Source organism: Streptomyces sp. NPDC026538, from assembly GCF_055567535.1.
Genome location: NZ_JBVHQG010000002.1, coordinates 1 through 230,686, shown reverse-complemented (window position 1 = coordinate 230,686; position 230,686 = coordinate 1). Strand labels below are relative to the sequence as shown.

Annotated in this window: 187 protein-coding genes, 1 tRNA gene and 9 pseudogenes (1 of these 197 cut by a window edge); 81 read left to right on the top strand and 116 right to left on the bottom strand. The window is 70.2% G+C overall.

Going from position 1 to position 230,686, the window contains the following annotated elements; all coding sequences use genetic code 11:
* Positions 1-221, bottom strand: the beginning of a protein-coding gene (locus ACZ4N4_RS07940; protein ID WP_467585746.1) for a 2-dehydropantoate 2-reductase. Its footprint begins 751 nt before the window's first position; the window shows 221 of its 972 coding nt (coding positions 1-221); it begins with the start codon at positions 219-221; its stop codon lies off the left edge, out of view.
* A gap of 273 nt (positions 222-494) precedes the next feature.
* On the opposite strand from ACZ4N4_RS07940, the gene ACZ4N4_RS07935 reads away from it, so the two are divergent.
* The 4 genes from ACZ4N4_RS07935 (at position 495) to ACZ4N4_RS07920 (ending at position 3,834) form a co-directional block, all read left to right on the top strand.
* A complete protein-coding gene (locus tag ACZ4N4_RS07935; protein WP_467585743.1) occupies positions 495-1,823 on the top strand; it encodes an OFA family MFS transporter in 1,329 nt (442 codons plus the stop codon).
* Entirely contained in the window at positions 1,798-1,932 is a 135-nt protein-coding gene (locus tag ACZ4N4_RS07930) for an MFS transporter small subunit (protein ID WP_351315073.1), read from the top strand. The genes ACZ4N4_RS07935 and ACZ4N4_RS07930 overlap by 26 nt, the downstream gene beginning before the upstream one ends.
* Positions 1,933-2,079: 147 nt before the next feature.
* Positions 2,080-3,027, top strand: a complete 948-nt coding sequence (locus ACZ4N4_RS07925; RefSeq protein ID WP_467585740.1) for a beta-ketoacyl-ACP synthase III — start codon at positions 2,080-2,082, stop codon at positions 3,025-3,027.
* A 129-nt stretch (positions 3,028-3,156) separates the two neighbouring features.
* The gene (locus tag ACZ4N4_RS07920; RefSeq protein WP_450764421.1) at positions 3,157-3,834 is read left to right on the top strand and encodes a GntR family transcriptional regulator; all 678 of its coding nucleotides are present in this window, start codon (positions 3,157-3,159) and stop codon (positions 3,832-3,834) included.
* Between the two features lie 32 nt (positions 3,835-3,866).
* On the opposite strand, the gene ACZ4N4_RS07915 is transcribed toward ACZ4N4_RS07920, so the two are convergent.
* From ACZ4N4_RS07915 to ACZ4N4_RS07885, 7 genes are all read right to left on the bottom strand, one after another.
* Positions 3,867-4,070: a hypothetical protein gene (locus ACZ4N4_RS07915; RefSeq protein ID WP_467585738.1), complete on the bottom strand. Its 204-nt coding sequence runs from the start codon at positions 4,068-4,070 to the stop codon at positions 3,867-3,869.
* 393 nt (positions 4,071-4,463) lie between these two features.
* The gene (locus ACZ4N4_RS07910; RefSeq protein ID WP_467585735.1) at positions 4,464-4,823 is read right to left on the bottom strand and encodes a VOC family protein; all 360 of its coding nucleotides are present in this window, start codon (positions 4,821-4,823) and stop codon (positions 4,464-4,466) included.
* A 53-nt stretch (positions 4,824-4,876) separates the two neighbouring features.
* On the bottom strand, positions 4,877-6,280 hold the full coding sequence (locus ACZ4N4_RS07905; protein WP_467585732.1) for an OFA family MFS transporter: 1,404 nt from the start codon (positions 6,278-6,280) through the stop codon (positions 4,877-4,879).
* A 1-nt stretch (position 6,281) separates the two neighbouring features.
* Positions 6,282-7,670, bottom strand: a complete 1,389-nt coding sequence (locus tag ACZ4N4_RS07900; RefSeq protein WP_467585729.1) for an OFA family MFS transporter — start codon at positions 7,668-7,670, stop codon at positions 6,282-6,284.
* A gap of 123 nt (positions 7,671-7,793) precedes the next feature.
* The gene (locus tag ACZ4N4_RS07895; RefSeq protein WP_467585726.1) at positions 7,794-9,938 is read right to left on the bottom strand and encodes an acetate--CoA ligase family protein; all 2,145 of its coding nucleotides are present in this window, start codon (positions 9,936-9,938) and stop codon (positions 7,794-7,796) included.
* A gap of 4 nt (positions 9,939-9,942) precedes the next feature.
* Complete coding sequence (frc, locus tag ACZ4N4_RS07890; protein ID WP_467585723.1) at positions 9,943-11,175, bottom strand: formyl-CoA transferase; 1,233 nt, start codon at positions 11,173-11,175, stop codon at positions 9,943-9,945.
* Positions 11,176-11,186: 11 nt separating this feature from the next.
* Complete coding sequence (locus ACZ4N4_RS07885) at positions 11,187-12,869, bottom strand: thiamine pyrophosphate-binding protein (protein ID WP_467585719.1); 1,683 nt, start codon at positions 12,867-12,869, stop codon at positions 11,187-11,189.
* Positions 12,870-13,056: 187 nt separating this feature from the next.
* On the opposite strand from ACZ4N4_RS07885, the gene sucC reads away from it, so the two are divergent.
* The 4 genes from sucC (at position 13,057) to ACZ4N4_RS07865 (ending at position 17,116) form a co-directional block, all read left to right on the top strand.
* Entirely contained in the window at positions 13,057-14,187 is a 1,131-nt protein-coding gene (gene sucC, locus ACZ4N4_RS07880) for an ADP-forming succinate--CoA ligase subunit beta (protein ID WP_467585716.1), read from the top strand.
* Positions 14,188-14,201: 14 nt separating this feature from the next.
* Entirely contained in the window at positions 14,202-15,098 is an 897-nt protein-coding gene (sucD, locus tag ACZ4N4_RS07875; protein ID WP_467585713.1) for a succinate--CoA ligase subunit alpha, read from the top strand.
* Positions 15,099-15,101: 3 nt separating this feature from the next.
* Entirely contained in the window at positions 15,102-16,646 is a 1,545-nt protein-coding gene (locus ACZ4N4_RS07870) for an aldehyde dehydrogenase family protein (RefSeq protein WP_467585710.1), read from the top strand.
* A gap of 385 nt (positions 16,647-17,031) precedes the next feature.
* Positions 17,032-17,116: transfer RNA gene (locus tag ACZ4N4_RS07865), tRNA-Leu, on the top strand.
* Positions 17,117-17,169: 53 nt separating this feature from the next.
* On the opposite strand, the gene ACZ4N4_RS07860 is transcribed toward ACZ4N4_RS07865, so the two are convergent.
* From ACZ4N4_RS07860 to ACZ4N4_RS07840, 5 genes and pseudogenes are all read right to left on the bottom strand, one after another.
* A complete protein-coding gene (locus ACZ4N4_RS07860; protein ID WP_467585707.1) occupies positions 17,170-17,658 on the bottom strand; it encodes a hypothetical protein in 489 nt (162 codons plus the stop codon).
* A 134-nt stretch (positions 17,659-17,792) separates the two neighbouring features.
* Positions 17,793-18,101: a hypothetical protein gene (locus ACZ4N4_RS07855; protein ID WP_467585704.1), complete on the bottom strand. Its 309-nt coding sequence runs from the start codon at positions 18,099-18,101 to the stop codon at positions 17,793-17,795.
* Positions 18,102-18,123: 22 nt separating this feature from the next.
* Positions 18,124-18,285 (bottom strand): annotated as a pseudogene (locus ACZ4N4_RS07850) (hypothetical protein); the annotation flags it as partial.
* A gap of 146 nt (positions 18,286-18,431) precedes the next feature.
* The gene (locus ACZ4N4_RS07845; RefSeq protein WP_467585701.1) at positions 18,432-18,908 is read right to left on the bottom strand and encodes a DUF3293 domain-containing protein; all 477 of its coding nucleotides are present in this window, start codon (positions 18,906-18,908) and stop codon (positions 18,432-18,434) included.
* A 151-nt stretch (positions 18,909-19,059) separates the two neighbouring features.
* Positions 19,060-19,338: a hypothetical protein gene (locus ACZ4N4_RS07840; RefSeq protein ID WP_467585698.1), complete on the bottom strand. Its 279-nt coding sequence runs from the start codon at positions 19,336-19,338 to the stop codon at positions 19,060-19,062.
* An 856-nt stretch (positions 19,339-20,194) separates the two neighbouring features.
* Here ACZ4N4_RS07840 and ACZ4N4_RS07835 point away from each other — a divergent pair.
* The gene (locus tag ACZ4N4_RS07835; RefSeq protein ID WP_453569820.1) at positions 20,195-20,359 is read left to right on the top strand and encodes a hypothetical protein; all 165 of its coding nucleotides are present in this window, start codon (positions 20,195-20,197) and stop codon (positions 20,357-20,359) included.
* A 57-nt stretch (positions 20,360-20,416) separates the two neighbouring features.
* On the opposite strand, the gene ACZ4N4_RS07830 is transcribed toward ACZ4N4_RS07835, so the two are convergent.
* Positions 20,417-20,542 carry a hypothetical protein gene (locus ACZ4N4_RS07830; RefSeq protein WP_467585696.1) on the bottom strand — a complete coding sequence of 42 codons (126 nt, stop codon included), beginning with the start codon at positions 20,540-20,542 and terminating at the stop codon, positions 20,417-20,419.
* Here ACZ4N4_RS07830 and ACZ4N4_RS07825 point away from each other — a divergent pair, their 5' ends adjacent.
* Positions 20,543-20,755, top strand: a complete 213-nt coding sequence (locus tag ACZ4N4_RS07825) for a hypothetical protein (RefSeq protein WP_467585693.1) — start codon at positions 20,543-20,545, stop codon at positions 20,753-20,755.
* Between the two features lie 165 nt (positions 20,756-20,920).
* Here the strand turns inward: ACZ4N4_RS07825 and ACZ4N4_RS07820 are convergent, their stop codons facing one another.
* The 17 genes from ACZ4N4_RS07820 to ACZ4N4_RS07740 all read right to left on the bottom strand — a co-directional run bounded on the left by ACZ4N4_RS07820 (position 20,921) and on the right by ACZ4N4_RS07740 (position 36,187).
* Positions 20,921-21,352, bottom strand: a complete 432-nt coding sequence (locus tag ACZ4N4_RS07820) for an integrase core domain-containing protein (protein WP_467585690.1) — start codon at positions 21,350-21,352, stop codon at positions 20,921-20,923.
* Positions 21,353-21,420: 68 nt separating this feature from the next.
* Positions 21,421-22,242, bottom strand: a complete 822-nt coding sequence (locus ACZ4N4_RS07815) for a hypothetical protein (protein ID WP_467585688.1) — start codon at positions 22,240-22,242, stop codon at positions 21,421-21,423.
* Positions 22,243-22,291: 49 nt separating this feature from the next.
* Entirely contained in the window at positions 22,292-22,813 is a 522-nt protein-coding gene (locus ACZ4N4_RS07810; protein ID WP_467587637.1) for a hypothetical protein, read from the bottom strand.
* Positions 22,814-22,833: 20 nt separating this feature from the next.
* Positions 22,834-24,123: an MCE family protein gene (locus ACZ4N4_RS07805; protein ID WP_467585686.1), complete on the bottom strand. Its 1,290-nt coding sequence runs from the start codon at positions 24,121-24,123 to the stop codon at positions 22,834-22,836.
* Positions 24,120-25,409, bottom strand: coding sequence for an MCE family protein (locus ACZ4N4_RS07800; protein ID WP_467585684.1), 1,290 nt, complete (start codon positions 25,407-25,409; stop codon positions 24,120-24,122). The genes ACZ4N4_RS07805 and ACZ4N4_RS07800 overlap by 4 nt, the downstream gene beginning before the upstream one ends.
* A complete protein-coding gene (locus tag ACZ4N4_RS07795) occupies positions 25,406-26,530 on the bottom strand; it encodes an MCE family protein (RefSeq protein ID WP_467585681.1) in 1,125 nt (374 codons plus the stop codon). The genes ACZ4N4_RS07800 and ACZ4N4_RS07795 overlap by 4 nt, the downstream gene beginning before the upstream one ends.
* Positions 26,527-27,507 (bottom strand): MCE family protein, encoded by a 981-nt coding sequence (locus tag ACZ4N4_RS07790; protein WP_467587634.1) that lies wholly within the window; start codon positions 27,505-27,507, stop codon positions 26,527-26,529. The genes ACZ4N4_RS07795 and ACZ4N4_RS07790 overlap by 4 nt, the downstream gene beginning before the upstream one ends.
* Positions 27,508-27,701: 194 nt before the next feature.
* Complete coding sequence (locus ACZ4N4_RS07785) at positions 27,702-28,784, bottom strand: MCE family protein (RefSeq protein WP_467585679.1); 1,083 nt, start codon at positions 28,782-28,784, stop codon at positions 27,702-27,704.
* Between the two features lie 14 nt (positions 28,785-28,798).
* Complete coding sequence (locus ACZ4N4_RS07780; RefSeq protein WP_467587632.1) at positions 28,799-30,034, bottom strand: MCE family protein; 1,236 nt, start codon at positions 30,032-30,034, stop codon at positions 28,799-28,801.
* 5 nt (positions 30,035-30,039) lie between these two features.
* A complete protein-coding gene (locus ACZ4N4_RS07775; RefSeq protein WP_467585677.1) occupies positions 30,040-30,843 on the bottom strand; it encodes an MlaE family ABC transporter permease in 804 nt (267 codons plus the stop codon).
* A 3-nt stretch (positions 30,844-30,846) separates the two neighbouring features.
* Positions 30,847-31,617 carry an MlaE family ABC transporter permease gene (locus ACZ4N4_RS07770; protein WP_453569848.1) on the bottom strand — a complete coding sequence of 257 codons (771 nt, stop codon included), beginning with the start codon at positions 31,615-31,617 and terminating at the stop codon, positions 30,847-30,849.
* The gene (locus ACZ4N4_RS07765) at positions 31,614-32,558 is read right to left on the bottom strand and encodes an ABC transporter ATP-binding protein (RefSeq protein WP_467587629.1); all 945 of its coding nucleotides are present in this window, start codon (positions 32,556-32,558) and stop codon (positions 31,614-31,616) included. Before ACZ4N4_RS07765 ends, ACZ4N4_RS07770 begins: the two co-directional genes overlap by 4 nt.
* Positions 32,559-32,726: 168 nt before the next feature.
* The gene (locus ACZ4N4_RS07760; protein ID WP_467585674.1) at positions 32,727-33,761 is read right to left on the bottom strand and encodes an RNA polymerase sigma factor; all 1,035 of its coding nucleotides are present in this window, start codon (positions 33,759-33,761) and stop codon (positions 32,727-32,729) included.
* A 54-nt stretch (positions 33,762-33,815) separates the two neighbouring features.
* Positions 33,816-34,874: a lytic transglycosylase domain-containing protein gene (locus ACZ4N4_RS07755; RefSeq protein ID WP_467585671.1), complete on the bottom strand. Its 1,059-nt coding sequence runs from the start codon at positions 34,872-34,874 to the stop codon at positions 33,816-33,818.
* A 177-nt stretch (positions 34,875-35,051) separates the two neighbouring features.
* Positions 35,052-35,195, bottom strand: a complete 144-nt coding sequence (locus tag ACZ4N4_RS07750) for a hypothetical protein (protein WP_467585669.1) — start codon at positions 35,193-35,195, stop codon at positions 35,052-35,054.
* A 247-nt stretch (positions 35,196-35,442) separates the two neighbouring features.
* Positions 35,443-35,823, bottom strand: coding sequence for a hypothetical protein (locus ACZ4N4_RS07745; RefSeq protein WP_467585666.1), 381 nt, complete (start codon positions 35,821-35,823; stop codon positions 35,443-35,445).
* Positions 35,824-36,028: 205 nt separating this feature from the next.
* The gene (locus ACZ4N4_RS07740) at positions 36,029-36,187 is read right to left on the bottom strand and encodes a hypothetical protein (RefSeq protein ID WP_467585663.1); all 159 of its coding nucleotides are present in this window, start codon (positions 36,185-36,187) and stop codon (positions 36,029-36,031) included.
* A gap of 357 nt (positions 36,188-36,544) precedes the next feature.
* Between ACZ4N4_RS07740 and ACZ4N4_RS07735 the strand changes: the two are divergent.
* From ACZ4N4_RS07735 to ACZ4N4_RS07725, 3 genes and pseudogenes are all read left to right on the top strand, one after another.
* Positions 36,545-36,749: pseudogene (locus tag ACZ4N4_RS07735) on the top strand (transcriptional regulator); the annotation flags it as partial.
* 67 nt (positions 36,750-36,816) lie between these two features.
* Positions 36,817-37,068, top strand: a complete 252-nt coding sequence (locus tag ACZ4N4_RS07730; RefSeq protein ID WP_467585660.1) for a DUF397 domain-containing protein — start codon at positions 36,817-36,819, stop codon at positions 37,066-37,068.
* Between the two features lie 82 nt (positions 37,069-37,150).
* Complete coding sequence (locus ACZ4N4_RS07725) at positions 37,151-37,966, top strand: SAM-dependent methyltransferase (RefSeq protein ID WP_453569887.1); 816 nt, start codon at positions 37,151-37,153, stop codon at positions 37,964-37,966.
* Positions 37,967-38,510: 544 nt separating this feature from the next.
* Here the strand turns inward: ACZ4N4_RS07725 and ACZ4N4_RS07720 are convergent.
* Positions 38,511-38,642 carry a hypothetical protein gene (locus ACZ4N4_RS07720; protein ID WP_467585657.1) on the bottom strand — a complete coding sequence of 44 codons (132 nt, stop codon included), beginning with the start codon at positions 38,640-38,642 and terminating at the stop codon, positions 38,511-38,513.
* A gap of 159 nt (positions 38,643-38,801) precedes the next feature.
* Here ACZ4N4_RS07720 and ACZ4N4_RS07715 point away from each other — a divergent pair, with 159 nt between their 5' ends.
* Positions 38,802-39,437, top strand: coding sequence for a nucleotide-binding protein (locus ACZ4N4_RS07715; protein ID WP_453569893.1), 636 nt, complete (start codon positions 38,802-38,804; stop codon positions 39,435-39,437).
* Positions 39,434-39,658: a hypothetical protein gene (locus ACZ4N4_RS07710; RefSeq protein ID WP_467585654.1), complete on the top strand. Its 225-nt coding sequence runs from the start codon at positions 39,434-39,436 to the stop codon at positions 39,656-39,658. Before ACZ4N4_RS07715 ends, ACZ4N4_RS07710 begins: the two co-directional genes overlap by 4 nt.
* A 261-nt stretch (positions 39,659-39,919) precedes the next feature.
* Here the strand turns inward: ACZ4N4_RS07710 and ACZ4N4_RS07705 are convergent, their stop codons facing one another.
* Positions 39,920-40,909, bottom strand: coding sequence for a helix-turn-helix transcriptional regulator (locus tag ACZ4N4_RS07705; RefSeq protein ID WP_467585651.1), 990 nt, complete (start codon positions 40,907-40,909; stop codon positions 39,920-39,922).
* A 95-nt stretch (positions 40,910-41,004) separates the two neighbouring features.
* On the opposite strand from ACZ4N4_RS07705, the gene ACZ4N4_RS07700 reads away from it, so the two are divergent.
* The 10 genes from ACZ4N4_RS07700 (at position 41,005) to ACZ4N4_RS07655 (ending at position 62,732) form a co-directional block, all read left to right on the top strand.
* A complete protein-coding gene (locus ACZ4N4_RS07700) occupies positions 41,005-41,403 on the top strand; it encodes a VOC family protein (protein WP_453569902.1) in 399 nt (132 codons plus the stop codon).
* 219 nt (positions 41,404-41,622) lie between these two features.
* Positions 41,623-43,041, top strand: a complete 1,419-nt coding sequence (locus ACZ4N4_RS07695) for an MFS transporter (RefSeq protein ID WP_453569904.1) — start codon at positions 41,623-41,625, stop codon at positions 43,039-43,041.
* A gap of 241 nt (positions 43,042-43,282) precedes the next feature.
* The gene (locus ACZ4N4_RS07690; RefSeq protein ID WP_467585648.1) at positions 43,283-46,087 is read left to right on the top strand and encodes a discoidin domain-containing protein; all 2,805 of its coding nucleotides are present in this window, start codon (positions 43,283-43,285) and stop codon (positions 46,085-46,087) included.
* Between the two features lie 285 nt (positions 46,088-46,372).
* On the top strand, positions 46,373-49,933 hold the full coding sequence (locus ACZ4N4_RS07685; RefSeq protein ID WP_467585645.1) for a choice-of-anchor D domain-containing protein: 3,561 nt from the start codon (positions 46,373-46,375) through the stop codon (positions 49,931-49,933).
* Between the two features lie 78 nt (positions 49,934-50,011).
* Positions 50,012-51,985 (top strand): glycoside hydrolase family 99 protein, encoded by a 1,974-nt coding sequence (locus ACZ4N4_RS07680; RefSeq protein ID WP_467585642.1) that lies wholly within the window; start codon positions 50,012-50,014, stop codon positions 51,983-51,985.
* Between the two features lie 32 nt (positions 51,986-52,017).
* Positions 52,018-52,632 (top strand): class I SAM-dependent methyltransferase, encoded by a 615-nt coding sequence (locus tag ACZ4N4_RS07675; protein ID WP_453569912.1) that lies wholly within the window; start codon positions 52,018-52,020, stop codon positions 52,630-52,632.
* A 137-nt stretch (positions 52,633-52,769) separates the two neighbouring features.
* The gene (locus tag ACZ4N4_RS07670; protein ID WP_467585639.1) at positions 52,770-53,753 is read left to right on the top strand and encodes a hypothetical protein; all 984 of its coding nucleotides are present in this window, start codon (positions 52,770-52,772) and stop codon (positions 53,751-53,753) included.
* A gap of 85 nt (positions 53,754-53,838) precedes the next feature.
* A complete protein-coding gene (locus tag ACZ4N4_RS07665; RefSeq protein ID WP_467585636.1) occupies positions 53,839-55,683 on the top strand; it encodes an HSP90 family protein in 1,845 nt (614 codons plus the stop codon).
* Positions 55,684-55,685: 2 nt separating this feature from the next.
* A complete protein-coding gene (locus ACZ4N4_RS07660) occupies positions 55,686-58,619 on the top strand; it encodes a hypothetical protein (protein WP_467585633.1) in 2,934 nt (977 codons plus the stop codon).
* A 789-nt stretch (positions 58,620-59,408) separates the two neighbouring features.
* Positions 59,409-62,732, top strand: a complete 3,324-nt coding sequence (locus ACZ4N4_RS07655; RefSeq protein WP_467585631.1) for a GH92 family glycosyl hydrolase — start codon at positions 59,409-59,411, stop codon at positions 62,730-62,732.
* 78 nt (positions 62,733-62,810) lie between these two features.
* Here the strand turns inward: ACZ4N4_RS07655 and ACZ4N4_RS07650 are convergent, their stop codons facing one another.
* The 3 genes from ACZ4N4_RS07650 to ACZ4N4_RS07640 all read right to left on the bottom strand — a co-directional run bounded on the left by ACZ4N4_RS07650 (position 62,811) and on the right by ACZ4N4_RS07640 (position 67,995).
* Entirely contained in the window at positions 62,811-64,517 is a 1,707-nt protein-coding gene (locus ACZ4N4_RS07650; protein ID WP_467585628.1) for a carbohydrate binding domain-containing protein, read from the bottom strand.
* Positions 64,518-64,701: 184 nt separating this feature from the next.
* The gene (locus ACZ4N4_RS07645; protein ID WP_467585626.1) at positions 64,702-66,648 is read right to left on the bottom strand and encodes a LamG-like jellyroll fold domain-containing protein; all 1,947 of its coding nucleotides are present in this window, start codon (positions 66,646-66,648) and stop codon (positions 64,702-64,704) included.
* 168 nt (positions 66,649-66,816) lie between these two features.
* Positions 66,817-67,995, bottom strand: coding sequence for an MFS transporter (locus ACZ4N4_RS07640; protein WP_467585623.1), 1,179 nt, complete (start codon positions 67,993-67,995; stop codon positions 66,817-66,819).
* Between the two features lie 990 nt (positions 67,996-68,985).
* Here ACZ4N4_RS07640 and fusA point away from each other — a divergent pair.
* The 8 genes from fusA (at position 68,986) to ACZ4N4_RS07600 (ending at position 79,615) form a co-directional block, all read left to right on the top strand.
* Complete coding sequence (gene fusA, locus ACZ4N4_RS07635) at positions 68,986-71,052, top strand: elongation factor G (protein ID WP_467585620.1); 2,067 nt, start codon at positions 68,986-68,988, stop codon at positions 71,050-71,052.
* Positions 71,053-71,442: 390 nt separating this feature from the next.
* The gene (locus ACZ4N4_RS07630) at positions 71,443-72,759 is read left to right on the top strand and encodes an ABC transporter substrate-binding protein (RefSeq protein ID WP_467585617.1); all 1,317 of its coding nucleotides are present in this window, start codon (positions 71,443-71,445) and stop codon (positions 72,757-72,759) included.
* A gap of 5 nt (positions 72,760-72,764) precedes the next feature.
* A complete protein-coding gene (locus ACZ4N4_RS07625; RefSeq protein ID WP_467585614.1) occupies positions 72,765-73,757 on the top strand; it encodes a carbohydrate ABC transporter permease in 993 nt (330 codons plus the stop codon).
* Entirely contained in the window at positions 73,750-74,610 is an 861-nt protein-coding gene (locus ACZ4N4_RS07620; RefSeq protein WP_365798356.1) for a carbohydrate ABC transporter permease, read from the top strand. The genes ACZ4N4_RS07625 and ACZ4N4_RS07620 overlap by 8 nt, the downstream gene beginning before the upstream one ends.
* A gap of 38 nt (positions 74,611-74,648) precedes the next feature.
* Positions 74,649-76,007, top strand: a complete 1,359-nt coding sequence (locus tag ACZ4N4_RS07615) for a GH1 family beta-glucosidase (protein WP_467585611.1) — start codon at positions 74,649-74,651, stop codon at positions 76,005-76,007.
* Positions 76,008-76,148: 141 nt separating this feature from the next.
* Positions 76,149-78,023 carry a discoidin domain-containing protein gene (locus tag ACZ4N4_RS07610; RefSeq protein ID WP_467585609.1) on the top strand — a complete coding sequence of 625 codons (1,875 nt, stop codon included), beginning with the start codon at positions 76,149-76,151 and terminating at the stop codon, positions 78,021-78,023.
* Positions 78,024-78,164: 141 nt separating this feature from the next.
* Positions 78,165-78,851, top strand: a complete 687-nt coding sequence (locus tag ACZ4N4_RS07605) for a hypothetical protein (RefSeq protein ID WP_467585606.1) — start codon at positions 78,165-78,167, stop codon at positions 78,849-78,851.
* A 41-nt stretch (positions 78,852-78,892) separates the two neighbouring features.
* Positions 78,893-79,615, top strand: coding sequence for a YcnI family copper-binding membrane protein (locus ACZ4N4_RS07600; RefSeq protein WP_467585603.1), 723 nt, complete (start codon positions 78,893-78,895; stop codon positions 79,613-79,615).
* Positions 79,616-79,820: 205 nt separating this feature from the next.
* On the opposite strand, the gene ACZ4N4_RS07595 is transcribed toward ACZ4N4_RS07600, so the two are convergent.
* Positions 79,821-80,702, bottom strand: a complete 882-nt coding sequence (locus tag ACZ4N4_RS07595; RefSeq protein ID WP_467585600.1) for a CDP-alcohol phosphatidyltransferase family protein — start codon at positions 80,700-80,702, stop codon at positions 79,821-79,823.
* Positions 80,703-80,823: 121 nt separating this feature from the next.
* Here ACZ4N4_RS07595 and ACZ4N4_RS07590 point away from each other — a divergent pair, with 121 nt between their 5' ends.
* From ACZ4N4_RS07590 to ACZ4N4_RS07570, 5 genes and pseudogenes are all read left to right on the top strand, one after another.
* The gene (locus ACZ4N4_RS07590) at positions 80,824-81,804 is read left to right on the top strand and encodes a zinc-dependent alcohol dehydrogenase (RefSeq protein WP_467585597.1); all 981 of its coding nucleotides are present in this window, start codon (positions 80,824-80,826) and stop codon (positions 81,802-81,804) included.
* A 150-nt stretch (positions 81,805-81,954) separates the two neighbouring features.
* Positions 81,955-82,353 carry a 6-pyruvoyl trahydropterin synthase family protein gene (locus tag ACZ4N4_RS07585; protein ID WP_351699293.1) on the top strand — a complete coding sequence of 133 codons (399 nt, stop codon included), beginning with the start codon at positions 81,955-81,957 and terminating at the stop codon, positions 82,351-82,353.
* On the top strand, positions 82,350-83,561 hold the full coding sequence (locus ACZ4N4_RS07580) for a glycosyltransferase family 4 protein (protein WP_453567477.1): 1,212 nt from the start codon (positions 82,350-82,352) through the stop codon (positions 83,559-83,561). The genes ACZ4N4_RS07585 and ACZ4N4_RS07580 overlap by 4 nt, the downstream gene beginning before the upstream one ends.
* Positions 83,562-83,653: 92 nt before the next feature.
* A complete protein-coding gene (locus ACZ4N4_RS07575) occupies positions 83,654-84,601 on the top strand; it encodes a class I SAM-dependent methyltransferase (protein WP_467585593.1) in 948 nt (315 codons plus the stop codon).
* A pseudogene (locus tag ACZ4N4_RS07570) lies at positions 84,598-85,476 on the top strand (lysylphosphatidylglycerol synthase transmembrane domain-containing protein); the annotation flags it as partial. The gene ACZ4N4_RS07575 and the pseudogene ACZ4N4_RS07570, both read left to right, overlap by 4 nt.
* Positions 85,477-85,577: 101 nt before the next feature.
* Here ACZ4N4_RS07570 and ACZ4N4_RS07565 read toward each other — a convergent pair.
* Positions 85,578-86,336, bottom strand: a complete 759-nt coding sequence (locus ACZ4N4_RS07565; protein ID WP_453568099.1) for a creatininase family protein — start codon at positions 86,334-86,336, stop codon at positions 85,578-85,580.
* Positions 86,337-86,375: 39 nt separating this feature from the next.
* Here ACZ4N4_RS07565 and ribA point away from each other — a divergent pair, with 39 nt between their 5' ends.
* Together ribA and ACZ4N4_RS07555 are read left to right on the top strand one after the other, a co-directional pair.
* On the top strand, positions 86,376-87,035 hold the full coding sequence (gene ribA / locus ACZ4N4_RS07560) for a GTP cyclohydrolase II (protein WP_352222015.1): 660 nt from the start codon (positions 86,376-86,378) through the stop codon (positions 87,033-87,035).
* Between the two features lie 55 nt (positions 87,036-87,090).
* On the top strand, positions 87,091-88,236 hold the full coding sequence (locus ACZ4N4_RS07555; RefSeq protein ID WP_467585590.1) for an NAD(P)/FAD-dependent oxidoreductase: 1,146 nt from the start codon (positions 87,091-87,093) through the stop codon (positions 88,234-88,236).
* A gap of 74 nt (positions 88,237-88,310) precedes the next feature.
* On the opposite strand, the gene ACZ4N4_RS07550 is transcribed toward ACZ4N4_RS07555, so the two are convergent.
* A complete protein-coding gene (locus ACZ4N4_RS07550; protein ID WP_467585587.1) occupies positions 88,311-89,534 on the bottom strand; it encodes a serine hydrolase domain-containing protein in 1,224 nt (407 codons plus the stop codon).
* Between the two features lie 320 nt (positions 89,535-89,854).
* Between ACZ4N4_RS07550 and ACZ4N4_RS07545 the strand changes: the two genes are divergently transcribed.
* Both ACZ4N4_RS07545 and ACZ4N4_RS07540 read left to right on the top strand, forming a co-directional pair.
* On the top strand, positions 89,855-90,280 hold the full coding sequence (locus ACZ4N4_RS07545; protein WP_453567485.1) for a PPOX class F420-dependent oxidoreductase: 426 nt from the start codon (positions 89,855-89,857) through the stop codon (positions 90,278-90,280).
* Between the two features lie 116 nt (positions 90,281-90,396).
* Positions 90,397-90,807 (top strand): VOC family protein, encoded by a 411-nt coding sequence (locus ACZ4N4_RS07540; protein WP_467585584.1) that lies wholly within the window; start codon positions 90,397-90,399, stop codon positions 90,805-90,807.
* A gap of 86 nt (positions 90,808-90,893) precedes the next feature.
* Here the strand turns inward: ACZ4N4_RS07540 and ACZ4N4_RS07535 are convergent, their stop codons facing one another.
* The 3 genes from ACZ4N4_RS07535 to ACZ4N4_RS07525 form a co-directional block, all read right to left on the bottom strand.
* Positions 90,894-92,108 (bottom strand): glycosyltransferase family 4 protein, encoded by a 1,215-nt coding sequence (locus ACZ4N4_RS07535; protein ID WP_467585581.1) that lies wholly within the window; start codon positions 92,106-92,108, stop codon positions 90,894-90,896.
* A gap of 75 nt (positions 92,109-92,183) precedes the next feature.
* Positions 92,184-93,506 (bottom strand): nucleotide sugar dehydrogenase, encoded by a 1,323-nt coding sequence (locus ACZ4N4_RS07530; RefSeq protein WP_467585578.1) that lies wholly within the window; start codon positions 93,504-93,506, stop codon positions 92,184-92,186.
* A 78-nt stretch (positions 93,507-93,584) separates the two neighbouring features.
* Positions 93,585-95,006: a glycosyltransferase gene (locus ACZ4N4_RS07525; protein WP_453567493.1), complete on the bottom strand. Its 1,422-nt coding sequence runs from the start codon at positions 95,004-95,006 to the stop codon at positions 93,585-93,587.
* A gap of 101 nt (positions 95,007-95,107) precedes the next feature.
* On the opposite strand from ACZ4N4_RS07525, the gene wecB reads away from it, so the two are divergent.
* From wecB to ACZ4N4_RS07505, 4 genes are read left to right on the top strand one after another with little or no spacing between them, the layout of a single operon-like run.
* Positions 95,108-96,196 (top strand): non-hydrolyzing UDP-N-acetylglucosamine 2-epimerase, encoded by a 1,089-nt coding sequence (gene wecB, locus ACZ4N4_RS07520; protein ID WP_467585575.1) that lies wholly within the window; start codon positions 95,108-95,110, stop codon positions 96,194-96,196.
* The gene (locus tag ACZ4N4_RS07515) at positions 96,189-96,860 is read left to right on the top strand and encodes a class I SAM-dependent methyltransferase (RefSeq protein WP_453567496.1); all 672 of its coding nucleotides are present in this window, start codon (positions 96,189-96,191) and stop codon (positions 96,858-96,860) included. The genes wecB and ACZ4N4_RS07515 overlap by 8 nt, the downstream gene beginning before the upstream one ends.
* Complete coding sequence (locus ACZ4N4_RS07510) at positions 96,860-98,668, top strand: hypothetical protein (protein ID WP_467585572.1); 1,809 nt, start codon at positions 96,860-96,862, stop codon at positions 98,666-98,668. Before ACZ4N4_RS07515 ends, ACZ4N4_RS07510 begins: the two co-directional genes overlap by 1 nt.
* The gene (locus ACZ4N4_RS07505) at positions 98,665-100,851 is read left to right on the top strand and encodes a glycosyltransferase (RefSeq protein ID WP_467585569.1); all 2,187 of its coding nucleotides are present in this window, start codon (positions 98,665-98,667) and stop codon (positions 100,849-100,851) included. Before ACZ4N4_RS07510 ends, ACZ4N4_RS07505 begins: the two co-directional genes overlap by 4 nt.
* A gap of 104 nt (positions 100,852-100,955) precedes the next feature.
* Here the strand turns inward: ACZ4N4_RS07505 and ACZ4N4_RS07500 are convergent, their stop codons facing one another.
* Positions 100,956-101,957: an acyl-CoA desaturase gene (locus ACZ4N4_RS07500; protein ID WP_467585567.1), complete on the bottom strand. Its 1,002-nt coding sequence runs from the start codon at positions 101,955-101,957 to the stop codon at positions 100,956-100,958.
* Between the two features lie 266 nt (positions 101,958-102,223).
* On the opposite strand from ACZ4N4_RS07500, the gene ACZ4N4_RS07495 reads away from it, so the two are divergent.
* Positions 102,224-102,529, top strand: a complete 306-nt coding sequence (locus ACZ4N4_RS07495; RefSeq protein WP_453567504.1) for a hypothetical protein — start codon at positions 102,224-102,226, stop codon at positions 102,527-102,529.
* 107 nt (positions 102,530-102,636) lie between these two features.
* Here the strand turns inward: ACZ4N4_RS07495 and ACZ4N4_RS07490 are convergent, their stop codons facing one another.
* Both ACZ4N4_RS07490 and ACZ4N4_RS07485 read right to left on the bottom strand, forming a co-directional pair.
* Entirely contained in the window at positions 102,637-103,998 is a 1,362-nt protein-coding gene (locus ACZ4N4_RS07490) for an MFS transporter (RefSeq protein ID WP_467585564.1), read from the bottom strand.
* A gap of 223 nt (positions 103,999-104,221) precedes the next feature.
* Positions 104,222-104,887, bottom strand: coding sequence for a TetR/AcrR family transcriptional regulator (locus tag ACZ4N4_RS07485; protein ID WP_453378479.1), 666 nt, complete (start codon positions 104,885-104,887; stop codon positions 104,222-104,224).
* Positions 104,888-105,031: 144 nt separating this feature from the next.
* On the opposite strand from ACZ4N4_RS07485, the gene ACZ4N4_RS07480 reads away from it, so the two are divergent.
* From ACZ4N4_RS07480 to ACZ4N4_RS07470, 3 genes are all read left to right on the top strand, one after another.
* A complete protein-coding gene (locus ACZ4N4_RS07480) occupies positions 105,032-105,913 on the top strand; it encodes a shikimate dehydrogenase (RefSeq protein WP_467585562.1) in 882 nt (293 codons plus the stop codon).
* Positions 105,914-106,023: 110 nt separating this feature from the next.
* Positions 106,024-107,814, top strand: a complete 1,791-nt coding sequence (locus tag ACZ4N4_RS07475) for a bifunctional sugar phosphate isomerase/epimerase/4-hydroxyphenylpyruvate dioxygenase family protein (protein WP_467585561.1) — start codon at positions 106,024-106,026, stop codon at positions 107,812-107,814.
* A gap of 209 nt (positions 107,815-108,023) precedes the next feature.
* Positions 108,024-109,895 carry an ArnT family glycosyltransferase gene (locus ACZ4N4_RS07470; RefSeq protein WP_467585558.1) on the top strand — a complete coding sequence of 624 codons (1,872 nt, stop codon included), beginning with the start codon at positions 108,024-108,026 and terminating at the stop codon, positions 109,893-109,895.
* 13 nt (positions 109,896-109,908) lie between these two features.
* Here ACZ4N4_RS07470 and ACZ4N4_RS07465 read toward each other — a convergent pair whose 3' ends face one another.
* The 13 genes from ACZ4N4_RS07465 to tkt form a co-directional block, all read right to left on the bottom strand.
* A complete protein-coding gene (locus ACZ4N4_RS07465; RefSeq protein WP_467585556.1) occupies positions 109,909-112,791 on the bottom strand; it encodes a glycoside hydrolase family 2 TIM barrel-domain containing protein in 2,883 nt (960 codons plus the stop codon).
* A gap of 25 nt (positions 112,792-112,816) precedes the next feature.
* Positions 112,817-113,710 (bottom strand): carbohydrate ABC transporter permease, encoded by an 894-nt coding sequence (locus ACZ4N4_RS07460; RefSeq protein WP_467585553.1) that lies wholly within the window; start codon positions 113,708-113,710, stop codon positions 112,817-112,819.
* Positions 113,707-114,672 (bottom strand): carbohydrate ABC transporter permease, encoded by a 966-nt coding sequence (locus ACZ4N4_RS07455; RefSeq protein WP_467585551.1) that lies wholly within the window; start codon positions 114,670-114,672, stop codon positions 113,707-113,709. The genes ACZ4N4_RS07460 and ACZ4N4_RS07455 overlap by 4 nt, the downstream gene beginning before the upstream one ends.
* Before the next feature lie 20 nt (positions 114,673-114,692).
* Positions 114,693-115,958, bottom strand: coding sequence for an ABC transporter substrate-binding protein (locus tag ACZ4N4_RS07450; RefSeq protein ID WP_453567519.1), 1,266 nt, complete (start codon positions 115,956-115,958; stop codon positions 114,693-114,695).
* Positions 115,959-116,259: 301 nt separating this feature from the next.
* Positions 116,260-116,418 (bottom strand): hypothetical protein, encoded by a 159-nt coding sequence (locus ACZ4N4_RS07445; RefSeq protein WP_467585548.1) that lies wholly within the window; start codon positions 116,416-116,418, stop codon positions 116,260-116,262.
* A gap of 19 nt (positions 116,419-116,437) precedes the next feature.
* A complete protein-coding gene (locus tag ACZ4N4_RS07440) occupies positions 116,438-117,682 on the bottom strand; it encodes an ROK family protein (protein ID WP_453567520.1) in 1,245 nt (414 codons plus the stop codon).
* Positions 117,683-117,910: 228 nt separating this feature from the next.
* Complete coding sequence (locus ACZ4N4_RS07435; RefSeq protein WP_467585545.1) at positions 117,911-118,504, bottom strand: histidine phosphatase family protein; 594 nt, start codon at positions 118,502-118,504, stop codon at positions 117,911-117,913.
* A 6-nt stretch (positions 118,505-118,510) separates the two neighbouring features.
* The gene (gene gnd, locus ACZ4N4_RS07430; protein WP_467585543.1) at positions 118,511-119,392 is read right to left on the bottom strand and encodes a phosphogluconate dehydrogenase (NAD(+)-dependent, decarboxylating); all 882 of its coding nucleotides are present in this window, start codon (positions 119,390-119,392) and stop codon (positions 118,511-118,513) included.
* Positions 119,393-119,398: 6 nt separating this feature from the next.
* Positions 119,399-121,039 carry a glucose-6-phosphate isomerase gene (gene pgi, locus ACZ4N4_RS07425; protein WP_467585540.1) on the bottom strand — a complete coding sequence of 547 codons (1,641 nt, stop codon included), beginning with the start codon at positions 121,037-121,039 and terminating at the stop codon, positions 119,399-119,401.
* A complete protein-coding gene (gene opcA / locus ACZ4N4_RS07420; protein ID WP_453567527.1) occupies positions 121,032-121,967 on the bottom strand; it encodes a glucose-6-phosphate dehydrogenase assembly protein OpcA in 936 nt (311 codons plus the stop codon). The genes pgi and opcA overlap by 8 nt, the downstream gene beginning before the upstream one ends.
* On the bottom strand, positions 121,964-123,532 hold the full coding sequence (gene zwf / locus ACZ4N4_RS07415; RefSeq protein WP_467585537.1) for a glucose-6-phosphate dehydrogenase: 1,569 nt from the start codon (positions 123,530-123,532) through the stop codon (positions 121,964-121,966). Before zwf ends, opcA begins: the two co-directional genes overlap by 4 nt.
* On the bottom strand, positions 123,532-124,674 hold the full coding sequence (gene tal / locus ACZ4N4_RS07410) for a transaldolase (protein WP_453567531.1): 1,143 nt from the start codon (positions 124,672-124,674) through the stop codon (positions 123,532-123,534). The genes zwf and tal overlap by 1 nt, the downstream gene beginning before the upstream one ends.
* 62 nt (positions 124,675-124,736) lie before the next feature.
* Complete coding sequence (gene tkt, locus ACZ4N4_RS07405; protein ID WP_467585534.1) at positions 124,737-126,815, bottom strand: transketolase; 2,079 nt, start codon at positions 126,813-126,815, stop codon at positions 124,737-124,739.
* Positions 126,816-126,960: 145 nt separating this feature from the next.
* On the opposite strand from tkt, the gene ACZ4N4_RS07400 reads away from it, so the two are divergent.
* Positions 126,961-127,857 carry a helix-turn-helix domain-containing protein gene (locus ACZ4N4_RS07400; RefSeq protein WP_453567535.1) on the top strand — a complete coding sequence of 299 codons (897 nt, stop codon included), beginning with the start codon at positions 126,961-126,963 and terminating at the stop codon, positions 127,855-127,857.
* A gap of 51 nt (positions 127,858-127,908) precedes the next feature.
* Here ACZ4N4_RS07400 and ACZ4N4_RS07395 read toward each other — a convergent pair whose 3' ends face one another.
* Positions 127,909-129,324, bottom strand: a complete 1,416-nt coding sequence (locus ACZ4N4_RS07395) for a glycoside hydrolase family 16 protein (RefSeq protein ID WP_453567537.1) — start codon at positions 129,322-129,324, stop codon at positions 127,909-127,911.
* Positions 129,325-129,504: 180 nt separating this feature from the next.
* A complete protein-coding gene (locus tag ACZ4N4_RS07390) occupies positions 129,505-130,752 on the bottom strand; it encodes a L,D-transpeptidase (protein ID WP_467585531.1) in 1,248 nt (415 codons plus the stop codon).
* 300 nt (positions 130,753-131,052) lie between these two features.
* Here ACZ4N4_RS07390 and ACZ4N4_RS07385 point away from each other — a divergent pair, with 300 nt between their 5' ends.
* Positions 131,053-133,719 carry an FAD/NAD(P)-binding protein gene (locus ACZ4N4_RS07385; protein WP_467585529.1) on the top strand — a complete coding sequence of 889 codons (2,667 nt, stop codon included), beginning with the start codon at positions 131,053-131,055 and terminating at the stop codon, positions 133,717-133,719.
* A gap of 242 nt (positions 133,720-133,961) precedes the next feature.
* Here ACZ4N4_RS07385 and ACZ4N4_RS07380 read toward each other — a convergent pair whose 3' ends face one another.
* Together ACZ4N4_RS07380 and ACZ4N4_RS07375 are read right to left on the bottom strand one after the other, a co-directional pair.
* A complete protein-coding gene (locus ACZ4N4_RS07380; RefSeq protein ID WP_467585526.1) occupies positions 133,962-134,732 on the bottom strand; it encodes an IclR family transcriptional regulator in 771 nt (256 codons plus the stop codon).
* Positions 134,729-135,148: a MarR family winged helix-turn-helix transcriptional regulator gene (locus ACZ4N4_RS07375; protein WP_453568102.1), complete on the bottom strand. Its 420-nt coding sequence runs from the start codon at positions 135,146-135,148 to the stop codon at positions 134,729-134,731. The genes ACZ4N4_RS07380 and ACZ4N4_RS07375 overlap by 4 nt, the downstream gene beginning before the upstream one ends.
* A gap of 259 nt (positions 135,149-135,407) precedes the next feature.
* Here ACZ4N4_RS07375 and ACZ4N4_RS07370 point away from each other — a divergent pair, with 259 nt between their 5' ends.
* From ACZ4N4_RS07370 to ACZ4N4_RS07355, 4 genes are read left to right on the top strand one after another with little or no spacing between them, the layout of a single operon-like run.
* Entirely contained in the window at positions 135,408-136,325 is a 918-nt protein-coding gene (locus ACZ4N4_RS07370; protein ID WP_467585523.1) for an SDR family NAD(P)-dependent oxidoreductase, read from the top strand.
* The gene (locus ACZ4N4_RS07365; RefSeq protein ID WP_362573186.1) at positions 136,325-137,200 is read left to right on the top strand and encodes an amidohydrolase family protein; all 876 of its coding nucleotides are present in this window, start codon (positions 136,325-136,327) and stop codon (positions 137,198-137,200) included. Before ACZ4N4_RS07370 ends, ACZ4N4_RS07365 begins: the two co-directional genes overlap by 1 nt.
* 9 nt (positions 137,201-137,209) lie before the next feature.
* Positions 137,210-138,718, top strand: a complete 1,509-nt coding sequence (locus tag ACZ4N4_RS07360; RefSeq protein ID WP_467585520.1) for an acyl-CoA synthetase — start codon at positions 137,210-137,212, stop codon at positions 138,716-138,718.
* 14 nt (positions 138,719-138,732) lie between these two features.
* Complete coding sequence (locus tag ACZ4N4_RS07355; RefSeq protein WP_453567546.1) at positions 138,733-139,188, top strand: MaoC family dehydratase; 456 nt, start codon at positions 138,733-138,735, stop codon at positions 139,186-139,188.
* Here the strand turns inward: ACZ4N4_RS07355 and ACZ4N4_RS07350 are convergent, their stop codons facing one another.
* From ACZ4N4_RS07350 to ACZ4N4_RS07305, 10 genes are all read right to left on the bottom strand, one after another.
* Positions 139,189-139,734, bottom strand: a complete 546-nt coding sequence (locus tag ACZ4N4_RS07350) for a hypothetical protein (protein WP_467585517.1) — start codon at positions 139,732-139,734, stop codon at positions 139,189-139,191.
* A gap of 67 nt (positions 139,735-139,801) precedes the next feature.
* Entirely contained in the window at positions 139,802-140,566 is a 765-nt protein-coding gene (locus tag ACZ4N4_RS07345; RefSeq protein ID WP_453567549.1) for a Crp/Fnr family transcriptional regulator, read from the bottom strand.
* 2 nt (positions 140,567-140,568) lie between these two features.
* Positions 140,569-140,721 (bottom strand): hypothetical protein, encoded by a 153-nt coding sequence (locus ACZ4N4_RS07340; protein WP_453567551.1) that lies wholly within the window; start codon positions 140,719-140,721, stop codon positions 140,569-140,571.
* A gap of 1,151 nt (positions 140,722-141,872) precedes the next feature.
* Complete coding sequence (locus ACZ4N4_RS07335; RefSeq protein WP_467585514.1) at positions 141,873-143,543, bottom strand: CehA/McbA family metallohydrolase domain-containing protein; 1,671 nt, start codon at positions 143,541-143,543, stop codon at positions 141,873-141,875.
* Positions 143,544-143,566: 23 nt separating this feature from the next.
* The gene (locus tag ACZ4N4_RS07330; RefSeq protein WP_467585511.1) at positions 143,567-145,399 is read right to left on the bottom strand and encodes a LamG-like jellyroll fold domain-containing protein; all 1,833 of its coding nucleotides are present in this window, start codon (positions 145,397-145,399) and stop codon (positions 143,567-143,569) included.
* Positions 145,400-145,448: 49 nt separating this feature from the next.
* Positions 145,449-148,409, bottom strand: coding sequence for a glycoside hydrolase family 2 TIM barrel-domain containing protein (locus ACZ4N4_RS07325; protein WP_467585508.1), 2,961 nt, complete (start codon positions 148,407-148,409; stop codon positions 145,449-145,451).
* The gene (locus tag ACZ4N4_RS07320) at positions 148,406-149,266 is read right to left on the bottom strand and encodes a carbohydrate ABC transporter permease (RefSeq protein WP_453567559.1); all 861 of its coding nucleotides are present in this window, start codon (positions 149,264-149,266) and stop codon (positions 148,406-148,408) included. The genes ACZ4N4_RS07325 and ACZ4N4_RS07320 overlap by 4 nt, the downstream gene beginning before the upstream one ends.
* Before the next feature lie 14 nt (positions 149,267-149,280).
* A complete protein-coding gene (locus ACZ4N4_RS07315; protein WP_453567561.1) occupies positions 149,281-150,237 on the bottom strand; it encodes a carbohydrate ABC transporter permease in 957 nt (318 codons plus the stop codon).
* Positions 150,237-151,523 (bottom strand): extracellular solute-binding protein, encoded by a 1,287-nt coding sequence (locus tag ACZ4N4_RS07310; RefSeq protein ID WP_467585505.1) that lies wholly within the window; start codon positions 151,521-151,523, stop codon positions 150,237-150,239. The genes ACZ4N4_RS07315 and ACZ4N4_RS07310 overlap by 1 nt, the downstream gene beginning before the upstream one ends.
* A 63-nt stretch (positions 151,524-151,586) precedes the next feature.
* Positions 151,587-152,606, bottom strand: a complete 1,020-nt coding sequence (locus ACZ4N4_RS07305) for a carbohydrate kinase family protein (RefSeq protein ID WP_453567565.1) — start codon at positions 152,604-152,606, stop codon at positions 151,587-151,589.
* A gap of 126 nt (positions 152,607-152,732) precedes the next feature.
* On the opposite strand from ACZ4N4_RS07305, the gene ACZ4N4_RS07300 reads away from it, so the two are divergent.
* From ACZ4N4_RS07300 to ACZ4N4_RS07280, 5 genes are all read left to right on the top strand, one after another.
* Positions 152,733-153,497 (top strand): DeoR/GlpR family DNA-binding transcription regulator, encoded by a 765-nt coding sequence (locus ACZ4N4_RS07300; protein WP_450764644.1) that lies wholly within the window; start codon positions 152,733-152,735, stop codon positions 153,495-153,497.
* A complete protein-coding gene (locus ACZ4N4_RS07295) occupies positions 153,494-154,831 on the top strand; it encodes a 6-phospho-beta-glucosidase (protein ID WP_467585501.1) in 1,338 nt (445 codons plus the stop codon). The genes ACZ4N4_RS07300 and ACZ4N4_RS07295 overlap by 4 nt, the downstream gene beginning before the upstream one ends.
* Positions 154,832-154,876: 45 nt before the next feature.
* Positions 154,877-157,933 carry an alpha-mannosidase gene (locus tag ACZ4N4_RS07290; RefSeq protein WP_467585498.1) on the top strand — a complete coding sequence of 1,019 codons (3,057 nt, stop codon included), beginning with the start codon at positions 154,877-154,879 and terminating at the stop codon, positions 157,931-157,933.
* Between the two features lie 80 nt (positions 157,934-158,013).
* Positions 158,014-159,264 (top strand): alpha-L-fucosidase, encoded by a 1,251-nt coding sequence (locus ACZ4N4_RS07285; protein WP_453567571.1) that lies wholly within the window; start codon positions 158,014-158,016, stop codon positions 159,262-159,264.
* Positions 159,265-159,576: 312 nt separating this feature from the next.
* Positions 159,577-160,404: a sulfotransferase family protein gene (locus tag ACZ4N4_RS07280; protein ID WP_467585493.1), complete on the top strand. Its 828-nt coding sequence runs from the start codon at positions 159,577-159,579 to the stop codon at positions 160,402-160,404.
* 27 nt (positions 160,405-160,431) lie between these two features.
* Here ACZ4N4_RS07280 and ACZ4N4_RS07275 read toward each other — a convergent pair whose 3' ends face one another.
* Entirely contained in the window at positions 160,432-162,114 is a 1,683-nt protein-coding gene (locus ACZ4N4_RS07275; RefSeq protein WP_467585492.1) for a carbohydrate binding domain-containing protein, read from the bottom strand.
* A 218-nt stretch (positions 162,115-162,332) separates the two neighbouring features.
* A complete protein-coding gene (locus ACZ4N4_RS07270; protein WP_453567577.1) occupies positions 162,333-163,454 on the bottom strand; it encodes an ATP-grasp domain-containing protein in 1,122 nt (373 codons plus the stop codon).
* Positions 163,455-163,811: 357 nt separating this feature from the next.
* Here ACZ4N4_RS07270 and ACZ4N4_RS07265 point away from each other — a divergent pair, with 357 nt between their 5' ends.
* Both ACZ4N4_RS07265 and ACZ4N4_RS07260 read left to right on the top strand, forming a co-directional pair.
* Positions 163,812-164,717, top strand: coding sequence for a metallophosphoesterase family protein (locus ACZ4N4_RS07265; RefSeq protein ID WP_467585489.1), 906 nt, complete (start codon positions 163,812-163,814; stop codon positions 164,715-164,717).
* Positions 164,665-165,345 carry a 4'-phosphopantetheinyl transferase family protein gene (locus ACZ4N4_RS07260; RefSeq protein WP_467585487.1) on the top strand — a complete coding sequence of 227 codons (681 nt, stop codon included), beginning with the start codon at positions 164,665-164,667 and terminating at the stop codon, positions 165,343-165,345. Before ACZ4N4_RS07265 ends, ACZ4N4_RS07260 begins: the two co-directional genes overlap by 53 nt.
* Before the next feature lie 27 nt (positions 165,346-165,372).
* Here the strand turns inward: ACZ4N4_RS07260 and ACZ4N4_RS07255 are convergent, their stop codons facing one another.
* From ACZ4N4_RS07255 to ACZ4N4_RS07245, 3 genes are all read right to left on the bottom strand, one after another.
* The gene (locus ACZ4N4_RS07255; RefSeq protein WP_467585485.1) at positions 165,373-165,603 is read right to left on the bottom strand and encodes a hypothetical protein; all 231 of its coding nucleotides are present in this window, start codon (positions 165,601-165,603) and stop codon (positions 165,373-165,375) included.
* A gap of 348 nt (positions 165,604-165,951) precedes the next feature.
* The gene (locus ACZ4N4_RS07250; RefSeq protein ID WP_453568104.1) at positions 165,952-166,503 is read right to left on the bottom strand and encodes a toxin-antitoxin system, toxin component; all 552 of its coding nucleotides are present in this window, start codon (positions 166,501-166,503) and stop codon (positions 165,952-165,954) included.
* Positions 166,504-166,542: 39 nt separating this feature from the next.
* A complete protein-coding gene (locus ACZ4N4_RS07245; RefSeq protein ID WP_453567585.1) occupies positions 166,543-167,199 on the bottom strand; it encodes a helix-turn-helix domain-containing protein in 657 nt (218 codons plus the stop codon).
* A gap of 246 nt (positions 167,200-167,445) precedes the next feature.
* Here ACZ4N4_RS07245 and ACZ4N4_RS07240 point away from each other — a divergent pair, with 246 nt between their 5' ends.
* Positions 167,446-168,114: an MmyB family transcriptional regulator gene (locus ACZ4N4_RS07240; protein WP_453378438.1), complete on the top strand. Its 669-nt coding sequence runs from the start codon at positions 167,446-167,448 to the stop codon at positions 168,112-168,114.
* 165 nt (positions 168,115-168,279) lie between these two features.
* Here ACZ4N4_RS07240 and ACZ4N4_RS07235 read toward each other — a convergent pair whose 3' ends face one another.
* Positions 168,280-169,059 carry a cache domain-containing protein gene (locus ACZ4N4_RS07235; RefSeq protein ID WP_450764666.1) on the bottom strand — a complete coding sequence of 260 codons (780 nt, stop codon included), beginning with the start codon at positions 169,057-169,059 and terminating at the stop codon, positions 168,280-168,282.
* A gap of 38 nt (positions 169,060-169,097) precedes the next feature.
* On the bottom strand, positions 169,098-169,838 hold the full coding sequence (locus ACZ4N4_RS07230; RefSeq protein WP_453567590.1) for a FadR/GntR family transcriptional regulator: 741 nt from the start codon (positions 169,836-169,838) through the stop codon (positions 169,098-169,100).
* Between the two features lie 123 nt (positions 169,839-169,961).
* Between ACZ4N4_RS07230 and ACZ4N4_RS07225 the strand changes: the two genes are divergently transcribed.
* From ACZ4N4_RS07225 to ACZ4N4_RS07180, 10 genes are all read left to right on the top strand, one after another.
* On the top strand, positions 169,962-170,993 hold the full coding sequence (locus ACZ4N4_RS07225; protein ID WP_467585481.1) for an ABC transporter ATP-binding protein: 1,032 nt from the start codon (positions 169,962-169,964) through the stop codon (positions 170,991-170,993).
* 51 nt (positions 170,994-171,044) lie between these two features.
* Positions 171,045-172,235 (top strand): ABC transporter substrate-binding protein, encoded by a 1,191-nt coding sequence (locus ACZ4N4_RS07220; RefSeq protein ID WP_467585478.1) that lies wholly within the window; start codon positions 171,045-171,047, stop codon positions 172,233-172,235.
* A gap of 3 nt (positions 172,236-172,238) precedes the next feature.
* The gene (locus ACZ4N4_RS07215) at positions 172,239-173,102 is read left to right on the top strand and encodes an ABC transporter permease (RefSeq protein ID WP_467585475.1); all 864 of its coding nucleotides are present in this window, start codon (positions 172,239-172,241) and stop codon (positions 173,100-173,102) included.
* Positions 173,103-173,113: 11 nt separating this feature from the next.
* Positions 173,114-173,929 carry an ABC transporter permease gene (locus ACZ4N4_RS07210; RefSeq protein WP_450764676.1) on the top strand — a complete coding sequence of 272 codons (816 nt, stop codon included), beginning with the start codon at positions 173,114-173,116 and terminating at the stop codon, positions 173,927-173,929.
* A gap of 56 nt (positions 173,930-173,985) precedes the next feature.
* Positions 173,986-174,981, top strand: coding sequence for a LacI family DNA-binding transcriptional regulator (locus tag ACZ4N4_RS07205; protein WP_450764677.1), 996 nt, complete (start codon positions 173,986-173,988; stop codon positions 174,979-174,981).
* A 140-nt stretch (positions 174,982-175,121) separates the two neighbouring features.
* Positions 175,122-176,474 (top strand): ABC transporter substrate-binding protein, encoded by a 1,353-nt coding sequence (locus tag ACZ4N4_RS07200; RefSeq protein WP_467585471.1) that lies wholly within the window; start codon positions 175,122-175,124, stop codon positions 176,472-176,474.
* Positions 176,475-176,479: 5 nt separating this feature from the next.
* The gene (locus tag ACZ4N4_RS07195) at positions 176,480-177,436 is read left to right on the top strand and encodes a carbohydrate ABC transporter permease (RefSeq protein ID WP_453567599.1); all 957 of its coding nucleotides are present in this window, start codon (positions 176,480-176,482) and stop codon (positions 177,434-177,436) included.
* Positions 177,433-178,314 (top strand): carbohydrate ABC transporter permease, encoded by an 882-nt coding sequence (locus ACZ4N4_RS07190; RefSeq protein ID WP_453567601.1) that lies wholly within the window; start codon positions 177,433-177,435, stop codon positions 178,312-178,314. The genes ACZ4N4_RS07195 and ACZ4N4_RS07190 overlap by 4 nt, the downstream gene beginning before the upstream one ends.
* A 30-nt stretch (positions 178,315-178,344) precedes the next feature.
* Positions 178,345-179,952 carry a glycoside hydrolase family 13 protein gene (locus tag ACZ4N4_RS07185; RefSeq protein ID WP_467585468.1) on the top strand — a complete coding sequence of 536 codons (1,608 nt, stop codon included), beginning with the start codon at positions 178,345-178,347 and terminating at the stop codon, positions 179,950-179,952.
* A gap of 54 nt (positions 179,953-180,006) precedes the next feature.
* Positions 180,007-182,187, top strand: coding sequence for a discoidin domain-containing protein (locus ACZ4N4_RS07180; RefSeq protein WP_467585465.1), 2,181 nt, complete (start codon positions 180,007-180,009; stop codon positions 182,185-182,187).
* Here the strand turns inward: ACZ4N4_RS07180 and ACZ4N4_RS07175 are convergent.
* The 4 genes and pseudogenes from ACZ4N4_RS07175 to ACZ4N4_RS07160 all read right to left on the bottom strand — a co-directional run.
* A complete protein-coding gene (locus ACZ4N4_RS07175) occupies positions 182,156-182,971 on the bottom strand; it encodes an ABC transporter ATP-binding protein (RefSeq protein WP_467585462.1) in 816 nt (271 codons plus the stop codon). The two genes, ACZ4N4_RS07180 and ACZ4N4_RS07175, sit on opposite strands and share 32 nt — an antisense overlap.
* Before the next feature lie 24 nt (positions 182,972-182,995).
* Positions 182,996-183,772 (bottom strand): ABC transporter permease, encoded by a 777-nt coding sequence (locus tag ACZ4N4_RS07170; RefSeq protein ID WP_467585459.1) that lies wholly within the window; start codon positions 183,770-183,772, stop codon positions 182,996-182,998.
* Positions 183,769-184,541 (bottom strand): annotated as a pseudogene (locus ACZ4N4_RS07165) (ABC transporter permease). The gene ACZ4N4_RS07170 and the pseudogene ACZ4N4_RS07165 overlap by 4 nt, the downstream one beginning before the upstream one ends.
* Positions 184,542-184,546: 5 nt before the next feature.
* Positions 184,547-184,900: pseudogene (locus tag ACZ4N4_RS07160) on the bottom strand (ABC transporter substrate-binding protein); the annotation flags it as partial.
* Positions 184,901-184,941: 41 nt separating this feature from the next.
* Here ACZ4N4_RS07160 and ACZ4N4_RS07155 point away from each other — a divergent pair.
* On the top strand, positions 184,942-185,304 hold the full coding sequence (locus ACZ4N4_RS07155) for an IclR family transcriptional regulator domain-containing protein (RefSeq protein ID WP_467585456.1): 363 nt from the start codon (positions 184,942-184,944) through the stop codon (positions 185,302-185,304).
* On the opposite strand, the gene ACZ4N4_RS07150 is transcribed toward ACZ4N4_RS07155, so the two are convergent.
* The 19 genes and pseudogenes from ACZ4N4_RS07150 to ACZ4N4_RS07060 form a co-directional block, all read right to left on the bottom strand.
* A complete protein-coding gene (locus ACZ4N4_RS07150; RefSeq protein ID WP_467585453.1) occupies positions 185,255-186,193 on the bottom strand; it encodes a PDR/VanB family oxidoreductase in 939 nt (312 codons plus the stop codon). The two genes, ACZ4N4_RS07155 and ACZ4N4_RS07150, sit on opposite strands and share 50 nt — an antisense overlap.
* Complete coding sequence (locus ACZ4N4_RS07145) at positions 186,190-186,360, bottom strand: hypothetical protein (protein WP_450764699.1); 171 nt, start codon at positions 186,358-186,360, stop codon at positions 186,190-186,192. The genes ACZ4N4_RS07150 and ACZ4N4_RS07145 overlap by 4 nt, the downstream gene beginning before the upstream one ends.
* Positions 186,357-187,421 (bottom strand): Rieske 2Fe-2S domain-containing protein, encoded by a 1,065-nt coding sequence (locus tag ACZ4N4_RS07140; RefSeq protein ID WP_467585450.1) that lies wholly within the window; start codon positions 187,419-187,421, stop codon positions 186,357-186,359. The genes ACZ4N4_RS07145 and ACZ4N4_RS07140 overlap by 4 nt, the downstream gene beginning before the upstream one ends.
* 618 nt (positions 187,422-188,039) lie before the next feature.
* Positions 188,040-188,653, bottom strand: a pseudogene (locus tag ACZ4N4_RS07135) (transposase); the annotation flags it as partial.
* A gap of 120 nt (positions 188,654-188,773) precedes the next feature.
* Positions 188,774-189,574, bottom strand: a complete 801-nt coding sequence (locus ACZ4N4_RS07130; protein ID WP_467585447.1) for an enoyl-CoA hydratase/isomerase family protein — start codon at positions 189,572-189,574, stop codon at positions 188,774-188,776.
* A gap of 123 nt (positions 189,575-189,697) precedes the next feature.
* Positions 189,698-190,150 (bottom strand): annotated as a pseudogene (locus ACZ4N4_RS07125) (hypothetical protein).
* A gap of 80 nt (positions 190,151-190,230) precedes the next feature.
* The gene (locus ACZ4N4_RS07120; RefSeq protein WP_467585444.1) at positions 190,231-191,202 is read right to left on the bottom strand and encodes an NAD(P)H-dependent flavin oxidoreductase; all 972 of its coding nucleotides are present in this window, start codon (positions 191,200-191,202) and stop codon (positions 190,231-190,233) included.
* 132 nt (positions 191,203-191,334) lie between these two features.
* A complete protein-coding gene (locus ACZ4N4_RS07115; RefSeq protein ID WP_467585441.1) occupies positions 191,335-193,056 on the bottom strand; it encodes an acyl-CoA dehydrogenase family protein in 1,722 nt (573 codons plus the stop codon).
* A 58-nt stretch (positions 193,057-193,114) separates the two neighbouring features.
* A complete protein-coding gene (locus ACZ4N4_RS07110; RefSeq protein ID WP_467585438.1) occupies positions 193,115-194,065 on the bottom strand; it encodes a 3-hydroxyacyl-CoA dehydrogenase NAD-binding domain-containing protein in 951 nt (316 codons plus the stop codon).
* On the bottom strand, positions 194,062-194,814 hold the full coding sequence (locus tag ACZ4N4_RS07105) for an acetoacetate decarboxylase (RefSeq protein ID WP_467585435.1): 753 nt from the start codon (positions 194,812-194,814) through the stop codon (positions 194,062-194,064). Before ACZ4N4_RS07105 ends, ACZ4N4_RS07110 begins: the two co-directional genes overlap by 4 nt.
* A gap of 2 nt (positions 194,815-194,816) precedes the next feature.
* Positions 194,817-195,584, bottom strand: coding sequence for a crotonase/enoyl-CoA hydratase family protein (locus ACZ4N4_RS07100; RefSeq protein ID WP_467585432.1), 768 nt, complete (start codon positions 195,582-195,584; stop codon positions 194,817-194,819).
* Positions 195,585-195,606: 22 nt separating this feature from the next.
* Positions 195,607-196,758, bottom strand: coding sequence for a CaiB/BaiF CoA transferase family protein (locus ACZ4N4_RS07095; protein WP_467585429.1), 1,152 nt, complete (start codon positions 196,756-196,758; stop codon positions 195,607-195,609).
* 139 nt (positions 196,759-196,897) lie between these two features.
* Entirely contained in the window at positions 196,898-197,815 is a 918-nt protein-coding gene (locus tag ACZ4N4_RS07090; RefSeq protein ID WP_467585426.1) for a LysR family transcriptional regulator, read from the bottom strand.
* A gap of 333 nt (positions 197,816-198,148) precedes the next feature.
* Positions 198,149-199,378: a CaiB/BaiF CoA transferase family protein gene (locus ACZ4N4_RS07085; protein WP_467585424.1), complete on the bottom strand. Its 1,230-nt coding sequence runs from the start codon at positions 199,376-199,378 to the stop codon at positions 198,149-198,151.
* An 841-nt stretch (positions 199,379-200,219) separates the two neighbouring features.
* Positions 200,220-202,811, bottom strand: coding sequence for a SpoIIE family protein phosphatase (locus tag ACZ4N4_RS07080; RefSeq protein WP_467585421.1), 2,592 nt, complete (start codon positions 202,809-202,811; stop codon positions 200,220-200,222).
* Between the two features lie 813 nt (positions 202,812-203,624).
* Entirely contained in the window at positions 203,625-205,013 is a 1,389-nt protein-coding gene (locus ACZ4N4_RS07075; RefSeq protein ID WP_467585418.1) for a Dyp-type peroxidase, read from the bottom strand.
* A gap of 81 nt (positions 205,014-205,094) precedes the next feature.
* Positions 205,095-206,222 (bottom strand): catalase family protein, encoded by a 1,128-nt coding sequence (locus tag ACZ4N4_RS07070; RefSeq protein WP_467585415.1) that lies wholly within the window; start codon positions 206,220-206,222, stop codon positions 205,095-205,097.
* 172 nt (positions 206,223-206,394) lie between these two features.
* Positions 206,395-206,883, bottom strand: a complete 489-nt coding sequence (locus tag ACZ4N4_RS07065; RefSeq protein ID WP_402047735.1) for a hypothetical protein — start codon at positions 206,881-206,883, stop codon at positions 206,395-206,397.
* A 388-nt stretch (positions 206,884-207,271) separates the two neighbouring features.
* Positions 207,272-207,913: an MBL fold metallo-hydrolase gene (locus ACZ4N4_RS07060; protein ID WP_467585412.1), complete on the bottom strand. Its 642-nt coding sequence runs from the start codon at positions 207,911-207,913 to the stop codon at positions 207,272-207,274.
* Positions 207,914-208,015: 102 nt separating this feature from the next.
* Between ACZ4N4_RS07060 and ACZ4N4_RS07055 the strand changes: the two genes are divergently transcribed.
* Entirely contained in the window at positions 208,016-208,441 is a 426-nt protein-coding gene (locus ACZ4N4_RS07055) for a MarR family winged helix-turn-helix transcriptional regulator (RefSeq protein ID WP_467585409.1), read from the top strand.
* 207 nt (positions 208,442-208,648) lie between these two features.
* Here ACZ4N4_RS07055 and ACZ4N4_RS07050 read toward each other — a convergent pair whose 3' ends face one another.
* Together ACZ4N4_RS07050 and ACZ4N4_RS07045 are read right to left on the bottom strand one after the other, a co-directional pair.
* Positions 208,649-209,020 carry a helix-turn-helix domain-containing protein gene (locus tag ACZ4N4_RS07050; RefSeq protein ID WP_467585406.1) on the bottom strand — a complete coding sequence of 124 codons (372 nt, stop codon included), beginning with the start codon at positions 209,018-209,020 and terminating at the stop codon, positions 208,649-208,651.
* A 124-nt stretch (positions 209,021-209,144) separates the two neighbouring features.
* A pseudogene (locus ACZ4N4_RS07045) lies at positions 209,145-209,279 on the bottom strand (PAS domain-containing protein); the annotation flags it as partial.
* A 284-nt stretch (positions 209,280-209,563) separates the two neighbouring features.
* On the opposite strand from ACZ4N4_RS07045, the gene ACZ4N4_RS07040 reads away from it, so the two are divergent.
* The 3 genes from ACZ4N4_RS07040 to ACZ4N4_RS07030 all read left to right on the top strand — a co-directional run bounded on the left by ACZ4N4_RS07040 (position 209,564) and on the right by ACZ4N4_RS07030 (position 213,217).
* Complete coding sequence (locus tag ACZ4N4_RS07040) at positions 209,564-210,505, top strand: cytochrome P450 (RefSeq protein ID WP_467585403.1); 942 nt, start codon at positions 209,564-209,566, stop codon at positions 210,503-210,505.
* Positions 210,506-210,672: 167 nt separating this feature from the next.
* Entirely contained in the window at positions 210,673-211,752 is a 1,080-nt protein-coding gene (locus tag ACZ4N4_RS07035) for a hypothetical protein (RefSeq protein WP_467585400.1), read from the top strand.
* A 223-nt stretch (positions 211,753-211,975) separates the two neighbouring features.
* Complete coding sequence (locus ACZ4N4_RS07030; RefSeq protein ID WP_467587625.1) at positions 211,976-213,217, top strand: PP2C family protein-serine/threonine phosphatase; 1,242 nt, start codon at positions 211,976-211,978, stop codon at positions 213,215-213,217.
* An 868-nt stretch (positions 213,218-214,085) separates the two neighbouring features.
* Here the strand turns inward: ACZ4N4_RS07030 and ACZ4N4_RS07025 are convergent.
* Positions 214,086-214,308, bottom strand: a pseudogene (locus ACZ4N4_RS07025) (aldo/keto reductase); the annotation flags it as partial.
* A 124-nt stretch (positions 214,309-214,432) separates the two neighbouring features.
* Between ACZ4N4_RS07025 and ACZ4N4_RS07020 the strand changes: the two are divergent.
* Complete coding sequence (locus tag ACZ4N4_RS07020) at positions 214,433-215,485, top strand: LLM class F420-dependent oxidoreductase (RefSeq protein ID WP_360488393.1); 1,053 nt, start codon at positions 214,433-214,435, stop codon at positions 215,483-215,485.
* Between the two features lie 718 nt (positions 215,486-216,203).
* On the opposite strand, the gene ACZ4N4_RS07015 is transcribed toward ACZ4N4_RS07020, so the two are convergent.
* The 9 genes from ACZ4N4_RS07015 to ACZ4N4_RS06975 form a co-directional block, all read right to left on the bottom strand.
* The gene (locus tag ACZ4N4_RS07015; RefSeq protein WP_467585397.1) at positions 216,204-216,581 is read right to left on the bottom strand and encodes a MerR family DNA-binding transcriptional regulator; all 378 of its coding nucleotides are present in this window, start codon (positions 216,579-216,581) and stop codon (positions 216,204-216,206) included.
* 129 nt (positions 216,582-216,710) lie between these two features.
* Entirely contained in the window at positions 216,711-217,175 is a 465-nt protein-coding gene (locus ACZ4N4_RS07010) for a VOC family protein (RefSeq protein WP_467585395.1), read from the bottom strand.
* The gene (locus ACZ4N4_RS07005; RefSeq protein ID WP_453567620.1) at positions 217,172-217,756 is read right to left on the bottom strand and encodes a dihydrofolate reductase family protein; all 585 of its coding nucleotides are present in this window, start codon (positions 217,754-217,756) and stop codon (positions 217,172-217,174) included. The genes ACZ4N4_RS07010 and ACZ4N4_RS07005 overlap by 4 nt, the downstream gene beginning before the upstream one ends.
* 621 nt (positions 217,757-218,377) lie before the next feature.
* On the bottom strand, positions 218,378-221,062 hold the full coding sequence (locus ACZ4N4_RS07000) for an RICIN domain-containing protein (RefSeq protein ID WP_467585392.1): 2,685 nt from the start codon (positions 221,060-221,062) through the stop codon (positions 218,378-218,380).
* A gap of 33 nt (positions 221,063-221,095) precedes the next feature.
* Positions 221,096-221,473 (bottom strand): L-rhamnose mutarotase, encoded by a 378-nt coding sequence (locus tag ACZ4N4_RS06995; protein ID WP_467585390.1) that lies wholly within the window; start codon positions 221,471-221,473, stop codon positions 221,096-221,098.
* The gene (locus ACZ4N4_RS06990) at positions 221,470-223,494 is read right to left on the bottom strand and encodes a DUF8034 domain-containing protein (protein WP_467585387.1); all 2,025 of its coding nucleotides are present in this window, start codon (positions 223,492-223,494) and stop codon (positions 221,470-221,472) included. The genes ACZ4N4_RS06995 and ACZ4N4_RS06990 overlap by 4 nt, the downstream gene beginning before the upstream one ends.
* 73 nt (positions 223,495-223,567) lie before the next feature.
* Positions 223,568-224,410 (bottom strand): carbohydrate ABC transporter permease, encoded by an 843-nt coding sequence (locus ACZ4N4_RS06985; protein WP_467587622.1) that lies wholly within the window; start codon positions 224,408-224,410, stop codon positions 223,568-223,570.
* A 118-nt stretch (positions 224,411-224,528) separates the two neighbouring features.
* Complete coding sequence (locus ACZ4N4_RS06980; protein ID WP_467585384.1) at positions 224,529-225,443, bottom strand: carbohydrate ABC transporter permease; 915 nt, start codon at positions 225,441-225,443, stop codon at positions 224,529-224,531.
* Positions 225,440-226,801: an ABC transporter substrate-binding protein gene (locus tag ACZ4N4_RS06975; protein ID WP_467585382.1), complete on the bottom strand. Its 1,362-nt coding sequence runs from the start codon at positions 226,799-226,801 to the stop codon at positions 225,440-225,442. Before ACZ4N4_RS06975 ends, ACZ4N4_RS06980 begins: the two co-directional genes overlap by 4 nt.
* Positions 226,802-227,170: 369 nt before the next feature.
* Here ACZ4N4_RS06975 and ACZ4N4_RS06970 point away from each other — a divergent pair, with 369 nt between their 5' ends.
* Positions 227,171-227,965, top strand: coding sequence for a FadR/GntR family transcriptional regulator (locus tag ACZ4N4_RS06970; RefSeq protein ID WP_467585379.1), 795 nt, complete (start codon positions 227,171-227,173; stop codon positions 227,963-227,965).
* An 18-nt stretch (positions 227,966-227,983) separates the two neighbouring features.
* Here the strand turns inward: ACZ4N4_RS06970 and ACZ4N4_RS06965 are convergent, their stop codons facing one another.
* Together ACZ4N4_RS06965 and ACZ4N4_RS06960 are read right to left on the bottom strand one after the other, a co-directional pair.
* Complete coding sequence (locus ACZ4N4_RS06965) at positions 227,984-229,135, bottom strand: cellulase family glycosylhydrolase (RefSeq protein WP_467585377.1); 1,152 nt, start codon at positions 229,133-229,135, stop codon at positions 227,984-227,986.
* A 187-nt stretch (positions 229,136-229,322) separates the two neighbouring features.
* Positions 229,323-230,612: an ice-binding family protein gene (locus tag ACZ4N4_RS06960; protein WP_467585374.1), complete on the bottom strand. Its 1,290-nt coding sequence runs from the start codon at positions 230,610-230,612 to the stop codon at positions 229,323-229,325.
* Between the last annotated feature and the right edge of the window lie 74 nt (positions 230,613-230,686).

Here is a 230,686-nt window from a genome sequence, read left to right as displayed (position 1 = left end):
CCCAGGAAGACGTAGTCGACCGGGCCGATCTCGGCCGGGTCGTCGGTGGCGTGGGCGTGCGCGGTGAAGTCGCCGCGCGGGCTGAGCACCCGTACTCCGTGCTGCCTCATGGCCGTCAGATGGGGTCCACGGGCGACGAGATGCACATCGGCGCCCGCGCGGTGGAGCGCGGCACCGACATAGGCGCCGATCGCACCGGCGCCGAGGACTGCGACTTTCACGGAACACTCCGTTCGGTTTGAGGGATACCGCGGAGGTGGCCTCGGGGAGACCGGGTCGTGTGAAGCGGTCCGGCCGTGTGAAGCCGGTCCGGCCGTGTAAGGCGGTCCGGCCGTCGGCCGAATCATGTCGACGAAATATTGTCTACAGTATGGAGTCAGGCCGGGCAAGGGTTCGGACAGCGACCGTTCGGCGCATTCTGGATACCGCTCATCGCATACGATCGAGTCGTCGGGTTCTCAACCACCCTGGCCCGGCCCTACCGTTCGGGACTCATGAGCAGCCCCCCTGTAGCACCGCCGGGCTGGAGCCGCTGGCTCGTCCCGCCCGCCGCCCTCTCCGTCCACCTCTCCATCGGCCAGGCCTACGCCTGGAGCGTCTTCAAACCGCCGCTCGAATCCGCGCTGAACCTCAGCGGCACCGAGAGCGCGCTGCCCTTCCAGCTCGCGATCGTGATGCTCGGCCTGTCGGCCGCGTTCGGCGGCACCCTCGTCGAACGCAACGGACCGCGCTGGGCCATGACGGTCTCCCTGGTCTGCTTCTCCACCGGCTTTCTGATCTCCGCGCTGGGCGCCGAGACCAAGCAGTACTGGCTGATCGTCCTCGGCTACGGCTTCGTCGGCGGCATCGGCCTCGGCATCGGCTACATCTCGCCCGTCTCCACCCTGATCAAGTGGTTCCCGGACCGGCCCGGCATGGCCACCGGCATCGCCATCATGGGCTTCGGCGGCGGCGCGCTGATCGCCTCGCCCTGGTCCGCGCAGATGCTCTCGTCCTTCGGCAGTGACAACGATGGCATCGCCCTCGCCTTCCTGGTGCACGGGCTGACCTACGCCGTCTTCATGACCCTCGGAGTGCTGCTGATCCGGGTGCCGCGCAGCGAGAAGCCGGTCGCGGGCGCGCCGAGCGCCTTCGAGGGCGTGCAGGTCTCGGCGAACACCGCGATCCGCACCCCGCAGTTCTGGTGCCTGTGGGTCGTGCTCTGCATGAACGTGACCGCGGGCATCGGCATCCTGGAGAAGGCCGCCCCGATGATCACGGACTTCTTCGCCGACAGCTCCACCCCGGTGACGGTGTCCGCGGCGGCCGGGTTCGTCGCCCTGCTGTCCGCCGCCAACATGGCGGGCCGCATCGGCTGGTCGTCCACCTCCGACCTGATCGGCCGTAAGAACATCTACCGCGTCTATCTTGGTGTCGGCGCGCTGATGTACCTGCTCATCACGTTGTTCGGGGACTCGTCCAAGCCGTTGTTCATCCTCTGCGCGCTGGTGATCCTGTCCTTCTACGGCGGCGGCTTCGCCACCGTCCCCGCGTATCTGAAGGACCTGTTCGGCACCTACCAGGTCGGTGCGATCCACGGCCGGCTGCTCACCGCCTGGTCCCTCGCCGGTGTGCTCGGACCGCTGATCGTCAACTGGATCGCCGACCACCAGAAGGACGCCGGCAAGCACGGCGCCGACCTGTACACGCTGTCCTTCGGCATCATGATCGGCCTGCTCGTCATCGGGTTCGTCGCCAACGAGCTGATCCGGCCCGTCAACGTCCGCCACCACATCCCCGCACCCAGGGAGGCCGTCGATGTCGAACGACAGCAGCCTGCATGAGCCCGACCGCCGCTGGCTGATCGCCGTCGCCTGGCTCTGGGTGGGCGCGCCCTTCGCCTACGGCGTGTATGAACTCGTGCAGAAAGCGACACAGCTGTTCAACGGGTGAACCGGGAGAGTGCTCGGGCGTCCGAGGGTCTGCAAGAAGCCGACAACTCGGGCGCCCGTTTCCTGTGGCCTTACGTGCCGTCGTACCCGTGAGTCACTGAACAGACTGGTGGGCCCACACCGAGGCAACGAGGGGGACCCACCACCCATGAACGGCTCGCGCATCGCCGCCGTCGGCCACTACCAGCCCGCCAAGGTGCTCACCAACGAGGACCTGGCGGGTCTGGTGGACACCAGTGACGAGTGGATCCGCAGCCGGGTGGGCATCCGCACCCGGCACATCGCAGGGCCCGACGAACCCGTCGACGAACTCGCCGCGCACGCCGCGGCCAAGGCCCTCGCCGCGGCCGGCCTCACCCCCGCGGACATCGACCTGGTCCTGGTCGCCACCTCCACCGCGATCGACCGCTCCCCGAACATGGCCGCTCGCGTCGCCGCCCGGCTCGGGATCCCGCAGCCCGCCGCGATGGACGTCAACGTCGTGTGCGCCGGTTTCACCCACGCCCTCGCCACCGCCGACCACACCGTCCGCGCGGGCGCCGCCACCCGTGCGCTCGTCATCGGCGCCGACAAGATGTCCGAGGTGACGGACTGGACCGACCGCACGACGTGCGTCCTGGTCGGCGACGGGGCGGGCGCGGCCGTGGTCGAGGCGTGCGGGCCGGGTCAGGAGCCCGGGATCGGGCCGGTGCTGTGGGGTTCCGTCCCCGAGATGAGCCACGCCGTACGCATCGAGGGCACCCCGCCGCGGTTCGCGCAGGAGGGGCAGAGCGTCTACCGCTGGGCCACCACCCAGCTGCCGCCCATCGCCCGGCGCGCCTGCGAGAAGGCCGGGGTCACCCCCGCCGACCTCGCGGCCGTCGTGCTGCACCAGGCGAACCTCCGGATCATCGAGCCGCTCGCGCAGAAGATCGGCGCGGTCAACGCGGTGGTCGCCAAGGACGTCACCGAATCGGGCAACACCTCGGCCGCGAGCATCCCGCTCGCACTGTCCAAGCTGGTCGAGCAGGGGAGCGTCTCCAGCGGCGACTCGGTCCTGCTGTTCGGCTTCGGCGGCAACCTGTCGTACGCGGGGCAGGTCGTGCGGTGTCCCTGAGGGGCGCGTTCCGTGGTGTGACGTGCTCAACTCCCGCTTCCCCTGGCAGTTGTGCGCCGTAGACTGTAGACGAAAGACAATCGATACTGAGTGTCCGCTCGTAACGGGTGTCTGCCGAAGGGGGACCCGATGTTGTCAGCCGGACTGCCGCAGGGCGCGGTGCCCAAGCTCGAACGCCCCGGCCCGCTCCGCGACCGCGTCTACGAGGCACTGCTGGAACTCATCACCACCCGCGCCCTCCAGCCCGGCCAGCACCTGGTCGAGAGCGAACTCGCCGGCCACCTGGGCGTCTCCCGGCAGCCGGTGCGCGAGGCGCTCCAGCGGCTGAACACCGAGGGCTGGGTCGACCTCAGGCCCGCCCAGGGCGCGTTCGTCCACGAGCCGACGGAGGCGGAGGCCGACCAACTGCTCACGGTACGCACCCTGCTGGAGGCCGAGGCCGCGCGGCTGGCGGCGGCCGAGGCGGGCAGCGCGGGAGTGGCCGCGCTGGAATCCCTGTGCGCCGAGGGCGAGAAGGCCGTCGCCGCGGACGACGTGGACGGGGCCGTCGCCCTGAACGCCGCGTTCCACGCCAAGATCATGGACCTGGCCGGCAACACGGTCCTCGCCGAACTCGCCGCCCAGGTCGACCGCAGGGTCCGCTGGTACTACACGCCGGTGGCCCGGCAGCGCGGCCACCAGTCCTGGATCGAACACCGCGAACTGATCGCGGCGATCACGGCCCGCGACGAACAGCTGGCGACCCGTCTGATGCGCGAACACACGGAGCACACCCGGCGGTCGTACCACGAGCGCGCGAAGCCCTGAACGGGCGCGGGCTCATGGCAGTGTGACGCGTATCAGGGCAGCGTGATGAGGGCGATGCCGTCCGCCTGCGCGACGGCGAGCCGGGTGCCGTCGGGGTGGAGGGCGGCGACGGGGGCCGGGACGCGGCGGTGGCCGAAGCACCCGGCTTTGAGCGGCACGCTCACCTCGGGCCATTCCGCGACGACGACCCCGGTGGCCGTGTCGAGCAGGCGCGGGTGGCCGGAGAAACAGATCACCTGGTCGCCACGGGGCAGCAGCAGGACGGTTCAGCTCCCGCACGGCCCGATCACCCCCGAGCAGCACCGCCTTGGTGCCGCGCTCCTGGTACACGGCGGAGTATGCCCCCGAGGCGGAGGTCGTCCCGGCGTCGAACGGAAAGCTCCAGGCGAAGGGCGCCCTGCGCTCCACCCCGTCGCGGCCCCAACGCCGCCCGCCCCCGGTCGCGGAGACCAGCTCGTCGCCCTGCCACGCCAGCGACTTCGGCGCCGACTTCACCGGTATCGACTCCATGGTCATCGACGCCCCCCCCCACAAGAATCGGAGCACCTCGGGCAGGCCCCCGCCGGGAATCTACGGGCCGCCGTCCAGTCAGCGCCTACGGATTTCGCGGGCCTGCTCCACTCCTGCTTCTACTGGTCGTCGCGGCACAGGCAGAAGGGATGACCGGCGGGATCGAACAGCACACGCACGTCGTCCTGCGGCTGATCCCGCGCGAGCACCGCTCCCAAGGCGACGGCCTCGGCCACCGCCGTGTCCAGGTCGACGACCTGGAAGTCGAGGTGCATCATCGTGCGCTGCTCACGGTCGACCGGCGGCCAGGTGGGCCTGGTCCTCTGGCAAACTCCGTCTCTGCCGGGCCTCGTTGGTGGGCCGGGTTCGGATACTCCAGGCTGTCCGTTGAGGTCCGCCGCCCTCCTGACCGGGCACGGTGTTGTCCGGGAAGGCGGAGGAGAACGCCCCTGTTCCGGGAGCGGCTGAGTCCCGGACACGGGTCCGGGACTCAGCACTGGGAAGACCTCGACCCGAGGTTCGGTGGGAAGCCTCAGACCGCCGTCTGCGGACGCACCGTGCCCACCTTCTCCCTGGCGCTCGGGCCGTGGCCCGGCTGCCTGAGCAGCAGGGCCACCCCCGCCGCCAGCATCGAGATGCCGCCGGCCAGGGCGTACGCGCCGTTGTAGCCCCAGGCGCCGACGACCATGGAGCCGAGGCCGCCGCCGAACAGGCCGCTGACGAGTTTGCCGCTGTAGACCAGGCCGTAGTTGGTGGCGTTGTAGTTCTCGCCGAAGTAGTCCGGGGTGAGGGCGGCGAACAGGGGGTAGAAGGCGCCGCCGCCGAAGCCGGAGAGGAAGGCGAAGAACAGGAACAGCCACTCGCTCTTCACGTCACCGGCCCAGATCACGCCGAACTGGGCCAGGCCCAGCACGACGATGACGAAGACCAGCGTCGGCTTGCGGCCCAGGCGGTCGGAGAGCCAGCCGACCACGCCGCGGCCGATGCCGTTGATGACCGCCATCACGCCCATGGAGGAGGCCGCGACCAGCGGGCCGAAGCCGACGTCCTTGGCGAAGTCCACCTGGAAGGAGATACCGAAGATCGAGACGCCCGCCGTCATGACGATCGCGATCCACATCAGCGGGAGCATGCCCGTGCGGATCGCCTCTTTCGGGGTGAACTGCCGTACCGCGGGCGGATTCTTGGCGAGAGCCGTGGCGTTCTTGGTGTCGCCCGAGGGAGCGAGCGGGTCGATGTCGGCCGGCCACCAGTTCTTCGGCGGGTCCTTGAAGAAGAACGCGGTGACCAGGACCACGACCATCACGTAGGCGCCGATGAGGTCCAGGACGCGGTGGTAGTTGGCCGTGTCGAAGGCGTAGTTGAAGATGAAGATGAAGGGGAGTGAACCGTAGGCGAAGCCGCCGTTCACGAATCCCGTGCGGGCGCCCCGGCGTTCGGGGAACCACTTGCCGACCATGTTGATGCAGGTCGCGTAGACCAGGCCGGAGCCGAGACCGCCGATCACGCCGAAGCCGATGATCGCCAGCCATATCTCGCTGATGTGTGAGAGGGCCAGGAATCCGATCAGGCACATCACGGAGCCGGTGTACATCGCCCGGCGGGCCGTGAGGATGCCCTTCTCGCGCAGCCAGCCCGCCGGGAAGGCGATACCGGCCTGGAAGAACACCCAGATGCTCAGGATCCAGAAGGTGTTGGACTGCGTCCAGCCGTGCGCGTGGGACAGGGTGTCCTCCGCGGAGCCGTACGCGTACTCGAAGACGCTGATGGCCATCATGGCCACCCACGGGAGATACACCATGAGGTTGCGGGAGTGGCCGAGGATGTCCCGGTCGGTCTCCCCGATCCGGTACACGCGGCCGCGGGCGTCCGTCACCTCACGGTACGGACGTCGTTCGGCACCGGTGCTGTTCGTGGCTACAGGGTCTGCCGTCATGTCACGCCATCTCCTCGCCGAGCGGATGCGGGTTGGGGACGATGCGCCGGGCGCTGGGCCTGCCCGGTGCCTTGAGGAAGAGGGCCAGCACTGCGGAGGCCAGGCCGACGGAGCCCGCGAGCACGAACGCGCCGTGGTAGTCCCACTCGCCCACGACGACCGCGCCCAGACCGGAACCCACCAGACCGGAGATCAGCTTGGAGCTGTAGACCATCCCGTAGTTGGTGGCGTTGTTGTTCTCACCGAAGTAGTCCGCCGTCATGGCCGCGAAGAGCGGGAAGATCGCCCCGCCGCCGAACCCGGAGACCATGGAGCAGAACAGGAAGAACGGCATGCTGCCCATCTGGCCGGAGACCAGCACACCGAACTGTGCGCTGCCGAGCACGATGCAGACGATGATCAGGGTGTTGCGGCGGCCGTAGCGGTCGGAGATCCAGCCGATGACCCCGCGGCCGGTGCCGTTGACGATCGCCTTCAGTGACATGGCCGTGGCCACGATCCCGCCCGCGAACCCCATGTCCTTGCCGAACGGCACCTGGAAGGCGATGCCGAAGATGTTGATCCCGGCCGTGCACAGCAGGCAGAACCACATCATCCACAGGACGGGCGTACGGGCCGCCTCCTTCGGGGTGTACTGCTTGACCGCAGGCGGGTTCTTCTCCAACGCCCGCCTGATCCGCGGATCCTGAGTGGCCTTCAGGGGATCGACGTGCGGCGGCCACCAGTTCTTCGGCGGGTCCTTGAAGAACCAGCCGGCCGACGCCACCACCAGACACAGTCCGACGCCGACCGAGGTGAGCAGGACCTTGTAGTTGCCCAGGTCGAGGACGGAGGTGAAGAGGAACACGAACGGCACGGACCCGTAGGCGAAACCGCCGTTCACGAAGCCCGTCTTGCCGCCCTTGCGCTCCGGATACCACTTGCCGACCATGTTCACGCAGGTCGCGTAGACGAGACCGGCGCCGATACCGCTGCACATGCCGAAGCCGAGATAGGCGACGACCACGTTCGGTGCGAACGCCAGCGCCGCATAGCCCAGCAGCGTGCCGACCGCGCCGATCAGCATGGCCGTACGCGCGGGAAGACGTCCGCTCTCCCGCAGTTGCCCGGCCGGGAAGGCCACGGCCGCCTGGAAGAACACCCAGACGCCCATCAGCCAGAAGATGTGCCCGCTGCTCCACAGATGTGCCTCGTGCAGCGTGTCCTCCGCCGACGTGAACGCGTACTCGGCGGAACTGATGCCCATCATGCCCACCCAGGGCAGGATGACCATCCACTTGCGTGCGCGGCCCATCAGATCGACGTCGGTCTCGCCGATCCGGTATGTGCGGCCGTTGCGGTCCGTCACCTCCCTGAAGGGGACGGACGCCGTTAGATCGATGGATGACATGTTCGTTCAGCACCCCTTGCGTCGAAAGCTCTGGCCAGCGCCCCCTGTCCAATGCCTTTCGTGCGCGCACGGGTCCCGGGGCCGGCCGCAGCGCACCGCCGGCCGGCCCCTTCCTCGGCTAGGTCATGAGCCGCCCCCCAGCAGTCCGGCCGCCCGCGCCCAGCGGTACTTGGCGCCGAGCACGGCCACCGGCCGTTCGGTCGTGTACGGGTACGCCACGACCCCCCGCTCGTACAGGTACTGGCAGGCCTCCTCGACCTCGACGTCCCCCGCGAGCGAGGCGACGACCGGCTTCTCGATGCCCCGCTCCCGGAACTCCGCGACCACCCGCGCGGTCAGTTCCGCGAACACCATCGGCGGGGTGACGATGGTGTGCCAGTAGCCGAGGACCAGGGCGTGGATGCGCGGGTCCTCAAGACCGAGCCGGATCGTCGCCTCGTACGTCGACGGCGGCTCGCCGCCCGTGATGTCCACCGGGTTGCCCGCGGCCCCGAACGGCGGGATGAAGCGGCGAAACGCCTCGTCAAGGTCCGGCGGTATCTCCATCAGGGACAGGCCGTTGTCGGTGATGGCGTCGGACAGCAGCACCCCGCTGCCGCCCGCACCGGTGATGATCACGACGTTGTCGCCCTGCGGGGCAGGCAGCACCGGCAGGCCGCGCGCGAACTCCAGCATGTCGTTCAGGCCCGGCGCCCGGATCACCCCGGCCTGCCGGAGGATGTCGTCGTACACCGCGTCGTCACCCGCGAGAGCCCCGGTGTGCGAACCGGCCGCCTTGGCGCCGGCCGCCGTACGCCCCGCCTTGAGGACCACGACAGGCTTCTTCGGTACGGTGTTCCGCGCCGCGTCGACGAAGGCGCGGCCGTCCTTGAGGTCCTCCAGGTGCATCGCGATGCACTCGGTGTGCGGGTCTTCGCCGAACCAGGTCAGCAGGTCGTCCTCGTCCAGGTCCGACTTGTTGCCGAGGCCCACGATCGCCGACACACCGGTCTTCGTGGTCCGCGCGAAGCCGAGGATCGCCATCCCGATGCCGCCCGACTGGGACGTCAGCGCCACGCCGCCCTTCACGTCGTACGGCGTGCAGAACGTGGCGCACAGGTCCTGCCAGGTGGAGTAGTAGCCGTAGATGTTCGGGCCGAGGAGGCGGACGCCGTACCGTTCGCCGATCGCGACGATCTCCTCCTGGAGTTCGTGTTCGCCTGTCTCCGCGAAACCGGAGGGGATCAGGACGGCGTTGGGGATCTTCTTGCGGCCCACCTCCTCCAGCGCCGCTGCCACGAACCTGGCGGGAATGGCGAAGACTGCCACGTCCACCTCTCCGGGAACGTCCGTGACACTCTTGTACGCCTTGCGGCCCAGAATGTCATCGGCCTTGGGGTTCACCGGATGGATCTCCCCGGCGAAGCCGCCGTCGACCAGGTTGCGCATCACCGAGTTGCCGATCTTGCCCGGCTCGTTGGAGGCGCCGATCACGGCGACCGAGCGGGGCTGCATCAGCCGGCGCATGGAGGTGAGGATCTCCTCGCGCGTGTACTTCCGGCGCGGCGGCGGCTGCTTCCCGGCGAGGATGATCCGGATGTCGGCGGCGACCGCGCCCTGTGGGGTGGCGATCACCGGGTTGAGGTCCACCTCGGCGATCTCCGGGAAGTCCGCGACCAGTTGGGAGACGCGCCGGATCTGCTCGGCGACCGCCCAGCGGTCCACCCCGGCCTGCCCGCGCACCCCGCGCAGCACCTCGGCCGCCTGGATGGAGTCGAGCATGGAGAGCGCCTCGTCGGCGGAGACGGGCGCCAGCCGGAAGGTGACGTCCTTCAGGACCTCGACCAGCACCCCGCCGAGCCCGAAGGCGACGACCTTCCCGAAGGTGGGGTCGGTGACCGCGCCGACGATCACCTCCGTGCCCTTCGGCAGCAGCTCCTGGACCTGGACGCCCTCGATCCTCGCGTCGGCGTCGTAGGCCTTGGCGTTCTCGACGATCCGATGGAAGGCCGCGCGCACGTCCGCCGCGCCCTCGACCCCTACGATCACCCCGCCGGCGTCGGTCTTGTGCAGGATGTCCGGTGAGACGATCTTCATGACGACCGGTCCGCCGAAGCGCGCCGCGTACGCCACCGCCTCGTCGACGTCCCTCGCCAGCTCCTCGCCCGGTACGGCGATCCCGTACGCGTCGGCGATCACCTTGCCCTCGGGCGCGGTGAGCGCGTTGCGGCCCGCTGCGCGCACGGAGTCGAGGAGCGCGCGGACCCGCAGCTCCCGGTCCTCTGCCATCACGTCAGATCACTCCGTTCGACTTGAGCAGGCGCAACTCTTCGTCGCCCAGACCGAGTTCGCCGATGTAGACCTCTGCGTTGTGCTCGCCCAGGAGCGGTGAACTGGTCACGTCCACGGGGGAGTCGGAGAGCTTGAGCGGGCTGCCGACGGTGACGAACTCACCGCGCTCGGGGTGCGGGACGGTGACCACCATCTCGTTGGCGACCAGCGACTCGTCCTCGATGATCTCCTTGGTGGAGAGGATCGGTCCGCACGGGATGTTGTGGGCGTTGAGCCTCTCCAGCACCTCCCACTTGGGGAGCGTCGAGGACCACTCCTCGATCAGCTGGAACATCTTGTTGAGTTTGGGCAGACGGGCCTCCGGGGTCGCCCATTCCGGGTCCTCCGCCAGCTCCGGCCGGCCGATCAGTCGGGTGATCGGCTGCCAGCCGACGGGCTGCACGATGACGTACACGTAGTCGTTCGGCCCGCCCGGCGCGCACTGCACCGCCCAGCCGGGCTGACCGCCGCCGGAGGCGTTGCCGGAGCGGGGCACCTGGTCGCCGAAGTCCTCGTTGGGGTACTCGGCGAGCGGCCCGTGCACCAGCCGCTGCTGGTCGCGCAGCTTGACCCGGCAGAGGTTGAGCACGGCGTGCTGCATGGCGACGTTAACCCGCTGGCCGCGTCCGGTCCGCTCCCGCTGGAAGAGCGCCGCCAGTATCCCGGCTACTGTATGCACCCCCGTGCCCGAGTCACCGATCTGCGCGCCCGTCGCCAGTGGCGGCCCGTCCTCGAAGCCGGTGGTGGCCATCGAGCCGCCCATCGCCTGGGCGACGACCTCGTACGCCTTGAAGTCGGTGTACGGCCCCTCCCCGAACCCCTTGATGGACGCGTACACGATCCGGGGGTTGATCTCCTTGATGCGGTCCCAGGTGAACCCCATCCGGTCGACCGCACCCGGCCCGAAGTTCTCCACCATCACGTCCGAGCGGCGTATCAGCTCGGTGAGGAGTTCCTTGCCGCGCTCGGTCTTGGTGTTGAGGGTGATGCTCCGCTTGTTGCAGTTGAGCATCGTGAAGTAGAGGGAGTCGACGTCCGGGAGGTCACGCAGCTGCTTGCGCGTGATGTCACCGGTCGGCGCCTCCAGTTTTACGACGTCCGCGCCGAGCCAGGCGAGCAGCTGGGTGGCGGACGGCCCCGACTGGACGTGCGTCATGTCGAGGACGCGGATGCCTTCGAGTGCCTTGGTGGTCATCGGCGTTCACCTCACTTGTACATGGTCTGGTTCATGGTTCCGGGGGCGTACGCGTCCGGGTCGACCCAGACGTTGATCAGCGACGGCTTGCCGGACTCCCGGGCCCGGCGCAGGGCGGGGCCGATGTCGGCGGGGTCGCGGACCTCCTCGCCATAACCGCCCAGCATCTGGGCGAACTTGTCGTAGTGGACGTCCCCGAGGGTGTTGCCGATCCGCTCGCGCTCCTTGCCGTACTTGGCGGCCTGGCCGTAACGGATCTGGTTCATCGAGGAGTTGTTGCCGACGATCCCGACGAAGGGCAGGTCGTAACGGACCAGGGTCTCGAAGTCCCAGCCGGTGAGGGAGAACGCGCCGTCGCCGAAGAGGGCGACGACCTCCTTGTCGGGCCGCGCCTGCTTGGCGGCGAGCACGAAGGGGACGCCGACGCCGAGGGTGCCGAGCGGGCCCGGGTCCATCCAGTGGCCAGGCGACTTGGGCTGGACCACCTGCCCCGAGAAGGTGACGATGTCGCCGCCGTCGCCGATGTAGATCGAGTCCTCGGTGAGGAAGTCGTTGATCTCGCTGACCAGGCGGTACGGGTGGATGGGGGAGGCGTCCGACCGCAGCTGCGGCAACCGCTTCTCGATCGCGGTCTGTTCGGCGGCCCGCAGCTCGTCGAGCCACTCCTTGCGCCGGGAGGCACCACCGTTGACGCGGCCCGAGGCGGCCTCGGTCACGGACTTCAGGACCAGCCCCGCGTCGCCGACGATCCCGAGGTCGATGTCCCGGTTCTTGCCGACCGTGCGGTAGTCGAGGTCGATCTGGACGACGGTGGCGGCGGGGGAGAGACGCTTGCCGTAGCCCATCCGGAAGTCGAAGGGCGTGCCGACGATCACGATGACGTCGGCGTTGGAGAACGCGTACCGCCGGGAGAGCTGGAAGTGGTGCGGGTCGCCGGGCGGCAGGCTGCCGCGTCCGGCGCCGTTCATGTACGCCGGGATGTTGAGGGTCCTGACCAGCTCGATGGCGGCCGCGGTGCCCCGAGTCGTCCAGACCTGGCTGCCCAGCAGGATGGCCGGTTTCTCCGCGTGCACGAGGAGGTCGGCGAGCTTCTCGATCGCGTCGGGGTCGCCGGCCGAGCGGGTGGAGGCCCGGTAAGCGCCGGACCGGGGGACGCGCGCCTTCTCCGCCGGGACCTTGGCGTCCAGGACGTCGCGCGGTATCTCCAGGAAGGAGGGGCCGGGCGCGCCGTGGTAGCACTCGCGAAACGCCATCGAGACCATGTCGGCGGCGCGGGCGGTGTCCGGGACGGTCGCCGCGAACTTGGTGATCGGCGCCATCATGTCGACGTGCGGCAGGTCCTGCAGGGACCCCATCTTGTGCTGGGTGAGCGCCCCCTGGCCGCCGATCAGCAGCATCGGGGACTCCGCGCGGAAGGCGTTGGCGACCCCGGTGACGGCGTCGGTCGTCCCCGGCCCCGCGGTGACGACCGCGCAGCCTGGCCTGCCGGTGATGCGTGCGTAGCCGTCGGCGGCGTGCGCGGCCACCTGCTCGTGGCGGACGTCGACGACTTCTATGCCCTCGTCTACGCAGCCGTCGTAGATGTCGATGATGTGGCCGCCGCAGAGGGTGTAGATGCGGTCGACCCCCTCGGCCTTCAGTGCCTTGGCAACGAGATGACCACCGGAAATCACGTCCTGGGTGTCGTCGGGCATGGCGAAGTCCTGTCCCTTCGTAGGGGGTGGGATGCCGTCTTCGTACATTGCATACAGTCGACGAATACTGTATGAAGCTTGTTATCCCGCATCCGGTGGGTGGTGTCCAGGGGGCGTGCGGCACTTTTCAGTCATCGGAGTTCGGCCTCGCGATGACTTCTGGATGACTTCGCAGACAGGAGCCGGAATGGACCTGTACGAACACCAGGCAAGGGAACTCTTCGAGGAACACGGCATCGTGGTGCCGAGGGGCGAGGTCACCGACTCGCCCAAGGAGGCCCGGGAGATCGCCCGCAGGCTCGGCGGCCGGGTCGTAGTGAAGGCGCAGGTCAAGACCGGTGGCCGGGGCAAGGCGGGCGGCGTCAGGCTAGCCGCCGATCCGGCCGCCGCGGAACTGACGGCCCGACAGATCCTGGGCATGGACATCAAGGGGCACACGGTCGGCAAGGTGATGCTGGCCCAACCCGTCGACATCGAGAGCGAGTTCTACCTCTCCTACGTCCTCGACCGGGCGGCCGGCGGCTTCCTGGCGATCGCCTCCGCCGAGGGCGGCATGGAGATCGAGGAAGTGGCCGCGAACCGGCCGGAGGCGGTGGCCCGCATCCCCGTCGACCCCGCGGTCGGCGTCACCTCCGCCAAGGCCCAGGAGATCGCCGGCGCCGCCGGACTGCCGCCGCAGACCGTCGACGTCCTGGTAAGGCTCTGGCAGGTGCTGGTCCGCGAGGACGCCCTGCTCGTCGAGGTGAACCCGCTCGTGCGGACCACGGAGGGCCGGATCCTGGCCCTCGACGGCAAGATCACCCTGGACGACAACGCCCGCTTCCGGCAGGCCCGTTGGGGCGCGGAGGAGAGCGGGCACCGGGACCCGCTGGAGGCGGTGGCCGCCGCCCGCGGCCTCAACTACGTCAAGCTGGACGGCGCTGTCGGCATCATCGGCAACGGCGCCGGCCTGGTGATGTCCACCCTGGACGTGGTGGCCGGCTGCGGCGCGGCCCCCGCCAACTTCCTGGACATCGGCGGCGGAGCCTCCGCCCAGACCATGGCCGACGGACTGTCGGTGATCCTCTCCGACCCGGCCGTGAAGTCGGTCTTCGTCAACGTCTTCGGCGGAATCACGGCATGCGACGCGGTCGCCGACGGGATCGTGCAGGCCCTGGAGACCGTCCGGCTGACCAAGCCCCTGGTGGTCCGGCTCGACGGCAACAACGCGGCCCGCGGCCGGGCGATCCTCGACGGCCGCGCGCACCCCCTGGTCGAACAGGCCACCACCATGGACGGCGCCGCCCACCGCGCGGCCCAACTCGCCACCACAGCCTGAGGAGACGGGACGACATGGCGATCTACCTCACCAAGGAGAGCAAGGTCCTCGTCCAGGGCATGACCGGCGGCGAGGGCATGAAGCACACCCGGCGGATGCTCGCCGCCGGGACGGACGTCGTCGGCGGCGTCAACCCGCGCAAGGCGGGCCAGAGCGTCGACTTCGACGAGCGTGCGGTCCCGGTCTACGGCACGGTCGCCGAGGGCGTGGCCGCGACCGGCGCCGACGTCACGGTCGTCTTCGTGCCGCCCGCCTTCGCCAAGGCGGCGGTGCTGGAGGCCGCCGACGCCGGTATCGGCCTGGCGGTGGTGATCACGGAGGGCATCCCGGTCCACGACTCCGTCGCCTTCACCGCGTACGCCCGCGGCAAGGGCACCCGGATCATCGGCCCCAACTGCCCCGGACTGATCACCCCCGGCCAGTCCAACGCGGGCATCATCCCCGCCGACATCACCAAGCCGGGCCGGATCGGACTCGTCTCCAAGTCGGGCACCCTGACCTACCAACTCATGTACGAACTGCGCGACATCGGCTTCTCCACCTGCGTGGGCATCGGCGGTGACCCGGTCGTCGGCACGAGCCACATCGACTGCCTGGCCGCCTTCCAGGAAGACCCCGACACCGAACTCGTCGTCCTCATAGGGGAGATCGGAGGCGACGCGGAGGAACGGGCCGCCGCCTACATCCGCGACCACGTCACCAAGCCGGTCGTCGGCTACATCGCCGGGTTCACAGCGCCCGAGGGCCGCACCATGGGCCACGCGGGCGCCATCGTCTCCGGTTCGGCCGGCACCGCGCGGGCCAAGCAGGAGGCGCTGGAGGCGGTCGGGGTGCGGGTGGGGAGCACACCGACCGCCACCGCGCGGCTGGTCCTGGACCTGCTGGATGCGCGGCAGCCGGAAGGGAGCTGAGCCATGGCCCTCGGCACTCTGGTCCAGAAGCCCGGCACCGGGTGGCGCGACGCCTGGGCGCGCTGTCTCGCTGTCGCCCCCGAGGCCTTCCAGGACGACCGAGTCCTCAACCTCCACGCCGGCACCTGGCAGCCCGACGGCCGGCCGCTGCCCGCGACCAGCCCCGTCGACGGCAGCCCCATCGCCGGCGCCCCACGGCTCGACCGCGGCACCGCCCACCGGGCCGTCCGCGCCTGCCTCGACCAGCACCGGGCCTGGCGGCACGTCCCGCTGGACGAGCGCCGGGCCAGGGTGGCCGCCACCCTGGACGCCCTGACCGAACACCGCGAACTGCTCGCCCTGCTCCTGGTCTGGGAGATCGGCAAGCCCTGGCGGCTGGCCCAGGCGGACGTGGACCGGGCGATCGACGGGGTGCGCTGGTACGTCGACGGCATCGGGCCGATGCTCGCGGGGCGCGCCCCGCTGGACGGGCCGGTGTCCAACATCGCCAGCTGGAACTACCCGATGAGCGTGCTCGTCCACGCGGTACTGGTCCAGGCCCTGGCGGGCAACGCGGTGGTGGCGAAGACCCCGACCGACGGCGGCGTCGCCTGTCTCACCCTGGCCTGCGCGCTGGCCGCCCGGGAAGGCCTGCCGGTGACGCTGCTGAGCGGCAGCGGGGGCGAGCTGTCCGAGGTGCTGGTGCGGGCGCCGGAGATCGGCTGTGTCTCCTTCGTCGGAGGCCGGGACACCGGAGCCGCGGTGGCCACCGCCGTCGCCGACCTCGGCAAGCGGCACGTACTCGAACAGGAGGGGCTCAACACCTGGGGCATCTGGAACTTCACCGGCTGGGAGGCGTTCACCGCCGTCGTCCCCAAGCTCTTCGACTACGGCAAACAGCGCTGCACCGCCTACCCGCGCTTCGTCGTCCAGCGCGAGCTGTTCGACGAGTTCCTGACCGCCTACCTCCCGGCGGTCCGGGGGCTGCGCGTGGGCCACCCCCTTGCGGTCCGCGACCCCGCCGACTCGCTGCCCGAGCTGGACTTCGGGCCGGTGATCAACGCGGCCAAGGCCAAGGACCTGACCGACCAGGTGGCCGAGGCCGTCGACCGCGGCGCCGTCCCACTGCACCGCGGCCGCCCGGCCGACGCGCGCTTCCTGCCCGGCCAGGACACGTCGTCGTACGTCCACCCGGTCACCCTCCTCAACCCGCCCCGGTCCTCCCCGCTCCACCACGCGGAACCGTTCGGCCCGGTCGACACGATCGTCCTGGTCGACACCGAGGCCGAACTGCTGGCCGCCATGAACGCGTCCAACGGCGCGCTGGTCGCCACGCTCTCCACCGACGACGAGGCCACCTTCGCGCGGCTGGCCCCGCAGATCCGAGCCTTCAAGGTCGGCCACGGCAAGCCACGCTCCCGAGGCGACCGGGACGAACTGTTCGGCGGCTTCGGCGCGTCCTGGCGGGGCGCCTTCGTCGGCGGCGAACTGCTGGTGCGCGCGGTGACGCAGGGGCCGGCGGGGGAGCGGCTGCCGGGGAACTTCCCGGAGTACCAGCTCATGCCCTGAGGGCGAGGACAGGGCGGCGATCGTGGCCCGGTTCGCCGCCGGGTCGTCGCACGACACCTGGACCTGGACCTGGACCGAGCGGACGATCTCCGCCGGACCCCGGCCCGGTCCGGCGCGGCGCGCGTCCGGCACCGGGCGCGCCCTGCGGCGAACCCACGGTGTTGTGCGGCGCCCCGGGCGCGGCCCGCACGTCGGCGTACCGGGCGTACTCGGCCTACGGTCGCGGCCGCCGCCGACTGAGCCGGTAGCGGGTCGGGTACGTACGGTGAGGGGGTGCCGACCTGCGGATATGTCGACGGAAACGCAGGTGAAGGGCACTCCGAAAGCTTGGTATTGTTGTCCATGTCGCCGCGGGGAACACCCCCGGTCAGGTGGCAGACACCTGGTCCGGGTGGCGGAATGGCAGACGCGCTAGCTTGAGGTGCTAGTGCCCTTTATCGGGCGTGGGGGTTCAAGTCCCCCCTCGGACACTCACTCGCTACAGCGATACGCGGATGAGGGCCTCGACCTAACGGTCGCGGCCCTACCTGCGTGTTCGTAACCCCTCACTCTGGCGAACCGCTCGACGACCTCGGCCGGCTCCGCACCCAGTCGGCGACGAACCGCGCCACAGGTACTCTTTGGCGACGACGTCGTCGAGCGCGTCGAGTACCTTCCCGAGGCCCTTGAAGGCGTCGTCCAGCTTGTGCATCAGACCCGGCTCGTTCGGCGCGATGTCCATCGCCTTGTCCAGGCGCCGGGCGACCGATTGGCCTTCCAGGTCGTAGTCGCCGGCCAGCTTGCGGGCCTGAGCGCGGTACAGGTCGAGATCGGACTGTGCGGTAGCGGCCGACAGCTCCGCCGAGGACCTGTCCTTCTCGGTCTTCTCCCGCTTGTTCGCCTCAGCGTCGTCCTTCGCAGGCAGGTCGATCAGGGGTTTGGGCGGCAGACCGGCCAGCTTCTGCTTCGCCGCGTGCAACGCGTCCTGCGCGTGCTGCTCCAGGACCTCGGCCTTGCGCTGCCACTCCGGCATCGCGTCGACCCAGTCACTCAGAGCCGTCGCGGCCTAGCTGAAGGAGCGTTCGCCTTGTCGACCTTGGGCCTGAAGTTCTCGTGAACCGACCCCTCAGGGGTGAGATCTGCGTGGGCGAAGTCCAGGAGAAGACATCACTCACACGCCTCCCCCTCCCGTGGCTTCCGCAGCGCCTCAGCCAACTTGTCGTCGAGCTCCTCGAACTCCTTCTTCTTCGTGTCGAGGGCTTTGACCGCCGCACCGGAATACTTCTTGATCTGCTTGATCCCGTACGACCACTCGTCCCCGAAGTCGTTCATACGCGAGGCGAGCAAGCTCACACCCATGGAGTCGCCGTCGACCTCGTCCATCTCCCGGCCCGGCTGCTCCATGATCTCGCCGATGCGCTTGATGTCGCTGCGGACACGGTTGAGTACATCGATGTCGATGCGGATGTCACTCATCGTTCCCCCGGTTGGAATTGGCTCAGCGGTTGACGGCCTGGATCTCCTGGAGGACGACATCCTGGTCAGCGCCGAACGTGCCGTCTGGCAGGGGCCGTTCACGATTCACGCCGGTGCCGGTCCAGTGGATCTTCCACATAACCGTGGCCTTGAGCTGGTACGAGCCGTCGCCGGAGGAGCGCATGGCCCTCCAGGCCGCGTGGCCGAACCTGTCACCCGAACCTGCAGCAGACCCGCGTGGCTCCTTTGGGGTGCGAGGTAGTTGTCGTGGCGTGCTCGGCTGATCAGTGGGGTCGCTTGCGAGGCAGGCGACCGAGAGGTCCGGTGGACCTACGGGAGGGCAGCGTGCCAGCCGGTGACGACCGTGTGGTGGGTCGCCTCGGCGCAGCCCAGCAGTCGCCACGAGGCCGGTGACCAGGCGAACACGGCGTCCTGGCCGAACCGCCGGCCCAGAGCCCTGGCCTGGGCGTCGTCCATACCCACGACAGCAGCGCTGATTTCGGCGTGGGTACCGGCCGCGTCGCCTCCGACGGCCGGCCACCACTGCAGGCCTCGAAGGTCGAGGGTCCGCACCAGTTCGTGTTGCGCCCGCAGATTGGCCCGCACGGCGGTGTTGCGTCCACGGGGGTTGAAGGCGGTGACGATGTGGATCGTGTGCCCGCTGCCGAGCGGATACTGAAGATCTGACATGCCGTCCGAGGGATCCGGCGTGACGCGGATGCTGTACGCGGGGAAGGCGATGTCCACGACCGCGCGCCGATAGTTCGCCCACTGCGTGGGCTCGGCGGAATGAGAAACGGCAGGCACAGGAGTCTCCTTCGAAAGGGGACCCCCTTACCTGCCGGCAGGGAGATCTACGGGCCGCTGATGCGGGACGATCTCAACTACCAGGTGCTGAGCACCCGGCGGCCGTGATGATGCCACACGGCCGTGTTCCGAGTCCAGCGGCTCTCAGGGCTCACCGGGTCACCTCATGGCCCGGATCAGTCGCTTCCCCCTCTGCCCCGGCCCCGTGGCTGAACCAGACGCTTTCCAGGCCCTCCATGACGCCATGCAGCTTGTTCAGCGGGAACGTGATGCCGCGACCGAAGGACTCCGTCGACGGGCTGTACTCGCGTACTTCCGCACACAACCCAGCCTCGGGGTACTCGTCAGGGGACCAGACGGTACTGACATGGATCTCCTTGTCGGCGGCAGCCTGTACCCGCGCATGCACCTCACGCTCGATCTCGCTCAACTCATCTCCGTCCCGGTCCTTCCATACGTGGCCCTCAGGGTAATGAGGCAACGAAGTGCAGATACGGTGAGGGTGGTTGACAGAACGACAGTCCATGCCGGTCCGGGAGGAAGTGGAGACGACGGTGGGCATGTATCCGATGGCGCACCCGGAGAAGTGCCCGAAGTGCGGACGGGATCTGCGCGAGCGTCCGCGACCCGAGCGGGTGGCTGTTCCGGACTTTCCCGGAGAGGCGACGTACGGGACCGATCCGGTCTGTGGGGCACGCTGGCACGTGTGGGACAAGACTTCTCCGTTGCGGAGCAAGGCCCGGCCCTACGTGGCCGGAGAGGAGTGAATGCTGTTGCGCGCCCGAACGCTTCCCACCGCGCCAAGGCCGATCAGGGAGGCCACGTTGGCCGGGGTTCCGTGGCGCAGCTGAATGGTGGCGGCTGTCGCCAGGGCGGCACTGACGAGCTGGGTGTGATCTCCGATGAGGATCCGCGCCTCCCGATCGATCTCGGCGCACAAGGGGGCACTCGAGCTTGTACTTGTCCGGGCCGGCGCTTTCAGACTCGGTGATCTTCGGCTGCAGGCCGTTCACCCTCGGTTCTGGTGTTACCCGCTTGCGAGGTCGTGGGCTCACCGGTTCTTCCCTGGGTTTCGTAGCTGATGCGTTCGCATTCTCCCTGGGTGAGGGACCAGCGCCCGACAGCGACGGCGCCGACGACCTGGCGACGGCCGATGGTGCGTGCGCTGTCCGGCCGCGGATCGCCTCTCTGGACGATGCTGGATTGCCGTTCGCACGGTGAGGCCGCAGACGTTCCACCACGGCCTGAGAGGGAAGGATGGACGTGAGCGACGAAGGAGGCCCGTCATGAAATCCGGAGCCCCTGACTACGACGGTTGGTACTCGCGCACACCCTCGCAGGCCGAGGGCGAGCGGGATGAGACGGGCGAGGGTACCGCAAGGGAACAGCACCCGGACGTTCCCCGGAGTGAGCCGTCCCAGGCGGAGGGCGAGCGGGGCGACGACGCCTAGCGCCACTGGACGATCCGCCGCCGGGGGCCGGGTGAGGGTGCACTTTTTTCGGCGGTGTCACCGGTTCCCGGCCCGCCTGCCGTCCAGCAGTCCGTGCAGGTGCGCGGCGGCGTTCTCGATGTCCGCGTATTTCTGCTGTCCGGCGCGCACCTGTGCCCGCCAGCCGAGTCCATGGGAGATCACATGCCCGGCAATATCGAACGTGCCGCGCTGCGCGCCGCGGCTCAGGCCGCCGAGCAGATCCTGGCGAACGCCGCCGAGCAGGCCGAGCAGGCCGAGCGGCAGGAACCGTACGCGCAGCGCGTCGCCGAGCTCGGGATGGTGACCGGTGCGTTGAGGGCCCTGCTGGACGCGGTGCGCCCCTTTACCGAGGAAGGCGAAGAGGACGGGCGGTGACCGGCGCTTTCGGACCCGGCCGCCAGCGCGCCGGCATTTCGATCACCGTTGGGAGCAGTCGGTGGGACAGGGCACCGCGGCGCAGGGCCGGCGCGCGCCATGTTGGATCGGCCCGCGACGTGAGCGTGCCACGGCCTGGGGGGCTCACAAAGTCATCGCTGCAGCTCAAGCGGCGTATCTGTATTCGTGGACGATTCCGCCGAGGACGCTGATGCGTAGGAGCCTTTGCGCGTGGGGGTCGTTCCCGGCAGCGGGCTGGTCCTGAGCTTCGGGCGGTCGTTGGTCTCGGGCCCGGTGTGGTCGATGCCTGTTGTAGTGGTGGTGGTACTCGGCGAGAGTCTTTCGGGCGTGGCCCTCGTTCATGATCAGAACGTGGTCGAGTGCCTCCCGGCGGATCGTGCCGATCACGCGCTCGCAGTGAGCGTTCATCCGCGGCGCCTGTGGCGCGCTGAGCAGCACCTCCATCTCCTCCGCTTCGAAGACGGCGTCGAAGGAGCTGGTGTACTTGCTTGCGCGACGTCCCCAGGTCGGCGTGCACGCCATCTGCACCGCCTCTGGCCACACGAAACGTCCGCACAGCGCAGAGGCCGCATCCACGAATCGCGCAGCCGTCCTCGGCATGCAACCGGCCTCGTCTGCCCTTCAGCCCCCGGAAGAAGTAGATGTCAGAGTGCGTCGACCCCGCTCACCCTCCAGCCGTCGGACGTAAGGGCCACTGTCATCCGCACCCGGTTCAGGTCCACGCGGGAGCCCGAGACCTGGGTGCTGGTGGTCACCTGGTTGACGAAGAGGAGGACCACGGCTCGGTCGGCCGAGGCTGAGATCACGGAGGCCGCCGGGGAGCCGCCGGGGGGCTGCGCCACCGTGGCCTTCACCACCCCGTGATACTTGCTGGCCGTCGGCCCGACCACCGTCGTGGTGGTCTTCCGGTACTCGTCGCGGAAGTGCCCGGTGAGCCGGGCGCGGGCCGCGGCGAAGTCGCGGTCCAGGTGCCTGTAGTCGTACGACAGCACGACCGGCGCCGCCTGGCGTGCGGCCGCGAGTGCCTGACCGCGTGCCTGTTCGGCCCGCACACCCTCCCGGTAGCGCCACCCGAGAACGGTGGCCGCGACCAGGCCCGCCAGGAGCAGGACACACAGGGCGGCAGTGAGCAGCCGCCGCCGACCGTGCCGCGTAGCCGTAGCCGTAGCCGTAGCCGTAGCGGGGCCGGGCTCGCCCTCCTCCTGCGGTGGGTCCTCCTCGAAGCACTCCGGCGAGGGCTCGGGCGGGTCGTCCCAGCCGTCCTCATCGGGGGCCTCGATGAGCACGGTGCGGCCGGCGGTCGGTGCCGCGGGCCGTCCCGGGGCCTCCTCTTCGGTGGCCGCCGGGTCCGGTTCGAGGTGGCCGCGCTCCGCGCGCTTGGCCGCCGCGCGGGCGGCCGCGGTCATGGTGTGCCGGGTGCCGGATCCGGAACCGGAGCCGCGGCTTCTGGTGGTCGTCTTCGCCACGGTCTTACTCCTCATGTCCTCATGGGTCGTATTGGCGGGGAGGGCGCGGTCAGCCGACGAACTCGACGTCGGAGGTCAGCCAGCGGCCGTTTCGGTGCACCAGGTCGAGCTGTAGGCGGTAGGTGCGCGCCTCGCCCTTGGGGGCGGCGGTGTTGGTCACCTTGCTGTCGGCGACCACCAGGACGCGGGCCGAGTGCTCGTCGGAGCGGACGATGCCCGCGTCGAGGACCTGGCCCTCGGACACGGACTCGTTCGCGGCGACCAGCTTGGTCAGCTGCTCGGTCTGCGCGGCGAACTGCTTCTTGAAGTCGCCGGTGGCGCCCCGGAGGACGTTCGCGCTGTCCCGGTCGTAGTGCCGGTAGTCGAGCGACGTGAAGTTCAGCGCCGACTGGCGTGCCGCGACCAGGATGTCCTGGCGCCGCTGCGCCGTGTCGTGCTGGTCGTACAGCCCAAGGATCAGCCAGATCGTCAGCGCCGTCGTGAGGACGGTCGCCACGGCGAGCGCCACCGACCACGCCCTGCCCGACCACGCTCTGCTCGACAGGGTCTTGCCCGACACGGTCACGCTCATGGTCCTGTTCATGGTCCCGCTCATGCCATCGGCCCTACTAGTAGCCATTGCCACGACTCCTTTCCGAACACCGCCTGTTGGCCACCCGTCGAGCCGATCTCGACCGGTCTTCCGTCCGGGCCGGTCGTGGTGCCGGTCTCCGGGTCGTAAGGCGTGATGTACGGCGTCACGTACGCCGCCTGGTTCGCATCGCCGGAAGCGGCCGACGCGCCGGGGGCGTTCTGCGCGCCCCGTACTGACGTCTTGCTTCCGCGCGGGGCCGTGCAGTGCGCGTCGGTGTTCGCCTCGCGCGGGCGGGTGTCCGAGGGGTCGCGCCGTGCCGTGCCGTACCCCTGCGTGCACGGCGGCGGGTCGTCGGCGTTCACCACCAGGCCGAAGTGGGTGGTGCCGTCGCCCGGGACGACCGTGTAGCTGCCCGCGACCAGTGCCGGGAAGGTGACCAGGGACTGTTCCACGCCGGGCAGGTTGGCCAGCGTGACCTGGCCGCCGCTGATCAGATTGGCCAGCAGGACCGCCAGTCGCGGTGAGATGTTCTTCAGCAGCGAGTTCACCTGCTGCGCGGCCGGTGTCGCGTTGCCGATCAGCTTGCGCAGGTCTCCGTCGCTCGACTTCAGCTGTGCCGTGAGAGCCGCCAGGTCGTGCGCGAATGACTTGATGGACGAGCCCTGGTCGGACTGCGTCTTGAGGACCTTTCGCGAGTCCTCGATCAGCGAGATCGTCTGGGGGAGTGACTCGGAGGCCGACTCCACGAGCGCGTTGCCCGAGTCCACCAGTCGGCTCAGATTCGGGCCGGTGCCCGAGAATGCCTTGCCCAACTCGTCCACGGTGACTCGTAGATCGTCCTTGCCGACCGAGTTCACCAGCCGGTCCAGGCTCAGCACCAGGTCCGTCGTGGGCAGTGGCACGCGCGTGCTGCCGCGCGGGATGGCGCTGCCGTCGAGGAGGTATGGGCCATGCGAAGTACGTGGCTGTAGATCTACGTACTGCTCGCCCACCGCCGAACGGTTCGCCACCACGGCGAGGGTGTCCGCCGGGATGCGTGGCGTGCCGTCCTTGATGTCGAGAGCGACCGAGACGCCGTCGGAGCCGGTCAGCCGCAGCGCGCCGACGCGACCCACCGGCACCCCACGGTAGGTGACCTCGGCGCCGGGGAAGATGCCCCCGGAGTCGGCGAAGTCCGCTTGCACGGTGTAGCCGCGGCCCAGGACGTCGTCCACCAGACCGGTGTACTCGGCGCCGACGTACGACACCCCGACGGCGGTGACGGTGGCGAAGGCCAGGAGCTGAGCCTTGACCGTACGGGTGATCACGGCTGAACTCCCTTCAGCATCAGCTCCGCGAGCGCGAGGTCTATCCCCTCGGGCAGCCCGCCTCGGGTGGTGTAGCTGCTGGTGCACACCGGCGGGCACAGCGGCCCGCCCCCGCCCGAGGGGGCCGACGGCACCGAGGGTGACGTCGGCAGGCTCGGTGTGCTCGGCAGCGCGGTGGGTGCCGGCACGCTCGGCAGATCGGGGAGATCGGGGAGATCGGGGAGATCCGGTACGTCAGGAGTGCCGGGCTTCTGGGAATCGCCCCTGCCCCGGCCGGAGTTGCCGTCCGTCAGGTTTCCGTAGAGGTCGGACAGATCGAGGTCAGCCGTGATGTCGAGGTTGACGTAGTCCCCCTTGACGGAGTCCACCGCGTTGCGGGGGAACGGGTAAGTGGTCAGCAGCTCAAGGGAGTTGGGCAGATCATCGCCCGCCTTGTTCAGCTGTCGCAGGATGGGCCGCAGCTGTTTGAGGTTCTCGACCGTGTCGTCGTGCGAGGCGTTGACCACCTTGGTGCCCGTCTTGCCCAGCTTCGACAGGGCGGTGAGCATCCTCGTCAGATCACGGCGCTGGTCGGCCAGGACCTTCAGGGCAGGTGGCATCGTGTCGACGGCCTGGGCGATCGACTTCTTCTCCTTGCCGAGCCGCCCCGCGAGCCGGTCGACGGCCTCGAGGGCGTGGACGATGTCCTTCCGTTGGTCGTCCAGGCCGCCGATGAAGGTGTTCAGCTCCTTGAGCAGCGATCTGACCCGGCTCTCCCGGCCGTCGAGGGCTTTGTTCAGCTCCACGGTGATCGTCTTGAGCTGGGCCACCCCGCCGCCGTTGAGCAGCGCGGAGAGCGCGGACAGCACCTCCTCGATCTCCGGGTTGCGGCCGCTGCGGGACAGCGGGATGCGGTCGCCGTCGCCGAGCCGGCCGATGGGGGCCGTGCCGGTCGGGGCGGAGAGCGCGACGTACTTCTCGCCGAGCATGCTGGTCTGCCGCAACTCGGCGACCGTGTTGGCGGGCAGCTTCACCGAGTCGGCGACCCGCAGCCGTACGCGCGCGTGCCAGCCGTCCAGTTCCACCTTCTCGACCGCGCCCACGGTGACGTTGTTGACCTTCACCGCCGACTGCGGCACCAGGTCGAGGACGTCGCGGAACTCGACGGTGACGTGGTACGCGTGGCCGTCGGCGGCGGCTCCGCCGGGCAGCCGGACGTCGTACCAGCCGTTGAACTCGCAGCCGGACAGCAGCAGCGAGCCGACCGCGGCCCACGCGACCACCCCGACCTTGCGCAGCGCGCTCATGCGCTCGCCCCCAGAATTCCGCCGAGCGTCCGGTCGACCGTTCCCGTCACCGCGGAGCCCTGAGGCACCTTCGGCAGGGAGTCGAAGAGGTCTTTGAGCTCCTTGCAGTCGGGGTTCTTGCCGCCCTCGTCGCCGGTCGTCTTCAGTACGGAGCACAGCAGTGAGGCCGGATCCTGTGCCTGCTGCGCGTTGTTGCGGGTGTCGAGGGTGCCCGAGGACGGGTTGTAGGCGTTGTTCAGGTTCGACAGCCCTGTGGGAGCGACCTCCAACAGCTCAGCCAGTGCGGCCCGTTGGGTGACGAGCACCTTCGTCACCTTGCTGAGGCCCTGCACGTTCGAGGTCAGCGACTTCTTGTTGTTTTTCACGAAGGCGGACACGTCGCCGAGCGCCGTCCCCAGGTTCTTGAGTGCGTCCGCGAGGTCCTTGCGCTCGCCCGCGAGCTGTCCGGCGACCTCGGCGAGGCTGGTGTTGAAGGACCGCACGCTCTTGTCGTCGGCGGCCAGCGCGGCCGTGAACACCTGCAGGTTCCGCACGGTGCCGAACAGGTCTGTGCGGCCGTCGGACAGCGTGGTGACGGCCTGCGAGAGGTCCTCGACCGTCCGGTTGAGGTTCTCGCCCTGGCCGTCGAGGTTGTCCGCGCTCACCCCGAGCAGCCGCGACAGCGAGCCGTCCTTGTTGGCGCCCTGGGGGCCGAGCGCGTCGGCCGTCGTGTGCAGGCTGTCGAAGATGCGGTCCAGTTCGACCGGTACGGCCGTCCGTGTCTCGGGGATGACGGCGCCGTTCCGCAGAACCGGGCCCTTTCGGTACACCGGCAGCAGTTGTACGTAACGGTCGCTGACCACCGAGGAGTTGATGATGGCGGCCTTGGCGTCCGCCGGCACCTTGCGGCCTTCGTCGTACTTCAGCTCTACCCGCACCCGGTCGCCCTCCGGCGTGATCTTCTCGACCTCGCCGATCCGGACGCCGAGGACGCGGACGTCCGAGCCGGGGTAGATGCCGACGGTGCGCGGGAAGTACGCGGTGACGTGCACGGACTCGGAGCGCGGCCACAGCACGTAGGTGAGCGCGGCGACGAGGGCGAGTGCGGTGACCACGGCCACGCGCCTCTTCAGGTTCTTCACCGGGTGCCTCCCGCGCGCGGCACCACGGGAGCGGCGACCAGGTTCTGGACGTAGCTGTCGAACCAGCGGCCGTTGCCGAGGGCGTTGCTGAAGACCCGGACGTAGGGCGCGAGCAGCTTGACGCTCCGGTCGAGGCTGGATTGGTTCCGTTCGAGCATCCGCACCACGGTGTTCAGGCCCTTGAGCGCGGGCCCGATCTCCTTGTCGTTGTCCTCGACCAGGCCGGAGAGCTCGATGCCGAGCACGGCGGAGCTCTTCAGCAGCTGGTGGATCGCCTTGCGCCGCTTGCTGATCTCCTTGAACAGCTGGTCGCCGTCCTTGACCAACGCGGTGAAGTCCTCGGAGTGCTCGGCCAGTACGCCCGTGACACCATTCGCATGGTCGAGGAGTTCGCCCAGCGCCTTGTCGCGCGAGGCGACCGTCCGGGAGATCTTCGACAGGCCCTTGATGGATGCCCGTACCTCGGCGGGCGAGTCCTGGAACGTGGTGGAGATGGTGTCCAGGGCCTTCGCCAACTGATTGGTGTCGACCTTCTCCGTCGTCGTGGTGAGATCGCTGAACGCCTGCACGACGTCGTACGCCGGAACCGTCCTCTTCAGCGGTATCTCGCTGCCGGGCTTCAGCTGTCCCGGTCCCTTGGGATGCAGCGCGAGGTACTTCGCGCCGAGGATCGTCTTGACCCGGATCGAGGCGCCGGTCTCGGTGCCGAACCCCGGACCGCCCTTGATCTTGAAGGTGACCTTGACGTGGTCACGGTCCAGATCGACGTCCTTGACCTTGCCGACCTTGACGCCGGCGATCCGCACCTCGTCGCCGGGCTTGAGGCCGCCCGCCTCCGAGAAGGCCGCGCTGTACGTGTCTCCGCCGCCGATCAGCGGCAGGCTGTCGGCGTTGAACGCGGCCACGGTCAGCAGCGCGAGGAAGGTGAGACCGACGGCTCCGATCACCACGGGGTTCCGCTCACGGAACGGGGTCAACCGCGGGCGGCGTATCCGTATGCGGGGCAGCTTGGGCGGGTCGATGCCGACTTTGAGCAGGGGTTCCGGGCGACGGGGGCGCGGTGCCCGGCGCGGAAGCAGCCGTATCCTCGGGAGCTTCGGCGGGTCGATGCGGACCTTGACCAGCGGCTCTGGGCGGCGCTTACCAGTCCTGCGCGGAAGGAAGTGCTTTGTCATGCGCCGCACCTCGCCCTCGCCACGTGCAGCTCGGGAGTGAGCACCTGCTTCGTCTTCGGCAGCACGATCCGGCCGTCGAAGTCGCAGAGGTAGAAGTTGAACCACGAGCCGTAGGACGCCGTCCCCGTCAGCTCGCCCAGCTTGTTCGGCAGCCGCTTCAGGACGCCCTCCACGGTGTTCTCGTTCTTGTTCAGCGTTCCGGTGAGATCGGTCAGCTCGGCGATGTCGCCCTTCAGGGGCGGACGCGCGTCCTTGAGCAGCCCCGAGGTGGCGTCCGTCAGATCGCCGATGCCCACCAGGGACTGCCCGATGGGCTTGCGGTCGGCGGACAGCCCCGAGATCACCCGACGCAGTTGCTTGAGCAGCCCGGAGAAACGGGCGCCGCGCTTGTCCAGCGTCCCCAGCACGGTGTTCAGGTTGTCGATCACCGAGCCGATCAGCTTGTCGCGGCCGGCCAGCGTCGTGGTGAGCGAAGCCGTGTGCGCGAGCAGGCTGTTGACAGTGCCGCCCTCGCCCTGGAGGGTCCGGATGATCTCGGTGGCGAGCTGGTTGACGTCCTGCGGGCTGAGCGCCGCGAACAGTGGCTTGAAGCCGTTCAGCAGCGCGTTGAGGTCCAGCGCGGGCTGGGTGCGCGACAGCGGGATCGTGGCGCCGGGCCTCAGCCGGGTGCCGTCTCCCGCGCCCTCGGTCAGGGCGACGTAACGCTGTCCGACCAGGTTCCGGTAGCGGATGACCGCGCCGGTGCTGTTCAGCAGCGGCCGGTCCGCACCGACAGTGAAGGTGACCTCCGCCAGCGTCCGGTCCTTGATCCGGATGCCCTCGACCTCGCCGACCCGCACCCCGGCCACCCGGATGTCGTCGCCCTTCTCCAGGCCCGTCACGTCGCTGAACACCGCGCGGTACGTGTGTTCGGGGGTGAAGGAGATGTTGACGATGGTGGCGGCGAGCAGGGCCGTCGCCAGGATCGTCACCAGGGCGAAGAGGCTGAACTTGATCAGCGGGGCGGCGGCCTGCCGGGCTCCTGACGTGCTCGTGGACCTCGTAGTCCGCGCGGTCTTCGCGGTCTTCGCGGTCTTCATGATCCTCGTGATCCTCATGCGACGCTCACCGCCGTCCCGCGCGCCATCGGTCCGAACAGCAGCGTCGCGACCGGCGGTACCTCGTCGGCGGGCACGCCCATGACGGGCGCGACGAGCGAGCCGACGGCGCGCTGTTCGGTCCGGGTGGCGGAGACGCCGGCCGGGCCGGACGAACCGCCCTTCGCCGAACCGTCGTCGAGGTGGACCCCGGGCGCGGGCACCGGCGGATGGGGCAGGTCACGGCAGTTGGGCCCCGACCGATCGTCGTAGCGCGGATACTCGCCGGGTTCGTACGCCCCCTGCTGGCGGACGACTTCGAGCGTGATGTGCATCTTGCCGCCCCGGAAAGCCTGCTCGGATGCCTGCTCCTCGCGCACCAGGCCGGCAAAGAGGCACGGGTACTCGGGCGAGTAGCGGGCGAAGAGATCGAGCGTGGGGCGGGAGACCCGGCCCAGGGTGATCAGCCGGTCGCCGTTCGCGTCGAGGAAGTCGTCCGCTGTGCCCGCGGCAGTGGCCGTCGTGGTGAGCGCGGACGCGAGCCGGTCCCGCTGCTCGACCAGCGTGCGGCTGGTGGTGACGGTGTTGCGCAGGATCTCCATCAGGTCGGGGGCCGCGTCGCCGTACACCTCGGCGACGTCGGCCAAGCGGGCGAAGTCCTCGGTGAGGGACGGCAGGTGCGGATTGAGCCGGTGCAGATAGTCCTCCACACGCGTGAGGTTGTCGCCGATCCGGTCGCCGCGCCCCTCGAGGGCGGTGGCGAACGCGGAGAGCGTGGCGTTGAGCTTGCCGGGCTGCACGGTCCGCAGCAGCGGCAGCAGGTCGTTCATCAGCTGCTGGAGCTCGATGCCGACGCGGGTGCGGTCCTGGGTGATGACATCCCCGGCGCGGATGGGCCGGCCCGAGGAGCGCGCGGGCGCGACCAGGTCGACGTACTTCTCGCCGAACAGGGTCTTGGGCAGCAGGCGTGCGTGCACGTCGGACGGGATGGACGCGACGTACTCCGGCTTGAGCGCGATGTCGAGCGTCGCCTTCGTCCCGTCGGCGTGGACCGCGCGCACCTCGCCGACCAGCAGCCCGCGCAGCTTGACGTCGGCGCGGGGATCGAGTTGGTTGCCGATGCTGTCGGCCTCCAGCTCGATCCGTACAGCCGGGGTGAACACCTGTTGGTACACGGCGACGGACAGGGACAGCAGCAGCGCGAGCACGGCGAGGAACACGACGCCGTACAACCGCAGTCTCAGCACTCTCATACGGCTCATCCCGCAATCCGTACGGTCGTGTTGGCGCCCCAGATCGCGAGCGACAGGAAGAAGTCCAGGACGTTGATCGCCACGATCGAGGTGCGCACGGCGCGGCCCACGGCGACGCCGACGCCCGCCGGGCCGCCGCTCGCGTAGTAGCCGTAGTAGCAATGCACCAGGATGATCAGGACGGCGAAGACGAGCACCTTCCCGAAGGACCACAGCACGTCGACCGGCGGCAGGTACTGCTGGAAGTAGTGGTCGTAGGTGCCCGCCGACTGCCCGTAGTAGCCGGTGGTGATGGTGCGGGCGGCAAAGTAGGAGGACAGCAGCCCGACCACGTACAGCGGGATCACCGCGACGAAACCGGCGATCATCCGGGTGGTCACCAGGAACGGCAGCGAGGGCACGCCCATGACTTCCAGGGCGTCCGTCTCCTCGCTGATCCGCATCGCGCCCAGCTGCGCCGTGAACCCGGCACCCACCGTCGCGGACAGCGCGAGCCCCGCCACCAGCGGCGCGATTTCCCGGGTGTTGAAGTACGCCGAGAGGAACGCCACGAAGTTCGAGGTGCCGAGCTGGTTGAGCGCGGCGTAGCCCTGGAGGCCCACCTCCGTGCCGGTGAAGAACGACAGGAAGGCGATGACGCCGACCGTACCGCCCACGACGGCGAGGGCGCCGCGTCCGAAGCTCACCTCGGCGAGCAGCCGCAGGATCTCCTTCTTGTACCGGCGTACGGTGCGGCCCGTCCACGCCAACGAGCGGCCGTAGAAGGACAGCTGGCTGCCCAGTTCCTCCAGACGATTCAGCAGCGCCATGACTCAGCCCCTCTGCGGAACGACTTGGAAGTACACGGCGGTCATCACGAAGTTCGTCACGAACAGCAACATGAAGGTGATCACCACCGACTGGTTCACCGCGTCGCCCACACCCTTCGGGCCGCCCTTCGCGGTGAGTCCCTTGTACGAGGCGACGATCGCGGCGATCGCGCCGAACACCAGCGCCTTGATCTCCGCCGCCCACAGGTCGGAGAGCTGGGCGAGCGTGGTGAAGGAAGCGAGATACGCGCCCGGCGTGCCGTTCTGCAGGACGACGTTGAAGAAGTAGCCGCCCGCGACGCCCACCACCGACACCAGGCCGTTGAGCAGCACTGCCACCACCATCGACGCCAGGACCCGCGGGACGACCAGCCGGTGGATGGGGTCGATGCCCAGCACCTGCATCGCGTCGATCTCCTCGCGGATCTTCCGCGCCCCGAGATCCGCGCAGATCGCCGTGCCGCCGGCGCCCGCGATCAGCAGCGCGGTGACGATCGGCGAGGCCTCCCGCAGCACCGCGAGGACCGAGGCGGCCCCGGAGAAGGACTGGGCGCCGAGCTGCCGGGTCAGGCTGCCGATCTGCAGCGCGATGACCGCGCCGAAGGGGATGGACACCAGGGCCGTCGGCAGGATGGCGACGCTCGCGACGAACCAGGCCTGCTGGATGAACTCCCGCGCCTGGAACGGCCGTCGGGGGATGGTCCGGACGACGTCCAGCGCCATCGCGAAGAGGTTCCCCGAGTGCCTCAGCGCCCCGGTGGGTGACAGCCTCATGCGCCGGTCACCGCCTTCCGGTGCAGCTCGGCCTCGCGTCTCGCGATCGCCTCCCAGCGGGGCGGACGGGCGATGCCGGGGCCCGGCATCAGGCGCGGCGTCATCTCGTTGCCGACGTGGCGGGGTGTGCGGTCCGCGTCGCCGAGCCGCGCCAGCTCCTGCTCGACCTGCGCGGCGTCCTTCTCCTCCGCCATTCCGATCGGCCCCTGCATCCGGCCGTTCAGAAACTGCCGTACGACGGGCTCGTCGCTGGTCAGCAGGTCCTCACGGGGCCCGAACATGACCAGCTCACGGCGGAACAACAGCCCGATGTTGTCCGGCACCTGGCGGGCCGAGGCGATGTCGTGCGTGACGATCAGGAACGTCGCGTCGATCTGCGCGTTGAGGTCGACGATCAGCTGGTTGAGATAGGCGACGCGTACGGGGTCGAGGCCGGAGTCGGGTTCGTCGAAGAGGATGACCTCGGGGTCGAGGACCAGGGCTCGGGCGAGACCGGCTCGCTTTCGCATGCCGCCGGAGATCTCGCCGGGCAGCTTCCCCTCCGAACCGATCAGCCCGACCATGTCCATCTTCTCCAGCACGATGCGCCGGATCTGGCTCTCGGACTTGCGGGTGTGCTCGCGCAGCGGGAAAGCGATGTTGTCGTACAGGCTCATCGAGCCGAACAGCGCGCCGTCCTGGAACAACACCCCGAACAGTTTCCGCACCTCGTAGAGCTCGTGCTCGCGCAGCTTGGTGACGTCCCGGCCTGCGACCTTCACGGAACCCCGGTCCGGCTTCAGCAGTCCGACGAGCGTCTTGAGGAACACCGACTTGCCCGTGCCCGAGGGGCCGAGCATGACCGAGACCTCCCCGGCGGGCAGCGTCAGCGAGACGTCCTGCCAGATGACCTGGTGACCGAAGGACTTGGTCAGCCCTTCCACACAGATCTCGACACCCATCCGGTCCACCCTTCGGCCGTGGAGCAGCTCCGACATCTGCTCTACGGGGAGGGGCCGGGCGTCCGTCGCGACGGAGGCGGTTTTTTTCGGGGGTCTTGCGGGCGGGTTTCCGGCGGCTCGACGGCCGCGCTTTCCGCTGGTTCTACGGCAGTCCTTTGTCCGGCGGTTCTACGGCAGCGCGGTCGGGGTCGGTACGTCGACCGGGGCGGAGGGCGTGGCGGGAGCCTCCGGGAGGGCCGGAGGCGTCATCGGGACCGTGGCCGGCAGATCGGGCAGGTCGGGCACGCTCGGCAGGTCGGACACGCCGGGGACGTCGGGGACGGACGGCACTGGTGACAGCGAGGCGTCCGGCGTTGGCACCGACAGAGGCGGCAACGACCGGTCGTCATCGCCGGGCGGCACCGTCGGCGTCGCTGCGTGGGACGCCGAGGCGGCCGACAGATCACGGGCGTTCGGGGCGGCCTCCCGGCCGACGCCGTCGGGCCGGCCGGTCTGCGTGGTCGCCTGGGCCATGCGGGACACGGAGGGTCGGGGAGTCGTGCCCTGCCTGTCCCCGTCGTGGACGTACGGCAACACGAACCCCGCCACCACCAGGGTCGCGGCCGTCGAGGTCACCGCCACGGCCTGCGCGTGTCCGCCCGCGCGCAGCTTGCCGCGCCCCCACAGGAACAGGGCGAGGCCCAGCGTTCCGGCCAGCGAGTTGCGCAGCGTGCGCCGGGCCCGGGCGAGCAGCGACTCGACGGTGCGATAGCTCAGTCCCATGCGCACGGCGACCTGGCCGACGTCGAGGCCCTCGGACTTCAGCCGGAGCGCCTCGGCCTGGCGCGCGGGCAGCTCCCCGCTGCGCACGGCCAGCCACCTGGCCTCGGCCCGGTCGCACACCGCCTCCTCAACGGGCACCGGACCCGGCGCGGCGAGTGTGGGGCTGCGGTGTACCTCGGCCTCACGGTTGACCTGGCGATACCGATCGACGCACAGCCGCATGGTCACGGTCGTCAGCCAGCCGCCGAGGCGCTCGTCGTCCAGGTCGGGGCGCTCCGCGGCGCGCAGCATGGCCTCGTGCACCGCGTCCTCGGCGTCCTCCGGGCTCATCGACCTGCGCCGGGCCACCTTGAGCAGTTGCTCGCGGTGGCTCCACATGTGCTGCCAACGGTCGTGGGCCGCCTGTATCTCCGCAGGCATGTCCGGCATGTCCGTCGCCATGAGGGCCCCTTTGCGCTCACCCGCCGGTCCTGTGCCGTCCGGCGGGTGGTGACATTACCGCCCGGTAGTCGCGGTTGTGGAGGGGGCGGAGGTCGTCGAATCGCCGCTGTTACTGGTCAGCGGACCGCCGCTGGGCAGCAGGTCGTCGCCGGGCAGTTCGATGTCCACGCCCGGCGAGGGGAGTTGGGGCTCCTCCGTCGGAGCGGCCCCGCCCGCCGGACGGGACGTGCCGGGGGCCGGCGAGGGACGTGCGGACGGTGTCGGGGAGGGGACGGCGCTCGGACGGGCGGACGGTGTCGGCGAGGGCTTCGGCGTGGACGGCGGCCGCGACGGCTCCGGGTGCGCCGAGGACTTCGCGGAGCTGTCCGGCACCACCCGGCACCCTTCCAGGAAGTACGCGTACCAGGCCCTGACCGTGCGCAGATACGCCTCCGAGTGGTTGTAGCCGAGGACCGCCCGGTCCAGCTCGACCGGGTCGGAGAGGTCTCGTCCGCCCGCGCACAGGTAGCGCCCGGCGGCGAGCGCCGCGTCGAAGACGTTGTCCGGGTCGGCCCGCCCGTCGCCGTTGCCGTCCGTGCCCCAGCGGGCCCAGGTCGACGGGATGAACTGCATCGGTCCGACCGCCCGGTCGTAGGCCGCGTCCCCGTCGTACGCGCCGCCGTCGGTGTCCCGCATGACAGCGAAGGCGCCGCCGTCCAGCCGCGGCCCGAGGATGGGCGCCACGGTCGTACCGTCCGCCGTCACCCGACCGCCGCGCGCCTGCCCGGACTCCACCTGACCGATCGCGGCGAGCAACTGCCACCGCAGCCGGCAGCCGGGCGCGGTGCGTGCGAGTTCCGCCTCGGCGTGCCGGTAGGCGCCGAACACGCCCGCGGGCAGCGCGGCGCCCGCCACCGACGCCTCGCCCTTGCGTTCCCGGGTCCCCAGCCGCGGGAGGTCGGTGCGGTACCGGGTGTCGCCCGACACGCTCGGCCCCTGCTCGGCCGGTGTCTGCCGCGGGGGTACGGAGGCCTGTGCCGGGACCGCCCCCGGCGCCTGCGACGCGGTCAGCGCCGCCATGGCCACCGCCGCGATCGCCGTACCCCTGGCACCTCTGACTCTGTGCCCTGCCACGTCGCGCTCCCTTCCCTGTGAGCTGATGTCGTCTGCTCTACGGGGCAGGGCGGCGGGTCCGTCGCACGGAGCGGGGCGATTTCGGGAAACGGGGTCCGCACGCGCGTCCGTCGAGGTCTCCCCACCACAGTGACGGGGCCGGATGGGGCGACGTGGCGGCAGGAGTTCCCCTGTCGGTCAGGAAGGATTCGAGAGGGAATTACGGAGCAGTTGGTGGCGCAGGGCCAGGATCTCCGCCTTCTTGTCGCGGTCGCTCATGGGTAGCAGCCGGAGTACAGCGAACGTGTTGGTGGCGGTCAGGTAGGCGAGACGAAGCAACACGAGTGCCCATCCTGCCGCAGCACCGGGCAAGCCCGTGAGCTGCACGGATGACATTCTCGGCAGGCGCGACGCTCCGGCCAGGTCAGTCGCGGACGGATACCGAGCTGTCGGCGCAGTACCGCGACCTCATGGCGAAGTGCGAGCAGCTCGACGTCCCTCGCCCTCCTGGGGTTATCAGAACCGCCGGTGGACGGCTGCTGCTGTCACTGGTCAGGTGAATCAAAGATCCGGACATCGCCGAGTGGGATCACCGCGCCTCATCGCTCCTCGAAGACAAGGGCGCCCAGGTGTAACGGATGCGCACTCCGTGGTCGTGGAGCCAGGTGGTCTCGCGGTTCCGGAGTTCGTGCGCGGACTCCGGGGCGATGGCGCTGGGCCAGCGGACGAGTACCGCGGCGACGTGGCCTGTCTGTACCAGCTCCCTCACACGCTGCCACCCTCTGCGCCGGGCCGGGTCGGGCTCACCGTACGTGTCGGTGACGACCTCGGCGATCGTCAGTCCGCGCTCCTGGGCGAACGCCTGGCCTTCCGTCTGCGCGCACTGCGTGGCCGCCCCGCGCGCACCCGGGGCTCGGTCCGCGCATACGTACAGCACGACGGGAGGAGCGGCTTCGCTGTGGGAGCTCATGGGCGCCTTCTGTAGGTCGATCGAGGAGAAGGGGTTCCTCGCCGCGTGAAGGGGACGTAACGGGGCCGTGCGGTGCCGACAGCGGTCTCTGCCGTTGGACGGAGGAACTGGCCTGCTGCGCAGCAGGCCGTGCCTGGCCACGCCGCATCCGGGCTGTCGCTGCCGGGGTTGGCGCCCCATTCGGCGCCGGCCGGTGCCCATGGCGTCAGGGGCAGGCCGTCAACTCCGCCCAGACGACCTTGCCTCGGCTCGCGTCGAGCGTGCGGAGCAGCCACGCACGGAGCCGGTCGCGTACGGTGTCGCGGGCGGATCTTGCGCTGGTGCGCAGGGCGGGCAGGCCGAACCAGTACTCCCGACGAGGCACGGTCGGGGCCAAGGCGGGGGGCAAGGCCGGGGCTGAGGGCGTGGGCAGAGTCACGGATGTCGCCTTCCAGTGCCGTCCGGGGGGCGGGCGCGCTGTGGGGATGCGGGCTGCGGCTCGAGCGGTGAGAGGCAGGCGCTGTGCGGTGGGGTGCCGACGACGGCATCAGCAGCACGCGTCCCGTCCGGGCCGGATGCTGCGTCAGAGCTGTGACTTGACCGCTCACATGTCAACTATGCGCGTGATCGTGCTCACGCTGCAACCGACTCCCTGATAATTTCAGAAGTCGGTTATCACGCTGGCGTCCTCATCAAGTCACTGTAAGAATGGTGTTGTTGGTGATCACTCAGGAGGTTGGGCGTGAGTGAAGCCCGTTCCGGCACCAGCGCGCCGACAGTCCTGCGCATGATCCTCGGCCGCCGGCTGCAGGACCTGCGGCTCGGTGCCGGTGTCTCGCTGGAGGACGCGGCAAAAGCACCTGTGCGTGAAGACTCTGACGACCCGTCGGCTGGACAAGGCCGAGGTCGCGCTGAAGCCTCTCTACGTGGAGAAGCTCCTGGAGACGGTATGGCGCTGCTGACGTCGTCCGAGGACAGCAGGGCGCTCTTGAACCGCATGCGCAAGGAGTACTCATGACGATCGCCGACGAGGGCATCCACCACGGGACGCCGGCCCACAGTCTCGGGGAACAGGGCTGGGAGCGGCCTTGGAGCAGGCCGAACGGTGGTCGGTGCGTCGAGGCGAAACAACTCGCCGACGGCCGCGTGGCCGTACGGCAGTCGACCGACCCGGCCGGACCGGCGCGGATCTACCCGCCGGAGGAGATCGCCGCGTTCGTCCGCGGGGTCAAAGAGTGCCTGGCCGATCACTTGGCCGCCGGGTGAACCGGCGGCGGGCAGAAGGGACGACGACACCGGTCCCGTTCCTGGCCTGCGGGCCGACAGACACACGCATGAAGGGGAGAACATGTCCACCAGTCAGGCCAGCCGGAATCTCGACACGAGCAGGGCGCACTCGGCCCGGATGTACGACTACTTCCTCGGCGGCAAGGACCACTTCGAGGTCGACAAGGAGGCCGCCCTGGTCGCCGCCAAGGCCCACCCCGGCCTCCCCGTGACCGCGCGCGAGAACCGGGCGTTCATGCACCGGGCCACCCGCGTGCTGGCGCAGGAGCACGGCATCCGCCAGTGGCTCGACATCGGCACGGGCATCCCGACCGAGCCCAACCTGCACCAGGTCGCCCAGTCCGTCGCGGTCGACGCCCGCGTCGTGTACGCCGACAACGACCCCCTCGTCCTCAAGTACGCCGAACGCCTCATGCGCAGCACGACGCAGGGACGCACGGCCTACATCGAAGCCGACGTCACCGACCCCGATGCGCTGATGAGCGCCGTGGAGGACTCCGACATCCTGGACTTCGACCAGCCCATCGCCCTCTCCCTCAACGCGCTCATGCACTTCGTCACAGACCCGCACGACCCGTACGCCATCGTCCACCGGCTGCTCGACCCGCTCCCGACGGGCAGTGCCCTTGCCATGAACCACTGCACGCCCGACTTCGATCCCGTCACCTGGAACAAGGTCGCGGAGGCCTACACCAACTCCGGGTCTCCGGTGCAGTTCCGTTCGCACAGCGACGTCCGCCGTTTCTTCGACGGGCTCGACCTGATCGAACCCGGCATCGTCTGCTGCCACCGTTGGCGGCCCGCCGGACCCGCCGACGGTACGGAGATCGCGGACGCCGAGATCAGCCTGTTGGCGGGCGTAGGCATCAAACGCTGACCGGGGTCAGGCCGACAGTCCGGCCGGCTGGGCACTCGCGCCCGCAGCGCAGTTGACCAGGCGGAGCCATGGGAGCTGTGGGAGCTCGAGACTCACAAGGTTGTCCTCGAGGGCAGCGCGTAGTGCCTCGGGCCGCTGGGCGAGCCTTAGGTGCGGCCCAGGGCTGCCCGGAGGCGTGAGGGGGGCGCTGATCTCGGGCCCGTGGGGTCGATGCGCGTTGTAGTGCCGTTCGAAGTCGGCGAGGACTTGCCGGGCGTGGGCCTCGGTCACGAGCAGGACGTGGCCGAGGGACGCGGCGGCGTGCTCGCGAGTACCGCATGCGGCCTGGCCGGCACGGATGAGGTGCTTGGCAAGATCCACGAGCGCGGCCCGGCCGGCCCAGGGACGGCAAGAGTGGCAGGCTAGCGCCCGGATCCACCGTCAACATCGGCACCGGCGACACCACGCTACTCACCCTCACCACCGGGTCCAGCGGCACCGTCTCAGCGAAGCACCGGCACCAGCTTCTGGGCCAAGCAGACGACGGCACTCGCCGGATGCGCCTTTACAAGTCCTCGAAGAGCTTCACCACCCAGCCCGGCGAGCTGGTCATCGTGACCGTCACCAACGCCGAGAAGACCAGCGACACGACTCCGGCCCCCACATCCTCCACGAAGCCGTCTGACGAGCCGACCATCGTCCCGGCGAGAGCTGCCGGCTCCCTGCCGGTCCCCCTCGGGCCTTGCGACTTCCGTACTGGCCCATACGAATGATTCACCGGCGCCGCAGGATGAATGATGGCACTGTGTGCCCCGGGTCGGCGGCCGACAGCCGCTCGCGAACATACGTTGACTGTGTGTCGCTGAGCTACGCCTTTGTGAACCTTAAGCCCGGGGTGGGAAAGACGACCAGCGCAGTCTGGTTGGCCCACGCACTTCACGAGTGGGGTATCCCACCACTACTGGTCGACAGCGACCCCGCTTCCTCCGCGCTGCGCTGGAGCGAATTGGCAGGTGGCTTCCCGTTTCCTGTGGTCGCTCTTCCGGTGGGCGATGTGCACCGGCGCGTGAACGACTTCCTGGGCGAGCGGCAGGCCGTCGTATTCGACGCTCCGCAGCTGGAGGACCACGCGCATATCGCCCGCAGCATCATGAGGTACGCAAGCGAATGGATCGTGCCGGTGACTCCGGCTCCCATCGAGCTGGATCGCATGGCGCCCATCGGCGGGGAGATGGGCGACGTACAGTCCTTGCGCGTCCAGCCGGCCCACGCCGCCGTTCTGCTGAACCGAACGAATCGTGCCGAAGCCACGCGTACCGGTCCCGATGCCGACGCCCGCGAAGCCCTCACCGAGCGGGGATTCGACGTGTTGTCCACGCACATTCCGCGGCTCGACTTGTACGCCCAGTCGTTCGGAAGTCCGGTGGAGGTCAAAGGCTCGGCGTACATGGACCTCGCAGACGAACTCATCAAGCGACAGGACAAGGCATGAATCAGCGCAAGGACACCTATCGAGCCGCATTGCAGCGCGGACCGGACGCCGTCGTACCGCGTCCCGTCAAAGTCACTCAGCTGCACACCCGATACGTGCGGCTGACCATCGAGCTCGACACCGGCTTGCCGCGTGACCTCGTGCAATGGGCAGGGGCACCGGTGTCCGCGATGGTGCGGGCCGGCGCCGCCGCCCTGCGACCCCTGAGAAGCGCCCCGTAAACCGGGGTGACGCAGTCGTGCGTGAACCGGCCTCCGCCCGTCGCCCACTGGTCTGAGTCCGTTCCCGGTACGCGGACATCTCGGCGTAGGAAGAGTGCCGAGGGCACATCATCCTGGCGCGGGTAGAGCCGCCCTTGCGCCACCACGACCGTATCGTCAGCGGTCAACTCGCCCCTCGGACACAGACGCATCACCCCAACTTGTGCGGGCCGAGCTGAGGCTCGGCCCGCACAAGTTGTTTCACCTCGGCCGCCTTCGCCGTCACGCTTCGCGGGCGTAGGACGCGAGGCGGTCGGCGAGCGCGGCGACGAGGTGACGCAGTTCGTCGGGGCGCTCCACGACGAACGGCCGGTCGAGCGAGGCGAGTACCGGAGGCAGCCAGTCGAGCCGTTCCACCCGCAGTTCGACGCGCAGCCAGCGTCCGGCCGCCCGGTCCTGGTCCGTCACCGGCTCGTGGTCCTCGACGCTCGCGACGCCGGCCGGAAGACGGGCGCGGATCTGCTCGACCGTCCCGTGGATCCGCAGGGTCACCTCGTGCCGGTACTCGGCCGTCGCGAACCCGGACAGCACGCGCTGTGCCGGACCCGGCCCCGGGGGCACCTCGAAGGAGCCGGGCAGGGTTCTCGCGTCCGCGATGCGGTCGAGCCGGAAGGTCCGGTCCTCGCCGATCCGGGCGTCCCGGCCCGTGACGTACCAGCGGCCCGAGTGGGCGACGATCCCGTACGCGTGCAGCGTGCGTTCGCTGCGCTGTCCGTCGCGGTCGGTGTAGCGGATCGAGACCGGTCGGCGGTGGCGCACCGCATCGGCGACGGCGAGCAGGACACCGGCGTCCGGGGTGTCGAAACCGCCGGGCCGCTCGGTGAACGCGAGCGTCTCCAGGAGCGCGTCGAGCCGACGGGCGAGGTGCTGGGGGAGCACCCGCCGGATCTTCGCCGACGCCGTCTCGTTCGCGGTGCGCTCCGCCGTCGTCAATCCCGCCCGGCGGCCGGAGACCAGGCCGAGCAGCACGGCCAGCGCCTCGTCGTCGCTGAGCATGAGCGGGGGCAGGCGGTACCCGGGGGCGAGCCGGTACCCGCCGTAGCGGCCGCGCACCGACTCCACGGGCACGTCCAGGTCGATCAGCTGGTTCACGTACCGCCGCACGGTGCGCCCCTCGACGCCGAGCCGGTCGGCGAGTTCGGCCACGGTCCGGGTGCCGCCCGACTGCAGCAGCTCCAGGAGGGTCAGCACGCGGCCGGTGGGGCGAGGCATGGTCATAATCTAGCGCGGATACCGGACCGATTCTGTCCACTATTTTCCCTAGCCTGCGCAGTGCACGCCTTCAGCACAGCAGCCAAGGAGATCCCATGGACTTCGTCTCGATCCGCATCATCACCGGCGACGTGGCGCGCCTCGTCGAGTTCTACGAGCGAGCCACCGGGGCGCGGGCGACGTGGGCCACCGCGGACTTCGCCGAACTCAGGACCGCGGGCGCCACCCTCGCGATCGCCGGGACCCGCACGGTTCCGCTGTTCGCCCCGGGCTCTGCCCGCCCGGCGGACAACCGCAGTGTGATCACCGAGTTCCTCGTCGACGACGTGGACCGCGTTCACCGGAACCTGACCGGCTTCGTCACCGAGTTCGTCACCGAGCCCACCACGATGCCCTGGGGCAACCGGTCGCTGCTGTTCCGCGACCCCGACGGCAACCTCGTCAACTTCTTCACCCCCATCACCCCGGCCGCCAAGGAGAAGTTCGCACGCTGACACCGCCCGCGGCGGCCCACGCGGGAGCGCTGGGATCCCGGGGCCCCCGACCCGCGGCCCGAGGCCGGCTTCGGTTGACGGTTGCCTCGACGATCGAGAAGCCGGTCGCGCGCCGACGTGATCATCGGGACGGCGCCCGAAGCGCTTCCCGGGTTCGCGAGACATGTCCCCTATGGTGACTTCTGGGTGCGTCTCGACGGACGGGATGGAGATGGTGCCGTGGCGTTCGCGGAGCCGGCCGACGGTGGTGAGCCGACGTCCCGTACCGGGCCGCACCCGGAGTCCGGACGACGGTCCTGGGCGCCGCTGCTGGCGGTGTGCGCCGGGTATTTCATGGTGATCCTGGATGTGACCGCCATCAACGTCGCCGTGCCGGTGATCGGCCGGGAGCTGTCGGCCTCGCTCACCGGCATCCAGTGGATCACCGACGGATACACCCTCGTCTTCGCCGGGTTCCTGCTGACCGGCGGCGCGCTGGGCGACCGGCTGGGCAATCGCCGGGTCTTCTGCTCGGGCGTCGCCGTGTTCACGCTGTCCTCGGCCGCGTGCGCGCTCGCCGCGAGCACCCCGTTCCTGGTCGCGGCCCGGCTGGCGGAGGGGCTCGGTGCGGCTCTGATCGTGCCCGGTTCCCTGGCCCTGCTCCAGCAGGCCTACCCGGCGCCGGCCGAGCGCTCGCGGGCCTTCGGGCTGTGGGGTTCGATGGCGGGCATCGCGGCCGCCGCCGGCCCGCTGCTGGGCGGGCTGCTCGTCTCCACGATGGGCTGGCGCTGGGTGTTCCTCATCAACCTGCCCGTGGGCGTGGCCTGCCTGGCGCTGACGCTGCGGCACGTGGCACGCTCGCCCGGGCGCGCGGACCGGGCCCTGGACTGGCCTGCACAGTGTGCGGTGGTGGCGGCCGTGGCGCTGCTGACCGCGGCGCTCAACGAGGCCGGACGGCGGGGCTGGTCCGATCCGGCCGTTCTCGCCGGGGTGGTCCTGGCCGTGCTGGCCGCCGCGGCGTTCGCGGTACGTGAGCGGCTGGCCCGCTCTCCCGTCCTTCCGCCGAGCCTGCTGCGGTCCCGTGCGATGAGCGGTGGCGCCGCCATCGGCCTGCTGTTCAACTTCGGCTTCTACGGCATGGTGTTCACCGCCAGCCTGGAATTCCAGCACCAGCGCGGCTTCAGCGCCCTCGGCACCGGGCTGGCGCTGTTCCCGGCGGTGGTGATGACCATGTTCGCCTCCGTCCTGTCCGGGCGGCTGACCCGCCGCACCGGCGACCGCCCGCTGGTGGTCACCGGCATGCTCCTGGCCGCCCTGGGGCTGGCCGGCTGGGCCGCCGCGGGAGCCGACCCCGGCTACCCGCTGCTGGTGGCCCCGATGATGGCCGCGGGGTTCGGTACCTCCTTCGCCCTCACCGGTTCGACCGCCACCGTGATGGGTGCCGCGCCTTCGGCGTACTCGGGCGCCGCCTCCGCCCTGTTCAACACCACCCGCCAGATCGGCAGCGCCACCGGCGTCGCGCTCGGCGGCAGCCTGCTCGCCACGGCCACCGACTACAACACCGGGCTGCGCACCAGCATGGCCATCGGCGCGCTCGCCTACCTGGCCGCCGCGTGCCTCGCGTGGCGGTGCGTGCCGGCGCTGCCGAGACGGACCTGACAACGCCCACCCACCGGCCGGGAGATCCGCCACGGCCAGGGACTTCTCGCCACCTCCATGGCGGGACTTCCGGCCGCCTCCCTGCGTCGAGAACCGCTTCATCCGGGATTTGCGGGCTTTGGCAAGAAACTTGCAGAACTTTGCACGGTTAATTCTCTGCTTCGTCAGAATCTAGCGGGCCGCATGAGGGCTCTGTACGGTCGGGGCGCCAGTTCCCCCACACACCGTTGAGGAGCCTCAGATGCTGACGATCTTCAGACCCCGGCGGCTGGCGGTGGCCGCCGTCGCCGCGGTCGGCGCGATGTGCGTGTCCGTATTACCGGCCGCCGCCACACCGGGGGCGCCCCCGTTCAGGGCGCCCCGGCAGGCGCAGACGCAGACGCAGGCCGGCGCGGCGGTGGGCGCCACGACGCCGTTCTCGGTCTACGAGGCCGAGGCGGGAACGCCGGCCGGGGGCGCGGCCGTCCGGTCGCTGACCTCGGCGCCGACGACCCAGTACTCGAGCGCGGCCCTGGAGGCGTCGGGCCATTCCTACGTCCACCTGGACGACACGGGCCAGTCGGTGCAGTGGACGAACACCACCGGGCAGCCGATCTCCTTCCTCAACGTCCGTGCCAGCATCCCGGATTCGGCGTCCGGCGGCGGTGCCACCGGGACGCTCGACCTGTACGTCGACGGCGTGTTCCGGCAGGCCCTGAACCTCAACTCGCGGCAGAGCTGGGTGTACGAGGGCAACGGCAACTACAACACGAGCGACAACCAGAACCCTGCCGACGGCGACCCGAGGGTCTTCTGGGACGAGTCGCACACCTTCGTCACCGGGGCCCCGATCCCGGCGGGCGCCACCTTCTCGCTGCGGAAGGACTCCGCCAACAGCGCGTCCTTCTACGACGTGGACTCCGTCGACGTGGAGAACCCGCCGGCGCCGCAGACGCAGCCCGCGAACTCGATCTCGATCACGACCTGCGGCGCGGTGGCGGACGACAACCCGACCAACGGCGCGGCCGACAGCCACTCGGTGGACAGCCGGGCCGCCATCCAGACCTGCATCGACCAGGCCGAGGCGCAGGGAGAGATCCTGTGGATCCCGCGGGGCACCTTCTACGTGAAGGGCACCGCGGGACTCAACGCGCAGGGCATCACCATCGCGGGCGCGGGGCTCTGGTACAGCACGATCTACCGGGACGTCCCGGTCCCCAACAGCACACCGCTGGCAGCCCTGTTCGACCTGACGTCCTGCACGGTGCGTAACTTCCACATCGACGCCAACGCCGTCAGCCGCAGCACCATCGGCGGGGACGGCGGCGCGATGGACACCACCGGCACCGACTGGCTGGCCGAGGGCATCTGGACCCAGCACACCATGTCGGGCTTCTGGGCCTCCGGCACCGGCGGGACGGTGAAGAACAGCAGGCTGACGTCGATCTGGGCGGACGGGATCAACGTCAACAACGTGTCGCTGGGCGCGGACACCGGCAACAACCTGACGGTCACCGACAACTTCGTCCGCGGCACCGGGGACGACGCGATCGCCATCAACTCGGTGAACTACAACACCAACGGCGACGGTTCCAAGACCTACTACAACCCGATGACCGATGTCACCGTCAGCGACAACACCTCGATCGCGCCGTGGGGCGGCAAGGGTGTCGGGATCTACGGGGGCAACGGCCACCAGGTCAAGGACAACTACATCAGCGACACGGCCCGCTACATCGGTCTGGGCGCCGGCCGCTTCGGTGTCAACGGCAGCGACCTGCTCTCCGCGACCGTGACGGGCAACACCGTGGTCCGCTCCGGCGGCAACGCCTACAGCCAGGGCCAGCCCGCGCTGCACATCGGCAACGGCGGCGACGGGCAGAACACCGGGATCGTCGACAAGGTCACGGTGACCGGCAACACCGTCGCCGACTCCCTCTACGACGGGATCGGCTTCTCCACCTCGACCAACACCCTGCTGCAGGACAACACCGTCAGCGATCCCGGCCGCAACGGCATCGCGATCTCGCCGTCGTTCTACCCCGCGCCGACCGGTTCCGCGACGATCACCGGCAACACGGTCACCGGGCTCAGTGCCGGTGCCTCGGCCTACGTCAACAACTCCAGCGGGTTCGTCGCCACGCTGAGCGACAACCACTGGCCGCCGGCCGCTCCCGAAGGCCCCTACGGCGGAACCCCGGCCGCCGTGCCCGGCACGGTGCAGGCGGAGGATTACGACACCGGCGGCCAGGGGGTGGCCTACAACGTCACCTCCGTCAACGGCAACGCCTACCGCGCCGACGGGGTGGACCTGGACAGCACCTCGGACACCGGCGGCGGCTACGACCTGGGCTGGACCGGCGGCGGACAGTGGTTCCGCTACACCGTGGACGTCGCCACGGCCGGCACCTACACCCTCGGCCTCCGCGTCGCGGCCCCCTCCGCGGTGACCGGCGCGCTGCACCTGTCGAACGCCGCAGGCACCGACCTCACCGGAGCCGTCGACCTGCCCGCCACCGGCGACTGGCAGACCTGGGCCACCGTGACCACCCGCGTGACCCTGCCCGCCGGCCGGCAGACCCTGACTCTCGACCAGGACACCGGCGGCTGGAACATCAACCACCTGGACTTCGCCGCGACGACCGGCACCCCCGGGACCAACCTCGCCGCCGGCAGGCCCACCAGCGAGTCCAGCCACACCGACGTGTACCCGTCGTCGAACGTGACGGACGGCAACCAGGGTTCCTACTGGGAGAGCGCCAACAACACGTTTCCGCAGTGGGTCCAGGTCGACCTGGGCGCGGCCCGGACCGCCTCCCGCGTGGTCCTGCAACTGCCCGCCGCCTGGGGCGCCCGCACCCAGACCCTGACCCTCGGCGGCAGCACCGACGGCACCACCTTCACCACCCTGAAGTCCTCGGCCGCCTACACCTTCGACCCGGGCACCAGGAACACCGTCACGCTCACCTTCCCCGCCGCCACTCGCCGCTACTTCCGCGTCACCGTCACCGCCAACGACGGCTGGCCCGCGGGCCAGGTGTCCGAGTTCCAGATCTGGACCTCCTGACCCCGTCCTCCGCCGGTGCCGCCGGACACCCGGTCCTGCGGCACCGGCATGTGTGCGGCCCGGCGCCGGGCGCGACTCTCGACAGGCACATTAGATCTTGCGGGTTGAATTTTTATTGTTGCAATGCTCTGTCTACTTCTTGCGTGTCCATGTCGAGGATATTACGGTCCCCCTCGCGTCGTTACCGCCTCCTGTATCCCCCCTCTCTCTCTTTGCGTCCCGTCCCTCCCTTTCTGGCGGTGTCAGCGGCACAGTTCCGGCATTTCGTGATCAAAGGAGTGGCAAGTGTTCCATTCCATCCGAGATCTGAGACGAGCCCTCGTCTGGGCGGTCAGCACCGCGATGCTGACTGTCGTCGGCGTCTTCGCGCTGGCCGCCCAACCGGCCGCGGCGGCGACCGCCGCCACCGGTGGCAGCGGTGCGAGCCTGCCGTACGTCGAGGTACAGGCGGAGAACTCCGCCAGCAACGGCACGCCCATCGGACCGAGTTACACCCAGGGCCAGCTGGCCGACGAGGCGTCGTACCGCAAGGCGACCACGCTGCAGGGCACCGGCCAGTACGTCACCTTCACCACGCCGGTGGCCACCAACTCGATCAACTTCCGGTACAGCATCCCCGACACCTCGGGCGGCTCGGTCTACACCGCCGCGCTGTCGCTGTACATCAACGGCGTCAAGCAGCCCGACTTCACCCTGACCAACGCCTACAGCTGGTACTACGGCAGCTACCCCTTCACCAACACACCGGGCAGCAACCCGCACCACTTCTACGACGAGGCCCACCGCCTGTTCTCCACCACCTATCCGGCGGGCACGACCTTCAAGCTCCAGGTCGACGCGGGCGACACCGCCTCCTCGTACACGATCGACTTCGCCGACTTCGAGCAGGTCGGCGCCGCCCTGACCGCGCCCTCGGGAGCGGTGTCGGTGACCAGCAAAGGCGCCGACTCCACCGGCGTGAGCGACGCGACCAGCGCGTTCAACGCCGCGATCAGCGCGGCAGGACCCGGCGGCACCGTCTGGATCCCGCCGGGCACCTACAACATCCCCGGGCACATCAGCGTCAACAACGTCACGATCGCCGGCGCCGGCATGTGGTACTCGACCGTCACCGGTACGGCACCCGGCTTCTACGGCAACTCCGCGCCCTCGGCCAGCACCGGCGTGCGTCTCCAGAACTTCGCCATCTTCGGCAACGTGCAGGAGCGCAACGACAGCGCCCAGGTCAACGGCATCGGCGGCGCGATGAGCGACTCGACCGTCTCCAACCTGTGGATCGACCACATGAAGGTCGGCGCCTGGATGGACGGGCCGATGGACGGGCTGACCTTCACCGGCCTGCGCATCCGGGACACCACCGCCGACGGCATCAACTTCCACGGCGGCGTCACCAACTCCAAGGTGACCAACAGCGACATCCGCAACACCGGCGACGACGGCATCGCCACCTGGGCGGACTCCGCCCTCGGTGCCGACGCCAACGACACGATCTCCAACAACACCGTGTCCCTGCAGATCCTCGCCAACGGCATCGCGATCTACGGCGGCCACGACAACACCGTCAGCGGCAACCGGGTGGTGGACTCCGGTATCACCCAGGGCGGCGGCATCCACGTGGGGCAACGCTTCACGTCCACGCCGGTCGGCACCACCACCATCTCCGACAACACCCTGATCCGGGACGGCAGCCTCGACCCGAACTGGCAGTTCGGTGTGGGCGCACTCTGGTTCGACGGCAGCCAGGGCGCGATCAACGGGCCGATCAACGTGACCAACGCGCTGATCCAGCAGAGCCCGTACGAGGCGATCCAGTGGGTCGAGGGCACCATCAGCGGCGTCAACCTCAACAACGTGACCATCGCCGGCACCGGAACCTTCGCCCTTCAGGAACAGACCGGAGGCGCCGCGAAGTTCACCAACGTCACGGCGACCGGCGTCGGTTACTCGTCCCCCGTGTACAACTGCTCGGGCGGCAACTTCGTCGTGACCGACGGTGGCGGCAACTCCGGCATCAGCGGCACGCCGTACTGCGGAGGGTGGCCCGCTCCGGTCTACCCGCCCTACCCGTCCGAAGGCGTGACGGCCACCCCCGGCGCGCTCAACTTCGGTTCGGTGGCGACCGGTTCGACGAGCGCGGCGCAGACCGTGACGGTCTCCAACCCGACCAACAGCGCCGCGTCCGTCTCGTCGATCTCCGTCGGCGGCGACTACTCCCAGACCAACACGTGCGGCTCGTCGATCCCGGCGAACGGCTCGTGCACGGTCAGCGTGAAGTTCACGCCGACCGCGACCGGCAGCCGTAGCGGCACTCTGACCGTCAACGCGGGCGGGAACACCAGCACCGTCAGCCTCTCCGGTACCGGCACCGCGCCGGGCCCGGTGCTGAACACCGACCCGGCGAGCCTGTCCTTCGAGGGCACGGTGGTCGGTTCGTCGGCCACCGCGCAGACGGTCAAGGTGACGAACTCGGGCACCACGTCGGCGACCGTCTCGGGAGTCTCGGCCTCCGGTGACTTCAGCCAGACCAACAACTGCGCCACCCTCGCGGTCGGCGCGTCCTGCACGGTGACCGTCGGCTTCAAGCCCACCGCGGGCGGCACCCGCAACGGCAACCTGACCGTCACCAGCAACGCCAACAACAGCCCCACCACCGTCTCCCTGACCGGCAGCGGCATCGACAGCACCACCAACATCGCCGCCGGGCGGCCCGCGACGGCGAGTTCGAGCAGCAGCCCCTACGTCGCCTCGAACCTCACCGACCCGGACGCCTCCACGTACTGGGAGGGCACGAACGGCTCGTTCCCGCAGTGGGCCCAGGTCGACCTCGGCCAGAACTACGGCGTCGGCAAGGTCGTGCTCAAACTCCCGCCGGCGACGGCGTGGTCGGCCCGCACCCAGACACTGTCGGTGCAGGGCTCCACGGACGGCTCCAGCTTCTCCACGATCAAGGCATCGGCCGGGTACACCTTCGACCCGAACGCCAACAACAACACGGCGACCATCACGTTCAGCGCCGCCACGGCGAGATACCTGCGGGTGAACATCACCGCCAACACGGGCTGGAACGCAGCCCAGTTGTCGGACTTCGAGGTGTTCCCCAGCGGCGGCGGCTCCTCGCCGGCGACCTTGTCGGCCAGCCCGACGTCGTTGTCGTATCCCACCCAGGCGCTCAACACCTCCAGCAGTGCGCAGGCGGTCACGGTGACCAACACCGGAACCGCGGCCGCCACCGTCTCGGGCATCACCGTCACGGGCGACTTCTCGCAGACCAACAACTGCGGTACGTCGATCGCGGCGAACGCCTCCTGCACCGTGAACGTCACGTTCAGGCCCACCGCGTCCGGCACCCGCACCGGCGACCTCAGCATCGCCAGCAACGCGTCGAACGGCACGACCACGGTCGCGCTGACCGGCACCGGTGCGGGCGCGACCAGCCGGAACCTGGCAGCCGGCGCGGCCACCACCGAGTCCAGCCACACCGACGTCTACCCGTCGTCGAACGTGACGGACGGCAACCAGGGGACCTACTGGGAGAGCGCCAACAACGCCTTCCCGCAGTGGGTCCAGGCCGACCTCGGTTCCGCGCAGAGCGCTAGCCGTGTCGTCCTCCAGCTCCCCGCGGGCTGGGGCGCCCGTAACCAGACGCTCTCCCTGTCGGGCAGCACCGACGGCTCCTCCTTCACCACCATCAAGTCGTCGGCCACGTACACCTTCGACCCTGCCACCAACAACACGGTCACCATCACGTTCACCGCGACCACCCAGCGCTACGTCCGGGTGAACATCACGGCGAACAACGGCTGGCCCGCCGGTCAGATCTCCGAGTTCCAGGTCTGGAACACCTGACCCGAGCTGCGGTGCCGCCGGGCGCGGGCGTGCCCGGCGGCACCGACCACCGAAGGCCACTCGACCAGAGGAGTCCAGATGGGTGTCACACGCAGAGTCTTCCTGAGGGCCGCGATCGCATCCACCGCGGTGGGAACCGTGGGAGCCACCGGGACGGTGCTCGCCCCCACCGCGTCAGCGGCCAGTGCGCCGGGCGACGTGGTCGGCAAGGTCACCGTCGGCTACCAGGGCTGGTTCGCCTGCATCGGCGACGGCGCGCCCATCAACGGCTGGTGGCACTGGAGTCAGGACTGGGGCCGGTCGCCGTCCCCGACCAACACCAACATCAAATGCTGGCCCGACGTACGTGAGTTCACCAAGACCTATCAGACCTCGTACGCGAGCCTCGGCAACGGCCGGCCGGCCACGCTGTTCTCCTCCTACGACCAGCAGACGGTGAACACCCACTTCCTGTGGATGCAGCAGAACAACATCGACACCGCGGCACTCCAGCGCTTCAACCCCACCGGCGGCGAGGGCCCCACCCGCGACGCCATGGCGACCAGGGTGCGCGGCGCCGCCGAGTCGTACGGCCGGAAGTTCTACATCATGTACGACGTCTCCAACTGGACGAACATGCAGTCCGAGATCAAGACGGACTGGACGAACAAGATGTCCGCACACACCGCGTCCCCGGCGTACGCGAAGCAGAACGGCAAGCCGGTCGTCTGCATCTGGGGCTTCGGCTTCAACGACCCCAACCACCCCTTCCCGGCCGACGCCTGCCTCGACGTCGTCAACTGGTTCAAAAGCCAGGGGTGTTACGTCATCGGGGGCGTCCCGCGCGAATGGCGGACGGGGACCGGGGGCTCGCAGCCCGGCTTCCTGGGCGTCTACCACGCCTTCAACATGATCTCGCCGTGGATGGTCGGCGCGATCGGCAACGTGACCGAGGCCGACAACGCCTACAACACCTACACCGTCCCCGACCAGGCCGACTGCAACGCCAACGGCATCGACTACCAGCCCTGCGTGCTGCCCGGCGACGTCTCCGGCCGGCAGCGCGCGCACGGCGACTTCATGTGGCGGCAGTTCTACAACGTGGTGCGGGCCGGGGTGCAGGGCATCTACATCTCGATGTTCGACGAGTACAACGAGGGCAACCAGATCGCCAAGACCGCCGAGACCCAGGCCTGGGTGCCCACCAACTCCGGATTCCTCGCCCTCGACGAGGACGGCACCGCCTGCTCCTCCGACTACTACCTGCGCCTGACCGGCGACGGCGGCCGCATGCTCAAGGGCCAGATCGCGCTGACCGCCACCCGCCCCACCCAGCCGACCCTTCCCACCGGCGGCGACACCACACCGCCCGCCGCACCGGGCGGCCTGACCGTCACCGGGCACACCAGCACCTCCGTCGCACTGGCCTGGAACGCCGCGACCGACAACGTCGGCGTGACCGGCTACCGCGTCCTTCAGGTCTCCGGCTCCACCAGCACACAGGTCGGCGCCACCAGTGCCACCTCGTTCACCGTCACCGGACTCGGCGCGTCCACCGCGTACACCTTCGATGTCGTCGCCCTCGACGCGGCGGGAAACGTGTCCCAGCCCTCCAACCAGGTCACCGTCACCACCGACGCCCCCTCCGGCACCACCAACCTCGCCCTGCACCGCCCCACCTCGGAGAGCAGCCACACCCAGGTCTACGCCTCGGGCAACGCGACCGACGGCGACACCAACACCTACTGGGAGTCCGCCAACAACGCGTTCCCGCAGTGGATCCAGGTCGATCTGGGCGCCGCCACCGGCATCAAACGGATCGTCCTCAAACTCCCCCCGGCGACCGCCTGGTCCACCCGTACCCAGACGCTCTCCGTCCAGGGCAGCACCGACGGCGGCACCTTCGCCCAACTGCTCGCCTCGGCGGGCTACACCTTCGACCCGGCGACCGGCAACACCGCGGCCCTCACGCTCCCCGCCACCGTCACCACCCGCTACGTACGACTCACCATCACCGCCAACAACGGCTGGCCGGCCGGGCAGGTCTCGGAGTTCCAGGTCTTCGGGGCCTGATACCCCGCCCACCCCGGCCTATAGTTCGTCGCATGAGTCGCTGGCACGAATTGACCGGGGGCACATCCGGGGCGGACTACGCCGCACGGTTCGCGGCCGTGGCCCGCAGCGGGAAGGACGTGCACGGCGAGGCGCGGTTCTGTGCCGCGCTCGTGCCCGCCGGAGCGCGGGTGCTGGACGCCGGGTGCGGGACCGGACGGGTCATGATCCGGCTCGCGGAGCTCGGGTACGACTGCGTCGGAGTGGATCTCGACGCGTCGATGCTCGCGGTGGCCCGGCGGCAGGCACCCGGACTGCCCTGGTTCCAGGGAGATCTGACCGCCTTCGACGCCGGCCTGCTCGGCATCGCGGCGGACTTCGACTTGGTGGTCGCCGCGGGGAACATCTTCCCGTTGCTCGCGCCCCACACCGAAGCCGCGGTGGTCGAGCGCCTGGCCGCGGCCCTGCGCCCCGGCGGCCTGCTGGTCGCCGGCTTCGGCCTGGACGAGGCCCACCTGCCCGTGCCGCCCGGCATCACCCTGGCCGAGTACGACGACTGCTGCGCCGCGGCCGGCCTCACCCTCGCCGACCGCTTCGCCACCTGGGACGCCGACCCCTACGACGGCGGCGGTTACGCCGTCAGCGTGCACCGCCGCCGGACACCCTGATCACCCTCGCGCCCGCCGGACGGCCGGCGGTCCGCCGAGGGGCGCGTGAACCACCGGTGGAAACCCTGTGGAAGTGCTGTCGGTGGTGCCGCCTATGCTGCACCCGATGATCACGCGGATCTTGGGGAGGGCGCGGCATGTTCGGCAAGCTGTTCGGCAGAGGCGGGGAGAGACCGGCGGCGGACCCGCACGCCCTTCCCGTGCCGCGCAGGCAGAACGGGGTCTACAAACTGCAGGCCCTCGGAGACACCCGGGTGATGGCGCTGGTGGTGGCGGCGGAGTCGGGTGACTGGGACGCGGTCAAGATGGCGTCGGCCCGCTTCGACCTCGGCCGCGACCACCAGGTGCTGGGTGAACTGTCCGACGTGGACGGAGTGCAGGACTGGATCGGCCGGGCCGTCGAGGAGGACAAGGAACACCGCGCGACGGCCCTGCTGATATCCGGCTCGCGCCACATCATCTGGGGCTGGGAAGCGCGAACCTCCGCGCGTGCCTCGCACGTCTCGCGGGATCAGTGGCGCGTCTTCTACGAGCGGCTCCGCATCGCCGAGGAGCACCTGCTCGAAGCCGCCGAGCTGCGGCCCGAGTGGATCACGCCGTGGCGTCGCCTGCTCACCTCCGGCCGCGGCATGTCGCTGGGGACCGCCGTCAACGAGGCCCGGCTCGATGCCGCGCTGCGCCGCGACCCGCTGGACCTGGAGACCCACATCGAGTGGGTGTCGCACCTCCAGCCGCGGTGGCACGGTGAGCCGGGCCAGGCCCTGGAGTTCGCGCGCAAGGCGTTCGCCGACGCCCCCGACGGCCATCGCCTCGGCTGTGTGGTCGCCATGGCCCATATCGAGGACTGGGTGGAGTCGGACGACAAGAACCGCCTCGACACCCCTCAGATCCAGCGGGAGTTGAGCGACGCGGCCAAGCGCAGCATCCTCCACCCCGGCTACGAGCGGCGCCCGGGCTGGCAGGAGGACTTCAACATCTTCGCCATGGCCCTGTCGCTGGCCTCCGAGAGCGTGGTGGCCCCACGCGTCTACCACGAGCTGGACGGTGCCTTCACCCGGTGGCCCTGGACCTACATGGCGCAGCCGGAGAAGGCGTACGCCCGGTTCCGGCGCCACGCCTGAGCAGGCCACCGTCGCCGGTGCCTCTCGCACCGCCCGGCACACCTCCCTCCCGCCACCCTTCGACCACCCCACCCCGGACTCCTCGATGACTCTGCCCCACACCCCCGCGAGCCCCGGCGCCGACCGCACCTTCCAGGTGGATCTGCGCGGCCTCGTCGACCTCCTCTCCCACCACCTCTACTCCAGCCCCCGCGTCTACCTGCGCGAACTCCTGCAGAACGCGGTGGACGCGCTGACGGCGCGGCACGGCCTCGAACCGGGCGCCCCCGCCGACGCGTTCGGCATCCGCCTGTACGCCGACGGCTCGGTGGTCCGGGTGGAGGACGACGGCGTCGGTCTCACCGAGGCCGACGTGCACGCCTTCCTGGCCACCATCGGCCGCAGCAGCAAGCGTGCCGAGAAGATCGCCGAGCAGCGCGGCGACTTCATCGGCCAGTTCGGCATCGGCCTGCTCTCCTGCTTCCTGGTCGCGGACGAGATCCACGTCCTGAGCCGGTCCGCCCGCACCCCCGACGCCCCCGCCGTGGAGTGGCGGGGCCGCGGCGACGGCAGCTACTCCGTCCGCACCCTGCCCGCCTCCGCCCGCCCCCAGCCCGGCACCACCGTCACCCTGACCCCCCGCGCCGACACGGGCGACTGGACCCGGCCGGCCCAGGTGCACGCGCTGGCCCGGCACTTCGGCTCCCTGCTGCGCCACCCGGTGACCTTCGACGACGGCACCGGCGGCCGGGGCGCGTCCGTCAACCCCGAGCCCGCACCCTGGGCGCGTACCCATCCCACGCCGGGAGCACGCGCCCGCGCGCTGGCCGCCTACGGCGAGGAGACCTTCGGGTTCACTCCGCTGGACACCATCGAGCTGGACCTGCCGGCCGTGGGCCTGAAGGGCATCGCGTGCGTACTGCCCGACGCGGTACCGGCCGGGCGCCGTCACGGCCACCGCGTGCACGTCAAGGGCATGCTGCTGTCCGAGCAGGCCGAGGAGATCCTGCCCGAGTGGGCGTTCTTCGTCCGCTGCGTCCTCGATGCCGAGAGCCTGCGCCCGACCGCGTCCCGGGAGTCCCTGTACGAGGACGACACCCTCGCCGCCGTCCGTGACGCCCTCGCCGAGCGGCTGCGCGCCTGGATCGCCCGCACCGCCGCCAGCGACCCCGACCTCCTCGGCCGCTTCCTCCAGGCCCACCACCTGGCCGTGAAGTCCCTCGCCGTGCACGACGACGAGATCCTGCGGATGCTGCTGCCCTGGCTGCCGTTCGAGACCACCGCCGGGCACGCCACGCTCGACGAGTTCGCGCGCACCCACCGCACCGTGCTCGTCACCTCCAGCGTCGAGGAGTTCCGGCAGGTCGCGGCGATCGCGTCGGCCGCCGGGCTCGGCGTCGTCAACGGCGGCTACACCTACGACCGTGAACTGGTCCACCGGCTCCCGGAGATCAGGCCCGAGGTCAGCGTCGCCGACCTCGACCCGGCCACGCTCACCGCCCACCTCGACCCCGTCGACCGGGAGACGGAACTCGCCGCCGCGGCCTACCTCGCCCAGGCCCGTGACGCCCTCGCTGTCTTCGACTGCGACGTCGCGCTGCGCACCTTCCAGCCCGCCTCGGCCCCCGCTCTCCTCCTCGACAGCCGCGAGGCCCGGCACGAGCGCACCCGCTCCCAGCTCGCCCGCGAACAGCAGGGCGGGGTGTGGGGCGACATCCTTGGCCACCTGCGTCAGGAGGCCCCGCGAGCCCAGCTGATCCTCAACCAGCTCAACCCGCTGGTCCGCACCGCGGTCACCATCGACGAGCCCGAACTGGCCCGCACCAGCGCCGAAGCCCTCTACGGGCAGGCCGCGATGCTGTCCCGGCGCCCGCTCAGGCCCGCCGAGTCGAGCCTCATCAACCGCTCCTTCCTCGACCTCCTCGCCCACGCCCTCCGCAAGGACAGCTGACGATGCCGACCGCACCCCATTCCCAGAGCACGGACGAGCTGTACCAGGCGCTCCAGGAGAACGACCGGCGCCCCTACGGCCGTACCCGCACCGTCACGGCCGAGGAACTGGTCGACGCCGCCGAGCAGTTCGCGGAGCCCCGCCCGCTGGTCCACGCGCTCCTCGCACTCCAGAAGGCGTACAACTACGGCTCCGAGCCCAGGAAGTCGCCCGTCGTCTTCGCCCGCGTGCTCACCCTCTTCGACGAGCAGCCCGACGTCTTCGACGAGCGGCTGCGGCACACGCTGTTCTGGCGGTTCAAGTGGGTCGCAGGCGCCCTGCTCGCCCTGCCCGAGATACCCCTGGCCAGCCTGCGCCAGTGGCTGACCGAGATGCGTGACCGGTACGAGAAGGCCGGTCTCGGACTCCAGCCCTACTACGGACAGGCGTACCACCTCGCCGCCCACGTCGGCGAGGGCACCGACCTGGCCTACGAGCTGTGGGCGGGACGGGACCGTACCCAGCTCAGCGACTGCGAGGCCTGCGAGATCTGCGAGCGCGCCCTGCACCACCTCGCGGCGGGCGACGACGAACGGGCGCTGCGCACCTGGGAGCCCGTCCTGGCCGGGAAGGAGTCCTGCCAGGAGGAACCCGCCCGCTCCGTCTCCTACGCGCTGCTTCCGCTGCTGCGCACCGGCGGCGCCGACCGGGCCCGCGAGCTGCACCTGGCCGGCTACCGCGGCTGCCGCCGCAACCCCTCGATGTCCGGCGAGGTCGGCCGGCACCTGGAGTTCTGTGCGCTGACCGGCAACGAGGCACGCGGCCTGGAACTCCTCGCGGAGAACCGGAACCTGTTCGACGACGTGGACTCGCCGCTGGACCTGCTCGCCTTCCTCACCGGCGTCGAGGTCCTCCTGCAGCGCGTCGAACTCCTCGGCCACGGCGACCTGCCCGCCGCCGGATACGCGGGCCGCAGCTGGACGGTGGCCGGCCTGCGCGCCGAGGTGCGCGGCCGGGCCGACGACCTCGCCGCCCGCTTCGACGCCCGCAACGGAACCACGGCCCACGCCGACCGGCGCCAGGCCCGCCTCGACCGCGCCCCTCTCCTGGACGCCCTGGAGCTGACCCTGCGCACCCGCGGCCTCGACGACGTGGCCCCGGCCGCCGCGCCCGCCGCCCGCCCCGCCACCACCGCCGTCCCCGAGTCGCTGCCCGAACTCATCGTCCGGTCACGGGAGCTGGATGAGCAGGGGCATCCGGACGCGGTGGTCTGCTGGGCGCGGCTGCGCACGCTCGTCGCCGACCCCGGCTACGCCCACCCCGACGACCCGGCCGTCGGGCCGCTCGCACAGTTGCGCGCGGACCTGCTGGCCGACGAGGCGGGCCGGGTCGGCCAGCAGGACGATTTCGACCGGGCGGCCGCCCTGTGGGAGGCGGCCGCGAGCCTGTACGACGAGGCCGGAGCACCGGGTCACGCCGCGCTCGCCCGTGCCTGCGCCGTACTCCCCACGGGGGACATCCCCGCGGAGGGCGGCGACGGACCCGAGGCGAAGGCCGCCGCGCTGACCGCCGCTCACGACGCCCTCGTCCGGCTGCACGAGGAGACGACCGGCTTCGCCCCGTACCAGGAGGCCCGTGTGCTGCGGCTGCGGGCGAGCGCGCTCGGCCTGCGGCTGCAGACGACGGGGGACGAGGAGCACATCGCGCCGGTCCTCGCCGAGGTGGACCTGCTGCTCGCCTTCGCCACCCGGCACGAGATCGCCGGACAGGTCTCCGGCGCCCGGCTGCTGCGGGCCACCACGCGCGCCCTCACCGGCGACCTGCCCGCCGCGGTCACCGAGGTCGACGCCCTCCTCGACCGGCTGACGGCTGACGGCCCCGCCTGGCACCTGCCCCGCACGCTCGGCCTGCGCGGCCGGCTCCGGCTCGGCCTCAGGGACGCGCAGGCCGCGTACACGGACCTGACCGAGGGCCTGCGGCTGGCCGCCGACTGGCCGTCCGACTCCACCGACACGGCACGCCTGCACGGTGACCTGGCCCAGGCCTGCATGCGCCTGGGAAGGCCCGACGAGGCGCTGCGGCACCTGACGCGCTCCGCGGAGCTGGAACTGCGCCACGGCAGCCGGACGGAGGCGTTCTGCACCTACAGCAACGTGGCCCAGCTCAGCCTCGAACTCGGCCGCGTCGAGGACTGCATCGCGCTGCTCGACTCCCTCCTGGCCGAACCGGACGTCGCCGCCGGCGAGGTGGACGACCGTCTCGTTGCCCAGCTGCGTCTGTACCGGGCCCGCGCGCTGCACGCGGGGGAGGACCTCAAGGCCGCCACGGCGGAGTTCGCCGCCCTCGCGGCCGAGTCGGCCGGCTGGGACGACGACCCCGCGAGCCACGCCGCGATCGCCGCGGAGACCGCCGTACTCCTCGCCGAGTCCGGCGAGTTCGGCCGCGCCCGCGAGGCCGCCGACCAGGCCCTCGCCGCCCACGCCCTGGCCCCGCGCTACGAGCAGCTCAGCGGATGCCTGCGCGAGATCGCCCGTCTCCAGGCCCAGCGGCAGGGTGCCGAGGGGCTGGCCGACGCCCTCGCCCTCCTCGCCGACGCGGGCAGGGTGGCCGACGAGGCCCGGGCCGCGGGGTACGAGGCCCGGGACCGCTCCCTGGACAGCGCCCTCGCCTACGAACACGGGCGGGTCAACGCCTACGCCGGTGCGTACGACACCGCCCTGGCCGCGCTGGAAAGGGCTCTCACCCTGCTCGGCGAACCGGGACCCGAGGACGACCACGCCGGCGAGTGGGCCGAGTGCGTACGGCTCGCGTCCGTCGTGGAGGGCCTCTACCTGGAGCGCCCCGCCCCCGCCCTCACCCGCCTCGACGCGGCGGTCTCCCGCCTCACCGCGCTGGGCCATACCGAGGAGACCGAGTCGCTGACCTCCCTGGCGGCCCAGCTGCGCGACGAGGGATGAGAACGAGGGGTGAAAGGACACCGCCCTTTCACCCCTCGCCCCCGGCGCATCGACCGGACCTGGCGCATCGACCGGACCCCGCGCGCCGACCGGACCTGGCGCGCCGACCGGACCTGGCGCGCCGACCGGGCTCCGCGCACCGACCGTGACCTCGCGCACCGACCGGGCCCCGCGCACCGACCGTGACCTGGCGCTCGGCCGGGCCGCCCGACGTTCCGGAGGCGCTGCCGCCGCCCCGGCCGAGGCTCGCCCGCGCCGGGAGAGGAGCCTTTGCTGGGAGGCCGTAACTCCCGCAAGGAATCGCATGGTTCGGCGCGGCTCCCGGCCCCTCCCGCGTCGAAGGCGGGCTCGCGTCCGCGACGGCATGGACCCGGATGGACGGACCGGCCAGGGCCTGTCCGCGACGGCATGGACCCGGATGGACGGACCGGCCAGGGCCCGTCCGCGACGGCACGGGCCCGCGCGGACGGACCGGCCCGGGCCGCGGCCGCCGGGTCCGGTGCGTGGCCGGCCGTGAACTTCGCACTCAGAAAGTCTTGTTGGCCTCGTTGACACGCCACAAGCACAGGCGTTTCACTCGACACTCGTGCATGGCAACGTTGTCAGGCCGTGGGAGCGACCCGAACCGTTGCCTGTCGCCGGCATTCCGGTGTTTTTCGGCGCGCCGACACCTGATGTGCGAAGCACGAACTGCTGCGGAGGCAACCGATGGTGAGACCCCGACGTCCAGCTGCACCAGCCGACCGAGCAAGATTCCGCCGACGCCTCGTCGCGATGTGTGTCCTCGGCATGGCAGCGCTGCCGCTTCAGGCGGTCGGAAGCGCCCAGGCCGCGGGCAACGCGACGCCGCCCCTCGTGAAGGACCCCGCGTCCCTCGTCAACCCTCTCATCGGCACCTCCGGTGCGGTGGACACCTTCCCCGGCCCCGACATGCCGGCCGGCATGGTGCAGTGGGGCCCCGACACCACGCCCCACCGCACGGACGGCGGCGGCTACGAGTACGCCGACAGCAAGATCTCCGGCTTCAGCCTCACCCATGTCTCCGGGCCCGGCTGCCCCGTCGCGGGCGACCTGCCCGTCCTGCCGGTGACCGGTGCGCTCTCCGGCGACCTCGGCAGCACCTCCGTCGGCTTCGGGCACGCCGACGAACAGGCCGGCATCGGGTACTACCGGGTCACCGATGCCCACGGGGTCAAGACCGAACTGACCGACACCACCCGCGCCGGGTTGGGCAGCTTCACCTTCCCGTCGGACCAGCAGGCGAACCTGCTGTTCAAGCTCAGCGGGGGCGCCACCCAGGTGGACGGAACCCGCGTCCAGGTGGTGAACAGCAAGGAGATCAGCGGCGCGGTCGACAGCGGTCACTTCTGCGGCGCGGCCAACCGGTACACGCTGCACTTCGACATCAAGTTCGACCGGCCGTTCACCGCGAGCGGCACCTGGGTCGGGTCCACCATCACCCCCGACGCCACGTCGCTGAAGGCGGGCAAGGTCGGCCGGCCCCCGCAGGCGTCCCAGTCGGCGCCGCTGAAGGAGAAGCACTTCACCGTCCCGGCGAAGCCGGCCCCGACGATCCACGGGAGCGGTGCCAAGACCTCCGGCGCGGCCTCCCTGACACCGAGCGCCAGTACCGCGTCCCGGTTGTCGAAGGCCGCCAAGGCCGCCCAGCCTCCCACGACCGGCGCCAACGGCATGTACCTGACCTTCGACACGTCGTCGAACCCCAAGGTGACGGCGAAGGTCGGTATCTCGTACACGAGTGACGCGAACGCGGCGGCCAACCTCAGCGCCGAGATCGGGAACTGGAACGTGGGCGCCGTCGAGCGGGCCAACCACGACGCGTGGAACACGGTGCTGAAGAACATCCAGGTCGGCGGTGGATCCACCGACCAGCAGACGCAGTTCTACACCGCGCTCTACCACGCCCTGCTGCACCCGAACGTCTTCTCCGACGCCAACGGCCAGTACATGGGCATGGACAACCAGGTCCACAAGCTGGCCAAGGGGCAGCAGGCCCAGTACGCCAACTACTCGGGCTGGGACACCTACCGCTCCCAGACCCAGCTGATGGCGCTGGTCGAGCCCAAGGTGGCGAGCGACGTCGTCACCTCGATGCTCAACGGCTACGACCAGACCGGGCTGTTGCCCAAATGGGCATCGAACAACGGCGAGAGCTACGTGATGGTCGGCGACCCGGCCGCCGGCATCATCGCCGACGCGTACGCCTTCGGGGCGACCGGCTTCGACACGGACAAGGCCCTCGCGGCCCTCCAGCACGAGGCCACCGTCCCGAACAACGACCGCCCCGGCGAGTCGGTGCGGGACGCGAAGGGCTACCTCCCGCTGGACGACAGCTACGGCTGCTGCAACTTCTACGGCCCGGTCTCCACCCAGCTGGAGTACGACTCCGCCGACTACGCCCTCGCCGCCTTCGCCAAGTCGCTCGGCAGGACGGCCGTCTACGAGAAGTTCGCCACCCGCGCCCAGGACTGGATGAACGTCTTCAACCCGCAGACCGGCTACCTCCAGGCCAAGAACAAGGACGGCCAGTTCGCGACCGGTTTCACCCCCGGCACCTCCAACGGCTTCGTGGAGGGCACCTCCGCCCAGTACACCCCCATGGTCCCCTTCAACCTGAAGCAGCTCATCCAGGCACGCGGCGGCACCAAGGCGTACTCGTCCTACCTGGACAGCCTGCTCGACGACATCACCCGGCCGGGCAACACCGACGCCGACCTGAGCAACGAGCCCAGCGTGGAGATCCCCTGGGAGTACGACTACACCGGCGAGCCGTGGAAGACGCAGGCGGCCGTCCGTGACGCCCAGCAGAACCTGTACTTCAACGCCCCGGTCGGCTCGTTCGGCAACGACGACCTCGGCGCCATGAGCTCCTGGTACGTCTGGTCCGAGCTGGGCCTGTACCCGGAGACCCCGGGTGCGGACACCCTGGTGCTCGGCAGCCCGGTGTTCCCCGTGGCCCAGGTGACCCTCGGCGGCAAGACGGTGCGGATCAACGCCCCGCAGGCCGCGACCGACGCGCCGTACGTGCAGTCCCTCGACGTCAAGGGCAAGGCGTGGAACGCCTCCTGGCTGACGTACCAGCAGTTCAGGGGTGCGGGCACCATGGACTTCACGCTCGGTACCGAGCCCGACACCTCCTGGGCGTCCGGCCCGTCGGCGGTGCCGCCGTCGGACACCACGGGTGGCGGCCGGGTACTGGCGGCGACCGGTCCCAGCAACGGTCTGGTCCTCCAGCCGGGCACGAGCGATGACGGCACCCTCGACCTGACCAACCTCGGCGGCAAGGCCGTCACGGTCGACTGGACGGCGACGGCGCCCGCCGGCGTCGCCGTGGACACCGCGTCCGGCTCGCTGACCGTGCCGGCCTCGGGCAGCGCCGAGGCGAAGGTCCACGTGACGGCGGGCCCGGACGAGGGCACGTTCCCGGTCACCTTCGCCCTGACCGACCACGACACCGGTGCGGCACTGTCCGGGGCGGCCCTCCGGGTCGCCGTGGCCAAGGCCGGTGCGCTGTGGCCGTACGACACCAACGAGGGCATCTACCCCGACGGCAGCAGCTACTCGGGCGGCTTCGACGGCGGCGGCTGGGCCTTCTCGCAGAACGCGCTGTCGGCGGCCGGTGTCACCAGCGGCTCCACCCTCACGGTCGACGGGGTCTCCTACACCTGGCCGACGGCGAAGTCCGGGCAGCCCGACAACCTGGAGATGGCCGGCCAGACCATCCCCATGCCGGCCGGCACCTCGGGCGCGTCGCTGGGTCTGCTGGGGGCGGCGGTCAACGCGCCGACCGACGGCAGCGGGGTCTCGGGCACGCTGACCGTCACCTACACCGACGGCACCACCTCGCAGGCGACGGTCGGCTTCTCGGACTGGACGCTCAACGGCGGTCCGAGCAAGCCGCTGCCGGGTGACACGACGGCCCTCACCACGGCCTACCGGAACACCGGGAGCGGCGGCCGGGACAACGTGAAGACCTACGTCTTCGCCACGAAGGTCCCGCTGGATCCGTCCAAGCAGGTGGCGTCGGTCACGCTGCCGGTGACCGGTTCGACCGGCACCGACCACCTGTTCTCCTACGGCTTCGGCCAGTAGGAGCACCCCGGCACCGACGAGGAGGGGCGGTTCCCGGACGCGCGTCCGGGAACCGCCCCTCCTGTGCGCGGACTTCGCTCAGGTGAGGCTGAAGTCGTCGGCGTCGACGGCGGCCTGGCCGTACCAGCCGTGGACGTAGACGGTGACCGTTCCGCTGCTGCCGGTGGTGAAGCCGACCTTGAGCTGGTTCCAGCTCGCGCTGTTCGACCAGGTGCTCGCGGTGGCACCGCCGCTGACACCGATGTAGGCGTACGGGCCCTGCACCCAACCGGAGAGCGTGTAGGTGTGGTTGGGGGAGAGGGTGACGGTCTGGTCGCATTCGCCGGTTCCGCTGGAGCTCGGCGTGACCTGGAGGCCGTGGCTGCCGCTGTGGACCGGGCTGGAGACGACCGTGCTGCCGCCGGTGCAGGTCCAGGGGCTCGCACTGCCCGTCTCGAAGCCGGCGTTGGTCAGTGAGCCACCGCCCCCGCCACCTCCGCCGGACGAGGTGACCGTGAGCGTGTAGGTGGCGCTGTGGCTGCCGCTCGCGGCGGTGCCGGTGACGGTGATCGGGTAGCTGCCCGCGGCCACCGACGCGCCGACCGTCGCCGTCAGCGTCGAACTGCCCCCGGCGGTCACCGAAGCCGGGCTGAAGGAGACGCCGACCCCGGAGGGCGCGCCGGACGCGGTGAGAGCGACGGACTCGGCGCCGCCGGAGGTGACGGCGGTGGAGACGGCCGCGGTCGCCGAACCTCCCTGGGCGACCGACGCGGAGCCGGGCGACAGGGCCAGGGAGAAGTCGGTGGTGGCGCCTCCGCCGCCGCCCGAACTGCCCTCGTAGGGCACGAACGCGTCGGTGAAGGCGAGCGGGTTCTGGCTGATCTCACTGCACGTGGACAGTGAGTTGGCGCTGCCACTGCACGGCTGGTCCCGGTTGGCCGACCAGAACGCCAGCCGCCCGACGCCGTTCTGCGCGGCGAAGCTCTCCACCGTCTGGGCGTCGGCCAGGGTGAAGGTGGACCCGTCGTCGTTCTTGCCGATCATCGGGGTGATGCCGAGGTTGGCGTAGCCGTAGCCGGAGTCGACGGACTGCATCTGCGCCAGCGTGGCGCGGGCCGCGGAGAGGGCGCCCTGGCCCATCTCGGTGCCGGTGCCGGCGTAGTAGTCCATGGTCATGATGTTGACGACGTCGATCTTGACGCCGGCGTTCTTGGCGGCCTTGAGGATGTTGACCCCGTCGCCGGTCAGTCCGCTCGTCAGCACCGGCAGGGTCATGGAGAACCGGAGGCCCGGGTTGGATGCCTTGAGGTCCTTCATCGCCTGCATCTGACGGGCCACGGCCGCGGTGTCGGCCACGGCGGCGCCTTCGACGTCGAAGTCGAGCTGGGTGACGCCGTAGTCGTTGATGATGGCCTGATAGCCGGCGTCGATGCTGCTCTGGTTCGAGCACGTCCACGCGAGCGGCTCACCGCTCGCCCCGCCGGAGGAGATGATCACCGAGGCGCCCTCGGATTTGGCTCTGGCGATCTCCGGGTCGGTGTAGGAGTCGTTGCCGATGGGGAGGGTGTCGCCCCAGATCTGGTTGCAGCCCACGCCGAGGACGAAGGCCGCCGTGTAGGCCTTGAGGTGGTGGCCGGTGATGGCGGTGTCGAGCAGGCCTTCCTGACCGTTCGACATGTCGACGTAGGGAGCCACGGAGTAGACGCTGCCCGCCGCGGCGTTGCCGGTGGGGGCCAGTGCGACGGCGGCGCCGGTGGCCGTGAGGGCCAGGGCGCACACGGAAGCCGCGAGTCTTGCCAGGTGCATGACAGTGGCCCTTTCGGGATGCCCGGGGAGGGCGGAGGTGTGGGGGAGGGGCCGGACAGGTATTGGTACATACCAAACTCCCCGAGGTCTCCGCCGTCAAGAGGACTAGACCAAAGGCTCTGCCAAGACGCGTGCCGCCCGTCTCCGGCAGGCGGTGGCCGGGCCGGAGACGGGGGACACCGGGCTACTTCGCGGTCAGGAACTCGTCGGCGGACAACGGGCGGTCGACGATCCGGATGTCCCCGATGCCGCCGTGGAACACGATGTCGACGGCGCCCGCGTACTCGTGGCCGCCCACCAGCCAGGGCAGCCCGAGCGAAGTGAGGCCGACCGACAGGCGCTTCGGGTTGTCGACGACCGGCGCGCCCTCGACGTACAGCTTCGTGCGGCGGCCGTCGTTGACCACCGCCAGGTGCCACCACCTGAGCTCCACCAGGCCGTGGCCCCAGTTGGTGGTCGGGTAGGTGTCGTTGAGCGGGTAGTGGTTGAACTGCGGCTCGCGGCCGTTGTTCGAGATGGCGAGCTGGAGCACGGGCTCGCCGGGGTCGGTGTTCTTGCCGTGCTTGCCGGCGTCCGCCGCCGAGCCCCGGCGGCTGAGTATCGACGCCCAGCCGTTGCGGCCGGCGTCCCAGTCCAGCGGCATCCGTACGAACGTCTCGATGGTGTACCCGGACGTGAACGTCTCGGCGTTCAGCGGAGCCTTCGCCCCGGTGGTCAGATACGAGCCGTGGAGCGGGTTCCGGCCGCCCGCGAACGTCAGGCTGGCGTGTGCGGGCTGGTCGGGGTGGTGGTCGTCGGACCAGGTCAGCGCGGAGGCGGCGGTGCCCGGCAGGGTCACCACCGTCAGGTCGTTGCCCTTGCCGGACAGGTCGGGGACGGTCTGGCCGGCGGTGAGCGCGCTGCCGGGCGTGCCCTGCCCGTCGAAGCGCCAGTACGCCAGCGTGCCCTTCACCAGTTCCCGGGCGGCCGGACGGGCCGGCCGGACCGGCACCGGGGCGAAGCCGGCGAAGCGCTCGGCGAAGTCGATCGGCACCGAGAAGTTGTCGACCGGGCCGGTGATCCGGGCGTGCTGGGCCGCCAGTTCGGTGCGGGACTCCGGCTTCTGGGCCAGGATCCAGGGGTTGACCGTCTCGACGTCGATCGTGTTCCGGGCCAGGTCGAAGTGGTACAGCCGGATCATGCCGCCACCGCCGAAGTAGCGGTTCTGGTAGTTGGTGATGTGCAGGTGCACCTCGTTGCCGGCGGCGTTCTTCGCGGTCGTACGCGCGGGCGGCCAGTAATGGCCGTTGAGGGTGAGGAAGATCTGGTCGTTGTCGTTGATCAGCCGGTCCCAGACCGTGCGGCCGTAGTCGGAGAGTACGGCGTTGTCCTCCGGGTCACCGGACTCGTACGGGAAAACGTTGTCATCGTAGTCCGAGTAGACGAGGTCGTGCGTCGTGAGGATCACCGGCAGCTTCGGGTGCGCCTTGATCACGCCGTCGGCCCAGGCGAAGCCCTGCTCGCTGGTCCGCCAGTCCAGGGCCAGCAGCAGCCAGGAGCGGCCGGCCGCCTCGAAGCTGTGCGCGGTGTTGTAGCCGGTCGCGTCCGCCCCGGCGAAGGTCTTCGCGCGCTTGAACCGCTGCGGGCCCATGGTCCGCAGGTACGCGGTGTCGCCGCGGCTGTCGTCGCCGCTCACGTCGTGGTTGCCGGCGAGCACGCTGTAGGCGGCGCCATGCGCGTCCAGCAGGCCGAAGGCCTTGTCGACCTCCTGGAACGAGGACGGGTCGGCGTCCTGGGTCAGGTCGCCGAGGTGGGCCATGAACACGATGTTGTCGTCGGAGGCCCTGCCGCTGTTGCCGACGACGTAACGGAACGACTCCTCCTGCGGCGCCCGGTCGACACTGTCCTGGCTGCCCCAGTAGAGGAACTGGGTGTCCGGCATCACCGCGAGGGTGAACCGGAGGGCGGTCGGATCCGGTCTCCAGGTGCCGGTCCTGCCGGCGGCGGTGTCCGCGGCGTACGCGGGTGTGCCGCCGAGCGTGGCCGCGCCCACGGTTGCCGCGCCCGCACCGGCCAGCGCCGCGTTGCGGAGGAAACCACGCCTGCTCTGTCCGGCCGCTTCTTGTGACGGAGTGTCATCCTGCATGGACATGGGGCCTTCCCGGGTCGATGGTCCGAACGGCGACGACGCTACCCAGAAGGGCCCGTGGGCGGGCGGACAGCAGATGACGAGCGAAGGCCGGGCGGCTGTCCGGGATCGAAAGACTGGCGCCTGCGCCGTCGTTCGGCCCGGCTGCTGTCCGACCGGCCGGTCGGACGCTCAGGCCGAGGGCTCCGTCACGGTGTGCTCGCCGCGCCGGACGAAGACCAGACCCGCCCACGCCATGGCGGCCAGCGGGATGACACCCGAGACGATCACCTGGCCCTGGCTGGAGACCAGGTGGTTCGGGGTGCCCAGCAGATAGCCGAGGCCGATGCAACTGCGGGACAGCGCCTGGAAGCAGGCCCAGGCACTGCCGTGCACCTCGGCCGGTACCCGCGAGTGCACCGCGTTGCGCAGGCCGACGTTGCACGCGCCGTTGCCGAAGCCCGCGATCAGGAACAGCGGGAAGATCACCGCGGCGACCGGGATCAGACCGGTGAGGAGCAGGCCCAGGCCGATGCCGGTGATACCGCCGACGATCAGCAGGGTGTGCCGGTCCGACCAGCCCGCGCGGCCCGCGAGCAGGGCGCCGGGGACGGACCCCAGGGCCCAGGTGGCCAGGAAGAGGCCGAAGACGGTGTCGTTGCCGTTGACGACGTCGCGCAGGTAGAAGACGCCGGCGACGTTCTCGATGCTGGTGGCCAGCATCGCCGCCGCCAGCGCGGGCATCAGCGTGCCCACCACCGGGGCGTCGCGCAGCGCCCGGTAGCCGTCCCCGAACTTCGTGGCGGGGCGGCGGCCGATCACCACGTCCACGGTGGTCGGCACAGCCACCAGGGTGCAGCCCGCGAGCACGAGGAAGGACACGGCGTCCGCCCCGAGGAGCACGCCGGTGCCCCACCGGGAGTTGAGGAAGCCGGCCAGCGCGGGCCCGAGCAGCCCCGCCACGGACATTCCGGCCATCAGCAGGCTGTTCGCCCGGCCTGTGTACCGGTCACCGGCCACCGCGGGCAGCATCTTGAACCCGGCGGCCACCGAGGCCACTCCGGCCAGAGAGGACAGGGCGATCAGCGCGACCCGCACATGGAACCCGCCGACGGCGGTGGCCGCGGCGAGGGACAGTGACTGGGCCAGCAGCGCCCACAGACACACCGTGCGCGCGCTGAACCGGTCCACCACGGAGCCGATCAGCGGTGCCGCGAGCACCGTGGGGATGAGCTCGGCGAGCATCACCTCGGTCACCCCGAAGCGGAAGTCCCGGTCCGCCGCGTTCAGCACCAGCCCCAGCGAGGCGAGGGTGTCGCCGAGACGGGAGAACAACGTTCCCGCGATGAGCACCTGCGCGGCGACCGGCATCGCAGTACCCCGGCGCAGCGCGGCGAACGGCGCTCTCCGCGTCTTTTGCGTGTCCAATCCAGTCCAATCCGTCCACTTGCCGTACGCATTCGGTCTGCTCGCCGATCAGATTAGGCCTGTTCGTCGAGTGGTGGAGCATCCACCGGCCACCGGGACGGGGTGCTTTCCGGCCTTTGGGTCCTCTGCCGGATCCCGGTGGCGATCCTAATTTCTCAGCCACAAGCAGCACTTCACCGAATGTCCACACATGTTCCACATCAACTCCGGCCGGACCGGAAGAGGTCGGCGTGTTCCGCGTGCCACCCGCGACGATGCGCATCCGGGGCGTTCCGGACGTCCTTTCCCGAGTCGGCCGGACCGGTGCGGGTGGGAGCGTCCCGATGTCCCGCTGGGAGCCGTAAAGCGCGTTTTCGGCCAATCGCTGGAGTTGCGGCGTTCTCTTCCGATGGGCCTGCTCCGCGTCGTTCGCCGAACCGGAAAGCGCCTTCCGGGGCGGCGGGGTTATGGATGCCGGCCGCGTGAATGTCCGGAAAATGTCGGGGCAGCGAGTCGCCCCTTTCCCCGAGGGGTGGCGAAAAGCGAACGAACCGGTATCTCCGGGAAGCGCAAGTCCCCTGGTCGGAAAAGCGCGTGCCGTGTCCGGCGTCCCCTGCCTACACTCGCTCCGTATCACGCACCGTAGCCGTGGAAGGCGGTCACGGCGCTTTACCGTGACGAGTTCGCACGATGAGGGGAGAGGGCCATGCGCGACCGCGCGACTGCCGTCTCTTCCCGTTCCCGCTACGAGGTGATCCTCGTGTCCCCGACTCTCCGGTACCCGCTGCGCGGCCGGTACCGGACTCCGTGACGCCCGACCGGACTCCGCAACATCTGGCATGTGCCAGTTAATTGACGTTCCGTCAGTTGTGACTCGGTGAACTTCGCGGCACGGAAATTGCGCTGCCCATTCCAGGTCCCGTCCTTGGGGCCGCATTCGAAAGGCAACGGGCCATGCGCGCCGAACTCCCCCCGAACTCCGTCAACTCCCTTGCGGCCGTTCGCAACCTGGGCATCCTCGCCCACGTCGACGCCGGAAAGACCACCGTCACCGAACGCATCCTCTTCGCCACCGGCACCATCCACAAACGCGGCGAGGTGCACGACGGCACCACCGTCACCGATTTCGACCCCCAGGAACGCGACCGCGGCATCACCATCTTCGCCGCGGCCGTCAGCTGCGCCTGGGACGGCCACCGCGTCAACCTCATCGACACTCCCGGCCATGTCGACTTCGCCGACGAGGTCGAACGCTCCCTGCGCGTCCTCGACGGCGCGATCGCCGTGTTCGACGCGGTGGCCGGCGTGGAGCCGCAGAGCGAGTCGGTGTGGCGGCAGGCCGACCGGCACGGCGTCCCCCGGATCGCCTTCGTCAACAAGCTGGACCGTGCGGGCGCCGGCCTCGACGGAGCCGTCGAGTCGATCCGTACCCGGCTGCACCCGGCCCCGCTCGTCGTCCAGCTGCCCATCGGCGTGGAGGACGGCTTCACCGGCGCCGTCGACCTCGTGCGCATGCGTGCGCTGGTCTGGCCGGACGACGGCGGTACGGCGGTGCCGGGACCGGTCCCCGACGGGCTGCGGGCGGAAGCGGGCCGCCGGCGGCGCGCGCTGGAGGAGACGGTGGCCGCACTGCACCCGGCCGCGCTGGAGGAGTTCTGCGCGCCGGCCGGCCGGCTGTCCGACCGCACACTGCGCTCCGCCCTGCGCGACCTCACCCTGAGCGGCGAGGGCGTCGTCGTCCTGTGTGGCTCGGCCTACCGCAACCGGGGCATCGAACCGCTGCTGGACGCGGCCGTGGCCTATCTGCCCTCGCCGCTCGACGTCCCCGCCGTACGCGGCACCCACGAGGGCGCCGAGCGGCGGCGGGCCGCCGACCCCGAAGGGCCGTTCGCGGCGCTCGCGTTCAAGGTGACCGCGACGCCCACCGGTCGCCTCACCCATGTCCGCGTCTACTCGGGCACGATCGAGAAAGGAGACACCGTGTGGGACCCCACGACCCGCCGCACCGAACGCGTCGCCCGCATCCTGCGCGTCATGGCCGGGCGCCACGAACCCGTCGACCGCGCGGTGGCCGGTGACATCGTCGCCGTCGTCGGACCGAAGTCGGCCCGCCCCGGCTCCACGCTGTGCACGCCGGACGCCCCGCTGCTCCTGGAGCCGCCCCTCGCCCCGGAACCGGTGGTGTCCGTCGCCGTCGAGGCCCGCCTCCGTACCGACACCGGCCGGCTGGCCCAGGCGCTGGCCCGGCTGGCCGAGGAGGACCCCTCGCTGGTGGTGCGCACCGACCCGGAGACCGGCCAGACCGTGCTGTCCGGGATGGGCGAACTGCACCTGGAGGTCGCCGTGGCGAAGATCCGCGGGGACGGCGGCCCCGAGGTCGCGGTGGGCCGGCCGCGGGTCGCCCTCAGGGAGACCGTGGCACGCGGGGTGACCGGCTTCGTCCACCGGCATGTCCATCAGACCGGCGGCGCCGGGCAGTTCGCGCATGTCGTCCTGGACGTCGAACCGCTGGAGCACGAGGCGGGCTTCGTGTTCCGGTCGGCGGTCGTCGGCGGCCGGGTGCCCCAGGAGTACGTCCGTGCGGTCGAGGCCGGCTGCCGGGACGCGCTCACCGAGGGCCCCCTCGGCGGGCATCCGGTCACCGGGCTCCGGGTCACCCTCACCGACGGTTCGACGCACGTGAAGGACTCCTCCGACACGGCGTTCCGTACGGCGGGCCGGCTGGGTCTCCGGGAGGCCCTGCGCGGCTGCGCGATGCTCCTGCTGGAGCCGGTCGCCGAGGTCACGGTCACCGTGCCCGAGGACGCGGTGGGCGCGGTGCTGGGCGACCTGTCCGCGCGGCGCGGCCGGGTCACCCGCTCGGCGGTCCGGGGCGGGTCGGCGGTGCTGACCGCCACCGTGCCGCTGGCCGAACTCTTCGGCTACGCGACCCGGCTGCGCGGCCGCTCCCAGGGCCGAGGCACCTTCACCACCCGCCCGACCGGCTACGCACCGGCACCGGCCGCGGCAACCGCTCGGTGACACCGGGAGGGGGCCCGGGGACACTCTCCCCGGGCCCCGTCGCCGAGTCGGGTGACCCGCCGCTCGCCGCACCGCGCCCCCGTCGAAACACAACCGTTGTGGAACGGCCCGTGAGCGCTCTCCGCCCAGGTCGCCCGGCTTCGGCGCAGGTCACGCCGCCTGGCGTGGCGAGACCACCGGGCCGGAACCGGGTGTTCCCCGGCCCGCCTGCACGGATACCCGTGCCGGATCCCTTGACGAGCTCCTGTTCGGGGGATTAACTCACGTCCTAAATTAAGCCATGAGGGGCTTCGGAAGCCGAACGGTGGTCTCGGCCTTCGCAATCGCGGGTGCCGGCCTTCGCGAAGCCCTCTCGGGGTTCTCGACTCCCGGAAAGGCACAGCTGGAGCCATGCGCAGCATCCGAGCCGCGGCCGTAGGCGCCGTCACCATGTCTCTCGCCCTCGCGGCCACGGCCTGCGGTGGCGGTTCGTCCACCGGGGGCGGGTCCAACGACTCCCCGAAGACGCTCACATACTGGGCCTCCAACCAGGGTGCCAGCATCGAGATCGACAAGAAGGTACTCCAGCCGGAACTCGACAAGTTCCAGAAGCAGACCGGCATCAAGGTCAAGCTGGAGGTCGTGCCCTGGTCGGACCTGCTCAACCGGATCCTGACCGCGACCACCTCCGGCCAGGGCCCCGACGTGCTGAACATCGGCAACACCTGGAGCGCCTCGCTGCAGGCGACCGGCGCGCTGCTGCCTTGGGACGCCAAGAACTTCGGCAAGATCGGCGGCAAGGACCGCTTCGTCGACTCCGCGCTCGGCTCCACGGGCGCCGAGGGCAAGGACCCGGCGGCCGTACCGCTGTACTCGATGGCCTACGCCCTCTACTACAACAAGAAGATCTTCGCCGACGCGGGGATCGCCAAGCCGCCGGTCACCTGGGACGAGCTGGTCGCCGACGGCAAGAAGATATCCGCCAAGGGCAAGTCGGTGCTCGGCGCCGAGGGCGGCAACGTGTCGGAGAACATCCACCACACCTTCGTCTTCGCCAAGCAGCACGGCGCCGACTTCTTCACCGCCGACGGCAAGCCCAACTTCACCGACGACAAGGTCGTCGCCGCGGTGAAGCAGTACGTCGACCTGATGGCCAAGGACAAGGCCATCCCGACCAGCGACGCCGAGTACGCGCAGAACCAGTCGGTGAGCGACTTCGCCAAGGGCAAGCTGGCGATGCTGCTGTGGCAGTCGGCGTCCTCCAACCTCAAGTCGCAGGGCATGAGCGACAGCGACTACGGCATCGCCCCCGTGCCCGTGCAGTCCGGCACCCCCGGCACCGGAGCCCAGGTCAACTCGATGGTCGCCGGCATCAACCTGGCGGTCTTCAAGAACACCAAGAACCTCGACGGCGCGACGAAGTTCGTGAAGTTCATGACCAGCGACGACGAGCAGAAGATCCTCAACACCGCCTACAGCTCCATCCCGCCGGTCAAGACCGCCCAGGAGGACCAGGCCTTCAACACTCCCGCCAACTCGGTCCTGAAGAACACGCTCGCCACCAGCGCCGCGGCGCTGCCCCAGGTGGCCGCCGAGTCGCAGTTCGAGACGACCGTCGGCACCGCCGTGAAGAACCTGTTCGCCGCCGCGGCCGCCGGTCACGCCGTCACCACCGACTCCGTGAAGGCCGAGCTGGAGAAGGCCCAGCAGCAGATGCCGGCGGCCTGAGCACCATGACGACCACCACCACCGCCGTGCACGAGCCGGTGCGTGCGAACTCCCCCGGGGCGGCGGGCGGCTCGGGCCGCCGCCCCGGGCGGATCCGCCGGATCGGACTGCCCTACCTGCTGCTCCTGCCCGCTCTGCTGCTCGAACTCCTCGTCCATCTGATACCGATGGTCATCGGCGTCGTGATGAGCTTCAAGGAGCTGACCCAGTTCTACATCCGCGACTGGGGCACCGCCCCCTGGTCCGGGTTCGACAACTACCGGACGTCGATCGAGTTCAACGCGCCGGTCGGCAAGGCCCTGTTGCACTCCTTCCTCGTCACCGTCGGCTTCACCCTGCTCTCGGTCGGCCTGTGCTGGCTGATCGGTACCGCGGCCGCGGTGTTCATGCAGGACGCCTTCCGCGGCCGGGGCCTGTTGCGGACCCTGTTCCTGGTGCCGTACGCGCTGCCGGTCTACGCGGCCGTCATCACCTGGGTGTTCATGTTCCAGCACGACAACGGCCTGGTGAACCACGTCCTGCACGACCAGCTGCATCTCACCGACAAGCCGTCCTTCTGGCTGATCGGCGACAACAGCTTCTGGGCGCTGCTGACCGTGTCCGTCTGGAAGGGCTGGCCGTTCGCCTTCCTGATCGTGATGGCCGGACTCCAGAACATTCCCAAGGAGCTGTACGAGGCGGCCGCCCTGGACGGCGCCGGCATGGTGCAGCAGATCCGCCGGATCACCCTGCCCTCGCTGCGCCCGGTCAACCAGGTGCTGGTCCTGGTCCTGTTCCTGTGGACGTTCAACGACTTCAACACGCCGTACGTCCTGTTCGGCAAGGCCGCTCCGGAGGCCGCCGACCTCATCTCGGTCCACATCTACCAGGCCTCCTTCGTCACCTGGAACTTCGGCACCGGCTCGGCGATGTCCGTGCTCCTGCTGCTCTTCCTGCTGGTCGTGACCGGCGTCTACCTCGCGCTCACCTCACGCGGACGGAGGACCGCCGATGTCTAGCCCCAGTTCGCCGATGGCCCCGCCGCGCTCCTTCCTCTGGGCCCGCGCGATCTTCCTCACGCTGCTCACCGGGTTCGTGCTGATCCCCGTGTACGTGATGATCTCCAGCTCGCTGAAGCCGCTCGCGGACGTCACCGGCAAGTTCCGCTGGCTGCCCAGCGGGCTGACCATCCGCCCGTACATCGACATCTGGTCGACGGTCCCGCTCGCGCGGTACTTCGTGAACTCGCTGATCGTGGCGGTCGCGGCGACCGTCTGCTCGGTCGTGGTCGCGGTGTTCGCCGCCTACGCGGTCAGCCGCTACGAGTTCCGCGGCAAGCGGATCTTCACGGTGACCGTGCTGTCCACGCAGATGTTCCCGGGCATCCTCTTCCTGCTCCCGCTGTTCCTGATGTACGTCAACATCGGCAACGCCACCGGCATCGCGCTGTTCGGCTCCCGCGGCGGCCTGATCCTCACCTACCTGACGTTCTCGCTGCCGTTCTCGATCTGGATGCTGATCGGGTACCTCGACTCGGTGCCCAGGGACCTGGACGAGGCGGCGCTGGTGGACGGCTGCGGGCCGCTGGGCGCGCTGTTCCGGGTGGTGGTGCCGGCCGCGATCCCGGGGATCGTCGCGGTCGCCGTCTACGCCTTCATGACCGCCTGGGGTGAGGTGCTCTTCGCGTCGGTCATGACCAACGACACCACCCGCACCCTCGCCGTCGGCCTGCAGGGCTACTCCACGCAGTACGACGTCTACTGGAACCAGATCATGGCCGCCTCGCTCGTGGTGAGCGTTCCCGTCGTGGCCGGCTTCCTGCTGCTCCAGCGCTACCTCGTGGCGGGGCTGACGGCGGGCGCCGTCAAGTGAACCCCCCTAGTTCCGAAGCTTGTCGCGAAAGGAATTACGTGACCATCGACCTCGCCGCACTCCCGCACGACTTCCTGTGGGGCACGGCAACCGCGGCGTACCAGATCGAGGGAGCCGTCGCCGAGGACGGCCGTTCACCCTCCATCTGGGACACCTTCTCGCACACCCCGGGGAAGATCGCGGGCGACGACAACGGCGACATCGCCTGCGACCATTACCACCGCTGGCGCGAGGACATCGGCCTGATGGGCCGGCTCGGCACCAACGCCTACCGGTTGTCGATCGCCTGGCCGCGGGTGCGGCCCGGCGGCGACGGCCCGGTCAACGCCAAGGGCCTCGACTTCTACGACGAGTTGATCGACGCCCTGCTGGCGGCGGGGATCACCCCGTCGGTCACGCTCTACCACTGGGACCTGCCGCAGGCCCTGCAGGACCGGGGCGGCTGGCCCGAGCGGGCGACCGCCGAGCACTTCGCCGCCTACGCCTCCGTGGTCGCCGAACGGCTGGGTGACCGGGTCCGGCACTGGACCACCCTCAACGAGCCCTCCTGCTCGGCCTGGATCGGCCACCTGGAGGGCAAGATGGCCCCGGGCCTGACCGACCTCACGGCCGCCGTCCGCGCCTCCTACCACCTGCTCCTCGGCCACGGCCTGGCCGCCCAGGCGATCCGCGCCGCCGCGCCCGGCGCCGAGGTCGGCATCGTGAACAACCTCTCCACGGTGTTCGCCGCCTCGGACCGTCCCGAGGACCAGGCCGCCGTCCGCCGCCACGACGGACACGTCAACCGCTGGTGGCTCGACCCGGTGCACGGCCGCGGCTTCCCGGCCGACATGGTCGAGACCTACGGCGTCGAACTCCCCGAGCGCCCCGGCGACCTGGCGACCATCGCCACCCCGCTGGACTGGCTGGGCCTGAACTACTACTTCCCGGCCTACGTCGAGGACGACCCCGACGGGCCCGCTCCGTACGCCCGTTCGGTGCGCCGCCCCGACGTCCCGCGCACCGGCATGGACTGGGAGATCGACGCGAGCGGCATCGAGACGCTGCTGCTGCGCCTCACCGACGAGTACGGCGCCCGCAAGCTCTACGTCACCGAGAACGGCTCGGCCTACCCGGACGTGGTCCGCCCCGACGGCACGGTCGACGACCCCGAGCGCCAGGAGTACCTGGCCGGCCACCTGGCCGCCTGTGCCTCGGCGGCCCGCAAGGGTGCCCCGCTGGCCGGGTACTTCGCCTGGTCGCTGCTGGACAACTTCGAGTGGGCGTACGGCTACGAGAAGCGGTTCGGCCTGGTCCACGTCGACTACAAGACCCAGGTCCGCACCATCAAGGGCAGCGGCCACCGGTACGCGGACATCATCCGCGACCACCGGGGACAGGCCCGCCGGGCGGCCTGACCGAAACGGCGGTGGGCGCGGCACAGGGGAGTTCCGCGTCCACCGCACCGCACTGTCACACGCATGCACGACGGTCCATGGACACCACCCTCCGATCTGTCATGAACGCAACAACGTGCCATCGACACTCAGGAGACCCGCATGCCGACCCGCATTCCCCGCACCCTCCTGGCCGCCCTCGCGACGGCCGCCCTGCTGGCCTCGGGCCCGGTCCTGGCCGTACCGGCGTCCGCCGCCGCTGCCGCCGTGACCTGGGACACCGACCGCGCGACCACCGCCTACACGGCTAACCCGAACGCCGTCACCGCCTCCGGCAGCGAGAACGGCGGCACTACCCCCGGCCTGGCCTTCGACGGCAATGGCGCGACCCGCTGGTCCAGCAACTTCGCGGACGACGCCTGGATCCGGATCGACCTCGGCACGACGATCCGGATCGACCGGGTGGTCCTCGACTGGGAGGCCGCCTACGGCAAGAGGTACGTCCTGGAGGCCTCGAAGAACGGCACGGACTGGACGCCGTTCTACACCGAGACCGCGGGCACCGGCGGCTCGGTCACCGCGAGCACCTACCCGCAGGAGGTCACCGGCCGCTACGTCAGGATGCGCGGCATCGAACGCGCCACCCCCTACGGCTACTCGCTCTGGAACTTCAAGGTCTACGGCGGCGAACCGGCCCCCGCGTCCTCGACCGTCACCAACCTCGCCCTGAACCACCCGGCGTACTCCAACTACTACCAGCACGCGGGAAATTCACCGGCGTTCGCCACCGACGGCGGCTGGCCGGCCGACCTGAAGGGCGACTACACCCGCTGGTCGAGCGACTGGAACGCCGACCGCTGGATCTCGGTCGACCTGGGTGCCACCTCCACGATCTCCTCCGTGGACCTGTACTGGGAGTCGGCGTTCGCGGTCGACTACCTGCTCCAGGTCTCCGACGACAACGTCAACTGGCGCACGGTGTACGAGCCCACAGCAGCGGCCATCGCCGCCCGCCGCGCGAACGTCGCGGCCCCCGGGGACGCGGCGGGCCTGCACGACACCGTCACCCTCCCCTCCCCGGCCACCGGCCGGTACGTCAGGATGCTCGGCAAGGAGCGCCGCAGCTTCTACAACCCCGCCCCCTACACCGCGCAGTTCGGTTACTCCCTCTACGAGTTCCAGGTCTGGGGCACCGGCGGCAGCGCGTCGGCGGCCTACCCCGCCCTCCCGGGCGACCAGTCGGGCACCTACCAGACCACGTTCTTCGACGACTTCACCGGCGCCGCACTCGACCGCTCCAAGTGGCGGGTCGTCCGCACCGGGACCGAGATGGGCCCGGTCAACGGCGAGTCCCAGGCGTACGTCGACTCGACGAACAACGTCCTGACGCAGAACGGCGAACTGATCCTCAAGGCGAAGTACTGCAAGGGCTGCACCCAGGCGGGCGGCGGCACCTACGACTTCACGTCCGGCCGCATCGACACCAACACCCACTTCGACTTCACGTACGGCAAGGTCAGCGCCCGCATGAAACTCCCGGTCGGCGACGGCTTCTGGCCCGCCTTCTGGCTGCTCGGCAGCAACGTCGACAACCCCTCGGTCTCCTGGCCGGCCTCCGGCGAGACTGACATCATGGAGAACATCGGCTACCCGACGTGGACGAGCACCGCGCTGCACGGGCCCGGGTACTCGGCCGACGGCAACATCGGCGCCCGCCAGACCTTCCCGAACGGCGGCACCGTCGACCAGTGGCACACCTACGCGGTGGAGTGGACGCCGACGGCGATGCGCTTCTACGTCGACGACACCCTGGTCCAGGAGACGACCCGCAACAAGGTGGAGTCCACGCGCGGCCAGTGGGTCTACGACCACAACCAGTACGTCATCCTCAACCTCGCCCTCGGCGGCGCCTACCCCGCCGGCTGGAACCAGGTCACCAGCCCCTACTGGGGCCTGCCGCAGTCCAGCGTGGACAAGATCGCGGCCGGGGGAGTGCAGGCTGAGGTGGACTGGGTGCGGGTGGAGCAGAAGAAGTAGCGGTTCCCGGCCGGGCGGCGGTCCGCCGTCGCCCGGCCCGCCTCACAGCAAACCGCGGCCGTCGCACGGGAAAACCCCAGCCGTGAGTGAACGGGGCGTCCGCGCCTCGCGTATCCCCCGACCGTGGGAGGATCGCTCACCATGAATGCGTCACCGGCGGTACGGAGCCTGCGTGCCGCGGTGTTCGCCGCGGTGTGCGTGCTCCTGGCTGCCGCCGGACATGCGCTGGCCATGGGACAGATGCCGCCGCTGTGGGCCGACGCGGCCGGGTTCGTCGCCGTGTTCGGCCTGGGGCGCGCCCTCGCGGGGCGTGAGCGCGGACTGCCGGAGATCGGCGCCGGCATGCTGCTCACCCAGGCCGGCCTGCACTTCGGCTTCGACGCGGCCCGCGCGGTGTCCCCGGCTCCCGCGCCCACCATGACCATGGCCCCCATTCATGTGCACGGTCATGTCATGGCCGGTATGGCCGGTATGGCAGGTATGACTGATGCGGCCGGTATGGGTGGTATGGGTGGAGTGATGCAGCAGTACCCGCACGCCCACGCCCTGACCGCGCACGCCACCCTCGCCCATGTCCTCGCCGCCCTGGTCGCCTCCTGGTGGCTGCGGTGCGGTGAGGCGGCGCTGTGGTCACTGCTGCGCCGCGCGGTCGCCCTCGTGCCCGGTCTGGCGGCCTGGTGGCGCGACGCCCCGCTGCCCGGCCCGGCCGCCGGCCCGCATTCGGCCCCGGCCGGTCCGACCCGCCCCCGCCGACTGCTCGCCCTGCGGCACGCGGTGAGCCGACGCGGCCCCCCTTTCGCGATCCCGTACCCGGTCTCACACCCGTAAGACCCTCTAACAGACTTCACTCGTACGGAGATCACTCACCCATGTCTGCCCACTCTGCCCTGCGCCGCGCCGCCACCGTCACCGCGCTCACCGCCGCGTCGGTCCTCGCCGCCGCCGGCGTCGCCTCCGCGCACGTCACCGTCCACCCCGAGAGCTACGCCAAGGGAGCCACCGACGGTGTGCTGACCTTCCGGGTGCCCAACGAGGAGGACACGGCCTCCACCACCAAGGTGCAGGTCTTCCTGCCCACCGACCACCCGGTCCTGGGCGTCCTCGTCTCGCCGCGGGACGGCTGGACCGCCAAGGTCACCACCACCAAGCTCAAGACCCCGGTGAAGACCGACGACGGCACCATCACCGAGGCCGCCTCCGAGATCACCTGGACCGGCGGCAAGATCGGCGCCGGCCAGTTCGAGGACTTCGACGTCGCCTTCGGCCAGCTGCCCGAGGACACCGGCCAGCTGGCCTTCAAGACCCTGCAGACCTACTCCGACGGCAAGGTCGTGCGCTGGATCGAGGAGGCGCAGAGCGGCGGCGAGGAGCCGGAGAACCCGGCGCCGACGCTCAAGCTCACGGCGGGCGACGACGCCACGGCCTCGACGGCACCGGCGACGCAGAGCAGCGCCAGGGCGACGACGACCGCCTCGGCCGACTCCAGCGACTCCACCGCGCGGGGCCTCGGCATCGCGGGCCTGGTCGTCGGCGCCCTGGGCCTGGCGGCGGCCGCGTTCGCCTTCGTCCGGACGCGGGGCGCACGCTCGTAGGCGTCAACGGCTGTGAGCCCACACGCGTGGGCCCACACGCGTACGTCAACGCCCGTGGGCCAACGCCCGTAGGCCATCGGGCGTTGCTGTACCGGCTGGTGAGGCACCGCCCGTCGACGCAACGCCTGTTGGCCCACGCTCGTAGGCAAACAGCAGGGGCCCGGACCATCCCCCGGTCCGGGCCCCTGTGCCGTGCTCGGTCAGTTCACCGGACCGCCAGTTCCAGCATCTCCCTCTCCTCCGTGCGCACCTCGACCCGCGCCTCGGTGCGCACCGTCAGGCGCAGCTCGGCCGCCCGGGCCGCCACCCGCTCCTCCTCCGCGACCGCGGCCACCGCAGGCGCCGCCTCCCGCTCCGGCACCGTCGCCTCCGCCGTCGGCGAGTTGCGCCACAGCCACACCACATCGCGTCCGAACGACCACAGCAGCGAGCCGACCGCCAGCAGGACCACGGCCAGGTTGGCCAGGTACGGCAGCAGGTCCGCGCCCGCGAGGAGCAGGCAGATGCCCTGCATCGCGGCGACCGTCTTGCGGGCCATCGACGGCGGCAGCGGAGCGTTCAGCCAGGGCGCCACCTTCGCCGCCGCGACGAACGCGTAGCGCATCGCGCCGATCAGCAGCACCCACGGGCCCAGCTGCGTCGAGACGTACACGCTCAGCACCAGGATCAGGAACGCGTCGACCTCCATGTCGAAGCGCGCGCCCAGGGCCGTGGAAGTACCCGTGTGGCGGGCCACCTTGCCGTCCACGCCGTCGAGGATGAGGGCCACGGCGGTCAGGCCCACCAGGAGGGTGACCGGCGGGGAGCTCTCGAAGGAGTCGGCGACCAGGGCCGTCACACCGCCGACCAGGATCGCGCGGCCGAGGGTCACCCGGTTGGCGGGGCCGAACGAGCGCGGCCGGGTGCGGTGCAGGGCCCGGGAGAGCACCGCCCAGGTGGCTATCGCGAACGCGAGCCCCGTCAGCCATCCGGCCGGCCCCATGCCGATCGCCGACCCGAGCAAGGTCAGCAACAGGATCTGCACGCCCGCTCCCACAGCGGTCTCCTGCTGGACCAGCCTGGCTTCGTAAGTGTTGTTCAGGGCCACCGCACGTCCTCCGGCCGAGTGACAGAGTCGATCAACGCCGCGTACTGTGCGCGGCCTGTGCACTTCTCGCTGTGCACATCTCGGTACGTGAACAACTTCCCGATCGTTCAGGAGGATGCCGATGAACCGCTCGGCCCGCGCGTTCTGGCTCCGCTCTCCGGGCCACGGAGAGCTGCGTGACGTCACCCTCGCGGAGCCCGCCGAGGGCGAGGTGCTGGTGCGCGCGCTGTACTCCGGAGTCAGCCGGGGGACCGAGACGCTGGTGTTCCGCGGCGGGGTACCGGAGAGCCAACACGCGGTGATGCGGGCGCCGTTCCAGGTGGGCGAGTTCCCCGGGCCGGTGAAGTACGGCTACCTGAGCGTCGGCGTCGTGGAGGCGGGCCCGGTTGAGCTGGTCGGCCGTACGGTGTTCTGCCTGTATCCGCATCAGACGCGTTACGTCGTTCCGGTGAGCGCGGTGACGGTGGTACCGGATCGTGTACCACCGGCGCGCGCGGTGCTCGCGGGCACCGTGGAGACCGCCGTGAACGCCCTCTGGGACGCCGCGCCCCTGGTCGGCGACCGGATCGCGGTGATCGGCGGCGGCATGGTCGGCTGCTCGGTCGCCGCCCTGCTCGCCCGCTTCCCCGGCGTACGGCTCCAGCTGGTCGACGCAGACCCGGCCCGCGCCAAGACCGCCGAGGCCCTCGGGGTGGACTTCGCGACGCCCGAGGACGCCCTGGACGGCTGCGACCTGGTCGTGCACGCCAGCGCCACCGAGCAGGGCCTCACCCGCGCCCTGGAGCTCCTCGCCGCCGAGGGCACGGTCCTCGAACTGAGCTGGTACGGCGACCGGCGGATCACCCTCCCGCTCGGCGAGGCCTTCCACTCCCGCCGCCTCACCGTGCGCAGCAGCCAGGTCGGCACGGTCTCCCCGCGCCGGGCCGGCCGTACCTACGCCGACCGGCTCGCCCTGGCCCTGGACCTGCTGGCCGACCCGGCACTGGACGCCCTCATCACCGGGGAAAGCGCGTTCGAAGAGCTCCCGGAGGTACTGCCGAAACTCGCCTCGGGGGAGATCCCGGCGCTCTGTCACCGGGTCCGCTACGGCGACGTCGGCTGACGGAATGTCCAATGCGGGCCGCCAAGAGGTCCTGACCTGAGAAAAGAGTGAGAGTGGACTGAACACGGGGAAGCCAAGAGCCGTATTAAGGGCATCCCCCGGCAGGGATCAGCCGGGGGACCAGACGCGCCGCACCTGGAGGGTCGTCCGTTGTTCAGCATCACCGTCCGCGATCACATCATGATCGCCCACAGCTTCCGCGGCGACGTGTTCGGGCCCGCGCAACGACTGCACGGCGCCACGTTCCTGGTGGACGCCACCTTCCGCCGTGAGCAGCTGGACGACGACAACATCGTCGTCGACATCGGTCTTGCCACCCAGGAACTCGGCGCCGTGGTCAGCGAGCTGAACTACAGAAACCTCGACAACGAGCCGGACTTCGCCGGGATCAACACCTCCACGGAGTTCCTGGCGAAGGTCATCGCCGACCGGCTGGCCGAGCGCATCGAGAAGGGTGCCCTGGGCGAGGGCGCCCGGGGCCTCGCGGGCCTGACCGTCACCCTGCACGAGTCACACGTCGCCTGGGCGAGTTACGAGCGTGCCCTGTGACCGACGTGTCCCTCGGCCGGGCACCGGCCCTGACCTACGTGCCCGCGCAGCGCGCGGCGACCACCGACCCGGCCGTCGAGAACGCCCCCGCGAACATCGGGATCCTGCCCATGTCCCTGCGCATCGTGCACTTCGTCATGCCCGGTGGTGTCGACGACCTGGCCACCCCGAGCGGCGGCAACGCCTACGACCGGCGGGTCTGCCTGGACCTGCCCGGCTTCGGCTGGCAGGTCACCCGGCACCCCGTGCCCGGCTCCTGGCCGCGCCCCGACGCGGCCGACCGGGACGCCCTCGCCCGCACCCTGCGGGAGCTGCCCGACGGCGCCGTCGTCCTCCTCGACGGCCTGGTGGCGTGCGGGGTCCCCGAGGTCGTCGTACCGGAGGCCGAACGGCTGCGGCTCGCCGTCCTGGTGCACCTGCCGCTGGGCGACGAGACCGGGCTCGACCCGGCGGTGGCCGCCGACCTGGACGCCCGGGAGCGCACGGTGCTGCGCGCCGTGCCGGCCGTGGTGGCGACCAGCGACTGGGCGGTACGGCGGCTGGTCTCGCACCACGGCCTGGCACCCGAACGGGTGCATGTCGCCGCCCCGGGCGCCGACATCGCCCCGCTGGCCGGCGGCACCGACGGGGTCTCGCACCTGCTGTGCGTCGCCACCGTCAGCCCGCGCAAGGGCCAGCACCGGCTGGTCGAGGCGCTCGCGGCGGTCCGGGACCTGCCGTGGACCTGCACCTGCGTGGGCGGCCTCGGCCAGGATCCCGAGTACGTCGCCCATCTGCGGTCGCTGATCGCCCGGCACGGGCTGACGGACCGGCTGCACCTCGCCGGCCCCCGCTCCGGCGCCGACCTCGACGCCAGTTACGCCGCCGCCGACCTGATGGTTCTCACCTCGTACGCCGAGACCTACGGCATGGCGGTCACCGAGGCCCTCGCCCGGGGCATCCCGGTGCTCGCCACCGACGTCGGCGGGTTGCCGGAGGCGGTCGGTAGAGCTCCTGACGGCGGGGTACCCGGCATCCTCGTGCCGCCGGAGGACCCCGCCGCGCTCGCCGCCGAACTGCGCGGCTGGTTCGGCGAGGCGGACGTACGCCGTCGTCTGAAGGCCGCCGCGCGCGGTCGGCGGGCGGCGCTCGACGGCTGGGCGACCACCGCCCGCAGCCTGGCCGGAGTCCTGCTGAGACTCCCCGACGAACCCCGGAGGGCGGCATGACCAGCGAGACGACCACCACTACTCCGGTCGGCGCGATCCCCGCGCAGCCCGGGCCCACGGATGTTACCGATGCAGGGGTGGGACGAGAGCACATGGATGCCGCAGCCCCCGGGGAGCCCGGGCGGTCCGAGGTCATAGCCGGGGCCGGACCTGTCGTACGCCTCGGCGAGCGGGCCACCGTACGCCTGCGCGAGAGCGAGCCCGAGGAGCCGGCGCGGTACGCGCCCGAGTGGCTGGAGCTGCGGGAGAGCGCGGACGCGGCCGCCCGGGCACACGATCTGCTGGACCCGCTGCGGATCCGGCTGGCCAACCTGCCCGGCAAGGCGGGCGGTCTGGTCGTGCACGACCTGGGCTGCGGCACCGGTTCCATGGGCCGCTGGCTGGCGCCCCGTCTGGACGGCGCCCAGCACTGGATCCTGCACGACCGCGACCCCTACCTCCTGCACTTCGCCGCCGTCGCCTCGCCCCGGGTGGCCGCCGACGGCAGCCGGGTCACGGTGGAGACCCGCCGCGGTGACGTCGCCCGGCTCACCCCCGACGCGCTGACAGGCGCCTCGCTGGTGACCGCGTCCGCACTCCTTGACGTGCTCACCCGGGAGGAGATCGACACCCTCGCCGAGGCCTGCGCCGGGGCCGGCTGCCCCGCCCTGCTCACCCTCTCGGTCGCCGGACGGGTCGAGTTCGACACCCCCCACCCGCTGGACGCGGAGCTGACGGAGGCCTTCAACGCCCACCAGCGGCGCGGCGGGATGCTCGGCCCGGACGCCGTCACCGCCGCCTGCGAGGCCTTCGCCGACCGCGGCGCCACCGTGAAGGTGAACCCCAGCCCCTGGCGGCTCGGCCCCGACGAGAAGGCGCTCACCGAGCAGTGGCTGCGCGGTTGGGTCGGCGCGGCCGTCGAGGAGCGTCCCGAACTGGCCGAGCGCGCCGAGGCCTACCTGGCCGAGCGGCTCGCCGCCTGCGCCGCCGGTGAACTGCGGGTCGTCCTGCACCACAGCGACCTGCTGGCGCTCGCCCGGCCGACCGGAGGCAGCTCATGACCACCCCCACCCTGGTCCGCGGGACCGCCCCCGTCGCCCCGGTGACCGTGCCCCGGCGTCTCACCTTCCGTGCCGTCCGCGCCCACCTGGGCACCGTCGCCGGAGTCGCCATCATCGCCGTGCTGCTGTGGCGGCTCGGCACCGGCGTCTTCGTCGACGGACTGCGCCGCATCGACACCCCGACGCTGGTCGCCGGCCTGGCGATCGGGGCGGTCACGACCGTACTGAGCGCCTGGCGCTGGCAGTTGGTGGCCCGCAGCCTCGGGCTGCGGCTGCCGCTCGGGCCCGCCGTGGGCGACTACTACCGTGCGCTGTTCCTCAACGCGGCCCTGCCCGGCGGGGTCCTCGGCGATGTGCACCGGGCGGTCAGGCACGGGCAGAGCGAGGGCGACATCGGGCGCGGGGTCCGCGCGGTCGTACTGGAACGGGCCGCGGGGCAGATCGCGTTGACGGTGTTCGGCGCGGGCGCGCTGCTGATCCTGCCCTCGCCGGTCCGCGACCAGGCGCGCAGCTTCGCCCCGTTGGTCGCGGCCGGCCTGGCGGGCGCCTGCGCGGTCGTGGTCGCGGTCCGCATGAACAGGGCCACGGGCAAGCGTGGCGGCGCCCTGCGCGCGACGCTCGCGGAGGCCCGCCGGGCGCTGCTGTCACGGCGGACCGGGCCGGGCGTCGCGCTGTCCTCGGCGGTCATCCTCGCCGGGCACGTCGGGATGTTCGTGGTGGCCGCCCGGGTCGCCGGCTCCGCCGCCTCCGTGGCCACGCTGACGCCGATCGCGGTGCTCGCCCTGGTCGCCATGGGCCTGCCGCTGAACGTCGGCGGCTGGGGCCCCCGGGAGGGCGTCACCGCCTGGGCGTTCGCCGCGGCAGGCCTCGGCGCGGACAGCGGGCTCGCCACCGCCGTCGTCTACGGCGTCCTCAGCTTCGTGGCGGCCCTGCCGGGGCTGGTGGTCCTGGTCGTCCGCTGGTACACCGGGATGCGCTACTCCCGCTCCGAGGCGAGCAGTTCGAAAACCGCGCCGAAGGAATCGGCGAGGCTCGCCAGGAGTTCCTTCCCCTTTTCCGCCGACCCCAGGGAGGGACGGCCGATGACGCCCGACTCGGTGTAGGCGGACATTCCCAGGGTGAGGAGATGACGGCGGTCGTCAGCGGTGAAATCGGCGGACTCGTGACCAGGGCGGACCAATTCGGGATGAGCGTGCAGCAGAATCGAGGTCTCGATTTCTCCCGCGTGCATGTCGGTGAGCGCCGAGGTCTCCACCCCGGCCCGCGCAAGCGCTGTCTCCCAGTCCTCCGCGGCCGGGTACAGGGCCATCCGCTCGCCCCGCGCGGACGCCTCCTGGACGACGTTGCCCAGCACGTAGTTGCCGCCGTGGCCGTTGACCACGACCAGCGCCTCGACGCCCGAGCGGCGCAACGATTCCGCGATGTCCCGGACCACCGCGTGCAGGGTCACCGAGGAGATGCTGACGGTCCCCGGCCAGGCCGCGTGCTCGTGCGAGCAGGAGATCGTCACCGGCGGAAGGAGGTGCACCGGGAACGCGTCGGCGATCTCCCGGGCGACGGCACAGGCGACGAGCGTGTCCGTCGCCAGCGGAAGGAAGGGACCGTGCTGTTCGAAGCTCCCCACGGGAAGGACGGCGACCTGAGTTGAAACGCCCGCCCCCCTGGTCCGTACCTCTTCCGTGGTGTCCGTCGGCAACCAGCCGTATGCCGCCGTACGCGCGCCCGAACCATTCATCTTTTTCACGGCCTTTCGTCTCCTCTTAGGAATCAGATCATGACAGAGAACATCGGCGTACTCGGCAAGAAGTCCCCACGGCGTTCGGGCGTGGAACGCGTCGTCAATGCACCGCTGCCCACCGTCTACGGGAAATTCCAGGCGATCGGCTACCTGGACCACGACCGCGGTGACGAGCAAGTCGCCCTGGTCTACGGGGACATCGACAGCGACCGGGTACTGACCCGGCTGCACTCGGAGTGCCTCACCGGTGACGCGTTCGGCTCCCAGCACTGCGAGTGCGGCGACCAGCTGGCCGCCGCCCTGCGCGCGGTCGTCGCCGAAGGCAGCGGCATCGTCGTCTACTTGCGGGGGCACGAGGGCCGCGGCATCGGACTGCTCGCCAAGCTGCGCGCGATGGCGCTCCAGGCGGAGGGCCTGGACACGGTCGAGGCCAACCTCGCGCTCGGTCTGCCCGTCGACGCCCGCGACTACGGTGTCGCCGCCGGCATCCTGCGCGACCTCGGGGTGGGTTCGGTACGCCTGATGTCCAACAACCCGCGCAAACGCGAGTCCCTGGTCCGCCACGGCATCGAGGTCGCCGAGACGGTCCCGCTGCTGATCGAGCCGTGCGAGAACAACATCACCTACCTGCGGACCAAGCGCGAGCGCCTCGACCACGTGCTGCCCCACCTGGACGCGGTGGCGCACTGGTCCTGAGGTACCGGGTGGCCTCCCGGGGAAGGAACAGGGGAGACCGACAGGAGGCGCACGCGTGAATCTTCGGGCCCAGGTCGTGATCATCGGCGGCGGGGTGATGGGCACCAGCATCGCCTACCACCTGGCGAGCGCCGGCGTCCGTGACGTCGTCCTCGTCGAACGGGACGAACTCGCCGCCGGATCCACCTCGAAGGCCGCCGGCGGGGTGCGCGCCCAGTTCTCCGACGAGCTCAACATCCAGCTGGGCGCGCGCAGCTTAGAGGCCTTCGCCCGCTTCGGGCAGGAGATCGGGTACGACATCGGGCTGCGCCGCGTCGGCTACCTCTTCCTCCTGTCCACCCCCGAGGAGGTCGCCTCCTTCGAGGCGGGCGTCCGGCTCCAGAACCACCTCGGTGTGCCCAGCCGGATGCTCACCCCGCAGGAGGCGGCCCGGCTCTCCCCGCTGGTCGCCACCGACGGACTGGTGGCCGCCGCCTACTCCCCGGACGACGGCCACTGCACCCCCGAGTCCGTCGTGCACGGCTACGCGGCCGCCGCCCGCGCCCACGGCGCCCGGATACTGCGTCACACCGAGGTCACCGGCATCGAACAGGACGGCGCCCTCATCACCGCCGTGCAGACCACTCTCGGCCGGATCGCCACCGAGACGGTGGTCTGCGCGGCCGGTGCCTGGTCGCGGGCGGTCGGCGCGATGGTGGGTGTCGACCTGCCGGTGCAGCCGCTGCGCCGCCAGATCGCGGTCACCGAACCGGTCCCGGGACTGCCGCCGACGCTCCCCATGACCATCGACTTCAGCACCAGCCTGTACTTCCACGGCGAGGGCCCCGGACTGCTGCTCGGCATGTCCGACCCCGACGAGCAGCCGGGCTTCGCCACCGACCCGCACGACCGCTGGGTCCCGCGTCTGTGCGCGGCGATGCAGCGGCGCGCGCCCGCCCTGCTCGACCTGCGCCGCACCGGCGGCTGGGCCGGCCTGTACGAGAACACCCCGGACCACAACGCCCTGATCGGCGAGGCGACTTCGGTCTCCCGGTTCCTGTACGCCACCGGGTTCTCCGGCCACGGCTTCCTCCAGGGCCCGGCCGTCGGCGAGGTGATCCGCGACCTCTACCTGGGCCGCGCCCCCTTCCTGGACGTCCGCCCGCTCGGCGCCGGCCGGTTCGCGGCCGACGCGTCCCGCCCCGAGACCAACCTGGTCTGACCGGACACCCCTTGGTCCAGGACCCTCCTGATCCTGGGTCGTGCTGGTCCTGGATCGTGGAGTCCTGGATCGTGCTAGTCCTGGATCGTCTCGTGGACCAGCCGGCGCAGCTCCGGGAGGACCTTCAGGGTCTTGGGGCGCACCTGGGTGTGGAACTGCACGGTGAGGTCGTGCGTGGGGTCCACCCAGAAGGCGGTGGTGGCCGCTCCGGTCCAGCCGTAGGTGCCGGGGCTGCTCGGCGAGAGGGTGCGGCCGGGGTCGATCACCACCGAGACGCCCAGGCCGAAACCGAGGCCGTCGTTGCCGGGCTCCTGGTGGGGCGGGGCGCCGAAGGTACGCAGATCGGCCCCGCCGGGCAGGTTGTTGCTGGACAGCAGGGCTACCGAGGCGGGGGAGAGCAGCCGGACGCCGTCCAGTTCGCCGCCCCGGCGCAGCATCTCCGTGAACCGGTGGTAGTCGTACGCCGTCGCCGCGAGGCCACCGCTGCCGGACAGCAGGCGGGGGCGGCCGCGCAACGGCAGGCCGGGGATCGCCGCGAGGCCGCCGTCCTCCGTCTCGCCGTACAACTCCGAGAGCCGGTCGGCCTGTTCGGGCACGATGTGCAGGCCCGCGTCAGGCATGCCGAGCGGGCGGAAGATCCGGTCCGCGAAGAACTCGTCGAGCCGCTGCCCGGAGACCACCTCGATGACGCGGCTGAGCACGTTGAAGCCGACGGAGTAGTTCCACTGGGTGCCCGGCTCGAACTGGAGGGGCATACGCGCGTACACCTCCATCGTCTCGGCGAGGTCCGCGCCCGCCGGCACCGAGAAGTCCAGGCCGGCCTCGCGGTAGCGGGCGTCCACCGGGTGCGAGTGGTAGAACGCGAAGGTCAGTCCGGCGGTGTGGGTGAGCAGATGCCGGATCAGGATCGGCCCGTCGGCCGGCCGGGTCACCATGTCCGCGCCCGAACCGCTCACGTACACCCGGGGATCGGCGAACTCCGGCAGCAGGCGGCCGACCGGGTCGTCCAGGGAGAGCAGGCCCTCCTCCACCAGCAGCAGTATCGCCACCGCGGTGACCGGCTTGGTCATCGAGTACACCCGCCAGATGGTGTCCGGCTCGACCGGCAGTCCGGCCTCGCGGTCACGGTGGCCCTGCGTGGTGAGGTGGGCGATCCGGCCGCCGCGCGCCACGGCCACCAGGTAGCCGGGCAGGCGCCCTTCGTCGACGTAGTGGGCGAAGTGCTGGTCGAGGCGGTCCAAAGCCTTCACGTCCAGCCCGACCTCACTGGGGTCGACTTCCTGTCGCAGCTGTGCCATCGCTCTCCTCCGGTCGTGTCGTCCCGCTGTGCGGTCCGACCTCGGACCTCATCGTTGCGCAGGAAGCGGGGAACCGACCCGCTCATCCGCGTGTGGTGTGACGGACGCTATAGAAGAGGCGCCGGGTGAGGGAGACGCGGCCGCCACGCCGGGAACGCCAGTACGGGCAGCGGTTTCACGGCCCGGCCCCCGGCAGAGCGTCCACGTGTACATGCCCCCGTCTTCCCCTGTGCACTCCGGGTACACCCGGCCCGGCGGGCGGTCTCCCCGCCGGACCGGTCGGCGGGAATGCGGTGCGGGTCCGGCGGGGTTTCCCTTCCATGACCCAGGACGCTCTTCTGAAGCTGCTCGCCGAAGGCCACGACGGGGTGCTGGTCACCCTCAAGAGCGACGGCCGTCCCCAGCTGTCCAATGTCAATCACGCGTACTACCCGGACGAGCGGACCGTCCGGGTCTCGATCACGGACGACCGCGCCAAGACCCGCAACCTGCGCCGTGACCCGCGCGCCTCCTACCACGTCACCAGCCCCGACCGCTGGGCGTACACGGTCGCCGAGGGCATCGCCGAGCTCTCGCCGGTCGCGCGGGACCCGTACGACGGGACCGTCGAGGAACTCGTCCGCCTCTACCGCGACGTCCGCGGTGAGCACCCCGACTGGGACGACTACCGTGCCGCGATGGTCCGCGACCGCCGGCTGGTGCTGCGGCTGCGCGTGGAGCGGGCGTACGGCATTCCGCGCGCCTGAGCGGATCCCGGGGGCCGGCCCTAGGACCTGTGACCGAGGGCGATCGGCCGATGGCCGCGCACGGGGGCGGACGCCTAGGCTGCTGAGCAGGATCGGCAGCTCAGGAAGAGGTCACGATGCCCCTCAACGGTCGCAGTCACATCCGCGTCGCCCGGCCCTCCCGGGATCTCGCCGCGGCCGAGCGCTTCTGGGTGCGCGGGCTGGGCCTCGGTGTGGTGTGGCGGGCCGAGGGCGGACCGGAACCCGGCGAGCACGATCTGCTGATGCTGGGCTGGCCGGACGCCGGCTGGCATCTGGAGCTGGTCCGTGAACAGGCCCGGCCGGTCGAGCCGCGGCCCACCGAGGAGGACCTGCTGGTGGTCTACCTCGACGGCCCGGTGCCGGACGACCTGGTCGCCCGGCTGGAGGAGCACGGCGGCAAGCGGGTGCCGTCACCGAACCCGTACTGGAACCGGTGGGGCGTCACCGTCGAGGATCCGGACGGATACCGGCTCGTGCTCTGCGAGCGGGGCTGGTCCAACGCGTAGCCGGCAGCGCTTGCCGCTCGCCCCGCCCGCCGCCGGCCTCCGCGCGTGATCGGCGTGGTCCCTGTGGTGATCCGCGCGCGTCGAGTTCAGCCGACCCGTCCAGGACGCGGCCTGGGGCCGGGTGACCGGCTTCCGGTCGCCGGGCGGAGGCGAGGCCGCCTTGTACCGGCCTCGCCACCCGTGCGCCCGACGCCGGCCTCCTCCCGTGCCCAGGTCTCCAGCAGGTGGGTGAACTCGGCCGCCTTGTCGGGCCAGTTGTAGTACGTCACGGCCGCCTCACGGCCGCGCTGGGCCGCGGTGTGGCGCAGTATCGCGTCGGTGCTCAGCCGTCGTATCGCCGCCGCCGCAGCGCGCGGGTCCTCGTAGGGGACCACGAGACCGCAGCCGTGCCGCTCGACCATGTCGGCCGCCAGCGGGGTGGGCGTGGTGACGACGGGGACGCCGTGGGCCATGTACTCGACGACCTTGGTGGGCCGTGAATGACGGTAGTTGGGCTGATCGTGCAGGAGGGAGAGGCCGGCCAGGGCACCCGCGAGCAGTGCGAGGGCGCGGTCGTTGGGCAGGAAGCCGTGCCAGCGCAGCACGCCGTCCCGGTGGGCCGCCGCCAGCGCCTCACGGACGTCCGGGTCGGCCGCGCCGGCCACCTCGACGCGCAGACCGGGCCCCAGGTGCCGGGCGGTCTCGATCAGGTCCAGTGCGCCGCGCGCCCGGGACAGGTGGCCGACGTAGACGACCCGTTCGCTGCCCGGTGGTTCGGGTGCCTGCACCGGCGCCGTCGTGAAGTTGGGCACCACCGGGTGCGCACGGCGGAACCGCTCCTGGTAGGCGTCCTCGGCGAGCAGCAGCCGCAGATGGCGTTCCGCCAGCCGTTCGGCCGCCCGCACGGCGAGCCGCAGCGGCGGCCGCAGCGCCCGGGGCACCCAGCGTTTCATGGCGAGCGCGGCGGCGGTGTCCTCGTGGACGTCCCAGACGACCACCGGTGCCGCCTCGGACCGCCGCCAGCGGCGCAGGGTGCCGGGCAGGGCCAGGAGCAGTTCCGGGTCGTGGAGGAGGATCACGTCCGCCTCGCGGCCGCGGTCGGCGAGCAGGGCGCGGGCCGCGCCCACCGCCGCCCGGCGGCTGCGGCCCGCCGCCCGGGGCAGGTCTATGCCCTCGAGGTCCGCGCGGGGGCGCACCTCACGGGCCGAGAACGGCGCCGCGTACACGACGTGGTGGCCCCGTTCCCGGAGTGCGGTGATCTGCCGGTGCAGTATGCGCGCGTCCTCGGGGTGGTGGACGACGGTGACGACGAGTATCCGCATCTGAGCGCCTTTCGACCCCGCCGCCCGGAGCCCTCGGACTCCGGGCGGCGGGAAGGGAGTTGCCGCCGAGGTCGCCTACAGCACCTCGACACCGGGCCGGAAGATCCGCCCGCGGGTGTCGAAGAGCAGCCGGGCCTCGTCGCCGATGGCCGGTAGGTCGTAGGCGGAGTGGTCCTGGAGCAGGATCGTCAGGTCGTGCGAGCGCACGGCGGCCATGACGTCGGTGACGCGCGGCACGGCCTCCCCGTCCACGAACCAGGCGGGCACGAACGGGTCGTGGAAGGCGATATCGGCCTCCCGGGCCCGCAGCAGCCGGGCCACCGGCACCGCCGGCGCCTCGCGCTGGTCCGCGACGTCCGGCTTGTAGGTGACGCCGAGCAGCAGCACCCGGGAGCCGTGCAGGGCGCGGCCCTCGTGGTTGAGCAGATCCTGCGCACGCCGGACGACGTACTCCGGCATGTGCGCGTTGATCTCCCGGGCGAGTTCCACGAACCGGAACTCGTAGCCGATCGAACGCACCTTGTACGACAGGTAGTTGGGGTCGATGGGGATGCAGTGGCCGCCCACCCCGGCGCTCGGCCGGAAGGCCTGGAAGCCGAACGGCTTGGTACCGGCGCAGCGGATCGCGTCCCAGACGTCGACGCGCAACTCCTGGCACAGGATGGCCAGTTCGTTGACCAGGGCGATGTTGACGTGCCGGTAGGTGTTCTCCAGCAGCTTGGCCATCTCGGCTTCCCGGGTGCCCTTGGCCTGCACGACGGTGTCGACGAGCTTGCCGTAGAAGGCGGCCGCCCGGGCCGCGCACGCCGGGGTGCAGCCACCCACCACCTTCGGGGTCTCGCGCAGCCCGTGGGTGGTGTTGCCGGGGTCGATCCGCTCCGGTGAGAACGCCAGCGAGAAGTCGTCGCCCACCCGTAGCCCGGACTCCTCCAGGATCGGCTTCACCACCTCCTCGGTGGTGCCCGGATAGGTCGTGGATTCGAGGACGACGAGCCGTCCGCGGCCCAGCCTGCGCGCCACCGCCCGCGCCGCGGAGGTCACGGCGCTCAGATCGGGACCGCCGTCCTCGCTGAGCGGGGTCGGCACACAGATCACGATCGTCTGCGCACGGGCCAGACAGGCGTCGTCCGTGTACGCGGTGAAGCCGGCCAGTTGCATGCGGGCGACGTCGCCGTCGGAGACGTCGTCGACATGGGAGTGTCCGGCGTTGAGGCCCTCCACGACCCGTGGGTCGAGGTCGAGCCCCGCCACTCTCAGCCCGACCAGCGACGCCTCCCGCGCGAGCGGAAGCCCGACGTAGCCGAGCCCGATGACGGCCAGTTCGAAGCCGTCGGTCCGTTCTGCGTCCCCGAGCGATTCGCTCAATTCCCCGAGCGGTACGGCCTTTTCGACCTGCATAGGGATTCTCCGCCCTCAACGGCAGACGCCGTATGGATCCGAAGGGCCCGGACGGTGCGATTCCGGGCGACGGGGGCCTCAGACACATCCAAGAGCGCGATACGCGTCTCGGGTCGTGGCAGCGACCCTCTTCCAGGTGCGATCACGCGCTACCAGAGCGCGGGCGGATGCTCCCCATTCATGCCGCCGTTTTCGACTGTAAAGCAATACTTCGAGAGCTTCTGCCCAAGCATGCGGAGACTCAGGCGAGATCAGCTGGCCGGTGACTCCCGATTCGACCAGTTCTCGCAGGGCTGTGAGATCACTGGCCGCCACGGGAACACCGCTCGCCATCGCTTCGACCGGCTTCAGCGGGGTGACCAGTCGGCAGACCCGTTCATCGGTGCGCGGCACCGCGAAAACGTCCAGAACCGCGTGGTAGGAGCGCACTTGGTGGTGCGGGACACGGCCGGTGAACAGCGCGACGCCGGCACCGAGTCCCAGCCGGTGGGCCAGCGCCTCGAGCGCCCCGCGCTCGGGTCCGTCACCGACGATCAGCAGCCGCAGCGGAACCCCTCGGCGGCGCAGCTCGGCACCCGCATGGAGCAATGTGCCGATTCCCTCGTGTGGAGTAAGGCTGCTGACGGTGCCCACCACGTAGTCGTCCGCCGCGATACCGAGCCGGACCCGCAGTTCCGCCCCGTCCGGCGGTGGGGCGAGGAAGGCGTCGTCCACCGCGTTGGGCACGATCAGGACCCGCTCCTCGGGCACCCCGCGGGACACGATCTCGGCCCGCATCGCCGCGCCCAGGGTCAGCACCAGGTCGGCCTGGCGCATGCAGTACGTCTCCAGGGCGCGCCGCGCACGGTAGGTCGGGTCGTCCGGAGTGCGGCCCGCCGCCTGGGTCAGCCAGGTCTCCTCCAGGAACCCGCGCACCTCGTACACCACCGGCAGCCCGTAGGTCTCCCGCAGGGCCAGCGCCACCCGCCCGTTGCCGTGGTCGGTGGCCGCGTGCAGCACGGCGGGCCGCAGCCGCTCCACCAGGCGCCCGGCCAGCTCGGCGTTGCGGGCCAGCACCGGGCCCTGCCCGTACGGCAGGTTCAGCGGCAGCAGCCGGTGCTGCGGCACCCCGTTCACGATCTGCAGCGGGCGGGCGTCCAGGACGCCCTGCGCCACCGGGAACCCGATCCGGGTCACCACGTGCGGATCGAGCCCGGCGGCCCGCTGGGCCTCGGCGAGCGCCTGGGTACGCACGGTGTAACCGGCGTGCTTGAACGGCAGCCCGTTGGTGACCACGTGGAGCACCCGGCCCGGCTCGGGCCGCACCGGCCGCCCGGCGGGCCCCGGGATCCGGGCGGCGGACGGCATGGCGGTCGGCCCGGCCGACCGGGCCCGGGCGGCGAGCCGCCGCTCGACCGGCCGCAGCCCGCGCCGCACCCGCCCCGGCAGCAGCCGTACGCCGAGCAGCGCGGCCCGCGCGGGATCGTTCCGCAACTCGCCCCATGCGACGGATGCGGCCAAGCTGAGTGCACGGGGGATCCAGAAAACACGGCGCGGCATGGGACGGAACAGAAGTCGGGCCATGTCGTCAAGGTAGGCCGACAGAGCGGAGAACGTACGACATGAACGGCCGCGTACTCCATGTCGTAGGGACCAGACCGAACTTCGTGAAGGCCGCGCCCGTGGTCGCCGCCCTGCGCGCGACCGGGCACGACCAGGTCCTGGTGCACACGGGTCAGCACTACGACGAACGGATGTCGCACATCTTCTTCCGGGAGCTGGGCCTGCCCGCCCCGGACACCGACCTGGGCGTCGGCTCCGGCAGCCAGGCCCGGCAGACCGCCGACCTGCTGGTGGCGCTGGAGGGCGAGCTGCTGGCCCGTGCCCCGGCCCTGGTCGTCGTGTACGGCGACGTGAACTCCACCCTCGCCGCGGCGCTGGCCGCCGCCAAGCTGGGCATCCCGGTGGCCCATGTCGAGGCGGGCCTGCGCAGCTTCGACATGGCGATGCCGGAGGAGGTCAACCGGCGCCTGGTCGACCAGCTGGCCGAGCTGCTCTTCGCGACCAGCCCGGAAGCCGTCGGACACCTGGCCCGCGAGGGCGTCGACCCGGGCCGGGTGCACCTCGTCGGCAACCCGATGATCGACACCCTGCTCACCCATCTGGACCATTTCGACCCGGCCGCCGCTCGCGCCGCGCACGCACTGCCCGAGCGGTACGGCGTGGTCACCCTGCACCGCCCGGCCAACGTCGACGACCCCGAGGCCGCCGCGGCCGCCGCCCGCGCCCTGACCGAGGCGGCCGGCCACCTCGACCTCGCCGTGCCCCTGCACCCGCGCGGCCGGGAGGCGCTGCGCAAGGCGGGCCTCGCCGACGCACCCGGTATCCATCTGCTCGAACCGCTCGGCTATGTCGAGTTCATGGGCCTGGTCCGGGGCGCCGCCGCCGTGATCACCGACTCCGGCGGGGTCCAGGAGGAGACCACCGTGCTGGGCGTCCCCTGTCTGACGCTGCGCACCACGACCGAACGCCCGGTCACCGTCACCCACGGCACCAACCGCCTGGTGAACCACGGCGAACTGGTGCCCGCCCTGCGCAAGGTCCTGGACGGACCGCCGGCGGCCGACCCCGAAGGCCCGCCGCTGTGGGACGGCAAGGCCGGCCCCCGCATCGCCCGCGTCCTCACCGAGTGGCTGGAGCGCCATGACTGACGCCACCCGCACCCGTCCCGACGGTCCCCGCCCCGTCGGGCACACCGTCCGCACCTACTGGGACACCCGGCACCGCGAACGCGACGACCTCGCCTCCGGGGGCCACATCGGCCTGGACCGGCCCGGCAACGAGATCTTCTACGCGGTACGGCTCGGCCAGCTGCTCACCCTGATCGGCGACCTGTCCAGCCCGGCGTCCCCGCTGTTCGTGCTCGACGCCGGCTGCGGCAAGGGGCACTTCGCCCGCGCCCTGGCCCGGTGCGGCCACCACGTGGACGCCTTCGACGCCAGCGAGGAGGCCGTCGTACAGGCCCGGGCCGAGGGCGGCGGACCCCGCTACGCCCTCGCCACCCTCGACGAGTGGCGCAGCCCCTGGCTCTACGACGTGGTGATGTGCGTGGACGTCCTCTTCCACGTCATGGACGACGCGGAGTGGGCGGCCGGCCTGCGCAACCTCGCCTCGCTGGTCCGCATCACCGGCCGGCTGATCGTCACCGACGAGCACACCGACGAGCCCGTCCCGCGCGGCGACTACATCGTGCACCGGCCGATCGCCGCCTACCGCAAGGAACTCGAGCCCCTGGGCCTGAGCCACTCCCTCTTCCGGCCCTACGGTTTCCGCGAGAACCGGGTCGGCTTCCATGTCTTCACGAGGACCCGCTGATGCGCCTGACCGATCTGCTCCACCCGCACCTGGACGACGTGACCTCGGTCGTGGACGCGACGAGCGGCGGCCTGCGTCTCGACCCCTATCTGCACCTCCCGCCGGGCGTCGACTCGACCCGGCACGAACAGCCGGTGGGCGAGGGGGAGCTGATGCTCCTCTGCTACGGCCCCGACACCGCCCTGCACGGCGACGAGGCGGACTGTCTCGCCGCACTGGAACGGATGCGGCCCGGCGGCCGCGGCCTGATCGTCTTCGGCCACCCCGGCACCGACCTGCCCTACCACCGCCTCCTCGACGCCCTGGTGGCCCACCGCTGCCAGGTGCTGCACGCCGCCGCGCTCGGCTACACGCATCTGCACGCCGGCGCGGTCTTCGCCTGCACCGAGGAACTCCTGCCGCCGCACGACTGGTTCGGCCACCCGCTGCCGGCCGACGGTTTCGCCACGGCCCTTCGGATCGCCGACGAGTACGTGCTCGCCGACTTCGTCTCCCGCTCCCAGCGGGCCCGCCTGATCGACCTGGAGCGGGCGGCCGAGGAGACCGCCCGCGCCCTGGAGAGCGGCCGCGAGGACGGCCTGGCAGAACGGCTGGCCACCGCCCTGCGGGAAAAGGACCAGCTCGCCTCCGCCCTGCGCGGGGCCCGGGAACGGACCGGCGTGCTGGAGGCCCGCGTGGCGATGCTGGAGGGCTCCACCTCACTGCGGGTCGGCAAGGCGCTGGTGTCGGCGGCCCGTTCACCCAAGCGGGGCGCGGCCAGGCTGCCCGGAGAGCTGTACGGGCTGTGGCGGCAGCGGAAGGTCAAGGGACGGCCGGCACGGCCCGCGAGCGCCGCCCCGGCACCGGAGGCGCCCGCCGACGACCGCTTCTACCTCTCCCACCGGGCGCTGTCCGTGGCCCCCCGCGACCGGCTGGTGATCACCGGCGTGCTGACCGACCGCACCGCCGCCGACTTCGCGGCGGACGCCGTGGTCAGCCGGGTGCTGCCGCACGACGGCCGGCTGCTGGTCGAGCGCACCGACCCGGACGTCTTCCTCGTGCAGCTCGGCGCCTGCACCGCCGAGGCCGGCCCCTGGACGCTCACCGGCACCGGACACGCCCCCGACCTGGACCGCCGCCTCGCCGAACTGATCAGCCAGGCACGGGGACTGGGCCGGACGGCGGTGCTGTGGCGGGACGGCCCGGCGTCCTTGGCACCGGGACTGTCCCAACTGCCCTGGGACGCCGTCCTCGACGGCGACACCGGGACCGCGCTCTCCCGCCTCGACCCGGTCGCCGACGGCCGCGACCGGCTCCGGGACGTCTTCCAGCAGGACAGCACCCGGGTACGGCTGGCCCGCCTCGCCGAACTGGCCGGCGCCCCCGCCCCGACGGCCGAGCGCCGGGTCGCCGTAATGGCCGCCCCCCGGGACGCCACCGACGTCGCCCGGCTCGTCGCCCAGACGCTCGGCCAGCTGCACCGGCCTTCCGAGGTCGTCGTCGCCGACCCGGCCGGGCTCGACCTCGGCGAACTCACCGCCGCCTCCGTCACCGTGCACTCCGGACCGCCCACCGCACCGTGGGTCGCCGACTGGACGGATCTGACCGAGGACCGCCCCGACACCCTGCTGCTCGACCTGCTCTGCGCCCAGGAGTTCTCGGGCGCCGACGCGGTGGGACACACCCCCGCCGCCGACGACTACGCCTTCGTACCGACCCTGAAACCGCTGCTCGTCCGCCGGTCGCTGCTTGACACCGGCACCCCACCGGACACCTGGTCGCGGGCCGGGCACCGCCTGTTCGCCGTGCGTGGAAAGGAGCCGTCATGACCCGCACCCTCAGGGCGCTCGTCTACGGCGACGTGGACCTCAATCTCATCGACGGATCCGCCGTCTGGGCCCAGTCGACGGTGCAGGCGCTGTCCCGCGCGGGCTGCCGGACCCGGCTCGTCCTCAAGGCCCCCGTGGAGACCGGCCGGCTGACCGACCCGCTGGCCGGACTGCCCGGGGTCACCGTGGTCCGCCCGTACGAGGAACACCTCGTCCCCGGCCAGGGCGCGCACCCCCTGTCCCCTTACCAGGCCTCGCAGTTGCTCGCTCGCCTCGACGAGGAGGAGCCCTGTGACCTGCTGGTGCTGCGCGGCCGCCGGCTGGTGAAGCAGATCGTCGGCGACGGTCACTTCCACGGACGCATCTGGGCCTACCTCACCGACATCCCGCAGTCCCCGGCCCAGATGACCGAACAGGACCGCGTCGACCTCGTCCGCATCGCCAACGCGTCCCGGCAACTCCTCTGCCAGACCGAGGAGTTGCGTTGCTTCCTGGAGGCCTGGGTGCCGGAGGCCTGCGGCCGGGCCGTGCTCTGCCCGCCCGCGGTGCCCGAACCCGGCCTCCCGGTCCCGCAGCGCGACGGACTGCACGATCCGGTGCGCCTCGTCTACACCGGCAAGTTCGCGCCCCGCTGGAACACCCTGCCCATGACCCGGCTGCCCGCCCGGCTCGCCGAACGCGGCATCCGGGCGGAACTCCACGCCGTCGGCGACAAGATCCACAAGGACGCCGCCCACCCCGGCTTCGACACCGCCATGGCCGAGGCACTGCACACCACCCCCGAGGTCCGCCACCACGGAGGCGTGCCCCGCGAGGAGGCCATGCGCATCGCAGCCGACTGCGACATCGGCCTCGGCTGGCGCGACGCCTCACTCGACGCCAGCCTCGAACTCTCCACCAAGGTGCTGGAGTTCGGCTCCCTCGGCCTGCCCGTCGTGCTCAACCGCACCCCCGCGCACGAGGCGCTGCTCGGCACCGACTACCCGCTGTTCGTGCCCGGCGACGCGGCCCTCGCGGACGCGGTGGACGCGGTCACCGTCGCCGTACGCGACGCCGAGGCCAGGCGTCTCGCGGCCGACCGGTGTGCGGCCGCGGCCCGGCAGTACACCATGGAGGCCGCGGCCGCCCGCTGGCGCGCACACCTCGACGGTGCCTTCCCCGCCGCGCCGGCCGCCGTCGCCGGCCGCGGGCGCCCGCTGCGGATCGGGGTGGCCGGCCACGACCTGAAGTTCCTCACCCGGCTGCTCGACCACTTCCGCGCCCTGCCCGGCCTCGACGTACGCGTCGACGCCTGGCCCGCGCTCGCCCGGCACGACCCGGCCGCGAGCCGTGAACTCGCCGACTGGGCCGATGTGGTGGTCGTCGAGTGGTGCGGCCCGGCGGCGGTCTGGTACAGCCGCCACAAGCGGCGCGGCAGCAGGCTGATCGTCCGCCTGCACCGCTTCGAACTCGACGCCGGCTACCCGCAGCAGGTCGACATCGACGCCGTCGACCGCGTGGTCTGCGTCAGCCCCTACTACGCCCGCAGCACCCGGGAGCGGACCGGCTGGCCCGCCTCGAAGATCACCACGATCGGCAACTGGGTCGACGTCGACCAGCTCGACCGGCCCAAGGCGCCCGGCGCCCGGCACCGTCTCGGCATGATCGGCATCGCGCCCAGCCGCAAACGCCTCGACCTCGGCCTCGACGTCCTGGAGGTACTGCGGGCCCACGACCGGCGCTGGCACCTCTCGGTCAAGTCCAAGCCGCCGTGGGAGTACTGGTGGATCTGGAACAAGCCGGAGGAACGCGCTCACTACGAGGCGATCCTGCGCCGTATGCAGACCTCGCCGCTGCTCGAAGGGGCCGTCGTCTTCGACCAGTTCGGGCCGGACGTGCCGAACTGGCTGCGCCGCATCGGCCATGTGCTCTCCACCAGCGACGACGAGAGCTTCCACCTCGCCCCGGCCGAGGGCATGGCCTCCGGTGCGGTACCCGCGCTGCTGCCGTGGCCGGGCGCCGACGAGATCTACGACCGGCGCTGGATCCACGACACCCCGGAGGCGATGGCCGAGTCGATCGCCGGACTGGGTGAGCTGGATGGCTGGCGGTCGGCCGGGGAAACGGCCCGCGGCCAGGTTCGGGAGGGCTTCTCGCTGGAACGGGTGGCGAAGGAGTGGACGGAGCTGCTGGTGTCCGGCTGAGCCACGCGTTCCCCGAGCAGCCTGCCCGTTCGCATCCTCCCGGGCAGGCCCGAGGACCCCGCCCTCAGCGGTTTCGCCGAGGGTGGGGTCCTCGCTGCGCGGCGTCAGGCCGCGGACTCCTGCTGGGCGGCCGGTTCGGGCAGCAGGCGGGCGCTGAGACGGTCCGCGCTCGGCCAGCGGACGTCGTACGCCCAGCCCAGCTTCTCGAACATCCGGATCAGCCGGGCCGACGGGTCGAGCTGGCCGGGCAGCACACCGTGGCGCGCGCCCGTGGGGTCGGCGTGGTGCGAGTTGTGCCAGCTCTCGCCGAAGGAGAGCAGCGCGAGCGGCCAGAAGTTGGTGGCCTTGTCCCGGCTGGCGAACGGGCGCCTGCCCGCGACGTGACAGACCGAGTTCACCGACCAGGTGACATGGTGCAGCAGCGCCATCCGCATCACGCCGGCCCAGAAGAACCCGGTCAGCGCGCCGGTCCAGGTGCCGGTGACGAGCCCGCCGACCAGCGCGGGAGCCAGCAGCGACACGGCGGTCAGCGGTCCGAAGAGCCGGCCGACGAGCCGCAGGTCGCGATCGGCGGCGACGTCGGGCGCGAACCTGGCCCGGTTGCTCAGTTCACGCTTGAGCATCCATCCGATGTGCGCGTGCAGCAGCCCCTTGAGCAGCGCACGCGTGTCGGTGCCGAAGCGCCAGGGCGAGTGCGGGTCGCCCTCGCGGTCGGCGAAGGCGTGGTGGCGGCGGTGGTTGGCCACCCACTGCACCGGCGAGCCCTCGACCCCCAGCGAGCCCGCGACGGCCAGGGCGATGCGCAGACCCCGCTTCGCCTTGAACGAGCGGTGCGTGAAGAGACGGTGATAGCCGACCGTGAGACCGAAGCCGGACACCAGGTAGGCGACCGTGGCCATGGCGACGTCCAGCGCGGACAGGCCCCGTCCCCACACCAGCGGCACCGCGGCGACCAGACCGATCAGCGGGCCGACCACGAAGATCCACATCGCGATGCCCGCCGCCGCCGTCTGCGGGGCGTCGAGTAGCGGCCTGACCCCGGCCGCGGTGTCGGCGTCGCCTTCGGTGACGACCTGTTCGGGACGGTCGGTGCTGCTCGGGTTCATCGGTTCCCCGCCGTTGCTCAAGGGTGTCGGACACGGTGCCGGACCGACCGGGAGAAGGCACACGCGTGCGCTGTGCAGCATGCTCGGCGGCCTAGGTCACACGATCGCACCCGAGGGCATCCTCGCAGGTCATCGCTCATGTCCAGGGTGTGAACGGCACGGGACCAAATCGCCGTCGCCCCTTGGCGGGGGAACGCTTGATCTCAAGTCCGGTTGAGGTTCTAGGGTCGAGAGTGCTGACGCCGATGTACGGGAGGGGAACGGCCATGAGGACACTGGTACTGGGGAGGACGCCCGCCAGGGTGACGGCCGTGCTGGCCACACTGCGTGCGGACGGCTTCGACGCGGAAGGGGTGAGCACCGACGACGAGGCCCGGAAGCTGTTGGCCACCGGGGAGTTCGAGGTGCTGATCATCGGTGGCGGAGTGGGGCCCGAATCCCGCGCCCGGATCAAGGAGTTCGCGGCAGGTCACCAGGTGCGGCGGGTGATCGACGGGGCGCTGTCGGAGCCGTTCGACGCCTATGTGCGGCGGGAGTTCGAGCCGCTGATCCGGCAGACCGCCGAAGGCTGACGGCCCCGGTCCGCCCGGACCCAGGTCCGGGCGGACGTACGCCTGCTCCGCGCACCCCGCGAGGAGGTTCCGGCCGTGACCGTCACCGGGGCACCCGCGAGGGAGGCTCAGGCCGTGACCGTCTCCGGGCGGGACGCCTCCCGGGGGCCGCGTGCGCCGAGGTCCTCCGTGGCCAGCTTGTGGGTTTCGCGCGCCGAGAGGGCGGCGACGACCGGCGGTACGCACAACGCCGCCGCGAACAGCGCCACCGCCGACCAGTCGTCCCCGCCCGGACCCGCGATCTGCGCCGCGAAGGTCACCGCGAACCCGGCCACCGCGAACCCGATCTGAGTGCCGATCGCCATGCCGGACAGCCGCACCCGGGTCGAGAACATCTCGCCGTAGAAGGACGGCCAGACCCCGTTCGCCGCGCTGTAGACGACACCGAAGGCCACGACGCCGAGGACCAGGACCAGCGGGTAGGAGCCGGTGGATATCGCCCACAGGTAGCCGGACATCGCCGCCGCGCTGCCCACCGCGCCGATCAGGTACACCGGCCGCCGGCCGATCCGGTCCGACAGCGTCGCCCACGCCGGGATCGCGCCCAGCGCCACCAGGTTGGCCAGCGCGCTCACCCACAGCATCGAGGTCTTCGACATCCCGACCGAGTCGCTCGTCGCGTACGCCAGCGCCCACACCGTGAAGATCGTGCTCACCGAGGCGATCAGCGCGCCCCCGATCACCCGCAGGACGTCCGCCCAGTGGTGCCGCAGCAGCGTCACCAGAGGCAGCCGTACGACACCGTCGGTCGCCGCCTGCCGCGCGAAGGCCGGCGTCTCCTGGACCGTGCGGCGGATGAACCAGCCGGCCACCGCCACCGCGGCACTCAGCCAGAACGGCACCCGCCAGCCCCAGGACAGCAGTTGGTCCTCGGGCAGCCGGGAAACCGGGATGAAGACGAGGGTGGCGATCAACTGACCGCCCTGGGTGCCGCTCAGCGTGAAACTGGTGAAGAAGCCACGCCGGTCCGGCGGCGCGTGCTCCAGACTCATGGAACTGGCGCTGGCCTGCTCGCCGGCGGCCGAGACGCCCTGCAGCACCCGGCACAGCACCAGCAGCACCGGCGCCAGGCCGCCCACCTCGGCGCGGGTCGGCAGGCAGCCGATCAGGAACGTCGACAGGCCCATCAGCAGCAGCGTGAAGAGCATGATCTTCTTACGGCCGACCCGGTCCCCGAAGTGGCCGAGGAACAGGGCGCCGACCGGGCGGGCCGCGTAGGCGACACCGAAGGTGGCCAGGGAGAGCAGGGTGGCGGTGGCCGGGTCCGACTCGTCGAAGAAGACCTTCGGGAAGATCAGCGCGGCCGCGCTGCCGTAGACGAAGAAGTCGTAGTACTCCAGGGCGCTGCCGATCCAGGCGGCCAGAGCGGCCTTCCTGGGCTGGCCGCCGGGTGGTACGGCGGTGGCGGCGGGCGGGGCGGGGACGGACACGGCGGTGCTCCTTCGGAGAACTCCGACGTAGGCGGAGAGAGCGGCGGGGGAGAGGGCCGGTTCCCAGGGATGACGGGTCGGCGGACCCAGCGGGTGGGTGCTAATTAACCCACTGGGTAGTTAGTCGCGATGGGTAGGGATGTTGCGCTCGCGTTTCCCCGCTGTCAAGAGGTCGTGCGGGTCCCCCGCCCGCGGCGGTCGGGCCGCCGCCCCGCCGCGGGGGTCAGCCCGCCGCGCGCTCCGCGGTGAGGTAGGCGATCACCATGTCGCCGAGCATGGTCCGGTAGTGCGCGCGCTGTGCCGGGTCCACCAGGTCACGGCCGAACAGGGCGCCGAAGGTGGCCCGGTTCGCGACCCGGAAGAAACAGAACGAGCTGATCATCGCGTGCAGGTCGACCGCGTCGACGTCGGCCGTGAACAGGCCGGACTCCTGGCCCTGGCCCAGGATCCGGCGGATCACCTCCAGGGCCGGCGAGCCGATCCTGCCGAGCTTCTCGGAGGCCGCGATGTGCTCGGCGCCGTGGATGTTCTCGATGCTGACCAGGCGGATGAAGTCCGGGTGCTGCTCGTGGTGGTCGAAGGTCAGCTCCGCGAGCCGGCGGATCGCCGCGACCGGGTCGAGATGCTCGACGTCCAGTTGCTGCTCGGCCTCCCGGATCACGCCGTACGCCCGCTCCAGGACCGCCGTGAACAGCTGTTCCTTGCCGCCGAAGTAGTAGTAGATCATCCGCTTCGTGGTGCGGGTGCGGGCCGCGATCTCGTCGACGCGGGCACCGTCGTAGCCGGCCCGGGCGAACTCCTGCGTGGCCACGTCGAGGATCTCGGCCTGGGTGCGGGCGGCGTCACGGATCCGCCCGTTGGTCTGTGCCGGTTCTTCGACGCTGGTCATCGGGTTCCTTCGGGAGTACGGCTCCGGTGCCGGAGATTCTAGAAGGCGGGCCGGGCCCGGCGGCCAGGGTCTTCCCGGAGGGTGGTCCGCCTGATATAGCTAACGTACTAGTTCGTACATTAGAGCTCAGCTCAGGAGGTCCCCGTGGCCAAGGACTCGTTTCTCGTCGGACTGATCGGCTCCGGAGTCGGACCGTCGCTCAGCCCGGCCCTGCACGAGCGCGAGGCCCACCGGCAGGGCCTGCGGTACCTGTACCGGCTGATCGACATCGACGTGCTGGGCGTGCCGCCCGAGGCCGTGGGGGATCTGGTGCGGGCCGCGCGTGACCTCGGCTTCGACGGGCTCAACATCACCCACCCCTGCAAGCAGCTCGTCATCGAGCACCTGGACGCGCTCGCCCCGCAGGCCGAGGCGCTGGGCGCGGTCAACACGGTGGTCTTCGAGGCCGGCGGAAGGGCGGTCGGCCACAACACGGACGTCACCGGGTTCGCGGCGTCCTTCGCGCGGGGGCTGCGGGACGCTTCGCTGGAGCGGGTCGTGCAGCTCGGCGCGGGGGGTGCGGGGGCCGCCGTCGCGCACGCGACGCTCACCTTGGGGGCGGAGCGGGTCACCGTGGTGGATTCGCTGGCCGACCGGGCGACGGATCTCGCGGGCGCCCTGAACCGGCACTTCGGCGCGGGGCGGGCGGCGGCCGGGACGCCGGACCGGCTGCCGGAACTGCTGGCCGGTGCGGACGGGCTGGTGCATGCGACGCCCACGGGGATGGCCGCGCATCCGGGGTTGCCGGTGGCCGCGGAGTCGCTGCGTCCCGGGTTGTGGGTGGCCGAGGTGGTGTACCGGCCGTTGGAGACGGAGCTGGTGCGAACCGCCCGGGCGTCGGGGTGCGCCGTGCTGGACGGGGGCGGGATGGCGGTGTTCCAGGCCGCCGACGCCTTTCGGCTGTTCACGGGGAGGGAGGCGGACAGCGTGCGGATGCTTGCTGACATCGCGGCGTTGGCTCGTGTGCCGGAGCGCGATGTCGTGTGACGGGTGCGGACCGGATGTGGCTGGTCGCGCCCACGCGGCGCAGCCGCATGCCGATACAGCCCCGCGCCCCCAAAAGAAGGGGTGCGGTACAACACGTAAGGAATGCCGCAATGCACACTTCAATCGCGACTGTTTCGCTCAGCGGGTCACTCACCGAGAAGCTCACCGCCGCCGCCCGGGCCGGGTTCGACGGCGTGGAGATCTTCGAGAACGACCTGCTCGCCAGTCCCCTCTCGCCCCGCGAGATACGGGCCCGGTGCGCCGATCTGGGACTCGGTATCGACCTCTACCAACCCATGCGGGACATCGAAGCCGTCCCCGCCGACGAGTTCGCGCGCAATCTGCGTCGCGCCCGGCACAAGTTCGAGCTGATGGGGGAGTTGGGGGCCGGTACCGTTCTCGTCTGTTCCTCCGTCTCCCCGCTCGGGATCGACGACGACGATCTCGCAGCCGAACAGCTCTCCCGACTGGCAACGCTCGCCCAGGAGTCCGGCATCCGTGTCGCCTACGAGGCGCTCGCGTGGGGGCGGCACGTCAGCACGTACGACCATGCCTGGCGGATCGTGGAGGCGGCCGACCATCCCGCCCTCGGGACCTGCCTCGACAGCTTCCACATCCTGTCCCGTGGCTCCGATCCCAAGGGCATCGAGGCCATCCCCGGCGAGAAGATCTTCTTCCTCCAGCTGGCCGACGCCCCGTCGCTCGCCATGGACGTGCTCCAGTGGAGCCGTCACTACCGGTGCTTCCCGGGGCAGGGCGGCTTCGACGTCGCCGGGCTGGTCCGGCACGTACTGCGGACCGGGTACGACGGGCCGCTCTCCCTGGAAGTCTTCAACGACGTCTTCCGGCAGGCCGAGGCCGGGCCGACCGCCGTCGACGCGCACCGTTCACTGCTGGTGCTCCAGGAGGCCGTAGGTGTCGGTGAGTTGCCCGCGTCCGTGGTGCCGACGGGCGTCGCCTTCGCCGAACTCGTCACCCCCGACGCCGAACCCGTCACCGCGCTGCTCGGCGCCCTCGGCTTCGCCCGGACCGCCCGGCACCGCAGCAAGCCGGTCGACCTGTGGGAGCGGGGCGAGGCCCGGATCCTGGTCAACACCGGTCCCGCCGCCCGCCGCGACGGCACCCAACTCGCCGCGATCGGCCTGGAGTCCCCCGATCCCCCGGCCGCCGCCCGCCGCGCCGAGGCCCTGCTCGCTCCCGTACTGCCCCGCCGCCGGGACCCGCAGGACGCCACGCTCGACGCGGTCGCCGCCCCCGACGGCACCGAACTGTTCTTCTGCGCCACCGGCCGGAGCCCCGAACTCCCCGACTGGCGTTCCGACTTCGCCGACATCGCGGAGACCCCGGGCCCCGGGCCGGCACGCATCGACCACCTCGCACTCACCCAGCCCTGGCACCAGTACGACGAGGCGACCCTCTTCCACCGCAGCGTCCTCGGCCTGCACGCCCAGGAGAGCGTCGACGTCGCCGACCCCTACGGCCTGCAGCGCTCCCGGGCCGTCACCAACGCCGACGGCAGTGTCCGGATCGTCCTCGGCGTCGGCGCGGCCCCGGCCGACGACACCCTGCACGCCCAGCACATCGCCCTGGCCACCGACGACGTGGTCGCCGCTGCCCGTGCCTTCCGCGCAGCCGGCGGCAACCCGCTGGCCATCCCCGCCAACTACTACGACGACCTGGCCGCCCGGTACGAGTTCGCCGACGGCGAGCTGGAGACGTACCGCTCCCTCGGCATCCTCTACGACCGGGACGCCGGCGGTGTCTTCCGGCACTGGTACACCCGGACCGTCGGACGGGTCTTCTTCGAACTGGTCGAGCGCGATCCCGGCTATCGCGGCTACGGCGCCCCGAACGCGGCGGTGCGCCTGGCGGCCCAGCACGCCGGCCGGCCGGCCCGCTGAGCGCACAGGGTGAGCTTGCGGTGAGAGGCCGGTGAGACACGCCCCGGATCCAGGCTGCTCACAGGTGTTGCGGCGGATACTCACGAAGATCCGGAATGTTCTCACCGTTCCGGATGCGACCTTCGTGGATTTCCACCCGTCCTAGAGGCCGTAGCAATCCAGGACGTACCGGAAGTCCTGGAACCCGGGAGTCCTGGAGGCCGCCTCCGATGCCGAGCCCTGCCGTCACCGCGCCACTCGTCCGTGTCCAGGGTCCGCCGCCTCCGCCGACCCCGACGCGGACCCGCACCGAGCGCCACGAGCGCCCGTTGCTCGGCGCCGTCGCCGCCCTCGCCGCGCTCCTCTACTTCTGGGGCATCTGGCACAGCGCGTACCACGCCTTCTACGCGAGCGCGGTCCGCAGCATGACCGACGACCCGGTCGCCTTCTTCTACGGCTCCTTCGACCCGGCGGGCTCGATCACCCTGGACAAACTGCCCGGGTTCCTGTGGCCGCAGGCCCTGTCGGCGCTGGCCTTCGGTTTCCACCCCTGGGCCCTCGTGATCCCGCAGGGCCTGGAGGGCGTGGCCGTCGTCGTGCTGTTGCACGTGGTGGTACGGCGGTGGGCGGGGGTGGCGGCGGGGCTGTCGGCCGCCGTGTTCCTCACCCTCACCCCGGTCGCCGTGGGCCTGGCCCGGTCCGTCACCGAGGACGCGCCGTTCGTGCTGTTGCTGCTGCTCGCCGCCGAGGCCGCCCAACGGGCCACCGCCCGCGCCCGGACGCGCACCCTCGTCCTGGCGGGCGTCTGGGTCGGAGCGGCCTTCCAGTGCAAGATGCTGGAGTCCTGGGCGGTGCTGCCCGCGCTGGCCGTGCCCTATCTGGTGGCCGCGCCGACGTCCCTGCGCCGCCGGATCCGCGACCTGGCCGTGTCGGGCGCGGTCATGCTGGCGGTGTCCCTGTCCTGGATGCTGGTCGCCACGCTCACTCCGGCGTCGGGCCGCCCGTACCTGGACGGTACGACCGACAACTCGCCGTTCGGGCTGGTCGTCGGCTACAACTTCCTCACCCGGTTCCGCGCGCTGGGCGTCGACGCGGCTGGTACCGGCAGCATCGTCGCCGACCGGGCGCACAGCAGGCTGTCGGCGGGGATGGGGGACAGCGTCTGGAAGATGTTCAGCCCCGGCATCGCCACCCAGACCGGCTGGCTGTATCCGCTGGCGGCGCTCGGCCTGGCGGCCGGGCTGTCGGCGCTGTGGCGCCGCCGCGTCCCGCGCACCGACCCCGCCCTGGCCGGGTACCTGATGTGGGGGGTGTGGCTGGTGACCTTCTTCCTGGTCTTCAGCCTCGGCAGCGTGACCGGACACACCTACTACATGGGCGTGGTGGCGGTGGCCCTGGCGGCACTGGCCGGGGCGGGCGTCACGCAGGTGCGCCGGCGCGGCGTGCTGTGTGCGGTGCTCGCCGTCAACGTCGCCTGGTGCGCGGCCCTCGCCCTCACCTATCCGCACTTCTTCGTCTGGTCGGTCGCCGTCGCCGCGGGACTGTCCCTGCCGGCTCTGGCCCTGCTCGTCGCCGACCGGCCGGGCGGGCACCGGACCGGCCTGGCCGTCGCCCTCACCGCCGTGCTCTTCATCCCCACCGTGTGGTCCGCGTCCGCGCTGTCCCTGCGGTACAACCAGCCCGGCGGCTTCGGCCGGGTCGGCCCGGAGAGCGTCCGTGTCCACAACGCCACCTCGGCCCTGACCCCGGCCCAGCGGCGGGTCCTCGCCTACCTCACCGCGCACCGCGACGGCGCCCGCTATCTGGCCGCCGTACCCCGCTGGCAGGCGGCGGCACCGTACATCCTCACGGCCAACGCCCCGGTCCTGCCGGTGGGCGGCTTCACCGCCCATGTGCCCTACCCCGCCGCCACCACCTTCCACCAGCTGATCGACACCGGCAGGCTCCGGTACGTCCTGCTGGGCCGCGCCGACCTCACCCACCGTGCCCGGGGCGCCAGGACCCCGGGCCGGGCCCTGATGCGCTGGGTCATCGGCCACTGTTCGCCGGTCCATGTCCCGGCCTTCACGGTGTACCGCTGCGGGCCGGGGCACGGCGGGTGACCGGGCCGAAGGGTCAGCCGACGTCCGAGAACACGAAGGAGAACTCGGCCGGTCCGGCGTGGAGTTGATACTGCGGCAGGACCCCCGGGCCGCAGGACTGCGAGCCGATGCCGTGCTGGCCGTGGTCCAGGTTGACCCACACCCCCGCGGCGGAGCCGCCGTCGGACGCGGTACCCGGGGTGAGGTCGCCGCGGTGAGCGGCCGCGTCCAGCTGCTCGGTGGTCCAGCGCCGGGCGGTGAACCAGAACTCCGGGTCCCCCTCGATCCGCAGGCCGCCGATCTCCGCCCAACGGACGTCCGCCCGGGCGCCGTTCTCCTGCGGGCGGAGGTACGGGGTCTGCATGTCGTCCACCGTGGACTGCCAACGGCCCACCATCGAGGCCGCCTTGGTGTCCGGATACGCCTCGCCCGGGCCGCCGCCGAACCACCGCACACGGTCGGCCGCCGACAGGCCGAAGCGGACGCCGAGCCGGGGCAGCGGTACCGTCCAGTCCCCGTCGGGGGTCACGGAGACGGTGAGCCCGAGGCGGCTGCCGTCCGTGGTCCAGCGGTAGACGGTCACCAGCCCGAACTCCCAGGCGGCTGGCGCCACCCGGGTGCGCACGGTCAACGCGTCGCCGGTCGGCTCCACCGCGTCCAGGCGGTGCCGCATGCGGTGCAGACCGAACTTCCGCCACAGCGTGCCGTAGCGGATGCCGCTCTGCCAGGCGGCGCCCTCGTCGTTGTCGGTCGTCGCCCGCCATACGTCCAGCCGCAGCCCGGTCACTGCCACGGCGCCGATCCCGCGCAGCGCGCCGCTGCGCGCATCGAAGGCGGCCGGACCGAGAGTGATCAGCCCGTCGCCGGACACCACCGGTCCGGCCGAGGCGGCGAAGGGCGGCAACTGCCGGCCCGAGACCGGGAACTGGCCCCAGGCCACGACATGCCCCCGCGGTCCCCAGGCGGTGTCGGCGGCCAGTACCGCCCGCACCGTCCACTGCGTCTCGCCGCTGCCGGTGGCGACCGGCGGCTCCGGCAGCTTCACCTCCGCCGACTCACCGGCCGCCAAGGCCGGTACGGCCAGTCGGCCCGACTCCACGGTCTCGCCGCCGACCTGGTACGACCACTCGAAGGCCAGCGCGGACAGATCGGCGAAGTCCTGCTTGTTGGTGACCCGGACGGCGGTGCCGTCGCCCTCGAACCGGACCGGCTCGATCACCTTCTTGTACTCGACCAGACCGGGGGAGGGCCGCCGGTCGGGAAAGACCAGTCCGTCGCAGACGAAGTTCCCGTCGTGGAGTTCCTCACCGAAGTCGCCGCCGTAGGCATAGCCGTAACGGTCGTCCTTGATGCCGTGGTCGATCCACTCCCAGATGAAGCCGCCCTGGATCCGGTCGTACGACTCGAAGATCCGCTGGTAGTCGGCGAGGCCGCCGGGGCCGTTGCCCATCGCGTGCCCGTACTCGCACAGGATGAAGGGGAGCCGACGGCGCCCGTGGGTGCCGCCGTCCAGTCCCCGGCCGATCCGCTCGACCTCGGCGTGGTCGGCGTACATCCGTGAATAGACGTCCGTGTCACGGCAGTTGACATCGCCCTCGTAGTGCACCAGGCGGGAGGAGTCCCGGCCGTGGATCCACTCGGCCATCGCGGTCAGGCCCCGGCCGGTGCCGGCCTCGTTGCCGAGCGACCAGATCACCACCGACGGATGGTTCTTGTCGCGCTCCACCATCCGGGCCGCCCGGTCGAGCAGGGCCGGGGTCCAGCGGTCGTCGTCGACCGGGTTGTCCCGCCAGGCCTGCTCGGTGAAGCCGTGGGTCTCCAGGTCGCACTCGTCGATCACCCACAGGCCGTACTCGTCGCACAGGTCCAGGAAGTCCGGGTGCGGCGGGTAGTGGGAGGTGCGGACCGCGTTGACGTTGTGCCGCTTCATCAGCAGCACGTCCTCGCGCATGGTCTCCAGGTCGAGGGCGCGGCCCCGCTCGGGGTGCCACTCGTGCCGGTTGACGCCCTTGAAGAGGACGGGCGTGCCGTTGACCCTGATCAGCCCGTCGGCGAGCGCCACCGTCCGGAAGCCGATCCGCAACGGCACCCGCTCGCCCTCGGTGGCCAGCACCCCGTCGTACAGCTTCGGGGTCTCCGCCGTCCACGCCTCGACCGGGACCGTCACCGGCTCGCCGGTCGCGACGTCGATGTCCAGGGCGGGCACGGACACCCGCCCGTCGACATCGGAGTCGACGCGCAGGGTGCCCTCGCCCGTGAGGTGGTCGTAGGAGGCGTGGACGAAGAAGTCCAGGACGCTGCCCGCCGGGCGGTGCAGCAGCGTCACGTCACGGAAGATGCCGGGCAACCACCACTGGTCCTGGTCCTCCAGATAGGAGCCGGCCGACCACTGGTGGACCCGCACGGCGAGCACGTTGCCGGCCGGCCTCAGCAGGTGGCCGACCGCGAACTCGTGCGGCAGCCGGGAGCCCTTGAACTCGCCGACGTCCGTGCCGTTCAGCCAGACCCGGGCGCAGGACTCGACCCCGTCGAAGCGGAGGACCGCCCCGCCGTTGGTCAGGTCCCAGCCCTCGGGCAGGTCGAAGACCCGCAGATGGTCGCCGGTGGGGTTCTCGGTCGGGACCCTCGGCGGGTCGACCGGGAACGGGTAGAGGTGGTTCGTGTAGATCGGTGCGCCATGGCCCTGGAGCACCCAGTGGCCCGGGACCGAGACCTCCGCCCAGCCGCTGGCGTCGTACCCCGGCGCGGCGAACGCGTCGTCCTCGGCGTCGGCCGTGGGTGACAGCCGAAAGCGCCAACTGCCGTTCAGCGACAGCGACCCGGCGTCCGAGCGTGGGTACCGGGCGCGGGGCGGCAGGGCGCCGGAGCCCGGGGAGACGTCCTCGACGTAGTCGGTGGCGGAGGTTCGGAAAGACATCGGTCTCCAGGTCGTTCGAAGCGTGTCAGCCCTTGATGCCGGTCTGCGCGATCCCCTGCACCAGCCAGCGCTGGAGGAAGAGGAAGACGAACACCAGGGGCAGGATGGAGATGGCGGTGGCCATGAAGATCGTGTGGAAGACGACCGTCTGGTTGGTCATGTAGGACGAGAGCACCACCTGGACGGTCCACGCTCCCGGGTCCTGACCGATGACCAGGGGCCACAGGAAGGCGTTCCAGGCGCTGATGAAGGTGATGGTGGCGATGGCCGCGAAGAAGTTCAGCGAGTTGGGTACGACGACGCGCCAGTACGCCCCCCAGTAGCCGAGCCCGTCCACCCGTGCCGCCTCCTCCAGCTCCTTCGGGAACCCCAGGAAGTACTGCCGGAACAGGAAGCAGGTGAAACCACTGAACAGGCCCGGAATGATCAGGCCCCGGTAGGTGTCCACCCAGCCCAGCGAGGAGACCAGCACGAAGCTGGGCACGAAGGTCACCGAGGTCGGGACCATCAGGGTGCCCAGGACGACGTAGAAGATCTTGTTGGCGTGCTTGTAGGGGATGCGGGCCAGGGCGTAGCCGGCCAGCGAGCACACCAGCAGGATGCCGGCGGTCATGGAGACGCCGACCACCAGCGAGTTCCACATCGACCGGGCGAAGTCCACCTGCGGGTCGTCGAAGAGTTCCCTGACGTTGCCCCACTGGAGGTGCGTGGGGAAGAACTCCCAGTGCTCTCCGGTGATCTGGGGGTCCGTGGAGAGGGCGTTGCGGAGCAGGATGTAGAACGGGACCAGGAAGAGGAGGGTGGCGACACCGGTGGCGATGTAGAGGCCGGTGCTGCCCATCACTCCACCGCCGCGCCGGCCGGAGCGGCGGCCCTTCGTGGGCGTGGCCCTGTGCGTGTCGGGCGTGGTGGTGGTCACTTCGCCTCCTCCCCCCGTCCGAAGCCCATGATCTTGCCCTGGAACAGGGTGACGATGATGATCAGCACGGTCAGGATGACCGCCCCCGCGCTGCCGGCGCCGTAGTCCTGTTCCGTGCCGAGGGCGGTGTAGTAGAGCTCGACCAGCGGAGGCCGGCCCCAGGTGGTCTTGTCGAGCAGGTTGTAGAACTCGTCGAAGGCCTGGTAGGCGGCGATGAGCAGCAGCAGGATCACCGCCGTCGAGGTGGCCCGCAGCTGGGGCAGGGTGATGTACCGGAAGGTCTGCCAGCCCGGCTTGGCGCCGTCGATGGCGGCGGCCTCGTACAGCTCGCCGGGGATGTTCTGCAGGGCGGCCAGGAACAGGATCATGTAGAAGCCGGACTGCAGCCACAGCCGGGCCGTGACGATGACCAGCCAGTACCAGGGCGGGCTGGGAGAGGCTAGCCAGGCGATGTTGTCGACGCCGAACCAGCCGATGACGGTGTTCATCATGCCGAAGCGGACCCCGCTGAAGATGGACATCTTCCAGATCAGGGACGCGGCGACATAGCTGCATGCGGTCGGCAGGAAGAACACCGAGCGGAAGAACGCCCGCATGAACCGTATCCGGTCGACCAGCAGGGCGAGGCCGAGCGACACCGCCCAGGTGATCGGCACGATGAACGCGGCGAACACGGTGAAGGTGCCGAGGGAACCGACGAACTTGGGGTCCGTCAGCATGTACGTGTAGTTGTCGATGCCGATGAACTTGTCCGGCGTGACGGTGAACCGTGCGTCGAAGAAGCTGAGGTAGACACTCCAGCCGATCGGCACGTAGATGAAGACGATCAGCCCGATGAGGAAGGGGCTGATGAAGAGCCAGAAGTTGAGGGTGCGACTGCCCCGCAGGCCCCGCCGCGGCTTGACCGACTTGGCCTTCGCCGGGGCGGGGTTCGCGAGGTCGCGCGTCGTGGTCGTCGACATGGTCCGGTCCGTCCGCCCGCCTATCCGAAGAGCTTCTTCAGCTCACGGTTGACGGTCTTGTCGCACTGGTCGAGCGCCTTCTCCGGGTCACCGTCCTTGCGGACGCAGTTGGCCATGACGTCCCACGTCGCCTGGATCATCGCCTGGGTCCAGCCGATGTTGTCGAAGTGCCCGAACTCGTTGAAGAGCTTCACACCCTCCGCGGGCAGGCCGGACTTGAGCTTGGTGGCCGACGCGGCGATCGAGGCGCGCGGCGGGATGTGGAAGCCGTACGAGGTCGCCCAGTCCTCCTGGTACTTCTTCTGGTCGATCCACAGCCACTTGACGTACTCCTTGGCCGCGTCGACGTTGTCGCCCTTGGCGTTGACGAACATCGACCAGCCGCCGTTGTAGACGGACTGCTTGCCGGAGTCGACGGTCTTCGGGAAGGGGAAGATCCCGAGGTCGTCGCCGAGGGCCTTCTGGAACTGCGGCATCGCCCACATACCGCAGAACTGGATGGCGCACAGGCCCTGGCTGAGCGAGGAGGGGTCCCAGTAGTCGGTCGGGGCGCCCAGGAGCAGATCGCCGCTGGTGAACAGCTTGCGCATCTTCTTGAGGCCCTCGACGACGCCGTCGGTGTGGTAGGCGATCTGGTTCTTGTCGTCGAGGGTGTCGGCGCCCGCGGACCAGATCAGGGGGCTGACGACCGCGTGCAGGTCGTTGCCCACGTACAGGCCCTTGACCTTGCCGGTGGTGAGCTTGGCGGCGGCCTCGATCAGCTCGTCGAGGGTCTCCGGGACCTTGACGCCGGCCTTCTCGAAGAGCGAGGGCCGGTAGAAGAAGAACTGCGGGTCGTCGATCATCCGGACGCCGTAGATCTTTCCGTCCACCGTGTGCGACTTGATGTCGGCCGGGTTGAAGTCGTCCTTGACCGGGTCGATGAGGTCGCTCAGGTCGGCGACCTGCCCGCTCTTGACCATCTGGATCTGCGGGTGGAACTCGAACAGGTCGGGGGCGCTCTTGGTGAGCAGGGTCGCGAACAGCTTGCTCTCGTAGTCGGCACTGGTGATCCACTGCGTGGTCACGTTGGCGTCCTTGTAGGCGGCGGCGTACTTCTTGATGGCCTGCTCCGTCCCCGCCTCGCCGTAGGCGTGGAACATCTGGGTGAGCTGCGTGCCCGACCCCGACCCCCCGCCCCGCCCGTTGTTGCCGCCGCAGGCGGCCAGTGTGCCGGCGGCGGCCATGCCCGCGGCCGCCCGGAAGAGAGACCGGCGGGACCAGTTGTTGTTGCTGAGTGCCGACATGCTGACGTCCTTGTCTGTCGAGTGCGGCTGCGGCTCTACGGCCGTGGGGAACCTCGGAAGCCAGATGGCTGAAATTGCGCTGCGGTGCGGGACGTTAACCTTCGGCTAATACTTCGGCAAGAGGTTGGACGAAGTCTGCGCGAAACGTTGCACCCGGTTCGGAATGGCGAACGGACGGGAACGCAGGGGGAGTTGAAGGCCGCCGGATCAGGGGGTCGCCGGCGGCGCTCGGTTCGTGCGCAGTGGTGCGGCTACTGCCTGGTCCAGGACTCGTTGGCGCCGCTGTTGCAGCTGTAGAGGATCACCCTGCTGCCGTCGGCGGTGGGGCCGTGCCGGTGGTGTCCGAGGTGTCGGCCGCGCTCGCCGGCGGGGAGCCGATCAGGCCCCCTGCGACGGTCAGTACGGCCGCCGCCGTGGCCGCGGCGAGGACCGATCTCTTCCTACGGGTCGTGCGGTTCAAAACGGCATCCCTTCCGTCGTCATGAAGGTGGTGCGGTACGGCTCCTTGCGGGGGTGGTGCGTCTGGGGGTCCGCTGCCCGACCGACTGCAGGGCGCCCTCCAGCGCGAACGTGGCCGCGCCGAGGCACACCGGGTCGGTGGGGACGGGGGACAGGACGATCTCGGTGGCGGCGAAGGGCCGCCTCAGCGCGTGCCGGCGGACGGCCCCGCGCACTTCGTCGAGCAGCGGTGTGCCGAGCTTCTTGGCGACCCAACTGCTGAGCACGACCACCTCGGGGTTGAACAGGTTCACCAGGTCCGCGATGCCCGCGCCCAGGTAGCGGGCCGTGTCGCGGACCACCTTGACGGCCACCGGATCGCCCACGCCGGCCTCGTGGGCCAGGGCGTCGATCGTCGCCGTCTGGTCCTCGGGGTGCAACAGCGTGCTGCTCGGGCTGAGTTCGCGCAGATTGAGCATGATGCCGGGAGCGCCGACGTAGGTCTCGACACAGCCGTGGTTGCCGCAGTGGCACAGCCGGCCGTCCAGCACGAGCGTCGTGTGCCCCCACTCCCCGGCGCTGTTGCTCACGCCTCGGTAGAGCCCGCCGCCCAGGACCAGTCCGGCGCCCACCCCGGTCCCGAGGTTCACCACCACGGCGTTCTCGTGCCCGCGCGCGGCCCCGAACCACAGCTCGGCCACCGCGCTCGCCCGCAACGGGTTGTCGAGGTACAGCGGGTAGGCGATGTGCTCGGCCAGCAGATCCAGCAACGGCACGTCGTGCCAGTCCCAGTTGGGCGCGTACTCGGCGATCCCGGTGTCCCGGTCGACCTGGCCCGGCACGCTCACCCCGACGCCCAGCACCCGCGCGCCCTCCACCCCGGCCTGCGCCACCACCGAGCCGACCGCCGTGGCGACATGGCCGATCGCCTGCTCGGGCCGGCTCTCCCCGGGACGCATCTCCTCCACTGCGCGGGCCAGCACGTTCAGCCCCAGGTCGAAGAGCTCGACCCGGACGTATGTCTCCGCCATGTCGACGCCGATCAGCGCGCCGCCGGCCGTGTTGACGGCCATCAGTCCCCGGGGGCGGCCGCCCGCGGAGTCCTCGAAACCGACCTCCGTGATCATCCGCAGGTCGAGCAGTTCACCGACGAGCGTGGCGACCGTGGCGACGCTCAGTCCGGTGGCGGCGGCCAGCGTCTGCCGGGAGGTGGGGGACCGGGCGATGATCTGGCGCAGCACCTCGTAGCGGTTCGCGGTGCGGATGTCACGCGATGTGCGCTTCACGCGGCTGCCCCTCCCATCCCGTCACGACCGGGCCCGGTCGCACGACGGCACCGGCGCGGCGCAAGGCTATGGGCTTCGCCGGACTTTCGACAAGGGGTTAGGAAAGGGGCCGTAGAAACCCACGGCGTTCCGTCTCGGGCCTCGGCGCGAACGGCGGGTGTTGCCAGGGTCGGTCCAACACGTCGAAACGGCCCGCCAGTTGCTACTGGCGGGCCGTCACGAGGTTTCTTATGGCGTCTTGTTCCACTCGGCGATCACGGGCCACCCGTGCTCCATGGACAACCTGCTGACCGTCCCGGTCGCCAGCTGGAACAGCCGGCCCTCGGCGGGCGGCAGCCCCAGGCGCCGGGCGGTGAGCACCCGCAGGAAGTGGGCGTGGGCCACCAGCACCACATCGCCGTCGTCGCCCGCGAGGGCCTTGTCCACCTTGGCGAGCACCCGGTCGGCCCGCGCCCCGATCTCCTCGGGCGACTCGCCGGGGTGGCCCGCCGGGCCCGGGGGCACGCCGTCGGTCCACAGGTACCAGTCGGGGCGGGAGCGGTGGATCTCCACCGTGGTGATGCCCTCGTAGCCGCCGTAGTCCCATTCGTGCAGGTCGGGGTCGGGTACGACCCCGGTGAGTCCGGCCAGTTCCGCCGTGCGTATCGCACGGTTCAGCGGGCTGGCCAGTACCAGTGCGCAGGTCCGTCCGGTGAGCAGCGGGGCCAGGGACTTGGCCTGTTCCTCGCCGTGCTGGGTGAGGGGCAGGTCGGTCCAGCTGGTGTGCTGTCCCGACAGGCTCCACTCCGTCTCACCGTGGCGGACCAGAAGGAGGTCCCCCACCGTCGGTCACTCCTTCGCGGACTCGACCGCGTGGCCGCCGAACTGGTTGCGCAGGGCCGCGATCATCTTCATCTGCGGGGAGTCGTCCTGGCGGGACGCGAACCGCGCGAACAGGGAGGCGGTGATCGCCGGGAGCGGCACCGCGTTGTCGATGGCCGCCTCGACGGTCCAGCGGCCCTCGCCGGAGTCCTGGGCGAAGCCCTTCAGCTTGTCCAGGTGCTCGTCGTCGTCCAGGGCGTTGACCGCGAGGTCGAGCAGCCAGGAGCGGATGACGGTGCCGTCCTGCCAGGAGCGGAAGACCTCGCGGACGTTGTCCACCGACTTGACCTTCTCAAGAAGCTCCCAGCCCTCGGCGTACGCCTGCATCATGGCGTACTCGATGCCGTTGTGGACCATCTTGGAGAAGTGCCCGGCGCCGACCCGGCCCGCGTGCACATAGCCGTACGGGCCCTCCGGCTTGAGCGCCTCGAAGATCGGCTGGAGCCGTGCGACGTGCTCCTTGTCGCCGCCGACCATCAGGGCGTACCCGTTCTGCAGGCCCCACACCCCGCCGGAGACACCGGCGTCGACGAAGCCGATGCCCTTGATGCCCAGCTCGGCGGCGTGCTTCTCGTCGTCCGTCCAGCGGGAGTTGCCGCCGTCGACCACCGTGTCGCCCTCGGACAGCAGGTCCTTGAGCTCGTCCATGACGGACTGGGTGGCGGTGCCGGCCGGGACCATCACCCAGACCGTGCGCGGGGCGTCGAGCTTGTCGACCAGCTCCGCGAGGCTCTTGACGTCGGAGACGTCCGGGTTGCGGTCGTAGCCGATGACGGTGTGGCCCGCGCGGCGGATCCGCTCGCGCATGTTGCCGCCCATCTTGCCGAGGCCGATGAGTCCGAGCTGCATGTCAGTTCACTTCCTAAGCGTGCGGTACGTGGAGACCAGAGCGGTGGTGGACGGGTCGAGGCCGGGCACGTCGGCGCCTTCGGTCAGGGCGGGCTCGATGCGCTTGGCGAGGACCTTGCCGAGCTCCACGCCCCACTGGTCGAAGGAGTCGATGTCCCAGACGGCGCCCTGGACGAACACCTTGTGCTCGTACAGCGCGATCAGCTGGCCGAGCACGGACGGAGTCAGCTCACGGGCCAGGACCGTCGTCGTCGGGTGGTTGCCCTGGAAGGTGCGGTGCGCGACCTGCTCCTCCGCGACGCCCTCCGCGCGGACCTCCTCGGCCGTCTTGCCGAAGGCCAGCGCCTGGGTCTGGGCGAAGAAGTTCGCCATCAACAGGTCGTGCTGCGCCTTGAGTTCACCGCTCAGCTCGGCGACCGGCTCGGCGAAGCCGATGAAGTCCGCCGGGATCAGCTTCGTGCCCTGGTGGATCAACTGGTAATAGGCGTGCTGACCGTTGGTGCCGGGCGTGCCCCACACCACGGGACCCGTCTGCCAGTCCACCGGACGGCCGTCCCGGTCCACCGACTTGCCGTTGGACTCCATGTCCAGCTGCTGCAGGTAGGCGGTGAACTTGGAGAGATAGTGCGAGTACGGCAGCACCGCGTGCGACTGGGCGTCGAAGAAGTTGCCGTACCAGATGCCCAGCAGGCCGAGCAGCAGGGGCGCGTTGGCCTCGGCGGGGGCGGTGCGGAAGTGCTCGTCGACCAGGTGGAAGCCGTCGAGCATCTCGCGGAAGCGGTCCGGGCCGATCGCGATCATCAGCGAGAGGCCGATGGCGGAGTCGTAGGAGTAGCGGCCGCCGACCCAGTCCCAGAACTCGAACATGTTGTCCGGGTCGATGCCGAAGTCCGTGACCTTCTCGCCGTTCGTGGAGAGGGCGACGAAGTGCTTCGCCACCGCCTTCTCGTCACCTTCGAGACCGTCGAGCAGCCACTTCCGCGCCGAGGTCGCGTTGGTGATCGTCTCGATCGTCGTGAACGTCTTCGAGGCGACGATGAACAGCGTCTCCGCGGGGTCCAGGTCGCGGGTCGCCTCGTGCAGGTCGGCGCCGTCCACGTTGGACACGAAACGGAACGTCAACTCCCGTGCCGTGAAGGCCCGCAGGGCCTCGTAGGCCATCGCCGGGCCCAGGTCGGAGCCGCCGATGCCGATGTTGACGACGTTCCTGATGCGCTTGCCGGTGTGGCCGGTCCACTCGCCGGAGCGGACCCGCCCGGCGAAGTCGCCCATCTTGTCCAGGACCGCGTGCACGGCCGGCACCACGTTCTCGCCGTCCACCTCGACCACCGCGTCACGCGGGGCGCGCAGAGCGGTGTGCAGGACCGCCCGCCGCTCGGTGACGTTGATCTTCTCGCCGCGGAACATCGCGTCCCGCAGCCCGAACACGTCGGTGGCGGTGGCCAGTTCCTGGAGCAGGGCGAGGGTCTCGTCCGTGATCAGGTGCTTGCTGTAGTCGATGTACAGGTCGCCGACCCGTACGACGTACCGCTCGGCGCGAGCCGGGTCCGTCGCGAACAGCTCACGCAGGACCGGCTGTCCCTGGGCGCGGTGGTCCTCCAGGGCGGCCCACTCGGGCCGCTGGGTGAGCCGGGGATTGTCAGACATCGGAAGCGGTCTCCTTGGTGCCCTCGCCCCGGAGAGCGATGGCGTACATCTCGTCGGCGTCGAGGCGGCGCAGCTCCTCGGCGATCAGTTCTGAGGTGGCGCGGACCTTCAGCGCGAGGGTGCGCGGCGGCTGGCCCGGCAGGGTCAGGGTGGCCAGCGGGCCCTCGGGGCGGTCGATGACGATCTCGCCGGTCGCGGTGCCCAGCCGTACCTTCGTGACGACCGGGCCGGGGGAGACCACGCGGTCCACCTTGACACCCAGGCGGGCCTCCAGCCAGCGGGCGAGGAGTTCGGCGCTGGGGTTGTCCGCCTCGGCCTCGACGGCCGCCGAGGTCACGGCGACCCGGGCCTGGTCGAGGGCGGCGGCCAGCATGGACCGCCACAGGGTGAGCCGGGTCCAGGCGAGGTCGGTGTCGCCTGGCGCGTAGTTGCGGCCGCGGGCCTCCAGGACCTCCATCGGCCGCTCGACGGCGTACAGGTCGGTGATCCGGCGCTGGGCGAGGGCGCCGAGCGGGTCCTTGGACGGGGTGTCCGGGGCCTCCACCGGCCACCACACGACGACCGGGGCGTCCGGCAGCAGCAGCGGCAGCACCACCGAGTCGGCGTGGTCGGAGACCTCGCCGTAGGTGCGCAGCACGACCGTCTCGCCGGTGCCGGCCTCGGAGCCCACCCGGACCTCCGCGTCCAGGCGGGAGGCGGTGCGGTCGCGCAGGGTGCGGGCGTGCCGCTTGATGACGACCAGGGTGCGCGAGGGGTGCTCGTGCGAGGCCTCCTCGGCCGCCTTGATCGAGTCGTAGGCGTTCTCCTCGTCCGTGACGATCACCATCGTCAGGACCATGCCCACCGCAGGGGTTCCGATGGCGCGGCGACCCTGCACCAGCGCCTTGTTGATCTTACTTGCCGTGGTGTCGGTCAGGTCGATCTTCATGGCCTGCGCCAGCTCCGTCCGTCTCGTGCGAGCATCTCGTCGGCTTCCTTCGGTCCCCAGGTGCCCGACTCGTACTGCGCGGGCTTGCCATGCTTCGCCCAGTACGTCTCGATCGGGTCGAGGATCTTCCAGGACTCTTCCACTTCCTGGTGACGGGGGAACAAATTGGCGTCACCGAGCAGCACATCCAGGATGAGCCGCTCGTACGCCTCGGGGCTGGACTCGGTGAACGACTCGCCGTACGCGAAGTCCATCGTCACGTCCCGGATCTCCATGGAGGTGCCCGGCACCTTGGAGCCGAACCGGACCGTCATGCCCTCGTCGGGCTGGACGCGGATGACGATCGCGTTCGCGCCGAGTTCCTCGGTGGCCGTCGAGTCGAAGGGAGAGTGCGGGGCCCGCTGGAGGACGACGGCGATCTCGGTGACGCGGCGGCCGAGCCGCTTGCCGGTGCGCAGGTAGAAGGGGACGCCCGCCCAGCGGCGGTTGTCGATCTCCACCTTGACCGCGGCGTAGGTGTCGGTCTTCGACTTGGGGTCGATACCGTCCTCCTGGAGGTAGCCGATCACCTTCTCGCCGCCCTGCCAGCCCTCGGCGTACTGGCCGCGCACGGTGTGCTTGCCCAGGTCCTCCGGCAGCCGCACCGACTTCAGGACCTTCAGCTTCTCGGTGAGCAGCGCGTCCGCGTCGAACGCGATCGGCTCCTCCATGGCGGTCAGGGCCATCAGCTGGAGCAGGTGGTTCTGGATGACGTCACGGGCCGACCCGATGCCGTCGTAGTACCCCGCGCGGCCGCCGATACCGATGTCCTCGGCCATGGTGATCTGCACGTGGTCGACGTAACTGCGGTTCCAGATCGGCTCGTACATCTGGTTGGCGAAGCGCAGCGCCAGGATGTTCTGGACGGTCTCCTTGCCCAGGTAGTGGTCGATCCGGAACACCTGCTCCGGGTCGAACACGTCGTGCACGACCCGGTTGAGGTCCTGCGCCGACGCCAGGTCGTGGCCGAACGGCTTCTCGATGACCGCGCGCCGCCAGGACCCGGCCGGCGGGGTGGCCAGGCCGACCTTCTTCAGCTGCTGCACGACCTTCGGGAAGAACTTCGGCGGCACGGAGAGGTAGAAGGCGAAGTTCCCGCCGGTGCCCCGGGAGCCGTCCAGCTCGTCGACGGCGGCCTTCAGCTGCTTGAAGGCCGTGTCGTCGTCGAAGTCGCCGGGGATGAAGCGCATGCCCTCGGCGAGCTGCTGCCAGACCTCCTCGCGGAACGGGGTTCGGGCGTGCTCCCGCACGGCGTCGTGGACGACCTGGGCGAAGTCCTGGTCCTCCCAGTCCCGGCGGGCGAAGCCGACGAGCGAGAAGCCCGGCGGCAGCAGACCGCGGTTGGCCAGGTCGTAGACGGCCGGCATCAGCTTCTTGCGGGACAGGTCACCGGTCACCCCGAAGATGACCAGGCCGGACGGCCCGGCGACCCTCGGCAGCCGCCGGTCGCGCGCGTCCCGCAACGGGTTGTCCCAGTCGGCGGCGGGCGCCACGGGCACCCGCACCTCCTTGGCGGTCTCGCTCATTACGCGTCAACTCCCTTGCTGTTCAAGGACTTCGTGACGGCGTCCAGCAGCTCCTGCCAGGCCACCTCGAACTTGGCGACACCCTCGTCCTCCAGCTTGCCCACGACCTCGTCGTAGGAGACGCCGAGCCGCTCGACGGCCGCCAGGTCGGCGCGGGCCCGGTCGTAGCCGCCGGTCACCGTGTCACCGCGGACGTCGCCGTGGTCGGCGGTGGCGTTCAGCGTCGCCTCCGGCATGGTGTTGACCGTGCCCGGCGCGACCAGCTCGTCGACGTAGAGGGTGTCCTTGTACGACGGGTCCTTCACGCCGGTGGAGGCCCACAGCGGGCGCTGCCGGTTCGCGCCGGCGGACTCCAGGGCGGTCCAGCGGTCACCGGCGAAGACCTGCTCGTAGGCCTCGTAGGCGAGCCGCGCGTTGGCCAGCGCGGCCCGGCCCTTGAGGGCCAGCGCCTCGTCGGTGCCGAGGACCGTCAGCCGCTTGTCGATCTCGGCGTCGACGCGGGAGACGAAGAAGGAGGCCACCGAGTGGATCGTGGAGAGGTCCAGGCCCTTGGCGGCTGCCCGCTCCAGGCCGGCCGAGTACGCGGCCATGACCTCGCGGTAGCGGTCCAGCGAGAAGATCAGCGTGACGTTGACGCTGATGCCGAGGCCGATGACCTCGGTGATCGCCGGGAGGCCGGCCTTCGTCGCCGGGATCTTGATCATGACGTTGGGGCGGTCGACCAGCCAGCTGAGCTGCTTGGCCTCGGCGACCGTGGCCGTGGTGTCGTGGGCCAGCCGGGGGTCGACCTCGATGGAGACCCGGCCGTCCCGGCCGCCCGTCGCGTCGTACACGGGGCGCAGCACGTCCGCGGCGGCGCGCACGTCCTGCGTGGTCATCATGCGGACGGCCTCGTCGACCGTGACGCCCCGCACGGCGAGGTCGGCCAGCTGCTCCTCGTACCCCTCGCCCGAGCCGATGGCGGCCTGGAAGATCGAGGGGTTGGTGGTGACGCCGACGACGTTCCTCGTCGCGACGAGCTCGGCCAGGTTGCCGGTGCTGATCCGCTTGCGCGACAGGTCGTCCAGCCAGATCGAGACGCCCTCGTCGGACAGGTTCTTCAGTGCTCCCGCGGTGGCGGTTGCTTCGGTCACAGTGATCATCTTCCTCTACCGGAACTCTTCTGGCTCTTCTGGTACTGCTGTCGGGGCTTCAGTCGGGCGGATCAGGCGGTACGGGCGGCGGCGCGCGACTCGCGGGCCGCGGCGGCCACGTGCTCGGCGGTGAACCCGAACTCGGCGAACAGGGTCTTGGCGTCGGCGGAGGCACCGAAGTGCTCCAGGGAGACGATCCGTCCGGCGTCGCCGACGAACCGGTACCAGGTCAGGCCGATCCCGGCCTCGACGGCGACCCGCGCCTTCACGGCCGGCGGCAGGACGCTCTCGCGGTACTCGCGGGGCTGCTCCTCGAACCACTCCACGGACGGCATCGAGACCACCCGGGTGCCGATCCCCTCGGCCTCCAGGAGGTCCCGCGCCTCGACGGCCAGGTGCACCTCGGAACCGGTGGCGATGACGATCACCTCCGGGGTCTCGGTGGACGACTCGCGCAGCACGTAGCCGCCCTTGGCCGCGTCCGGGTTCGGCGCGTACGTCGGCACGCCCTGGCGGGTCAGCGCGAGCCCGTGCGGGGCGGGGTGCGTGGCGTGCCTCTTCAGGATCTCGGCCCACGCCGTCGCGGTCTCGTTGGCGTCGGCCGGGCGGACGACGTTCAGGCCCGGGATGGCGCGCAGCGAGGCGAGGTGCTCGACCGGCTGGTGGGTGGGGCCGTCCTCGCCGAGACCGATGGAGTCATGGGTCCATACGTAGGTCACCGGGAGCTGCATGAGCGCGGCCATGCGGACGGCGTTGCGCATGTAGTCGGAGAACACCAGGAAGGTGCCGCCGTAGATCCGGGTGTTGCCGTGCAGCGCGATGCCGTTCATCTCGGCGGCCATCGAGAACTCGCGGATCCCGAAGTGGACGGTACGGCCGTACGGGTCGGCCTCGGGCAGCGGGTTGCCCTTCGGCAGGAAGGAGGACGTCTTGTCGATGGTGGTGTTGTTGGAGCCCGCGAGGTCGGCGGAGCCGCCCCACAGCTCGGGCAGTACCGGGCCGAGCGCCTGGAGGACCTTGCCGGAGGCGGCCCGGGTGGCGAGGGACTTGCCCTCCTCGAAGACGGGGATCTCGGACTCCCAGCCCTCGGGGAGCTGGCCGGCGACGACCCGGTCGAAGAGCCGCGCCTGCTGCGGCCGGGCGGTGCGCCACTCGGCGATCCGCTTGTCCCAGGCGGCGTGCTCCTCGGCGCCCCGGTCGAGCGCCCGGCGGGTGTGGGCCAGCACCTCGCCGGCCACCTCGAAGCTCCGCTCCGGGTCGAAGCCGAGGACGCGCTTGGTGGCGGCGACCTCGTCCGCGCCGAGCGCGGAGCCGTGGGAGGCCTCGGTGTTCCGCGCGTTCGGCGCGGGCCAGGCGATGATCGTGCGCATCGCGATGATCGACGGCCGCTCGGTCTCCGCCTGGGCCGCCTTCAGGGCCGCGTACAGGGCGTGAACGTCGACGTCACCCTCGGCGGTGGGCTCGATGCGCTGGGTGTGCCAGCCGTAGGCCTCGTACCGACCCAGCACGTCCTCGGAGAACGCGGTCGCGGTGTCGCCCTCGATGGAGATGTGGTTGTCGTCGTAGAGGAAGACCAGGTTGCCGAGCTTCTGGTGGCCGGCCATCGAGGAGGCCTCGGCGGAGACGCCCTCCTCCAGGTCCCCGTCGGAGACGATCGCCCAGATCGTGTGGTCGAAGGGAGAGGTGCCCTCGGGGGCCTCCGGATCGAAGAGGCCGCGCTCGTAGCGGGCGGCCATCGCCATGCCGACCGCGTTGGCGACGCCCTGGCCGAGCGGTCCCGTGGTGGTCTCGACACCGGCCGTGTGGCCGTACTCCGGGTGACCCGGCGTCTTCGAGCCGTGCGTCCGGAAGGCCTTGAGGTCGTCAAGCTCCAGCTCGTACCCGGCGAGGAACAGCTGGGTGTAGAGGGTCAGCGAGGTGTGGCCGGGGGAGAGCACGAAACGGTCCCGGCCGGTCCACTCCGGGTCGGCCGGATCGTGCCGCATCACCTTCTGAAAGATCGTGTACGCGGCCGGGGCCAGGCTCATTGCGGTGCCGGGGTGCCCGTTGCCGACCTGCTGCACGGCGTCGGCCGCGAGCAGGCGCGCGGTGTCCACGGCACGCCGGTCCAGGTCGGTCCACTCGAAGCCGTCTGATGTCTGCGTGCTCATCTTCAAGAAGTCCTCGTTAGAAGCGTTCTGGCTGGCCTGACGCGTTCAAAACTAAAAGTCTGACTTTTAGGAAGGAAGGTTGGAGTGTGTCAGCCTGTGGTGAAAGTGGGACACGGATCTTCGACAGGGACGGCACGAGAAGGACATGGCGGACAGAACGCCCGAAGGGGCAGGCGACGGTGACGGAATCAGAACCTTCCCCTTCCCGGTGGATCTGAGCGTCGGCGGCGTCGGCATACAGGTCGGCCCGATGGGGACCGAGCGCATGTGGCACGCCGACGCCCCCCTGGAACGCGTCCACCGCATCGACTTCCACGTGGTCATGCTCTTCACCGAGGGCCCGGTCCGTCACATGATCGACTTCGCCGAGTACCAGGCACAAGCCGGTGACCTGCTGTGGATCCGGCCCGGACAGGTGCACCGCTTCTCGCGGACCTGCGAGTACCGCGGAAGTGTCCTGACCATGCAGCCCGGATTCCTGCCGAGGGCGATCGTGGAGGCGACCGGCCTCTACCGGTACGACCTGCCGCCCCTGCTCCGTCCCGACGCGCCGCAGCTCACCGCGTTGCGGGCATCGCTCGCCAACCTGCAACGCGAGTACGAGGACAACGAGACCCTCCCCCTGAGTCTGCACACCTCGGTCCTGCGGCACTCGCTCACGGCGCTCCTGCTGCGGCTCGCGCATCTCGCGGCCAGCTCGGCGGAGGCGGCCCGCCGCCAGGCCGATACGACTTTCACCCTTTTCAGGGACGCGGTGGAGGAGGACTTCGCCACCAACCACAGTGTCAGCGCCTACGCCGACGCCCTCGGTTACTCCCGCCGCACCCTGGTCCGCGCGGTCCGCGCCGCCACCGGGGAGACCCCGAAGGGCTTCATCGACAAGCGGGTCGTCCTGGAGGCCAAACGCCTGCTGGCCCACACGGACCTCCCGATCGGCCGGGTGGGCGCGGCGATCGGCTTCCCGGACGCGGCGAACTTCTCCAAGTTCTTCCACCTGCACACGGGGCAGACGCCGGTGGCGTTCCGCGCGGAACTGCGCTGACACGGCGACGGCGCCGGAGGCAACCCCGGCGCCGCGTGTCCGACTCCCGCGTCAGTGACCGAAGTCGAACCAGTTCACGTTCACGAAGTCCGCCGGCTGACCGCTGCTGAAGGTCAGGTAGACGTCGTGGGTGCCCGTCACCGCGCTGATGTTGGCCGGGACCGTCGTCCAGGTCTGCCAGCCGCCGGTGTTGCCCACGGCGAAACTGCCGATGGGCGCGTTGCTGCGGCTGTCGAGACGGACCTCCACCAGCCCGCTGACACCGCTCGCCGCACCGCTCGCGACTCGCGCCTTGAACTGAGTGGCCGCCGACGAGCCGAAGTTGACGCCCTTGTACAGCGCCCAGTCGCCGTTGGCGACGTAACCGATGTCCTGGCCGCCGCCCGTGTCGGTCGTCGTCTCGGCGGTCACGCCGGACTGGCTGTCGTACGACTCCGCCTGGATGGCGCTGTAGGCGTCACGGTTACCGGACGGCGGGGGCGTGGTGCCGCCACCGCTGCCGCTGGACTGGAGCACCTGCACATAGTCGACGACCATCGGGTGGCCCGGCTCGGTGGTGCTGTAGGGGCCACCGCCGAACGCGCCGGGGAAACCGCCGCCCATCGCCACGTTCAGGATGACGAAGAAGCCGTGGTTGGTGGCGTTGGACCAGGTCGTGGCATCGACCTGGTTGGCCGTCACCGTCTGGTAGTTGACGCCGTCGACGTAGAAGCGGATCGCCTCGGGGCTCACCGAGCGGTCCCACTCCATCGTGTAGGTGTGGAAGCCGGACTGGCAGGTGGTGTTGGGGCAGGAGGTGGAGTTGCCGATACCGGTGGTCTCGTTGCACGGACCGCCCGGGTTCGTGCCGCAGTGCATGGTGGCCCACGTGGTGTTCAGGCCTTGCACGTTCTCCATGATGTCCAGCTCGCCGACGGACGGCCAGTTCTGGTAGTTGCCGCGGAACGGCGCCCCGAGCATCCAGAACGCGGGCCAGTACCCTTGCGCCGCCGTGCCGGTGACATTGGGCATCTGCAACCGCGCCTCGACGCGCAGTTTGCCGCCGGCCGGGGGCTGGAAGTCGGTGCGGGTGGTCTCGATGCGGCCCGACGTCCAGTTGCCCGACGCGTCGCGGCGCGGGGTGATCGTCAGATTGCCGTTGCCGTCGAGCGCGACGTTGTTGGTGGACGAGGTCATCGTCTCGACCTCGCCCGTGCCCCAGTTGGCCGCGCCGCCGGGGTACGAGATCCCGGTGTCGTACTGCCAGTTGGAGGTGTTGACGCCGGTGCCGGCGGTGCCGTTGAAGTCGTCGAGGAAGACCTGGCTCCAGCCGGACGGCGTACCGGGCGCGGAGGCGCTTGCGGGCAGGGTGGCGGTGGTGGCGGCCGCGGCCGCCAGACCGATCGTGGCGAGTACGGCGACGAGGGCGCGGCGGAGGGAGCGCCGCCGTCTGTGATCCGCGGGGGGTATACCGGAGGTTTCGCTCATGGGGTGCCTCTCGGGTACGGAGTGGGGGTGCGCGGGATGCCTCCGAGAGCGCCGGGAGACGTTGCTGAGAGCGCTCTCAAAGTGGGCCCAATGTGCTCTCCGTGCCTGCGGCCGTCAAGAGTTAAAACAAAGAATCTCCTTGTTTCCCACGGGAGTTCAGGCGGTGAAGGCGGCTGCGGGTCAGACCGCGCTGCCGGCCTTCCAGTCCGACCAGGGCAGGTTCCAGCCGTTGAGGCCGTTGGAGGCCTCGACGGTCCTCTCGCCGGAGTTCTTCACGATCACCACGTCGCCGAGCATCGAGCTCTCGTAGAACTTGTAGCCGGCCACCGAGGAGCCGCTCGCGCCCTTGGCGTCGTGCAGGCCGACACAGCCGTGGCTGGTGTTCTGGCTGCCGAACACCGAGGTGGACGCCCAGTAGTTGCCGTGCACGAAGGTGCCGGAGGTGGTCAGGCGCTGGGCGTGCGGGACGTCGGAGATGTCGTACTCGTCGCCGAGGCCGACCGTGGAGGACTCCATCCGGGTCTGCTTGAACCGCTCGCTGATCACCATGATCCCGGACCAGGTGGTGTGGTCGGAGTCGCCGCCGGAGACCGGGTAACTGGCGTACGTGGCGCCGTCCCGCTTGACCACCATCTGCTTGGTGGACAGGTCGACCGTGGAGATCTGCTCCCGGCCGATGTGGAAGGTGACGTCCTTCGACTGGGTGCCGTAGACACCGTCGGTGCCCTCGACGTCCTTCAGCCGCAGACTGAGGGTGATCTTCGTGCCGGCCGCCCAGTACGTCTCCGGGCGGAAGTCGAGCCGGGTGTCGCTGAACCAGTGCCCGACGATCTCGACCTGCGGCTCGGCCGTCACCGTGATCGCCTTCTGGACCGCCGCCCGGTCCGCGACCGCGTGCGTGAAGTTGATCGACACCGGCATGCCGACACCGGACGTGGAGTCCGCCTCCGGCGTGAAGTAGCCGAGGAAGGTCTCACCCGGGGACTTCGTGGTGAAGGTGGCCACCGTCTCGTCGGTCGCGCCCCGCGCCTTCGCCGTCACCGTGTACTTCGTGCCGGAGTAGGGGTTCTTCGCCGACGTCCATGTCGTCCTCGCGTCGTCGAAGGTGCCCGACAGCGTAGAGCCGTCGTTGCCCGCGACCGTCACGGAGGCCAGCGTGCCGTCGGTCACCGTGACCTCCACCGGGCTGGTGAAGTCGGCCTTCCTGGTGCCGGAGACGGGGGTGACCGTGATCGTGGCCTTCTTGGTCGCGGACTTGGCCGGGGCCGTCGCGCCCTTGCCGTCGGTGGCGGCCGAGGCGTCCGCCGAGGAACCGCATCCGGCCAGCGCGACCCCCGCGGGCACCGCGCCGAGAGCGGCGAGGAGTCCGCGCCGGGACCACCTCCGCGACTGCCGACCGGACCCGTTCGATATGTGCTGGACGCCCACGACACGCCTTCCTGACTTGTCCACCTGTGTCAGGGCATCCTGCGCCGGTTGTATGGGCGGTTCCTTTGAATCGCGGGGGTGATCCCTGAGATTCCCATGAGGAGCTCCGGGTGTCGCCCTGCGGAGCCGGAACGAGTCGACCGGAACTCCGGTTGTCCGCGGCTTGGTTCGTGAACAGAGTATGAACGCCCGACCGGCGGCCTGAGTTTCCGGTGAGATCCCCCTCCCGGAAGGGCTTCCCCACCTATCCGATCGGAAGAGTGAAGAACCAGTACGCCGATCCCCCGCCGGAGGTATTCCGTGACCGACGTCCGCAAGCGGCAGAGCGTGGCCATCGTGGGAGCAGGAGCGGCGGGCACCCTCACCGCCGTCCAGCTCTGCGAGACGGCGCACCGCCGCCGGACCCCGCTCGACCTCGTCCTGATCGACCCGGCCCCGGAGGCGGGCCGGGGCACCGCCTACGCCACTCGCGACCCCCGGCACCGCCTCAACGTGCCCGCCGGCAACATGAGCGCCTACCCGGACGACCCCGGGCACTTCCTGCGCTGGCTGTGCCGGCACGGCGAACCCACCGTCACCGGCGCCGACTTCGCCACCCGCTACCGCTACGGCGCCTACCTCGCCGACACCCTCGGCCAGGCCCTCGTGCGTGCCCACGGCACGGTCGCGGTCCGCCGGCTGCGCACCCGCGCGGAGTCCTGTACCGGCACCCCCGACGGTCGGCTGGAACTCCACCTCGCCGCCGGGGGACCCGTGCCGGCGGACAGCGCCGTGCTGGCCACCGGTCCCGCCGGGGCCACCGGCGGCTGGGCCCCGCCCGCCCTGCGCGCCTCGGACCGGTTCGTCGGCACCCCGTGGGCGCCAGGTGCCCTGGACCCCGTACTGGACAGCCCCGAGGACGTCCTGCTGGTCGGCACCGGTCTGACCGCCGTCGACCTCGCCCTCACCCTCGACCGCCCCGGCCGTGCCATGCACGCCCTGTCCCGCAGCGGGCTGCTGCCCCAGCCGCACGCCCTCGGCCCGGCCGGCGCGATGCCCGCCCCGGAGGGCCTCGACGACACGTCGCTGGGCCGGCTGCGCCGCGCGGTCTACCGCCAGGTGAGCCGCTCGGTACGCACCCACGGCGACTGGCGCCCGGGCCTGGACAGCCTCCGCCCGCACACCGCTCGGCTGTGGCGCAGCCTCACCCCCGAGGAGCGCGAGGAGTTCCTGGCCCGCGAGGGCGCCCTGTGGAACACCCACCGCCACCGGATGGCCCCCGCCACCGCGGAACACGTCTCCCGCGCCCGCACCGCACGCCGCCTGCACGTCCACACCGGCACCGTGGCCCGTGTCACGGCCGGCGAGTCCGGCCCTCTCGCCGTCGAGCTGTCCAACGGCCATGTGGTGCACGTCGGTTGGGTGGTGGACTGCACCGGACCCGGCCGCCGTCTGGACGCGCCGTTGTGGCAGGCCCTGTTCACCGCCGGGCTCGCCGTGCCCGGACCGCTGGGCATGGGCGCGGCCACCCGCGACGGACGGCTCCTCGATGCCCAAGGCCGCGCCGCGGGGCCCCTGTTCACGCTCGGCGCCCCGCGCCGTGGCGAGCTGTGGGAGACCACGGCGATCCCCGAGATCCGCGTGCAGGCCGCCGAGCTGGCCCAGCGGCTGCTGCCGCTGCCCGGGCGCAGTCGGGCCTCCCGGCGTCCCCTCGACGGCCACGGGCTGCCGCTCTCCACCCACGCCGAGGCGGCCGCCGCCTACCGCAGCGGTCTCGACCGGGTCCTCAAGGTGCGCTCCGGCGCCGAGGACGCCCTCGCCCGCGCGGTCGCCCTCGACCCCGGCTTCGCCCTCGGCCACGCGGCCCTGGCCCTGCTGGGCCACGAGTGCGCCGCCGCCGTCGACGTGCCCCGCGCCCTCGCCGACGCCCAGCGCTCGGCCCGCGAGCGCGCCGACGAACGCGAACGGTCCTTCGTGGACGTGGTCACCCGCCGGGTGACCGGCGACGACGGGGACGCGGCGCTCGTACGGCATCTGCGGGAGCACCCGGGAGACGCGCTGGCGCTCGCGGCCGCCGTGCCCACCATCGCGTTCTCCGGGGTGAGCGATCTCCAGGACGACGACGCCCTGCGCCTGCTCGACCTGACCTCGCCGGCCTACGACGGGCACTGGTTCCACACCTCGCTGCTGGCCTTCCTGCGCCAGGAGCAGGGCCGGCTGCACGAGGCGGCCGAGCTGGCCCACCGCGCGCTGGCCGCCGAGCCCGCCTCCGGGCACGCGGTGCACGCCCTGGCCCACGTCCACTACGAGTCCGGGGCGCACGAGGCGGGCCGGGACTGGCTCGACGGCTGGGTGTCCGGGCGCGGACGGGGCGCGGTGCACCGGGCGCACTTCTCCTGGCACATCGCCCTGCACGAACTCGCCCTCGACGACCCGGCCGCCGTCCGCCGCCGCTGGTTCGCCCAGCTCCAGCCGGGCCGGGTGGGCGGGGTGCGGGCGCTGGTGGACTCCGGTTCGCTGCTGTGGCGGGCCCGGCTCAGCGACAGCTGGGACGGGGACCTGCCGGCGGCGGACGTCCTGGACTCGGTGGCCCGGGAGGTGCTGGAGCGGCCCGCGACCGCGTTCACCGCGCTGCACGTGGCCGTCGCCCTCACCGCCGCCGGCGACCTGCCCGCGCTGCGCCGGCTGCGCGACCACGCGGCCGCCGCCGACCCGGTGCAGCGGGAGGTGATCGCGCCGCTGTGCGAGGCCTTCGCCGATCTCGTCGAGGAGCGCTTCCACGAGGCGGCCCGGGGTCTCGACGCCCTGCTGCCGGTGCTGCGCAGGGTCGGCGGCAGCGCGGCCCAACGGGAGGTCGTGGCGGAGACGTTGCTGTACGCGCTGGTCGCGGGCGGCCGCTGCGACGCCGCCCGGCGTCTGCTGGACGCCCGCCTCGACCGCAAACCGGCGCCCCGCGACCGGCGGTTGCGCGCGGCACTGCCCGCCTGAGCCGACGGCACGGGTGCGCGTCCCCGCCGGACGACCGGCGGGGACGCGCACCCGGACACCCCCGCCGTCGGCTTCGCCCAGGCCTGCGACTGCTTCCCGAGTACCGGTGGCCCACGGCATCCGCGAGGAGATCCCGGCCGGCAAGGGCGGCGCCCAGAGCAGGTCCACGCCCCCGACCTGATCTCCCTACACGCGCTCGGCCTTTCTCCACACCCACCGCGACTGGCCGGGAACGGGCGGCGCTACCCGGCCCTTTCCGGGCGTTCCGGCTGCCAGCCCAGGGCCCGGGAGATGCCACGGGCCGCCAGCCGTACCGCCGGGACCAGCGCCGGTACCTGGGCGTCGGCCTGGGGCACCACCACCGAGACGGCCGAGAGCACCTGCCCCGCCGCCCCGCGCACCGGAGCCGCCACCGACAGCGCGTCGTCGGTCACCTGACGGCTGCTCACCGCGACCCCGGTGCGCCGCACCTCGGCCAGCGAGCGCCGCAACCGGCCCGGATCCGTGATGGTGTACGGGGTGAAGGAGTCCAACGGGCTGGCGCAGTAATCCAGTTGGAACCCAGGGCTCTCGTGCGCGAGCAGGACCAGGCCCACCCCCGTCGCATGCAGCGGCCAGCGGGCGCCCACCCGGATGTGCACGCCCACCGCCGAACGCCCCGACAGCCACTCGATGTAGACGACCTCGGAGCCGTCCCGCACCGCCAACTGCACGTTCTCATGGGTCGCCTCGTACAGGTCCTCCAGATACGGCAGCGCGACCTGACGCAGCGCCAGCCCCCGGGGCGCCAGCGCGGCCAGCTCCCAGAGCCGCAGCCCCACGTGGTAGAAACCGTCGGCGTCCCGCTCCAGCGCGCCCCACGTGGTGAGCGCGCCGACCAGGCGGTGCGCGGTGGTCAGGGAGAGCCCGGCCCGGCGGCTGATGCCGCTCAGGCTGAGCGCCGGATGCCCGTGGTCGAACGCGGCCAGCACCGACAGCAGCCGCTCGGGTGCGGAGCGGGCGGCGGCGGTCATGGCCGGTCGGCGACGCGCAGCAGCAGAGCGTGGAGCGCCTGGCGCTCGGCGGGGTCGAGCGGGCCCAGCAGATCGTCGGTGACCCGCCGGCCCGCCTCGTCGGTGTCCCGCAGGAAGGCACCGCCGGCCTCGGTGAGGACGACGATCCGGCTGCGGCGGTCGTCGGGGGAGGGGCGCCGCTCGGCGAAGCCCAGCTTCTCCAGGTCGTCGACCAGGCCGACGATCGCGCTCGGGTCGTAGCCGAGCCGGGTGCTCAGCTCCCGCTGGAGCGCCCCCTCCGAGGTGGCGAGGAAACGCAGCACCGCGTAGTGGCGCAGCCGCACCCCCGACTCCTGCAGGAACGTGTTGAAGAGCTGCCCCGAGCGCAGGCCCAGGCGGTACAGCAGGTAGCCCGTGTCCGCGTGCAGCCCGCGCATCCACGGTTCGTCCGCGTCGATCGAGGTCGGGTTCTCGGTGTGCTGGCGGGTGATGGCCGTCTCCCTGCTCCGGGCCCCGGCGGCGGGGCGGTCTGTGGCGCGGATTCCAGCATGGCGCACCCGTGGATGGGCAACAACTATTGACGACAACAATTATTGCTCTTAGCTTCGATCTCGAAGCCCCCCTCGCCTCTCATCCGAGAAGCCGCATCCGTCGTACCCGCAAGCCGCACCCGTCGTACCCGAAGGGACATCGCCCGTGCCCAGCATCGATCTCACCGGCAAGGCCGCCGTCGTCACCGGCAGCGGCCGGGGCCTCGGCCTCGCCTACGCCCACGCACTCGCCGCCCACGGCGCCCGCGTGGTCGTCAACGACGTGGACGAGGCCGTCGCCGAGCAGGCCGTGAAGTCCATCACCGAGGCCGGCGGCACCGCCGTCGCCGAGGTGGTCCCGGTCGGCACGAGCGAGGCCGCGGACCGGCTGGTCGCCCGGGCCGTGGCGGAGTTCGGGCGGCTCGACGTCCTGGTCACCAACGCGGGCATCCTGCGCGACAAGGTGCTGTGGAAGATGACCGACGACGACTTCGACGCGGTGCTCACCACCCACCTCAGGGGCACCTTCACCTGCGCCCGCGCCGCCGCCGTCCGGATGCGCGAGCAGGGCGAGGGCGGCACCCTGATCCTTGTCGGCTCCCCGGCCGGCCAGCGCGGCAACTTCGGTCAGACCAACTACGCCGCCGCCAAGGCCGGCATCGCCGCCATGGCCCGTACCTGGTCGATGGAGCTGGGCCGGGCGAACATCACGGTCAACGCGATCGTCCCGGTGGCCGCCACCGCGATGACCGAGACCATCCCCGCCTTCGCCCCGTACGTCGAGGCCATGAAGAACGGTGAACCGCTGCCGGACCTGCTGCGCAAGGGCGAGGGCTTCGGCACCCCCGAGGACTGCGCGGCCGTCGTCCCCTTCCTCGCCTCCGCGGCCGCCCGCTCCATCACCGGCCAGGCCATCGGCATCGGCGGCGACAAGGTGGCACTCTGGTCGCACCCGCAGGAGATCAGGGCCGCCTACGCCGACGGCGGCTGGACCCCCGACACCCTGGCCGACGCCTTCCCCACGACGATCGGCGCCGAGCTCCAGACGGTCGGCATCCCGGCGCCCCGACTCCCGGAGGCGTGATGGACATCGAGGCACTCACGGCGATCGACGTCCACACCCACGCCGAGGTCTCCGCCAAGGGGCACTCCTCCCTCGACGACGACCTGCACGACGCCTCCTCCGCCTACTTCAAGGTCGAGGGCAAGCGGAAGCCGACCATCGAGGAGACCGCCGCCTACTACCGTGAGCGGAACATGGCCGCCGTGATCTTCACGGTGGACGCCGAGTCCGCGACCGGCACCGCGCCCGTCCCCAACGAGGAGGTCGCCGAGGCGGCCGCCGCCAACGCGGACGTCCTGATCCCCTTCGCCTCCGTCGACCCCTTCCGCGGCAAGGCGGGAGTCCGGCAGGCCCGCCGCCTGGTCGAGGAGTACGGCGTCAAGGGCTTCAAGTTCCACCCCAGCATCCAGGGCTTCTTCCCCGACGACCGCGCGGTGGCGTACGGCCTCTACGAGGTGATCGAGGAGACCGGCACCATCGCCCTCTTCCACACCGGCCAGACCGGCATCGGCGCCGGCGTCCCGGGCGGCGGCGGGATCAGGCTGAAGTACTCCAACCCGCTGCACGTGGACGACGTGGCGGCCGACTTCCCGCACCTGAAGATCATCCTGGCGCATCCGTCCTTCCCCTGGCAGGACGAGGCCCTGGCGGTCGCCACCCACAAGCCGGGCGTGCACATCGACCTGTCCGGCTGGTCGCCGAAGTACTTCCCGCCGCAACTGGTCCAGTACGCCAACACGCTGCTCAAGGACAAGGTGCTGTTCGGCTCCGACTTCCCCGTCCTCACCCCCGACCGGTGGCTCGCCGACTTCGCGAAGCTGCCGGTCAAGGACGAGGTCCGGCCGAAGATCCTCAAGGAGAACGCCGCCCGTCTGCTCGGACTGACCAAGCCGTAAGGGGCCGAGATGCGCAACGAGGGACTGGGGTCGTGGCCCGCACGCCGGGCCCGCAAGACCCCGCACCGCACGGCGCTGGTACACGGTGAACAGACCACCGACTACCGCACGTTGTACACGCGCACCACCCGTCTCGCGCACGCCCTGCGCACCCGGGGCGTCCGCCGCGGCGACCGCGTCGCCTACCTCGGCCCCAACCACCCCGCCTACCTGGAGACCCTCTTCGCGGCCGGCACCCTCGGCGCGGTCTTCGTCCCGCTCAACACCCGCCTGGCCGGCCCGGAGATCGCCTACCAGCTCGCCGACTCCGGCGCCAAGGCCCTCCTGTACGGCCCCTCGCACGCCGGTCTCGTCGCGGGCCTGCCCGGCACCACCGACGTCCGGACGTACGTCGAAGTCGGCCCCGAGTACGAGGAGTCGCTCGCGTCGGCGGTGGACGACCCGATCGACGAACCCGTCTCCCCCGACGACACCTGCATCATCATGTACACCTCGGGGACGACCGGCCGCCCCAAGGGCGCGATGCTCACGCACGCCAACCTGACCTGGAACGCGGTCAACGTCCTGGTCGACACCGACCTGATCGCCGACGAACGCGCCCTGGTCTCGGCCCCGTTGTTCCACACGGCGGGCCTCAACATGCTCACCCTGCCGGTCCTCCTGAAGGGCGGTACCTGTGTCCTGGTGGCGGCCTTCGACCCGGAGGCGACCCTCGACCTGATCGAGGAACACCGGATCACCTTCATGTTCGGGGTGCCGACGATGTTCGACCAGGTGGCCCGCCACCCGCGCTGGCAGGCCACCGATCTCTCCTCCCTGCGCATCCTCACCTGCGGCGGCTCCCCGGTCCCGACCCCGCTGATCGCGGCCTACCAGGAACGCGGGCTGACCTTCCTCCAGGGCTACGGCATGACCGAGGCCTCGCCCGGCACCCTCTTCCTCGACGCCGAGCACGCGATCGGCAAGGCGGGCTCGGCGGGCGTGCCGCACTTCTTCAGCGACGTACGGGTGGTACGGCCCGACCTGACCCCGGCCGACGTCGACGAACCCGGCGAGGTCATGGTCCGCGGCCCGCATGTGATGCCCGGCTACTGGGGGTTGCCGGAGGAGACGGCGGCCGCTTTCGCGGACGGCTGGTTCCGCAGCGGGGACGCGGCCCGGGTCGACGAGGACGGTTACGTCTACATCGTCGACCGCCTCAAGGACATGATCATCTCCGGTGGCGAGAACATCTACCCCGCCGAGATCGAGGACCTGCTCCTCGCCGACCCCGACATCGTGGAGTGCGCGGTGATCGGCGTGCCGGACGACAAGTGGGGCGAGGTGCCGCGTGCGGTGGTCGTCCCCCGAGAAGGCGCCGCCCTCGACCCCGACGCGGTGCTGGCCTCCCTGTCCGGCCGGCTCGCCAAGTACAAGCTCCCGAAGTCGGTGGTGCTCGCGGACGAACTCCCGCGCACCGCCGCCGGGAAGCTCCTCAAGTCCCGTGTGCGCAAACGCTACGGATCCGCCAACTCATAGCTAAGGACAGCGACATGAGCGTCACCGTCAACGGCCTCGACGAACTGAAGAAGCTCGCGGGCAGCGACCTGGGGGAAAGCGAGTGGATCGAGGTCACCCAGGACCGCATCGACACCTTCGCCGACGCGACCGGCGACCACCAGTGGATCCACGTCGACCCCGAGCGCGCCGCCGAGGGCCCCTTCGGCGCCCCGATCGCCCACGGCTGTCTCACGTTGTCGTTGTTCATCCCCCTCTTCACCGAGCTGCTGGACGTCCGGGGCGTCACCACGAAGGTCAACTACGGCCTGAACAAGGTGCGTTTCCCGTCCCCGGTGAAGGCCGGCTCCCGGATCCGGCTGGCCGCCCGGCTGGCGGAGGTCGAGGAGGTGCCGGGCGGGGTGCAGATCGCCGTGGAGGGGACCATCGAGATCGAGGGCGGCACCAAGCCGGCCGCCGTGCTGCAGAGTCTGTCGCGGTTCTACGCCTGATCAGGTGGGCCTGCGCAGCGTGCGGATCCGCTGCTGTGCGGTGCTGACCGCTTTCTTGAGCTCGATGCGGGCGTGTTCCTGCGTCATCGCGGCCGCCAGCTGCGTGTTGAGCGCGGTGATCTCGACCCTTCCGGCGGTCGGCGGCGCGGGGAGCACCGTGGGCAGATAGCGGTCCAGGCGCTCCACGACGGCCTGGAGTTCGGGGCGGATCGGCTCCGTGGCCTGCGCCGCGTCCTCGAGGAGATGGCGCAGGCCGTGCAACGGCTCGAAGTCCGCCGCGCGGCACGGCTTGTGGGCCCACTCGCACAGCATCTCGACGAGCCTCCTGAGGTAGGTCGAGGCGTCCTCGAAGTCCTGGGCGTCGTCGTCGGCCTCGCGCATCCGCTTCACCCAGGCCAGCACCTTGCGGTAGTGGAGCAGACCGAGGATGCCGAGGGCGGTGGCGGCCGCGCCCGAGGCGGCGCTCACCAGGACGGTGGCCGTGTCGGCGGAGGCCAACGCGGTGGAACTGGACATCATGGCGGTGATCCGTTCATGAAAACGCACGAACACCCCTCGGGAAGGGGCCGGGAAGGCTCGTGGCGTGGGGACGGGGGAGCGGGTCGGGCGGGAGCTACGAGATCGTGGCGATGGTGCGGAGCAGCGGAAGGTCCGTCACCACGAACTGGCGGTACCCGCTGCGCAGGATGCCGTCCGCGGGCAGACCGCTGTCCTGGTCGGGGGTGCGCAGCCGACGGAGCGTGTTCTCCACGGTCGAGACACCGAGGAGCAGGGCGTCCGCGATGTCCTTCTGGCTCGGGCCCAGGATGGTGATGTGGCCGGGGGCGGCGGCGTCGGTCGTGCCGGCGATCTCGGCGAGATGGACGAGCAGCGCGCCCACCCGCGCCAGCGGCGTCCGGGTCATGGTGCCGTAGATCTTCTCGTCGGTGCGGCTGCGGTCCTCCAGGCTGCGCAGCAGGGCCAGTTGGATCCGCGGGCGCCTGCGCAGCAGGATGTTCATGGGCTGCACGGGGCAGGGCATGACCCAGGTCGTGGTGAGGCAGGTCGTCCGGACCGCGGCGCCCGGCTCGATGAGCTTGGCCTCGCCGAGCAGTTGACCGACGCCACGGAAGCGGGTGATCCGGGGCGCGCCCTCGGCGGCGCCGAAGGGGTGACGCTCCTGGCGGACGCAGCCGCCGAGGACGATGTGCACCTGTTCGTCCGCCGGTCCGATGGGCAGTTCCTCGTCGCGTTCGTAGACACGGCTGTCCGCGCCCCACTCGCTGACCAGCAACGGCCAGTCGGCGCCGGGAAGTCGGGCGAGAAAGCTGCCGGCGGGCATGGGCTGGCGTCCGTTGAGGACGTCGCCGGTCCGGAAGGCGTCGACCCTGGGGACCATGGTCAGGCCCGGGTCGCGCGGGCCGTGGCCACGGGCGGGCGGCCGGGCCGCCGTACCGGGTCCTGGGGGTCACGCAGCGTCAGATGCGACGGGACGTCCCGGTGCGGGCGCGGGACGGGAGATGTGCCGAAGCCATCGGCGATGGCGGTGTTCATCGGTCTGAGGTCCTTCTTGCCGGTGCGGGCGGGGATCCCGGGTGTGACGCTGGCTGCGGCACACCCGGACGACGGGTCCAGGTCCTCTCCCTCGCGTTGTCGGCCCGGGTGGTTAGTCCGGGCTGCGAGGCGAAGACTTTTCACAAGCTACCCCCCTGCCCGAGGAAATCGCCAGTCACGGATGACAGAGAGCGAACTTTCCTGTCGCGGGTCCCCGGGAAATCATCTCCCTCGCGAGAGGGAGTTCCCGTACACGGCTCGACAGGGCTGTGGCCTCCATCACATCTCCCTGGTGGAGCATGATCGATACGGGTTTTTCCGGGAGTGCACCATTGAAAGCCTATGCGGTTCGCGGTACGAATATTTCCCGCAGATGAGCGGCGGCGGGCCCAGATGTAAACGCGGGGGAAAATGAGGAGGCCCCGGGGAACCACCCCCGGAGCCTCCCGGAAAGGGCCTGGACCCGTCGAGGTTCAGACCGACACCCAGTAAACACCACCTGCTCGGAAACGGCGGCACGGGATGGCAACTCCCCGGGCCGGAGCCCCCATGGGGAGGGGTTTGCCGCATCGACTTCTACGACGGGGTCGACGACGCCCAGCGGCCCGCCCTCGCGGGCAGAAAGTCCGTGTTGCGGCTCTGGTCCGGTTATGTTCCGCGTCTTGTGTCGTTCGTCGTGTGGGTAAGTGCGTGAGTGGTGAATGACGATCGCTTGAGGATCGCTCCAGACCGCTCGATGAGGGGTCCGCTTGGCGCGGAACGGTTCCGCTTACCTGTTCGATGTATGCAGTATGTGGTCGCCCGCTGCATAAATCTACGCGGTGGAGGGGGCTGTTTTCCGGCGCATATGAGACCGCGTACGATCGCCCGGCGTGATTTCGACGGTTATTCCCGGGGTGTCGGCCCGCTTTGTTTCGAATTATGGTCCCGAGAATTGTCGACCCTGTTCCCGGGTCAGGTTCTTCGTTCGCGGAATGGCGTCCCGCCGGGAATTGGCAACGTTCTCCGTGATGGTGGGCCGGCGGTGAAATGGCAGCGCCGGGGCGCCGCAGGCAATCGTTCTCCAACTCTCTGTAGCGAGTCGGACACGATTCACGCACGCCTACCACGCCCCGGCGGTCACGCAAGGTGAGCGAATGGACGACGAATCGTCAGGAACCCACCACATCCACGAAGATGGGGTTGGAATAGAACCACGTGTCCGCCCACGGGTCGCCGTTGCCCGGCTCGTGGGTGATCGGGCCGTGCGGGTCGACGGACGCGCCCAGGTAGCCGGTGCCGTTCCGGTTGCCGTCGCTGCCCCGCAGCCGGACGTAGAAGGACTCGTCGCCCGCGGTGAGCGGGATGCGCAGGGTGTACGTGCCCTCGCGGCCGGACACGTCCTTCGTCTGGACGACCCTGGTGTCGGGTGCCTGCCAGGTGTCGCGGTCGGCGACCGGACCGCGCACCGCGCCCCGGATCACGTCCACGTGCGCCAACCCGGGCAGGATTCCCCGGGCGTTGACCCGGGACGCCGTCGTCACCGTCACGTTCAGAGTGATCCGCTCGCCCCTGCGCACCCGCAGCCGGCCGCCCAGGGTGACGCCGTCGCCGTGGTCGCGGTCCCGCTTCAGGCGGACGTCCAGGCCGTCCAGCAGATGCCCGTGGTCCAGCCAGACCCGGCCCGCCCGCAGCCCCGCCATCACCGCACGGTAGCCGTACCGGGTGACGCCGACGTGGGTGCGGCTGAACTCGCCGGGCCAGAAGTCGCTGCCGGGCTGCGGCGTGTCGGTGTTCACCGGGTCCGGCAGCCGGCCGGTGTTGTCGAAGTTCTGCCCCGGCGGCCAGTCGCCGTTCTTCCAGGTGTCGAAGACCGTCCGGTGATTGTCGGAGTTGGTGGTGATGGTGAACAGACGACCCTCCGACAGCATCGCGTCCCACAGGCCGCCCACCGTCGCCGTAGCCCAGTCGAAACCGCCGTACGTCAGGTACGCGTCCGCCGGGTAGCCCGCCCAGGACTGTGCGGAGGGCTTGTTCTCGTACTCGCCGCGGATCGAGGTGGCGCCGCGCCAGCCGGGGATCGCGGCGCCCTGGGCGCCGGGCGCGCCCTCCATGCCGATCATGATCTCGGGGGCCGCGTCCCGCCAGTTGCGCATCTCGCCCGGCGAGTCGATGCCCAGCCGCAGCGGGTGGTTGGCGAGGACGAGGACGTCGTCGACATAGCCCGTACGGCGCTGCTCGGCCAGCCACCTGATGGCCTTGACGGCGTGCGCCTCGTTGCGCGCGGTGTCCGCGTCGGCCGCGCCGCCCTTGTCGTAGCCGAGCAGCTTGCCGTCGTAGGCCAGCTCGAACTGCGTGAGCAGGTCGGTCTCGTGGCGACCCGGCGCGGCGAACACGGTGGCGTGCTCGGCGGCCGGGATGTACCACTCCAGGCCCTGGAAGATCAGCTGACGCGGGTTCTCCCGGCGGGCCTCGAGGATCTCCGCGTGCTCCAGCTTCGCGCCGTAGTAGGCGTGCCCGAAGTTGGAGTGCTCGTTGAACACCATCCAGTCCAGGCCGAACCGGGCGGCGGCCCGGGCCTGCTGGGAGAACGTGTACTTCGCGTCGTGGCTGTACACGGAGTGGACGTGGTGGTCGCCGACCAGGTAGGCGAGGCGGGGGTCGGCGCCGCCGAGACCCCGTCCGGTGGCGGCCGACGCGGGGGTGGCCGCCGAGCCGAGGGCGAACGCGGCACCGAACAGGCCCGCGCGGCGCAGGAGTCCGCGGCGGGACACGCCCTGGGCGTCCAGGTCGGCGGGGGAGACGGCAGGATCGGCCCAGCTGGGCAGCTGCTGCTCGGTCATGATGATGATCCTCGTGACGGGGGTCAGTGGGTCATGAAGGAGGAGACGGGCAGCGCCCGGGAGACGATCCGGACGTCGCCGAGGCGGCCGTGCAGGATCTGGTCGATCCGGTCCGCGTACTCGTAGCCGCCGAGCAGCCAGGGCTTCCCGGCCGAGGCGATGCCGGTCGCGGCGGCGTGCGGGTTGCGGGCCACCGGGCAGCCCTGGACGTACATCGTGGTGTGCCGTCCGTCGTTGACGACGGCGAGGTGCCACCAGGTCTCACGGGCGGTCTCGTCGCCCCAGTTGGTGACCAGCTGCTGCTGGTTGAGCGGGTGCATCGCCCACTGCGGACCCGGCCCGTCGGAGATGGACAGGGTGGCGAGCGGCTCGTCCGGGTCGTCGGTGACCGTGCCGACCGAGCCGTTGCGGCCGGTCCGGCTGACCAGGCCCGACCAGGCGTTGTGCGAGGCGTCCCAGTCGGCGGGCAGCCAGTAGAACGCCTCGATGGTGTAACCGTCCTTGAAAGTCGCCGAGTTGAGCGGGGCGCCGTCGATCGTCCGCAGATACGCACCCCGCAGCGGCGACTTGTAGCCGGTGAACTCCAGGCTGCCGTGGCCCGGCTGGTCCGGGTGGTGGTCCGCCGACCAGCCGAGGGTGCCGCCGCCCACCGAGACCACGGTGAGGTCGTTGCCGTGGCCGGACAGGTCACGGACCGTACCGGAGACCGCCGAGTCGAACCTCCAGTAGGCGGCCGTGCCCCGGACCAGCAGCTGCGAGGCGGGCCGCGCCGGACGGACCGGCACCGGGGCGAAGCCGGCGAAGCGGTCCTCGAAGTCGATGTCGACGGAGAAGCGGTCGCCGTCGCCGCTCAGCTCCATCTCCTGCCGCTCCAGCTCGTTGAGGCCCTTCTTGGCCCGGCCGAGGATCCACGGCGAGACCGTCTCCACGTCGATGACGTTCCGGTCCAGGTCGAAGTGGTAGAGGCGGATCATCGCCGCGCCGCCGAAGTAGCGGTTCTGGTAGTTCGTCAGGTGCAGGTGCACGTCGTTGCCGGCCGCGTTCTCGCGGGTGGCGCGGCGGGCCGGCCAGAAGTGGCCGTTCAGGGTGAGGAAGATCTGGTCGTGCTCGTCGATCAGCTGGTCCCACAGCTGCTGCCCGTAGTCCGACAACGTGTCGTCGTCCACGACCAGTTCGTGGGTGGTGAGGATGACCGGCGCCTTCGGGTGCCGGGCGATGACGTCCTTCGCCCAGGCGTACCCCTTCGCCGACAGCCGCCAGTCCAGCGCCAGCACCAGCCACTCGCGCCCGGCCGCCCGGAACAGGTGGTAGGTGTTGTAGCCGTCCGGAGAGGCTCCGCCGAACGTCGGCTTGTCCTTGAAGCGCTGCGGCCCGAAGGCCTCCAGGTACGGCGTGTCCCCGCGCTGGTCGTCCGTGGACGACCTGATGTCGTGGTTGCCGGCCAGGACGCTGTAGCCGACCCCGCGCCGGTCCAGGATCCCGAAGGCCTTGCTGATCGCCGCGAACTCCTCCGCGGCCCCGTTCTGGGTGAGGTCGCCCAGGTGGCTCAGGAAGACGATGTTCTCGTCGGCCTCACCGCCCTGCTCCAGGAGATACCGCAGGGACGCCTCGACCGGCGCCGGGTTGATGCTCGGCCCGTCGAAGAGGTACTGGGTGTCGGGCATCACCGCGAGGGTGAAGCGACGGCTCTCCGGGTCGGGCCGCCGGCCGGAGCCGGCGGACGCCTCGGCGACGGCCGGCAGCGCGACACCGGCGGTGGCGGCGGCGCCGAGCAGCGCGGTGGCCCTGAGGAAGTTGCGTCTGCCGGCTCCGGCCTGTGCGGCCTCGCCCTGGGCGTGGTCATGCGACGTACACACGTGTGCTCCGTGGATAAGGAGAAGTGACGGCGAAGGGCGTGGGGGGATCTCAGAGGACGCGCAGGGTCCAGCTCCAGCGGTGGACGCCCGGTGCGACGAGGTAGGAGGGGAAGGTGTCGGGACCGCACGAGGCCGTACCGAGGCCCCGGTGCGCGGCGTCGATGTGGACCACGCAGCCGGCCCGGGGCACGAGTTGGTCGTGGTGGGTGACGGCGGTGAGGTCCTCGGCGCGGTAGCGGCTGACGGATACCTGGCGGGGCTCGTCCAGCTCGACCGCGAGTCCGGTGGCGTCCGGCGCCGACAGCGTGAACCGTCGTACGCCATGGCGGCCACCGCTCTCCTGGGGCCGCAGATACGGGGTGAACAGCTCGTCCACGGGGAGCGAGTGGTGGCCGACCGGGGCGCCGGCGGCACGGTCCGGGTACGACTCCCAGGGACCCTGACCGAACCACTCCAGCAGATCCAGCCCGGCCACCGTCTCGAAGACCGAGCCGACCCGGGCCACGTCGTCGAACTCCGCGGGCAGCTCGGCCGACTCCTCGACCCGGAGGCCGCCCGCGACCGCGGTGAACTCCTGCCGGTGCCGGACGACTCCCGTCGTACCGGCGTACTCGGCGAGCACGGTCACCCTGCCCCAGCCTTCGGCCGGGGGGACCCCCGTCTCGCTTCGCTCGCGTTCCCGGTGCACCGAGACCGCCTTGCGCACCAGGCTGTCCAGACCCCAGGCCCGCCAGCGCAGCGCGATCCCGCCCAGTTCGTCGTTGTCGGTGGGCGCCCGCCACAGGGACAGCGTCGGTGCGGCCGTCAGCAGCGGGTGCAGCAGCAGGCCCTCGCCGTCCACCTCGACCCGCGCCCCGCCCGGGACGGTCGCCCGCACCGGGTCGGGGGCCCGCAGCCGGATCTGCGGCGCGCACACCTCGGTTCCGGCCGGCGCCCAGGCCTGGTCCTCGGCCGTGGTCACGCGCAGCGTCAGCCATGCCTCGCCGCCGTCCGCCGGCACCTCGAAGGGCAGCGGTACGGCCGCGGTCTCGCCGGGGCACAGCTCGGGCAGCTCGGCCGGACCGGTCAGGGTACGGCCGTCCGCCAGCGCCAGCTCCCAGGTGCCGGTCAGCCAGTCGAAGCCCCGGAAGTGCTGGTGGTTGGCGAGCACGATGCCCTCGTGCCGGAAGCACCGGATGCGGACCGGCGCCGCGATCTCCCGGTGCTCGTACATCGCGGGTTTGGGGGTCCGGTCGGGGAAGACCATGCCGTCCGCGACGAACGCCCCGTCGTGCAGGGCCTCGCCGAAGTCGCCGCCGTACGCCCAGCGGTGGCCGGGCGCGGCGACACCGTTGTCGTACAGTCCGGCGCCCGCGCGCCCGACCGGTCTGCCGTCGCTCACCCGCTGGAGAATTCCGTGGTCCCAGAACTCCCAGATGAACCCGCCCTGAAGACCCGGAGTGGACTCGATGGCAGCCCAGTGGTCGGCCAGCGTGCCGTTGCTGTTGCCCATGGCGTGCGAGTACTCGCACTGGATCAGCGGTTTCGTCTGCTCCCCGGACAGCGCGTGCGCCACGCAGTCCTCCAGTGGCGCGTACATCGGGCAGGCGATGTCGGAGGCCACGTCCCGGTCCGCCCAGCCGCGCTTGGCCGCCCCCTCGTACTGGACCGGCCGGGTCGGGTCGTGCCGCCGTACCCAGCCCGCCGCCGCGTCGTGGTTCGCCCCGTAGTCGGACTCGTTGCCCAGCGACCAGATGATGACCGACGGATGGTTCTTGTCCCGCAGCACCATGCGGGAGACCCGGTCCACGAAGGCGTTCAGATAGCGCGGGTCGTCGGCGATCTCGTGCGCGTGGTCGTGGGACTCGATGTCGGCCTCGTCGACGACGTAGAAGCCCAGCTCGTCGGCGAGGTCGTAGAGCGCGGGGTCGTTCGGGTAGTGCGAGGTGCGGATCGCGTTGAAGCCGAACCGCTTCAGCACCACCAGGTCCGCGCGCATGTCGTCGTACGACACCGTCCGCCCGGTGAGGGGGTGGAAGTCGTGCCGGTTGACGCCGCGAACGAAGATCCGCTCGCCGTTGACCAGCAGGTCCCGGCCGACGATCTCGACGTCCCGGAAGCCGATGCGGTGGTACGACGTGTCGGTGACCGTGCCGTCCGCGCGGTGCAGCCGGACGGTCAGCCCGTACAGCTCGGGCTGCTCCGCGTTCCAGGTGCGCACCTGGGGCACGGTGGCGTGGATGCGGGCCTCGCCCAGGAAGTCGGAGATCCGGTCGTCCTCGGCGTTGAGCCGGTCGAACTCGGCGTCCTGCGCGAGGAGTTCACCGTCCAGGTCGCCGGTGACGTACCAGCCGTCCGGCAGCGCACCGCCGTCATCCCGAACGGCGCAGTCCACCCGCAGCTCGCCGTCCCGCCGCGCCCGCACGGTCACGTCCGCGAGATACAGCGGGTCGGTCGCGTACAGCAGCACGGAGCGGGTGATCCCGCCGTGCCACCAGTGGTCCTGGTCCTCGATGTGCGAGGCGTCCGACCACTTGACGACGGTGAGCCGCAGGACCGACCGCTCGCCGGGACGTACGACCTCGGTGAGATCGAACTCGGCGGCCAGATGGGAGTCCTTGGAGATGCCCACGGGCCGCCCGTCCACGTGCACGAGGAGCACGCTCTGCGCCGCGCCGACCTGGAGCACGACGCGGCGCCCGGCCCACTCGGCGGGGACGTCCAGTTCCCGCTCGTAGACGCCCGTCGGGTTGGCGGCGGGGGAGTGCGGCGGGAATTCGGGGAACGGCATCCGCACGTTCGTGTACTGCGGCAGGTCGTCCGTGTCCTGCGTGGTCCAGGGGCCGGGGACGTGTGCCGTCGTCCACGCACCGCCGACCGGCGCGTCCGGAGCGGGCAGCAACCGGAAGCGCCAGTCGCCGTCCAGGGGGAGTGCTCCGGAGCGCCGGTCGACGGCGTTCATGGGCAATCGCCCCCAGGAGGTCACCTCGGGTGCCTCCCAGGGGCGGACGGCCACCAGCGGGTCCGTCACTTGATGGCTCCCTTGGCCAGGTCGCCGATGATCTGACGGGCGCCGACCGCGAACACGATCAGCAGCGGGACGAGGGCGAGCAGTGCGCCGGTCATGACCATTCCGTAGTCGGTGGTGCCGTGGGTGCCGTTGAGCTGGGACAGCGCGACCTGGAGGGTGACGTTGTCCGGGTTGGTGAGGGCGATCAGCGGCCAGGCGTAGTCGTTCCACTGGCCCATGAAGGTGAAGATGCCGAGGAAGGCGAGGCCCGGGCGGACCACCGGGAGGGCCACGTGCCAGTACTGGCGGAGGAAGTTGGCCCCGTCGATGCGGGAGGCGTCGAGGAGTTCGTCGTGGATGGCGCCCTTCATGTACTGGCGCATCCAGAAGATGCCGAACGCGTTGGCCGCCGCCGGCACGATCAGCGAGGTCATCGAGCCGATCCAGCCCAGCTTCGCCATGATCACGAACTGCGGGATGGCGGACAGCTGGGCCGGCACCATGAAGATGACCATCAGCAGGGCGAACAGCACGTTCTTGCCGGGGAAGGCGAACTTGGCGAAGACGAAGGCCGCCAGCGAGTCGAAGAACAGGACCAGGAAGGTCACCGAGCCCGCGACCAGCAGCGAGTTCCACATCGACCCGAAGAAGTCGATGTTGTCGAAGAGGCTGCGGGCGTTCTCCAGGAAGTGCGAGCCGGGCAGCAGTTTCGGCGGGTAGGAGAAGATCTCCGACGAGGTGTGCGTCGACATGATCACGGCCCAGTAGAACGGGAAGGCCGAGAGCAGCAGACCGACGATCAGGACGGCGTGCAGGGCGATACCGCGGCCGCGGGTGCCCTTGATGGCCCTGGGGCGGGTTGTGCGTATGGATGCCATGGTGTGCGGCCTCCCTAGTCTTCGCCCCGGCGCTGCACCAGGCGCCAGTTGATGATCGAGAAGATGATGACGACGAGGAAGATGCCCCAGGCCACGGCGGCGCCGTAGCCGAAGTCGTTGTTGTCGAAGGTCTGCTGGAAGAAGTAGAGGACCATGGTCTGGCCGGCGTGGCCCGGACCGCCCGCGAACGTCGAGTCGTTGGCGGTGGTCTGGAGCAGGACCTGTGGTTCGGAGAAGCTCTGCAGACCGGTGACGGTCGACACGACGAGCACGAACAGCAGCACCGGCCGCATCATCGGCAGCGTGATCCGGAAGAAGGTCTGCATCGGCCCGGCGCCGTCCATGCGGGCCGCTTCGTACAGTTCGCCGGGGATGGTCTGCAGTCCGGCGAGGAAGATGATCGCGTTGTAACCGGTCCACTGCCAGGTCATCAGCGTGGCGATGGCGACCTTGATGCCCCACGGGGTGTTCAGCCAGGCGACCTGGTCGAGTCCCACCGCCTGCAGGAAGGCGTTCACCAGGCCGAAGTTGGTGGAGAACACCGAACCGAAGATGATCGCGATCGCGACCACCGAGGTGACGTTGGGCAGGAAGTAGGCGAAGCGGTAGACGTTCTTGAAGCGGACCGCCGAGTTGAGCATCACGGCCGTCACCATCGCCAGGAAGATCATGGGGAAGGTGGCGAGCGCCCAGATGATGATCGTGTTCCCGACCGCGGTCCAGAAGTCGGTGTCGCTCACCAGGTACCGGTACTGCGACAGGCCCGCCCACTCCATCGAGCCGAGGCCGTCCCAGCGGTGCAGGGAGACGTAGAGCGAGAAGCCGACCGGGATCAGGCCGAAGCAGAGGAAGAGGAGATAGAAGGGGGAGATCGCGGCGTAGAGGTGCCAGTACTTGCGGAATCCGGTACGGGGACCGGCCGTGGTGGTCCGTTCCACGGTCACCGGGGGCTTCTCCAGTGCGGTGGCCATCAGTAGCTCACCCCCAGGTGCTTGGCGATGCGCCGGCACTTGCTCATGGCGTCCTTCCAGGCCTGCTCGGGGTTCTTGCCGAGGACGCCGACGTTCTTGATCTCGTCCTTGAGGGGCTGCGAGAGCGCCACGTCGAACGGGCTGTTGTAGGCGACCGCGATCTTCTGCGCGGCGGGCCCGAAGACGTCCATCGTCACCTGGCCGCCGAAGAACGGGTCGGGCGCGCGCAGGGTCTTCATGGCGTACGACGCGGGGGTGGACGGGAAGAGCCCCGCGTCCACGAAGCCCTGCGCCTGGTTGGCGGCGTTCAGCATCCAGGCGATGATCCGGAACGCCTGCTCGGGCTCGCGGCACTCCTTGGTGATCGACAGGAAGGAACCGCCGTTGTTGGACGGCCGTACCGGCATCTGGGCCACCCGCCAGCGGCCCTTGGTCTTCGGGACGCCGGTCTTGATGTCGTTGGTGGCCCAGGAGGCGTTGAGCTGGCTGGGCAGCTTGCCGTCCTGGAGTGCGGAGAGCTGGTCGGGCGTGCCGCTGACCAGGTCCGAGACGATCCCCCGCTGCTTCGCCTCGACGGCCAGCGCCCAGGCGTGGCGGACGTGGTCCTGGTCGCCGATGAAGTGCCGGTCCTTGTCGACGTACCGCCGGCTGCCCTGCTGCACCACGTTCTCGAAGACCGCGTTGACGTCGGAGAGCAGGCAGGTCCCCGGGATCCGCTTCTTCAGCTGCTCGCCGGCGGCGAAGAACTTCTCCCAGGTGTTCAGTTCGGCGGAGACGTCGTCGGGTTCGTAGGGCAGTCCGGCCTTCTGGAAGACCTGGTACTGGTAGAAGTGCGCGACCGGGCCGCAGTCGATCGGGAAGCCGACCATGGTGCCGTCGTCGGCGATGCCCTGGTCCCACTTCCAGGACAGGAACTGGTTCTTGTACTTGTCCGCGCCCAGCGTGCGCAGGTCCACGAACTGGTTCGCGTTGGGCAGGTAGGACGCCATGTCCTCGCCCTTTAGTCCGGCGATGTCCGGGATGCGGGCCCGGCCGGTCATCGTGGTGAGCAGCTTCGACCGGTAGTAGCCGCCGATCTTGATGGCCTGCAGATCGACGTTCGCGTCGTAGCGGGCCTTGGCGTTCTTGATGACCGTGTCGCCGAGGCCGCCGTCCCAGTACCACAGGACCATGTTCCGGCCGGTGGAACCGGTCGGAACGGCACAGCCGGATGCCAGGCCGCCGAGTGCCGTGGCGGCCGTACCGGCCAGGCCTGCGCGCAGCAGGCCTCTACGTGAGAGCCGCACAGCTCCCACCGCCTTTCGGATCTTTCGGATCTGTTCGGGACTTTCATATGGAGCGTGGGGGGCTCAGTACTGCCGTGCTGGGGGTGTGACGGGTGCGTGGCGGACCGGCGGGCCGGGGTCGGCCGGCAGGCGGTCCGTGAGGAAGCCGTAGGCGCGTTTCAGATCGGGGTCGGTGAGCGAGCGCCACCAGCGGTCGACGCCGTACCAGCCGGGAGCGGCCAGTGCCCCGCCGTGGTGGCCGACGGAGAGACCGGCGGCGAGTACGGCGAACCGCAGCCGTTCGTCCAGCGGCCAGCCGGCGAGCGAGGCGGTGACGAAGCTCGCCCCGAAGACGTCGCCGGCGCCCGTCGCGTCGAGGACGTCCACGGCGAGGGCCGGGACCTCCGCGAACTCGCCGGTGGTCTGGTCGACGGCCACCGCGCCGTCGCCGCCGCGGGTCACCACGGCCACCGGGACCAGTTCGGCGAGGGTGCCGAGGGCCGCGACCGCGCTGTCGGTGCGGGTGTAGGCCATCGCCTCGGTCTCGTTGGGGAGGAAGGCGTGGCACAGGGTGAGTTGGTCGAGGAGGTCGCGGGACCACTGCTGGGTGGGGTCCCAGCCGACGTCGGCGTAGATCCGGGTGCCGTTGGCGGCGGCCTTGGCGATCCACTCGCGGGGGTCGGCCTCGATGTGGACGAGGGCGGTGCGGGCCTCGGGCGGGTCGCCCATCAGCACGTCCTGCGAGTACGGCGGCTCCGAGCCGTGGGTGACCAGGGCCCGGTCCTGTCCGTGGGCGAGGGCGACGGTGACCGGGGTGGGCCAGTCGTCCGCGACCCGGGAGAGGGAGAGGTCGACGCCTTCCTGCCCGGCGAGGACCTGCCGGCAGTAGGCGCCGTAGAAGTCGTCGCCGAAGACCGTGGCCAGCGAGGTGCGCAGGCCGAAGCGGGACGCCGCCACCGCGAGGTTCGCGATGCCGCCGGGGCCGCAGCCCATGCCGGCCGTCCAGACCTCCTCGCCCGGTGTCGGCGGCTTCCCGAGCCCCGTGAGGACGAGGTCGTAGAAGAGCAGCCCGGTCAGCAGCACGTCGGGCATGTCGTCGTCCACACGCCACCCTCTCGTCAAAACTCGTCAATTTCGATGACGGAATCGTGCGCTGCCACGCGAGATTGGTCAATACACGAGCAGAACTGAGCATAGAAATGATTGAAGATGACGAGTAGTGTTCATCGTGTGCTGGCAGAACGACGACATCAACTCATCCTGCGGGCCCTGCGCTCGGGCGGCCCCGCGGCCGTGACCGATCTCTCCGAGCAGCTGGGTGTGAGCCCCGCCACCGTCCGGCGTGACCTGCTGAAACTGGAGGAGGAGGGGCTGCTGACGCGGGTGCACGGCGGTGCCGTCGCCGACGAGGGGGACCAGCCCTTCGCCGAGGTCGCCGAGGTGCGGGTCGCGGAGAAGGACGCCATAGCGGCGCGCGCGGCGGCTCTGGTCGCGGACGGCCAGTCGGTCCTCCTGGACATCGGCACCACCGCCTACCGGCTGGCCCGCCAGCTGCACGGCCGCCGGCTCACCGTCATCACCAGCAACCTGGTGGTCTACGAGGAGCTCGCCGACGACGAGGGCATCGAGCTGGTGCTGCTCGGCGGCATGGTCCGCCGCGAGTACCGCTCCCTGGTCGGCTTCCTCACCGAGGACAACCTGCGCCAGCTGCACGCCGACTGGCTCTTCCTCGGCACCAGCGGGGTGCGCCCCGGCGGCCAGGTGATGGACACGACGGTCGTGGAGGTGCCGGTGAAGCGCGCGATGATCAAGGCGAGCGACAAGGTGGTGCTGCTCGCCGATGCCGCCAAGTTCCCGGGTACGGGCATGGCGAAGGTCTGCGGTCCCGAGGACCTGGACCTGGTGGTGACCAACGCGCCGGTCGACCCGGCGACCCGGTCCGCCCTGGAGGAGGCCGGTGTCGACGTGGTCCTGGCAGGAAAGGCTCAAGCGTGAAACTGACCATTCTGGGCGGCGGCGGATTCCGGGTGCCGCTCGTGTACGGGGCGCTGCTGACGGACCGCGGCGAGGGCCGGGTCACCGAGGTCGTGCTGCACGATCTCGACGCCGGCCGGCTCTCCGCGGTCGCCCGGGTCCTGGCCGAACAGGCGGCCGGTGTCCCCGACGCGCCCACGGTGACCGCCACCACCGACCTCGACGAGGCCCTGCGCGGGGCCGACTTCGTCTTCTCCGCGATCCGCGTCGGCGGCCTGGAGGGCCGGGCGGACGACGAGCGGGTGGCCCTTGCCGAGGGCGTCCTCGGCCAGGAGACGGTCGGCGCCGGCGGCATCGCCTACGGGCTGCGGACCGTCCCCGTCGCCGTCGACATCGCGCGCAGGGTGGCCCGGCTCGCCCCCGACGCCTGGGTCATCAACTTCACCAACCCCGCCGGACTGGTCACCGAGGCCATGTCCCGCCACCTCGGCGACCGCGTCATCGGCATCTGCGACTCGCCGGTCGGCCTCGGCCGCCGTATCGCCCGGGTGCTCGGCGCCGACCCGCGCGAGGCCTGGATCGACTACGTAGGCCTCAACCACCTCGGCTGGGTGCGCGGCCTGCGCGTCGCCGGCCGCGACGAACTCCCGCGCCTGCTCGCCGACCCCGGCCTGCTCGGCTCCTTCGAGGAGGGCAAGCTCTTCGGCGTCGACTGGCTGCAGTCCCTCGGCGCGATCCCCAACGAGTACCTGCACTACTACTACTTCAACCGCGAGGCGGTCCGCGCCTACCAGCAGGCCGAGAAGACCCGCGGCGCCTTCCTGCGCGACCAGCAGGCGCACTTCTACGAAGAGGTCCGGGACCCCGGTGCCGCGGCCCTGGCGGCCTGGGACCGCACCCGCGCCGAGCGCGAGGCCACCTACATGTCCGAGAACCGGGAGACCGCCGGCGCCGGCGAGCGCGACGCCGACGACCTGTCCGGCGGCTACGAGAAGGTCGCCCTGGCGCTGATGCGGGCCATCGCCCGCGACGAGCGCACCACTCTGATCCTCAACGTCCGCAACCGCGGCACCCTCGCGGTGCTCGACGGCGAGGCCGTCATCGAGGTGCCCTGCCTGGTCGACGCCAACGGGGCCCATCCGGTCGCCGTCGATCCGCTTCCTGATCACGCCACCGGACTTGTCTGCTCGGTCAAGGCGGTCGAGCGCGAGGTGCTCGCCGCCGCCGAGTCCGGCTCCCGCACGACGGCCGTGAAGGCGTTCGCCCTGCACCCGCTGGTCGACTCGGTGAACGTGGCCCGCCGGCTGGTGGAGGGGTACACCGAGGTCCACCCCGGCCTCGCGTATCTTAAGTAACCAGCCGCTCGGAAAGCGCTTTCCATCCCTCTTCTGGAGACTTCCATGCACGACGAACGCCGCCGGATCGAGGAGCGCGTAGAGCGCCTCCACAACCAGCGCATCAAGCCCGCGATCCATGCGGCCGCCGTTCCCTTCGAGGTGTCCGCCTGGCAGGCCCCGGGGGAGCCGGTGTCCTTCGAGGAGGCCGCGGCCGCCGCGTACGAACCGTTCGCGATGGACACCCCCTGGGGTCCGCCCTGGGGCACCACCTGGTTCCGGATGCGCGGACAGGTTCCCGCGGAGTTCGCGGGCCGCCGCGTCGAGGCGGTCGTCGACCTCGGCTTCGTGGGCGACTGGCCCGGCAACCAGGCCGAGGCCCTGGTCCACCTCGCCGACGGGACCCCGCTGAAGGCGGTCAACCCGCTCAACCAGTACGTGGCCATCGCCAACCCGGCGGCCGGCGGCGAGGTCGTCGACTACCTGGTCGAGGCCGCCTCCAACCCCGACATCCTGGCGAACGACTTCGCGGCGCCGACCCCCCTCGGCGACGTGCTGACGGCAGGCGACAAGCCGCTCTACACCTTCAAGCGTGCCGACATCGCCGTCCTGGACGAGGAGGTCTTCCACCTCGACCTGGACGTCCAGGTGCTGCGCGAGCTGATGCTGGAGCTCGGCGAGCACGACCCGCGCCGGCACGAGATCATGCACGCCCTCGACCACGCGATGGACCTGCTCGACCTGGACGACATCTCCGGCTCGGCCGCCGCCGTGCGCGCCGCCCTGAAGCCGGCACTGTCGAAGCCCGCGCACGCCAGCGCCCACCGCATCTCCGGCGTCGGCCACGCGCACATCGACTCGGCCTGGCTCTGGCCGATCCGCGAGACCAAGCGCAAGACCTCCCGGACCTTCTCCAACGTCACCTCGCTGGCCGACGAGTACGAGGAGTTCGTCTTCGCCTGCTCGCAGGCCCAGCAGTACGAATGGGTGCGCGACAACTACCCGCAGGTCTGGGCCCGGATCCAGGAGTCCGTCAAGAAGGGCCAGTGGGCGCCGGTCGGCGGCATGTGGGTGGAGTCCGACGGCAACCTGCCGGGCGGCGAGGCCGTCGCCCGCCAGTTCGTCCACGGCAAGCGCTTCTTCATGGAGCACTTCGGTGTCGAGACCAAGGGAGTGTGGCTGCCGGACTCCTTCGGCTACAACGCCGCCTACCCGCAGATCGCCAAGCTCGCGGGCAACGAGTGGTTCCTCACCCAGAAGATCTCCTGGAACCAGACCAACAAGTTCCCCCACCACACCTTCTGGTGGGAGGGCATCGACGGCACCCGCATCTTCACCCACTTCCCGCCCGTCGACACCTACAACGCCCGCTTCAGCGGCGAGGAGATGTCCCGCGCGGTCCGCAACTACGCCGAGAAGGGCGGCGCCACCCGCTCGCTGGCCCCCTTCGGCTGGGGCGACGGCGGCGGCGGCCCCACCCGCGAGATCATGGAACGGGCGCGCCGCCTCAGGGACCTGGAGGGCTCCCCGCGCGTCGAGGTCGAGCACCCGGACGCCTTCTTCGCCAAGGCCCGCGCCGAGTACGAGGACGCGCCGGTCTGGGTCGGCGAGCTCTACCTGGAGCTGCACCGCGCCACCTACACCTCCCAGGCCCGCACCAAGCAGGGCAACCGGCGCAGCGAGCACAAGCTGCGCGAGGCCGAACTGTGGGCGACGACGGCCGCGCTGCACGCGCCCGGCTACCGCTACCCGCACGAGAGGCTCGACCGGCTCTGGAAGACGGTCCTGCTCCACCAGTTCCACGACATCCTGCCCGGCTCCTCGATCGCCTGGGTGCACCGCGAGGCCGAGGCCGAGTACGCCAGGGTCGCCCAGGAGCTGGAGGCGCTCACCACCGAGGCGGTCACCGCGCTCGGCGGCGGCACCGCCCGGGTCTTCAACACCAGCCCCTACGACCGCGCCGAGGTCGTCCGCGACAGCGCGGGCACCCCGGTGTTCGTCGAGGTCCCCGCGAGCGGCAGCGCGCCGCTGACCGGCGCCGCCGGAGCCCCGCAGCCGGTGACGGTCGACGGCCGGGTCATCGACAACGGGCTCGTCCGGGTGGAGATCGCCGAGGACGGCACCCTGTCGTCCGTCCACGACCTGCGGGCCGGCCGTGAGGTCCTGGCCGGCCAGGGCAACCTGCTCCGCCTGCACACCGACCTCCCCAACTACTGGGACGCCTGGGACGTCGACAAGCACTACAAGAACCGCTACACGGACCTGCTGGACCCCTCGGAGATCACCGTCGTCGACGCGGACCCGCTGCTCGGCGCCATCCGTGTCACCCGCCCCTTCGGCAACGGCTCGACGATCACCCAGACGGTCACCGTCCGCGCGGGCAGCCCGCGGATCGACTTCGAGACGGACATCGACTGGCACGAGGCCGAGAAGTTCCTCAAGGCCGGGTTCCCGGTGGACATCCGGGCCGCGCACTCCTCCGCGGAGATCCAGTTCGGTCACGTCCAGCGGCCCACGCACACCAACACCACCTGGGAGGCGGCCCGCTTCGAGGTATCCGGCCACCGTTGGGTGCACCTCGCGGAGCCCGGCTACGGCGTCGCCGTCATCAACGACTCGACGTACGGTCACGACGTCTCCCGTACGGTCCGCGAGGACGGCGGTACCACCACCACGGTCCGCCTCTCCCTGGTCCGTGCCCCGCGGGTCCCGGACCCGGGCGCCGACCAGGGCCGGCACCGCATCACCTACTCCCTGCTCCCCGGCGCGAGCATCGGGGACGCGGTCGCCGAGGGCTACGCCCTCAACCTCCCGCTCCGGGTGGCCGACGCGGCGGGTGCGCCGGAGCCGGTGGTCTCCGTCTCCGGCGAGGGCGTGACGATCGAGGCGGTCAAACTGGCCGACGACGCCTCCGGCGATGTCGTGGTCCGGCTCTACGAGTCCCGGGGCGGCCGCGCCCAGGGCGTCCTGCGCACCGGCTTCCCGCTCGCGGGCGCCCAGGTGACCGACCTCCTGGAGCGCCCGCTGGAGACGGCGGACACCGAAGGGGACACCGTCGCCGTGGCGCTGCGGCCGTTCCAGATCCTGACGCTCCGGCTGCAGCGGGCGGCCACCGCCCGGTAGCCCCCGGGGGCGGGCCCGGCGGTCGTGCGCCCGGCCCGCCCCTTACCCCGACCGACCCTGTATCCGACGGGAGTCCATCCGTGCCCATGCAACCGTGGTTCACCGACGCCAAGTTGGGCATTTTCGTCCACTGGGGGATCTACGCCGTCGACGGCGTCCAGGAGTCCTGGTCGTTCTACGACGACATCGTGCCGCACGACCAGTACATGTCCCAGCTCGGCCGCTTCACCGGCGCGAAGTACGACCCGCGCGCCTGGGCCGACCTGTTCGCCCGCGCCGGCGCCAGGTACGCCGTGCTCACCAGCCGTCATCACGACGGAGTGGCGCTGTGGGACACCGAGTTCGGCGATCTCAACCTCGGCAGGGACTATCTGACCGGCTACGCAGACGCCCTGCGTGAACAGGGCCTCAAGGTCGGTCTCTACTACTCGCACTCGGACTGGAACCACCCCGACTACGCCAGCACCCGCAAGCCGGGCCGCCCGCCCGAGCAGGAGGACAACCGGTACTCCGAGTGCTCGGCCGAGGACGAGGACCTCGATGCCTGGGAGCGGTTCATCGCCTACCGTGACGGCCAGATACGCGAGTTGGCCTCCCGTTACCGGCCCGATCTGATGTGGTTCGACGGGGAGTGGGACCGCAGCGAGGAGCAGTGGCGGATCAGGGAACTCGCCGCGCTCGTCCGCTCCTACGCACCGCACGTCGTCTTCAACGCCCGGATGCTCAGCGAGGGCGACTACGCGACACCGGAACAGGGCGTACCCGTCGAACCCCCCGCCGGGCCCTGGGAGCTGTGCCTCACCATCAACGACTCGTGGGGCTTCCAGCACCACGACCACAACCACAAGTCGCTCAGCCAGCTGATCCGCTACTTCACCGAGACCATCGGCGGTGGCGGCAATCTCCTCCTGGACGTCGGCCCTACGGAGGACGGCACCATCCCGCAGCCGCAGGTCGAGCGCCTCGAAGGCCTGGGGGAGTGGATCCGGGGACACGCCGAGGCCGTGTACGGCACGGTCCGCGGGCTGCCGGCCGGGCACCACTACGGGCCGAGCACCCTCTCCGCCGACCGCCGCACCCTCTACCTCACCCTGTACGACATCCCGCGTGCCGAGATCGGCGTCCGCGGCCTGGTCACCCCGGTCCGGAAGGTCAGCGTGCTCGGCACCGGCAGCGAACTCGCCCACCGTGTCGTCGGCGGACTGCACGAGGCGGTCGGCGTGCTGTGGATCGACCCGCCGGCCGCGGCCGACCTCGACCCCTACGCCACGGTCCTCGCCGTCGAACTGGACGGGGAGCTGGAGCTGTACCGGGGATCCGGCCGGTTCTGATGGGGTCCTGAGCCGGTCTCCCGATCCAGTTCTGATCCGACTCCGATCCGATTCCGATCCGATTCCGATCCGGTTAGGTCCGGTTCGGCGCCAAAAGTCGGGAATTCTCATATGAAGAATTAAGAGAACGGTAAGTTGCCTGGTCACGGCGGCTTTTCGGGCCACCGTGACCCCTTCGGTTCGCCTTTCGGACATCTCGAGTTCGCCTGCCACCCCTGGGATGCGGAACGGCAGGGACGAGAGAAAGGCATCACCGTGCGAGACCCGCGAATGTCAGCGATCGCCAAGGGGCTCAGGCGCCGGGGACGGCTCATGGCGCAGGCGGTGAGCCCTCCGCGCAGGACCCTGGACGCGATCCCGACGCAGCGTCCGGTGCGGCCGCGGACCTCCGCCGACTACGTGGCCCCCCGCGCCCCGCGCCTGGTGGCGGCCCCGGTCTTCGTCCTCTCCTCGGTGCGCTCCGGCTCCACGCTGCTGCGCGTCCTGCTGAACAGCCACAGCCGCATCCGCGCCCCGCACGAGATGCATCTGCGCACGGTCCACGTCCAGATGTCCCGGGAGTTCACCGCGGACGCCATGAAGGAACTCGCCCTCGACCGCGAGGAGCTGGAGCACGTCCTGTGGGACCGGGTGCTGCACCTGGAGCTCAGCCGCAGCGGCAAGGACGTCATCGTCGACAAGACCCCGCCGAACACCCTCATCTGGCCCCGGCTGCACCGATGTTGGCCCGACGCCCGGTTCGTCCTGCTGTTGCGCCACCCCGGCGCCGTCATCCAGTCCCTGACCAGCCGCCGCGCCGATCCCGACCACGAGGCGATCCGCGCCGAGGTCCTGAGCTACGCGGAGAAGCTCGAAGAGGCGCGTCTGAACCTCCCCGGCGTCCATGTGATCACGTACGAGGACCTCACCGCCGCGCCGGAGCGGGTCACCCGCGACTTGTGCGGGTACCTCGGCGTCCCCTGGGAGAGCGGCATGCTCGACTACGGCAAGCAGGACCACGGCACCTTCAGGCCGAAGCTGGGCGACTGGAGCAGCCAGATCAAGTCCGGCCGTATCCAGGCCGCCCGCCAGGCCGACCCCACCGCCGAACTCCCGCCCCGGCTGGGCGAGATAGCGAAGGCGTGGGGGTACCCGGTCTAGGCACCCCCACGCCACCGCTGCCGTCGCTCAGCCGGTGAAGCCGGCCGTGATCGAGGTGAACTGCCAGTTGCTCTGGCTGATCCCGGAGCAGTTGCTCACCACGCCACCGCCCGCGCAGCCGCGGTCCCGGTTCACGGCCCAGAACGCGAGCCGGGCGATGTGGTGCGAGTTCCCCCAGTCACGGATCTGCGTCCAGATCGCCGGGGTCGTGGTCTCCTGCTGGTCCGACAGACCGTTCATACCGGAGATCCCGATGTGCGCGTAGGCCGTCGCGTCGTCCCACCCGAAGGTGGACTTCAGCTTGGTCTTCAGCCCCTCGGCCGCCGCCACGGTGTTGCCGTACATGTCGGCGCCGCCGCCGAAGTCGAACGGCATGATCGTGAAGACGTCGATGTTCGCGCCGAGCGACTGCGCCTGCTCGATGAGCCGGTTGCCGTAGTACGTCGGCCCGGTGGTGGAGGTGCCGAAGGTGACGATCGTCTTCAGGCCGGCGTTGTTGGCCTTGACCGTCTTGAGGGCGGTCAGGATCTTCGCCTGCACGGCCTCGTTCTCGAACTCGTCCGTGTTCTCGATGTCCATGTCGACGGACTTGAGACCGTAGGCGTCGATCACCTTCTGGATCGCTCCGGCCAGCGCGCTCGCGGAGGAGCAGTTGGCGCCGAGCTTGCTGCCCTGCCAGCCGCCGAACGACGGGGTGATGTCACCGCCGGCCGCCCGGATCTGGTTGATCGCGGTCTGGTCGGCGCCGCCGGTCAGCGCCCGGCTGCCGTCCCAGGCCGGGGTGCAGCCGCCCGAGTCCAGCACGAAGGCCATGGTGAAGTTCTTGATGCCGGTGGCGCTCATCACCGTGGACGGGCTCGGGGGATCGCCCCAGCCCTCGAAGAGGTAGGGCGCGGCCTGTTTGAAGCCGGTCCCGCCGCCGCTGCCCGCGCTCGTCGTCACGGACACGGCGTTGGAGGCCGCCGACACGTTCCCGGCCGCGTCCCGCGCCTTCACCGTGAACGTGTACGCCGTACTGGCCGACAGTCCGCTCACCGTGGCGGAGGTTCCGGAGACGCTCGCCACCTGGCTCGACCCGCTGTAGACGTCGTAGCCCGTCACCCCGACGTTGTCCGTCGAGGCCGACCACGACAGGGACACGCTCGACGAGGTCTTCCCGGTGGAGGCGAGGTTCGTGGGCGCGGTGGGCGCCTGGGTGTCGGAGCTGCCGCCGCCGGGCCCGTCGAGGCTGATGTCGTCGGCGTAGTAGGTGCCCTGCGCGTACCAGCCGTGGATGTAGATCTGGGCGCTGGTCTGCGAGGCCCCGGTGGTGAAGGAGACGCTCAGCCGGCTGTACTGGGACGGCGATGTGGTCCAGGTGGAGGTGCCACCGGTGACCCCTAGATAGACGTACGAGCCGCGGACCCAGCCGCTCAGCGAGTACGTGGTGTTGGGCTGCACGGCGACCGTCTGCGTGCACTGGGCGGTGTCGCTGGAACTCACGGCCCCGGCGAGGGCCCTGGACCCGCCGTGCACGGGGGAGGAGACGACCGAGCCCAGGTTCCCGGTGCAGGACCAGGGCGAGAGACTCCCCGACTCGAAGCCGGGGTTGGAGAGGACGTTGGCCGCCTGTGCGGTGCCGGGGAGCGCGATGGCCCCGGCGAGCGCGAGGGCGGCGGACCCGAGCAGTGCGAGTATCCGACGTCTGGAACGTCTGAGCGAGTTGCGCACGCGATCTCCCTGGAGGAATGGGGGTGTTCGGGAGTTGCACGAAGGTGCGAAAGGGGGTGCGCAACAAAAATGGTATGGACCAATCCAGCTGTCAAGGAGACGAGCGCGAATTGGTCCATACCGGTGTGGTGAATGACTTGGGGGCGCGGGGCTGTCTTCGATCCCCGGCTCCACCGTGGGGGCGAGAAACCACGACGGCGCCGCACCCGGCCGCCGACCTAGAGCGGCAGCACCGCGGCCGCGGCGTCGACCGACTCCACCTCCACGGGAACCGGCGGCGCCAGCACCACGTCGGCCTCCTCCCGCACGGCCGGCACGGACGGCAGCACGGGACGCGGCCCCGACACCACCGCGTAGTCCTGCCCGAGGAACGGCGGCTCGATCACCCCGGGGTCCTCGCCCAGCGCCAACTGCACCGCCGCCCACGGAGCGTTGACCCCGCAGAGTGACAGCTGGTGCAACCCCCCGGCGGGACGCGTGTTGACGTCGAGCAGCACCGGCTCGTCGCCGTACATCCGGAACTGGATGTTGGACAGGTAGTGCAGCCCGAAGCCCCCGGCGATCAGCCGGGCCGGCTCCAGCCACCGCTCGTCCAGGGTGAAACCACGACGGCGGCCCTTCTTCGTGCGGCCCACCGCCAGCCGGACCCGGTTGTCGGGCCCGGTGAGGCAGTCCACGGACACCTCCGGCTCCTCCAGCCGCGGCATCACCAGCCAGTCCACCGGCTGGTCGGCCCGCCGCAACGCGTCGACGACCAGGTCGAGCTGGACGTACGGCCCCGGGAACCCGTTGAGGTGGAAGAGCGAGAAGGGGGCGCGCGTGATCACCCGGAAGCCCACACCACCCGCACCGGCGGCCGGCTTGAAGCAGGCCTTGTGCCCGTCGGTCTCCAGCTTCTCGACCGCGGCGACCAGTTCGTCCGCCGTGCGGACCCGCCACCACGGCGGCACCGGGACACCGACCGAGGCGACGGCCTCGTACGCGGTCGCCTTGTCCTCGAAGACCGCGGTGCCCTCCGGCGTCGGCGCCAGCAGCGCCGTTCCCACCGCCTCGAAGTCGGACCGGTGGGCGACGATCGCCGACTGGTGCAGCCGGGGCACGAAGACATCGATGCCACGGCGCTGGCACTGGTCGAGCGCGTACTCGACGTAGCCGGCCGGGGACAGGCCCTCCGGCTCCAGTTCGGCGGTGTCGGCGGCGGCCAGCACCGGGGAGTCGGCGTCACCGTGCGTCGCATGGATCTCGACCGCCCGGTCGCTGGGATTTTTCCGCAGCTGATCCATGAAGAACACGTTCTCCGCGTACGTGCGGTTGAGCCAGACGCGTACGCGAGAGCGCATTAATGCCGCCTTCCGGGGTTTTCGGGCAGGGCTCAGCGGGCCCGTGCCCGGGCAGGGTGGTTGGAGGGTCACCAAACCGCCCTGGACGAAGGGAAGTTCGTGGCGGTGGTGTTGGGGGGATCATACGGCTTTCAAAGGGCCTCGCGTGCAACGCCAGTGTTACGGATTTCGCGGGACTGTCCACGCGCGTTTTCCTGCACCGTCCGCGTCGGTTTCCTTGACTGACGGGCACCGGCCCGGCGGACCGCCGGGGCCCGGCCGGGCGAGTGCCCGCCGACAGGCCGACAAGTCCCCTTGTTCCGTCGACCCGTCATGTGTTGAGGTGGGTGGTGACGACATGATCGGAAGGGGTACGGGGTGGAGTCAACGGCCGGTGCCGGGCAGCTGCTGGCCATCAGCGACCTGCACATCTCGTATCCGGAGAACCGTGAGCTCGTCGAGAAGATGCGCCCCGAGACGGATGACGACTGGCTGATCGTGGCCGGTGACGTCGCGGAGACCGTCGCCGACATCCGCTGGGTCCTGGAGACCTTCGCCGGCCGCTTCGGCAAGGTGCTGTGGGCCCCCGGCAACCACGACCTGTGGACCCACCCCAAGGATCCGGTCACCCTGCGCGGCGTCGCCCGCTACGAGCACCTCGTGGGCCTCTGCCGGGAACTCGGCGTGGTCAGCCCCGAGGACCCCTATCCGGTCTGGGAGGGCCCGGGCGGCCCGGTCGTGGTCGCCCCGCTCTTCCTGCTGTACGACTACTCCTTCCTGCCGGCCGGCTGCACCACCAAGGAAGAGGGCCTCGCGTACGCGCGCGGCACCGGCATCGTCTGCAACGACGAGTACCTGCTCCACCCCGACCCCTACCCGACCCGCGAGGACTGGTGCCGGGCCCGGGTCGAGGCCACCGAGCGCCGGCTCGCCGAGCTGCCCGAGGAACTGCCGACCGTGCTGGCGGCCCACTATCCGCTGGACCGGCACCCCATGGACGTCCTGTGGTACCCCGAGTTCGCGATGTGGTGCGGCACCACCCGCACCGCCGACTGGCACCGCCGGTTCCGCGTCGACACCATGGTCTACGGTCATCTGCACATCCCCCGGACCACCTGGCACGACGGGGTCCGCTTCGAAGAGGTCTCCGTGGGATACCCCCGCGAGTGGCGCAAGCGCTCCCAGCCCCCGGGCAAGCTGCGCCGCATTCTGCCGATGGAGGTCGGAACCGGTGATCGAGGAGCTGCTCCCGGACTCGGTGGTGGCCGTGGAGATGCTCGGTGACGAGGCGATCCGGGAAGCCCCCCTCTACCCCGAGGAGGCGGCGCTCGTCGCGCGTGCCGTGCCCAAGCGCCGCCGCGAGTTCTCCGCCGTGCGCGCCTGTGCCCGGCGTGCCATGGAGAAGCTCGGGGTTCCGCCGCAGCCCGTCCTGAGCGGCGAGCGCGGCGCACCGCGCTGGCCGGACGGGCTGGTCGGCAGCATGACCCACTGCGAGGGCTACTGCGCTGCCGCCCTGGTCCGCGCCACCGACCTGGCCTCCCTGGGCATCGACGCCGAACCGCACGCCCCGCTGCCCGAGGGCGTCGCGGAGTCCGTCCTGCTGCCCTCGGAGCAGGAGCGGCTGCGCCGGCTCGTGGCCGAGCGGCCCGGTGTGCACTGGGACCGCCTGCTGTTCAGCGTCAAGGAATCCGTCTACAAGGCGTGGTTCCCCCTCACCGGGAAGTGGCTGGACTTCATGGAGGCCGACATCGAGCTCCTCCCGGAGCCCGGCGAGCGGCCGCACGGCACCCTGTACGCCCGCCTCCTGGTTCCCGGCCCCCAGGTCGGCGGGCAGCGGTTGCAGGCCTTCGAGGGCCGCTGGAGCGTGGGGCACGGCATGCTGACCTCGGCCGTGATCGTGCCGCACCCCTGACAGCGCCCCTGGTCGTGCTCCGTCGGCTCAGACGGGTGTGCACCAGTCGTGCAGGAGGCGGAAGAACGCCTCCTCGTTGCCGGCGAGTCCGGCCCGGGCCAGGGCCTCCTCGGCCTCGGCGAGCACGGCGGGTGGGACCAGGAAGGGGCGCGGGGCGCCGTCCGGAGGTCCGTCGAAGGCCGCGCGGACGGTGTGCAGCAGCCGCAGATAGGCCTGGACGGCGGTGCGCTCACGGTCGGTCAGTACGGCGGTGGGCATGGCTCGGCTCTCCCCGTCGGTCGTCACGGTCACGCGCCCGGACGGCGCGGCCGCACCGCGTGTGCGGTGCGCACCCACCAGCTTGCCGTCCGCCACTGACAACGCCTGCCCGCTACGGCTCGGTTCGCCCGCTCAGCCGACCCCGAACCGCCCCGCGGCCCCTTCCTGAGGGAACGTCCCTTCGCCCGGCCGCGACGAAATCCGGCCCGCAACGCGATCCGCCCGACAGGCATCCGGTCCGCGTCGGCGTCCGGTCCCCGACACGATCCGCCCGATCGGCATCCGACCCGCGTCGGCATCCGGTCCGCAACGGGATCCGGTCGGCCCCGGTGCCCGGCCGGGTCGGGCTCACTTCCCCGGGTAGCCCAGCGAGACCTCGATGCGCCCCGCCACGTCGTGCCGCCGTACCGGGCCGCGCAGGGCCGAACCCGCGAGCCAGGTCCGGCACTTGCTGGCCAGCAGCAGCCCGAAGGTCTCCGCGTCCTGTTCCTCGGCCTGGTCGAAGCGGGTGCGGGCGGCCATCCGACGGACGGCTGCCTGGACCGCGGCCCGGTCACTGACCGCGGCGCCGCCCGCGCCTTCGTCGACGAGCCGTGCCGCGACCGCGACCCCCTCCACGTCGTGGCCGTGGTGGTCGGCGTGCATGTGCCACAGCTCGTGGCCGAGGATCACCAACTGGTGGTCGGGCGCGGTGCGTTCCTCGACCACCACCAGGTCGCGGTCGGTCAGGTCGAGCCACAGCCCGCTGGCCGTGCCGGGCGGGAAGACGGCCGTACGGAACAGGACCGGGCGGCCGCGGCGGCGGCTCATCGCGTCGCACAGCGCCCGGTACAGCTCCTGTGGCGAGGTGGGCGCGGGCAGGGTCAGCTCCCCGACCAGCTCGCCGCTCAGCCGGCGCATGTCCCTGCCGATGGCCATGTTCTCCCGTTCCCCCTCAGCTCACGACTCGGGCCGCTTGACGCTCTCCAGGAGCATGTCCAGCCATTCCGCGACCTTGTCGCGGTGCTGGTCGGTGGGGAGCTGGGCGGCCCGCCAGGCGATCCCGCGCACCCCGTGGTCCTGCAGCAGCCGCTCCAGGGGGTCCGCCGCGGCCGCGGCCGCCGCCCGCTCCCGGTCGGCCAGCTTCTGCAGCAGCTCCTGCTCGACGCGCTGGAGGGCGCCGGCCAGCGCCTCGGGGTCCGCGGCGGTGAGGAAGCCGGCATGCACCCGGAAGAAGCGCTGGAGGGCGTCGCAGTGCTCCATGGTCGGCCGCCGGTCGCCGTTGAGCAGGGCGCCGGCCTGCTGCCGGGACATGCCCGCGCCGTCGGCGATCTCCTGCTGGGTGTGTTTTCGGCCGTTGGGCTTGAGGCGGGTGCGGCGCAGCAGGTCCAGACGTTGCAGGAAGCGTTCCTGGACATCGGGTTCGCCCGCGGGCCGGCCGGCGAGCAGGGCCCTGACCACGGGCTCGGGGACACCGCAGGCGTAGGAGAGCCGCCCGATGTCGTAGACCTCGGCGTACGCCACGCCGAGCCGGTCGGCGAGCGCGCTGACGCGGGAGACGACGGCCGGCAGCTGGGCGGTCGCCGTGGCGCCCGGATCCTCGTAGCCATCCGTCACCGACAGAACTCCTACGTCTCTCAGAGGAATCAGGGGCTTCGCACAGGTGGTCGCCGTGGACCGCCCGGCATGAACTTCCCGGAGATTAGCGGGTCGTTCGAACTCACATCCAGGTGTCGCCACAACTGTGGCCAATTTCGGCCGTCAACAGGCATGAAATGCCACGATAGTTGACATGCATCCGAGTGGGGCAGCAGGATCACATCGCCGCGAGAAGGCCGCATAGGCAAGAGGGGTGACCTCCCGATGGCATATCAGGCAGGTGGGCAGCGGCCGGCGCCGCGGCCCGTCCCCGAAAGTCTTGAGGCCCAGGCATACCTACAGGACTACGCATTGCTGCTGGACGCCGTTCCCTTTCCGTCCCTGGTGGTGGACCACCGCTGGGACGTGGTGCTGGCCAACGGCGCGTTCGAGACACTTTTCGGGGGGGTCGCCCCGCATCCCACGGCCATGCCCGGGGACAACTTCCTCCGGTTCGTCCTGTTCCACCCGGACGCCGGCTCGGTGCTCGGCGCGCACGAGTCGGGCTGGTGCCTGCCGATGCTGGCCCAGTTCAAGACCACCCTGGAGCGGTACGGCCACGATCACGAACTCCAGTCGATCCGCCGGGAGATCGCCCAGGACCCGATCATGGAGGCGGCGTTCCGGCACGGTCTGCCGCACTGGCTGCGCGCGGTCGGCGAGGAGGGCGCCCGGCTCGACGGTGCCGTCCGGCCGGTGCTGCACCCGGACCCGCTGCTGGGGGCCACCGAGTGCCGGGTGGTCGGGGAGACCGCCAGGACCCTTCACGACATGGGCTACGCGCGTTACACCCTGGTGCTGCGCGCCGCTCCCCGCCCCGCCGCCCCGCGCCGCTCCCGCCGGCCCGGCGGCCTGGGCGCTCATCTGACCGTGGTTCCCACCCCTGACGCCTGACCCGGCACCGTCGGCGTTCAGGTCGCCGACGGCGCCGGGCCGGACGCCCACCCCGGCACCGGCCCGCACTCCCCACCACCACCCGTCCGGACGGGCCCCGCTCGTGCCGCGGCGCCCGCACGTGGGTCCCCGCTCGTGCCGCGGCGCCCGCACGAGGCTCCCCACTCAGGTCGCGGCGACGGCCAGGACCAGCGGTACGCCCCGGCAGGGCACCAGGCGCAGCGCGCCGAACGTGCCCGGCCGTCCGCTCTCCAGCACGGCCGCGAAGTCCGGCCCCTTGGTCAGTGAGCCGGCCAGGTGCGCCGGGTCCGCCGACGCCGCCACCCGGCCACGGGCGTTGACCAGCCGGGCGGGGCCGGGCAGCGCGCGCAGCAGGGGCAGCGCGGCCGCCTCGAAGTGCCGTAGGTACACGTCGGCGGCGGCCACGCCCAGGAAGCGGCCCGCCCGTTCCACCGGCGCGGACAGGGTGAGGCTGTACTCGTCGGAGCAGAGGTAGTCGACGTACGGCCCGGCCACCGCGCGGTGCCCGGTGTCCCGGGGCAGCGTGAACCAGTCCCAGTGCGTGTAGTCGGAGTAGGCCGAGGTGCGCGGGTCGAGGTCGAGGAGCAGTGGTCGTACGTCCCCGCCGGCGTCGGTCTGCCACCACTCCAGCCAGGCCGGCACGTCGGCGAGCAGTCCGGGCGCGGCCACGAAACCGACGCCGGAGACCAACTCCTGCCGGGCCAGGCGCAGATGGAGCCCGGGGCGCAGCGCGGCCAGGTCGGCGGTGACCGGCCGGCGGCCCGTGGCGGCCACCCGGGCCAGCAGTGCGGCGGTGTCGGCGCGGGTCTGCGCGACGGCGTCGAACACCGCCTCCAGGGCGCGGCCGACCCGCTCGGCCACGTACTCCTCGGTGGCGGCCGGCGCCCTGGTCACGGATGTGGAGGGGACGGTGCCGCGGCTCATGCTGCCCTCCGGTGGACGGGGGAGCGGGCGCGGCGCGGCTACAGGGTCAGCCGCAGGGCGATGAGCCGCGCCGTCGAGTCCCGCACGCACCGCTCGGCCAGCTCCCTGGCCGATGCGTCCGCCCCATCCTGCACGGCCGAGATTACGGACCGGTGACGGTCCGCCACCTCTTCACGATATTCGTCGTCGCCGAGCACAAGGCACAGCAGGGCGCCGACCTCCGTCTGGAGCGCGACCTGTTCCCGGGTGAGCCGGGCCGACTGGGCGGCGGCGGCCAGTTCCACGTGGAAGCGGCCGTACAGCCGGCAACGTGCCGAGGTGCCCCGGGCCTTGCGCAGTTCCTCGGTGGTCCGGCGGAGTTGGTCCAGGTCGTGGTCCTCGGTGCGCTGTGCGGCGAGGTGTGCGGCGGTGCCGGACAGGGCCGCCCAGTGGTCGCCGAGGTCGCGCAGTTCCTCGGGGCTCCAGCCGCGCAGCCGCTCCAGGAGCCGCTCCCGGCCGGGCGGGTCCGGCAGGGAGACGAAGCTGCCGCCGCCGCGGCCCCGGCGGGTGACGACCAGGCCCTGCTGGCGCAGGGCCATCAGCGCCTCCCGCAGGGTCACCGTGGACACCCCGAGCTGACCGGCCAGCTCCGTCTCGCCGGGCAGTTGCTCCCCGTCGGCGAGCAGTCCGAGCTCGATGGCGTCGCCGATCCGGCGTACGACGGCGGCCACCCGGGCCCCGCTGTCCACCGGGGCGAAGACGGCCTTTCGGGCGCCGCCGTCCGTCTGCTGCTGCTTCACGGCCCACCACCCTATGCGTTGACCCAAGCTTTACCTCAGAAGGGTCTTGAGCTTTGAACTATGACTTCATATCTTTCCCGTCACCACATGCAACGCAAGAGAGCGCCAGAAAGGTTCCCGCCCATGGAGGCCAGCGCGATCCGGTTGCGGGATCTGCGGAAGTCGTTCGGCGACACCAGCGCCGTGGCAGGAGTCGACCTGGACATCCGCGACGGCGAGTTCTTCTCGATGCTCGGCCCCTCCGGCTCCGGCAAGACCACCGTGCTGCGCCTGATCGCCGGCTTCGAGAGCCCCACCTCGGGCGTGGTCGAACTCGCCGGGCAGGACGTCACCCGCCGCGCCCCCTTCGAGCGGGACGTGCACACCGTCTTCCAGGACTACGCCCTGTTCCCGCACATGAACGTCGAACAGAACGTCGCCTACTCCCTCAAGGTCCGCAAGGTCCCCCGGGCCGAACGCCTGGTCCGCGCCCGCAAGGCCCTCGCCGAGGTCCGCCTCGACGGCTTCGGCGGCCGCCGTCCCGCCCAGCTCTCCGGTGGCCAGCGCCAGCGCGTCGCCCTCGCCCGCGCCCTCGTCGGGCGGCCCCGCGTCCTGCTGCTCGACGAGCCCCTCGGTGCCCTCGACCTCAAGCTGCGCGAGCAGATGCAGCTCGAACTCAAGGCCCTGCAACGGGAGGTGGGCATCACCTTCGTCTTCGTCACCCACGACCAGGAGGAGGCCCTGACGATGAGCGACCGTGTCGCCGTCTTCCACCAGGGTCGCATCGAACAGGTCGGTACCCCGGCGGAGATCTACGAACGCCCGGCCACCGCCTTCGTCGCCTCCTTCGTCGGCACCTCCAACCTGCTCACCGGGGACATCGCCCGGCGGTTGCTCGGCGAGAGCGGCACCCACAGCATCCGGCCCGAGAAGATCCGGGTCCTCGAGGAGACCGCGGGCCCGGGCGAACCCGACCACGCCGACGCCGTCGGCACCGTCGCCGAGGTGGTCTACCTCGGCGACGCCACCCGCTTCCTGGTCGACGTGGACGGCGGCGGCCGGCTCACCGCGCTCCAGCAGAACCTCGACACCTCCGCCGAGGACGTCGCCGTCTACCGCGGCACCCGCGTCCGGCTGCGCTGGCAGCGCCGGCACACCGTCCACGTCCCCGGCTGACCGGCCGCCCGTCCCGCCCGGATCCGCCGTCCCTCACCTCTGGAGTACGTCGTGCGCCTCACCCGACCTCTCACCGCGGCCGCCGCCGTCGCGCTGCTGCTGGCCGCCACCGCCTGCGGTTCCTCCGGCTCCGGTTCCTCCACCGGACTCAACCCGCCCGACCTCAAGCCCCTGGCCAAGCTCGGCAAGAGCGAGGGCTCGGTCAACCTGATCGCCTGGGCCGGCTACGTCGAGGACGGCTCCGACGACCCCAAGGTGGACTGGGTCACCGACTTCGAGAAGCAGACCGGCTGCCAGGTCCACTCCAAGGTCGCCGCCAGCTCCGACGAGATGGTCAAACTGATGAAGACCGGCGAGTACGACGCCGTCTCCGCCTCCGGCGACGCCTCCCTGCGCCTGATCGCCTCCGGTGACGCGGCTCCGGTCAACACCAAGCTCGTGCCGAACTACAAGGACATCTTCAGCGGCCTGAAGAACGGCGCCTGGAACTCGGTCAAGGGCCAGATGTACGGCATCCCGCACGGCCGCGGCGCCAACCTGCTGATGTACAACACCCAGAAGGTCAGCCCCGCCCCCACCTCCTGGGCGGCCGTCTTCGACGACGCGGCGAAGTACCAGGGCCATGTCACCGCCTACGACTCGCCGATCTACATCGCCGACGCGGCCCTGTATCTCAAGGCCACCAAGCCCGAGTTGAAGATCAAGGACCCCTACGCGCTCGACCAGAAGCAGTTCGACGCGGCCGTCGCCCTGCTGAAGAAGCAGAACGCGGACGTCGGCGAGTACTGGAGCGACTACCTCAAGGAGATCTCCGCCTTCAAGAGCGGCGACTCCGTGATCGGCACCAGCTGGCAGGTCATCGCCAACCTGGCGGCCGACGACGGTGCGAAGGTCAGGGCCTTCGTGCCCAAGGAGGGTTCCACCGGCTGGTCCGACACCTGGATGGTCTCCGCCAAGGCCAAGCACCCCACCTGCGCCTACAAATGGCTCGACTGGATCGTCTCCCCGAAGGTCAACGCCGAGGTCGCCGAGTACTTCGGCGAGGCCCCGGCCAACGCCAAGGCCTGCGATCTGACCAGCGACAAGAGCTTCTGCACGACCTATCACGCGGCCGACGAGAGCTACTGGAAGAACATCGCCTTCTGGAACACGCCCATCGAGCAGTGCCTGGACGGCCGCACCGACGTCAAGTGCGTGCCGTACGCCAAGTGGGTGCAGGCCTGGACCGAGATCAAGGGCTGAGCCATGACCGTGCCCACCCGGACCGCGGGGGCGCTGTACCGGCGCCCCCGGCTCCGCCTCGCCCTGCTGCTGACCGCCCCGCTGCTCTGGCTGGCCGTGCTCTATCTGGGCTCCCTGGCGGTGCTGTTCGTCTCCGCGTTCTGGACGACGGACTCCTTCACCTCCGAGGTGGTGAAGGTCTGGTCGACCGACAACTTCCACGAGCTGTTCACCACCCCGGTGTTCCGGCAGGTGATCCTGCGCAGCGTCGGCGTCGCCCTCGCGGTGACCGCGCTGTGCGCGGTGATCGCCTTCCCGGTCGCCTTCTACACCGCCCGGGTGGCCAGGCCGAGCCTGCGCCCGCTCCTGGTGGTCGCCATCCTCACCCCGCTGTGGGCGAGTTACCTGGTCAAGGTGTACGCCTGGCGGCTGATCCTGTCCGAGGGCGGGCTCGCCGACTGGCTGCTGAAACCCTTCGGGCTGAGCGGGCCCGGTTTCGGGCTGCCGGCCACCGTGCTCGCCCTGACCTATCTGTGGCTGCCGTACATGATCCTGCCGATCCACACCGCGCTGGAACAGCTGCCCGACAACCTGCTGGACGCCTCCGCGGACCTGGGCGCCCGCGCCGGGCGGACCTTCCGGTCCGTGGTGCTGCCGATGGTGCTGCCGTCGGTCGCCGCCGGGTCGGTGTTCACCTTCTCGCTCAGCCTCGGCGACTACATCACCGTGCAGATCGTCGGCGGCAAGACCCAGCTCATCGGCAACCTCGTCTACGCCAACATCGAACTCAACCTGCCCATGGCCGCCGCGCTCGCCACCGTCCCGGTCGTCGTCATCGTGCTGTACCTGCTCGCGATGCGCCGCACGGGCGCGCTGAGCAGCCTGTAGAGGAGCCCGCCGTGCAACTCTCCCGTTCCGCGCGGATCGCGGTGCGTGTCGCCGCCGGCCTCGGCTTCGCGGTGATCTACGTGCCGTTGCTGCTGGTCCTCGTCAACTCCCTGAATCCGGACCGCAGCGCGAGCTGGCCGCCGCCCGGTGTGACCACCCGCTGGTGGTCGGCCGCCTGGCACAGCTCCGGTGCCCGCGAGGCCCTGTGGACCTCGGTGAAGGCCGGGCTCGGCGCCACCGCGATCGCCCTGGTGCTCGGCACGCTGATCGCCTTCGCGGTCGCCCGGTACCGCTTCTTCGGCCGGGACGCCCTCTCCTTCGTGGTCGTCCTGCCGATCGCGCTGCCCGGCATCGTCACCGGTATCGCCCTCAACTCGGCCTTCGGCACGGTCCTTGCGCCGCTCGGCGTCGGACTCGGCCTGTTCACCGTGGTCGTCGGACACGCCACCTTCTGCGTGGTGATCGTCTTCAACAACGTGGTCGCCCGGCTGCGCCGCACCTCCGGCACCTACGAGGAGGCGGCGGCCGACCTCGGCGCCGACACCTTCCGCACCTTCGCCGACGTCACCTTCCCCCTGGTGCGCTCGGCGCTGCTCGCGGGCGGACTGCTCGCCTTCGCGCTCTCCTTCGACGAGATCGTGGTCACCACCTTCACCGCGGGACCGGGCGTTCAGACCCTGCCGCTGTGGATCTACGACAACATGACCCGCCCCCAGCAGGCACCGGTGGTGAACGTGGTGGCGGCGGTGCTCGTGCTGCTGTCGGTGGTCCCGATCTACCTCGCCCAGCGACTGTCGGCGGACACGGCGACCGGCAGCCGCGTCTGACCCCGGCTCCGGAGCCTACGCAAGCAGCTTGCGTAAATTGCGCTACCCTTGCGCTCATGACACGACGACTTGCGGAAGTGGCCAAGAAGGTCGGGGTCAGCGAGGCCACGGTCAGCCGGGTACTCAACGGCAAGCCCGGGGTCTCCGAGGCCACCCGGCAGGCGGTGCTCTCGGCCCTGGACGTCCTCGGCTACGAGCGCCCCACCCAGTTGCGCGGCGAGCGCGCCCGACTCGTCGGTCTGGTCCTGCCCGAGCTGCAGAACCCCATCTTCCCGGCCTTCGCCGAGGTCATCGGCGGCGCGCTCGCCCAGCTCGGGCTGACCCCGGTGCTGTGCACCCAGACCAAGGGCGGGGTCTCCGAGGCGGACTACGTCGAGCTGCTGCTGCAACAGCAGGTCTCGGGGGTGGTGTTCGCCGGCGGTCTGTACGCCCAGGCCGACGCGCCCCACGACCACTACCGGCTGCTCGCCGACCGCAACATCCCGGTAGTGCTGGTCAACGCCGCCATCGAGCACCTCGGCTTCCCGGCCGTGTCCTGCGACGACGCGGTGGCGGTGGAGCAGGCCTGGCGCCACCTCGCCTCCCTCGGGCACGAACGCATCGGCCTGGTCCTGGGCCCCGGCGACCATGTCCCCTCGGCCCGGAAACTCGCCGCCGCGCGGGCCATCGGCGAGGTCCCCGACGAGTACGTGGCCCGCGCGATCTTCTCCATCGAGGGCGGCCACGCCGCCGCGTCCCGGCTGATCGACCGGGGTGTCACCGGCATCATCTGCGCCAGCGACCCGCTCGCGCTCGGCGCGATCCGCGCGGCCCGTCGCAAGGGGTACGAGGTGCCCTCCCGCATCTCCGTCGTCGGCTACGACGACTCGGCCTTCATGAACTGCACCGAACCCCCGCTCACCACCGTCCGCCAGCCCATCGAGGCCATGGGCCGCGCGGCCGTGGAGCTGCTGAACGTGCAGATCGGCGGTACCGCCGTACCGCCGGAGGAGCTGCTGTTCGAGCCGGAGCTGGTGGTCCGCGGCTCGACAGCGCAAGTCCCCAAGGTCTGAGTGTCAGCAGATCCAATCTGCTGTCGAATAATTACAGATTCTGCGCGACATCTTGCGCACGCCTGTCGCCGGTGCTTGAGTGTGCGGCGCCCACCGGTCCCGGTGCGGCGCCCACTGCTCCTGTTCTGGGGGGTCCACCGATGTCCAGCACCGGGTTCCGCCGTGCTCTCGTCGCGATAGGTGTCTGTTCGTCCCTTGCGCTCTCGGCCTCGGCCTGCGGGTCGGGCGACGACGACGCGGGGAGCGGCAAGACGCGCATCACCGTCAACTGCGAGCCGCCGAAGAGCGCCAAGGTCGACCGTTCGTTCTTCGATCAGGACACCGCCGACTTCGAGAAGAAGAACCCGGACATCGACGTCGTCATGCACGACGCGTTCCCCTGCCAGGACCCGAAGACCTTCGACGCCAAGCTCGCCGGCGGCCAGATGGAGGACGTGTTCTACACGTACTTCACCGACGCCAAGCACGTCGTGGACATCAACCAGGCGGCCGACCTCACGCCGTACCTCAAGGACCTCAAGAGCTACGACACCATCCAGAAGCAGCTGCGGGACATCTACACCGTGGACGGCAAGGTCTACGGCATCCCGCGCACCGGATACAGCATGGGCCTGATCTACAACCGCGCGCTCTTCCAGAGGGCCGGTCTCGACCCCGACAAGCCGCCGGCGACCTGGGAAGAGGTCCGCGCCGACGCCAAGAAGATCGCCGCCCTCGGCAACGGCACCGTCGGATACGCCGACTACAGCGCGCAGAACCAGGGCGGCTGGCACTTCACCGCCGAGCTGTACTCCCAGGGTGGTGACGTCGTCTCCGCCGACGGCAAGACGGCGACCGTCGACACCCCCCAGGGCCACGCGGTCCTGCAGAACCTGCACGACATGCGCTGGACCGACAACTCGATGGGCAGCAAGCAGCTGCTGATCATCAACGACGTCCAGCAGATGATGGGTTCGGGCAAGCTCGGCATGTACCTCTCCGCGCCGGACAACATCCCGATCCTGGTCAAGGAGAAGGGCGGCAACTACAAGGACCTCGCCCTCGCCCCGATGCCCGGCGGCCAGGGCACCCTCATCGGCGGCGACGGCTACATGTTCAACAAGAAGGACAGCCCGGCGCAGATCAAGGCCGGCCTCAAGTGGCTCGACTCCATGTTCCTCACCCCCGGTGACGGTTTCCTCGGCGACTACGCCCGCGCCAAGAAGAACAACGCACCCGTGGGCCTGCCCGAGCCGCGGCTGTTCACCGGCGCCGCCGACGCCAAGGACCAGCAGGTCAAGAAGGCCAACGCCAATGTCCCGGTGGAGAACTACCAGGCCTTCCTGGACGGCAACCAGTCCCTCCAGATGAAGATCGAGCCGCCCAACGCCCAGCAGATCTACTCCGTCCTCGACGGCGCCGTCTCCGCCGTCCTCACCAAGAAGGACGCCGACATCGACCAGCTCCTCAAGGACGCCAACGAGAAGATCGCCGGCATCCTGGCCCGGGGCTGACCGCGATGACCAAGACGGCCGAGCGCCGACCTGCCCCCGCGGCGGTCGGCGCCCGTCAGGCCCCGGCGCCGTCCCCGGCAGGGGACCGGAGGCGGCGCCGGTTCCTCGACCAGGCCCGTGCCTACGGGTTCCTGCTCGGCGGACTGATCTGTTTCGCCCTGTTCTCCTGGTACCCGGCGATCCGCGCGGTCGTGATCGCCTTCCAGAAGTACACCCCCGGCTCGTCCCCGGAATGGGTCGGCACCGCCAACTTCACCCGGGTCCTGCACGACCCCGAGTTCTCGGCGGCCTGGCGCAACACCCTCACCTTCACGCTGCTGGCCCTGCTGATCGGCTTCGCGGTCCCGTTCGTTCTCGCGCTGGTCCTCAACGAGCTGCGGCACGCGAAGGCGTTCTTCCGGGTCGTGGTCTACCTCCCGGTGATGATCCCGCCGGTGGTCAGCGCCCTGCTGTGGAAGTGGTTCTACGACCCCGGGGCCGGTCTCGCCAACGAGACGTTGCGCTTCCTGCACCTGCCCACCTCGAACTGGTCCAACGGCGCCGACACCGCGCTCGTCTCCCTGGTCATCGTGGCCACCTGGGCCAACATGGGCGGCACCGTCCTGATCTACCTGGCCGCCCTGCAGTCCATCCCCGGCGAGCTGTACGAGGCCGCCGAACTCGACGGCGCGAACCTCCTGCAGCGCATCCGCCACGTGACGATTCCGCAGACCAGGTTCGTCATCCTGATGCTGATGCTCCTGCAGATCATCGCCACCATGCAGGTGTTCACCGAGCCGTTCGTGATCACGGGCGGCGGCCCGGAGAGCGCCACGGTCACCGTGCTCTACCTCATCTACAAGTACGCCTTCCTCTACAACGACTTCGGCGGCGCCTGCGCCCTCAGCGTCATGCTCCTGGTGCTGCTCGGTGTCTTCTCCGCCGGCTATCTGCGGCTGACCCGCTCCGGGGAGGACGGATGAGCAGCGCCACCCGAACCCTGATCTCGCCGGCGACCCTGGCCCGTCCACGCGGGAAGGCGATCTACTGGACCGTCTTCACCGGTGTCGTCCTGCTCTTCGCGCTCGCCTTCCTCTTCCCCGTGTACTGGATGGTGACCGGCGCGATGAAGTCCCCGGACGAGGTCGCCCAGACCCCGCCCAACCTCATCCCCAAGCACTTGCACCTGACCGGGTACACCGACGCCTGGGACCTGATGCAGCTGCCCCAGCACCTGTGGAACACGGTGGTGCAGGCGGCCGGTGCCTGGGCCTTCCAGCTGGTGTTCTGCACGGCCGCCGCCTACGCCCTGTCGAAACTGAAGCCGGCCTTCGGCAACGTGATCCTCGGCGGGATCCTGGCCACGTTGATGGTCCCGGCCCAGGCCCTGGTCGTACCCAAGTACCTGACCGCCGCCGACCTGCCGTTCATCCACACCAGCCTGCTCAACGACCCGCTCGGCATCTGGCTCCCGGCCGTCGCCAACGCCTTCAACCTCTACCTCCTCAAGCGGTTCTTCGACCAGCTGCCGCGTGACGTGCTGGAGGCCGCCGAGATCGACGGCGCCGGAAAGCTGCGCATCCTGTGGTCGGTGGTGCTGCCCATGTCCCGCCCGGTGCTCGGGGTGGTGTCGATCTTCGCCCTGGTCGCGGTGTGGCAGGACTTCCTGTGGCCGCTGATGGTCTTCTCGGACACCGACAAGCAGCCCATCAGCGTCGCCCTGGTCCAGCTGTCGCAGAACATCCAGCTCACCGTGCTCATCGCCGCGATGGTGATCGCCAGCATCCCGATGGTCGCGCTGTTCCTCGTCTTCCAGCGGCACATCATCGCCGGGATCAGCGCGGGCAGCACCAAGGGCTGACGCCCTTCCTCCGACAGAAAGGCACGCACAGTGGGACAGCCCAGCCATGCCCCGAAGGACCTCGACTGGTGGCGTTCCGCCGTCATCTACCAGGTGTACGTCCGCAGCTTCGCGGACGGCGACGGCGACGGCACCGGCGACCTCGCGGGCGTCCGCGCCAAGCTGCCGTACCTCGCCGAACTTGGCGTGAACGCCCTCTGGTTCAACCCCTGGTACCTGTCACCGCTGAAGGACGGCGGCTACGACGTCGCCGACTACCGGGCCATCGACCCGGCGTTCGGCACCCTCGCCGAGGCCGAGAAGCTCATCGCGGAGGCGGGCGAGCTGGGCATCCGGACGATCGTGGACATCGTCCCCAACCACGTCTCCGACCAGCACCCCTGGTTCCGGGCGGCGTTGGCGGCCGGCCCGGGCAGCCCCGAGCGCGAGCTGTTCCACTTCCGCCCGGGGCGTGGCGAGCACGGCGAACTCCCGCCCAACGACTGGCCGTCGCAGTTCCTCGGCTCAACCGAACCGGTGTGGACCCGGCTGCCCGACGGTGACTGGTACCTGCACCTGTTCACCCCCGAACAGCCCGACCTCAACTGGGCCCACCCCGCCGTCCGCCAGGAGCACGAGGACATCCTGCGGTTCTGGTTCGAGCGGGGCGTCGCCGGCGTCCGCATCGACTCCGCCGCCCTGCTCGCCAAGGACCCGGACCTGCCCGACCTGGCCACGGACCCGCAGCCGCACCCCTTCGTCGACCGTGACGACCTGCACGACGTCTACCGCGCGTGGCGCGCGGTCGCCGACGCCTACGACGGGGTCTTCGTCGGCGAGGTCTGGCTCCCCGACGCCGAGCGCTTCGCCCGCTACCTCCGCCCCGACGAACTGCACACCGCCTTCAACTTCTCCTTCCTGTCCTGCCCCTGGGACGCCGGCCGGCTGCGGACGTCGATCGACACCACCCTCGCCGAGCACGCCCCGGTCGGCGCGCCCGCCACCTGGGTGCTGTGCAACCACGACGTGACCCGCACGGTCACCCGCTACGGCCGCGAGGACACCGCCTTCGACTTCGCGACCAAGGCCTTCGGCACCCCCACGGACCTGGAACTGGGCACCCGCAGGGCCCGCGCGGCCGCGCTGCTGTCCCTGGCGCTGCCCGGCGCGGTGTACGTGTACCAGGGAGAGGAGCTGGGGCTGCCCGAGGCCGAGATCCCGGTGGACCGCATCGAGGATCCGATGTACTTCCGGTCGGGCGGCACCGATCCCGGCCGGGACGGCTGCCGGGTGCCGATGCCCTGGGCCGCCGACCTGCCGTACGCGGGATTCGGTTCGCGCGAGGAGCCGTGGCTGCCGCAGCCGGCCGGCTGGGCCTCGTACGCGGCCGACCGCCAGCAGAATGACGGCGACTCCATGCTCAGCCTCTACCGCCGCGCCATCGCCGCCCGCCCGCTCTTCGGGTCCGGCCCGCTGACCTGGCTGCCCGCTCCCGAGGGGGTCCTCGCCTTCACCCGCGCCGAGGGAGTGATCTGCGTGGTCAACCTCGCCCCAGAGCCCGCCGAACTCCCCGCCCACACCCAGCTTGTGCTCACCAGCGGCCCGTTGGACGGCGCGGGCCGTCTGCCGCAGGACACGGCGGCCTGGCTGACGACCTGAGCCACCGGTACCGCTCGCGCTATCCCCCTCCCCCCACCCCGAAGGGATCAGCAGATGCACAGCACCACAACCAGGTCTGTCAGGAGCATGCCAGCAGTGGCGGCCGCTGTCGCGCTCGCCGCCGGCATGCTCGTCGCCGTCGCGCCCGCCGCCCGCGCGGCGGCGGGCGCGAGCCTGCCGTTCACCTCGGTCGAGGCGGAGGCGGCGACCACCACCACCGGCACCAGGATCGGCCCGGACTACACCCAGGGCACCCTCGCCTCCGAGGCCTCGGGACGCCAGGCCGTGCGCCTCACCTCCGGACAGCGCATCGAGTTCACCGCACCCCAGGCGTCCAACGCCGTGAACGTCTCCTACAGCGTCCCCGACGGCCAGTCCGGCACGTTGAACGTGTACGTCAACGGGGTCAGACTGGCGAAGACCCTGACCGTCACCTCCAAGTACTCCTACGTCGACACCGGCTGGATCGCCGGCGCCAAGCAGCACCACTTCTTCGACAACGCCCGGCTGCTGCTCGGCCAGAACATCCAGGCGGGCGACAAGGTCGCCTTCGAATCCACCGGCACCCAGGTCACCGTCGACGTGGCCGACTTCGAGCAGGTGGCCGGCGCCGCCGCCCAGCCCGCCGGGTCGGTCTCGGTCACCTCCAAGGGCGCCGACCCCAGCGGCAACGGCGACTCCACCCAGGCCTTCCGGGACGCCATCGCCGCCGCCCAGGGCGGGACGGTGTGGATCCCGCCGGGCGACTACAAGCTCACGTCCTCCCTGAGCGGCGTGCAGAACGTCACCCTCCAGGGCGCCGGCAGCTGGTACTCGGTGGTGCACACCTCGCGCTTCATCGACCAGTCCAGCTCCGCCGGGAACGTCCACATCAACAACTTCGCGGTGATCGGCGAGGTCACCGAACGCGTCGACTCCAACCCGGACAACTTCGTCAACGGATCCCTGGGGCCGAACAGTTCGGTCTCCGGGATGTGGATCCAGCACCTCAAGTGCGGCTTCTGGCTGACGGGCGACAACGACAACCTGGTCGTCGAGAACAACCGCATCCTCGACACCACCGCCGACGGCCTCAACCTCAACGGCACCGCCCACGGCGTCCAGGTCCGTAACAACTTCCTGCGCAACCAGGGCGACGACTCCCTGGCCATGTGGTCGCTGTACTCGCCGGACACCAACTCCAGCTTCACCGGCAACACCATCTCCCAGCCGAACCTGGCCAACGGCATCGCCATCTACGGCGGCACCGACATCGCCGTGCGGAACAACCTGATCTCCGACACCAACGCGCTGGGCAGCGGTATCGCCGTCTCCAACCAGAAGTTCGCCGACCCGTTCTCACCGCTGTCCGGGACGATCACCGTCGACGGCAACACACTGGTCCGGACCGGCGCGATCAACCCCAACTGGAACCACCCGATGGGCGCCTTGCGCGTCGACTCCTACGACAGCGCCATCAACGCCACGGTCAACATCACCAACACCACGATCACCGACAGCCCGTACAGCGCCTTCGAGTTCGTCTCCGGAGGCGGCCAGGGATACCCGGTCCGGAACGTCAACGTGACCGGCGCGACCGTGCGGAACACCGGGACGGTCGTGGTGCAGGCCGAGGCGCAGGGTGCCGCCACCTTCCGCAACGTCACCGCCACCGGTGTCGGCGCGGCCGGCATCTACAACTGCCCCTACCCGGCGAACTCCGGCTCCTTCGCGCTCACCGACGGCGGCGGCAACTCCGGCTGGTCCAGCACCTGGTCGGACTGCTCCAGCTGGCCGCAGCCCGGCACCGGCAACCCCGACCCCGATCCCGGCCGCAACCTCGCCAAGGGCCGCCCGGCGACCGCCACCGGCTCGCAGGACGTGTACACGCCCGGCAAGGCGGTCGACGGCGACGCCAACAGCTACTGGGAGTCCGCCAACAACGCCTTCCCGCAGTCGCTGACCGTCGACCTCGGTTCCTCCTACGCGGCCCGCCGGCTGGTGCTGAAGCTGCCGCCGTCCTCGGCCTGGGGCGCGCGCACCCAGACCGTCACCGTCCTCGGCAGCACCGACGGCTCGAACTACTCGACCGTCGTGGGGTCCACCGGCTACCGGTTCGACCCGGCCACCGGCAACACCGTCACCGTCGCCCTGCCCGGCAGCACCGACCTGCGCTATCTGCGGCTGACCGTCACCGCCAACAACGGCTGGCCTGCCGCGCAGTTCAGCGAGGTGGAGGCGTATCTGACGTCGTGACCCCGGCCGCCTTGGGAGCCCCGCGTTTCGCCGCCTGGATCTGCTCGTAGACATGGGTGCGCAGTTCGGCGAAGCGCGGGGCGACCCGGGTGTGCAACTGGTCGCGCCGGTCCGGCAGATCGACCTTCAGCTGCTCCTGGACGACGGTCGGGGAGGCCGACAGGACGATCACCCGCTCGCCCAGATAGACCGCCTCGTCGATGTCGTGGGTGACGAACAGGATGGTGATGCCGCGCTCCCGCCACAGCCCGCGGACCAGATCCTCCAGATCGGCCCGGGTCTGGGCGTCGACGGCGGCGAACGGCTCGTCCATCAAGAGGGCCCGGGGTTCGTAGGCGAGGGCCCGGGCGATCGCGACCCGCTGCTGCATACCGCCCGAGAGCTGCCAGGGATAGGCGCCGGCGGCGTCCGCGAGGCCGACCGAGCGCAGCGCGTCGGAGACCAGTTCCCTGCGCCGCTCCCGCGTCAACCGCTTGTGCTTCAGCGGGAGTTCGACGTTGTCCGCGACCCGCATCCAGGGGAACAGGCTGCGGCCGTACTCCTGGAAGACGAACGCCGTCCCGGGCGGCGGGCCGGTCACCTTCCGGCCCTCCAGGAGGACTTCACCACCGGTCGGGGTGAGCAGGCCGCCCATGCACTTGAGCAGAGTGGTCTTGCCGCAACCCGACGGGCCCACGAGACAGACGAGCTCGCCTGCCCCCACGGTGAAGGTGAGGTCGCGCACCGCCTTGATGCGGCGACCGACACCGTCGTAGACCTTCTTCAGGCCGCGTACGTCGAGCATGGACCGCCCCTTCACGATGCTCACTCAGGACCGCCGGGTTGTCGCGCGCAGCCCGTGGTACCAGCCGAGCACCCGCCGCTCGACCAGCTGGAAGACCACCGAGAGCGCGAAGCCGAGCAGGCCCAGCAGCAGGATCCCGGTCCACATGTCGGGGATCGCGAAGCCGCGCTGGAACTGCACGATGGGGAAGCCGAGCCCGTTGCTGGCCGCGAACATCTCGCTGATGACCATCAGGATGATCCCGATCGACAGCGCCTGCCGCAGGCCCGCGAAGATCTGCGGACTCGCCGAACGCAGTACCAGCGTACGCAGCCGGGCCAGGCCCGTGATGCCGTAGGAACGGGCCGTCTCCGCCATCACCGGGTCCACCGCCCGTACGCCCTCGACGGTGTTGAGCAGGATCGGCCAGACGCAGCCGCCGGCGATCACCACGATCTTCATGGAGTCGCCGATGCCCGCGAACAGCATGATGACCGGGACCAGGACGGGCGGTGGCACCGCCCGCAGGAATTCGAGGACGGGCTCGCAGACCGCCCGCACCCGCCGGTAGGAGCCGACGACCGTGCCCAGGCCGATGCCCAGCACGGCCGCCGTGGCGTATCCGGCGAGCAGCCGCAGCACACTGCGCAGCAGGTCGTCGCGGAGCCGCTGCCCGGTCCAGACGTCCGGGAAGGTCTTCAGGATGGTGCGCAGCGGCGGCCAGTAGACGTTCGTGCTGCCGTCGGAGGCCACCCACCAGAGCGCGACCAGTACCACGGGCAGGGCCAGCAGGTACACCGCCGTGAGCAGCAGCCGCCTCACACCGTCACCTCCCCGCGCACCGACTGGTGCCAGGCCAGCGCCCGCCGTTCCACCGACCGGGCGCCCACGTTGACGATCAGGCCCAGCAGACCGGTGACCACGATCAGGGCGTACATGTCCGGCACCGCCTGCGAGGTCTGCGCGACGGCGATCTGCTGGCCCAACCCGGGTGCTCCGATGACCAGTTCGGCGGTGATGGTGAGGATCAGGGCGACCGCGGCGGCCAGCCGGACGCCGGTCATCACATACGGCAGCGCGGTCGGCCACAGCACATGGCGGACCCGGGCCCAGGTGCCGAGTCCGTACGACCGCGCCGTCTCCTCGGCGACCGGGTCGACGTCCTGGACGCCGTACATCACCTGGATCAGGACCTGCCAGAAGGAGGCGTAGACGACGAGCAGCAGGACCGAGCGGAGTTCGGTGCCGTAGAGCAGGATGGCGAGGGGGATCAGGGCGACCGAGGGGATCGGGCGGAGGAACTCGACCGTGGACGCGATGGCCTCGCGCAGATGCGGGACGACCGAGAGGACGACGCCCGCCAGGATGCCGCGCCGACCGCGATGGCCAGGCCCGCGGCCCAGCCGGTGAGGGTGTCGCCGAGCGCCGACCAGAAGGCCCCGTCGGCGAGTTCGGTGCCCAGGGCACGGGCGATCCGGCTGGTCGGCGGGAAGTAGTCCGCCTTGACCAGACCGAGTCGCGGCAGCGCCTCGCCGAGGGCGAGGAAGGCCGCGAGCCCGGCCGCACCGAGTGCGGTGTCCAGCCCCTTCACATCCTTCACGGCAGCAGCTTGTCCAGGTCGGGTGCCGTCTTGAAGAGGCCGTCCTGCTCGCTCAGCTTCTCCAGGGTCTCGATCGACGAACGGTTCGGATCGGCCGGCCACTTCGGCAGGGTCACCGCGGCCAGCACGTCCGCGGGGGTCTTGGTGTAGGTGGTGACGATCTGCCGGACCTCGTCCGGGTGCGCGTCCGCGTAGGCCAGCGACTCGGCCGTGGCCTCCTGGAACTTCTTCACGACGTCGGGGTTCTTCTGCGCGTACGTCGCCGAGGTGAAGTACATGGCCACGGTGAGGTTCTTCGCGACGTCGACCAACGGGGAGGCGATCTCGGTGGCGCCCTGGAGCTTCATGGTGGGTCGCGGCGGCCCCGGCCCGGCGGGCGATGGCGGCGACCGTGGCGGTGGGGACGCGCTGTCCGGCCCACCGGACGGCGGCGGGGGCGGTGCTGCTCGCCCACGCGTCCGGGCCCGGCGCATCCGGTCTGGCCGACGCGAAGTTTATTGCCCGTCAGGGATACGCCCTGTTCGAGGACGACCTGGAGGACGGCGTCAGCACACTGGCCGCCCCGCTGCGGGACCGGAGCGGCCAGGTGGTGGCCGGGGTGGTCCTGGCGGTGCACTCCGGCCGGATGTCCACCGCCGCGGTCCGCCGCGACCTGCTGCCGCCGCTGGTCGCGGCGGTGGCACGGATCGAGGCGGACCTGCGGATCACAGATCGAGCACCAGACGCTCCCCTCGGCACCGCGACACACAGATGAGCATGGTCTCCCCGGCCGCCCGCTCCTCCTCGGAGAGCACCGAGTCCCGGTGGTCCGGGTCGCCTTCGAGGACATCCGTCTCGCACGTCCCGCAGGTGCCCTCGGTACAGGAGTAGAGCACCTCGACCCCGGCGCCCCGGACGGTGTCGAGCACGGAGACCCCGGGTGTGACGGTGAGGGTACGGCCGCTCCGCGCGAGGACGACCTCGAACTCGACGTCCCCGCCCGCGCGCCGGGCCTTCGGCCGGAACCGCTCCACCCGCAGGACGCCCGCCGGGCAGTGCTCCTCCACCGCGTCCAGCAGCGGCCCCGGACCGCAGCAGTACACCAGGGTGCCGTCCGGAACGTCGTCCAGTACCGGGCCGAGATCCAGCAGCCCGGTCTCGTCCTGCGGGGCGACGGTGACCCGCTCCCGGCCGTAGCGCGCCAGTTCGCCGGTGAACGCCATGGACCGCCGCGTCCGGCCGCCGTACAGCAGGGTCCACTCGGCGCCCGCGGCCTCGGCGGCGGCCAGCATCGGCAGGATCGGGGTGATGCCGATACCGCCCGCGACGAACCGGTAGCGCGGGGCAGGCTCCAGCCGGAAGTGGTTGCGCGGGCCGCGCACCCGCACCTTGCCGCCGACGCCCAACCGGTCGTGGACGAAGGCGGATCCGCCCCGCCCGTCGGGCTCCCGCAACACCGCGACCCGCCACCCGGAACGGTCCCCGGGATCCCCGCACAGCGAGAACTGGCGCTCCAGCCCGGGCCCGAGCACGACATCGACATGCGCCCCCGGTTCCCAGTACGGAAGTTCCTCGCCGAGTGGATGCCGAAGGGTGAGGGAGACCACCCCGTCGGCCGCGAACGTCCGCTCGCCGACGACGAGTTCGGCTTCGTACAGGCTCATGTCGTGCGCTCCGGGGGCCGGTGTCCTTCGGGGTGGCCGAGCATCCACTCCCACATCTCGACCGGGTCCTGCGCGGTGTGCTCGGCTCCGCAGTGACAGGTGCCGTGCAGCACGTCGGTGCCCGGCAGCCAGTCGATGCGGTAGATCTCACCGGTCGGGGTGTTCACAGGACCTTCTCCGCGGGCTTGTCGCCCTCCTCGACCAGCCGGGCGAGGATACGGCGGGCGGCGAGACCGCCGGTGTCGATGTTGATGCTCAGCTCCTGGTAGCCGGCCCGCTCCGAACCGAGCGTCCGCTGCAGGAGGTTGAGGGCGTCCACGTCCTGCATGACCACGGTGTGGTTGTTGTTCCGCAGGAAGTCGGTGACCTCGGTGTCGTCGGTCGCCCAGTCCCGGGAGACCATCCAGAAGTCGTACACCCTGCCGTCCGAGGACGGGGTGATCGCGTAGGTGATCTCGGTGTGGAAGCCGTTCGGGTCGCTGCCGTCGGCCTCCGGCACCACGCCCACCGGTGCGATCCGGCTGTGCAGCAGATACAGACAGGGCGCGTGGTACTCGATGTCCTGCCAGCGGGTGATCCGCCCCTCGATCCCGGTCGAACGGGCGTAGAACGGCGGGCACTCGGCGTCGTCCATGTGCCTGCGGACCCGCACGACCCCCGCGCCCTCGTCGACCTCCGTGGTGATCGGCGTCTCGGCGACCTCCGGGGTGCCTATGTAGCCACCATGCAGGTAGGTCTCGTGGGAGAGGTCGAGGAGGTTGTCGACGAGGAGGCCGTGGTCCGCGTCGATAGGCTCCATCCCCCGTACGGTCGTCCAGCCCGGGGCGTCGAGGTGCCGGGCCCGTGGGATGGCGTCCGGGTCGGCGAGTCCGGGGTCGCCGATCCAGACCCAGACCAGGGAGTCCTGCTCGACCACCGGGTAGGAGGCGACCCGGGCGGTGCGCGGGACGCGTTTCTGCCCCGGCACGTACACGCACGCGCCGGTGCGGTCGTAGGTGAACCCGTGGTACCCGCACACGATCCGGTCACCGTCGAGCCCGCTCTCCGACAGCGGGTAACGCCGATGCACGCAGCGGTCGTTGAGAGCGACGGGGCGGCCGTCCTCCTCGGCGCGGTAGAACACGAGCGGCTCCCCGAGAACCGTCCGCCCGAGCAACTGCCGCCCGACCTCGTGACTGTAGGCGGCGACGTACCACTGGTTCCTGGCGAAGGCGGTGATGTGCGGCATCGTTGCGGCTCCCGTCGTTGGGTGGTGGCGACATCGTCGGGAAGGGCTGTGCGGGGGCGCAATACGGCTTCCGTGTCACGGAAGAGTGCTTGGAAACTCCCTGGTGGGAGCGCTGATGCGAGGCACTGTGCCGCTGCGCGCCGGCAAGAGAGACAGCAGTCATGCCGTCCGCCCGCGGTGACGGGCGCGTTCATCGGTGACCATCTCATTGAGATATAATGTCCGTTTTATTGCTTCTCTGACGCTTCTTTGGCGGCATACGGCTGGTACAGCGGCAGAAGTTGTATATCTGCAGATCAAGAAGGAGCGTCGCTCTGATCGGAGGCTTCCGGGGCGAATCCGGGTCGAATTCGCCCGCGAGGGGTGTTTTCGCAGGTCACGGTCGTGTTTGGAAGGCGTAACCGGGTGACTGTGAAAGTGGTCGCTGAACCGTGCGGTCTGGGCTGCAGTCGCAAGCAGGTTTTTGGTCTGCTGGTGGTACGGACTCAACACCTCGTTGACCAGCGGAAATGGCAGATGTTGAGGCCCGAGAGGCGGTGTTGGCCCGTGTGTGGTCCGGATCGCGAACAGTCGGCACGAGCTGCTCAGCCGCCCGGATCACAAGATCGTCGACAGAACCCGGATCTTCACGACGATGGCGTCGATCATGACGACTGCGTAGACGGCGTCCAGCGGGCGGTTGCGCCAGGCGTCCAGTTCCTCGCTGACCTTGTCGGTGGCGCGGGAGATCAGGTCCCGGGAGACGTCGACGTCGTAGATCTCCGCCAGGTGGGCCTGGATCTCCCCGGTGGTCAGGCCCTTGGCGTACAACGACAGGATCGCGGCGTCAAAGCCCTGCACCCGCCGGGAGTGCTTGGGCACCACGGCCGGCGTGAAGGACCCGGCCCGGTCCCGGGGAAGGTCCAGCTCGACCGGACCGACGTCGGTCAGCACCTTCTTGCGGGAGGTTCCGTTGCGGGAGTTGCCCGAGCCGGTGCCGGACGCATCACCCCTCTCGTAGCCGAGATGCTCGGTCATCTCCGGTCATCTCGGTCTCCAGGGCTCCTTCCAGGACCAGCTTGACCAGCCCCGACAGCAGCCCGCCCCCGCCCCATGAGGTTCACCCCCTCGCGGCGGGCCCGCTCGATCAACTGCTCGGCCGGATCCCGGTCCAGCTGCGCCGCTCTCGCCAACTCCGCCCCCGTCCGTACGATGTTTGCGCTGTCGCGGGGGCGTTCTTCCTTGATCCCCATGTGTGATCCTTCCCGGCAGAGGTCACACCTCATGCCATCTGGGTCACACCGGGGCATTCGCAATCCTTAGGGCAGTCCCTGCCAGGGCAACAGTGCGGCGGCGGCCAAACTGACGGCCGTTCAGTGGCCGAGGTAGGTGGGCTGTTCCTTGTCGAGGAAGGCCTGAACGGCGATGGCGTGGTCCTGGGAGGCGAGGGCACGGGTCTGCAGTTCGTCCTCCTTGTCCAGGGTTTCGCTGAGCGAGTGGGACGCGGCGAAGGCGAGCGACTCCTTCAGCGCGCCGAGCGCCAGCGTGGGCCCCTCGGCCAGTTGTCTCCCGAAGTCGCGGGCGGCCTGGGCCATCTCGGCGGCCGGGACGACCCGGGTGGCCAGGCCCAGCTCCAGCGCCTCGGCTGCCTTGACGGTACGCGGCAGCATCAGCAGCTCCGTGGCCTTGGCGTGGCCGATCAGTCGCGGCAGCGTCCAGGAGGCGCCGGTGTCGGCGGTGAGCGCGATGCCCGCGAAGGCGGTGTTGAAGCCGGCTGAGTCGGCGACGAGGCGGAAGTCGCAGGCGAAGGCCAGCCCGGCGCCGGCTCCGGCGGCCGCCCCGTTGACGGCGGCCACGGTGGGCTTGCGCATCCCTGCCAGCGCCCTGGCCAGTGGGTTGTAGTACTCGCTGACGCTCGAAAAGACGGCGGGGATGCTGGAGCCGTCCTTGGCCTGGCGCAGTGCGTCGTCCTTGAGGTCCGCCCCGGCGCAGAAGGCCTTGTCGCCGGCGCCGGTGAGCAGAAGGGCGCGTACGGCGGGGTCCTTGGCAGCGGTTGTCACGGTGTCGCGCAGGGCAACCAGGGTGGGGGTGTCCAGGGCGTTCATCGCCTCGGGACGGGTGATGGTGATGACGGCGAGGGGGCCGTCAAGTTCGTAGTCCACGGTGTCGGACACGTTGTTGGTTCTCCTTCTGGAGTCGAAGGTAGGCGGACGACTTCTGGTGAGCCGAGGGCCGGGCGGACGACGCCGGGCCGCCGGTGGGTGATGAGCGGCCCGGCGTCGGCCGCGACAGTTCGATCAGCCCCAGATGCCCGTCAGGGCGCGCACACGGCCGGCCTGGGCTGCTCGCTCGGCGGCGCGCTGCTCGGCGTAGGTCGGTCGGCGGTGCCCTGGAGCAGGGCCTTGGCCGCGACCACAGCGTTACGCGGGGCCTTGAGCACCACCGCGGCCAGCTCGCGAGCGGCGGCGTCCAGCTTTCCGCCGGGCACGGCGAGGGAGGCCAGACCATCCGTACGGGCTCCTCGGCGTGAGCTCGCCGGGAACGCCGTCGGGAGTGAGCTTGGCCCGGTCCAGGCCGCCCGAGAAGGAGACGTCCTCGGCACGGAGCAGGACCACCCGTACGGGGCCGGGCAGGGCACGGCCGACCGCCGCGAGGGCGCGCCAGGTGCCGGGGTGTTGGGCATTGCCCTGCTCGGGTCGGCAGAGCGTGACGGTGGCGAGGGCGTCCTCGACGTCCAGGCGGGTGCCCATGCGGGCCCATTCGGCCTGGTCGGGAGACGGGTTGGTGAGGGATGCGGTCACGGCAACCTCTAGGGTTCCGGTGGGGGGGGTCAGCGGACGACGCTGGGGAGCCGGTCGGTGATGAGCTGCTCGGCTTCGGTGACGATCCGCTGGATCAGCTCCTCCACGGTGGGGACGTCATGGATGAGGCTCTGCGACAGGCCTGCGGTCCAGATTCCGAGATCGAGGTCTCCGACCTCGAAGACCTTGCGGCCGCGGGCTCCGGCCACCAGTTCGCGCACGTCCTCGAACTTGGCGCCGGCGTTGAGCCTCTTCACGACTTCCACGCTCACCGCGTTGCGGGCGACCCGGGCGGTGTTGCCGAGGGTCCGGAAGATCAGTTCGGTGTCCCGCTCGCTCGACCGGACGATCTGCTTCTTGACCTTCTCGTGCACCGGTGCCTCGGCGGTGGCGAGGAACCGTGTGCCCATGTTGATGCCGTCGGCGCCCAGTGCGAGCGCGGCGACCAGGCCGCGGCCGTCGGCGAAGCCGCCGGACGCGATCATCGGGACGGAGATCTCCCGAGCTGCCACGGGGATCAGGACCAGGCCGGGAACGTCGTCCTCGCCCGGGTGACCGGCGCATTCGAACCCGTCGATGGAGATGCCGTCCACGCCCAGTCCCTGTGCCTTGACGGCATGGCGGACGCTGGTGCACTTGTGCAGTACCTTCACCCCGGCCGCCTTGAACGCGGGCATGTGCTCCGCGGGGCTGGAGCCTGCCGTCTCCACCACCGTGACTCCGGACTCGATGATCGCGTCGCGGTACTCGGCGTACGGCGGCAGGTTGATCGTGGGCAGCATCGTCAGGTTGACGCCGAAGTTCTTGTCGGTCATCTCCCGGCACCGGATGATCTCCTTGGCCAGGGCCTCGGGCGAGGGCTGGGTCAGCGCCGTGAGAAGACCGAGTCCGCCGGCGTTGGCGACCGCCGAGACCAGTTCAGCCCGGCCCACCCACTGCATTCCGCCCTGAACGATGGGGTACTCGACATCGAAGACGTCACAGAACGCTGTCCGTATCATTGTCCACTCCTAGGTTAGTGATTGATCCATAATTACGAGCCGCCGGTTGCGGCTCGTGGCGACTAGGGAAGTTTCCCGGCGCTGCCTGACCCGTCCGGGGCCGGTCAGGCAGCGGGCTTGGGCGGGTAGGGGCTACGGCTGCATCTCGTACGCGCCGGACAGCGCCTCGACCTGGGACCAGACGCGGGCGTAGCGCTCCGCGTCGGGGGCCGGGCGGCGGACGGCGGCCTTGGCCCAGGCGACCTGGGCGTCGGTGGCGGCCGCCTTGCCGTACAGGTCGGTGGCGAAGCCGGAGAAGTCCCGGATCAGCACGTCGAAGAGCTCGTCCACCACGTCGGTGTCCAGGCCGGTCAGCTCGGCCTGCTCCAGGATCAGCTGGCCGTAGACCACCAGAGCGAAGAGCTGGGTGACAGAGAGCGAGAAGTCGAGGTCCTTCAGCTGCTCCTTGGTGGGGGCGTTGTCGGTGAGCAGCTCGCACAGCGCGTCGGCCTGCTCGCGGAAGCGGGCGACGTTGGGCAGCTTGGCGAACCGGTCGTAGGGGGCGCGCCAGTCGGCGAAGCGGATGGCGCCCAGGCCGTGCGCCGGACCCTGGTGGAAGAGGAAGGTGTCGTCCGCCGCCTCGAGGCGGGTCGGCACGGGCGCGTACTCGACCGGGTTGAACAGGTAGTTCGACATGAACTTCTGGATCAGGGCGAGGTTGACGTGAACCGTGCCCTCCAGCTTCGGCAGGCCGCGGATGTCCTTGGCGGCCTTGTCGAAGTAGGTGTCCTTCTCGAAGCCCTTGGCCGCGATGACGTCCCACAGCAGGTCGATGACCTTCTCGGCCTCGGTGGTGACCTTCATCTTGGTCATGGGGTTGAAGAGCAGGTAGCGGCGGTCGTCGGCGTTGGCGGAGCGGAAGTAGTCGACGGCGCGGTCGCTGAAGAGCTTCATGCCGATCAGGCGGACGTAGGCGTCGGTGAACTCCCGGCGCACGTGCGGGAAGTTGGTGACCGGCTTGCCGTACAGGTAGCGGTTGTGGGAGTGGGTGACCGCCTCGTACATGGCGTGCGTGCAGATGCCGATACCGTCGGCGCACAGGTTGAACTTGCCGACGTTGACGGTGTTGAGGGCGGCGGAGAAGGCATCCTCACCGGTGTGCATGATGATCTCGGCCGACACCGGGTAGTCCTCGAGACGGAACTCGCTGACGTAGTGCTGCGCGCTCACCACGTTCTTCACCAGGTGGTAGTTCGGGTGACGGCTGTCGGCGGTGAAGAAGACATAGCCCTCGGGGCCCTCGATGTCGGAGCGGCGGCCGAAGACGGAGACCACGCCTGCGACGTTTCCGTTGCCGATGTAGTACTTGGAGCCGTTGGCGCGGAAGCCGCCCTTGCCGTCGGGGGTGAGGACCATGTCCGTCTGGTAGATGTCGGCGCCGTGGGTCTTCTCGGACAGGCCGAACGCCGCCACATGCCCCTCGGAGAGCAGCTTCGCCGTCTTGGCGCGCACCTGCTCGTTGGCGCTCTGCCACACCGGGCCGAGGCCGAGGATGGTGACCTGCCAGGTGTACCAGTAAGACTGGCCGTAGAAGCCGAGGATCTCGTTGAGGGCGGCGTTACGGGCGGTGTCCCAGCGCTTGTTCTCGTCGCCCTCGGCGTCGGAGGACGGGGTGAGGAAGGTGGCGAACAGCCCCTCCTTGGCTGCGAACTCCAGGAAGTCCGCCGTAAAGACATGATCGTTGTAGTCGTCCATCAGCTGGTTCTTGCCGCGGTTCTCGAACCAGTCGATCGTGGCCCGCAGCAGTCGACGGGTCTCCGGGTCGAAGTGCTTCGGGTCGTAGGTGCGCGGGTTGAGAAGTAGGTCGTTAGACATTGCGTGATCCTTATGAGTGCGGGTCTTGTTGTCCGGCGGGGCCATAGCGGCTCCCGTCTCAAGTGCTCTCTTTGCCTGTTTTGCTTGCCTGTTGCAGTGCGGACAGGACGGCGAGTTGCTTGCGGTCGCGCAGCTCGCCGAGCTCCGTGGACGGGGAGGTGCCGTAGGCCTTTTCGACGGCCTTGATGGCCTGCTCCTCGAGTTCGGGGTCCTGGGAAGGTTCGCCGAGGGTGATCGACTTGCTCATGGACTTGCCGATGTGTGTGACGATGTGCCGGTAGCCGCCGGGGCCGCCGCCGAGGTGCTGTCCGAGGAAGAGTCCGACGGTGGCCCAGCGGATGCCGAGGGAGTTGGTGAGGACCTTGTCGATGTCCTGCGGGCTGACCACGCCCTGCTGGACGAGGTAGGTGGCCTCGCGGCTGATCGCGTGCTGCAGGCGGTTGCCGACGAAGCCAGGGATCTCCTTGTGCAGGACGACGGGGGTGCGGTCGAGGAAGGTGTAGAAGTCGACGGCCTTCTGGACGGCGTCCTTGCTGGTGCGCTCACCCGGTACGACCTCGACGAGCGGGATCTGATGGGGCGGGTTGAAGGGGTGGCCGATGAGGATCCGGTCCGCGTCCTGGATCTCCTTGGTGAAGGCGGTGGCGGGGATCGCGGAGGAGGAGCTGAGCAGCAGCGCGTGTTTCGGCGCCTCGCGGACCAGGGTGGCGAACAGGTCCTTCTTGAACTCGACGTTCTCCGGGCCGTTCTCCTGGACGATGTCGGCGTCGCGGACCGCTTCGGTGACGCCCGCGGCGATGTGGACGTGGGCAGCGAGGCCACTCACGTCCAAGCCCTGGGCGGTCAGGTGCGGGGCGAACTGCTCCAGTGCGTCGGCGACGGCTTCGGCAAGGTCCGGGCGCGGGTCGCTGACGCGGACGGTCATGCCGTGGGCGGCGAACAGGGCTGTCCAGGACAGGCCGATGGTTCCTGCGCCGATCACGGCGGCGGTGCGGAACGGCCGGCTCATCGCGCGCCTTCCTTCAGGTAGTCGAAGACCGGCTTGGCCCCGGCGAGGGTCAGGTCGGTGTTGATGTGGCTGGCGGAGACGGCCTCGAGGACGGGCAGATCGGCCAGGGGGGCGAGGGCGTGCTGGAACAGTTGCAGCCGGGCGGGTCCGGTGTAGGCCTCCTTGACGACGATGTCGGTGATCTGGGTGCGGACCAGTTCTTGCACGCGCGGGGTGCCGTCGTAGCCGGGGATGATCTTGAGCATGAAGGTCGGCGTCGTGATCTGCGCTTCAGCCTGACGCTTGTCGAGCTCGTAGTGCTTGTAGCCCATGGTGGCGGTGGCGACGCGCAGCGTGCCGAAGTCGATGGTGCCGACCAGCGTGGGGCCGTCGACGTACAGCTTCGGCGCGCCGATGACCTTCGGGTAGGCGCTGAGTTCGCGTCCGGCCGCGGTGGCCGGGAAGTTGTCGAGGTACATCGAGTGCAGATACTCGCCCCGTTCGCCCTCGAAGGTGACCGGGATGACCAGGCCGCCCTCGGTGTAGGGGCCGTAGGCGGTGACCTCGTTCATCTTCATGATCTCGAACCGGACCAGCGGCTCGTGGGCGTCGATCTGCAGGGGCTCGGGGACGACGGCGCGCAGCGCGTCGGCGTCGGTGCGGTAGACGATGTTGAGGTATTCGCGGTCGGTGAACCGGGCCACCACCGGCGCATACGCCGGGTTCGACAGCGGGGTGTCCACCAGACGGCGAACGTCTTCGATCTTCATTTCTACTTTCCCGTCCACTTCGGGGCGCGGCGCTCGGCGAAGGCGGTCATGCCCTCGTGGACATCGGCCGAGGCCATCAGGCCGTTCATGATCGTGCGCTGTGCGGCGAACGCGTCCCTCTCCGGGCGGCCGTCCGCGGCTCGCGCGAGCTGCTTGACCGCGGCAAGCGCGAGCGGAGCGTTCGCCACGAGCTGCTCGGCCAGTTGCAGCGCGACGGCGGTGGCCTCACCGCTGAGGGCGACCCGGTTGACCAAGCCCAGCTCCGCGGCGTGACGACCGCTGACCGGGTCGCCGGTCAGCAGGAACTCCATCGCCAGGTGATAGGGGATCCGCTTGGGCAGCCGGATCACGCCGCCCCCCGCGGCGATCAGTCCGCGCTTGACCTCGGGCAGTCCGAACTTCGCGTCTCCGGCGGCGACGATCAGGTCGCAGCCCAGCGCCAGTTCGAACCCTCCGCCCATGGCGAAGCCCTCGACGGCGGCGATCAGTGGCTTGGTCAGCTCGGCCTCGGTCAGTCCGCCGAAGCCTCGGCCCTCGACCTCCGGCGACTCGCCCTTCAGGGCAGCCTTGAGGTCCATACCGGCGCAGAAGGTGCCCCCCGCCCCCGTCAGGACGCCGACGCGAAGCGCGGGGTCGGATTCCAGCTCGTCCAGCGCGGCGGCCAGGCCGGCTGCCACAGCCGCGTTTACGGCATTGCGGGCCTTGGGACGGTCGATCGTGATCAGCAGCGTCGAGCCGACCCGCTCGGCGCGTACTTCGGTGGTGCTCATGGCTGTGTTCTCCTCCCTGGATTCAGCCGGCGAGTTCGGCAAGGACGTCGGCGGTGTCCTGGCCCGGCAGGGGGGCCGGGCGGCGGATGGAACCTGGCGTGGCGGAGAACCTGACCGGGATGCCGATCTGGCGGATCAGGCCCTCGGTGGGGTGCTCGACGGCGTCGAGGAGGTGGCCGTCGCGGACGTAGTCGTCCTCGTGCGCGTGCTCCAGCTCCAGCACCGGTCCCATCGGGATGCTGTGCTTGGCGCACACTTCGGCCCACTCCTCCGTGGTGAGCGCTTGGGCGCACTCGTCGACCAGGTCGTACAGGTCGTTGTCGATGAGGTTGAAGTTCTCGGTGTTCACCCGTGGGTCGGCGGCCAGGTCGGGGCGGCCGGCGGCGTTGAAGACGTCGCGATAGTTCTGCGCGCTGTAGGGCATCACGCAGGCCAGACCGTCCTTGGTACGGCGTGCCCTGTGGCCAGGGAGCATCGACAGCGGGAAGCCGGTGGGGCCCTCGGCCGGCTCATACACGTGCCCGGCGAGGTGCTCGACCAGGTTGAACGCGATCATCGTGTCGGTCATCGGGATCTCGACGTGCTGGCCTTGACCGCTGCGGCCGCGATGCACCAGAGCGGCCAGCAGGCTGTAGAGGATGGTCAGCCCGGCGACCTTGTCCGCGAGGATGGACGGCAGGATCATCGGCGTGCCCAGCACGCGGTCGGCGATGTCGACCAGCCCGGAAGCCGCCTGCACCGTCTCGTCGTAGGCCGCGATGCCGGCTCGGTCCGAATCGCTGCGGAAACCCTGCGCCTGCGCGTAGACCAAGCCAGGGTTGCGAGCAGCGACGTCCTGATAGGTCATGCCCAGGCGAGCCAGCGCACGGGGGCGCATGTTGGTGATCAGCGCGTCAGCGGTGTCGATCAACCGCAGAGCCTGCTCATGCTCGGCCGGATCCTTCAGATTGAGTGCCACACTGCGCTTGTTGCGGTTCACGTTCAGATGCAGCGACGTCATACCCGGCGTGGTCCGGTACGGACCCATCCTGATGGTGTCCCCGGGGGACTCGATCTTGATCACATCGGCGCCAAGGTCACCCAATATCTGTGCCGCGTACGGGCCCATCACCACGGTGGACATGTCGATGATGCGCACCCCGTCCAGCGGCCCAGCAGCAGTTGCGTTCGCCATTCTTCGCTCCTTTCGAGCTGCTCCATTGCTCAACACAGACGCTAATGCAGAATGGCGGAGGGTGGAATTGCTGTTTGGTCAACAACGGTGTGACCCTAGGGGGCACACCGTTTTCCAGGCGGATTTGTCGAGGATTTGGTCAGGTGTGGATGGGGCGGTCGGTGAAGACCTCGCGGGCCGCGTCGATCAGTTCGCCCAGGTCGCCGCCCTCGGCGCGGTCGCGACGCCAGAGCAGGGCGGTTTCCAGATGGGGATGGAAATCCGTGAACGGAAGTGCCGCGATGCCCTCCACCTGGTAGCCCCGCATTGGGCTTTCCGGGTCGAATATCGAAATACTGAAGCCCATTCCGCTGGAAACTACCTCGTAGACGCCGCGATATCCGGTGTCGCTTTCGCTCAGATTTATGCGTTTCTTGATCCCGTGCTCCCACAATTCGCGGTCCAGCAGGTCGAAATACGCGGGCCGCAATTCTTTCGGAGGTTCCACATAGGGCAGGTCGGTCAGCTCGGTCAGTGAGACGGAGTCCTGCCCGGCGAACTGGTCGGCCGGCATCAGCGCCCCCAGCTGCTCCGACATCACGTGCAGCTGGTCCAGGGCGGGGTCGCTGACCGGGAGCCGAGCCAGGGTCAGTGCCAGCTTGCCCTCGTGCACGGCAGTGACCAGCGCGGAGGTGCTGCCGGGCCAGCGCTTGAGCTCGAACCGCTCATGGACACGCTCGGTGAGGGCGTTGACGCGGGCCCGCAGCAGGGGGTGCACCCCATCGGGCATGCCGAGGAACACGGTGGTGAGCCGAGGCCGGACCGCCTCGTTCAGCCGCCACTGGAGGGAATTGGCCTGCTCCAGCATCTCCTGCGCCAGCGGCACCAGTGCTGTGCCGGCCGGGGTGAGGGTGACGTGGTGGGTATCGCGATCGAACAGCTGGTGGCCGAGCTCGCGCTCCAGATTGCGGATCTGCCGGCTCAGCGGCGAGGTCGCCATGTGCAGCCGACGAGCTGCGGCAGAGAAGTTCAGCTCCTCGGCAACCGCGACGAAATACCGCAAATGCAGCAATTCCACGTGGTCAACCTTAGCCCTGCACCGGATAGTCGTGTTCTACGGTCAGGCGGAACTGGTAGTCGTGAAGGTCGGCTGCGACGCAGGGCGCGGCGCACGCGAGTAACACCCGCCCTTGCCGTTCGGGCAGCCCTGTTGAAAGGGCTCAAGCAGCTGATGTGTTCCAGTCCGCAGGGGAGTGCCGTTCGTCCAGGGTGGCGATTCCCTCCCCGGCTTGCCGGTTGACCGCGTTTCGCTGTTCCGGTCGGTTGATCTCCAATGTCAGGACGCCTTCTCTGGCCTCGCGTACACCAGGTTCGGGTCGGATGCTGTTGCCTTCCGTCTGGGACGCTCGGGTCAGGGGCTGGCCGCTTGTGCCGAGCCGCCCGCTGCTCCTTCGGCGATGAGCCGTGCGATCTCGTCTTCGCTGTAGCCCAGTTCGGTGAGGACTTCAGTGGTGTGCTGGCCAATGGTGGGGCAGTGGCGGCGTACTCGGGAGGGGGAGGCGGAGAACCGTACCGGTGGCTGGATCACCCGGTGGGGGCCCTCGGTAGGGTGCTCCTCCACCGTCAGCAGTCCGCCCTCCGTGATGTAGGGGTCCTGCGTGACCTCCGCGGCCGTGAGCACCGGCGCGAAGGGAATGCTGTACGCGACGCACAGCTGCTCCCATTCCGCTGTGGTCTTCTCCCCGGCCAGTTCCTCGATAAGTTCGTACAGCTCGGCAGCGTGCTGAGCGAGGCTGCGGGTGGAGGCGAATCTCTCGTCCTCCGCCAGTTCTGGTCTGCCAGCCGCGTGGAAGAAGTCCCTGATGTTCTTCGGCGTGTAGGGCATGATGCACGCCCAGCCGTCGCTGGTGGCGGAGGCACGGTGCATGGGTGTGATGGTCCGGGAGTAACCCATGGGTCCGGCCGCCGGTAGGAAGGTGTTCCCCACGAGGTGCTCGAGCAGGTTGAAGGTCAGCAGGGTGTCGGTCATCGGCACCTCCACGTGCTGCCCCTCGCCGGTGCGCAGGCGGTGCGCCAGCGCGGCCAGCACCGAGTACACGATGGTCAGCGCGCAGAGCTTGTCGGCCAGGATGGTGGGTACGTAGTACGGGGTGCCGGTGAGGCGCTGCATCAGGTAGACCATCCCGGACGCCGCCTGGACGACCTCGTCGTAGGCGGCTCGGTCGGCGAATCGTGAATCGCTCCGGAACCCCTGCGCATGGCAGTACACCAGACGAGGGTTGTGCTCGGCCAGGACCGGATGCTCCAGCCGCAGCCGCTGCAGGGCGCCGGGGCGCATATTCGTCACCACCACATCGGCGGTCTCGACCAGCTTGAGGAATGCTTCGCGGCCCTCCGGCATCTTCAGGTTCAGGCCGAGACTGCGTTTGTTGCGGTTGACGTGGAGTGCCAGAGCGGACATGCCCGGGTGCAACTGCGGGAAGGACGACCGGGACACGTCGCCGCTCGGGGCTTCGACCTTGATCACATCTGCCCCGAGGTCGCCCAGGATCTGCGCGGCGTAGGGCCCCATGACCACGGTCGACAGGTCTAGCACCCGAATGCCCGACAGCGCACTGGGGAGCTCGTTCTCGGTGTCCACAAGAGGCCTCTCTTCAAGAAGCCCTCTCTTTGCACCCTTGAAGGTTCGGCGGGGACGATGCGGCGACCTGCACGCGGGAGAAGGCCACGTCGATGCTGTGCAGATGCATTCCCTGATGGAGCAAAGGGTCGCTACCAACGCATCACGCGTGGTAGGTCTGCGCAACTCGAGAGTTGGGTCGATGCGCCCGACGACGCCTGCTTGTACGGGCCTGCGGCCATCCCGAACCTGCACCGGTCAGTTGTCTCAGCAGGCCGGCCGCCGCGGGATACCGCGATGCCCCGATTGGGGGCGGCTTACCCAGCCGCCGGCCGTAACGGCCGACATCGCTTCGACCAATGTCGATGGGCCAGGAAGCCTCGCAGTGTCCGGGCCCGTAGAAACCGGCGCAGCCGTGGCGTCACACGAGGCGCGTTCCGCACCGGCCTGGCGGACGGGCTGAGCGCCCGACCTGCCGCGTACGGGCAAGGTGGGGCGCTCGGCCACAGGCCTCCGCGAGGCACCGGTCATTCGGTCCCCCAGGCCGCCTTGTCGAGGCGAGTGGCGACCGGGAGACGACGAGACAGGATCCCTCTGGCAGCTTGTCTGCGTCCTCGATCAGTGCGCGGCCGAAGCCGACTGGGGGCTGTTCCAAGCGCAGGTCCGGGATCCATCCGGTACGGGGCTCTTGGAGTCCTGCCATGTCGAACGGCGCATCCGGTTCCCTGCGCACTTGGCGGATGGTGTCGCCAACGCGACGGCACAGTACGTCCAGGGCGGTGCTGAAGCGGCCGGTGCCGTCTACTCCCGTCAGGACGACGACCTGCCATTGGTCCAGGATCTTGCGAATCACCTGATCATGTCAGGACAGTGCCTCCTCGGGCGTCCTCCCTTTTGGCTGCTCTGCCCAGACGGTCTTTCCCTGATCCCGATAACGGGTACCCCACTGGTCCGCGAGGGTGGCGACGATGAACAGTCCTCGGCCTGTCTCGTCGATGGTGCGGGCGTGTTTCACGTGTGGAGCGCAGGTCGAGGCGTCGCTGACCTCGCTGGTCAGCATCTCGTCAAGGATCAGGCGTAGTTGCAGGGGCGGGGCGCCGTAGCGGACCGCGTTGCCTACGAGTTCGCTGACGATGAGCTCATTGGTGAACGTAATCTCCTCGTCCACACCCCAGGCATCCAGTTGGCACCGGGCAGCCGCACGGGCGATCGGGGCGGCCTCGGGACCCGGCGGCAGGGAGAGGGCCAGTACCTGATCCGAGGGCAGCGCTTTCGTACGGGCGAGCAGCATCAGTGTCTCGTCGGGCGGGTGGCCGTGGGTGAGCGCATGCGTGATGTCGTCGCGCAGCTCGGGAAGACTCCGCTGGCTGCCGCGGTCCAGGAGCGGGCGCAGTGGACCAGCCAGGAGCTTGTCTGCGAGTGGGGCCGTGGCCATGGCCATGGTGGTGCCTTCGGGGAGGCCGACCGTGGTCGCGGGAAACGGGGCGCTGCCCGCTCCGGCGAGCAGGGGGCCCGGAGGCACGGCCACGGTGGATGAACTGCCGTCGGGGAAGAGAACGACTGGCTCCGGGAGACCGGCACGGGCGAGGGTGCACGTGAGAGTGACCGGGTCGTAGATCGCGATGGCGCAGCTGGCAGTGAGCGGCTCATGGTGCAGGGGATCCCCAGGGGGCAGTGCGGCACGTTCGGCTGCGAGACGGATCGCGGTGTCGCTCAACCGGGCCAGTAGCTCGTCGGGCCCCAGGTCCAGCGGGGCCAGTGAGTGGAGGGCCGTCCGAAGCTGTCCCATGGTGGCCGCCGCGGCGACGCCTCGTCCGGCGACGTCGCCGACGACCAGCGCGGTCCGTGCGCCGGGCAGCGCGATCGCGTCGAACCATACGCCGCCACCCTCCGGACCGGGAAAGTGCAGTTGGCAGACCTCCACGGAGCTTGGCGTGGCTGGATGCTGGGGCAGAAGCCTGCGCTGGAGAGTCGCTGCGATGGTCCGCTCGCGGGTGTACCGGCGGGCGTTGTCGATGCAGAGAGCGGCGTGCGCGCATACGTCGGACGCGAGCTGAAGGTCCTCCTCCTCGAAGGGATCTTCTTGTTGGTGGCGGTAGAAGCTGACTGCGCCCAGGGCATGACCGCGCAATGCCAGCGGTGCCACGATCAGAGAGTGGACATCGGACCGCCTGATGGAGTCCGCTCGGGCTGGGTCGGCGGCGAGCCACGCGCTGTCGGCGTCGATCGGGACGAGCCGCGGGCGGAGGTCGGACAGTACTCGCGAGTAGGGGGTGCCGGACGGCAGCGGGCGCACGTCTCCCACCGGGTATGCCGAGATCCGTCCCCGGAAGGCTGTTCGGCGTAGGGGAACGTCCTGGTGGACGGGGACCGGTGGAGGGTCCTCACCGCGGACGACGTCGTCGATGACTTCGACCACGGCGATGCCGGTGAAGGCAGGCACTACTGCGTCCACCAGTTCTCGGCACACAGCCAGCACGTCCAGCCGCCGCCCCACCCGCGCCCGGACCGCGTCCAGGAGGGCCAGGCGTTTCAGCGCGTTCTCACGCTCCGTGACGTCGACTGCGGACGCCACCAGACCGAGCACGTCCCCGCGGCCGCTCTCCAAGCGGGCGAAGGAGACGGAGTAGATGCGGCGTCTGTGCAGGCCAGGCGCCTCGCCGGCCCGGACGAGCAGGTTCAGTACCGGCACTCCGCTCTCCAAGACCCTGCGAGCCACCGCGAGCGTTTCGTCAGGGTCTTCGAGTTCGAACGCCTCGGTGAACCGCTTGCCGAGCAGGTCTGCCACTGGCGTGTCGCGCAGCCAACGGGTGCCGGTGTTCATGCGGACCACGCGGAGTTGGTTGTCCAGGACGTGCAGTCCCACCGAGGACTGGGTGAACATGGCCTTCAAGACCGCCACGTCCTGCTGGGAAACGGCGTCCGCTGCAGCACGTACCTGCCAGACAACGGAAGTGCCGCGCAGCTCGGGCGTGACCAGTACCGGGGCTCCGTCAGAGAGGCGGCCTCGGCGCCCTCCGTCACCCGCGTTGATCTCACGCATCAGCGCGAGGACGGACTGGCCAACGGCCTCCTCGGTGGACCATCCGAACAGCTCCTCAGCGAGACGCTGCCAATCGATCACCCGTCCGTCCTCAGCGATGGTCATGAGCACGTCGCGGTCGGGCACTGAAAACACCTCCCGCTCGCATCCCCGGGTCGTGCACCTCCCGATCTGCGCAGTGCACCCCTCCACCAGTTCAAGCGCGTGGTGGTCCCCCGGCAACCCGACCTGGTGGTTCAAGCTGTCAGGGCAGGCTGATCGAACTCCTGAAGAGGATGCCGCGAAAGCCGCCCTCCCCTGCTCCACAGACGCCGGACGCACTGCGTCATTGGGCAGGACGGGAATCAGTTGATCCATCCCCAGGAAGGCGTGGACGAGGTCACGATCGCCGGTTGGGTAGCGGCCGGGCATCTCGTACTGGGCTCCCTCCCATGGGGCGGTCAGCTGCCAGTTGCGCTCGAAGTTGCGGTAGCAGTGGAGAGCGCTGGTGAGCCGGCTTCGGCGTACTCCGTCGCGAGAGGGTCGATGTCGGCTTCGGTGAGCGAGGCGGGAAGTTCCTCAGGGTCCTCGAAGCGTCCAGGAATCCCGCACGTGGTGGGACGAGCGGCTTGGCGGGCGGGTCACTGTGTGTCGCGTCGCCGGAGAGCCCCTACATCACGCGGCGGAAGGGGGGTGCGGGTCCTGCGCGAGCTCGGTGTCCGCGACGCCGGGAGCCTGGAGGTAGTTCCAGTAGAACTGGCCTCCGAAGCGCTCGCGCATAGCCTGCGGTGGAGGGAGGGACCGGACCGCCCTACGGCGGCGGGACGCTGAGGCCGACGACCCCCGGGATGGCGTCGGGCCGCATCAGTGCGGTGGACCAGGCGACCCCGCTGCCCAGGTCGTGGTCGATGACCATGGCCTGCTGTGTGCCGAGTGCGTGGATCAGGCCGATGATGTCGCCGACGATGTGCAGGGTGGTGTATTCCTCGACTGCGGCGGGGCGGTCACTGCGGCCCTAACCGGCTGGTCAGGGGCGGCGACGTGGTATCCGGCCGGGGCCGAGGGTGTGAACCGGTGACGCCGGTTGTACCAGCACTCGGGAAGGCGGGAGCAAGAGCCAGGGGCCCTTCACCCTCCCCCACAATGTGCGGCCGAACCTCCCCGACAGTGACGGTGCGGTGCTCGACCATGGTCGTCATCCCTTCCCGCGACATCGGCTCGGACCGGACTCACTCGCCATGTCGCTCAGGCGCCGAGTTCGGCCAACCAGTTCAGGGCCCGGATTCCGGGCATGAACAAGTACTCTCCGCCCTTGGTGATCACGAAGCGGGGCAGCTGCTGCAGCCGTCGACGGATGGGGCGCTCCGGGATGGTGAACACACCGGTGCCGTCGTTGGCTCCCACCAGCGGATCCTTTTCGGTGTCGAGGCCGGTGAAATCGCCGTCGTTGATCCACTGGGACTTGATGAACTCGAACTGCCGGCCGAGGTCGGTTCCCATGAAGATGAACACGATGCCGCGGTCGGCGCCGTCGTCCTCCCGTTCCCCTTCGGGGAGCGGGAGGCCGTAGGTGGCGGCTCGGCGCAGGGCGCGGTGGATGGTCGGGTCGACGAGCCCCTCCACCAGGGAGTCGCGCGGGTAGGCGCGCCGGATGTGGGCGCCGAGGGGGCAGCACAGGCCGCGCGGATCCTGCTCGTGGTAGGCGAAGTCGTTGACTCGCTGAGGATCGGCGGCGAGAGTGGGGTCGTCGTGCTCGGGGGCGAGCATGAGGGGCGCTCCGCTGCGCCAGCGGCCGACCATCTTCGCCGCCAGCAACTCTTCCTCCTCCGGCGAGGAGGCGTTGGCGTTCAGGTACTGGCGGAAGGCGGCGACCCGGGTGTGCAGTTTACGGAAGGCCACGTAGGTGCCGTTGCGGCCGAGGACGTTCGGTTGCGGCATGGGCGCGGGCTCGCCCAGCTGGTTGACGTAACCCATCAGGAACTCGCCGGCCTTGATGGCGTCGCCGAAGCCGGGCAGGTAGCCGTAGTGGTCGGGGCTCGTCTGGAAGATGTCGGCTACGCCGCTGCCCTCGATGTCGGGTTCGCCGATACCGTCGACGAACCCCAGATGAGTACGCCCGGTGGGCAGTTGCGGCGTGTCGATCCGGTAGATCACCGACACGCCCGGCAGATCGTGGTGAGCCTGGTGGGCGATGTCCAGCACGGACTGCAGCGTGGCGTCATCCGGGGCGAACAGGGCCAGCGCCACGTGCACGTCCGTGTCGCCCAGGGGAGGCTCCCAGTGCTCGGGGCTGCTCTCACCGACATCACCGAGGGTCTTGGCACGGGCGGCCATCCCCGCGCGGAACTCCGCCGGGAAGCTGTCCAGCGACTCCTGTGGAACGCCCAGGGCGCGCAGTCCGGAATGGCTCAGGGCCACGTTCAGCCAGGCCCGCTCCGGCGGATCCCACCAGTCGACCGCCGTGGCCACATCGGGTGCCAGACGCCGCAGCATCCGGCGGCCGTCCGCCGGGTCGTCGACGCGGAGCAAGAAGTAGGCGCCGGTGTAGGGCGAGGGCCGTTGCCGCAGCACCGTGCCCTGGATGTCCGCCAGCTCCAGTACCTGTTCCTGGTGCGTCGTCCCCGTCGTCGCCACGTCACTCCTTCTCGCTCTTGCCATGCCACGTCGGCCCATTGCGGAAACAGACACGCCGTTCACGTCCTGGCGGTCAGGTCTCTACGGCAACGGAAGCACGTCGTCGGCGCTGCGGGGTTCTTTGCGCTCCTGGTTGTTGAGCTTGTGTCGCAGAATGGAGGAATTCCGGTACACCTCTTTGCGGACCCGCATGATGTTGCCGAGGGGACGGTGTTCCGCCGTCACCCGCCACGGATTCAAGGAAAGAGCGTCCAGCTTCCTGAGGTTGTCCTCGCCGGAGATGTCCTGCTGCGGAATCCGGAGCTTTGCCACCGTGACGGACGGGGAGAGTTCCTCGGGCCACTCCACGGTGACGTCCTCCACCGGCATTTGCTCCAGGTCGACACAGAGCTGGACCTGGATATCGAACTCGTAGGGACGCTCACGCAGTTCTGCCACCAGAGCCGGCCGGAAGACCTCCGGTGCCGATGCCGGATCGACACTTCGCTGAGTCACCTTGTCGGCGAAGGCGGGGACGGGCGCCATGCGCACCTTGGCGATGTAGTCGCCGTGCCGGACCGAGCCCATCGTCCAGTAGGTCGACAGCAACAGGTTCACCAGCGGCCGCTGTGAGACGGAGAGGAAAGCCCGGAGCTCCTCCCAGGCCCACTGCTCCGGAGGCAGGGCTCCCTTCCCCGTGACGAAGTCGTGGAGGAACTGATGGAAGCCGGGCTTGCCCTTGGCCAGATAGGTCGGCGCGTCAGCGACCAGTTCCTGGATGAACGTGTAGTGCTCGGCGGTGTTGCAGAAGAAGATCGGCGCGTTGATGTTGGCGTAGTCGAAGGTGCGCGTGTCGGGCTCGTCCTCCAGCAGGGTGGGACCGTCGATGTCGAAGAGCTTCAGCGCCAGTCCGGCCACGCCGCCGAGCCGGGCATCGGTCCCGAGATGGCCCGAGCCGTTGGAGAAGCGAATGAGTGCGTCGTGGCGTCCCGGCGTGGCATAGATGCCCTGCGCATACTCGGCCGGGAGCTGGTCCAGGATGTCCACCTCGGCCCTGACCAGGGCGTAGCCCTTGGCATGCGCGGAGCGGACAGCCTGACCGGTGCCTTCGGCTGTTACCGAGTCGGCGACGAACCGCCCGGAATCCCGCATGGCGATCTGCAGATTCTTGTCAAACTGCGGGTCATCGGTTTCGACGTCCGGTGTATACCTGACGAACTTCGTCGCCATTGTTCAACCGTCCCTTCTACGTCCGGCTCTTGCCAGGTCAGAACCCGGACCGGCCGCGCCCGACCTCGCCGGGACCCCCGGCAGCCCCATGCGGGATGGAAGCGGCGCAGCACCACTCAAGAGATGGCCGGGACGCGGCGCAGTTCCTTCAGCTGGACGGGCGGTGTTTTTCTCAGCCCTGTGCCTCGTCGAGAAGTTTGTCGAAAGCTTTGGCGATCCGCTGTCCCCGGCGCACATCCTTCACGGTGGCGTCCGGATAGGCGCAGTACCAGCCGTCGGCCGTCACCTGGTGCTCGGCGATGAAATCCGCGGTTTGCTTGGGATTGTCGCGAAGCCCCGGCCACCCCTCGACTTCTTCGAAGACAAAGTCCAGCATCTCGGGAACGAGCGTGGCGAAGTCGTTGATGTAGGGGTCCCAGTCACCGTCGTAGGCGGTGCAGAAGAGCAACTTGGTGTCGTTGTCGAAGATGACGTAGCGCATGTCGTGTACGGTGCCGACGCGCTCCGCGGCCCCGTAGGCCCGCGGGTCGGCGAGCTTGGCGCGCAGCCGTTCGGCACCGCCGGGTTTGAGAGGCAAAATGGTGGTCAGCTCGCTGACCCTGCCTTGGCGCCTACCCACTCGGCCTGCGCTCTCCACTGGGGCGGTAGCGGTGTCAGACATGACCCGTATCCCTCCGTCGCCCGAGGACTGGTCCGGGAAACCATTGCCTCTTACCTATCGCAACGCTACGCCCTGCGTCGGTGCCTCTCCATCGCACAGCAGAGGAACATGCTTTGGCCACGCACTTGGCCATTCGTCCATCAACCAACCATCCGACATTCCGCATTCGGCCTCATGTCGGCATCCGCGTGCAGGGCTACTTTCCTTTGGAGGTCGCGCAGACAGGCGTGGTGGGGGACCCCGGCAACAGAACGGAACGGGCACAGGTCCTGGTGATCATGGAGTTACGACGCTCTGTGATCACTGGGGGGACCTGTGCGCGGCTTCCCCGCGAAGCCGCCTGACACGCTTGCAAGGAGTGGCGGTTACGCCTCCGGATGCGGGGGCCTCAGCCGATCTGGGCGGTCGCGCCTGAGGGCAGGCGGTGGTAGCGCGCTGCGACACCGGGGCCGTGGTCGCCCAGGAAGCCACCGACCATCGCGGTGCCGATGTCGTTGAGGGCGCCGTCGTGAATGGCGTAGGCGTCGTGCGGGGCGACCTCGCGGACGTAGTCGATCAGGTGGCCGACGGTGGACCAGGGGGCGTGCACCGGCAGCAGCAGCGTGCCGACGGTGGCGTCGGGGACGGTCAGGGCGTCTCCAGGGTGGAAGAGGACGTCGTCGATGAGGAAGCCGATGTTGGCGATGCGCGGGATGTCGGGGTGGATGACCGCATGCCAGGTGCCGTGGACCTTCACATCGAAGCCGGCCGCGGTGAACGTCTCGCCTTCTCCGACGGCGGTGACCCGGGCGCCGAGGCCGTCCAGCTGCTTGGTGACAGAGGAGTTGGTCCAGATGTGCAGGGCCGGGTTGTGCTGAGCAGCCCTGCGCAGCATCTCCTCCGAGAAGTGGTCGAAGTGCTCATGCGTGACCAAGACGGCGTCGGCGCCGTCCAATGCCTGCGGCTCGGTCAGGCCACCCGGGTCCACAACCAGGTGGCGACCGTTCTTCTCGACGCGGACACAAGCGTGCCCAAACTTGGTGAGCTGCACTACCAGCACCCTTCTACTCAGGTTCTACTCAGGAAACTATGTAACTTGACTGCACAATCGAACTGTACACCCGTGTTCCATGGAATCGAGTAGGATGCACGCGTGGACGAGGATGTGCTGGCCGAGGAACTGCGGCAGGCGGTCGGGGAGCTGGTCCGAGCGGTGCGCGTTGTGGACACCATGCCTCCCGGGGAGGCGGCCGCCCTCGGCTTTCTCGACCGAAGCGGCCCGCTGACCACGGCCGACCTCGCCCACCGACGCGGCGTGACGCACCAGTCGGCCGCCAAGTCCGTGAAAGAACTCATCAGCGACGGCCTGGTGCACACCGAGCCCCACCCCAGCGACGGCCGCAAACTCCTCTTGCACATCACCGACGCCGGCCGCGCCCGCCTGCAGTGCGAACGTTCGCAGCGAGCCCGCGCCCTCAACGCTGCCATCCGCGACACGTTCAGCCCCGAAGAGCAACAGCAACTACGCGACTGCGTTGCCCTGCTGTCCCGCCTGACCGCACGGCTCGCCGGAAAGTGACCGGCCGGTGCCCGGTGACCCGGTGCAGTCACGGCAAGCCGACGCCCAGCCGGCTCCCGCACCACTCATGGCAGTTCGGACGGTGGTGGGTCCGCCGTGAAGAGCGGAGCCACCGCCATTTTCACTGCAGAGCAGGTGAGTTGGAGCCGCGATCCGGGATCGCGACGCGACATTCCCGGCTGCCCGCCGGCTGTCCGCCGAACCCCTTCACCGCGGCGGATCCGCCAGTCCCCGGGCAGGTTCGGCTGCAGCGGGCGCGGGTGGCCATGCCTGCGGTGAGAGGACCCCGTTGACGTAAGCGCGTGCTACCAGAGCCGTTCTGTTCTTGACTCCCCAGCGCCGGGACAGGCGCGCGAGGTGGTAATTGACCCCGTCGGCGGTCAAGCCGACCTCCGTGGCGATGTGCGTGCTCGTGCAGCCTGCGGCCGCCAGGGCGAGGATGCGGGCCTCGATGTCGCTGGTCTGTCCGGGACCCTTCGTCTGCGCGGTGGGCGGGGCGGCCGGCTCCTCGAAGACGTGCAGGATCAGCAGCAGGTTCAGCGGGCCGTCGGGCACGTCGCCGATCACGTCGATGGTCATCTCGCCGCGTCGTTCCCCAACCCGCTGCGGGGTACCAGGACACCTCGACCGGGTACCTCGACCGCCGGCGCAGCCGTAGAGCCTCCGAGATCGGATCGAGTCGCCGCTCCGCCGTCGGGCTGAAGAGGTCCCGTGCGCTGCGGCCGACGAGGCGGCCGACGAGCGTGCCCCACTCCGAGGCCATGGCGTGGTTGGCCGAGAGGATGGTGCCCTTCGCATCGCAGAGGGCGACGGGAAGCGGAATGCGGTCGAACAGCACGGTGGCCTGGTTGCGCCAGAAGACCGCCTGGTCACCGTCCGGTGTCGGGGACCAGGTGCCGTCCTCGCCGCTCACCTGATGCTCAGGGGTGCCCACCGTCACTCCCAGTGATTTCCTTTACCCCGAGGTGCAGGAGGGGCGCAAGCCCTCACTCTTTGACGCTACTACAAGAATTCTTAGCACTGGTGCGATACCGGGCATTCTCGCGGCGCGACGGTGGAGAGAACCGCCCCACCGGAGGCGGCAGTCCCTGAATGTTCCACCGCGGAGGGCGGTGCATCTCCATGACCGAAACCCGGTGCGAGCTGCAGGCAGCGAGCGGCAGCGTTCCGGACGGCGTTCCTGTGATCGACATCTCCGCCACCGGGCCCGGCGACACGCCTGTCCTGCAACTGATGGAGCTCGCCCGGCGGCACGGCCCGGTCTTCGTCCAGCGCCTGCACGGCCGCGACACGTTCTTCGTCAGCGGACTGGACGTGGTCACGGAGCTGGCCGATGAGCAGCGTTTCTCCAAGGACGTGGGCCCGGCGCTCGTGAACGTGCGGGAGTTCGCCGGCGACGGTCTCTTCACCGCCCACAACGACGAGCCGAACTGGGCCAAGGCGCACGACATCCTCATGCCCGCCTTCGCCCTGGCCTCGATGCGCACCTACCACCCGGTGATGCTCAAGGTCGCGCGCAGGCTCATCGACTCGCGGGACCGCCACGTCGCCGTCGACCCGCTGTCCAGTGCCCGCGAACGCGCGCTCGCCTTCGACCCGGCCGACCCCGGCTTCGCCGAAGCCGTCCACCAGGCCACCGCGGGCCTGGGCCTGGACGTGGCCTTCGACTTCGCCGGCGTCCCCGCCGTCCGCGAGCAGGCCGCCACCGTCCTCGCCCGGGGCGGAGTGCTGGTCCAGGCCGGCCTGTTCGCCGGCGTCCCCGCCGTCCGCGAGCAGGCCGCCACCGTCCTCGCCCGGGGCGGAGTGCTGGTCCTGGCCGGCCTCACCCCGAAGCCGCTCACCATCAAGGACAGCACCCAATTCAGCTTCCGCCGCAACCAGGTCCGCGGCCACTACGGATCCGGGCCCCAGTACGTCGAGCAGCTGATTCGGCTGGCCTCCACCGGCCGCCTCGACCTGGCACCCTCCATCACCGCACACATCCCCCTCGCCGAAGCGGCCGACGCCGTCGCCCGGCTGGAACGCAAGAAGGGAGACCCGATCCGCCTCGTGCTGATCCCCTGACGCCACCAACCGCTGCGGCTCGCCAGGACAGCCGGCCATACCGACAGCTCGCGAGCCGTCGGCATGGCCGACCGTCTCCGGGCAGTCCCACGGACGCGGCCGGCCCTTCACCGACCACTTCGGCCGTCGAACGAACAACGACCTCTGCCTGCAAGGGAACGACCTCCATGCGTCATCAGCGCACCGTCCGCCATGCGGTGGACAACCCGCCCGGCCCGCGCCACACCGTCCGCCACGTGGTACTCCACCTGCTCACCCCGCTGGTGATGTGTCTTGGCATGGGCCTGTCCTACCTCGGCGCCTTCCACGCGCCGCAGGACCACATGCACGGGATGAAGGTCGCCGTAGTCGGCACCTCGGCACGCAACCAGCTGCTGGCACAGGCGCTGAAGAGCAAGGCCGGGGACGCGCTGGACGTCATCACCGTGCCCCACCAGGCCATGGCCCGGCAACAGATCATGGACCGGGATCTGGTCGGCGCGTATGTCCCGAGTGCCAAGCACCCCGAGCTGCTGGTCGCCGAGGCCAACTCCGGCACCTCCGTCACCGCGGCCGAGGAGGTCTTCACCAAGGTGGCCGCCGAACAGGGCGCCCCGTTGAAGGTCACCGACCTGTCCCACATGGCCGACGGTGACCGCACCAACGAAAACCTGTTCTTCCTGCTGGTCGCTCTGAGCATCGGTGCCGTTCAGGGGGCCGCGGTCATCGCCGCGGCCGGTGCCGCACTCAGCGTGTGGACCCGGGCCTCCCTCGGCATCGTCGCGGCCCTGGCGGTGAGCACCATCGGGGCGATACTGGCGGGTCCGTGCTTCAACATCGTCGACCACGACCAGTGGGGCATATGGGGCATGTCCCTGATGTACACGGCAGGGATCCTGACCATCGGCATCGGTCTGCACACGTTCCTCAAACGCTTGACGTTGCTGGTCCTCATGGCGCTGTTCATCATGCTCAACTTCACCACCTCCGGCGGCATTTTCGAGCCGGAGCTGCAAGGCGGCTTCTTCGGCGCGCTGCATGCCTTCTGGGACGGCGCCGGCTTCGTCGAGGGCGCCCGCAGCCTGCTCTACTTCGACTCGGCGAAACTGGGCGGCCGGATCCTCTCCCTGGCGCTCTGGCTCGTCGCGGGCCTGCTGCTGGTGGTCGCGGCCGCGGTGGCGGAGCGGCGTACCAACCCTGCCCCGGCGCCGGTCCCTCTGGCGGAGGCGGACGCCGAGGAGGAAATGGGCGAGGCCGTCGCAGTGTGATCGCGCGGACGGGAGGGGGCGGTCCTACGGCCTGAAGCAGCACCGCTACTCACTGCCGCCGGAGTGTCGATGCCTCGCGCCCGCCACAGAACCGGCCTACGGCTGAGCCGTCAGCGGTTGTCGGCATGGCGTGGCGCTGGGGTGCCGGTGGGACGGGTCGTTGGCGAAGCGCTTATGGCGCTCATACAGTGAGTGGGTGGGTGGCAGTTCGGCGACTGACGCGGTGCGTGCGGCCACAGCAGAGGTCGACTACGCTGCGCTCTTCGCTGCCACCCCCAGCCCATGCCTGGTGCTTCTCCCGGACCTGGTGATCGTCGCCGCGAACAGGGCGTTCTGCCAGGCAAGCGGGCGCACCCGCGATGATCTGGTCGGACAGCCCTTCTTCGACGCCATCGCGGTAAACCCTGCAGACCCCGACACAGATCAGGTGCGCCACCTGGTGGCGGCGTCGCTGGAGCGGGTGCTCTCCACCCGGGAGCCGGAGACGATGGCGCTGCTGAAGTACGACGTCCCCGCCGCGGGCCGACCCGGGGTGTTCGAGGAGCGCTGGTGGTCCACGACCAACACGCCGGTTTTGGGGCCGGAGGGGCAGGTGAGGTGGATTCTCCTCCGAGTGGAGGATGTGACCGCCTACGCCCGTGAAAGGTACGTCCACGACAAGCCCGACCGTACGCTGCAGATGGAGGCTGAGCTGTACGAACGCACCCGGAAGGTGCAGCGCCTGAACGAAGAGCTGCGCCTGGCCCACGCCCGCCAGCGACGGGTCGCCCTCAAGCTGCAGGAGGCAATGCTCCGCTCACCCGACCTGTCCCGGCACCGGGATGTCGCGGTGCGCTACCTGCCCGCGCTCGACTCCTTGAATGTGTGCGGCGACTGGTACGACGCCGTTGACCTGTCCGACGGCCGCTTCGCGGTGGCGGTCGGGGACGTGGTCGGCCACGGCTTGGAGGCCGCGACCGTCATGGGCAGGCTGCGCAGCGCGCTGTCCGCCGCCAGCCGGGCCGTGGCCGGGCCCGCCCAGGCTCTGGAGCTCCTGGGCCTCTACGCACGCTCGATCGACGGGGCCTTGGCCACCACGGTCGTCTCCGTGCTGATCGACACGCGCTCCCAACTGATCATCTACAGCAGCGCCGGCCATCCCCCTCCGGCCCTGCTGCACCCGGATGGTCACTGCACGTTGCTGGACCAGGCCACCGACCCGCCACTGGGCGCTCGCCCCCGACACGTCCCCCGCCCTCAGGCTGGCATCGAGTACAGCCGAGGCTCCACCCTTGTGCTCTACACCGACGGCCTGATCGAGCGCCGCGACGAGGACATCGACACCGGCATACACCGGCTGACGGACACCCTCGTGGAAAGGTGCACCGGGCTCGATCCGGAACACGTCGCCGACACTCTCCTGACTCACCTCCGCGTCAGCAAAGGTGCCAGTGACGACATCGCCCTGGTTGTCGTTCACCTGTGAGAGTGAGCTTGCCGCACTTCCTGACGAAGGGTCCCCGGCGTCCTGCTCAATGTCGGATTCCGGAGGCACCAAGACTCCGCGACGTCAGCGATCGATTCTTGGAGCACCAGCTGTCCTGTTGCGGAGGGACCAACTCGTTCAAGCCGACCCAGGGGGACCGACTGCTCCTGGGCGAGACGAGGACCGCCGTGGCGCGAGCCACCGTGGATTCAAACCCGGGCGCCGACTCGTACAACTGCGGGATCCAGGCCAGAACCAGGTCCCCTGGTACGGGTCCTTCGCTCCGTGGTGGATGGCATCGGAGACGGCCGCGGCGGCGGCGCCACGGCTGAGCCCACCACCGGCGAGCTCCTCACGGACCTTGAGGCGCGGGCAGGAGAACCGGGCTCCTCCTCGTGCCGGGACGGCGTCTGCGGCGGATGGCCGTTTTGATCGGACGGGCTGGGCTGCAGGACCGCCAGTTCCTCGGGCTATGCCGTGCGCTCCTGGTCCGGGCCTGCTGCAAGTGCGCTTCGTGCGCCGGTAGTTGCCGGTGAACCCGTGCTCCGCCACCAGACGCCCGCCGTGGTCCCCGGGGCTGTGCTACGGAGCGTTTCGGCGCGTCACCCGTCTGCGTGCCTTCGCGGGTTGTCTCCAGCGGCAATGTGGTACCCGTGTGTTGTAGGACCTCTCCGATCGGCGTCGACACCTGCGGTGGCGCGGGGCACGGTCCTGGGGCGAACCGGCAGGACTGCAGGCAGCGTGTGGAGGGCGGGTTGGTGCTGGTGCCGTCCTTGCGTCAGCGCAGGCGGCATCCCACCCTGCCCTTAACTTGCGCACCGTGAGCGCGGTTGCCGCCGCAGCCCTGGAGTGCTCCCATGGAAGAAGGAGCGATCACCGGGTCGGAGCGCGGCACGAGGTCCTCGGCGAGCAGGCACTCGACCCCGCCGTCCCCGTACATGACGGCCGTGTCCGCGAGCCTGCCTCCGGCCTCCCGGAAAGTCCTGAGCTGGTCCGCGGCATCGGGTTCACCGGTGTCGTACCCCAGGTCAGCGTGCCGAGCCGGAGCCGGGGCACACGCGTCCCGCGCGGCCAAGGTGCCTTGGCTCCATGACGGCTGAGGTCAGTGGTCACCCGCGGTCCTTGGTCACGAGTGATGCACCCGACAGACGCCGCCCCCGGGTCGACATGGTCCGGGAGAACGACGACGAAATTCCCATGGGTGAGGGGAACGATATGCGACTCGGTATCAACCTCGGCTACTGGGGCGCCGGGATGGACTCGGACAACCTCGCTGTCGCCAAGGAGGCGGACCAGCTCGGTTACGCGGTGTGCTGGGCGGCGGAGGCCTACGGCTCGGACGCGCCCACCGTGCTCGCGTGGGTGGCGTCCCGGACGGAGCGCATCGACGTCGGCTCGGCCATCTTCCAGATCCCGGCCCGAACGCCCGCCATGACCGCTATGACCGCCGCCACCCTCGACTCCCTTTCGGGCGGCCGCTTCCGCCTCGGCCTCGGCCTCTCCGGCCCGCAGGTCTCCGAGGGCTGGTACGGCGTCAAGTTCGACAAGCCGCTCGCCCGCACCCGTGAGTACGTGGAGATCGTCCGCAAGGCGATGACGCGCGAGCCGCTGACGTACGAGGGCGAGCACTGGACGCTGCCCCTGCCCGGCGGCCCCGGCAAGGCGCTCAAGCTGACCGTCCACCCCGTGCGCGAACACATCCCGCTCTACATAGCGGCCATCGGTCCGAAGAACCTGGATCAGACCGGCGAGATCGCCGACGGCGCCCTGCTGATCTTCCCCTCCGCCGAGCACCTGGAGGACACCGCGCTCCGGCACATCCGGGCGGGTCGCGAGAGGGCCGGCAAGACCATGGAGGACTTCGACGTCTGCCCGACCGTACCCATCGCCCTCGGCGAGGACGTGGACGCGCTGGCCGACCTCTTCCGCCCGTACACCGCGCTGTACGTCGGCGGCATGGGCAGCCGCAAGCAGAACTTCTACAACCGGCTCGCGCAGCGCATGGGCTACGAGAAGGAAGCCGCCGAGATCCAGGACAAGTACCTGTCCGGCGACAAGGACGGCGCGGCAGCCGCGATCCCGCGCCGGCTCATCGACTCCACCACCCTGCTGGGTTCCGTGGAGCGCATCTCCGACCGCATGCGGGCCTACGCGGCGGTCGGCGTGACCACGCTCACCCTCTCCCCGGCCGGCACCACCCTCGACGAGCGGCTCGCGGCCCTGCGCGCCGGCGTTGAAGCGCTGGATCGCGCGGGTCTCGCGGAGTAGAAGGTGGCAGACCTCGCCTGGCGAGACGGACGCCGGGTGCTCCGTTGCTGCTTGGCTCGGCCGGGGACGGGCCCGCGCCGGGGGCTCCTGGTTCTAGTCTGGGACGAAGGAACCTCCACCCACTTCTCGCGACGGTACAGGGCCAGGGCGGCTCCCATCGCGGTCAGCAGGTCGCCTTCGGAGGTCAGGTCGGCCACTTCGAGGCCGGGGCCAGCCACGACCCCGACGAACTGCTGTGTGCTGAGGTCCCAGATGCGTGGCGTGTCGTCCCGGGACGTCGAGACGGCGAGCGCGGTGCCGTGGACTGTCGTACAAACGATGTTGTGCACGAACTCGACGTGGCCGCGTTAGGGTCCGCCCACCTGGTGACAGGTCAGCAAGCAGTATCGCGATCGCCTCCAACGAGGCTTTCACCGGCTGGAGCAGGACCTTCACCGATCCACGGCTCTGCGAGCCCTCGTCCACCTCCGAACTCAGTCGCTGTTCAATGTCGCTGACTCAGCCTTGAGCCCTGGATCGCCTCACCGCGTAGGACACACGGTCTGAAGAGGACGACTTGGCGACTTCGAAGGCTGTGGGCCCCGTGCGCTCTCCTGGATAACTGCAGCGTCCTCGGTTGGGGCGCGATTGTCGGGTTTCGGTGTCAGAACGCGGGGATCAACGAGTCACCCTAGTACTCCAGCCGTGGATCGCTGGTGCGACGTCCGACCGACCGCGCCTATGGGTGCGTGTCCGTGATCGCGATGACCTCGTCGAGGCGGTCCAGGGCAGCCTGCAGGTCGTCGATCTTGGCCTGGATGCGGTCCCGCTCGGCGCGCAGCATGGCTCGTTGCTCGGCGTCGGTGTGCCCGGAGTCCCAGCACGGAAGGAGTTCCGTGATCCTTCGGCTGGTCAGGCCGGCGGCGAACATCTGCTGGAAGAAACGGACCAGGGGGACGGCATCCTGCCGGTAGAGGCGCTGGCCGGATGGGCTGCGCTCCGCGATGAGCAGCCCTTGCTGCTCGTAGTAGCGCACGGCGCGTACCGAGACGCCGGCACCCCGCGCCACCTCGCCGATGCGGACCAGCCGCTCGGCCGCGGCCTCTGTGACGGTCATGGTGATTCCTCTTACCCCGGCCCTGACGACCAGCACTTGCCTCTGACGTCAACGTCAGGTTTTAGCGTACCGGGCATGGACATCAACGGTGCACGTGCCGGACACCGGCGCACAGACCAAGGACGCCCACTACGTGATCCACGGCGCCCTTGGCGCCTTCGGCGCCCATCGCCTTCCAGCCCCGGCGAAGTCTGCCGCGGTGATGCCGTCGGGATGTCCGGACGGCCACTCCACCAATTCGATCCTGTAGCCATCCGGGTCCGTGAGCCACGACGTCTTCGGGCCGTGAGGGCCGTCCGGGTACTGGAGGGATTCGGGCCTCAGGCCGGCTTCGGTCAGCGTCTCCAGGGTGGTGGCGAGCGTTTCCACCTGGATCGCGAGGTGGTCGAAACCGCTGCCCACGTCGACCGGTCCGGCACCGGGGCGGTGGACCAGTTCGAGCGAGGCCGCCGGTTCGTCCGGGAACTTGAGGATCACCAGGCGAGCCCCGTCGCCGACCTCGACCCTGCCCAGTTCCGCGTAGCCCAAGGCGGTGTAGAAATCGAGCGAGCGGTCCAGGTCGGTGACGCGGTAGGAGACGAAGAGCGTCTTCACGCGGCCTCCTCGGGGCGACGCACCCGGTAGCGGAGGTGTGTGACGTCTCGATCCTCGAGCCGTCGGACGAGGTCGAGTTCGATGTGCTCACTACGCAGGTGGTCGAACAGCCGTCGGCCGTCCCCGAGGAGGACCGGAACCAGGTGGATCTCCATCTCGTCCACCTGCCCGGCTCGGAGAAGTGCTTGGGCCGCCCCCGCCCCATGGACCATGACCGGCCGGTCCCCTGCGGCTGCGCGAGCCTGACGGGCGCAGTCCTCGGCATCGGTGACGAAGCGCGCGTAGCCGGGTGCCACGTCCCCGTCATCCACCTGGTGGGTGAGGACGAAGACCGGCACGCCGTCGTGGTGGTCGCCCTGCCAGCGCCCGGCGAGTTCGAAGGTCCGACGGCCGGAGATCACCGCGCCGGTCGCCAGCGCTTCGCGGTAGACCTGGCCGCTCGGACCGTCGGACTCCCGGTCGTCGAGCCAGTTGAAGAGCCGTCCACCGCCGCGTCCGAGTTCCTGCCCCGGCCGATCGTCCGGGCCGGCGACATAGCCGTCGAGCGACATCGACATGTACAGCCGAATCGGATTGTTCATCCTGGGCTCCATCTCTCCCACGTGACACCGGGATCCGGCGTTACCTGATCCGCCGACGAGGCGGGAATGTCACAAGGAAGACGTCAGGCAACCGGCAAACTCATCGCCCCCGGCGCGCCGGCCTGCTGCCGGGCCGAAGCCGCTTCCTGAACCGGGCGGCCGACTCATCTGATGGTGCGCGTCGCACGCTCCCCGGCGAGGGCTTCGGTACCGCCGATGATGATCTCGACACTCACGTAGGACCGTGCCTTGGAAGGGAGCACCGCTCACGAGGTGCTGCGCGAGCGAGCCGGTCGCGATCACGCTGTCGGCGAATCCGCGTGCGTACTGACGGCAGACGTCCTGGCCAGGTCGGCGAGCGTGAAGGAACGTCGGATCGGCGAGAGGGCAGGCTCTTCGAGCCATGGGTGCGGACGTCGCTCGAGATTCCAGAGATGGTGATGGGCGTCGACGAGGCTTCGGTGTCGGGCTTGGGCATGGGAGGCTCTGGGCGGCTGGGCGGCTGGGCGGCTGGGCGGCTGGGCGGCGGTCGTGCGAGGGCGTTGGTCGTGACGACGGCCCCGCCCGGGCCGACAGGTGAGCTGCCGGTCGTCGCGGGGCCGTCGCCTCACACGCGGAATGTCACTGGATCGTCCAGAGCTGGTTGCTCTGGTTCAGCGGTGTCCACTGGTCGAGCGCTGTGCCGCTGGTGGTCGAGCCGCCCGAGACCTCCAAGGCCTGCTTGGTCTCCAAGTTGCGGATGACGTATCCGCCGCCGGACGACTCGAAATACCAGAGCTGGTTGTTGCCACCGTTGTAGGTGTACTGGACGAGTGCCGCACCCTTGGCACGGGAGCCGTTGGGGACATCCAGGACCTTGCCGCTGTTACGGTTGACGATCTTGTAGAGGTTGCCGCTGACCTGCACGATGTTCCACTGCTGGTTGGTGCCCGAGTTGCTCTGCCACTGGATCACACTGGCGTTGTCCGCGGTCGAACCCTGGTAGACATCGGCCACCAGACCGCTGTTGACGTTCTTGATCGTGTAGTTCGTCGACGCGTTGAAGGACGGACTGGTGCCCGGGTTCTCCAGCGCGGTGCCGGCCTGCTGCACGCTGAAGTCGTCGATGTAGAAGTAGCTGCCGTCGGTCTTGGCGACTCGCACGTACCGGAACTTCTGCCGTGCGTCTGTCTTGGCGGTCAGCGTCGAGGTGTACGGGAGGGTCGCGCTGTCCTGGCGTCCCAGCACCGTGTAGTCGGCGAAGGTGGGGTCGTTGGAGCCCCGTATCTCGAAGTTGCTGCGGGTTTCGGGCTGGTCGACGTCCTGACGGGTGGTGAAGGAGAACTGGCCGAGTCGGTACGCACTGCCGAGGTCGACCTGCCACCAGGCCGAGGTGTCGCTCCCGGTGGGGGACCAGCCGGTCGCCGGGTCGTTGTCATTGGCCTTGGGCGGCGCCCAGCCGGAGTTGAAGACGGAGGACGCGGTGGCCGTCTTGCCATAGGCGAGATTGATCTTCGCCAGCAGTCCGCGGTAGGCCGACTGCAGACCCGAGGCCTGCATCACCGCGGTTCCGGTGGTGGTGTTGTTGGAGAGGGTGACGTCGGGGCCGTTGGCGTTGCGGATGATGAAGTCGGTGGTGCGCGACAGGACGTTGTTCGCGACAGTCATGTTGCTCGAGCCCTCGTCGAGATAGATGCCGCCCACGCCCGAGGAGCATGCGGTGGGCGAGCGGAGCACATCGTGGATGTAGTTGTTGTTGATCACCGTGCCGGGGTCGTTGGAGAGGTGGTAGATGCCTGCCGTGTCGCACAACATGTTCTCGACGTTGCCGATGCGGTTGTAGCTGACGGAGTTGCTGCCCTCCGCGTTGGCGGCCGACTGCCAGCCCCAGCCCAGGGTGATCGCGGTCCACGGGGAGTCGGAGATGTCGTTGTGGTCGATGGTGGTGCCGTGCACGAAGCCCGCGTTGATGCCCGCGGTGCCGTAGTAGTCCTGACCGGTGCGGTTGATCAGGTTGTTGGTGACGGTGACACCGCTGACGACCTCGCGTGCGTCCTCGCCCGCGGGTGAGGTGGGCGGGCTGTACACGGTGTGGTACTCGACGTCGGGATCCGAGAACTTGCCCACCATGATCCCGTTGCCCGAGATGTCCTGGACGATGTTGCCGGTGACGGCGGAGTTGTGGACGCCGTGGTGCAGGTCCAGGGCGGTCGAGCCCATCTGGGTGAAGGTGTCGCCGGTGAAGGACAGGCTGTCGGCGTTCGCGGCGTAGACACCGGCCGGCGGCCGGTTGACGTACTGCTTGTTGGTGGGGTCGGCGGAGATGTTGTAGTTGCCGCCCTGGCCGTTCAGCAGGCCGTTGTTGCCGGCCTCGGTCCAGTTGGTCCGGGTGAAGGTGATGCCGGAGAACTGCAGGTTGTGAACAGGAGAGCCGAGGCTGTCGCCCTGGATCCTGAAGAGGGTCTGCAGCGTCGGGACCTGCACGGTCGCCGACGTCATGGACTCCCCGGGCCGAGGAAGGTAGTAGAGCGTCTGCGCGTCCTTGTCGAGGTAGAACTCGCCCGGTTCGGTGAGGAATTCATGGGCGTTCTCGAAGTGCAGGGGAGAGCCGTTGGACAGCAGCGGATACGGCCGCTGGAAGAGGATGCCGGCCTCGTGGTCCTGGATCGAGATGTTCGCCATTCCACCGCTGTTGGCGTACGACTTCAGCCGCAGGTAGTTCTCGGCCCACTGCAGTTGCAGCACCATCTCGACCCGGTCGAAGTGGCTCCAGTTCGCGACTTGGGAGCTGAGAACCTTCAGTACCTGGGCCGTCTTGTCGCTGGCCTGCAGTTGGAAGTTGGAGCCGACGTCCGGGTAGCGGGCGCGCGTGGCGCGCACGCCGTTGACGTACAGCTGCCGGAAGGCGAGGGTGCCGACCGATGCCTTGTACTCGCCGCCTGCGGCCGGTGTCCAGCCGGTGACGGTCCTGGCGCTGGAGACGACCGGGATCTCGGAGCCGTACGCCTTGTAGATGACGTTGTGGCCGTTGGTGCCCGAGTCGGCGGTGGTGAAGTCGACCGCGCTGGTGAGGGGGTACGTGCCTCCGCGCAGGTTCACGACGATGTCCCCGGACATGGCCGAGTTCACCGCGCGCACCGCGTCGCGAGCCTTCGCGATCGTCTTGAAGGCCGCTGATGTACTGGTTCCCGAATTGCTGTCACTGCCGTTGGCGGGGTCCACGTAGAAGCTGGTGTCGGCCGCGTGCGCCACCTGCGCGGGCAGGACGACGGCTGTTGCCACCAGCAGAGTTTGCAGTAGTCCCACGATGAGTCGTCCGGGTCTCATGCCCTTGTTCTCCTTACCTCGTTGCGCAGCGCGTCACCGGGAGCCGGGTACGCCGGCTGCGTCCTGGGAGGGGCCGTCGGATCCCGGATCGCCGAGATGCCAGATTTCGGGGAGGTCTGTCCACTGGCTCCCGGGTTTCCGGTCCGGCCACGGGTCCTGGCACGGATCGGTGAGCTTCCACCACTGCTGGGTCACCGGGTCGGCAGCGATCGCCGCCATATCGCCATCGAAGTCCTCGCCGTGGTACTCGAAGTAGGCGAAGAGGACGTCGTGGTGGCGGAAGATGCTGTAATTGCGCACGTGGGCGCGGTGCAGCGCCGCTTCGACGCCGGTCCAGACGGTGGCGTGAAGGGCGAGGTACTCCTCGCGGCGTTCCGGACGCAGCCTGATGGTCTGGGCGATCCGCTTCACTCCCCGGCCTCCCCGCTGTGAAGGCCGGCGCCGGACCTCACCGGGGCATCCGCCGAGAACGGCGTGCGGTAGCTGGGTGTCCGCGTCCGCAGGCCCAGTCGGAGCGTGAGCCGTATGCGGGTGGAGGCGGGCAGCACGACGGTGAGCAGGCTGCTGTCGACCGGCGCCTCGGCTTCGGCGACGGCCGGTTCCCCGTGGCCGTAGGCGTACATGTCGCCGACCCACGAGTCGTCCTCGCAAGTCGTGTAACGCACGGAGGCGATGGTGTGTTCGGCGAAGGCACCGGCCTGGACGACGACCGTCCGAGCGCGGTCGGGGGAGAGGTTGACCAGTTCGACGGTGGTCGCCTCGGGGACGATCGACGTCACCAGGGCAGCCACCTCGGGCGGCAGACCCGCACGGCGCGCCTCGCCGTCGTAGTAGCGCACCCGCGCCTGCTGCAGGCCGCCGTTGTAGAGGACCTGGGGACCGCCCCAGGTCAGCTGTACGAGCGCCTCGGTGACCACGGGGTTCGACTGCTGCCACACGTGGATGTCCTCCTCGGGCACGTCCAGATCGCGGTACCGGTCCATACGGGCGAGACGGTGGCGGACCTGTGCCTGGGCCGCGGCGAGGATCCGCTCCGGGTAGTCGGGGTCGTCGCCGGTGAGGAAGGCGAACCACGCCTCCTCGTGCCCGGATTCCTCCTTGGCCCGGAAGGGCCGCACGTCACGCCAGTCGAATCCGCCGGCTCCGCGCAGCCGTTCCAGCCGGGCACGGTCGGCCGGAGCGGCCGTGTGGTGCCACAGCGCCACCGGTACGGCAGGGGTGACGGGGTTGTAGTCGAACCATCCGGAGTCGTTGTGGCGGAAGGGGATGTGCAGGGTGGGGGTGTTGATGTTCGGGCCGAGCTGGGCCAGCCACTTGGAGGGGAGGCTGGAATCGGCTTCGGTGAAGGCCATCACCTTGCCGTGGCCGACGAGGGTGTCGAAGGTGGTCGTGACCATGGAGAGGTAGTCGTCGTCACCGGTGACCGTCGCCGCGGCCAGTGCCGCCACGCATGCCGCGTGGCCGACGCTGTGCCAGCCGTGCGGCCATGACCAGCCGTAGTGCCCGCCGTACCAGCGGCCTTCGAGGAGGCTGCCGACCACGCCGTCCGGGCCGACGTTGTCGGGCATCACCTCGCCGTTCGCCTTCGCGCGCTCACGCCACGCGCCGACGTACTCGACGATCCAGTCGCGGTAGCGTTCCTCGCCGGACAGGATCCAGGCGTTGAGGACCAGCCCGGCCGCGGCGAGATTGACAGCGGTGTCACCGCTGCCCATGCGGTCGCGCATCTGACCGCCGAGGCGCGGGTCCTCGGACAGCGGGGGCGCGGGGGCGTCGGCCGGCAGGATCCAGTCGAGCGGAAAGCCGTACAGCTCGGCTTCCTTGGGCAGCCAGGGGTAGCTGTCCCCGTCGGACAGACCGCGGCGTTCGAGGTCGCTGCCGTTGTGCGGGCGCTTGATGATGCGGCGGTCGGGGTCGTAGTTGCCCTTCGCCGGATCCACGTACAGTTCGGCGAACCGCAGGGCACGCTGCGACCAGCGCCCGGGGGCCGCCATGCACAGGAAGTAGAGCAGCAGCAGACTCTCGCCCTGGTGGAACCAGTCGTAACCGCGCTCGAACTCGTCGCTCAGCATGCCCAGTTCGGTGAGCTGCCTGGTGACGCCCTCCCAGTGCCTCTCACTGGCGGGCAGCAGGTCGCCCGCGCCGCCGAGCAGATACAGCTGCGGCCAGTTGAAGAACACTTCGTAGAAGTCGTCGACGCCGTCACGGGTGGTGAGCCGTCCGTTGTAGTTCAGGCGCCCGTCCGGGCCGGTGAAGTCCCGCTCGAAGCGGCGCCAGGCGTGGTCGAGCAGGTCGAACAGCGCGCGCTGGGACACCGCCCAGCCGGGGGGTTCGAGCAACGGCACACTGGCCCGCACTCCGGGAGAGGACACCGGACCGCTGGTCGGGGCGGTGTCCTCGCTTCTGGCGGGGTGGGCAGGACCGAAGGGCATGGGAACGGGTCTCCGTTCGGGTGAGGGAAGCAGTGGAAGCGCGCGGAGGCGGCCGGAGCGGTGGGCCGCGGCTTCATTCCTTGGTGGCTCCGGCGAGCATGCCGGTGACCAGGAAACGCTGGGAGAAGAGGAAGACGACCAGGACCGGGGTGATCGCCACCAAAGTGGCCAGGGCGAGTTGGGGCCGCTCGATGGCCAGGGAGCCGACCGTCGGATTGAAGGAGGGCACACTGCTGAGCAGGGTGCCGACACCCACCTGCACCGGCATTTGGTCGCTCTCGGGCAGCATCACGTACGGCAGGAAGTAGTTGGTCCAGTTGGCCACGAAGCTGAAGAACCCGACGAGCGCGATGACCGGCGTCGCGAGGGGCAGGGCGACGTGCCGGAAGACCCCGAACTCCGTGCACCCGTCCACCCGGGCGGCCGCCAGCAGATCCCGGGGCACGGCGGTGGTGAAGTATATGTACGTCAGATACACGCCGAACGGGTAGAACGAGTACGGCAGGATGATCGACCACATCGTGCCGATCAGGTGCACGGCGTTGATCTCCAGGAACAGCGGGACCACCAGCGTCGCGTTCGGCATCAGCATCACGATCAGCGTGGCGATGAGCAGGGTGCGACGTCCACGGAACTCCGTCATCGCCAGCGCGTAACCGGCCGGCACGGCGACGCACAGGGTGATGACCAGGGAGATCCCGGCGTAGATCGCGGAGTTGCCCAGCCATTGCAGGATTGCGTTGTCCTGGAAGGCGGTCAGCGCGTTCCAGTTCGCCTTGAGCGCGTGCCAGGAGCCGAAGGAGAGCGGGTTGCCGTGCACGAGCTGGTGATCCGTCTTGGTGGCGGCGAGCACGAGCCAGAGCACGGGGAGCACGAAGAACACCACGAACGCGGCCAGTACGGCGGCGACCAGCACCCTGGACGCGTGCCGGCGGGCAGGAGTGCGGCGGGCGCGAGAAGGGGTGCGCGGCGTGCGGCTCGGGCTCACGCTGATCTCTCCGGGACGTGGACGCACACCGGGGTGCGTGGAGCTTCTACTCGGCATCGAAGAATCCCGACCGTGCGACGAAGAGGGCGGCGGCCGACAGAGTGACGACCAGGAGTTCGACGGAGACGGCGGCGGCGCCGTTGATGTTGTTCATCTGGAAGGCGAAGTCGTACGAGAGCTGGTTGAGCGAGTAGTCGCGTCCCGCCACTCCGACGCTGGCCATGGACAACAGCTGTGGCTCGACGAAGAGTTGGGCGCCGCCGGCGAAGGCGAGGATCACCATGTAGACGATCCATTTGCGCAGCATGGGGATCTGCACCCGCCAGGCGGTCTGCCAGGCACCCGCTCCGTCGATGCGGGCGGCCTCCATCACGTCCCTGGGGATGTTGTTGAGCGCCCCGTAGATGACGACGATCCAGCCGCCCGCGCCGGTCCAGAACGCGATGATCGTGAACAGCAGGGGAAGGTGACCGGGCGCGATGACCTCGCCGAACGTGTCGTAACCGAAGGCACCCAGCAGGGAGCGGACCGGGCTCACCGTGGGGTCGAGCATGAACAGCCACACCAGCACGCTCGCGGCACCGGCGAGGGCGCCCGGTATGTAGTACAGGAACCGCAGCGCCTTTCCGGCGCCGCCGGTGGCCAGCCGGTGCAGCAGCAGCGCCAGGCCGACCACGATCACCACCAGCGAGACAAGCCAGAACAGCAGGTAGAGCGCGACGTGCCCGAGGGCCGGCACGAACCGGAAGTCGTGCATCGTGGTGACGAAGTTGCCGAAGCCGGTGAACGCGCCCTGAGCGTTGCTGAACGCGAAGTAGATGGCGTACGCGGTGGGGACCACACCGAACGCGATCAGCAGGACGACGTAGGCGGCGACGAACGCGGCGCCCGCCCGGCTCTGCCGCCGGGCGCCCTGAGGGCGCCGACGGACAGAGCCGACGGGGGAGTGGGTCACAGTCACTGGGAGACCTTGTATCCGTTGGACTGCGCGTACTTGACGATGGAGTCCTGCCAGGCGGGCAGCAGCGAGACGATGGTCTTGCCCTGCGTCAGACCGGGCTTGACGGTCGCGGCCCAGATCGCCTCCTGGCTGAACTGGCCCGAGCCCCAGCCCGGCCAGACCTGGGTCGAGGCGTCCTTCAGCACGTTGATGCTTCCTTCGTAGTAGCCGGAGGCGTTCTGCTGTGTCAGCCAGGCGTCCGCCGCCGGTGCATAGGCCGGGAAGCCCGGTGCGACCTTGCCCTGGTAGGCCTCGTCGGTTGTGACCCAGGTGAGGAAGTCGGTGGCTGCCTTGACGTGCTCGGAGTGCTGGGACAGGAGCCAGGTCCCGCCGCCCACGTTGCCGGTGGACGGAGACGTCTCACCGCTCCACTGGGGTATCGGCGCCGCCGCGATCTGCTTGGCCGGGGTCTTGAAGGTGCCCTGGAACAGCGCACCGCCGTACCAGGAGGGGCCGGGCATCATCAGCACCTTGTCGGCCTTGTTCTTGCCGAAATCGGTGCTGAAGACCCCGCTGATGGACATGGACTTCTTCTTGATCAGTACGTCCATGAGCCTGGCCATCTTGGTGCAGTCGGCGCTGGTGGTGTTGACGGAGACCGACTTGGCGCCGGTGATGTGGTTGGCACCGCACTTGCCGGCCCACAGGTAGATCTCCGGAGTGAAGGAGTCGCCGGCGTCGCCCACCAGGTAGCCGGGGTGTTCGGCGGCCACCTTCTCGCCGAGCTTCTGGTACTCCTCCCAGGTCGTCGGCGCCGAGTAGCCGAACTTCTTCATCAGCGGCGCGTTGTACCAGAGCACGGCCTGGGAGAGGTCGTTGCGCAGGCAGTAGACCGTGCCGTTGATGGTGCAGACGTCGTTGGCGCCCTTGGCGAACTTCCCGAGGGTCCCCACCGGGACGAGCCCCTTGTTCAGAGGAGCCGCGAAGTTGGCGTCGACCGCCCACGTCACCTCGTTGTTCTGCGAGCTGAAGACGACGTCCGGCCAGCCCTTGCCGGTGCGGTTGAAGAGCTGCACCTTCGTCTGCAGGTAGTTCGATCCGTTGGCGTCGCCGTCATAGGTGACGATGTCGAGCTTCACGTCCGGGTGGAGCTTCTGGTAGAGCTTCGCGGCAGCCAGCCGGGTCGCGTCCACCCACACGGTCAGGGCCCCGCTCTTCTGCGACACCTGGTTGAAGCCGTCCTTGCTGTTCGTGGCCGTGGCGCCGCCACCGCAGGCTGTGGCGGTCGCGACCACGGTGGCCACGCACCCGGCGAGGAGCACCGATCGCCTCTTGGCCAGCGCTTTTCTTCGGTCAACGGACTGCTTCATCGCGGTCATGAGTGACTCCATTACGTGGCTGGCGTCCGGAGCGAACGGGACGGGTGAACGTGGTGGCGCCGCGAGCGATGACGGTGCGCGGGAGGCTTCGCGGACGGTCGAGTCGGCGCCGTCGCTTCGAAATTAGGCCGCTTATATGGGCGATGGTCAAGGGGATGTGCAGTCATTAAATCGGATTCACTTGCCACGTATGCCTGTGATTTGTGCTTGAATGACCGATTATGATGCGCATTTTGCTTCGCGGTCAGCGCGTAGTTGCTGCGATGGACGCATGATAAGTACGATTCATTTTCCGTGGCGGGGTGCTGAGTAGAGTGACTCCGCGTGGAGGGGGATCGCTCTGTGAGACCAGTGATGGGGGTAAGGCAGATGAATGACACGTCCGCGACCGGGACCTCGTCGGCGTCGACGTCCAACAGGGCGACGGCCTTGGGCGGAGGGGCGGAAGCGGGGCACGGCTACCGACCGGGCTATGAACTCGTCGCGGAGCGGATCCTGGAGTTCATAGCCGAGTCACGTCTGGTTCCCGGCGACCGGCTGCCCACGGAGAACGATCTGGCCGGGCAACTGGGCACCAGCCGGGCGGTCGTGCGCGAAGCCGTCAAGATCCTTTCCGCGCTCGGCCGGGTCCGAGCGCACAAGGGCCGTGGTCTCTTCGTCGCGGACGACGAAGGCATGCTCAGCGCCAGTCGCTGGGGCGGTTTCTTCCGACCCACCGACCTGGACCACATCTTCATGCTGTTCGAGTTCCGCAGGGTCCAGGAGATGGCGGCCGCCAGCTTCGCAGCGACGCGTGCCACCCCTGCCGAACTCCGGGCGCTGGAAGTAGCCGTGCAGACGTGCCGTCACGGTTTCGTCCACGGGCAGGTCGACGTGTTCAACCAGGCCGACGACGACTTCCACTCCGCACTCGCGGGGGCCTCCCGCAACAGCTTCCTGGTCGACGCCGTACGCGACGCGCGCCGCCTGCAGAGGCAGTCCAGCGCCATCGGGATACACGACACGTTCGGCGCCCATGCCGAGGCCGCCGTCGAGGAGCACGCCGCCATCTACGAAGCCGTACGTGACGGCCGGCCGGAAGCGGCGGCCCAGGCCACCGCCCTGCACCTCGACAGGACGCTTGAGGACTACCGACAGGAAATCCAGCGGAGAGTATTCGGATGACGGGGAGGGCGGTCTGACTCACTCTGCCTGAGCTGTGCGCTGCGCATCCGTCCGACACATGTCGGAGTGGGCAGGCGGCCCCGGCGGAACCGCCGGCGGGAACCGACCGGGGCCTCCGTGATTCCCCCGGATCTGCTGCCGACGCTCCGGCGCCGTGTCCGTGAGCGAGTCCGTCGGCACCACCGTGCTGGCGGCTTCACCGGGCCCCCAGCACCACTGCTTCCTCACGTTGCCTGTGCCGCTTCCGCCGCCGGGGTTGGTGCCGGTACCCCAGCCCCACTGGAGGCGGTCGAGGCCGGACTGGTTGGTGACGGTGAGGGACAGGTTGGTGCCGCTGCCGTTCAGGGAGGTGATGGCACAGGAGGCGTTGTCACAGGGCCCGGGGCCCTGAGTCTGGTCGGCTTCCTTGACGCCGGTCCACAGGACCGTACCGATGCCGAGGCTGCGTGCGGTGTCGGTGATGGCGTAGAGGAAGGAGATGTTGTTGGTGCCGTCCTCGGGGCCGTTGTAGTCGACGCCGGTGGTCATCGGGTCGCCGAACTCGGTCACCACGGCGCGGTCGGCGTAGCCGCACACGTTGTCGGTGAACTCCTTGACCCAGTCGGCCTCGGTGCTGTGGGAGACGCCGAACATGCTGTACGTGTGGATGGACAGCAGGGTGCCGGACAGCCGGGCGCCGGAGCCCACGCCGCACAGACTCGCGTCGCCCCACAGGCCGGGGACGATCACGTGGTCACGGGGCAGGCCGGGGTAGTGCGCCAGCCAGTCGGCCTCGAAGTCGGTCAGGTCGCTGGAGTTGTACGCCCAGGGCTCGTTCATGATGCCGAAGTAGAAGTTGCTCTTCGAGCCGTACTTGTTGATCATCGCGTCCCACATCTGGTAGAAGGACGCGGTGTCGCTGACCTTCCCGTTCTGCAGCCACGGGCCGACGATGACCTTCATGCCCAGCGCGGTGGCGGCGTCCAGCGTCGCGGTGTAGCTGCCCCACCAGATTCCCGAGGTGGTCGCCGCGTTGAATCCCATGCGGACGGTGTTGGCCCCCAGGCTCCGGAAGCCCCGGAGAATGGCCGTGGACTTCGTGTACACGGTGGCGTAGTCGTCCGACTCCGAGAGGCAGACGGGGATGTTGGGGCCGGTGATGAAGTTGTCGTCGGGATCTGCCCAGTTCACTACCGCCGCCGGACACGCCTTCATCGGCCGCCCTCTACACCTGCCTGAGGAATGGACCTCCGACCGCGAGCGGTGCCGTGAAGCCGGGGTGCCGTTACGGACCGACTGACACCGGCGGCGCGCGGCGGATCGAGGGGATCCCGCCGCGCGCCGTCATCCGATGTACGGACCTCCCGCAGCCTGCCGCCTAGTCTTCGTGGCCCTCCTGGCCCTCGGACTCCGGTGTGTTGCCGTAGCCGTAGTTGGCGTACTTGCCGTAGTCGTACTTGTCGTAGTCGTACTTGCCGTAGTCGTAGTCGGCGTGGTTCTCGTTGTGCTCTGGCTTGCCGTGCTCCGGCTTGCCGTGCTCTGGCTTGCCGTGTCCACCCTGCTGGTCCTCGGCCGGCTTGCCGTGTTCGTGATGGCCGCCGTGGCCCGGGCCGCCGGGCTTGTTGTCCTGCTCACCGGGCTTGCCGCCGTGCCCACCCGCGGTTTCCCCGGCGGTGTTGCCCGAGGTGTTCCCGGACGTGCCGTTGTTCCCCGCGGTGTTGCCCGAGGTGTTCCCGGCGGTGTTGCCGGAGACGTTCCCCGAGGTGCCGCCGGTCCCGACGATCGGGCCGCCCAGCAGGCCGCCCGTGACCAGACCCCCGCTGACCAGACCACCACCGGTCACACCAACGGTGGTGCCGGTGGTGGTTCCCGTCGTCGTGCCGGTTGTTGTGGTGCCACCGGTCGTGGTGCCGCCGGTGGTGCTGGTCGCGCAGTTGTTGAGGAAGATGCGGTTGTTGTCGAGCGTCACCTCGCCGTTGCGGGCCAGGGCCCGGCCCTCGATGTTCGTCCCCGTGGTCACGTGGATGTCCGTCAGCGCCATGATGGTGCCCACGAAGGTCGAGGTGGTGCCCAGGGTGGCTGAACTCCCGATCTGCCAGTACACGTTGCACGGCGAAGCGCCGTTCGTCAGGAGTACCCGGCTGGAGGACGCTGTCGTGAGGGCCTCCGGGATCTGGAACACCCAGACGGCATTCGGGTTCCCCTTGGCATCCAGGATCAGGTCGCCGGTGAGTCCGACACCGGACGAAGCGGTGTAGACGCCGGGGATGAGCGTGGTGCCGGTTCCGATTCCCGCCGCGAGCGCAAAGTCCTCTGCCTGGCCGGCCGCTTGGTTGTATGCCGTGACCAGGTCGGACTTGGCCTTCAGCGCGTTGGCGTCGGCGGCGTGCACGGCGCCGAGCACCTGGCCGGGCGGGAAGCCTGTGATGGCCGGGGTCGGGTGCGTCCCGAGGTCGTGGCTGATCAGCGAGGGTCCGGTGTTGGTGACTCCCGCGCCTGCCAGAACGGAGTAGCTCGCGGCCGTGGCCAGCGGTACGGGCGTGGCGATGGCGACTGCCTGCGCGGGCGTCATGACGACCATCGCCGCGGCAACCGTGGAGGCGAGGGCCGAGGCCAGCAAGCCGGGCAAGACGCGGCGGCGAGCTGTTTGAGGGGTTTTCAGCTTCATCGAGAGGCCATTTTCTGTGGGGGCCGTGGCGTACCGGGCCCTGCAAAATTGCCCGGGAGCCTGGATCTGGTCGC

Excerpts from the sequence above, each read along its gene's own strand:
- ACZ4N4_RS07035 (WP_467585400.1), top strand. The coding sequence starts at position 210,673 with ATGCGTCATCAGCGCACCGTCCGCCATGCGGTGGACAACCCGCCCGGC.
- ACZ4N4_RS07540 (WP_467585584.1), top strand. The coding sequence starts at position 90,397 with ATGCCCCTCAACGGTCGCAGTCACATCCGCGTCGCCCGGCCCTCCCGG.
- ACZ4N4_RS07290 (WP_467585498.1), top strand. The coding sequence starts at position 154,877 with ATGCACGACGAACGCCGCCGGATCGAGGAGCGCGTAGAGCGCCTCCAC.
- ACZ4N4_RS07465 (WP_467585556.1), bottom strand. The coding sequence starts at position 112,791 with ATGTCTTTCCGAACCTCCGCCACCGACTACGTCGAGGACGTCTCCCCG.
- ACZ4N4_RS07545 (WP_453567485.1), top strand. The coding sequence starts at position 89,855 with ATGACCCAGGACGCTCTTCTGAAGCTGCTCGCCGAAGGCCACGACGGG.
- ACZ4N4_RS07630 (WP_467585617.1), top strand. The coding sequence starts at position 71,443 with ATGCGCAGCATCCGAGCCGCGGCCGTAGGCGCCGTCACCATGTCTCTC.
- ACZ4N4_RS07215 (WP_467585475.1), top strand. The coding sequence starts at position 172,239 with ATGACCGTGCCCACCCGGACCGCGGGGGCGCTGTACCGGCGCCCCCGG.
- ACZ4N4_RS07625 (WP_467585614.1), top strand. The coding sequence starts at position 72,765 with ATGACGACCACCACCACCGCCGTGCACGAGCCGGTGCGTGCGAACTCC.
- ACZ4N4_RS07935 (WP_467585743.1), top strand. The coding sequence starts at position 495 with ATGAGCAGCCCCCCTGTAGCACCGCCGGGCTGGAGCCGCTGGCTCGTC.
- ACZ4N4_RS07320 (WP_453567559.1), bottom strand. The coding sequence starts at position 149,266 with ATGGCATCCATACGCACAACCCGCCCCAGGGCCATCAAGGGCACCCGC.
- pgi (WP_467585540.1), bottom strand. The coding sequence starts at position 121,039 with ATGTCTGACAATCCCCGGCTCACCCAGCGGCCCGAGTGGGCCGCCCTG.
- sucD (WP_467585713.1), top strand. The coding sequence starts at position 14,202 with ATGGCGATCTACCTCACCAAGGAGAGCAAGGTCCTCGTCCAGGGCATG.
- gnd (WP_467585543.1), bottom strand. The coding sequence starts at position 119,392 with ATGCAGCTCGGACTCATCGGCCTCGGCAAGATGGGCGGCAACATGCGC.
- ACZ4N4_RS07505 (WP_467585569.1), top strand. The coding sequence starts at position 98,665 with ATGACCCGCACCCTCAGGGCGCTCGTCTACGGCGACGTGGACCTCAAT.
- ACZ4N4_RS07175 (WP_467585462.1), bottom strand. The coding sequence starts at position 182,971 with ATGCTCGACGTACGCGGCCTGAAGAAGGTCTACGACGGTGTCGGTCGC.
- ACZ4N4_RS07255 (WP_467585485.1), bottom strand. The coding sequence starts at position 165,603 with ATGCCCACCGCCGTACTGACCGACCGTGAGCGCACCGCCGTCCAGGCC.
- ACZ4N4_RS07660 (WP_467585633.1), top strand. The coding sequence starts at position 55,686 with ATGCCGACCGCACCCCATTCCCAGAGCACGGACGAGCTGTACCAGGCG.
- ACZ4N4_RS07340 (WP_453567551.1), bottom strand. The coding sequence starts at position 140,721 with ATGAACACCGCCATCGCCGATGGCTTCGGCACATCTCCCGTCCCGCGC.
- ACZ4N4_RS07040 (WP_467585403.1), top strand. The coding sequence starts at position 209,564 with ATGACCGAAACCCGGTGCGAGCTGCAGGCAGCGAGCGGCAGCGTTCCG.
- ACZ4N4_RS07720 (WP_467585657.1), bottom strand. The coding sequence starts at position 38,642 with ATGGTCGGCTCGTCAGACGGCTTCGTGGAGGATGTGGGGGCCGGAGTC.
- ACZ4N4_RS07605 (WP_467585606.1), top strand. The coding sequence starts at position 78,165 with ATGAATGCGTCACCGGCGGTACGGAGCCTGCGTGCCGCGGTGTTCGCC.
- ACZ4N4_RS07225 (WP_467585481.1), top strand. The coding sequence starts at position 169,962 with ATGGAGGCCAGCGCGATCCGGTTGCGGGATCTGCGGAAGTCGTTCGGC.
- ACZ4N4_RS07665 (WP_467585636.1), top strand. The coding sequence starts at position 53,839 with ATGACTCTGCCCCACACCCCCGCGAGCCCCGGCGCCGACCGCACCTTC.
- ACZ4N4_RS07600 (WP_467585603.1), top strand. The coding sequence starts at position 78,893 with ATGTCTGCCCACTCTGCCCTGCGCCGCGCCGCCACCGTCACCGCGCTC.
- fusA (WP_467585620.1), top strand. The coding sequence starts at position 68,986 with ATGCGCGCCGAACTCCCCCCGAACTCCGTCAACTCCCTTGCGGCCGTT.
- ACZ4N4_RS07315 (WP_453567561.1), bottom strand. The coding sequence starts at position 150,237 with ATGGCCACCGCACTGGAGAAGCCCCCGGTGACCGTGGAACGGACCACC.
- ACZ4N4_RS07535 (WP_467585581.1), bottom strand. The coding sequence starts at position 92,108 with ATGCGGATACTCGTCGTCACCGTCGTCCACCACCCCGAGGACGCGCGC.
- ACZ4N4_RS07675 (WP_453569912.1), top strand. The coding sequence starts at position 52,018 with ATGAGTCGCTGGCACGAATTGACCGGGGGCACATCCGGGGCGGACTAC.
- ACZ4N4_RS07705 (WP_467585651.1), bottom strand. The coding sequence starts at position 40,909 with ATGCCTCGCCCCACCGGCCGCGTGCTGACCCTCCTGGAGCTGCTGCAG.
- ACZ4N4_RS07690 (WP_467585648.1), top strand. The coding sequence starts at position 43,283 with ATGCTGACGATCTTCAGACCCCGGCGGCTGGCGGTGGCCGCCGTCGCC.
- ribA (WP_352222015.1), top strand. The coding sequence starts at position 86,376 with ATGACAGAGAACATCGGCGTACTCGGCAAGAAGTCCCCACGGCGTTCG.
- ACZ4N4_RS07620 (WP_365798356.1), top strand. The coding sequence starts at position 73,750 with ATGTCTAGCCCCAGTTCGCCGATGGCCCCGCCGCGCTCCTTCCTCTGG.
- tkt (WP_467585534.1), bottom strand. The coding sequence starts at position 126,815 with ATGAGCACGCAGACATCAGACGGCTTCGAGTGGACCGACCTGGACCGG.
- ACZ4N4_RS07115 (WP_467585441.1), bottom strand. The coding sequence starts at position 193,056 with ATGTCTAACGACCTACTTCTCAACCCGCGCACCTACGACCCGAAGCAC.
- ACZ4N4_RS07725 (WP_453569887.1), top strand. The coding sequence starts at position 37,151 with ATGTCCACCAGTCAGGCCAGCCGGAATCTCGACACGAGCAGGGCGCAC.
- ACZ4N4_RS07070 (WP_467585415.1), bottom strand. The coding sequence starts at position 206,222 with ATGGCGACGAAGTTCGTCAGGTATACACCGGACGTCGAAACCGATGAC.
- ACZ4N4_RS07120 (WP_467585444.1), bottom strand. The coding sequence starts at position 191,202 with ATGATACGGACAGCGTTCTGTGACGTCTTCGATGTCGAGTACCCCATC.
- ACZ4N4_RS07760 (WP_467585674.1), bottom strand. The coding sequence starts at position 33,761 with ATGGCGACGGACATGCCGGACATGCCTGCGGAGATACAGGCGGCCCAC.
- ACZ4N4_RS07235 (WP_450764666.1), bottom strand. The coding sequence starts at position 169,059 with ATGAGCCGCGGCACCGTCCCCTCCACATCCGTGACCAGGGCGCCGGCC.
- ACZ4N4_RS07515 (WP_453567496.1), top strand. The coding sequence starts at position 96,189 with ATGACTGACGCCACCCGCACCCGTCCCGACGGTCCCCGCCCCGTCGGG.
- ACZ4N4_RS07380 (WP_467585526.1), bottom strand. The coding sequence starts at position 134,732 with ATGACCGCCGCCGCCCGCTCCGCACCCGAGCGGCTGCTGTCGGTGCTG.
- ACZ4N4_RS07590 (WP_467585597.1), top strand. The coding sequence starts at position 80,824 with ATGAACCGCTCGGCCCGCGCGTTCTGGCTCCGCTCTCCGGGCCACGGA.
- ACZ4N4_RS07180 (WP_467585465.1), top strand. The coding sequence starts at position 180,007 with ATGCACAGCACCACAACCAGGTCTGTCAGGAGCATGCCAGCAGTGGCG.
- ACZ4N4_RS07205 (WP_450764677.1), top strand. The coding sequence starts at position 173,986 with ATGACACGACGACTTGCGGAAGTGGCCAAGAAGGTCGGGGTCAGCGAG.
- ACZ4N4_RS06960 (WP_467585374.1), bottom strand. The coding sequence starts at position 230,612 with ATGAAGCTGAAAACCCCTCAAACAGCTCGCCGCCGCGTCTTGCCCGGC.
- ACZ4N4_RS07360 (WP_467585520.1), top strand. The coding sequence starts at position 137,210 with ATGCGCAACGAGGGACTGGGGTCGTGGCCCGCACGCCGGGCCCGCAAG.
- ACZ4N4_RS07500 (WP_467585567.1), bottom strand. The coding sequence starts at position 101,957 with ATGAACCCGAGCAGCACCGACCGTCCCGAACAGGTCGTCACCGAAGGC.
- zwf (WP_467585537.1), bottom strand. The coding sequence starts at position 123,532 with ATGAGCGAGACCGCCAAGGAGGTGCGGGTGCCCGTGGCGCCCGCCGCC.
- ACZ4N4_RS07015 (WP_467585397.1), bottom strand. The coding sequence starts at position 216,581 with ATGACCGTCACAGAGGCCGCGGCCGAGCGGCTGGTCCGCATCGGCGAG.
- sucC (WP_467585716.1), top strand. The coding sequence starts at position 13,057 with ATGGACCTGTACGAACACCAGGCAAGGGAACTCTTCGAGGAACACGGC.
- wecB (WP_467585575.1), top strand. The coding sequence starts at position 95,108 with ATGAACGGCCGCGTACTCCATGTCGTAGGGACCAGACCGAACTTCGTG.
- ACZ4N4_RS07495 (WP_453567504.1), top strand. The coding sequence starts at position 102,224 with ATGAGGACACTGGTACTGGGGAGGACGCCCGCCAGGGTGACGGCCGTG.
- ACZ4N4_RS07100 (WP_467585432.1), bottom strand. The coding sequence starts at position 195,584 with ATGAGCACCACCGAAGTACGCGCCGAGCGGGTCGGCTCGACGCTGCTG.
- ACZ4N4_RS07745 (WP_467585666.1), bottom strand. The coding sequence starts at position 35,823 with ATGAGCTCCCACAGCGAAGCCGCTCCTCCCGTCGTGCTGTACGTATGC.
- ACZ4N4_RS07000 (WP_467585392.1), bottom strand. The coding sequence starts at position 221,062 with ATGAGACCCGGACGACTCATCGTGGGACTACTGCAAACTCTGCTGGTG.
- ACZ4N4_RS07455 (WP_467585551.1), bottom strand. The coding sequence starts at position 114,672 with ATGTCGACGACCACGACGCGCGACCTCGCGAACCCCGCCCCGGCGAAG.
- ACZ4N4_RS07930 (WP_351315073.1), top strand. The coding sequence starts at position 1,798 with ATGTCGAACGACAGCAGCCTGCATGAGCCCGACCGCCGCTGGCTGATC.
- ACZ4N4_RS07640 (WP_467585623.1), bottom strand. The coding sequence starts at position 67,995 with ATGCCGGTCGCCGCGCAGGTGCTCATCGCGGGAACGTTGTTCTCCCGT.
- ACZ4N4_RS07470 (WP_467585558.1), top strand. The coding sequence starts at position 108,024 with ATGCCGAGCCCTGCCGTCACCGCGCCACTCGTCCGTGTCCAGGGTCCG.
- ACZ4N4_RS07140 (WP_467585450.1), bottom strand. The coding sequence starts at position 187,421 with ATGCCGCACATCACCGCCTTCGCCAGGAACCAGTGGTACGTCGCCGCC.
- ACZ4N4_RS07250 (WP_453568104.1), bottom strand. The coding sequence starts at position 166,503 with ATGCGCCGGCTGAGCGGCGAGCTGGTCGGGGAGCTGACCCTGCCCGCG.
- ACZ4N4_RS07905 (WP_467585732.1), bottom strand. The coding sequence starts at position 6,280 with ATGACGGCAGACCCTGTAGCCACGAACAGCACCGGTGCCGAACGACGT.
- ACZ4N4_RS07870 (WP_467585710.1), top strand. The coding sequence starts at position 15,102 with ATGGCCCTCGGCACTCTGGTCCAGAAGCCCGGCACCGGGTGGCGCGAC.
- ACZ4N4_RS07920 (WP_450764421.1), top strand. The coding sequence starts at position 3,157 with ATGTTGTCAGCCGGACTGCCGCAGGGCGCGGTGCCCAAGCTCGAACGC.
- ACZ4N4_RS07650 (WP_467585628.1), bottom strand. The coding sequence starts at position 64,517 with ATGCACCTGGCAAGACTCGCGGCTTCCGTGTGCGCCCTGGCCCTCACG.
- ACZ4N4_RS07825 (WP_467585693.1), top strand. The coding sequence starts at position 20,543 with ATGCCCGGCAATATCGAACGTGCCGCGCTGCGCGCCGCGGCTCAGGCC.
- ACZ4N4_RS07785 (WP_467585679.1), bottom strand. The coding sequence starts at position 28,784 with ATGAAGACCGCGAAGACCGCGAAGACCGCGCGGACTACGAGGTCCACG.
- ACZ4N4_RS07150 (WP_467585453.1), bottom strand. The coding sequence starts at position 186,193 with ATGAGCCTGTACGAAGCCGAACTCGTCGTCGGCGAGCGGACGTTCGCG.
- ACZ4N4_RS07080 (WP_467585421.1), bottom strand. The coding sequence starts at position 202,811 with ATGCCCGGCCGCTACCCAACCGGCGATCGTGACCTCGTCCACGCCTTC.
- ACZ4N4_RS07355 (WP_453567546.1), top strand. The coding sequence starts at position 138,733 with ATGAGCGTCACCGTCAACGGCCTCGACGAACTGAAGAAGCTCGCGGGC.
- ACZ4N4_RS07925 (WP_467585740.1), top strand. The coding sequence starts at position 2,080 with ATGAACGGCTCGCGCATCGCCGCCGTCGGCCACTACCAGCCCGCCAAG.
- ACZ4N4_RS07065 (WP_402047735.1), bottom strand. The coding sequence starts at position 206,883 with ATGTCTGACACCGCTACCGCCCCAGTGGAGAGCGCAGGCCGAGTGGGT.
- ACZ4N4_RS06975 (WP_467585382.1), bottom strand. The coding sequence starts at position 226,801 with ATGACCGCGATGAAGCAGTCCGTTGACCGAAGAAAAGCGCTGGCCAAG.
- tal (WP_453567531.1), bottom strand. The coding sequence starts at position 124,674 with ATGATCACTGTGACCGAAGCAACCGCCACCGCGGGAGCACTGAAGAAC.
- ACZ4N4_RS07710 (WP_467585654.1), top strand. The coding sequence starts at position 39,434 with ATGAATCAGCGCAAGGACACCTATCGAGCCGCATTGCAGCGCGGACCG.
- ACZ4N4_RS07550 (WP_467585587.1), bottom strand. The coding sequence starts at position 89,534 with ATGGCACAGCTGCGACAGGAAGTCGACCCCAGTGAGGTCGGGCTGGAC.
- ACZ4N4_RS07395 (WP_453567537.1), bottom strand. The coding sequence starts at position 129,324 with ATGAGCGAAACCTCCGGTATACCCCCCGCGGATCACAGACGGCGGCGC.
- ACZ4N4_RS07105 (WP_467585435.1), bottom strand. The coding sequence starts at position 194,814 with ATGAAGATCGAAGACGTTCGCCGTCTGGTGGACACCCCGCTGTCGAAC.
- ACZ4N4_RS07270 (WP_453567577.1), bottom strand. The coding sequence starts at position 163,454 with ATGCGCTCTCGCGTACGCGTCTGGCTCAACCGCACGTACGCGGAGAAC.
- ACZ4N4_RS07680 (WP_467585642.1), top strand. The coding sequence starts at position 50,012 with ATGGGTGTCACACGCAGAGTCTTCCTGAGGGCCGCGATCGCATCCACC.
- ACZ4N4_RS07195 (WP_453567599.1), top strand. The coding sequence starts at position 176,480 with ATGACCAAGACGGCCGAGCGCCGACCTGCCCCCGCGGCGGTCGGCGCC.
- ACZ4N4_RS07200 (WP_467585471.1), top strand. The coding sequence starts at position 175,122 with ATGTCCAGCACCGGGTTCCGCCGTGCTCTCGTCGCGATAGGTGTCTGT.
- ACZ4N4_RS07895 (WP_467585726.1), bottom strand. The coding sequence starts at position 9,938 with ATGGCAGAGGACCGGGAGCTGCGGGTCCGCGCGCTCCTCGACTCCGTG.
- ACZ4N4_RS07110 (WP_467585438.1), bottom strand. The coding sequence starts at position 194,065 with ATGAGCCGGCCGTTCCGCACCGCCGCCGTGATCGGCGCAGGAACCATC.
- ACZ4N4_RS06970 (WP_467585379.1), top strand. The coding sequence starts at position 227,171 with ATGAATGACACGTCCGCGACCGGGACCTCGTCGGCGTCGACGTCCAAC.
- ACZ4N4_RS07610 (WP_467585609.1), top strand. The coding sequence starts at position 76,149 with ATGCCGACCCGCATTCCCCGCACCCTCCTGGCCGCCCTCGCGACGGCC.
- ACZ4N4_RS07655 (WP_467585631.1), top strand. The coding sequence starts at position 59,409 with ATGGCAGCGCTGCCGCTTCAGGCGGTCGGAAGCGCCCAGGCCGCGGGC.
- ACZ4N4_RS07885 (WP_467585719.1), bottom strand. The coding sequence starts at position 12,869 with ATGCCCGACGACACCCAGGACGTGATTTCCGGTGGTCATCTCGTTGCC.
- ACZ4N4_RS07835 (WP_453569820.1), top strand. The coding sequence starts at position 20,195 with ATGAAATCCGGAGCCCCTGACTACGACGGTTGGTACTCGCGCACACCC.
- ACZ4N4_RS06990 (WP_467585387.1), bottom strand. The coding sequence starts at position 223,494 with ATGCCCTTCGGTCCTGCCCACCCCGCCAGAAGCGAGGACACCGCCCCG.
- ACZ4N4_RS07765 (WP_467587629.1), bottom strand. The coding sequence starts at position 32,558 with ATGGGTGTCGAGATCTGTGTGGAAGGGCTGACCAAGTCCTTCGGTCAC.
- ACZ4N4_RS07020 (WP_360488393.1), top strand. The coding sequence starts at position 214,433 with ATGCGACTCGGTATCAACCTCGGCTACTGGGGCGCCGGGATGGACTCG.
- ACZ4N4_RS07400 (WP_453567535.1), top strand. The coding sequence starts at position 126,961 with ATGGCGGACAGAACGCCCGAAGGGGCAGGCGACGGTGACGGAATCAGA.
- ACZ4N4_RS07770 (WP_453569848.1), bottom strand. The coding sequence starts at position 31,617 with ATGAGGCTGTCACCCACCGGGGCGCTGAGGCACTCGGGGAACCTCTTC.
- frc (WP_467585723.1), bottom strand. The coding sequence starts at position 11,175 with ATGACCACCAAGGCACTCGAAGGCATCCGCGTCCTCGACATGACGCAC.
- ACZ4N4_RS07335 (WP_467585514.1), bottom strand. The coding sequence starts at position 143,543 with ATGACCGAGCAGCAGCTGCCCAGCTGGGCCGATCCTGCCGTCTCCCCC.
- ACZ4N4_RS07005 (WP_453567620.1), bottom strand. The coding sequence starts at position 217,756 with ATGAACAATCCGATTCGGCTGTACATGTCGATGTCGCTCGACGGCTAT.
- ACZ4N4_RS07510 (WP_467585572.1), top strand. The coding sequence starts at position 96,860 with ATGCGCCTGACCGATCTGCTCCACCCGCACCTGGACGACGTGACCTCG.
- opcA (WP_453567527.1), bottom strand. The coding sequence starts at position 121,967 with ATGAAGATCGACCTGACCGACACCACGGCAAGTAAGATCAACAAGGCG.
- ACZ4N4_RS07565 (WP_453568099.1), bottom strand. The coding sequence starts at position 86,336 with ATGAATGGTTCGGGCGCGCGTACGGCGGCATACGGCTGGTTGCCGACG.
- ACZ4N4_RS07365 (WP_362573186.1), top strand. The coding sequence starts at position 136,325 with ATGGACATCGAGGCACTCACGGCGATCGACGTCCACACCCACGCCGAG.
- ACZ4N4_RS07095 (WP_467585429.1), bottom strand. The coding sequence starts at position 196,758 with ATGGCGAACGCAACTGCTGCTGGGCCGCTGGACGGGGTGCGCATCATC.
- ACZ4N4_RS07800 (WP_467585684.1), bottom strand. The coding sequence starts at position 25,409 with ATGAGCGCGCTGCGCAAGGTCGGGGTGGTCGCGTGGGCCGCGGTCGGC.
- ACZ4N4_RS07575 (WP_467585593.1), top strand. The coding sequence starts at position 83,654 with ATGGATGCCGCAGCCCCCGGGGAGCCCGGGCGGTCCGAGGTCATAGCC.
- ACZ4N4_RS07345 (WP_453567549.1), bottom strand. The coding sequence starts at position 140,566 with ATGGTCCCCAGGGTCGACGCCTTCCGGACCGGCGACGTCCTCAACGGA.
- ACZ4N4_RS07670 (WP_467585639.1), top strand. The coding sequence starts at position 52,770 with ATGTTCGGCAAGCTGTTCGGCAGAGGCGGGGAGAGACCGGCGGCGGAC.
- ACZ4N4_RS07190 (WP_453567601.1), top strand. The coding sequence starts at position 177,433 with ATGAGCAGCGCCACCCGAACCCTGATCTCGCCGGCGACCCTGGCCCGT.
- ACZ4N4_RS07530 (WP_467585578.1), bottom strand. The coding sequence starts at position 93,506 with ATGCAGGTCGAAAAGGCCGTACCGCTCGGGGAATTGAGCGAATCGCTC.
- ACZ4N4_RS07780 (WP_467587632.1), bottom strand. The coding sequence starts at position 30,034 with ATGAGAGTGCTGAGACTGCGGTTGTACGGCGTCGTGTTCCTCGCCGTG.
- ACZ4N4_RS07475 (WP_467585561.1), top strand. The coding sequence starts at position 106,024 with ATGCACACTTCAATCGCGACTGTTTCGCTCAGCGGGTCACTCACCGAG.
- ACZ4N4_RS07280 (WP_467585493.1), top strand. The coding sequence starts at position 159,577 with ATGGCGCAGGCGGTGAGCCCTCCGCGCAGGACCCTGGACGCGATCCCG.
- ACZ4N4_RS07860 (WP_467585707.1), bottom strand. The coding sequence starts at position 17,658 with ATGCCGGAGTGGCAGCGCAAGGCCGAGGTCCTGGAGCAGCACGCGCAG.
- ACZ4N4_RS07050 (WP_467585406.1), bottom strand. The coding sequence starts at position 209,020 with ATGACCATCGACGTGATCGGCGACGTGCCCGACGGCCCGCTGAACCTG.
- ACZ4N4_RS07855 (WP_467585704.1), bottom strand. The coding sequence starts at position 18,101 with ATGAGTGACATCCGCATCGACATCGATGTACTCAACCGTGTCCGCAGC.
- ACZ4N4_RS07810 (WP_467587637.1), bottom strand. The coding sequence starts at position 22,813 with ATGAGCGTGACCGTGTCGGGCAAGACCCTGTCGAGCAGAGCGTGGTCG.
- ACZ4N4_RS07485 (WP_453378479.1), bottom strand. The coding sequence starts at position 104,887 with ATGACCAGCGTCGAAGAACCGGCACAGACCAACGGGCGGATCCGTGAC.
- ACZ4N4_RS07375 (WP_453568102.1), bottom strand. The coding sequence starts at position 135,148 with ATGCGCGGGCTGCACGCGGACACGGGCTACCTGCTGTACCGCCTGGGC.
- ACZ4N4_RS07900 (WP_467585729.1), bottom strand. The coding sequence starts at position 7,670 with ATGTCATCCATCGATCTAACGGCGTCCGTCCCCTTCAGGGAGGTGACG.
- ACZ4N4_RS07450 (WP_453567519.1), bottom strand. The coding sequence starts at position 115,958 with ATGTCGGCACTCAGCAACAACAACTGGTCCCGCCGGTCTCTCTTCCGG.
- ACZ4N4_RS07700 (WP_453569902.1), top strand. The coding sequence starts at position 41,005 with ATGGACTTCGTCTCGATCCGCATCATCACCGGCGACGTGGCGCGCCTC.
- ACZ4N4_RS07775 (WP_467585677.1), bottom strand. The coding sequence starts at position 30,843 with ATGGCGCTGCTGAATCGTCTGGAGGAACTGGGCAGCCAGCTGTCCTTC.
- ACZ4N4_RS07645 (WP_467585626.1), bottom strand. The coding sequence starts at position 66,648 with ATGTCCATGCAGGATGACACTCCGTCACAAGAAGCGGCCGGACAGAGC.
- ACZ4N4_RS07730 (WP_467585660.1), top strand. The coding sequence starts at position 36,817 with ATGACGATCGCCGACGAGGGCATCCACCACGGGACGCCGGCCCACAGT.
- ACZ4N4_RS07240 (WP_453378438.1), top strand. The coding sequence starts at position 167,446 with ATGGCATATCAGGCAGGTGGGCAGCGGCCGGCGCCGCGGCCCGTCCCC.